General features: G+C 71.1%; 201 protein-coding genes, 3 tRNA genes, 3 pseudogenes and 1 riboswitch (1 of these 208 only partly in view). Of the genes and pseudogenes, 89 read left to right on the top strand and 118 right to left on the bottom strand.

Features of this window, described 5'->3' with window-relative positions; all coding sequences use genetic code 11:
- Positions 1 to 81: pseudogene (locus DEO23_RS08865) on the bottom strand (superoxide dismutase); the annotation flags it as partial.
- A gap of 280 nt (positions 82 to 361) precedes the next feature.
- On the opposite strand from DEO23_RS08865, the gene fdxA reads away from it, so the two are divergent.
- Positions 362 to 691: a ferredoxin gene (gene fdxA / locus DEO23_RS08870; protein ID WP_109275685.1), complete on the top strand. Its 330-nt coding sequence runs from the start codon at positions 362 to 364 to the stop codon at positions 689 to 691.
- A gap of 61 nt (positions 692 to 752) precedes the next feature.
- On the opposite strand, the gene DEO23_RS08875 is transcribed toward fdxA, so the two are convergent.
- A complete protein-coding gene (locus tag DEO23_RS08875) occupies positions 753 to 1,652 on the bottom strand; it encodes an oxidoreductase (protein ID WP_109275686.1) in 900 nt (299 codons plus the stop codon).
- Between the two features lie 62 nt (positions 1,653 to 1,714).
- Here DEO23_RS08875 and DEO23_RS08880 point away from each other — a divergent pair, with 62 nt between their 5' ends.
- A complete protein-coding gene (locus DEO23_RS08880; protein WP_109275687.1) occupies positions 1,715 to 2,314 on the top strand; it encodes a TetR/AcrR family transcriptional regulator in 600 nt (199 codons plus the stop codon).
- 18 nt (positions 2,315 to 2,332) lie between these two features.
- Here DEO23_RS08880 and DEO23_RS08885 read toward each other — a convergent pair whose 3' ends face one another.
- From DEO23_RS08885 to DEO23_RS08895, 3 genes are all read right to left on the bottom strand, one after another.
- The gene (locus DEO23_RS08885; RefSeq protein ID WP_109275688.1) at positions 2,333 to 2,710 is read right to left on the bottom strand and encodes a PH domain-containing protein; all 378 of its coding nucleotides are present in this window, start codon (positions 2,708 to 2,710) and stop codon (positions 2,333 to 2,335) included.
- Entirely contained in the window at positions 2,622 to 3,755 is a 1,134-nt protein-coding gene (locus DEO23_RS08890; RefSeq protein WP_338067830.1) for a DUF817 domain-containing protein, read from the bottom strand. Before DEO23_RS08890 ends, DEO23_RS08885 begins: the two co-directional genes overlap by 89 nt.
- Before the next feature lie 196 nt (positions 3,756 to 3,951).
- Positions 3,952 to 4,587: a TetR/AcrR family transcriptional regulator C-terminal domain-containing protein gene (locus DEO23_RS08895; protein WP_109275689.1), complete on the bottom strand. Its 636-nt coding sequence runs from the start codon at positions 4,585 to 4,587 to the stop codon at positions 3,952 to 3,954.
- A gap of 67 nt (positions 4,588 to 4,654) precedes the next feature.
- On the opposite strand from DEO23_RS08895, the gene DEO23_RS08900 reads away from it, so the two are divergent.
- Positions 4,655 to 5,599: a quinone oxidoreductase family protein gene (locus tag DEO23_RS08900; RefSeq protein ID WP_205678918.1), complete on the top strand. Its 945-nt coding sequence runs from the start codon at positions 4,655 to 4,657 to the stop codon at positions 5,597 to 5,599.
- Between the two features lie 40 nt (positions 5,600 to 5,639).
- Here the strand turns inward: DEO23_RS08900 and DEO23_RS08905 are convergent, their stop codons facing one another.
- A complete protein-coding gene (locus DEO23_RS08905; protein ID WP_109275691.1) occupies positions 5,640 to 6,476 on the bottom strand; it encodes an alpha/beta fold hydrolase in 837 nt (278 codons plus the stop codon).
- 70 nt (positions 6,477 to 6,546) lie between these two features.
- On the opposite strand from DEO23_RS08905, the gene DEO23_RS08910 reads away from it, so the two are divergent.
- The gene (locus DEO23_RS08910; RefSeq protein ID WP_109275692.1) at positions 6,547 to 7,020 is read left to right on the top strand and encodes a MarR family winged helix-turn-helix transcriptional regulator; all 474 of its coding nucleotides are present in this window, start codon (positions 6,547 to 6,549) and stop codon (positions 7,018 to 7,020) included.
- A 12-nt stretch (positions 7,021 to 7,032) separates the two neighbouring features.
- Here the strand turns inward: DEO23_RS08910 and DEO23_RS08915 are convergent, their stop codons facing one another.
- From DEO23_RS08915 to DEO23_RS08925, 4 genes are all read right to left on the bottom strand, one after another.
- A complete protein-coding gene (locus tag DEO23_RS08915; protein WP_109275693.1) occupies positions 7,033 to 7,365 on the bottom strand; it encodes a VOC family protein in 333 nt (110 codons plus the stop codon).
- 296 nt (positions 7,366 to 7,661) lie between these two features.
- Positions 7,662 to 7,737: transfer RNA gene (locus tag DEO23_RS08920), tRNA-Ala, on the bottom strand.
- 33 nt (positions 7,738 to 7,770) lie between these two features.
- Positions 7,771 to 7,920: a DLW-39 family protein gene (locus DEO23_RS16085; protein WP_165831787.1), complete on the bottom strand. Its 150-nt coding sequence runs from the start codon at positions 7,918 to 7,920 to the stop codon at positions 7,771 to 7,773.
- Positions 7,921 to 7,943: 23 nt separating this feature from the next.
- A tRNA-Ile gene (locus DEO23_RS08925) sits at positions 7,944 to 8,017 on the bottom strand.
- A 241-nt stretch (positions 8,018 to 8,258) separates the two neighbouring features.
- Between DEO23_RS08925 and DEO23_RS08930 the strand changes: the two genes are divergently transcribed.
- The gene (locus tag DEO23_RS08930) at positions 8,259 to 9,848 is read left to right on the top strand and encodes a molybdopterin-dependent oxidoreductase (protein WP_109275694.1); all 1,590 of its coding nucleotides are present in this window, start codon (positions 8,259 to 8,261) and stop codon (positions 9,846 to 9,848) included.
- Positions 9,849 to 9,976: 128 nt separating this feature from the next.
- Here DEO23_RS08930 and DEO23_RS08935 read toward each other — a convergent pair whose 3' ends face one another.
- From DEO23_RS08935 to dnaA, 7 genes are all read right to left on the bottom strand, one after another.
- The gene (locus DEO23_RS08935) at positions 9,977 to 10,714 is read right to left on the bottom strand and encodes a DUF3566 domain-containing protein (RefSeq protein ID WP_109275695.1); all 738 of its coding nucleotides are present in this window, start codon (positions 10,712 to 10,714) and stop codon (positions 9,977 to 9,979) included.
- A gap of 3 nt (positions 10,715 to 10,717) precedes the next feature.
- On the bottom strand, positions 10,718 to 13,582 hold the full coding sequence (gene gyrA / locus DEO23_RS08940) for a DNA gyrase subunit A (protein WP_109275696.1): 2,865 nt from the start codon (positions 13,580 to 13,582) through the stop codon (positions 10,718 to 10,720).
- Positions 13,583 to 13,732: 150 nt separating this feature from the next.
- Positions 13,733 to 15,871, bottom strand: a complete 2,139-nt coding sequence (gyrB, locus tag DEO23_RS08945; protein ID WP_109275961.1) for a DNA topoisomerase (ATP-hydrolyzing) subunit B — start codon at positions 15,869 to 15,871, stop codon at positions 13,733 to 13,735.
- Between the two features lie 469 nt (positions 15,872 to 16,340).
- Positions 16,341 to 17,123 carry a DciA family protein gene (locus DEO23_RS08950; RefSeq protein WP_240613321.1) on the bottom strand — a complete coding sequence of 261 codons (783 nt, stop codon included), beginning with the start codon at positions 17,121 to 17,123 and terminating at the stop codon, positions 16,341 to 16,343.
- Entirely contained in the window at positions 17,117 to 18,394 is a 1,278-nt protein-coding gene (gene recF / locus DEO23_RS08955) for a DNA replication/repair protein RecF (protein WP_109275697.1), read from the bottom strand. The genes DEO23_RS08950 and recF overlap by 7 nt, the downstream gene beginning before the upstream one ends.
- Before the next feature lie 20 nt (positions 18,395 to 18,414).
- On the bottom strand, positions 18,415 to 19,539 hold the full coding sequence (dnaN, locus tag DEO23_RS08960; RefSeq protein WP_109275698.1) for a DNA polymerase III subunit beta: 1,125 nt from the start codon (positions 19,537 to 19,539) through the stop codon (positions 18,415 to 18,417).
- A 520-nt stretch (positions 19,540 to 20,059) separates the two neighbouring features.
- Entirely contained in the window at positions 20,060 to 21,781 is a 1,722-nt protein-coding gene (dnaA, locus tag DEO23_RS08965; protein ID WP_109275699.1) for a chromosomal replication initiator protein DnaA, read from the bottom strand.
- A gap of 393 nt (positions 21,782 to 22,174) precedes the next feature.
- On the opposite strand from dnaA, the gene rpmH reads away from it, so the two are divergent.
- The 7 genes from rpmH (at position 22,175) to DEO23_RS09000 (ending at position 26,688) form a co-directional block, all read left to right on the top strand.
- Positions 22,175 to 22,312, top strand: a complete 138-nt coding sequence (rpmH, locus tag DEO23_RS08970) for a 50S ribosomal protein L34 (RefSeq protein WP_109275700.1) — start codon at positions 22,175 to 22,177, stop codon at positions 22,310 to 22,312.
- Between the two features lie 36 nt (positions 22,313 to 22,348).
- Entirely contained in the window at positions 22,349 to 22,768 is a 420-nt protein-coding gene (gene rnpA / locus DEO23_RS08975) for a ribonuclease P protein component (protein WP_109275701.1), read from the top strand.
- Positions 22,765 to 23,067, top strand: a complete 303-nt coding sequence (gene yidD, locus DEO23_RS08980; protein ID WP_109275702.1) for a membrane protein insertion efficiency factor YidD — start codon at positions 22,765 to 22,767, stop codon at positions 23,065 to 23,067. The genes rnpA and yidD overlap by 4 nt, the downstream gene beginning before the upstream one ends.
- Before the next feature lie 85 nt (positions 23,068 to 23,152).
- A complete protein-coding gene (yidC, locus tag DEO23_RS08985; RefSeq protein ID WP_109275703.1) occupies positions 23,153 to 24,268 on the top strand; it encodes a membrane protein insertase YidC in 1,116 nt (371 codons plus the stop codon).
- Positions 24,269 to 24,354: 86 nt separating this feature from the next.
- The gene (locus DEO23_RS08990; RefSeq protein ID WP_109275704.1) at positions 24,355 to 25,062 is read left to right on the top strand and encodes a Jag family protein; all 708 of its coding nucleotides are present in this window, start codon (positions 24,355 to 24,357) and stop codon (positions 25,060 to 25,062) included.
- Positions 25,062 to 25,772, top strand: a complete 711-nt coding sequence (rsmG, locus tag DEO23_RS08995) for a 16S rRNA (guanine(527)-N(7))-methyltransferase RsmG (protein ID WP_109275705.1) — start codon at positions 25,062 to 25,064, stop codon at positions 25,770 to 25,772. Before DEO23_RS08990 ends, rsmG begins: the two co-directional genes overlap by 1 nt.
- 34 nt (positions 25,773 to 25,806) lie before the next feature.
- Entirely contained in the window at positions 25,807 to 26,688 is an 882-nt protein-coding gene (locus DEO23_RS09000; RefSeq protein WP_109275963.1) for a ParA family protein, read from the top strand.
- A 285-nt stretch (positions 26,689 to 26,973) separates the two neighbouring features.
- Here the strand turns inward: DEO23_RS09000 and DEO23_RS16380 are convergent, their stop codons facing one another.
- Positions 26,974 to 27,639, bottom strand: coding sequence for a hypothetical protein (locus DEO23_RS16380; RefSeq protein WP_240613322.1), 666 nt, complete (start codon positions 27,637 to 27,639; stop codon positions 26,974 to 26,976).
- A 280-nt stretch (positions 27,640 to 27,919) separates the two neighbouring features.
- On the opposite strand from DEO23_RS16380, the gene DEO23_RS16385 reads away from it, so the two are divergent.
- Positions 27,920 to 28,870, top strand: a complete 951-nt coding sequence (locus DEO23_RS16385) for a ParB/RepB/Spo0J family partition protein (RefSeq protein ID WP_240613323.1) — start codon at positions 27,920 to 27,922, stop codon at positions 28,868 to 28,870.
- A 2,212-nt stretch (positions 28,871 to 31,082) separates the two neighbouring features.
- On the opposite strand, the gene DEO23_RS09010 is transcribed toward DEO23_RS16385, so the two are convergent.
- The 6 genes from DEO23_RS09010 to DEO23_RS16090 all read right to left on the bottom strand — a co-directional run bounded on the left by DEO23_RS09010 (position 31,083) and on the right by DEO23_RS16090 (position 40,705).
- On the bottom strand, positions 31,083 to 31,469 hold the full coding sequence (locus DEO23_RS09010) for a hypothetical protein (protein ID WP_109275706.1): 387 nt from the start codon (positions 31,467 to 31,469) through the stop codon (positions 31,083 to 31,085).
- 121 nt (positions 31,470 to 31,590) lie between these two features.
- Entirely contained in the window at positions 31,591 to 32,661 is a 1,071-nt protein-coding gene (gene trxB / locus DEO23_RS09015) for a thioredoxin-disulfide reductase (protein WP_109275707.1), read from the bottom strand.
- Positions 32,662 to 32,858: 197 nt separating this feature from the next.
- The gene (locus DEO23_RS09020; RefSeq protein ID WP_240613324.1) at positions 32,859 to 33,347 is read right to left on the bottom strand and encodes a hypothetical protein; all 489 of its coding nucleotides are present in this window, start codon (positions 33,345 to 33,347) and stop codon (positions 32,859 to 32,861) included.
- Positions 33,348 to 33,400: 53 nt separating this feature from the next.
- Positions 33,401 to 36,268: a protein kinase family protein gene (locus DEO23_RS09025; protein ID WP_109275709.1), complete on the bottom strand. Its 2,868-nt coding sequence runs from the start codon at positions 36,266 to 36,268 to the stop codon at positions 33,401 to 33,403.
- A 31-nt stretch (positions 36,269 to 36,299) separates the two neighbouring features.
- Positions 36,300 to 38,339: a murein biosynthesis integral membrane protein MurJ gene (murJ, locus tag DEO23_RS09030; protein WP_240613325.1), complete on the bottom strand. Its 2,040-nt coding sequence runs from the start codon at positions 38,337 to 38,339 to the stop codon at positions 36,300 to 36,302.
- Positions 38,336 to 40,705: a DUF6049 family protein gene (locus DEO23_RS16090; RefSeq protein WP_165831789.1), complete on the bottom strand. Its 2,370-nt coding sequence runs from the start codon at positions 40,703 to 40,705 to the stop codon at positions 38,336 to 38,338. Before DEO23_RS16090 ends, murJ begins: the two co-directional genes overlap by 4 nt.
- A gap of 246 nt (positions 40,706 to 40,951) precedes the next feature.
- Between DEO23_RS16090 and DEO23_RS09040 the strand changes: the two genes are divergently transcribed.
- The 9 genes from DEO23_RS09040 to DEO23_RS09080 all read left to right on the top strand — a co-directional run bounded on the left by DEO23_RS09040 (position 40,952) and on the right by DEO23_RS09080 (position 51,203).
- On the top strand, positions 40,952 to 42,376 hold the full coding sequence (locus DEO23_RS09040; protein WP_109275966.1) for a CCA tRNA nucleotidyltransferase: 1,425 nt from the start codon (positions 40,952 to 40,954) through the stop codon (positions 42,374 to 42,376).
- Positions 42,377 to 42,642: 266 nt separating this feature from the next.
- Positions 42,643 to 45,462 carry a transglycosylase domain-containing protein gene (locus tag DEO23_RS09045; RefSeq protein WP_109275710.1) on the top strand — a complete coding sequence of 940 codons (2,820 nt, stop codon included), beginning with the start codon at positions 42,643 to 42,645 and terminating at the stop codon, positions 45,460 to 45,462.
- Between the two features lie 202 nt (positions 45,463 to 45,664).
- Entirely contained in the window at positions 45,665 to 45,955 is a 291-nt protein-coding gene (rpsF, locus tag DEO23_RS09050; RefSeq protein WP_109275711.1) for a 30S ribosomal protein S6, read from the top strand.
- A 98-nt stretch (positions 45,956 to 46,053) separates the two neighbouring features.
- Entirely contained in the window at positions 46,054 to 46,629 is a 576-nt protein-coding gene (locus DEO23_RS09055; RefSeq protein ID WP_109275712.1) for a single-stranded DNA-binding protein, read from the top strand.
- A 166-nt stretch (positions 46,630 to 46,795) separates the two neighbouring features.
- Positions 46,796 to 47,032, top strand: coding sequence for a 30S ribosomal protein S18 (rpsR, locus tag DEO23_RS09060; protein WP_109275713.1), 237 nt, complete (start codon positions 46,796 to 46,798; stop codon positions 47,030 to 47,032).
- A gap of 17 nt (positions 47,033 to 47,049) precedes the next feature.
- A complete protein-coding gene (gene rplI / locus DEO23_RS09065; RefSeq protein WP_109275714.1) occupies positions 47,050 to 47,517 on the top strand; it encodes a 50S ribosomal protein L9 in 468 nt (155 codons plus the stop codon).
- A gap of 153 nt (positions 47,518 to 47,670) precedes the next feature.
- Entirely contained in the window at positions 47,671 to 49,164 is a 1,494-nt protein-coding gene (locus DEO23_RS09070) for an amino acid permease (protein ID WP_240613326.1), read from the top strand.
- A gap of 202 nt (positions 49,165 to 49,366) precedes the next feature.
- Positions 49,367 to 49,450: transfer RNA gene (locus DEO23_RS09075), tRNA-Leu, on the top strand.
- Positions 49,451 to 49,691: 241 nt separating this feature from the next.
- A complete protein-coding gene (locus DEO23_RS09080) occupies positions 49,692 to 51,203 on the top strand; it encodes a mechanosensitive ion channel (protein WP_133249858.1) in 1,512 nt (503 codons plus the stop codon).
- Between the two features lie 110 nt (positions 51,204 to 51,313).
- On the opposite strand, the gene DEO23_RS09085 is transcribed toward DEO23_RS09080, so the two are convergent.
- From DEO23_RS09085 to DEO23_RS09110, 6 genes are all read right to left on the bottom strand, one after another.
- Positions 51,314 to 51,637, bottom strand: coding sequence for a YrhK family protein (locus DEO23_RS09085; RefSeq protein WP_109275716.1), 324 nt, complete (start codon positions 51,635 to 51,637; stop codon positions 51,314 to 51,316).
- 202 nt (positions 51,638 to 51,839) lie between these two features.
- A complete protein-coding gene (locus DEO23_RS09090; protein WP_109275717.1) occupies positions 51,840 to 52,187 on the bottom strand; it encodes a hypothetical protein in 348 nt (115 codons plus the stop codon).
- A gap of 30 nt (positions 52,188 to 52,217) precedes the next feature.
- Positions 52,218 to 52,712, bottom strand: a complete 495-nt coding sequence (locus DEO23_RS09095) for a hypothetical protein (RefSeq protein WP_109275718.1) — start codon at positions 52,710 to 52,712, stop codon at positions 52,218 to 52,220.
- A 24-nt stretch (positions 52,713 to 52,736) separates the two neighbouring features.
- On the bottom strand, positions 52,737 to 54,746 hold the full coding sequence (locus tag DEO23_RS09100) for an MDR family MFS transporter (protein ID WP_205678920.1): 2,010 nt from the start codon (positions 54,744 to 54,746) through the stop codon (positions 52,737 to 52,739).
- Positions 54,743 to 55,477, bottom strand: coding sequence for a TetR/AcrR family transcriptional regulator (locus DEO23_RS09105; RefSeq protein ID WP_109275719.1), 735 nt, complete (start codon positions 55,475 to 55,477; stop codon positions 54,743 to 54,745). The genes DEO23_RS09100 and DEO23_RS09105 overlap by 4 nt, the downstream gene beginning before the upstream one ends.
- Before the next feature lie 190 nt (positions 55,478 to 55,667).
- Positions 55,668 to 56,951 (bottom strand): FAD-dependent oxidoreductase, encoded by a 1,284-nt coding sequence (locus DEO23_RS09110; RefSeq protein WP_109275720.1) that lies wholly within the window; start codon positions 56,949 to 56,951, stop codon positions 55,668 to 55,670.
- 38 nt (positions 56,952 to 56,989) lie between these two features.
- Between DEO23_RS09110 and DEO23_RS09115 the strand changes: the two genes are divergently transcribed.
- Entirely contained in the window at positions 56,990 to 57,595 is a 606-nt protein-coding gene (locus DEO23_RS09115) for a TetR/AcrR family transcriptional regulator (RefSeq protein WP_109275721.1), read from the top strand.
- Positions 57,596 to 57,622: 27 nt separating this feature from the next.
- Positions 57,623 to 58,402: an alpha/beta hydrolase gene (locus DEO23_RS09120; RefSeq protein WP_240613327.1), complete on the top strand. Its 780-nt coding sequence runs from the start codon at positions 57,623 to 57,625 to the stop codon at positions 58,400 to 58,402.
- 44 nt (positions 58,403 to 58,446) lie between these two features.
- On the opposite strand, the gene DEO23_RS09125 is transcribed toward DEO23_RS09120, so the two are convergent.
- Positions 58,447 to 59,739 carry an MFS transporter gene (locus DEO23_RS09125; RefSeq protein ID WP_240613328.1) on the bottom strand — a complete coding sequence of 431 codons (1,293 nt, stop codon included), beginning with the start codon at positions 59,737 to 59,739 and terminating at the stop codon, positions 58,447 to 58,449.
- 87 nt (positions 59,740 to 59,826) lie between these two features.
- On the opposite strand from DEO23_RS09125, the gene DEO23_RS09130 reads away from it, so the two are divergent.
- Positions 59,827 to 60,741, top strand: a complete 915-nt coding sequence (locus DEO23_RS09130; RefSeq protein ID WP_165831790.1) for a LysR substrate-binding domain-containing protein — start codon at positions 59,827 to 59,829, stop codon at positions 60,739 to 60,741.
- Between the two features lie 40 nt (positions 60,742 to 60,781).
- On the opposite strand, the gene DEO23_RS09135 is transcribed toward DEO23_RS09130, so the two are convergent.
- Positions 60,782 to 61,096 carry a DMT family transporter gene (locus tag DEO23_RS09135; RefSeq protein WP_109275723.1) on the bottom strand — a complete coding sequence of 105 codons (315 nt, stop codon included), beginning with the start codon at positions 61,094 to 61,096 and terminating at the stop codon, positions 60,782 to 60,784.
- 10 nt (positions 61,097 to 61,106) lie between these two features.
- Positions 61,107 to 61,173, bottom strand: a riboswitch (guanidine-III (ykkC-III) riboswitch).
- Positions 61,174 to 61,291: 118 nt separating this feature from the next.
- Here DEO23_RS09135 and DEO23_RS09140 point away from each other — a divergent pair.
- A complete protein-coding gene (locus DEO23_RS09140) occupies positions 61,292 to 61,519 on the top strand; it encodes a hypothetical protein (RefSeq protein WP_109275724.1) in 228 nt (75 codons plus the stop codon).
- Positions 61,520 to 61,536: 17 nt separating this feature from the next.
- Here DEO23_RS09140 and DEO23_RS09145 read toward each other — a convergent pair whose 3' ends face one another.
- Both DEO23_RS09145 and DEO23_RS09150 read right to left on the bottom strand, forming a co-directional pair.
- A complete protein-coding gene (locus tag DEO23_RS09145) occupies positions 61,537 to 62,850 on the bottom strand; it encodes an MFS transporter (RefSeq protein WP_109275725.1) in 1,314 nt (437 codons plus the stop codon).
- 243 nt (positions 62,851 to 63,093) lie between these two features.
- Positions 63,094 to 63,528, bottom strand: coding sequence for a VOC family protein (locus DEO23_RS09150; protein WP_109275726.1), 435 nt, complete (start codon positions 63,526 to 63,528; stop codon positions 63,094 to 63,096).
- A gap of 169 nt (positions 63,529 to 63,697) precedes the next feature.
- On the opposite strand from DEO23_RS09150, the gene DEO23_RS09155 reads away from it, so the two are divergent.
- Positions 63,698 to 64,153, top strand: a complete 456-nt coding sequence (locus DEO23_RS09155) for an SRPBCC domain-containing protein (protein ID WP_109275727.1) — start codon at positions 63,698 to 63,700, stop codon at positions 64,151 to 64,153.
- On the top strand, positions 64,146 to 64,532 hold the full coding sequence (locus tag DEO23_RS09160) for an ArsR/SmtB family transcription factor (protein ID WP_165831791.1): 387 nt from the start codon (positions 64,146 to 64,148) through the stop codon (positions 64,530 to 64,532). Before DEO23_RS09155 ends, DEO23_RS09160 begins: the two co-directional genes overlap by 8 nt.
- Before the next feature lie 4 nt (positions 64,533 to 64,536).
- Here DEO23_RS09160 and larC read toward each other — a convergent pair whose 3' ends face one another.
- Entirely contained in the window at positions 64,537 to 65,502 is a 966-nt protein-coding gene (gene larC / locus DEO23_RS09165) for a nickel insertion protein (RefSeq protein WP_109275729.1), read from the bottom strand.
- 90 nt (positions 65,503 to 65,592) lie between these two features.
- Here larC and DEO23_RS09170 point away from each other — a divergent pair, with 90 nt between their 5' ends.
- On the top strand, positions 65,593 to 66,000 hold the full coding sequence (locus DEO23_RS09170; RefSeq protein WP_109275730.1) for a VOC family protein: 408 nt from the start codon (positions 65,593 to 65,595) through the stop codon (positions 65,998 to 66,000).
- Between the two features lie 22 nt (positions 66,001 to 66,022).
- Here DEO23_RS09170 and DEO23_RS09175 read toward each other — a convergent pair whose 3' ends face one another.
- A complete protein-coding gene (locus tag DEO23_RS09175; protein WP_109275731.1) occupies positions 66,023 to 66,805 on the bottom strand; it encodes a DUF3472 domain-containing protein in 783 nt (260 codons plus the stop codon).
- Between the two features lie 260 nt (positions 66,806 to 67,065).
- Positions 67,066 to 68,028 carry an aldo/keto reductase gene (locus DEO23_RS09180; RefSeq protein ID WP_109275732.1) on the bottom strand — a complete coding sequence of 321 codons (963 nt, stop codon included), beginning with the start codon at positions 68,026 to 68,028 and terminating at the stop codon, positions 67,066 to 67,068.
- 174 nt (positions 68,029 to 68,202) lie between these two features.
- On the opposite strand from DEO23_RS09180, the gene DEO23_RS09185 reads away from it, so the two are divergent.
- From DEO23_RS09185 to DEO23_RS09195, 3 genes are all read left to right on the top strand, one after another.
- A complete protein-coding gene (locus tag DEO23_RS09185; RefSeq protein WP_109275733.1) occupies positions 68,203 to 68,742 on the top strand; it encodes a GNAT family N-acetyltransferase in 540 nt (179 codons plus the stop codon).
- Between the two features lie 128 nt (positions 68,743 to 68,870).
- Complete coding sequence (locus DEO23_RS09190; RefSeq protein WP_109275734.1) at positions 68,871 to 70,328, top strand: glycoside-pentoside-hexuronide (GPH):cation symporter; 1,458 nt, start codon at positions 68,871 to 68,873, stop codon at positions 70,326 to 70,328.
- A gap of 182 nt (positions 70,329 to 70,510) precedes the next feature.
- The gene (locus tag DEO23_RS09195) at positions 70,511 to 71,536 is read left to right on the top strand and encodes a LacI family DNA-binding transcriptional regulator (protein WP_109275735.1); all 1,026 of its coding nucleotides are present in this window, start codon (positions 70,511 to 70,513) and stop codon (positions 71,534 to 71,536) included.
- Positions 71,537 to 71,585: 49 nt separating this feature from the next.
- On the opposite strand, the gene DEO23_RS09200 is transcribed toward DEO23_RS09195, so the two are convergent.
- The 5 genes from DEO23_RS09200 to DEO23_RS09220 form a co-directional block, all read right to left on the bottom strand.
- A complete protein-coding gene (locus DEO23_RS09200; protein ID WP_109275736.1) occupies positions 71,586 to 73,076 on the bottom strand; it encodes a gluconokinase in 1,491 nt (496 codons plus the stop codon).
- 148 nt (positions 73,077 to 73,224) lie between these two features.
- Entirely contained in the window at positions 73,225 to 73,653 is a 429-nt protein-coding gene (locus tag DEO23_RS09205; protein WP_109275737.1) for a type II toxin-antitoxin system VapC family toxin, read from the bottom strand.
- On the bottom strand, positions 73,650 to 73,889 hold the full coding sequence (locus tag DEO23_RS09210; RefSeq protein ID WP_109275738.1) for a type II toxin-antitoxin system Phd/YefM family antitoxin: 240 nt from the start codon (positions 73,887 to 73,889) through the stop codon (positions 73,650 to 73,652). Before DEO23_RS09210 ends, DEO23_RS09205 begins: the two co-directional genes overlap by 4 nt.
- 40 nt (positions 73,890 to 73,929) lie before the next feature.
- Complete coding sequence (locus tag DEO23_RS09215; RefSeq protein WP_109275739.1) at positions 73,930 to 74,460, bottom strand: SRPBCC family protein; 531 nt, start codon at positions 74,458 to 74,460, stop codon at positions 73,930 to 73,932.
- Positions 74,447 to 75,448, bottom strand: a complete 1,002-nt coding sequence (locus DEO23_RS09220) for a LysR family transcriptional regulator (RefSeq protein WP_109275740.1) — start codon at positions 75,446 to 75,448, stop codon at positions 74,447 to 74,449. Before DEO23_RS09220 ends, DEO23_RS09215 begins: the two co-directional genes overlap by 14 nt.
- An 88-nt stretch (positions 75,449 to 75,536) precedes the next feature.
- Between DEO23_RS09220 and DEO23_RS09225 the strand changes: the two genes are divergently transcribed.
- The gene (locus tag DEO23_RS09225) at positions 75,537 to 75,905 is read left to right on the top strand and encodes a hypothetical protein (protein WP_133249859.1); all 369 of its coding nucleotides are present in this window, start codon (positions 75,537 to 75,539) and stop codon (positions 75,903 to 75,905) included.
- Between the two features lie 101 nt (positions 75,906 to 76,006).
- On the opposite strand, the gene DEO23_RS09230 is transcribed toward DEO23_RS09225, so the two are convergent.
- Positions 76,007 to 79,669, bottom strand: coding sequence for a S41 family peptidase (locus DEO23_RS09230; RefSeq protein WP_109275742.1), 3,663 nt, complete (start codon positions 79,667 to 79,669; stop codon positions 76,007 to 76,009).
- Between the two features lie 92 nt (positions 79,670 to 79,761).
- Between DEO23_RS09230 and DEO23_RS15955 the strand changes: the two genes are divergently transcribed.
- A complete protein-coding gene (locus tag DEO23_RS15955; RefSeq protein ID WP_133249860.1) occupies positions 79,762 to 79,974 on the top strand; it encodes a hypothetical protein in 213 nt (70 codons plus the stop codon).
- A gap of 19 nt (positions 79,975 to 79,993) precedes the next feature.
- Here DEO23_RS15955 and DEO23_RS09235 read toward each other — a convergent pair whose 3' ends face one another.
- The 4 genes from DEO23_RS09235 to DEO23_RS09250 all read right to left on the bottom strand — a co-directional run bounded on the left by DEO23_RS09235 (position 79,994) and on the right by DEO23_RS09250 (position 82,712).
- Complete coding sequence (locus DEO23_RS09235) at positions 79,994 to 80,635, bottom strand: NADPH-dependent F420 reductase (protein WP_109275743.1); 642 nt, start codon at positions 80,633 to 80,635, stop codon at positions 79,994 to 79,996.
- A gap of 77 nt (positions 80,636 to 80,712) precedes the next feature.
- Positions 80,713 to 81,678, bottom strand: a complete 966-nt coding sequence (locus DEO23_RS09240; RefSeq protein ID WP_240613329.1) for an exodeoxyribonuclease III — start codon at positions 81,676 to 81,678, stop codon at positions 80,713 to 80,715.
- Positions 81,675 to 82,202: an NUDIX hydrolase gene (locus DEO23_RS09245; protein WP_109275744.1), complete on the bottom strand. Its 528-nt coding sequence runs from the start codon at positions 82,200 to 82,202 to the stop codon at positions 81,675 to 81,677. Before DEO23_RS09245 ends, DEO23_RS09240 begins: the two co-directional genes overlap by 4 nt.
- 33 nt (positions 82,203 to 82,235) lie before the next feature.
- Entirely contained in the window at positions 82,236 to 82,712 is a 477-nt protein-coding gene (locus DEO23_RS09250) for a DUF2000 domain-containing protein (RefSeq protein ID WP_109275745.1), read from the bottom strand.
- Positions 82,713 to 82,760: 48 nt separating this feature from the next.
- Here DEO23_RS09250 and DEO23_RS09255 point away from each other — a divergent pair, with 48 nt between their 5' ends.
- From DEO23_RS09255 to DEO23_RS09270, 4 genes are all read left to right on the top strand, one after another.
- Complete coding sequence (locus DEO23_RS09255) at positions 82,761 to 83,540, top strand: AraC family transcriptional regulator (RefSeq protein ID WP_109275746.1); 780 nt, start codon at positions 82,761 to 82,763, stop codon at positions 83,538 to 83,540.
- Positions 83,541 to 83,638: 98 nt separating this feature from the next.
- Positions 83,639 to 83,932 carry a DUF1905 domain-containing protein gene (locus DEO23_RS09260; protein WP_109275747.1) on the top strand — a complete coding sequence of 98 codons (294 nt, stop codon included), beginning with the start codon at positions 83,639 to 83,641 and terminating at the stop codon, positions 83,930 to 83,932.
- A gap of 74 nt (positions 83,933 to 84,006) precedes the next feature.
- Entirely contained in the window at positions 84,007 to 84,369 is a 363-nt protein-coding gene (locus DEO23_RS09265; protein ID WP_109275748.1) for an ArsR/SmtB family transcription factor, read from the top strand.
- Positions 84,369 to 85,418: a cation diffusion facilitator family transporter gene (locus DEO23_RS09270; RefSeq protein ID WP_109275971.1), complete on the top strand. Its 1,050-nt coding sequence runs from the start codon at positions 84,369 to 84,371 to the stop codon at positions 85,416 to 85,418. The genes DEO23_RS09265 and DEO23_RS09270 overlap by 1 nt, the downstream gene beginning before the upstream one ends.
- 123 nt (positions 85,419 to 85,541) lie before the next feature.
- Here the strand turns inward: DEO23_RS09270 and DEO23_RS09275 are convergent, their stop codons facing one another.
- The 5 genes from DEO23_RS09275 to DEO23_RS09295 all read right to left on the bottom strand — a co-directional run bounded on the left by DEO23_RS09275 (position 85,542) and on the right by DEO23_RS09295 (position 91,558).
- Positions 85,542 to 86,609: an LLM class flavin-dependent oxidoreductase gene (locus tag DEO23_RS09275; RefSeq protein ID WP_109275749.1), complete on the bottom strand. Its 1,068-nt coding sequence runs from the start codon at positions 86,607 to 86,609 to the stop codon at positions 85,542 to 85,544.
- Positions 86,610 to 86,679: 70 nt separating this feature from the next.
- Positions 86,680 to 86,910, bottom strand: a complete 231-nt coding sequence (locus DEO23_RS09280; RefSeq protein WP_109275750.1) for a hypothetical protein — start codon at positions 86,908 to 86,910, stop codon at positions 86,680 to 86,682.
- Positions 86,911 to 86,941: 31 nt separating this feature from the next.
- Positions 86,942 to 87,406: a VOC family protein gene (locus tag DEO23_RS09285; RefSeq protein ID WP_109275751.1), complete on the bottom strand. Its 465-nt coding sequence runs from the start codon at positions 87,404 to 87,406 to the stop codon at positions 86,942 to 86,944.
- A gap of 100 nt (positions 87,407 to 87,506) precedes the next feature.
- Positions 87,507 to 88,988 carry an MFS transporter gene (locus DEO23_RS09290; RefSeq protein WP_109275752.1) on the bottom strand — a complete coding sequence of 494 codons (1,482 nt, stop codon included), beginning with the start codon at positions 88,986 to 88,988 and terminating at the stop codon, positions 87,507 to 87,509.
- Between the two features lie 104 nt (positions 88,989 to 89,092).
- Complete coding sequence (locus DEO23_RS09295; protein ID WP_133249861.1) at positions 89,093 to 91,558, bottom strand: glycoside hydrolase family 84 protein; 2,466 nt, start codon at positions 91,556 to 91,558, stop codon at positions 89,093 to 89,095.
- A gap of 333 nt (positions 91,559 to 91,891) precedes the next feature.
- Between DEO23_RS09295 and DEO23_RS09300 the strand changes: the two genes are divergently transcribed.
- Together DEO23_RS09300 and DEO23_RS09305 are read left to right on the top strand one after the other, a co-directional pair.
- The gene (locus DEO23_RS09300) at positions 91,892 to 92,815 is read left to right on the top strand and encodes an NADP-dependent oxidoreductase (protein ID WP_109275754.1); all 924 of its coding nucleotides are present in this window, start codon (positions 91,892 to 91,894) and stop codon (positions 92,813 to 92,815) included.
- 5 nt (positions 92,816 to 92,820) lie between these two features.
- Positions 92,821 to 93,360: an O-acetyl-ADP-ribose deacetylase gene (locus DEO23_RS09305; RefSeq protein WP_109275755.1), complete on the top strand. Its 540-nt coding sequence runs from the start codon at positions 92,821 to 92,823 to the stop codon at positions 93,358 to 93,360.
- A gap of 53 nt (positions 93,361 to 93,413) precedes the next feature.
- On the opposite strand, the gene DEO23_RS09310 is transcribed toward DEO23_RS09305, so the two are convergent.
- The 5 genes from DEO23_RS09310 to DEO23_RS09330 are packed head-to-tail and all read right to left on the bottom strand — an operon-like array spanning position 93,414 to position 99,927.
- Positions 93,414 to 94,691: an acyl-CoA dehydrogenase family protein gene (locus DEO23_RS09310; RefSeq protein WP_109275756.1), complete on the bottom strand. Its 1,278-nt coding sequence runs from the start codon at positions 94,689 to 94,691 to the stop codon at positions 93,414 to 93,416.
- A complete protein-coding gene (locus DEO23_RS09315; RefSeq protein ID WP_109275757.1) occupies positions 94,688 to 96,379 on the bottom strand; it encodes a dipeptide ABC transporter ATP-binding protein in 1,692 nt (563 codons plus the stop codon). Before DEO23_RS09315 ends, DEO23_RS09310 begins: the two co-directional genes overlap by 4 nt.
- Positions 96,376 to 97,266, bottom strand: a complete 891-nt coding sequence (locus DEO23_RS09320; protein WP_109275758.1) for an ABC transporter permease — start codon at positions 97,264 to 97,266, stop codon at positions 96,376 to 96,378. Before DEO23_RS09320 ends, DEO23_RS09315 begins: the two co-directional genes overlap by 4 nt.
- On the bottom strand, positions 97,263 to 98,270 hold the full coding sequence (locus DEO23_RS09325) for an ABC transporter permease (RefSeq protein ID WP_109275759.1): 1,008 nt from the start codon (positions 98,268 to 98,270) through the stop codon (positions 97,263 to 97,265). The genes DEO23_RS09320 and DEO23_RS09325 overlap by 4 nt, the downstream gene beginning before the upstream one ends.
- Before the next feature lies 1 nt (position 98,271).
- Positions 98,272 to 99,927, bottom strand: coding sequence for an ABC transporter substrate-binding protein (locus tag DEO23_RS09330; protein ID WP_165831792.1), 1,656 nt, complete (start codon positions 99,925 to 99,927; stop codon positions 98,272 to 98,274).
- Between the two features lie 306 nt (positions 99,928 to 100,233).
- Here DEO23_RS09330 and DEO23_RS09335 point away from each other — a divergent pair, with 306 nt between their 5' ends.
- Entirely contained in the window at positions 100,234 to 101,592 is a 1,359-nt protein-coding gene (locus DEO23_RS09335) for an NtaA/DmoA family FMN-dependent monooxygenase (protein WP_109275760.1), read from the top strand.
- Between the two features lie 48 nt (positions 101,593 to 101,640).
- A complete protein-coding gene (locus tag DEO23_RS09340; RefSeq protein ID WP_109275761.1) occupies positions 101,641 to 102,246 on the top strand; it encodes a TetR/AcrR family transcriptional regulator in 606 nt (201 codons plus the stop codon).
- 20 nt (positions 102,247 to 102,266) lie between these two features.
- Here the strand turns inward: DEO23_RS09340 and DEO23_RS09345 are convergent, their stop codons facing one another.
- On the bottom strand, positions 102,267 to 103,499 hold the full coding sequence (locus DEO23_RS09345; RefSeq protein WP_109275762.1) for an MFS transporter: 1,233 nt from the start codon (positions 103,497 to 103,499) through the stop codon (positions 102,267 to 102,269).
- Between the two features lie 512 nt (positions 103,500 to 104,011).
- Between DEO23_RS09345 and gdhA the strand changes: the two genes are divergently transcribed.
- Positions 104,012 to 105,355 (top strand): NADP-specific glutamate dehydrogenase, encoded by a 1,344-nt coding sequence (gene gdhA, locus DEO23_RS09350; protein WP_109275763.1) that lies wholly within the window; start codon positions 104,012 to 104,014, stop codon positions 105,353 to 105,355.
- Positions 105,356 to 105,472: 117 nt separating this feature from the next.
- Here the strand turns inward: gdhA and DEO23_RS09355 are convergent, their stop codons facing one another.
- Positions 105,473 to 106,660, bottom strand: a complete 1,188-nt coding sequence (locus DEO23_RS09355; RefSeq protein ID WP_109275764.1) for a phosphotransferase family protein — start codon at positions 106,658 to 106,660, stop codon at positions 105,473 to 105,475.
- A gap of 103 nt (positions 106,661 to 106,763) precedes the next feature.
- Here DEO23_RS09355 and DEO23_RS09360 point away from each other — a divergent pair, with 103 nt between their 5' ends.
- The 12 genes from DEO23_RS09360 (at position 106,764) to DEO23_RS09415 (ending at position 120,263) form a co-directional block, all read left to right on the top strand.
- Complete coding sequence (locus DEO23_RS09360; RefSeq protein ID WP_109275765.1) at positions 106,764 to 108,104, top strand: PQQ-binding-like beta-propeller repeat protein; 1,341 nt, start codon at positions 106,764 to 106,766, stop codon at positions 108,102 to 108,104.
- A gap of 128 nt (positions 108,105 to 108,232) precedes the next feature.
- Entirely contained in the window at positions 108,233 to 108,793 is a 561-nt protein-coding gene (locus tag DEO23_RS09365; RefSeq protein WP_109275766.1) for a pyridoxine/pyridoxamine 5'-phosphate oxidase, read from the top strand.
- Between the two features lie 134 nt (positions 108,794 to 108,927).
- Positions 108,928 to 109,758, top strand: coding sequence for an SDR family oxidoreductase (locus DEO23_RS09370; RefSeq protein ID WP_109275767.1), 831 nt, complete (start codon positions 108,928 to 108,930; stop codon positions 109,756 to 109,758).
- A 76-nt stretch (positions 109,759 to 109,834) separates the two neighbouring features.
- Positions 109,835 to 110,701: a formate/nitrite transporter family protein gene (locus DEO23_RS09375; protein WP_109275768.1), complete on the top strand. Its 867-nt coding sequence runs from the start codon at positions 109,835 to 109,837 to the stop codon at positions 110,699 to 110,701.
- Between the two features lie 181 nt (positions 110,702 to 110,882).
- The gene (gene hutU / locus DEO23_RS09380) at positions 110,883 to 112,637 is read left to right on the top strand and encodes a urocanate hydratase (protein WP_109275769.1); all 1,755 of its coding nucleotides are present in this window, start codon (positions 110,883 to 110,885) and stop codon (positions 112,635 to 112,637) included.
- Positions 112,638 to 112,642: 5 nt separating this feature from the next.
- On the top strand, positions 112,643 to 113,851 hold the full coding sequence (locus DEO23_RS09385; protein ID WP_109275770.1) for an allantoate amidohydrolase: 1,209 nt from the start codon (positions 112,643 to 112,645) through the stop codon (positions 113,849 to 113,851).
- The gene (locus tag DEO23_RS09390) at positions 113,848 to 115,212 is read left to right on the top strand and encodes a formimidoylglutamate deiminase (RefSeq protein ID WP_109275771.1); all 1,365 of its coding nucleotides are present in this window, start codon (positions 113,848 to 113,850) and stop codon (positions 115,210 to 115,212) included. Before DEO23_RS09385 ends, DEO23_RS09390 begins: the two co-directional genes overlap by 4 nt.
- Positions 115,209 to 116,513 (top strand): amidohydrolase family protein, encoded by a 1,305-nt coding sequence (locus DEO23_RS09395; RefSeq protein WP_109275772.1) that lies wholly within the window; start codon positions 115,209 to 115,211, stop codon positions 116,511 to 116,513. The genes DEO23_RS09390 and DEO23_RS09395 overlap by 4 nt, the downstream gene beginning before the upstream one ends.
- Before the next feature lie 22 nt (positions 116,514 to 116,535).
- Positions 116,536 to 117,942 carry a YjiH family protein gene (locus tag DEO23_RS09400; protein ID WP_109275773.1) on the top strand — a complete coding sequence of 469 codons (1,407 nt, stop codon included), beginning with the start codon at positions 116,536 to 116,538 and terminating at the stop codon, positions 117,940 to 117,942.
- Between the two features lie 77 nt (positions 117,943 to 118,019).
- Complete coding sequence (hutH, locus tag DEO23_RS09405) at positions 118,020 to 119,564, top strand: histidine ammonia-lyase (protein WP_109275774.1); 1,545 nt, start codon at positions 118,020 to 118,022, stop codon at positions 119,562 to 119,564.
- Between the two features lie 55 nt (positions 119,565 to 119,619).
- Positions 119,620 to 119,850, top strand: coding sequence for a hypothetical protein (locus DEO23_RS09410; protein WP_109275973.1), 231 nt, complete (start codon positions 119,620 to 119,622; stop codon positions 119,848 to 119,850).
- Positions 119,850 to 120,263, top strand: coding sequence for a TA system VapC family ribonuclease toxin (locus DEO23_RS09415; RefSeq protein WP_109275775.1), 414 nt, complete (start codon positions 119,850 to 119,852; stop codon positions 120,261 to 120,263). Before DEO23_RS09410 ends, DEO23_RS09415 begins: the two co-directional genes overlap by 1 nt.
- Before the next feature lie 8 nt (positions 120,264 to 120,271).
- Here the strand turns inward: DEO23_RS09415 and DEO23_RS09420 are convergent, their stop codons facing one another.
- A complete protein-coding gene (locus DEO23_RS09420) occupies positions 120,272 to 120,865 on the bottom strand; it encodes a winged helix-turn-helix domain-containing protein (protein WP_109275776.1) in 594 nt (197 codons plus the stop codon).
- Positions 120,866 to 120,960: 95 nt separating this feature from the next.
- On the opposite strand from DEO23_RS09420, the gene DEO23_RS09425 reads away from it, so the two are divergent.
- Both DEO23_RS09425 and DEO23_RS09430 read left to right on the top strand, forming a co-directional pair.
- Positions 120,961 to 121,644: a GNAT family N-acetyltransferase gene (locus DEO23_RS09425; protein WP_205678924.1), complete on the top strand. Its 684-nt coding sequence runs from the start codon at positions 120,961 to 120,963 to the stop codon at positions 121,642 to 121,644.
- A gap of 29 nt (positions 121,645 to 121,673) precedes the next feature.
- Positions 121,674 to 122,232: pseudogene (locus tag DEO23_RS09430) on the top strand (isochorismatase family protein).
- A gap of 25 nt (positions 122,233 to 122,257) precedes the next feature.
- Here DEO23_RS09430 and DEO23_RS09435 read toward each other — a convergent pair.
- From DEO23_RS09435 to DEO23_RS09445, 3 genes are read right to left on the bottom strand one after another with little or no spacing between them, the layout of a single operon-like run.
- On the bottom strand, positions 122,258 to 123,841 hold the full coding sequence (locus DEO23_RS09435) for a type III PLP-dependent enzyme domain-containing protein (RefSeq protein ID WP_109275777.1): 1,584 nt from the start codon (positions 123,839 to 123,841) through the stop codon (positions 122,258 to 122,260).
- Positions 123,831 to 125,591 carry an FAD/NAD(P)-binding protein gene (locus tag DEO23_RS09440; RefSeq protein ID WP_109275778.1) on the bottom strand — a complete coding sequence of 587 codons (1,761 nt, stop codon included), beginning with the start codon at positions 125,589 to 125,591 and terminating at the stop codon, positions 123,831 to 123,833. Before DEO23_RS09440 ends, DEO23_RS09435 begins: the two co-directional genes overlap by 11 nt.
- The gene (locus DEO23_RS09445) at positions 125,584 to 126,735 is read right to left on the bottom strand and encodes a pyridoxal-phosphate dependent enzyme (protein ID WP_240613330.1); all 1,152 of its coding nucleotides are present in this window, start codon (positions 126,733 to 126,735) and stop codon (positions 125,584 to 125,586) included. Before DEO23_RS09445 ends, DEO23_RS09440 begins: the two co-directional genes overlap by 8 nt.
- 265 nt (positions 126,736 to 127,000) lie before the next feature.
- On the opposite strand from DEO23_RS09445, the gene DEO23_RS09450 reads away from it, so the two are divergent.
- On the top strand, positions 127,001 to 127,972 hold the full coding sequence (locus DEO23_RS09450; RefSeq protein ID WP_240613331.1) for an arsenic resistance protein: 972 nt from the start codon (positions 127,001 to 127,003) through the stop codon (positions 127,970 to 127,972).
- A gap of 11 nt (positions 127,973 to 127,983) precedes the next feature.
- On the opposite strand, the gene DEO23_RS09455 is transcribed toward DEO23_RS09450, so the two are convergent.
- Positions 127,984 to 128,433 carry a pyrimidine dimer DNA glycosylase/endonuclease V gene (locus DEO23_RS09455; RefSeq protein ID WP_109275780.1) on the bottom strand — a complete coding sequence of 150 codons (450 nt, stop codon included), beginning with the start codon at positions 128,431 to 128,433 and terminating at the stop codon, positions 127,984 to 127,986.
- Positions 128,434 to 128,482: 49 nt separating this feature from the next.
- The gene (locus DEO23_RS09460) at positions 128,483 to 129,181 is read right to left on the bottom strand and encodes a hypothetical protein (RefSeq protein ID WP_109275781.1); all 699 of its coding nucleotides are present in this window, start codon (positions 129,179 to 129,181) and stop codon (positions 128,483 to 128,485) included.
- 67 nt (positions 129,182 to 129,248) lie between these two features.
- On the opposite strand from DEO23_RS09460, the gene DEO23_RS09465 reads away from it, so the two are divergent.
- Entirely contained in the window at positions 129,249 to 130,631 is a 1,383-nt protein-coding gene (locus DEO23_RS09465) for a CoA transferase (RefSeq protein WP_109275782.1), read from the top strand.
- Positions 130,632 to 130,636: 5 nt separating this feature from the next.
- On the opposite strand, the gene DEO23_RS09470 is transcribed toward DEO23_RS09465, so the two are convergent.
- From DEO23_RS09470 to DEO23_RS09480, 3 genes are read right to left on the bottom strand one after another with little or no spacing between them, the layout of a single operon-like run.
- Positions 130,637 to 131,299, bottom strand: a complete 663-nt coding sequence (locus DEO23_RS09470) for a response regulator (RefSeq protein ID WP_109275783.1) — start codon at positions 131,297 to 131,299, stop codon at positions 130,637 to 130,639.
- Complete coding sequence (locus DEO23_RS09475) at positions 131,296 to 132,567, bottom strand: sensor histidine kinase (protein WP_109275784.1); 1,272 nt, start codon at positions 132,565 to 132,567, stop codon at positions 131,296 to 131,298. The genes DEO23_RS09470 and DEO23_RS09475 overlap by 4 nt, the downstream gene beginning before the upstream one ends.
- Positions 132,564 to 133,535: a type II CAAX endopeptidase family protein gene (locus tag DEO23_RS09480; RefSeq protein WP_109275785.1), complete on the bottom strand. Its 972-nt coding sequence runs from the start codon at positions 133,533 to 133,535 to the stop codon at positions 132,564 to 132,566. The genes DEO23_RS09475 and DEO23_RS09480 overlap by 4 nt, the downstream gene beginning before the upstream one ends.
- Before the next feature lie 169 nt (positions 133,536 to 133,704).
- Between DEO23_RS09480 and DEO23_RS09485 the strand changes: the two genes are divergently transcribed.
- Complete coding sequence (locus DEO23_RS09485; RefSeq protein ID WP_109275786.1) at positions 133,705 to 134,157, top strand: HIT family protein; 453 nt, start codon at positions 133,705 to 133,707, stop codon at positions 134,155 to 134,157.
- 405 nt (positions 134,158 to 134,562) lie between these two features.
- Positions 134,563 to 137,703, top strand: a complete 3,141-nt coding sequence (locus DEO23_RS09490) for a laminin G domain-containing metallophosphoesterase family protein (protein ID WP_109275787.1) — start codon at positions 134,563 to 134,565, stop codon at positions 137,701 to 137,703.
- A 156-nt stretch (positions 137,704 to 137,859) separates the two neighbouring features.
- Here DEO23_RS09490 and DEO23_RS09495 read toward each other — a convergent pair whose 3' ends face one another.
- On the bottom strand, positions 137,860 to 138,438 hold the full coding sequence (locus DEO23_RS09495; RefSeq protein ID WP_109275788.1) for a cysteine hydrolase family protein: 579 nt from the start codon (positions 138,436 to 138,438) through the stop codon (positions 137,860 to 137,862).
- Between the two features lie 85 nt (positions 138,439 to 138,523).
- The gene (locus tag DEO23_RS09500; protein WP_109275789.1) at positions 138,524 to 140,062 is read right to left on the bottom strand and encodes a purine-cytosine permease family protein; all 1,539 of its coding nucleotides are present in this window, start codon (positions 140,060 to 140,062) and stop codon (positions 138,524 to 138,526) included.
- Positions 140,063 to 140,351: 289 nt separating this feature from the next.
- Here DEO23_RS09500 and DEO23_RS09505 point away from each other — a divergent pair, with 289 nt between their 5' ends.
- A complete protein-coding gene (locus tag DEO23_RS09505; RefSeq protein WP_240613332.1) occupies positions 140,352 to 141,452 on the top strand; it encodes an FUSC family protein in 1,101 nt (366 codons plus the stop codon).
- Here the strand turns inward: DEO23_RS09505 and DEO23_RS09510 are convergent.
- Positions 141,443 to 141,659, bottom strand: a pseudogene (locus DEO23_RS09510) (transcriptional regulator); the annotation flags it as partial. The gene DEO23_RS09505 and the pseudogene DEO23_RS09510 overlap by 10 nt on opposite strands.
- A gap of 131 nt (positions 141,660 to 141,790) precedes the next feature.
- Here DEO23_RS09510 and DEO23_RS09515 point away from each other — a divergent pair.
- Positions 141,791 to 142,207: a PH domain-containing protein gene (locus tag DEO23_RS09515; RefSeq protein WP_109275791.1), complete on the top strand. Its 417-nt coding sequence runs from the start codon at positions 141,791 to 141,793 to the stop codon at positions 142,205 to 142,207.
- 17 nt (positions 142,208 to 142,224) lie between these two features.
- Here DEO23_RS09515 and DEO23_RS09520 read toward each other — a convergent pair whose 3' ends face one another.
- Entirely contained in the window at positions 142,225 to 143,058 is an 834-nt protein-coding gene (locus DEO23_RS09520; protein WP_133249862.1) for a hypothetical protein, read from the bottom strand.
- A 138-nt stretch (positions 143,059 to 143,196) separates the two neighbouring features.
- The gene (locus DEO23_RS09525) at positions 143,197 to 144,156 is read right to left on the bottom strand and encodes a hypothetical protein (RefSeq protein ID WP_420808021.1); all 960 of its coding nucleotides are present in this window, start codon (positions 144,154 to 144,156) and stop codon (positions 143,197 to 143,199) included.
- A 241-nt stretch (positions 144,157 to 144,397) separates the two neighbouring features.
- Between DEO23_RS09525 and DEO23_RS09530 the strand changes: the two genes are divergently transcribed.
- Entirely contained in the window at positions 144,398 to 144,802 is a 405-nt protein-coding gene (locus tag DEO23_RS09530) for a PH domain-containing protein (RefSeq protein WP_165831793.1), read from the top strand.
- Positions 144,803 to 144,830: 28 nt separating this feature from the next.
- Here DEO23_RS09530 and DEO23_RS09535 read toward each other — a convergent pair whose 3' ends face one another.
- Positions 144,831 to 146,429 carry a phospholipase D family protein gene (locus DEO23_RS09535; protein ID WP_109275975.1) on the bottom strand — a complete coding sequence of 533 codons (1,599 nt, stop codon included), beginning with the start codon at positions 146,427 to 146,429 and terminating at the stop codon, positions 144,831 to 144,833.
- A 197-nt stretch (positions 146,430 to 146,626) separates the two neighbouring features.
- On the opposite strand from DEO23_RS09535, the gene DEO23_RS16565 reads away from it, so the two are divergent.
- Together DEO23_RS16565 and DEO23_RS09545 are read left to right on the top strand one after the other, a co-directional pair.
- The gene (locus tag DEO23_RS16565; RefSeq protein WP_109275795.1) at positions 146,627 to 148,681 is read left to right on the top strand and encodes a nicotinate phosphoribosyltransferase; all 2,055 of its coding nucleotides are present in this window, start codon (positions 146,627 to 146,629) and stop codon (positions 148,679 to 148,681) included.
- A 1-nt stretch (position 148,682) separates the two neighbouring features.
- A complete protein-coding gene (locus DEO23_RS09545; RefSeq protein ID WP_109275796.1) occupies positions 148,683 to 149,441 on the top strand; it encodes an NUDIX hydrolase in 759 nt (252 codons plus the stop codon).
- 22 nt (positions 149,442 to 149,463) lie between these two features.
- Here DEO23_RS09545 and DEO23_RS09550 read toward each other — a convergent pair whose 3' ends face one another.
- On the bottom strand, positions 149,464 to 149,955 hold the full coding sequence (locus DEO23_RS09550; RefSeq protein ID WP_109275797.1) for an SRPBCC family protein: 492 nt from the start codon (positions 149,953 to 149,955) through the stop codon (positions 149,464 to 149,466).
- Positions 149,930 to 150,298, bottom strand: coding sequence for an ArsR/SmtB family transcription factor (locus DEO23_RS09555; RefSeq protein WP_109275798.1), 369 nt, complete (start codon positions 150,296 to 150,298; stop codon positions 149,930 to 149,932). Before DEO23_RS09555 ends, DEO23_RS09550 begins: the two co-directional genes overlap by 26 nt.
- A gap of 145 nt (positions 150,299 to 150,443) precedes the next feature.
- On the opposite strand from DEO23_RS09555, the gene DEO23_RS09560 reads away from it, so the two are divergent.
- Positions 150,444 to 151,157: a dienelactone hydrolase family protein gene (locus DEO23_RS09560; RefSeq protein WP_109275799.1), complete on the top strand. Its 714-nt coding sequence runs from the start codon at positions 150,444 to 150,446 to the stop codon at positions 151,155 to 151,157.
- 66 nt (positions 151,158 to 151,223) lie between these two features.
- On the opposite strand, the gene DEO23_RS09565 is transcribed toward DEO23_RS09560, so the two are convergent.
- The gene (locus tag DEO23_RS09565; protein ID WP_109275800.1) at positions 151,224 to 151,865 is read right to left on the bottom strand and encodes a DJ-1/PfpI family protein; all 642 of its coding nucleotides are present in this window, start codon (positions 151,863 to 151,865) and stop codon (positions 151,224 to 151,226) included.
- 57 nt (positions 151,866 to 151,922) lie between these two features.
- Positions 151,923 to 152,465 (bottom strand): DinB family protein, encoded by a 543-nt coding sequence (locus DEO23_RS09570; protein ID WP_109275801.1) that lies wholly within the window; start codon positions 152,463 to 152,465, stop codon positions 151,923 to 151,925.
- Positions 152,466 to 152,576: 111 nt separating this feature from the next.
- Here DEO23_RS09570 and DEO23_RS09575 point away from each other — a divergent pair, with 111 nt between their 5' ends.
- Complete coding sequence (locus DEO23_RS09575) at positions 152,577 to 153,311, top strand: SDR family NAD(P)-dependent oxidoreductase (RefSeq protein WP_109275802.1); 735 nt, start codon at positions 152,577 to 152,579, stop codon at positions 153,309 to 153,311.
- A gap of 16 nt (positions 153,312 to 153,327) precedes the next feature.
- Here the strand turns inward: DEO23_RS09575 and DEO23_RS09580 are convergent, their stop codons facing one another.
- Positions 153,328 to 153,759, bottom strand: a complete 432-nt coding sequence (locus DEO23_RS09580) for a VOC family protein (protein WP_109275803.1) — start codon at positions 153,757 to 153,759, stop codon at positions 153,328 to 153,330.
- A 142-nt stretch (positions 153,760 to 153,901) separates the two neighbouring features.
- Between DEO23_RS09580 and DEO23_RS09585 the strand changes: the two genes are divergently transcribed.
- The 3 genes from DEO23_RS09585 to DEO23_RS09595 all read left to right on the top strand — a co-directional run bounded on the left by DEO23_RS09585 (position 153,902) and on the right by DEO23_RS09595 (position 155,588).
- Positions 153,902 to 154,414, top strand: a complete 513-nt coding sequence (locus DEO23_RS09585; protein ID WP_165831794.1) for a mycothiol transferase — start codon at positions 153,902 to 153,904, stop codon at positions 154,412 to 154,414.
- A 59-nt stretch (positions 154,415 to 154,473) separates the two neighbouring features.
- On the top strand, positions 154,474 to 155,004 hold the full coding sequence (locus DEO23_RS09590; RefSeq protein WP_109275804.1) for a DUF3253 domain-containing protein: 531 nt from the start codon (positions 154,474 to 154,476) through the stop codon (positions 155,002 to 155,004).
- Positions 155,005 to 155,069: 65 nt separating this feature from the next.
- The gene (locus DEO23_RS09595) at positions 155,070 to 155,588 is read left to right on the top strand and encodes a GNAT family N-acetyltransferase (RefSeq protein WP_109275805.1); all 519 of its coding nucleotides are present in this window, start codon (positions 155,070 to 155,072) and stop codon (positions 155,586 to 155,588) included.
- Positions 155,589 to 155,602: 14 nt separating this feature from the next.
- On the opposite strand, the gene DEO23_RS09600 is transcribed toward DEO23_RS09595, so the two are convergent.
- From DEO23_RS09600 to DEO23_RS09610, 3 genes are all read right to left on the bottom strand, one after another.
- On the bottom strand, positions 155,603 to 156,877 hold the full coding sequence (locus DEO23_RS09600; protein WP_205678926.1) for an MFS transporter: 1,275 nt from the start codon (positions 156,875 to 156,877) through the stop codon (positions 155,603 to 155,605).
- The gene (locus DEO23_RS09605) at positions 156,874 to 157,752 is read right to left on the bottom strand and encodes an alpha/beta fold hydrolase (protein WP_109275806.1); all 879 of its coding nucleotides are present in this window, start codon (positions 157,750 to 157,752) and stop codon (positions 156,874 to 156,876) included. The genes DEO23_RS09600 and DEO23_RS09605 overlap by 4 nt, the downstream gene beginning before the upstream one ends.
- A gap of 162 nt (positions 157,753 to 157,914) precedes the next feature.
- Positions 157,915 to 158,799, bottom strand: a complete 885-nt coding sequence (locus DEO23_RS09610; RefSeq protein WP_109275807.1) for an aldo/keto reductase — start codon at positions 158,797 to 158,799, stop codon at positions 157,915 to 157,917.
- Positions 158,800 to 159,042: 243 nt separating this feature from the next.
- Between DEO23_RS09610 and DEO23_RS09615 the strand changes: the two genes are divergently transcribed.
- Positions 159,043 to 159,798: a VOC family protein gene (locus DEO23_RS09615; RefSeq protein ID WP_109275808.1), complete on the top strand. Its 756-nt coding sequence runs from the start codon at positions 159,043 to 159,045 to the stop codon at positions 159,796 to 159,798.
- Positions 159,799 to 159,819: 21 nt separating this feature from the next.
- On the opposite strand, the gene DEO23_RS09620 is transcribed toward DEO23_RS09615, so the two are convergent.
- Both DEO23_RS09620 and DEO23_RS09625 read right to left on the bottom strand, forming a co-directional pair.
- Complete coding sequence (locus tag DEO23_RS09620) at positions 159,820 to 160,239, bottom strand: YccF domain-containing protein (RefSeq protein ID WP_109275809.1); 420 nt, start codon at positions 160,237 to 160,239, stop codon at positions 159,820 to 159,822.
- Between the two features lie 72 nt (positions 160,240 to 160,311).
- Complete coding sequence (locus tag DEO23_RS09625) at positions 160,312 to 161,382, bottom strand: cation diffusion facilitator family transporter (RefSeq protein WP_109275810.1); 1,071 nt, start codon at positions 161,380 to 161,382, stop codon at positions 160,312 to 160,314.
- Positions 161,383 to 161,622: 240 nt separating this feature from the next.
- Here DEO23_RS09625 and DEO23_RS09630 point away from each other — a divergent pair, with 240 nt between their 5' ends.
- Positions 161,623 to 162,522 carry a class I SAM-dependent methyltransferase gene (locus DEO23_RS09630; RefSeq protein ID WP_109275811.1) on the top strand — a complete coding sequence of 300 codons (900 nt, stop codon included), beginning with the start codon at positions 161,623 to 161,625 and terminating at the stop codon, positions 162,520 to 162,522.
- A gap of 464 nt (positions 162,523 to 162,986) precedes the next feature.
- On the opposite strand, the gene DEO23_RS09640 is transcribed toward DEO23_RS09630, so the two are convergent.
- Both DEO23_RS09640 and DEO23_RS09645 read right to left on the bottom strand, forming a co-directional pair.
- The gene (locus tag DEO23_RS09640) at positions 162,987 to 163,775 is read right to left on the bottom strand and encodes a fructosamine kinase family protein (RefSeq protein ID WP_109275813.1); all 789 of its coding nucleotides are present in this window, start codon (positions 163,773 to 163,775) and stop codon (positions 162,987 to 162,989) included.
- A gap of 38 nt (positions 163,776 to 163,813) precedes the next feature.
- Positions 163,814 to 164,074, bottom strand: a complete 261-nt coding sequence (locus tag DEO23_RS09645; protein ID WP_205678928.1) for a VOC family protein — start codon at positions 164,072 to 164,074, stop codon at positions 163,814 to 163,816.
- On the opposite strand from DEO23_RS09645, the gene DEO23_RS16095 reads away from it, so the two are divergent.
- Together DEO23_RS16095 and DEO23_RS09650 are read left to right on the top strand one after the other, a co-directional pair.
- Positions 164,066 to 164,203, top strand: coding sequence for a hypothetical protein (locus tag DEO23_RS16095; RefSeq protein WP_165831786.1), 138 nt, complete (start codon positions 164,066 to 164,068; stop codon positions 164,201 to 164,203). The genes DEO23_RS09645 and DEO23_RS16095 overlap by 9 nt on opposite strands.
- Before the next feature lie 118 nt (positions 164,204 to 164,321).
- Positions 164,322 to 165,323, top strand: coding sequence for a CPBP family intramembrane glutamic endopeptidase (locus DEO23_RS09650; protein ID WP_109275814.1), 1,002 nt, complete (start codon positions 164,322 to 164,324; stop codon positions 165,321 to 165,323).
- Between the two features lie 90 nt (positions 165,324 to 165,413).
- Here DEO23_RS09650 and DEO23_RS09655 read toward each other — a convergent pair whose 3' ends face one another.
- Together DEO23_RS09655 and DEO23_RS09660 are read right to left on the bottom strand one after the other, a co-directional pair.
- A complete protein-coding gene (locus DEO23_RS09655; protein WP_109275815.1) occupies positions 165,414 to 166,934 on the bottom strand; it encodes an APC family permease in 1,521 nt (506 codons plus the stop codon).
- Positions 166,935 to 167,110: 176 nt separating this feature from the next.
- Complete coding sequence (locus DEO23_RS09660; RefSeq protein WP_109275816.1) at positions 167,111 to 167,902, bottom strand: SDR family oxidoreductase; 792 nt, start codon at positions 167,900 to 167,902, stop codon at positions 167,111 to 167,113.
- A 200-nt stretch (positions 167,903 to 168,102) separates the two neighbouring features.
- On the opposite strand from DEO23_RS09660, the gene DEO23_RS09665 reads away from it, so the two are divergent.
- Positions 168,103 to 168,489 (top strand): 2TM domain-containing protein, encoded by a 387-nt coding sequence (locus tag DEO23_RS09665; protein ID WP_109275817.1) that lies wholly within the window; start codon positions 168,103 to 168,105, stop codon positions 168,487 to 168,489.
- A 43-nt stretch (positions 168,490 to 168,532) separates the two neighbouring features.
- On the opposite strand, the gene DEO23_RS09670 is transcribed toward DEO23_RS09665, so the two are convergent.
- On the bottom strand, positions 168,533 to 169,126 hold the full coding sequence (locus DEO23_RS09670) for a mycothiol transferase (protein ID WP_109275818.1): 594 nt from the start codon (positions 169,124 to 169,126) through the stop codon (positions 168,533 to 168,535).
- A 131-nt stretch (positions 169,127 to 169,257) separates the two neighbouring features.
- On the opposite strand from DEO23_RS09670, the gene DEO23_RS09675 reads away from it, so the two are divergent.
- Together DEO23_RS09675 and DEO23_RS09680 are read left to right on the top strand one after the other, a co-directional pair.
- Complete coding sequence (locus DEO23_RS09675; RefSeq protein ID WP_109275819.1) at positions 169,258 to 170,136, top strand: alpha/beta fold hydrolase; 879 nt, start codon at positions 169,258 to 169,260, stop codon at positions 170,134 to 170,136.
- Positions 170,137 to 170,244: 108 nt separating this feature from the next.
- Positions 170,245 to 172,434 carry an FUSC family protein gene (locus DEO23_RS09680; RefSeq protein ID WP_109275820.1) on the top strand — a complete coding sequence of 730 codons (2,190 nt, stop codon included), beginning with the start codon at positions 170,245 to 170,247 and terminating at the stop codon, positions 172,432 to 172,434.
- Positions 172,435 to 172,500: 66 nt separating this feature from the next.
- Here DEO23_RS09680 and DEO23_RS09685 read toward each other — a convergent pair whose 3' ends face one another.
- From DEO23_RS09685 to DEO23_RS09710, 6 genes are all read right to left on the bottom strand, one after another.
- Positions 172,501 to 173,817 (bottom strand): MFS transporter, encoded by a 1,317-nt coding sequence (locus DEO23_RS09685; protein ID WP_109275821.1) that lies wholly within the window; start codon positions 173,815 to 173,817, stop codon positions 172,501 to 172,503.
- A 231-nt stretch (positions 173,818 to 174,048) separates the two neighbouring features.
- On the bottom strand, positions 174,049 to 174,966 hold the full coding sequence (locus tag DEO23_RS09690; RefSeq protein WP_109275978.1) for an EamA family transporter: 918 nt from the start codon (positions 174,964 to 174,966) through the stop codon (positions 174,049 to 174,051).
- Positions 174,963 to 175,136 (bottom strand): hypothetical protein, encoded by a 174-nt coding sequence (locus DEO23_RS09695; protein ID WP_205678930.1) that lies wholly within the window; start codon positions 175,134 to 175,136, stop codon positions 174,963 to 174,965. The genes DEO23_RS09690 and DEO23_RS09695 overlap by 4 nt, the downstream gene beginning before the upstream one ends.
- 44 nt (positions 175,137 to 175,180) lie before the next feature.
- Positions 175,181 to 176,086, bottom strand: a complete 906-nt coding sequence (locus tag DEO23_RS09700; RefSeq protein WP_109275822.1) for an NADP-dependent oxidoreductase — start codon at positions 176,084 to 176,086, stop codon at positions 175,181 to 175,183.
- Between the two features lie 86 nt (positions 176,087 to 176,172).
- Positions 176,173 to 177,000, bottom strand: a complete 828-nt coding sequence (locus DEO23_RS09705; protein WP_109275823.1) for a phosphotransferase — start codon at positions 176,998 to 177,000, stop codon at positions 176,173 to 176,175.
- A 58-nt stretch (positions 177,001 to 177,058) separates the two neighbouring features.
- A complete protein-coding gene (locus tag DEO23_RS09710) occupies positions 177,059 to 178,570 on the bottom strand; it encodes a dicarboxylate/amino acid:cation symporter (RefSeq protein ID WP_205678932.1) in 1,512 nt (503 codons plus the stop codon).
- Between the two features lie 141 nt (positions 178,571 to 178,711).
- Between DEO23_RS09710 and DEO23_RS09715 the strand changes: the two genes are divergently transcribed.
- Positions 178,712 to 179,524, top strand: a complete 813-nt coding sequence (locus DEO23_RS09715) for an IclR family transcriptional regulator (RefSeq protein ID WP_109275825.1) — start codon at positions 178,712 to 178,714, stop codon at positions 179,522 to 179,524.
- An 80-nt stretch (positions 179,525 to 179,604) separates the two neighbouring features.
- Here the strand turns inward: DEO23_RS09715 and DEO23_RS09720 are convergent, their stop codons facing one another.
- On the bottom strand, positions 179,605 to 180,450 hold the full coding sequence (locus DEO23_RS09720; RefSeq protein ID WP_109275826.1) for an aldo/keto reductase: 846 nt from the start codon (positions 180,448 to 180,450) through the stop codon (positions 179,605 to 179,607).
- A 255-nt stretch (positions 180,451 to 180,705) separates the two neighbouring features.
- Here DEO23_RS09720 and DEO23_RS09725 point away from each other — a divergent pair, with 255 nt between their 5' ends.
- Both DEO23_RS09725 and DEO23_RS09730 read left to right on the top strand, forming a co-directional pair.
- Positions 180,706 to 182,187, top strand: a complete 1,482-nt coding sequence (locus DEO23_RS09725; protein ID WP_109275827.1) for an APC family permease — start codon at positions 180,706 to 180,708, stop codon at positions 182,185 to 182,187.
- A 72-nt stretch (positions 182,188 to 182,259) separates the two neighbouring features.
- Entirely contained in the window at positions 182,260 to 182,664 is a 405-nt protein-coding gene (locus tag DEO23_RS09730) for a universal stress protein (RefSeq protein ID WP_109275828.1), read from the top strand.
- A gap of 86 nt (positions 182,665 to 182,750) precedes the next feature.
- Here DEO23_RS09730 and DEO23_RS09735 read toward each other — a convergent pair whose 3' ends face one another.
- Entirely contained in the window at positions 182,751 to 183,485 is a 735-nt protein-coding gene (locus tag DEO23_RS09735; RefSeq protein WP_109275829.1) for a FadR/GntR family transcriptional regulator, read from the bottom strand.
- A 7-nt stretch (positions 183,486 to 183,492) separates the two neighbouring features.
- Complete coding sequence (locus DEO23_RS09740; protein WP_109275830.1) at positions 183,493 to 184,218, bottom strand: SDR family oxidoreductase; 726 nt, start codon at positions 184,216 to 184,218, stop codon at positions 183,493 to 183,495.
- Positions 184,219 to 184,311: 93 nt separating this feature from the next.
- Between DEO23_RS09740 and DEO23_RS09745 the strand changes: the two genes are divergently transcribed.
- Positions 184,312 to 185,070, top strand: coding sequence for an SDR family NAD(P)-dependent oxidoreductase (locus DEO23_RS09745; protein ID WP_109275831.1), 759 nt, complete (start codon positions 184,312 to 184,314; stop codon positions 185,068 to 185,070).
- On the opposite strand, the gene nhaA is transcribed toward DEO23_RS09745, so the two are convergent.
- The 3 genes from nhaA to DEO23_RS09760 all read right to left on the bottom strand — a co-directional run bounded on the left by nhaA (position 185,058) and on the right by DEO23_RS09760 (position 189,393).
- Positions 185,058 to 186,389 carry a Na+/H+ antiporter NhaA gene (gene nhaA / locus DEO23_RS09750; RefSeq protein WP_109275832.1) on the bottom strand — a complete coding sequence of 444 codons (1,332 nt, stop codon included), beginning with the start codon at positions 186,387 to 186,389 and terminating at the stop codon, positions 185,058 to 185,060. The two genes, DEO23_RS09745 and nhaA, sit on opposite strands and share 13 nt — an antisense overlap.
- A 2-nt stretch (positions 186,390 to 186,391) precedes the next feature.
- Positions 186,392 to 187,906, bottom strand: coding sequence for a sodium:proton antiporter (locus DEO23_RS09755; RefSeq protein WP_109275833.1), 1,515 nt, complete (start codon positions 187,904 to 187,906; stop codon positions 186,392 to 186,394).
- A 155-nt stretch (positions 187,907 to 188,061) separates the two neighbouring features.
- A complete protein-coding gene (locus DEO23_RS09760) occupies positions 188,062 to 189,393 on the bottom strand; it encodes a M20/M25/M40 family metallo-hydrolase (RefSeq protein WP_109275834.1) in 1,332 nt (443 codons plus the stop codon).
- 174 nt (positions 189,394 to 189,567) lie between these two features.
- Here DEO23_RS09760 and DEO23_RS09765 point away from each other — a divergent pair, with 174 nt between their 5' ends.
- A complete protein-coding gene (locus DEO23_RS09765; protein WP_420808022.1) occupies positions 189,568 to 191,007 on the top strand; it encodes an MFS transporter in 1,440 nt (479 codons plus the stop codon).
- A 133-nt stretch (positions 191,008 to 191,140) separates the two neighbouring features.
- Positions 191,141 to 192,040 carry a PhzF family phenazine biosynthesis protein gene (locus DEO23_RS09770; RefSeq protein WP_109275835.1) on the top strand — a complete coding sequence of 300 codons (900 nt, stop codon included), beginning with the start codon at positions 191,141 to 191,143 and terminating at the stop codon, positions 192,038 to 192,040.
- Positions 192,041 to 192,058: 18 nt separating this feature from the next.
- On the opposite strand, the gene DEO23_RS09775 is transcribed toward DEO23_RS09770, so the two are convergent.
- Both DEO23_RS09775 and DEO23_RS09780 read right to left on the bottom strand, forming a co-directional pair.
- Complete coding sequence (locus tag DEO23_RS09775) at positions 192,059 to 192,544, bottom strand: SRPBCC family protein (protein WP_109275836.1); 486 nt, start codon at positions 192,542 to 192,544, stop codon at positions 192,059 to 192,061.
- 57 nt (positions 192,545 to 192,601) lie between these two features.
- Positions 192,602 to 193,648: an NYN domain-containing protein gene (locus DEO23_RS09780; protein WP_109275837.1), complete on the bottom strand. Its 1,047-nt coding sequence runs from the start codon at positions 193,646 to 193,648 to the stop codon at positions 192,602 to 192,604.
- 109 nt (positions 193,649 to 193,757) lie between these two features.
- Between DEO23_RS09780 and DEO23_RS09785 the strand changes: the two genes are divergently transcribed.
- Both DEO23_RS09785 and DEO23_RS09790 read left to right on the top strand, forming a co-directional pair.
- A complete protein-coding gene (locus DEO23_RS09785; protein WP_109275838.1) occupies positions 193,758 to 195,932 on the top strand; it encodes a prolyl oligopeptidase family serine peptidase in 2,175 nt (724 codons plus the stop codon).
- Positions 195,933 to 196,130: 198 nt separating this feature from the next.
- Positions 196,131 to 197,393 carry an alpha-hydroxy acid oxidase gene (locus DEO23_RS09790; protein ID WP_109275839.1) on the top strand — a complete coding sequence of 421 codons (1,263 nt, stop codon included), beginning with the start codon at positions 196,131 to 196,133 and terminating at the stop codon, positions 197,391 to 197,393.
- A gap of 289 nt (positions 197,394 to 197,682) precedes the next feature.
- On the opposite strand, the gene DEO23_RS09795 is transcribed toward DEO23_RS09790, so the two are convergent.
- The 7 genes from DEO23_RS09795 to DEO23_RS09825 form a co-directional block, all read right to left on the bottom strand.
- Positions 197,683 to 199,323 carry a cation:proton antiporter gene (locus DEO23_RS09795; RefSeq protein ID WP_109275840.1) on the bottom strand — a complete coding sequence of 547 codons (1,641 nt, stop codon included), beginning with the start codon at positions 199,321 to 199,323 and terminating at the stop codon, positions 197,683 to 197,685.
- A 215-nt stretch (positions 199,324 to 199,538) separates the two neighbouring features.
- Positions 199,539 to 200,048 carry a lamin tail domain-containing protein gene (locus DEO23_RS09800; protein WP_109275841.1) on the bottom strand — a complete coding sequence of 170 codons (510 nt, stop codon included), beginning with the start codon at positions 200,046 to 200,048 and terminating at the stop codon, positions 199,539 to 199,541.
- A 182-nt stretch (positions 200,049 to 200,230) separates the two neighbouring features.
- Entirely contained in the window at positions 200,231 to 202,039 is a 1,809-nt protein-coding gene (locus DEO23_RS09805) for an ABC transporter ATP-binding protein (protein ID WP_109275842.1), read from the bottom strand.
- A complete protein-coding gene (locus DEO23_RS09810) occupies positions 202,036 to 203,901 on the bottom strand; it encodes an ABC transporter ATP-binding protein (protein ID WP_109275843.1) in 1,866 nt (621 codons plus the stop codon). The genes DEO23_RS09805 and DEO23_RS09810 overlap by 4 nt, the downstream gene beginning before the upstream one ends.
- 299 nt (positions 203,902 to 204,200) lie before the next feature.
- On the bottom strand, positions 204,201 to 204,539 hold the full coding sequence (locus tag DEO23_RS09815) for a hypothetical protein (RefSeq protein ID WP_109275844.1): 339 nt from the start codon (positions 204,537 to 204,539) through the stop codon (positions 204,201 to 204,203).
- A gap of 10 nt (positions 204,540 to 204,549) precedes the next feature.
- Positions 204,550 to 208,218 carry a sialidase family protein gene (locus DEO23_RS09820; protein ID WP_109275845.1) on the bottom strand — a complete coding sequence of 1,223 codons (3,669 nt, stop codon included), beginning with the start codon at positions 208,216 to 208,218 and terminating at the stop codon, positions 204,550 to 204,552.
- 120 nt (positions 208,219 to 208,338) lie between these two features.
- Positions 208,339 to 209,877 carry an alpha-amylase family glycosyl hydrolase gene (locus tag DEO23_RS09825; RefSeq protein ID WP_109275846.1) on the bottom strand — a complete coding sequence of 513 codons (1,539 nt, stop codon included), beginning with the start codon at positions 209,875 to 209,877 and terminating at the stop codon, positions 208,339 to 208,341.
- Positions 209,878 to 210,285: 408 nt separating this feature from the next.
- Between DEO23_RS09825 and betT the strand changes: the two genes are divergently transcribed.
- The 3 genes from betT to DEO23_RS09840 all read left to right on the top strand — a co-directional run bounded on the left by betT (position 210,286) and on the right by DEO23_RS09840 (position 215,674).
- Positions 210,286 to 212,466 (top strand): choline BCCT transporter BetT, encoded by a 2,181-nt coding sequence (betT, locus tag DEO23_RS09830; protein ID WP_109275847.1) that lies wholly within the window; start codon positions 210,286 to 210,288, stop codon positions 212,464 to 212,466.
- Positions 212,467 to 212,540: 74 nt separating this feature from the next.
- Complete coding sequence (locus DEO23_RS09835; RefSeq protein WP_109275848.1) at positions 212,541 to 214,016, top strand: aldehyde dehydrogenase family protein; 1,476 nt, start codon at positions 212,541 to 212,543, stop codon at positions 214,014 to 214,016.
- Positions 214,017 to 214,111: 95 nt separating this feature from the next.
- Positions 214,112 to 215,674, top strand: coding sequence for a GMC family oxidoreductase (locus DEO23_RS09840; protein ID WP_109275849.1), 1,563 nt, complete (start codon positions 214,112 to 214,114; stop codon positions 215,672 to 215,674).
- 48 nt (positions 215,675 to 215,722) lie between these two features.
- Here DEO23_RS09840 and dhaM read toward each other — a convergent pair whose 3' ends face one another.
- The 8 genes from dhaM to DEO23_RS09880 form a co-directional block, all read right to left on the bottom strand.
- On the bottom strand, positions 215,723 to 216,145 hold the full coding sequence (gene dhaM, locus DEO23_RS09845) for a dihydroxyacetone kinase phosphoryl donor subunit DhaM (RefSeq protein WP_109275850.1): 423 nt from the start codon (positions 216,143 to 216,145) through the stop codon (positions 215,723 to 215,725).
- Positions 216,142 to 216,828 (bottom strand): dihydroxyacetone kinase subunit DhaL, encoded by a 687-nt coding sequence (dhaL, locus tag DEO23_RS09850; protein WP_240613333.1) that lies wholly within the window; start codon positions 216,826 to 216,828, stop codon positions 216,142 to 216,144. The genes dhaM and dhaL overlap by 4 nt, the downstream gene beginning before the upstream one ends.
- A 76-nt stretch (positions 216,829 to 216,904) precedes the next feature.
- Entirely contained in the window at positions 216,905 to 217,903 is a 999-nt protein-coding gene (dhaK, locus tag DEO23_RS09855; RefSeq protein WP_109275851.1) for a dihydroxyacetone kinase subunit DhaK, read from the bottom strand.
- A 54-nt stretch (positions 217,904 to 217,957) separates the two neighbouring features.
- Positions 217,958 to 220,801, bottom strand: a complete 2,844-nt coding sequence (locus tag DEO23_RS09860; RefSeq protein WP_109275852.1) for a sugar-binding protein — start codon at positions 220,799 to 220,801, stop codon at positions 217,958 to 217,960.
- Between the two features lie 56 nt (positions 220,802 to 220,857).
- Positions 220,858 to 221,967, bottom strand: coding sequence for a carbohydrate kinase family protein (locus tag DEO23_RS09865; protein WP_109275853.1), 1,110 nt, complete (start codon positions 221,965 to 221,967; stop codon positions 220,858 to 220,860).
- A gap of 5 nt (positions 221,968 to 221,972) precedes the next feature.
- Positions 221,973 to 222,779, bottom strand: a complete 807-nt coding sequence (locus DEO23_RS09870) for a carbohydrate ABC transporter permease (protein WP_109275854.1) — start codon at positions 222,777 to 222,779, stop codon at positions 221,973 to 221,975.
- The gene (locus DEO23_RS09875; protein ID WP_109275855.1) at positions 222,776 to 223,717 is read right to left on the bottom strand and encodes a carbohydrate ABC transporter permease; all 942 of its coding nucleotides are present in this window, start codon (positions 223,715 to 223,717) and stop codon (positions 222,776 to 222,778) included. The genes DEO23_RS09870 and DEO23_RS09875 overlap by 4 nt, the downstream gene beginning before the upstream one ends.
- Positions 223,714 to 224,373, bottom strand: partial view of a sugar ABC transporter substrate-binding protein gene (locus DEO23_RS09880; RefSeq protein WP_109275856.1) — the 3' end only. The gene runs 696 nt beyond the window's last position; the window shows 660 of its 1,356 coding nt (coding positions 697–1,356); its start codon lies beyond the right edge, outside the window; the stop codon is at positions 223,714 to 223,716. Before DEO23_RS09880 ends, DEO23_RS09875 begins: the two co-directional genes overlap by 4 nt.

Genomic DNA, 224,373 nt, shown 5'->3' on the forward strand with positions numbered 1-224,373 from the left:
CAGCTCCATGATCCGGCCGGAGATGTGCGGCTCGAGCGCCGCGTAGTCGTAATCGAGATCGGGAAGCGTGTACTCCGCCATCGTGGATTCCTCTCCTCTGGCTGACAGGGACGGCTCCGACGGTAGAACCTCATGTGCGCTTGAGGTCAAGGTAACCCCCACCGAGAGCGTTCAAGGATCCGCGGTACTCGCCGCCGCAGCGCCGCGATCCGAGGCCGACCGGCGATCCGGCATTGACCTCACGCCTGCTTGAAGTTCTACGGTCGTGGGAGCCAGCGAGGACGCCGGGACCGAGCGACCAGTTCGGGCACCCGGGACGACGGCCCGAACGAACAGCCCCGGACGGATCGGGAGGACCCCCGTGACCTACGTGATCGCTCTGCCCTGCGTCGACGTCAAGGACAGGGCGTGCGTGGACGAATGCCCCGTGGACTGCATCTACGAGGGCGGCCGCTCCCTGTACATCCAGCCCGACGAGTGCGTGGACTGCGGAGCGTGTGAGCCCGTCTGCCCCGTCGAGGCGATCTACTACGAGGACGACGTCCCCGACGAGTGGGCCGACTACTACACCGCCAACGTCGAGTTCTTCGACGAGATCGGCGCCCCGGGCGGCGCCGCCAAGACCGGCGTGATCGACAAGGACCACCCGCTCATCGAGGCGCTGCCGCCACAGGCGAATCCGCTCGAGTGAGGGCGGCTCACGGCCCGGGAGCCAGCGGCGGCGGTCCGCCTCCTGGCTCCCGGGCGGTTCCTCACCGGGTCGAGGCCGTGAGGGCGGGGAAGGTGACGCCCGTGCGCTCCTCGGAGACGGTCCACAGCCGCTTCGCGACCTCGGGGTCCCGGGCTCGCGCGGATCGGCCGACGAGCACCGGCGTTCCCTGCTGCTCGAGAAGACCACCGGGGCCTGCGTAGCTGTTGCCGGGGATCTCGCCGACAGCGGCAAAGAGCGAAGGAAGCGCACCGTCCTCCTCGCTCTGCGAGATCAGCCGGGTCGCCGTCTGGGCGACGCGGGCGCGCAGCTTGTGCTCCTCGGGGATGCGCAGAAGGTTCGTGGCTGCCGCCCCCGGGTGCGCCGCCACGGCGATCACCGAGGAACCACTCGCGGTCAGACGTCGCTGGAGCTCGGCCGTGAACAGGAGGTTCGCGAGCTTGGACTGGCCGTAGGCACGCATCGGTCGGTAGCTCCTCCGCTTCCAGTCCAGGTCCTCGAAGTCGATACGGCCGAACCGATGGCCCATGGAGGACACCGTGACGATGCGGTCAGTGATCCGATCGAGGAGGAGATTGGTGAGCGCGAAGTGGCCGAAGTGATTGGTGCCCATCTGGAGCTCGAACCCGTCGGTCGTGCGCGAGTACGGCGGCACCATGACGCCGGCATTGTTGATCAGGACGTCGATGACCTCCGGGGCTTCCTGCGCGAAGGATCGCACCGAGGCGAGGTCGGACAGGTCCAGCCGACGCACTTCCACGTCACCACGCATCGTGGCCGCTGCAGCCTGACCTTTCTCGATCGATCGCACCGCCAGGATCACGCGGGCTCCCCGATCCGCGAGGACCTGAGCGGCCTGGCGGCCGATCCCGCTGTTGGCACCAGTGACGATGATGGTCCGGCCGGTCTGGTCCGGAACGCTCTCGCGAGTAAAAGTAGTCATGAGCAACATGGTAGGCAGTGGCTACATAGTAGTCAATGGCTAGATGGCTCTATCCTGGTGGGGTGACCGAGCTGCTCGATGACCGTCCGTACCACCACGGCAACCTCCGCGCCGCCCTGCTCGAAGCCGCCGAGGCGAGCCTCGCCGAGCACGGCGCGGACGGCATCTCGTTGCGTGATCTCGCCCGGGAGATCGGGGTCAGCCACGGGGCGCCCCGCCGGCACTTCCCGGACCGCCAGGCGCTCCTGGATGCCCTCGCGATCTCGGGTTTCGTCCGCCTGGACGAACAGATCCGCCAGGCCATCGACGCTGTCGCCGCGGACTTCCCGTCCCGCCTCCACGCTGTCGCCAGGGCCTACACCCGCTTCGCGACCGAGAACGCCGCTCTGCTCGAGCTCATGTACTCGAGCAAGCATCGACCCGGTGCCGAGGGGATCGTCGAGGCGTCCGAGGCGGCCTTCCGGATGGTGTTCGACCTGCTGAAGCAGGGGCAGGACGAAGGAGCTCTCGGCGGTGAGGACCCCACCGAGACGTGCATGGTGCTGTTCGCGACCCTGCAGGGCATCGCCACGATGACCAACGCCGGGTTCGTGCCGGGCGAGCAGCTCGAGGCACTGACCGACACCGCCGTCACGCAGTTCCTGCGCGGAGCGAGGCCCTGAGCGCAGCCCAGGACGCCGTCAGCTCCCCTGGAGAACTGCCCAGGCGATGAGGGAGTCGAGGCGCCGGATGTCAGCGCCCTTCTTCAACAGGACTTTGATGTGCCCCGCCTTGGTCCAGAGCTCTAGCTCGGAGTTGACATCGAGAAACCCTCCGGCGTTCTCCGAAGACCACATAAAGATGCTCGAGTATGGAAGGGAGTAGATCTCCACCTTCTTCCCCGTCACGCCCTGAGCGTCACGCACGATCAGTCGTTTCGTCGTGAAAACCGCCGAGTCCCGGAACGTCTTGAACGCAGCAACACCCCGCTCACCCTCGACGAGCAGATCCGTTATGTCGTCCGGCACCGGAATTTCCTGTTGCAGCGTCCACGACGTGATGGTGGGAATCGAGTCCATACCCGAAGTGTCGCACCGGGATCATGCGCTGTGTCGCGCTTTCACCACGCAGCGTCGATGAGTTTTCGAGACTGACTCGTTCAGATCGACCCGGCCACGCACTCCGCACCTCATCGACATTTCCATCAGTGGGCCGGTGGACCAGTGTCACCAGAACCACCGAGATCATCATCAGCAGCAGCCAGGCGACCATCTTGGTCAGCGGCACCATCTCCCACCCCGCCTGCTGGCTGGGATAGACCCAGGCACCGGCGGCGGTGCCGATGTTCTCGGCGACCCAGAGTAAGAAGGCGGTGCCCGCGAAGGCGGCGAGCACCGGCATCCGACGCACCCTGCCGCTGCGGTGGTTGCGGAAGGACATGACGCAGCGCCCGTACAAGAGCGCCACCGCCGCGAGGAGCACCCAGCGGGCGTCGGGCAGGAAGTGGTGCGTGAAGAAGTTCGCGTAGATCGCCGCGGCGACCAGCGCGGTCACCCAGCGGGGCGGGTAGCGGGTGAAGGTCAGGTCGAACAGTCGCATCACCCGCACCATGTACGAGCCGACGGCTGCGTACATGAACCCCGTGTAGAGCGGGACGGCACCGATGCGCAGCAGACCGTCGGGCTCGTACTGCCAGGAGCCCACGTGCGTCTTGAAGACCTCCATCGCGGTGCCGACGACGTGGAAGAGCAGGATCGTCCCCATCTCCCGCGCGGTCTCGAGACGGAAGGCGAGCATGAGGATCTGCAGGGTGAGCGCGGCGAGCACCAGGGCGTCCGATCGCGCGAGCAGGAGATCGTCGGGGTAGGCGAGCTTCGCGATCACGAGCAGGGCGAGCATCGAGGCACCGAAGACACATGCCCACGCCTGCTTGAGGGTGAACACCACGAGCTCGAGAACGCGTGCACGCCAGGGCCCCGCTCCGGCGGCGAGCGCCTGCGTGCGTCGGTGCGCCCAGTCGTCGATGCGCTGCTCGAGCGCCGTGAAAGGACGAGCGCGCGGCATCCGGTCGCCGACCTTCGCGCTCTCGTGCGCGGTCCTGGTCCGTCCCTCGGTATCCCCCATGAGGACGAGCGTAGGGAGGGAGCTCAGCAGCGTGGCGCGCAGATCGCGCAGGCCGGGGAAGGATCCTGCGCAGCATCCGAGGAGAAGGTGTGAGGGTCGCTGCTCCGGCCTCACGGCCGGCCGACACGAGGCCACCGACACGAGACCGCCGGCACGGGAGTTCAGGCTCATGGTGCGCAGGCACCGGCTCCGATCCCTAGCCCCCGAGCAGCCCTTCGACCCCCGCCATCACGACCCCCAGCTGGGTCTCGAACCGCGACTCGGGATCGGTGACCAGGTGTCCGGTCTCGCGCACCAGCGGCGAGTCCTCGCCGACGAAGGCGTCGCGCTCGGCGACGTCGTAGCGCGAGGGGTCCTCGGCCGCGGACTGTGCGCGCTCCTGCTCCTCGATCACGAAGCCGACCACGAACGCGGTCACGAGTTCCGCGGCCGTGCGCACCTCGGCGAGCGTCGCACCACCGGCGGTCCAGGCCTCGAGCCACGGCTCCTGGGCCCGCAGCACCTCGGGGTCCGTCAGGCGTGTGCCGCTGAAGGTGCGGGCGCCGTCGCGGTGCAGCAGGTACTCGTGCCGCACGGCGCGGGCGTAGGAGGCCAGACCCGAGAGCGGGCCTGTGGCGGCCTCGGGCTCGAAGGCCGCCTGGACCCGGCGCTGGATCTCCGTGGCCATCTCGTCCAGGAGCTCCTGCTTCCCGGCGACGTGCCAGTACAGCGCGGGGGCTTTCACATCGAGACGAGTGGCGACCGCGCGAACGGTGACCGCGTCGGCTCCGCCTTCGTCGAGCACCTCGAGCGCCGCCTCGACGATGCGCTGCCTGGTGATCCCTTTCGCCATGCTTGACACCTTAACAAAGTTCAAGGATTATCGGCCCCACGTATTGAACTTAGTTAAGGAGTCTCTGATGCGTGCTGTCGTCCTTCCATCTGCCGATGCCGCGCCTCGCGCGGCCGACTTTCCGAGTCCCGAGGCACAGCCCGGCGAGCAGGAGATGACGCTGGTCGGCGCGGGTGTGCACCAGGTCGTGAAGGCGCTCGCGAGCGGTCGTCACTACGGCAGCACCGGCGCCTACCCGCTCGTGCCCGGTGTCGACGCCGTCGCGCGAACCTCCGCGGGTGACCTCGTGTACACCGGGTTCGCCCGGTCCCCCTGGGGCACCATGGCCGAGCAGATGGCCACCCGGGTCGCCCTGCCGCTTCCTGACGGTGCCGATCCCCTCGCGGTCGCCGCCGGGATCAATCCCGCGATGTCGGGCTTCCTCCCGCTCGAGTCCCATCTCGAGCAGCGCGGGGAGCTCGCCACCATCCTCGCGCTCGGGGCGACCGGCATGGCCGGGCGGGCCGCCGTGCAGTCCGCCCTGGCGCTCGGTGCGAGCGAGGTGATCGCCGTCGGCCGGGACGCCGAGGCCCTCTCGCAGCTGCAGGACCTGGGCGCACGCGCGGTCTCGATCGCCGACGGCACGGCCGATCTCGACGCGGCGGTCGCCCGGTCCACGCCCTCCCTCGTCCTCGACTTCGTCTGGGGCCCGGTCGCCGAGGCCGCCTTCGCCGCCTTCCGGACGCACGGGCTCGAGGACGACCAGGCCGACATCTCCTACGTGCAGATCGGGAGCCTCGCAGGCGAGGACGCGGCCGTGCCGGCGAGCGTGCTGCGCAGCCGCCGGATCACGCTGCGCGGCAGCGGCGCCGGCTCGGTGAGCACGGAACACCTGATGACGAAGCTCCCCCGCCTGATCGGGATGATCGCCGACGGCACCATCGACGTCCCGTACACCGCCTACCCGTTCAGCCGCGTGGAGGAAGCCTGGCGGCACCCCGGGCGCGACCGGGCCGTGGTGGTGCCGGACTGAGGGACGAACGGCTCACCCGTCGCCGACGTGTGCGCAAGCATCACCGCAGGAAGCGAGCGACTTCTACGTCGAAGACCCCCGGCTGTTCCAGGTTCGGGTAGTGCGCGGAGGCCGGCACCTCCACGTACCTGCCGCGACCGACCGAGTCCGCCAGTCGCCTGCCCATCCGACGATGGTCCTCGCCGTCCAGGGCGCCGCAGAGCGCGAGCACCGGGACGTCGATGCGGTGCAGCCGTTTCCAGGTGTCGATGACGGGAGTGCAGGGGATCGGGGGGATCGGGATCCCGTGATCGTCGACGCGCAGATGATGCATGACGGTGTCCCTCGCCATCGACTCCACCAGCTCGATGATCCCCGGATCGACGTCCGCACGGGTCCGACTCGGACCGACGGTGAACTCGGTGAAGACCGAGATCCAGACGTCGAGATCGCCGGCCGTCTCGGCCTCCTTCCAGCGACGGAACACATCGAGGCACCAGGGGTCGGTGAACTCGGGCTCGCTGCTCCCGGTACCGCTCACCACCAGGGCCGAGGCCCTCTCGGGGTGCTCGAGCGCCACGTCGACCGCCGTGCCGCCGCCCATCGAGAGGCCGACCAGCACCGCCGACGGGACGCGAAGGGCGTCGAGGAGGGCGACGACGTCGTCGGCCAGTCGGTAGGGCGCCTCGGCATCGGAGGACTCCCCGTGTCCCCGGGCGTCGGGGACGAGGATCCGCCGACCCGGGAAGCTATCGAGCTGAGGGCCCCACATGCGGTGGTCGACGGCCTCTCCGTGGAGCAGCACGATCGGATCGGGCGCAGCCGCAGCGCGGGCCGGCTGCGCCGCCGGGACGTCGAGGTAGGAGATCGTCTGGTCGGCGAGCTCGAGATGATGCATCGTCGCTATCATGACAACCAGGGTGTCATGTTGTCTCGAATATGACAACCAAGGTGTCATAATCGGTGGGATGAGCGCTCCTCACCCCTTGGGACCCGATGCCCTGGCCGAACGACTGGCGGAGGTCTACGTCGCCATCGGCCCCGTGTACCGAACGGTGGCGCGCATCGTGGAGCGCAGCGAAGGCGCGATGGGGATGTCCACGGGAGTCCGCAACGTGCTCGACCAGCTGCGCCGTGACGGCGAGCGCACCGTCCCCCAGCTCGCTCGCGCCCAGGACCTCAGCCGCCAGTTCGTCCAGCGCATGGTGAACGATGCCGCCCGCGAGGGCTTCGTCGAGCTGGCGGAGAACCCGGCGCACCGGCGTTCCTCTCTGGTCCGGCTCACGAACGGTGGACGCCTGGCGATCACGGCCGTCACAGATCGCGAACACGACCTGATGACCCGCGTCGGCGGCGATCTCACTGCCGAGGAGGTGGATTCCACCCTGCGGGTGCTCCACCACATGCAGATCGCTCTCGAGGAGCTCGACATCCAGGACTGATCACCCTGCGGGTCACGCTCCGCTCAGCACCACCCGGTTGCCGTCCGGATCGATGAGCGGAAGGATGCGCGCCCCGCCCCCGGGCTGAAGACCGTCGTGCTCGATCCCCACCGAGTCCAGGCGGGCCACCTCGGCGTCGAGATCCTCGACCTCGAGCACCACCGACGACGAGCCGGCGCGTTCCGGCTCCGACCAGACCTGGAGTCCGAACGTCTCGGCGAGATGCCATTCGAGCAAGCCGGGCATCGGGCGCGCTTCCGGACCTCCGTCCAACAGCCGGGAGTACCACTCCTCGGCGCGCCCGAGATCGGTCACCGTGCACTGTCCGAGCAGTCGCGTGATCATCGAAGGCCCCTTCGCCTCGTCCTGTGGGCCTCCATCATGCCGCCGGGTACGAGGTGATCGCAGAGAGTTCGCGGGAGGGGCGCTGGACCAGCGCTGTCATTGCTGACGGGTGGTTCCGGCCTCAGGGGAGCAGCACCACGGGGCCGACGGCTTGCCGCTCTCGATGGAAACGTGGGGCTCGCCCCTCCCTCGGCCGCCAGGCGTGGCCTCGGCCATCAGCAGTTCCTGATGACGCACGCCGAGGGCCCTACAGAAGAGGCCGCTCCCCGGTGGGGAACGGCCTCTGAGCTGCTACGTGGTGGAGACTAGGGGGATCGAACCCCTGACCTGAAGCTTGCAAAGCTACCGCTCTACCAACTGAGCTAAGTCCCCGTATTGGATTGTGCATCCGATCGACGTCTGGTCTCAGGCCTTCGGCTGCTCCTGCTCGCTGACCCGCTCGGCCTCGGCCCACAGGTCGTTCTCGAGCTTGTCGGACTCGACCTTGCGCCACACCAGCAGACCGGCGACGGTGCTGGTGGCCAGGACCGCGGTGTAGGTCAGCAGCTTCTTCATCGGAACCTCCGAAACAATGTGAGTGGGCCTAACTGGACTTGAACCAGTGACCTCTGTCTTATCAGGACAGCGCTCTAACCGACTGAGCTATAGGCCCGTGCGCCACGGTCCGGGGATCCGGTCCGTACCGACGCTCAACTCTAGCGAAGTGCGTACAGCGGCGTCCAACCGGGCCGGGACCCTGTACCGGACGTCACAGGGGTGCGCGACGCGGTCAGCTCTGGGTTCCCAACCTCACGGTTCCATCACAGGTCTCGACGCGAGGCGGTTCGAGGCGAAGACTCGCACCAGGAGGTCCCGGCAGACGGGGACCGGCGGACGGGGAGGAACGGCGGACCATGGCAGCTCCCTCCACCCCGCACACCGCGCATCCACCACGCCCCGACGACGGCCCTCGCGACCATCTCCCCTGGTGGTCCGTCCTCGCCGGGATCGTCTCCGGGATCGTGCTGCTCGCGGTCTCCGGAGCGCTGTCCCTGGTGTTCAGCTCGTCCTCCTCGCCGCTGGTGGCGGTGGGGAGCGCCTTCGTCGACATCGTCCCGGGGTCGCTCAAGGACCTGGTGATCGGTCTGTTCGGCACCCGCGACAAACTCGTGCTGGGCATCAGCATGCTCGTGGTCTACGCGGTGCTGACCGGGGCGGCCGGTCTGCTCGGTGCCCGCCGTCCCGTGCTCGGCGCCCTAATCCTGGTGGCCCTCGGAGCCTTCGCGGGCATCACGGTGGGCGCCCGCGCCCAGAACACCGCCGCGGACCTGATCCCCACCCTGCTCGGCACAGCGGTGGCCGTCCCGAGTCTGCTGGCGCTGCTGCGTGTTGCCCGCGCATCTCCAGCACGAGTCACCACCGCGCCCCCGTCGGCCCCTCCACGGCGGGCCGTGATCCTGGGCAGCGGCGTTCTCGCGGCGATCCTCGCCGTCGGCGCCCAGACCGTCGCCGGCAGCCGGGAGATGGCCCGCAGGGCAGCGCAGTTCGTGCTGCCCTCCCCGGCGCACCGCGCGCGGCGGATCCCCGAGGACGCGCAGATCGACCTCGCGGGCATGCCGCCGTACCTGACGCCGAACGACGACTTCTACCGGATCGACACCGCCCTGGCCGTGCCGCGGGTGGACCCGACCAGCTGGCAGCTGCGCATCGGCGGGATGGTCGACCACGAACTCACCCTCGACCTCGGGCAGCTGCTCGCCGAGCCGATGACCGAGACCCACGTGACGCTCACCTGCGTATCCAACACCGTCGGCGGTGACCTCGCCGGCAATGCGACCTGGCTGGGGGTGCCGGTGCGACGCCTCCTCGAGCGAGCCGGCGTGCAGGACGGTGCCGACATGGTCCTCTCCCGGTCGATCGACGGCTTCACCGCCTCCACCCCGCTCGAGGCGCTCACCGACGACCGCGACGCGCTGATCGCCGTGGGCATGAACGGGAACCCGCTGCCGCCCGAGCACGGGTACCCGGTCCGGATGGTCGTGCCCGGTCTCTACGGCTACGTCTCGGCCACGAAGTGGCTGACGGAGATGATGGTGACCCGCTTCGCCGACGACACCGCGTACTGGACCAGTCGTGGATGGTCGGATCGCGGTCCGATCAAGACCGCCTCGCGGATCGACGTGCCCCGAGCGCGGGCGCGTCTGGAGAGGGACGGAGAGGGCGCCGTCGTGCTCGGCGGGACCGCCTGGGCGCAGCACCGCGGGATCACGGGCGTGCAGGTGCGGATCGACGACGGGGCGTGGAAGGACGCCCGGCTCGGCGCGGAGGTCAGCACCGACACCTGGACCCAGTGGGCTCTGCGGTGGCCCGACGCCGAGCCCGGGGAGCACACGGCGACCGTGCGCGCGATCGACAGCACCGGGGAGGTCCAGACCGCCGAGCAGGCGGATCCTGCACCCAACGGCGCGAGCGGGTGGCACAGCGTGGACTTCACCGTGACCTGAGGTCCCCAGGGCTCGCCGGTCCGGACCACGCAACGTGCTCGCTCCCGACCTCTCCCGACCCTCCTCCATGCGTGAACGCCCGGCACCGCTCGAGGCGGTACCGGGCGTTCACGCGCGAGGAGGGCTGCTCACTCGTCGGTGAAGGTCATCTTCAGCCCGCCCAGCAGGGCGGCGACGATGTTGTAGAGGAACGCCAACAGGGTTCCCAGTGCCGTGATGATGACGATGTCCACCACGGCGGCGATGGTCGCGTAGCTGATCATCTTGGAGAACTTGAAGTAGTCCATGAACGGCAGCGGTTTGTCGTTGTTGAGGTCGCGACCGATCTCGTCGATCTTGTCCCAGATGCCGATGACCTCGACGAGGTTCCACAGCACGGCGACCGCGACGACGGTGGCGATGCCGACGGCGATCGAGATCAGGAACGCCATCTTCATGACCGAGAAGGGGTCGATCCGCGAGAGGGTCAGGCGGATGCGGCGGGGGCCGGTGCGAGCGGTCGGGCTCGGCGCCGTCGCGGTCTTGGCCGGGGAGCGGCTCGCTCCTCGGTTCGCGCTGCTCTGACTCCGCGACGGGGCGCCCGAGGAACCGGTGCGAGCGGCGCCGGTGCTCTTCGCGCCGGTGCTGCGCGCGGCGGAGCCGCCGGCGCCGCCGCTCGAGGACGTGCCGGTCCTGCTGGAGCTCCCGGAGCCCGAGCCGCCGGTGCGGCTCGTGCCCCGCGAGGAGTCGGAGCCCTTCGAGCGCTCGGACGGCGACCCGGAGTCCGTGGTGTCATCGGTCGGGGTGAACGTCGCGGTCGGAGTCTCCTTCGAGGAGCCCGAACCACCCGGACGTGCACCGGTCGAACCGTTCTTGCTGCTTGCCACGGATCACTCCTCGGATTCGTCGTCGCCGGTGGGCGCGTCGCTGCTCGCCGCGTCATCGGACGCGTCCGAGCCTAGAGCATCGACACCGGCATCCTCCGCAGACGCGTCCGTGGCATCAGCGGCGTTCGTCTCCGAACCTTCTGTCGTGGCGGGCGCTGCGGCTTGCTCGCCGTCCTCCGGCTCGGCCTCGTCGAGGTCGACGTCGGACTCGGCGCTCACCGCGACCAGCATGATGCGGTCGTTCTTGTCGGGCTTGGCGAACACCACGCCCATGGTGGTGCGGCCCTTGGCGGGCACCTCGGCGACGCGCGAGCGCACCACCTTGCCGCGTTCCATCACGACCAGCAGCTCGTCGCCCTCCTCGACGACGGCCGCTCCGACCAGGTGGCCGCGGTCGTCGGGGAGCTTGGCGACGCGGATGCCCAGGCCGCCGCGTCCCTGCACGCGGTACTCGTCGATCTCGGAGCGCTTGGCGAACCCGCCGTCGGTCACGGTGACCACGTACGTGCCTGGGCGCACCACGTCCATGGCCAGCAGCTCGTCGTCGTGGCGGAACTTCATGCCGGTCACGCCGCTGGTGGCGCGGCCCATCGGCCGCAGCACGTCGTCGCTCGCGGGCATCCGCACGCTCTGGCCGTTGCGGGAGACCAGCAGCAGCTGGTCGTCGCTGTTGACGACGCGGGCGGCGACCAGCTCGTCGGTCTTCACGCCCTCGTCGGTCTCGACCTCGCGCAGGTTCACCGCGATGATGCCGCCGGTGCGGGAGGAGTCGAACTGGGTGAGCGCGGTCTTCTTGACCAGGCCGCGCCGGGTGGCCAGCACCAGGTACTCGGCGTCCTCGTAGCTCGAGATCGCGAGCACCGAGGCGATGTGCTCGTCGGGCTGGAAGGCCAGCAGGTTCGCCACGTGCTGCCCCTTGGCGTCACGCGGCGCCTCGGGGATCTCGTAGCCCTTGGCGCGGTAGACCCGACCGGCGTCGGTGAAGAACAGCAGCCACTGGTGAGTGGTGGTGGTGAAGAAGTGCTGGACGACGTCGTCGGCCCGCAGGCTGGCCCCGCGCACACCCTTGCCGCCGCGCTTCTGGGCGCGGTACTGGTCGGTGCGGGTGCGCTTGACGTAGCCGCCCTTGGTGATGGTGACGACCACGTCCTCCTCGGGGATGAGGTCCTCCATCGACATGTCGCCGTCGAAGGGCAGGATCTCCGTGCGGCGGTCGTCGCCGTACTTCTCGACCATCGCGGCGAGCTCCTCGGAGACGATCTCGCGCTGACGCTGCGGGGAGGCCAGGATCGCCTTGTACTCCTCGATGAGGGCCTGCAGGCGGTCGTGCTCCTCGATGATCTTCTGGCGCTCCAGGGCGGCCAGGCGACGCAGCTGCATGGACAGGATCGCGTTGGCCTGGAGCTCGTCGATCTCGAGCAGCTCCATCAGACCGGTGCGGGCCTCGTCGGCGTCCGGGGAGCGGCGGATCAGCGCGATGACCTCGTCCAGCGCGTCCAGCGCCTTGAGGTAGCCGCGGTAGATGTGGATCTGCTCCTCGGCGCGGTCCAGGCGGTACTGGGTGCGGCGCACGATCACGTCGAGCTGGTGCTTGGTCCACTCGCGCACGAAGGAGTCGAGCGAGAGCGTGCGCGGCACGCCGCCCACCAGGGCGAGCATGTTCGCGCTGAAGTTCTCCTGCAGCTGCGTGTGCTTGTACAGGTTGTTCAGCACGACCTTGGCGACCGCGTCGCGCTTGAGGGTGAGCACCAGGCGCTGGCCGGTGCGGCCCGAGGTCTCGTCGTTGATGTCGGCGATGCCCTGCAGCTTGCCGAGCTTGACCAGCTCGGCGATCTTGCGGGCGAGCGAGTCGGGGTTGACCTGGTAGGGCAGCTCGGTGATCACGAGCGCCATCCGCCCACGGATCTCCTCGGTGGAGACCACGGCGCGCTGGGTGATCGAGCCGCGGCCGGTGCGGTAGGCGTCCTGGATGCCGCGGGTGCCCACGATCGTCGCGCCCGAGGGGAAGTCGGGGCCCTTGATGCGCGCGAGGCACGCATCCAGCAGCTCCTCCTTGGTGGCCTCGGGGTTGGTCAGCAGCCACTGGACGGCGTCGGCGACCTCGCGCAGGTTGTGCGGGGGGATGTTGGTGGCCATGCCCACGGCGATGCCGGCCGAGCCGTTGCACAGCAGACTCGGGAAGCGGGCGGGCAGGATCGTCGGCTCCTCGAGGGTGCCGTCGTAGTTGTCCTGCATGTCCACGGTGTTCTCGTTGATGTCGCGCACCAGCTCGAGAGCCAGCGGCGCCATCTTGCACTCCGTGTACCGCGAGGCCGCGGCGCCGTCGTCGCCCGCGGAGCCGAAGTTCCCCTGGCCCAGGATCAGCGGGTAGCGCATGTTCCAGGGCTGCACCAGACGCACCATGGCGTCGTAGATCGCGGAGTCGCCGTGGGGGTGGTAGCCACCCATGACCTCGCCGACGACCTTCGCGCACTTGGAGAAGGAGCGGTCGGGGCGGTAGCCGCCGTCGAACATGGCGTAGACGATGCGGCGGTGCACGGGCTTGAGGCCGTCGCGCACGTCCGGCAGGGCGCGATCCACGATCACGCTCATCGCGTAGTCGAGGAAGGAGCGCTGCATCTCCTGGTTCAGGTCGACCTGGGTGATCAGGTCGTCCTCGCCCTCGTCGAGCGGGTCGACCAGGGTGATCACGCGATCCGAGGCCTCGGCGCCCTCGATCTGGGTGCCGCCGGCCCCCGGGCCGCCCTCGCCGACGGGGGCGCCGGAGCCGGTCGCGTCGTCACCGGCGTCGGGCAGGTCGCCCGCGCCGGTGTCGTCGGTGTTCTGCGGATCCTCGGGGGTCGAGGGGGTCTCGTCGTCGTTGCTCATCAGCGGGCGCCTTTCGTGGAGGGCCTATCGGCGGTGTCGTGGGGGCGGGCGCGGGATCGGCGGTCGCCGCCAAGGCGGCGGTCAGGGGCCGACGGGCGCCGCGGGCCGCTCGGGCCGCGCGCTGCGGGAGCACTCCCGCGCCCGGAGGGATCAGATGTCGAGGAAGCGCACGTCCTTCGCGTTCTCCTGGATGAAGCGGCGGCGCGACTCGACGTCGTCCCCCATGAGCACGGAGAAGACGGCGTCGGCGTCGGCCGCCTCGTCGACGGTGACCTGCTTGAGGGTGCGGGAGGCGCGGTCCATGGTGGTGGTCTGCAGCTCCTGCCAGTCCATCTCGCCCAGGCCCTTGTAGCGCTGGATGCCGTTGTCCTTGGGGATCCGCTTGCCGCTCGCGCGGCCCTCGGCCAGGCGGGTGTCCCGCTCCTCGTCGCTGAAGACGTAGTCGTGCGGGGCGTTGGACCACTTCAGGCGGTACAGCGGCGGCATCGCGATGAACACGTGGCCGAGCTCGATCAGCGGACGCATGTAGCGGAACAGCAGCGTCAGCAGCAGCGTGCAGATGTGCTGGCCGTCGACGTCGGCGTCGGCCATCAGGATGATCTTGTGGTACCGCAGCTTGGTGGCGTCGAAGTCCTCGCCGATGCCGGTGCCGAAGGCGGTGATCAGCGAGCGCACCTCCTGGTTGTCCAGGGCCCGGTCCAGCCGTGCCCTCTCGACGTTCAGGATCTTGCCGCGGATCGGGAGGATCGCCTGGGTGCGCGGGTCGCGGCCCTGCACGGCGGAGCCGCCGGCGGAGTCACCCTCGACGATGAACACCTCGCACTCGGCGGGGTTGCGGGACTGGCAGTCCTTGAGCTTGCCGGGCATGCCGCCGCTCTCGAGCGGCGACTTGCGGCGGGTGGCGTCCCGGGCCTTGCGGGCGGCCTCGCGGGCCAGCGCCGCGCTCTGGGCCTTGCGGACGATGTCGCGGGCCTCGCCCGGGTGGGACTCGAACCAGTCGCCCACCTTCTCGGTCATCACCTTGGAGACGAAGGTGCGGGCGATCGTGTTGCCGAGCTTGGTCTTGGTCTGACCCTCGAACTGCGGCTCGCCGAGCTTCACGGAGACCACTGCGGTCAGGCCCTCGCGGATGTCCTCGCCGGTGAGGTTGGCGTCCTTGTCCTTGAGGATGCCCTGGGCCTTCGCGTAGCGGTTGACCACACCGGTCAGCGCCGAGCGGAAGCCCTCCTCGTGGGTGCCGCCCTCATGGGTGTTGATGGTGTTGGCGTAGGTGTGCACCGACTCGGAGTAGGCGGAGGTCCACTGCATGGCGATCTCCACCGAGATCATGGACTCGGTGTCCTCGGCCTCGATGTCGATGATCTCCGGGTGCACGATGTCGGTGCGCTTGACGGAGTTGATGTAGGCGACGAAGTCGCGCAGTCCGTTCTCGTAGCGGTAGGTCACCGAGTGCGGGGCCTTCGGGTCCGTGCCCTCCGCGGCGTCCTCGGCCTCGCGGGCGACGTCGACCGCCTGGTCGTCGTCCTCCTCGGTGGGCTGCGGGCGCTCGTCGGTCAGGGTGATGCGCAGTCCCTTGTTCAGGAACGCCATCTGCTGGAAGCGCTTGCGCAGGGTCTCGAAGTCGTACTCGACGGTGTCGAAGATGTCGCCGTCGGCCCAGAACGTGATGGTGGTGCCGGTCTCCTCGGTCTCCTCGCCCTCCACGAGATCGGTCGAGGGGACGCCGCGCAGGTATGTCTGGCGGTGCACGTGGCCCTCGCGGCGCACCTCGACATCGAGGCGCGTGGACAGGGCGTTGACCACGGAGGAGCCCACACCGTGCAGACCGCCGGAGACGGCGTAGCCACCGCCGCCGAACTTGCCGCCCGCGTGCAGCTGGGTCAGCACGAGCTCGATGGTGGGCTTGCCCTCGGTGGGATGCATGCCGACAGGGATGCCGCGGGCGTGGTCGACCACCTTCACGCCGCCGTCGGCCAGCAGGGTGACCTCGATGGTGTCGCCGTAGCCGGCCATCGCCTCGTCCACCGAGTTGTCGACGATCTCCTGGACCATGTGGTGCAGGCCGCGCTCACCGGTGGACCCGATGTACATGCCGGGACGCTTGCGGACGGCGTCGAGTCCCTTGAGGACCGTGATGTCCGAGGCGCCGTACTGCTGGTCCGAGGAGACCTCCGACGTCACGTGCGCACCCGTATCGGGTGTGGGCGCTGCGGTCTCCGACGGTGCGGGGGCGTTCGGCGATGCCGTTCCCTCGCCCTCGGGCGTCTGCTCGGGATTCTCGGCTGCCATCGCGCTGTCGCTCACGTCGGGGTTCGCTCCTCGGGTCTCGATGCACCGGGATCAGGGGCCCCAATGGGGTACCGATCTCGCTGCCGTGCCTGCCGGCCGGGCTCGAGGCACGAATCCGGCGCACCCGAGGCATCACGACACGTGGACCGTGCGTTGACCAGGGGCGACCCGAGTCCCCGACGCGTGCCGACGGCTCGTGATCCGCGGCCGAGAGCGTCTCCGACCGAACCCTTTCATTCTAGCGGATCAGAGGCCCCGATTCACGCTCCTGTCCCGGATTATGGGGACGGATCGCGCGCCCAAGTGCCTCTAGGAGGCTCTGGGACGCACCTGGGAGTGCACAGGGGTGGTGGATATGAGGGCCGGTACGCCCTCGGGGCCGTTGACGCGTCTGGAGGGCGTCTGGCACTTCGGGAACGGGGCGCCGGTGCGAGGGTCGTCGGCAGAACAGCTCCACGACCGCCGGGCCTCACCCGTACGTGTCGCGCGGCCCGCGCCAGGTGACGGTGCGTCGGCCGCGCTTCCAGGAGCGCTCGGCCGCGGCGGGTCCGCTCACGCGCAGCTCGGAGACGACATGGGCACCCACGTGCTCCTCGATCGTCGAGATCAGGCGAGGGCTGAGCATGCGGATCTGGGTCGCCCAGGCGGACGAGCTCGCGGAGACCACGAGCACGCCGTCCTCGAGGGAGACCGGTGTGCAGTGCTCGGCGACGCTGGGGCCCACGATCTCGTCCCATTCCTCCAGGACACGACCGGAGTTCATGCCCTCGACCCAGCCCAGGTCACCCAGCACGCGCCGCATGACCGTCTCGAGGCCCTGGGGATCGCGCGGGTCGGGGCGGGACCCCGAGTACCCGGGCGTGCTGCGAGCCCGGCGCTCGTGCAGGCCCTGGGTCTTCGCGGAGATCGGGAACAGTCCGCGGTCCCGGGCCGCTGCGCGCGAGCGGTTCACCGTCCGCCGGGCCAGTTCGAACGAGTCGTCGCTGCGCGGCAGCTCGGGAGGATCCACCGGCTCCTCGGACTCGGAGCCTTCCTGACCACGGCGTGCGCCGCCCGGGGCGGACGATCCCCGCGCCGCGGCCGGCCCCTCCGGTTCGTCGTCCGAGGTCGCCGCCGGCACGGTGCGGCCGCCTCCGCTGCGCCGCGGGGTGCGTTCATTCAGCGCTCGGCGACGCTCCTCCTGGGCGGCGCGCTCGCGCCAGGTGCCCAGGTCGTAGGGGTTCGGGACCGACGGTCCGCTGCCGCTCACCACGAGCTGCCTCCGCCGTGATGCAGTGTCCCCTCGCGCACGCGCGCCTGCCCGAGCTCGACGTCGACCACGTGGATCTCGCCCTCGAGCGAATCGGGGATGTCGGAGTCGTTCGCGGTCGTGATCAGGACCTGGGAGGCGTCGGTGACGATGCGGCCCAGACGTTCGCGACGGCTGGTGTCGAGCTCGCTGAAGACGTCGTCGAGCACGAGGATCGGTTCGCCGTCGCCCAGGTCGCCCTCCTCGAGCCGCAGCAGGTCGTAGGAGCCCAGTCGCAGCGCGAGGGCGAGGGACCAGGACTCGCCGTGGCTCGCGTAGCCCTTGGCGGGGAAGCCGTGCAGACGGATCTCCAGGTCGTCGCGATGCGGGCCGACAAGGGTGACGCCCCGGTCGATCTCCTCCTCACGTCTGGCGACCGCCTCGGCGAGCAGGGCGTCGTGGATCTCCTGGAGGCCTGGCAGTTCGCCGTCGGGCGTGTCCAGGGTGTCCAGGACGGTGGACCGGTAGCCGACGTCGGCCGGGGAGTCGACGCTCCCGCGCTGGTCGGGCGGGAGGTCGAGGGAGGACTCGGCACCCGCTTCGGTCGCGACCCGCAGGTAGGAGTAGCCGACGTGGGGTCGCAGACGGTTCACGAGGTGGACCCGGGCGCGCAGGAGCTCGGCCCCGGTGCGCGCGAGCTGGGCGTCCCAGACCTCGAGGGTGGAGGCCGCGGCCTCCTCCGGATCCAGACCGCCGACGGATCGGCCGGCGCCGCCGCGACGCATGCTGCGCATCTGCTTCAGCAATCCGGTGCGCTGCTTGACCACGCGGTCGTAGTCGGCCTTCACCCCGGCGAACCGGGGCGCGATCAGGAACAGCAGCTCGTCGAGGAAACGCCGCCGACCCTCCGGATCGGCCTTGACCAGGCCCAGGTCCTCGGGGGCGAAGAGCACGGCACGGACCTCTCCGAGGAGGTCCCGCAGACGGTTCAGCGAGGCACCCTGCACGCGCGCCCGATTGGACTTGCCGGGGGTGATCTGCAGATCGACCTGCAGATCGCGCCCGGCGCGCACGAAGGCGGCATGGATGATCGCCGTGGTCGCCCCGCGGCGCACGAGCGCCGTGTCGTGCGGGACCCGATGACTCGAGAGGGTCGAGAGGTACCAGAGCGATTCGACGATGTTGGTCTTGCCCTGGCCGTTGGGGCCGACGAACACGGTCACGCCGCTCGCCAGCGGCAGCTCGAGGTGCTCGTAGGAGCGGAAGTCGGTGAGATCGAGGGAGGTCAGATGCACGGGAGCATCACCTCACCCGCTCAGATCCGCATCGGCATGATCAGGTACTTGTAGTCGCCGTCGGCGTCGCCCTCGAGGGACTCCTGGCCGCTCATCACGGAGGGCTTGATGGAGTCGGTGAACGTCAGCCGCGCGAAGTCCTCGCCGAGGGCGCTGAGGCCGTCGAGCAGGAAGCCGGAGTTGAAGCCGACCACGAGCTCTTCGCCCTCGAGCTGCGCCTCGAGGGACTCGGAGGCCTGGGCGTCGTCCCCGGCGCCGGCCTCGAGGGTCACGTTGCCCTCGGTGAAGGAGAAGCGCACGGGGGTGTTGCGCTCGGCGACCAGGGAGACGCGCTTGACGGCGTCGATGAGGGGCGCGGTCGCGACCACCGCGGTGATCGGGGTGGAGCCGGGGAACAGACGGCGCACGGGCGGGTAGTCCCCGTCGACCAGCGTGGAGGTGGTGCGGCGGCCGCCGGCCTCGAAGCCGATCAGGTTCGCCGAGGACTCCTCGGAGATGGCGACGTCGACGCTTCCGCCGGTCGCGAGCGAACGGGCGACCTCCTGGAGGGTCCGGGCGCGCACCAGGGCGGTGATCTCGAGGTCGGGCCGCGAGGGTCGCCAGGTGATCTCGCTCATGGCGAGGCGGTAGCGGTCGGTCGCCATCAGGGTCATCTTCTCGCCGACGATCTCGACGCGGACGCCGGTCAGCAGCGGGAGGGTGTCGTCCTTGGAGGCGGCGACGGTGACCTGCGAGATCGCTTCGGCGAAGACGTCGGCCGGGATCGATCCCGCGACGGGCGGCATCTCGGGGAGCTGCGGGTACTCCTCGACGGGCAGGGTGGCCAGCGAGAACGCGGCGCTGCCGCAGCGCACCTCGACCTTGGTGCCCACGAGCTCGATCGAGACGTCCTTGTTGGGCAGCGAGCGCACGATGTCCGAGAGCATGCGGCCCTGGACGAGGACCTCGCCGGGCACCTCGACCTCGGCGGGAAGGGTGATCTGCGCGCTGACCTCGTAGTCGAAGGTCGAGAGCAGCAGTTCGCCCGAGCCCTGGGCGAGGATGCGCACCCCCTGCAGGATCGGCATCGCGGGCCGGACGGGGAGCGTACGGGTCGCCCAGGTGACGGCGTCACCCAGGACGCCGCGATCGAGGTGGAACTTCACCGTTGCCACTCCTTCGCAGGTGGTCGAGGTCCATGTCGGGAAGATCGCGCCCCGAGATCCTCGGATCCCCAGGGCGCGGACGTCAGCGTAGCCGTTCGGAGGCACTTCTCGCGACACACCGAATCACACGCTTGACATTCACTGCCCGGATCGCACGGGGCTCGGAGGCGACGTCCGCGGAGCACGGGACGCCCACTTCTCCACATCAGCAGCGGAACAAGAACAGGATTCCTCTTCTTCACGGCTGTTGATGTCGTGGAAAACCTGCATCACTGCAGGACACACCCACGAACCTCATCGTGAACGACACGTTGACGACAGTCAGGACGTTGTGGGAGCTCTGTGCACAAACGCCCGATACGGGCGCTCAGGACGCTCAGAACCGTGCACACCGTCCCCTGCGGGAACGCTCGTCGCTCCACATTGTCCACATAGTTGTTCACACTGGGGACAGAGTCGCCACGACCAGCCATGTGATCCCGGTACGACTCCGAGGAGCCTCGAACCGGCCCAGGAACCCTCAGGCGTCCTTCGAGCTCGAGTTCTTGATCCTGGCGGTCAGCTCCGTCACCTGGTTGAAGATCGCCCGACGTTCCTTCATGAGCTCGGAGATCTTCTTGTTCGCATGCATGACGGTGGTGTGGTCACGCCCGCCGAACTCCTCGCCGATGCGGATCAGCGGCATGTCGGTGAGCTCACGGCACAGGTACATGGCGATCTGTCGAGCGGTGACGAGGATCCTGGTGCGGGCACCGCCGGTGATCTGGTCGACCTGCAGACCGAAGTACGCGGCGGTCTGGGCGATGATCGTCGAGGCGGTGACCTCGGCGCCGTCGTCGTGGGCGAGGAGGTCCTTGAGCACGCTCTCGGCGAGGGAGACGTCCATCGGCTGCCGGGACAGCGAGTGCAGGGCCTGGACGCGGATCAGTGCGCCCTCGAGCTCACGGATGTTGGTGGAGATGCGCGAGGCGATGTACTCCAGGACGTCCCGGGGGACCTCCTTGGTGCCCTCCATCTCGACCTTCTTGCGGAGGATCGCGATGCGGGTCTCGAGGTCCGGCGGCTGCACGTCCGTCATCAGCCCCATCTCGAAGCGGGAGCGCATGCGGTCCTCGAAGCCTCCGAGCTGCTTGGGCGGCAGGTCGGAGGTGATCACGATCTGCTTGTCGGCGTTGTGCAGCGTGTTGAACGTATGGAAGAAGGCCTCCATCGTCTCGGGCGCCCGCTGCAGGAACTGGATGTCGTCGATGAGCAGGATGTCGATGTCGCGGTAGCGGCGGTGGAACTCCTGAGCCTTGCCGAACTGACCGGACTGCACGGAGTTGATGAAGTCGTTGGTGAACTCCTCCGAGTTCACGTACCGCACCTCGACGCCCGGGTACAGCGACTGCGCATAGTGCCCGACGGCGTGCAGCAGGTGGGTCTTGCCCAGTCCCGACCCGCCGTAGATGAACAGGGGGTTGTAGGCGCGAGCAGGGGCCTCGGCGACGGCCGAGGCGGCGGCCTGGGCGAAGCGGTTGGAAGAGCCGATCACGAAGGTGTCGAAGGTGTACTTCGCGTTCAGCCGGGAGTCCGAACCGAGGGTGGACTCCTCGTCGTCCGGTGGCGGCGTCGCGGAGGTGGTCGCCCGAGCGGCAGAGGGGAACGAGTAGCTCGCCCGCCCGGCGGGGGCGGCATCCTCCGCCGACGGGGCGGTGCTCTCACGAGCGGCCCACTCGGGATCCTGCCGGCCCAGCCGGGGGGCGTCGTCGTTCGGGGCCGTCCCGCGCTGCTGCCACGCGGGCTCTCCCGGTTCGGCCGAGGACTGCCCGGATCGAGGGGCCAGGGAGGAGCGCTCGTCGGCGTCCGTGCGGGGCTCCGAGGCCGACGGACGCGTCGAGTTATCCACAACCGGGTCCACAGTCGCGGTGGACGCGTCGGCCGTGGCGCGGGGTGCGGCCGGCGCGCCGCGCACGGGCTCCGGGTCGTCCTCGAACAGGGACTCGTCGACGGTGACCGCGAACCGGGTCTCCCGACCCGTGGCCTCGCACAGCGCCTCCTTCAGAGCACCGGCGATGCGCTGCTCGAAGAGGTCCTTCGCCCAGGTGGAAGGGGCCGCGACCAGTGCGGTGTCCGCCACGACGGCCATCAGTCGGGAGAGGGTCAGGAACGCCATCGCGCGTTCGCTGACGTTCTCGTCGCGACGGAGGATCCGCAGGGTCTCCTCCCAGGTCGCGTCGTAGTCGACCGATGTCTCGTCCATGCTGCTCTCCGTACGGGCTCAGGGTTGTCCACCCAGTTTTCCACAGCTTCGCGGCATCTGGGGACAAGTGGTGGCTGACCACGCACGACGGTGCGACGGGGTGGCAGGATCACAGGGAGTGGACGCTTCGGGAGCCCGTGGGACCCCGCGTGATGCGCTCGGCGACGGTGAGAATCGCACCACAATCGGGCTGACCAGCGCCGTGTTCGTTGACCCCCTCGGCGGCCGAGCCTAGGATCGTGCAGTCGTCGCTGTGCCGTCCTCGAGGTCGGCGGAGTCGCACGGAGCAGGACCCTCCCGGGCCCGCACCGGTAGCGCCCGCCCCCGTGCTCGTGCAGCGGCCCCAGAGCCACCGCGAGAGGCACGCCCCTGTGCCGCGATCGAGGAGAACCGATGAGCAAGCGTACGTTCCAGCCGAACAACCGCCGCCGCGCCCGCAAGCACGGCTTCCGCGCCCGCATGCGCACCCGCGCCGGCCGCGCCATCATCAACGCGCGCCGTTCCAAGGGCCGCTCCGAGCTGTCGGCCTGATCAGGCGGCTCGAGCGGTGAGCACGCAGGCCGGGCCATGAACTGGTCCCGCCACCGCCTGCACACCGCGCAGCAGTTCCGCACCGCGAGCCGGCGCGGGGTGCGCGCAGCACGATCCCACGTGGTCGCCCACCTGGTCCTCCGTACGGAGGGGCCCCAGGAGGCCCGCGTGGGATTCGTCGTCTCCACGAAGGTCGGCAACTCGGTGATCCGTCACCGGGTCACGCGGCGTCTGCGGGAGATCACCCGTGCGCACCTGGCGGAGATCCCGGAGAGCTCCGACCTCGTGCTGCGCACCCTTCCCGGGATTCAGGACGTCCCCTTCGCCGAGCTCGAGGAGCAGGTGGTCGGGGCACTCTCCAGTGCGCGTCGCAAGCTCGAGCGTCGCGGCGCCCGATCATCCTCCGAGGGCTCGTCGGCCGCGGCGTCGGCCCCTGCTCCCGGACCACGGGCATGAGCATCGCGGCGCAGGTCCTGCGCCTGCCGCGCCGGATCCTCATGCTGCCGGTGCGGGCCTACCAGCTGGGCATCTCGCCCTACACCCCGCCCGCCTGCCGCTATGACCCCGTGTGCTCGCAGTACGGCATGGACGCCCTGCGTCGCCACGGCGCGATCAAGGGCAGCGCGCTGACCGCCTGGCGGATCGTGCGCTGCAACCCCTTCACGCGGGGAGGGATCGATCCCGTCCCCGCTCCCGGGATGTGGAGCAACCCACGCCCGGACCGTCACACCCGAGGGTGGACCCCGGCCCGTTAGGGCCTACCCTTGTCCGAGACCCCGACCCGCAGCCGTCACATCGCATGAACGACATGCGCCTACCGACGGCAGGAAGATCAGGCCGATGCCGAACATTCTCTACCCCATCGAGTGGGCCGTCGCATGGATCATGGTGCTCTTCCACCGGTTCCTCGACCTCTTCATGGACGGCAGTTCGGGCTGGACCTGGCTGCTGTCGATCGTGGGTCTGACCGTCGTGGTCCGCACCCTGATCACGCCGCTGTTCGTGCGGCAGATCCGCTCCTCGCGCGCGATGCAGGCCGTGGCTCCCCAGCTGAAGGCCGTGCAGAAGAAGTACAAGGGGAAGACGGATCAGGCGTCGCGCCAGGCCATGAGCGAGGAGACCATGGCCATCTACCGCGAGGCCGGGGCGAACCCGCTCTCCTCGTGCCTGCCGCTGCTGCTGCAGATGCCGATCTTCTTCGCCCTGTTCCGCGTGCTGTTCTACAAGCTCAAGGACGCTGCGAACGGACAGCCCTTCGGGCCGCTCACCCACGAGCTCGCCTCGAACGCGTACCACGCGACGCTCTTCGGCGACGTGACCATCGCCGACAGCTTCCTGCGCACGGCCGACACCGGTGACGGGTCGAGCATCTCGACGAAGATCGTCGCCGGCGTCATCATCGCCCTGATGTGCCTGGGCTCCTTCATCACCCAGAAGGAGCTGACCATGCGCAACATGCCGCCGTCAGCCCTCGAGGGACCGATGGCGAGCACCCAGAAGATGATGATGTACATGCTCCCGTTCGTCTACGTGATCACGGGACCGGGCATGCCGATCGGTGTGCTCATGTACTGGCTCACGACGACGGTCTGGACCCTGGGCCAGCAGGCGATCGTGGTCTACACCTATCCGACCCCCGGTTCGCCGGCCGCGACCGCGCACCAGACGCGCGTGAACGCCAAGCGCGAGAAGAAGGGTCTCGAGCCGATCGACCTGACCCCCAAGAAGCCCACGGTCGTCGACGATGACGCCCCGATCCGGGTGCAGCCCAAGGCCAACAAGGGCGGGAAGAAGATGTCCGACGCGGAGCGCCTGGAGGCGGCTCGCGAGGCCCGTCGCAAGGCCCAGGAGGAGCGCAGGACCCAGCGCGAGTCCCAGCAGGCCGACGGCAGTGGCAACGGATCGAAGAAGTCCGGCAACGCCTTGCAGAAGAAGGGCTCGAAGCGCGGCCGCTGAGGCCCGCTCGCCCGTGCCGACAGCGGCGAGAGCCCCAGCTCGCGATCGGCGTCGGGCATGCCATCCACCCCCTCAGGAGACACATCATGACCCAGTCCCATTCCTCATCCGAGTCCGCCGTCGAGGCCGCTGACGCACCCCACGAGGACCCTGCCGCCCCCGAGGAGACCGTCGTCGCGGACACCGCCGAGTCCGTCCAGGACGCCGAGGTCACCGATGCCGAGGTCGGCGACGCCGAGGCCGATCAGATCGTCGCCGGGGAGTCGGAGAGCGACGGGTCGGAGGAGGCCGACGGGAGCTCCGAGGAGGCCGGGAGCGGCTCCCAGGAGCACGTCAAGGGCCTCGAGGAGGAGGGCGACATCGCCGCCGACTACCTCGAGGAGCTCCTGGACATCGCCGATCTCGACGGGGACATCGACATCGATGTCGACGGCGACCGTGCGTCCGTGGAGATCCGCGGCGCCGACCGCCTGGCGCGACTGAACCGGCCCAAGGGCGAGCTGCTGGACGCCCTCCAGGAGCTCGCGCGATTGGCCGTCCAGACCCGCACGGGCAACCGCTCGCGACTCATGCTCGACATCGGTGGCTTCCGCGCGGAGCGCAAGGAGGACCTCGAGGGCCTGGCCGAGGATGCTGTCGCCAAGGCCGGGGAGACCGGTCAGCCGGTGCCGCTGCGGCCCATGAACCCCTTCGAGCGCAAGGTCGTCCACGATGTCGCGAAGGAGGCCGGTCTGCGCTCCGAGTCCGATGGCGACGGCAAGGACCGCCACGTCGTGATCTACCCCGCCTCCTGATGGCGGAGGTCGAGCGGGCCCACGGGCCGGCCCTCCCGGAGCACCTTCGTGAGGTCGCGGGACGTCTGCTGGGGGATCGCCTCGAGCTGGCGGAGCGTTTCGTCGCGATGCTCGCGACGGACGGTCTCGAGCGCGGATTGATCGGTCCGCGCGAGGTGGACCGGCTGTGGGAACGCCACGTGATCAACTGCGCCCTGCTGGTGGACGCGATAGGTCCGGAGGCGCGCACCCTTGCCGACATCGGCTCCGGGGCGGGGCTGCCCGGCGTGGTCCTCGCCATCGCTCGGCCTGACCTGCGGATCACTCTTGTGGAGACCATGCAGCGTCGTGCCGTCTGGCTCGAGGAGGTCACGGACGTGCTCGGTCTGGACGTCGAGGTCGTGCGTGCACGCGCGGAGGATCTGCACGGAGACCGCACTTTCGACGTGGTCACCGCGCGCGCCGTCGCCGCCCTGGGGAAGCTCGCCGGATGGACCCTTCCCCTGGTCTCCGACGGTGGCGAGCTGCTGGCCCTCAAGGGCATCTCCGCGGCCGACGAGATCGAGGCCGCGGGGAAGGCCCTGCGCCGCGTCAAGGGCACCGATCCCCAGGTGCTGACCCTCGGCTCGGGAGAGGTCGAGGTTCCTACTACAGTGGTCCGGGTGCGCCGGGGCCCGTCGACGACGGACCCGCATGCCGCTGGGACGAGGAAGGGAGAGGGACGTGGCTGAGAGCCGCAGCCGATCCGCCGGGAGCACCGGGAACATGGACGACACCCCTCTCATGCGCCAGCTCGCCCGGGACCATGCCCGCCGACGGGAATTGGAGGGACTCGTGTTCGATGCTCCCGAGAGCACGCGCGTGATCACCGTCGCCAACCAGAAGGGCGGCGTGGGCAAGACCTCCACGACCGTGAACCTGGCGGCGGCCCTGGCGATGGGCGGACTGAAGGTCCTGGTCATCGACATGGACCCGCAGGGCAACGCCTCCACCGCCCTGGGCGTGGATCACCGGTCCGAGGTGGCAGGGATGTACGACGTGCTCGTCGAGTCGACCCCGCTGGAGGACGTGGTCCAGGAGGTCGGCGAGGTCGAGGGCATGCTGTGCGCCCCCGCCACGATCGATCTCTCGGGCGCGGAGATCGAGCTGGTCTCGATGGTCGCTCGCGAGAACCGTCTGCGCGGCTCGATCCGCGACTACCTCGCCTCCCGGGAGACCGATGGTGGCCAGCGTCTGGACTACGTCCTGATCGACTGCCCGCCGAGCCTGGGCCTGCTGACCGTGAACTCTCTGGTCGCGGCCCGCGAGGTGCTGATCCCGATCCAGGCGGAGTACTACGCACTCGAAGGGCTGACGCTACTGCTGAAGAACATCGATCTGCTGCGCCAGCACCTGAACCCCGAGCTCGAGGTCTCCTCAATCCTGCTGACGATGTACGACGCCCGCACCCGGCTCGCCGCGCAGGTCGCCCAGGACGTGCGCACGCACTTCCCGGATCAGACCTTCGAGACCACGATCCCGCGGTCGGTCCGGATCTCCGAGGCGCCGAGCTATGGCCAGACGGTGTTGTCGTACGATCCCACGAGCAGCGGAGCGCTGGCCTATCGGGCAGCAGCTCGGGAGATCTCCACTCGTCCCGCCCCTTGACCTGCGGCGTAGGACGCCGAAGAGATCTTGACCCCCATGATGGGTTCACGCGGCAGGGATGCTTCGAGAATCCGGACGATCATTGAGCAGTGAGGATGCCATGACGCAGAAGCGAGGACTCGGACGAGGTCTGGGTGCGCTGATCCCCGGGGGATCGTCGACCCCCGCCGAGCAGCCTCTGCGCACGCGCAGCCATCCGCGGACCTCGGCCGATCCGGGAGAGCCCGGCGCCAGCAGTCGCCCGGTCGACATGTTCTTCTCCGGCGATCCCGCCGAGGCAGGCGCTCAGGAGCGTGAGCGCGGCGTGCGCGGCGACATCGCCGGAGACATGGCACGGGACGCCCGCAAGAAGCGTGCGGCCTCGCGCACCTCCTCGCGAGCGAACCGTGGGCGCAGCAGCATCGCGGAACGCACGGTCGAGCCCGCCGCGGCGCCGAGCGCGAGCACCGAGGACGCCCCGGCCACGAGCACGTCGCAGAAGACCCCGTCCGACGCGTCGACCACCACCGCCCGGACCGCGTCGGCGGGGAAGAAGAGCACCAAGGGGACGCAGGCCGACACGTCGACCGACAGCACGTCCTCGACCGCGCGTGCGTCTGCCCCCACGGCGTCGACCAGCAAGACCTCGACGTCCAAGGCCTCCACGTCCAAGAGTTCGACGTCGAAGACCTCCACGTCGAAGAGCTCGACGACCGGGAGCACTGCGAAGAGGAGCTCGACGACCTCGTCCGGCCCGACGTCGTCGAAGACCGCCGGGAGTACGACCGCTGCGGACAAGACCCCCGCCAGGACGGCCGAGAAGGCTCCAGCGAGGACGGCGGAGAAGGCGTCCACGAAGACGTCGGACAAGGCGCCCACGAAGACCGCCGAGAAGGCGCCCTCGGCGGCTTCCGCACCGAAGAAGCAGACGGAGACGCCCCCGACGCCGGAGCCTGCCGCAGCGGAGGCCACGACGGCGGAGACATCGCCGCATCCGACTCCGGAAGCGTCCGCACCGAAGGACGGCCGGTCCCTCGAGGACAGCCCCGTCGTCGACGTCCAGCCCGGACATCGCTTCCCCGCACGCGAGGAAACATCCGCGGCTCCCGACGACGATGCCGTTGCTGCTCCGTCCGAGCCGGTCTCCACCGAGGACGCCGTCGAGAGCAGCTCGTCGGATGCGGAGCCCGCCGAGGACACCGACGTCACTGCCGGCCCGGAACAGGGTTCGGATCCGACTCCGGAATCGCAGGTGGACGAGGGTCAGGACCAGGCTCGTCCGGGTGAGCGACCGAGCGCTGAGGACGATGCCGAGTCCCGCCGAGAAGAAGACTCCGTCGCCCTGGAGGGTGACAACGATCTGATGCCCGTCCCCGGGGCCGAGTTCGCCGAGATCCCGATCCACGAGATCCGTGAGAACCCGCGCAACCCCCGTACCGATTTCGACGACGACCAGCTCGACGAGCTCGCTTTCTCCCTTCGCGAGGTCGGCGTCCTGCAGCCGGTCGTGGTGCGCCCGATCCAGGTCAGCGATGCCGGTGAGTCGTTCGAGCTCGTCATGGGTGAGCGTCGCTGGCGCGCGGCGCGCCGGGCAGGTCTCGAGACCATCCCCGCCATCATCCGTGCGACCAGCGACGACGATCTGCTCCGAGACGCTCTGCTGGAGAACCTGCACCGCACGGAGCTGAACCCCCTCGAAGAGGCGGCTGCGTACCAGCAGCTTCTCGAGGACTTCGGGTGCACACAGGACGAGCTGGCGGATCGTATCGGCCGTTCGCGCCCGCAGATCTCCAACACGTTGCGGCTGATGCGCCTTCCCGCGCTCGTGCAGAGGCGACTCGCGAGCGGGGCCCTGTCCGCCGGGCACGCTCGCGCTCTCCTTGCCGTAGAGGACCCCCGTCTGCAGGAAGAGTTGGCACAGAGGATCGTGGCGGACGGTCTGTCCGTGCGCGAGACCGAGCGTCTGGCCTCTCGCGGCACCGAGCCGGCGTCCGCGGGTCCCAACCGTCGTCGGACGAGCTACAACCCGCGCGTCGTGGACCTCACCAGCCGGCTGTCGAACCGACTGGAAGCACCGGTGAAGATCGACGTCGGCAAGCGCAAGGGTCGGATCACGATGGAGTTCACCAACCTCGATGATCTCGAGCGACTGGCTGAGCGCATCGGGCTGGAGCTCGGGGAGGGCTTCTCCCCTCAGGAGTAGTGCCCGTACGAACCACGGGGCTCCTTCTCGCGTCGAGCGGGGAGGGGCCCCTTTTTGGTGCTGTGGGAGCCGGGTCCCGGATCGTCTGGCGCAGGTGTGCAATCCCGGGTAGCCACTTCGCGGGCATGGCTAGTCCGCGTGAAGCGAAGGGCGCCGGTAATACAATCTCTGATACAAAAGTGTGGTAACTGCACGAAGGGCCTGGCCAGCGGGTTCGGCTGTCTGATACGCAGTGTCTCGTTGGTGGAGAGAACGTATAGGGGTCAGGTGAGCCCGTGTTGGAGAGTCGGGCTTCGCGGGATCAGGGTTTCCCGTGAAACCCCCTCCCCTGGGGCTAGGTCGCGCCCCAGCTTCTCGGGTAGCGGCCCGCAGTCAGATCCGCCTACTGTGCTGAGGGCTCGCTTCACGGTTTCACGTGGAACTGCAGCTGTATGCGAACGTCGGTGGCGCCTCGCGTGGCACTGCTTCTAAGTTCCACGTGAAACCGCTCGCACTCGGTGAGGTCACCTCGTCTGCACTGAGGACCAACTCACGCGTCTTTGCTGCAAGACGGATTCCAGTCCGCCCCCAAATGCCGCGGCGTGCTACGGCTCAACAGGAGGGACGACGATCGCGAGGCGGTGGCACAACCCCTCCGTTCCACGTGGAACGTCGGTGCTCACCGGCGACACCACGCCTCCCTAAGCATGGCGCTCAGCACACCGAGCCCGTCCGAGCGCAGCTTCAGACCTGGACGGGCCGCTTTCGGACGTTGCCCACACACGTTTCAGGTGCAACTGGCCGCCCTCCAAGGGGTCATCGGTGGCCAGATCGTCAGGCTCTCTATGGAGCCCAACCGGACCGCGAGGCACTGCTGCGCGGGCCGAGGTGCTGCCGTTGTCTTCCTCGTACTGGCGGGCATGCGCTGCGCGGGGTGTCCCAGAGCGATGGCCTTACGCAACGCTTTGATTCACGTGAAACGTACCCGTCACAGGCAACGCTCTGATTCACGTGAAACCGATCGGTCTCTCGCTCCACCCTGATTCATGCGAGGCGTGGCGCTCCATCGCGATGGCCGGACAAGGTCACTTCACCCCGTGTCGCGACTATGTGCCGTGTCTTTGTTGAACACTCGAGCCACTTTCGCTGCCCTCGCTCACGGAGACGGCCGATCCTCAGGCTGACACCGCACCGTTTCACGTGCAACGCACGTACCTAGCAGGCTGAGCCGCATGAGATCCATGCGTGCGTCACCAACGACCGCCTTGAGCGCTCGCGCGAGCAGAACTGCAGATGGCTTGTGCGACTGTCTACGTGACGCATGGTCTGGCTTGGCTTGTTCCACGTGGAACGCCCCGAGTGCAGAAGCGCGCTCGTAGGGCGAGAGGGAGCGCGGCGCCGTACGTGGTCCATGGGCATGGATGCCGTCGACGGAAAGCATTGGTGACCTGGGGTTATGTGGCTCTGCAGCACCAACTCTGAAGACTCGACCTAGCACCCGACTGCCTCGTATCGGAGGGCAGGAGTGGGTCGTGAGCTGTAGTTTCACGTGACACGATGCCGCTCGACGTAGCTAAAACGCACGCACCACGATTGAACATCCGCCTCCTCGGGCGGGCCGGGGGAAGAGCGGCGCGCACATCGCGTGCGTTGCTGTGGACGTTCCTATCGCACGCTCTCCCAAGCGCTGGACACCGATCTCATTCGGCCTCGTGCCCCCAGACGGCGTGGCCAACGAGGCTCCTGTTCGCGCGTCACAACCTAGCCGCGCATGCGAAGTGCACAGTGTGCATAGTCGTGTGGAAAACTGGGTTCAACGGCCGCATAGCAGGGTGCAGGGTGGTGGACAACCGAGTCGCGTTGAGTGAGAGCCACATCACAGCCCTCGAGACGAGGCGGCGTTCTTGCAGGTCAGCCGGGTTCTTGCGACAGAGCGCAACCTGGTGCGGAGCGACGCCTGGTCAGGACAGGCGGGGGACACATTGTGGATAAGTCTGTGGAGAAGGCGCACTTCTGTGTGGAAAGCGGTGTGCGCTGCTGTGGATCATCGCCCCGGTATCGATGAAGGTGCACGTGGCCGCGGGGTGTCGTTCCACGGTTCCGTGATCGGTCGATGTCGCCTCTGTACCCGGGGATCGCCTGCCGCGAATGGTGTGAGGCGGTATCCGGCCGTTCCCGCTCCCGCGCGCTCCCCGGCTCAGTGGTCCCTCGGTAGCCGCGGTGGCATGCTCGATCAGCGCGTGCGCTCTCCGTCGTGAAGCGTCGTTCTCACGAGCTCGTCGATCTCGTGCTTCGCGGCCGCGCCGATGTGTCGTCGCGAGAGTGCCCACCGTCCGCGGAGTCCGATGTTGCCGCCCTCGACGTCGGCTCCCTCGATGGCCATCGGTTCCGTGACCGCGAGGTCGGAGTCGGCGTCATCCGCCCCGGGGTGCAGGGAGAACCCTTCGGCGGAGGAGATGGGCACCTTCGCATCGCGGCCCGTCGCCGGTTCCATATCCGCGCAACGGTCCCGCCCTCGCTGAACATGGGCACGGCCGCCAGGTGTGACGACGATCCAGGTCGGCAGCTCGGTGATCGAGAGGGAGTCGAGTATGTCCTCGGCGGGGTCCTCGAGGATCACCGCGAGAACCCTGCTGCCCCACCGAGCCTGCAATTCCCTCAATAGGGTCGTCGCAGGACGGCAGGGCAGACACCACGAGGCCGTCACCAGAACGATGACGGCCTCGTGAGGGGTCGGTGAATCAGGCCTCGCGGGCACCGGCGGTCGCGACCTGCTCGGGCTCGTCGTCCTGGAGGGCGAGCCAGCGCTCAGCATCCAGCGCGGCCTGGCAGCCGCTGCCGGCAGCGGTGATGGCCTGGCGGTACGTGTGGTCGACGACGTCGCCGGCGGCGAACACGCCCTCGACCGAGGTGTGGGTCGAGCGGCCCTCCACGATGATGTACCCCTGGTCGTCGAGGGCGACCTTGTCGCGGAACAGCGCCGAGCGGGGCTCGTGTCCGATCGCTTCGAACACCGCCGAGGTGGGCAGCGTGCGCTCCTCCCCGCTCTCGGTGTCCTTGATCGTCACGGACTCGACCTGCTCCTGGCCGTTGATGCCCACGAGCTGGGCGTTCCAGGCGAACTCCAGCTTGGGGTCGTTCTCGGCGCGACGGGCCATGATCTTCGAGGCGCGCAGGGCGTCGCGGCGGTGGATCAGGGTCACCTTGGTCGCGAAACGCGTCAGGAACGTGGCCTCCTCGACCGCGCTGTCACCGCCACCGACGACGACGATCTCCTTGTCCTTGAAGAAGAACCCGTCGCAGGTCGCGCACCAGCTGACACCCTTGCCCGAGAGCCGCCGCTCGTCCTCGATGCCCAGCTCGCGGTAGGCGGAGCCGGTAGCGATGATCACGGCACGACCGCGGTAGACGGTGCCGTCCTCGAGCGTCACGGTCTTCACGGCACCGTCGAGCTGGACGTCGATCGCGTCCTCGAAGACGATCTCCGCGCCGAAGCGCTCGGCCTGCTCCTGCATGGTGCCCATCAGATCGGGCCCCATGATGCCGGTGGCGAAACCGGGGTAGTTCTCCACGTCCGTCGTGGTCATCAGGGCGCCGCCGGCGTCGAGCGCGCCCGCGATGACGACGGGGTTCATCTCCGCGCGGGCCGCGTAGATCGCGGCCGTGTACCCGGCGGGCCCGGAGCCGACGACGAGGATGTCGTGAACGGTGTCATCGGCGGCAGAGCTGGAGACGCCCTGCGTGGCCGGCGCGGTCGACGACGCGCTCGAGGGCGTGCCGAGGATGTTCAGGGCCTGGATGGGCTGCGACATGGAGAAGCCTTCCTATCGAAGTCTGGAGTGCTTGGCCTGCGACGGCAGGCGCCGAGTGAGCTGAGGGCGAGGGGTCTGCACCGGAGCGGGACCGGTCCGGGACCGGTCCGGTCGCTCCTGGAGTAAACGAGGCGTGCGTGAGGGTCGTGGCGAGTGGGGGGCGTGGAACACGCCGAGGGCATCGAGGGGTGTCGCGGTCAGACGCTCCCGATCTTCGTGGAACCGTTCCAGATCAGTGTCTCGTCGGCCGAGGCACCCTCGCTGCCACAGGTGGGCCGCACCACGGTGACCTCCACGATGCCGCCGTTCGCGCGCAAGGAGTCGCGCTCGTTGGGTCCGTGGACGATCAGCCAGTACTGGCCGGAATCGGCGCCCCATTCGACCTCCTCCATCACGATCGGCGCATCGCTCACGCCTTGCTGCCGCAGACACAGGTTCACGTCGAACGTGGCCGGGGCCTGGAACGACGTCCCCGACGCGACCAGCCGCTGCGCCTCCGCACCCAAGGTGCTCTCCGTGACAACGGGAAGACCCGATGCATTCTTCCCCGGTGCGTTCCCCGTCTCAGCCGACGAGCCCGCGCTCCCGCGCGAGACCTCCGTCGTGGACTGCTGGAGCGCCTCGGAGAGGAGGAGGCCGACGAGGGCGGCCAGGACGAGCGCGAGGACCACCGCCCACGTGCTCACCCCCGGACCGGAGGAGGACGGCCGGGGACGCCGATGGCGGATCCCGGGGGCGGTCATTCGGCCTTGATCTCCGTGATCCGGGCCCGGTAGCCGTCCCCTGCCGTGTTCGAGGGGAGCTCCGAGATGTGCAGCTCGACGCCCTCGGTCTCGACCGGCTTGTCCGGCTTCAGCTCGAGCTTCCCGTCCTCGGAGAACGAACCGGTGGCCAGCTTGTCGCCCCGGTCCCCGTCGGAGTCGAGGGCGTAGAGCTCCACGCTGCCACCGTCGGCGTCGGCCGTGGAGACGGTCAGGTCCTTGAGCGTGGACTTCTTCTCGAAGGGCAGGTTGATGCTCAGCCCGTCCTTGAGGCCACCGAACGTCGCCGACTGGTAGGTCTTCGAGGACCAGTTGTTGTCGGTCGACCCGTCGGAGAGGCGACCCGCGTCCTCCGCGTTGTCCGTGTTCCCGTTGCCACCCTGGGCGACGATCTCCGGCTCACCGAGGGTCGGCGGCGGCACCGGAGCTTTCGACTCCGTGGCCTCCGTGGGCTGGACCTGTTCGTTCGTGGCCGAGTCCGTGGGCTGCGTGGCCATGGTGGTCTGCTCGTTCAGACCCGAGTTCGCCTCACGCAACCCCGAGGTCACGCTGGTGATCGCGAAGACGAGGGCGATGATCACGACGAGCACCGCTCCGATCAGGATCCACTGGATCTGCCGGGACCTCTCGGACTCCGGCTCGGTGCTCGTGGTGTAGATGTTCGAGCTGTCCTCGGCGCTCATCGCCACACCCACGACGTCGCGCATCAGGGCGCTGCCACGATGTCCGCGGTCGCCGGACCGACCGACGTCCTCGGGAACGGCCGGCCGGCCACGCACGATGATCGGACCGGGTGTCTCTCCCTCGTCCTCGAGGGGTGTCTGGGCGACCCCGTCCCTCCAGTCGGCGTCCTCGTCACGGCGTACCGGGAGAACGGCGTTGCGCCCCGCAGCCGAGGGCGGGATCGCGGCCGCGGCCAGCGGATTCTCCTTCTCCTCGACGTCCATGTGCCCGGGGAAGGCCGCCTTGTTGCGGGACTCGTCCAGATGGAGCGTGCGCACGAACTCCGCGGCCGCCGGGCCGTTCGGATCCTCCTGGGCTGCTGCGTGCCGTGCGTCCTGGGGGGACTCGGCCTCATGCTCGGCCGGCGCGTCGGACGAGGACTCACCTTCCGCGGTGTCCGAAGCGGAGCCCTTCCGTGTGCCGGCGGCGGAGGTCGCAGCTGCTGAAGCTGCAGCGGTGGAGGCTGCGGCGGTCGTGGCCGCGCCGGTGGACGCCGCGTCGGCCTGCGACTGCGGCTCTGCCGCGGTGGCACGCGATGATGCCGGCTGTTCGGGTGCGGCTTCGTCCGATGCCGGTGCCGACGCCGGTGCCGACGCCGGAGCCGACGGCTGCGCGGAGCCCGCTTCTGCGCTGGTGGCGGGTGCCTGGTCGGTGGCCCGGTCGTCGGTGTCGCGGTCGGCGGCGCTCTTCCGGTCCCTCGCGGCCTTCGCGTCCCCGTCGCGTCGACCCTTCGCGAGGACTGCGGCGCCGGCGGCAGCCCCCAGGGCCTCCATGGCCCCGAGTGCCCCGCGGCGACGTCGAGGGCGCTCCGACTCGGCTTCGGCCTCGCCCGCCGATTCGCCATCGGCCGACCCGTTCGACCGGGTCTCCGATGCCGTCGACGCCGCCGGCGCCGCGCTCGCGGTCCCCTGCGGCGTGGTCGGAGTCTGCTTCGTGCCGCTCGCGGACTGCTGTCCGGAATCGGATGCGGAGGCATCGACGGAATCGGCCTCGCGGCTGCGTCGGGCCTCCTTCTCGGCCGCGGCGCGACGCGCGGTGCGACTCGTGTGGACGGCGGAGATGTCGGCGCGGGGCTCGTCGTCGCCGAGGACGCTCGGGCTCTTGGCATCGGAGCGCGCTGCGGTTCCCCGGTCGCTCCCGGGATCCGCCGCGGTGCGAGGGGTCGTGGCGGCCGCGGAAGCCGCGCCGGCAGCGGATCCCGCGCCGGCCGCGGAACCATCGTGGGTGGCTGATCCCGTGGTTCCCGTGGAGTCGGTGCTGCTCGCGGAGTCCTTGCCGGCCCCAGCGTGGGACGACGCGTCGGCTGATCGTGCGTCCTGCGGGTCGTACGCCTCCAGCGTGACCGGGATCGACTGCCACGGCTCCAGCTCCGCGATCAGCTCGCCCGTGGTCTCGGGAACGGTCTCCTCGCCGTCTGTCAGGACGAGCTCGCACAGCAGGTCGAGGTCCTGCGGGATCCGTCGGTCGCTGACGGCGGACGGCCTGGGCAGCTCCTCGCCGTCGCGCGCGGAGGGAGAGGTTCCGGTCAGCGCCCGGTAGAGCAGCGCCACCAGCGCCGTGGTGTCGAGGAAGGAGGCGACACGCCCGTCGCGCTCGGCGTGGGGGTGTGCCGCGGCCTCGACTCCTGCGCCGAGCACACTCACGGCGCCGCTCTGGGTGTCCACGAACACGCGGTTCGAATCCAGGAACTGGTGGCGCAGACCGCGTCGACGCGCGGCCTCGAGTCCCGTCGCGGCCTCACCGATGATCGAGCGGGCCGTCTCCGGGCGCAGCGCGCCCTTGGCGAACAGGGCGGCGAGAGGCGGGGCCGGCGGCGCCGGGTACTCGACCACCGTCAGCGGACCGTCGCCGGCCGATGCGTCCTCACCCTCGCGAGGATCGCCGATCACCGTCACGTCCAGGACGGGCAGCAGACGCGGGTTCTCCACCAGATACGCACGTCGTGCCGCGTCGGCGACCTCGAGCGCGAGGTCGCCGTGGACCATGAACAGCGTCACGAGCTCGCCGGTGCTCACGGACCGGGCGCGATGCCAGGACGCGTTCTCGGCCACGCCCGACAGCGGGATCGCTGCCTCGACGCTCCAGCGTTCGCGCACTGCGTGCTCGTGGTGTCGTTCGTTCACCTGTGTCCGTCCTTCGCTACGTCCGGCAAGGTCACATGCTACGGGGGCGGGACCCGCCGCGTGCGCCTCCCGGCAGGCGTGTGCGCACCGTGGCGACCAGGGAGCGCACCTCGTCCACCCGCAGCGCCCAGGCCACCGCCGCGAACACCGCCGTGATCACGATCCCGACCACCATGCCGAGCACCACCGTGAGGATGCGGTTGGTCCACATCGCCTGCCCCAGAAGAGTCACCAGGCCGAGACCGACCAGGTACGCGACGGCCGCCGAGAGCAGCAGACGCCCCATCACCATCGCCGTGTGCGCCGGACCGTGCATGTGCGCGCCCAGCTCCTGTGCGCGCCGGCGCAGCATCCACTGACCGTACGTCCACCCGGCGACGTTGCCGAGCGAGACCACGAACGCCGCCGTCGCCGCCTGCCACTGGGGAGCGACGAACAGCAGCACCGGGACGATCCCGAGCAGCGGCAGCGCCGTCGTCGGGATCTGCATGAAGAAGGGGGCGCGCGCGTCCTCGTAGGCGTAGAAGGCGCGCTTGGTCAGGTAGTTCGCGGAGAACGGGACGAGCCCCAGCATGTATCCGACCAGCACCCAGGCGCTGCGCTCGGCGCTGCCCTGGCTCGCACCGCCGTCGATCACCCACATGACGGGTCCCGCGAGCGCGACGAACACGGCCGTGCACAGCATCATCGGCACCGCCAGCACCCGGTTGGTCTCCTGGTAGCGGTGCAGCGCGCGGTCGTGGTCGCCCTCCGAGGCGCTCCGCGAGATCGACGGGAAAGCTGCCGTGACCAGCGTGACCGCGAGGATCCCCTGGGGGATCATGAACACCATGTACGCCCAGTCCATGGTTCCCAGCCCGGGGTACAGCCCGGCCTGCGGCGTGTGGGCGGCCTTCTCGGCCTCGTGGATCGCGCCGCCCGCGCTCCAGCGCCCGGCCCACAGGGCGAGCTGACCCAGCGCCAGCATCGCGAGGCTCCACATGCCGATGCGACCCAGATTGCCCAGGCCCAGACCACGGAAACCCCAGCGCGGGCGGAGCCGCAGCCCGAGCTTGCGCACGTAGACCCACAGGAAGACGACCTGTGCGGCCGAACCGCCCACGTTCATCGCCGCCAGGGCGATGATCATCGGCAGCGTCCACGTGGTCGGATCGCCCTCCTTGCCCCAGACCATCAGGAAGAGTCCCGCGCCGACGATCGCGACCGCGTTGTTCAGCACGGGTGCCCACTGGTAGGGCCCGAAGGAGTCGTGCGCGTTCAGCAGCTGCCCGAGCATCAGGTACAACGCCGAGAACAGGATCTGCGGCATCATCCAGTACGCCAGCTGCGAGGCCAGCGCGTAGGTCTCCGGCGGGAGCGACCCGTTGGTGAGCACCATCAGCAGGGGCACGAGTGCCATGGCGACCGCGGTCAGACCCACCGTCAGCATCGTGACCAAGGTGAACAGTCTCGAGGTGAAGTCGCTGCCGCGATCCGGGAGCCTGGCCGCACGCACGATGGCCGGCACCAGGATGGCGTTCAGGGTGCCGCCGCCGATCATCAGCCAGATCGTGTTGGGCAGGACGTTCGCCGAGCTGAACGCGCTTCCGACGGAGCTGCTGATACCCGCGAACATGACGCCGAACAGGTAGTTCCGCACGAACCCGAGAGCCCGCGAGACCAGCGACCCCGACGCCATGACGGCGGTGGCACGCATGAGAGCCGCGCGGGCACCGCTCGGCGGCGCCGAGCGCGGCGGAGAATCCTGGTCCGAGCCCGAGCCCGAGCCCGAGCCCGAGCCCGAGCCCGAGCCCGAGTCCGAGCCCGAGCCCGTGGCGTCCGTGCCGGCCACCGCGTCGGGCTCGGCCGCCGTCGGTGCGGCTCGGGAACCGGCGTGGTCCTCGGGCGCGGTGTCGACCGGGGCGCGCCGGTCCGCCGCGGCGAGGGACTCGCTGTTGGACGCGGCTGCGTCGGTCGGACCCGAGTCGCGCCCGGACCTCGTGGTCGCACCCAGGTGCGCGGGTGTGCGCTTCAGCGGCGGGCCCGGTCGCAGGTGTCGCGGCCGGTGCTGCGTTCGTCGCTGTGACGTCATGCCTTCTCCTCGTCGGTCGCGTCGGCGACCGCGCTCTCCCCCGTGTCGTCCAGTTCGTCGGCGCGTCGGCGTGATCCCGTGCGCCGGGCTCGCAGCACCCCCACCACCACGAGCCCGCCCAGCGCGCCCACCAGCACCAGGGTGGTCCAGTTCTCCCACGCCGGGTTCACGTTCAGCGGGACCGACACGGGGTCGTCCAGTCGTGTGCCGTCCTCCGAGCGCACGGTGGAGGTGAGCGTCACCGTGCCGTTCGCGATCGCGTCGATCGGAACGGTGACCTCCTTCTTCTGGCGCGCGGGGACGCTGACGGTGGTCGGTTCCCCCACCCGCACGATCGGACGGTCCGTGCTCACGGCGACCTGGACGGTGATCGGGCTGTCCAGCTCGTTGGTGACCGTGATGGGCACGCCCGCGGAATCCGAGACCAGGTTGTAGCCGGAGGCCGGGTCCACGTGGATGGCGCCCCGCAGGGAGGCGACCTGCTTCTCGGCGTCGGCCGCGCGGGCCTTCGCCACCTCCCCGCGACCGGCCAGGGTCTGCGAGGCCGTGGTCAGGATCAGGGTGCGGGTCGCGCTGAACGGAGCGTCCTCCTCGGCGACCGTGGTCACGGTGCTCAGGTCCTTCAGGGACTTCTGGAGGGAGCGGAGGATCTTGGGGTCGACCTCCTCGCGGGTACGTGCTCTGGGGAGCTGCGCCCAGGTGCCGTCCTCTTCCGGGCCCGAGGGATGCACGTCCCCGGGACCGAGATCGCCGAGCGCGTACAGCTTCTTGCCGCTGGCACCGGTGTCGGTGACCATGCTGTCCTTCTTCGCGGCGTCCAGCAGGTCCCCGACCGGGGCGTGCTGCAGCCACGGGGCGTCGTCGAGCGCGTCGAGCGTCGAGGTCACGGCGTCGACGTCGGTGTCGCCGGTGATCTCGGGCGCGATCAGCACCTGGCGCGGGGCGCTGGACTGCTCCGAGGCGAGCACCGCCGTCTCGGCGATCACGCGCTGGCGCTGCGCGCCCGGGTCCTCGTCCTGGCGCAGTCCGGAGATCTCGTCCGAGAGGGTCGGGTCCGGAGCGAGCACCGGCACCGTGCGACCGTCGTTGCTGAAGGTCCCCACCGACGACGGCGTCACGGTGCCCATGGGGTCGGCGCGCAGGGAGGAGGAGGGGACGACCAGCGTGTCGGCTCCGGCGTCGACGGCGTCCGCGAGAGCGTCGCCGTCGGCCTCGCGTCCGTCGATCACCGTGGCCTGGCCGAGCGGGTTGATCCCCGAGTCCTTCCAGGTCGAGCTCGCGCGGTCCTCGAGGGCCGACTGCAGGCGCTCGGTGCCGGCCGCCTTCAGGGCCGCGGTGTCGGCCTGACCGTAGGGCGTGCCGATGACGTCGTGATCGGCGGCCGAGTCCTTCAGCGAGTCCGCGAGGCCCTTCGCGGCCTCGGGCTGCGCGTAGGAGGCGGGAGCGGCGGGGTCCCCGTCCTCGGACCCTCCGTCCGAAGTGGCAGCGGCCTTGTCGGAGAGCTGCGGCGGATCCAGCAGCGCGGGATCGAGCAGCCAGTCGGCGTCCTTGCGGGAAGCGAGGTCGGCCAGTGCGCTCTCCCGGCCCGAGAGCGTCGAGGGCTGCGAGGCGTCAGGATCCGCGACCGCGGCCCCGGGGTCCTGGGAGGTGAGCGGGAGCAGGAGCGAGGTCCGCACGCTCGCGTCAGCGCCCTCGGGTCGCCAGACGGTGAAGGTCCGCAGCGAGGTCAGCGGGCCGTCGTCCGAGGTCGCCGTCACCGACACCCGGCGGGCGCCCCACAGGTAGGAGGCGGCGGACAATCCCAGCTCGTCCGTGTCGACGGAGAGGGTGACGTCGGCGGAATCGCCGGGGGCGATCGTCGAGGGGCCCGAGACGGTCTCCGCCGGCACGCCATAGGTGTCCGGTCCCTGCTGCTGCTCCCAGGTGCTCAGGGCGCCGCGCGAGGTGATCCGGTCGGTGCGCACCCGCAGCTCGAGGGCGGGATCCTCCAGCGGGGTCGACCCGTTGTTCGTGATCCGCACCTTCATCGTCATCGTCTCACCGGGGTGCAGCGAGGTCGCTCCGCCGTCCAGCAGCTCGAGCTCGGTGTCACCGGAGCCCGATGGCGAGGCGGGATCGGGGTCGGCAGGATCGGGCGCGGCCGGGGCGGACTGTGCCGATGACGAGGAACTGGCCTGACCCCGGGATGCTGCGGACGTCGTCGACCCCTGAGCGGACGCCGACCCGACGGGCAGTGCGACAAGCGGAGCGAGCGCGAGCAGGAGCACCAGCGCCGCGCGGATCGCCACCGACGTCGGCGTCGGCCGAGGGTCGTGGAACCCGCCGGCGGGCGCGTTCGGGCGCACTGGCGGGCTCGGCTCGGACATGAGGACACCCTATGCGGCCGATACGGTTGGAGCCTGGCAGGTGAACGGGCCTGCCGCGAGATCTCCACAGGGGATTCATCCCATCCGCACGGGCAGCGCGTCCGGGCGGGAGGGACCATGCTCCGACCTCCGCGTACCGACAGGACCTCCGTGACCGACCCGCAGTCGAACCAGCCCTCCCCGCAGGACGTTCGTTCCCAGGACCTCCAGCAGCGGCTGAGCGCCGCGCGCACCCGCGCGACCTCGATGTTCCGTGCCCTCCCCAGCGAGGTGCACGATCTCGGCGCGCTCTTCGAAGAGGCAGGTCAGGAGCTCGCGATGGTGGGCGGTCCCGTGCGTGATGCGGTGCTCGGACGCTCCAGCGCGGACCTGGACTTCACCACCTCCGCGTTGCCCGACCAGACCGAGGAGATCCTGCGTCGCTGGACCCACGGGCGCGCGATCTGGGACATGGGACGCGAGTTCGGGACCCTGGGCGCGACCCGCGACGGCGTGAAAGTGGAGATCACCACATACCGCACGGAGTCCTACGACCCCGCCAGCCGCAAACCCGAGGTGGCCTTCGGCGACACCCTCGACGGGGACCTCTCGCGCCGGGACTTCACCGTCAACGCGATGGCGGTGCGCCTGCCCTCGCTGGAGTTCGTGGACCCCTTCGACGGCCTGCGCGACCTCGCCGCATCCCTGCTGCGCACACCCGTCGCCCCCGAGCAGTCCTTCGACGACGACCCGCTGCGGATGATGCGGGCCGTGCGCTTCGTCTCCCAGCTCGGCTTCACGATCGAACCGGGGACGGCGGAGGCCATCCGCTCGCTCGCCCCGCGGATCGAGATCGTCTCGGCCGAGAGGGTCCGCGACGAGCTGGTGAAGCTCCTGGTCGGCGCCCACCCTCGGCGAGGGCTCGAGCTCCTCGTCGAGCTCGGCCTGGCCGAGCACGTGCTGCCCGAGCTGCCCGCCCTGCGCCTCGAGCGCGACGAGCACCACCACCACAAGGACGTCTACGAGCACACGCTGACGGTCCTCGACCAGGCGATCGACCTCGAGAGCCCGGCCGGATCGGGAGGGCCCTGCGAGGCCCCCGATCCGGTGCTGCGCCTGGCCGCGATCATGCACGACGTCGGCAAGCCCGCGACCCGGCGCTTCGAGCCGGGAGGCCAGGTCACCTTCCGCTTCCACGAGACCGTCGGCGCCCGGATGACCACCAAGCGGATGAAGACGCTCGCCTTCGACAAGGAGACCACCAAGGCCGTCTCCCGACTGGTCGAGCTGCATCTGCGCTTCCACGGCTACGCCGACTCCGGGTGGACCGACTCGGCCGTGCGCCGCTACGTGACCGACGCAGGCCCGCTGCTGCAGCACCTGCACCGGCTCACCCGGGCCGACGTCACCACCCGCAACCGTCGCAAGGCCAACGCCCTCGCGCGGGCGTACGACGACCTCGAGAAGCGGATCGACGAGCTCGCCGAGCGGGAGGAGATCGAGAGAATCCGCCCCGACCTCGACGGCAACCAGATCATGAGGATCCTCGACCTCGCCCCCGGGCGGGAGGTCGGCCAGGCGTACTCCTATCTGCTCGAGCAGCGCATGGAGGACGGGCCGCTGGGCGAGGAGGAGGCCGAGCGCCGCCTGCGCGAGTGGTGGGCCTCGCGCACGCCGTCGGCAGAGGCCTGAGACCTCTCGGGTGGCCGAGGGATGCGCCGTACCGCGCCCACGAACGGCTCGGACGGGGCAGAATCGGCGTGTGGCTCTCGCCACCCTGGTGCCCGCTGATCGCTCGGGTCGCGTAAAGAGCGTGTGATGGTCGCCGCCGGGGCGTTCCCTTTCGCGCGAGCGTGCGGATACTGGAGGACTGCGACGCCGTGCGTTCTCGGCGCCCCGCCCTCGGATGTCTGACCGGACCTCCGGGATGCCCTGGAGTCGAGCCGTCAGGAGCAGCTGTGAGCGATTCTCGTGGACCCTCGCGTCCCTCGTCCGGATCCGGACAGAGCGACGCCGGCAAGCGCCGTCAGGGCGCCTCCGGATCCGACTCCTCCACGCGGAAGGCATTCCCCGGGAGCACGGGGAGCGGTTCCCGGAGCGGCAGCGGCCAGGGCCGCAGCGCCCAGGGACGCGGCGCCGGTTCAGGTGCAGGCGCCGGCGGTACCTCCGAGAAGCACTCCAGCCGTACCGGTCGCAGCAGCGGCAACGGCGGGCGGAGCTCCGCGGCCGCCGCAGGGAGCGGCAGGACCGCCGGAACCGCACGCTCGAGCGCGGATGGGAAGACCGCCGGGTCCTCCAAGGGCACCAGCCGGACCGCCCGTCGCGCCGGCGCGGCCGGTGCCGCCGGTGCCGGAGCAGGGGCCGCGAACAGGCCCGCGAAGTCCGCGAGCTCCGCAGGTGCGGGCCGCCGCGGCACCCGGGCCACGAAGAAGCCGGCTCGTCGCAACGGCTTCGCCGCCGCCCTGAACTACCCGCGCGCCGGGAAGAAGGGCGCCATGCGCTGGTTCCCCTCCTTCCGCCTGCTCGGCGGGACCCTCGGCCTGCTGATCCTGCTGGGGCTGGGAGGCGGGATCTGGCTCTACAACAGCATCGCCGTCCCCCAGGCCGACGATGTCGCCGTCGCCCAGACCTCTCGCGTCTACTTCTCCGACGGCAAGACCGAGATGGGGCAGTTCTCCGAGGTCAACCGCACGATCATCCCCAACGACGAGATGCCGCAGACCGTGAAGGACGCGGTGGTCGCGAGCGAGGACTCGAGCTTCTACGAGAACCGCGGCGTGTCCCCGAAGGGCATCGCGCGCGCCCTCTGGAACAACCTCAGCGGCGGTTCGCGCCAGGGTGCCTCCACGATCACCCAGCAATACGTGGAGCGGTACTACACGGGCACCACGACCTCCTACGCCGGCAAGGTGAAGGAGATGATCATGGCGCTCAAGGCCGATCAGGAGCTCAGCAAGGACGAGATCCTCTCCCGCTACCTCAACACCATCTACTTCGGGCGTGACGCCTACGGCATCCAGGCGGCATCGCAGGCCTACTTCGGCAAGGACGCGAAGGACCTCGACGAGTCCGAGGCCGCGCTGCTGGTCGCCGTGATCCCCGCGCCCTCGACCTACGACCCCGCCAACGACGAGCAGGCCTCGGCCAAGAAGTGGGACCGGGTGATCACCCGTGAGGTCACCCAGACCGGGGCCCTCACCGAGGCGCAGGCCGACAAGCTCAAGTTCCCGGAGACCCAGAAGAAGAAGAAGCAGAACTACCTCAAGGGCACCAACGGGTACCTGCTGATGATGGTCCACAGCGAGCTCGAGCGCGAGGGCTACTCCGAGCAGGAGATCAACACCAAGGGCTTCAAGATCGTCTCGACGATCGACAAGAAGGACCAAGAGGCCACGGTCGACACGATAAAGGGCCTGAAGGACGAGGGCCGTCCCAAGAAGAACCGGACGGGCACCATGTCGATCGAGCCCGGCAGCGGAGCGATCACCGCGATGTACGGCGGCCCCGACTTCGTCGAGCAGTCGATCAACGACGCCACCCAGTCCCGCATGCAGGCAGGCTCGATCTTCAAGACCTTCGCACTGGTCGCCGGCCTCCAGAACGGGTACGGACTGAACTCGACCTGGGACGGCGACTCGCCGCGCAGCTTCGGCGGCTGGAAGGTCAACAACTTCGGCCACACCTCCTACGGGCCGGTGACCCTCAAGGAGGCGACCACCGACTCGGTCAACACCGCCTACGCCGGCATGAACGTGGCCATGGGCGCGGACAAGACCCAGGAGGAGGCCATCAAGCTCGGCCTGCCCAAGGACACCCCGGGTCTGGACGGCGACGTCACCAACGTGCTGGGCACCGCGTCCCCGACCGTGCGCGAGATGGCCGAGGCCTACGCGACGATCGCGGACAACGGCGTCTACCACAAGTCCTACATCGTGAAGTCCGTGCAGAACTCCGACGGCTCCGACGAGTACGAGCACGAGGACTCCTCGAAGCGGGTGCTCGACAAGAAGGTCGCGATCAACGCGACCGTCGCCCTGCAGGGGCCGCCCTCGACGGGATCCGCCAAGAGCGTCAAGGAGGCCATGAACGGGCGTCCGGTCGCCGGCAAGACCGGTACCTCGGAGAACTTCAAGTCGGCCTGGTTCGTGGGCTTCACCCCGCAGATGGTGACCGCGGTGGGCATGTTCCAGCCCAGCGCCGACAACACCTCCGAGGAGGCCCTCACGCCCTTCGGTGGCGTCACCAGCATGACCGGTGGATCCTGGCCCGCGACGATCTGGGGGCGCATCATGTCCCAGTCGCTCGAGGGCGAGCCGATCCAGCAGTTCCAGGACCCGGTGATCCTGGACAACCAGAAGTCCCAGGCCGGCAACGCGACCACGCCGCCGCCCACGACCAAGGCGCCCTCCACCACCACGAAGGCGCCCACGACGGAGGCTCCGAGCACCACCTCGAAGGCGCCGACCACGACGACGTCGAAGTCGGAGAAGCCCAGCAAGTCGCCGAGCGAGGAGCCCAGCGACGACGAGTCCGACGACGACAAGTCCTCGTCCAAGACGACGGAGAAGCCCTCCTCCAAGCCGCCGGAGGAGGACGAGGACGAGGACAAGCCGAGCTCGAAGCCCCCGAAGACGACCTCGGACAAGCCCACGTCGAAGCCCACCAAGGACAAGCCGAGCTCGAAGCCCAAGCCGACCAAGGACGGGGACAAGGAAGCGGGCGGCGCGACCTCCGGGACGACGGACACCACGGGCGGCGCCTCCGACGGCGACGCCTGAGCCGGGCGGCGGCCCGGTCGCCGCGATCGCGCCACGCACGCTGTGATCCCCCGCGCAGCAGCGGAGGACCGCTGGCGGGTGTCCCGTCCCACGGGTAGTCTTGGCTGGTCCGTGCCGCGATCCGAGCGGCACGGCCAGCATGGAACCCTCCTGCCACGGAAGTCCCGTGGCCGCTGAGACCACAGGAGGTGGGTACTCGAACATGCGCAAGTACGAGATGGTCGTCATCCTCGACCCGTCGATCGACGAGCGGACCGTCGGCACCACTTTTGAGAAGCTCGTGCAGGTCATCCCTGCCGAAGGCGGCACGATCGACGAGGTCGACGTCTGGGGCAAGCGGAAGTTCGCCTACGAGATCCAGAAGAAGACCGAGGGCGTGTACGTCGTCCTGTCCTTCACCGCGAAGTCGGAGACCGCCAAGGAGCTCGACCGCCAGCTCGGACTCAACGAGTCCGTCCTGCGCACGAAGCTCATGCGCCTCGACGCGAAGTGATCCGCGAGAGCTGATCCGCGCCGCGACCACAGGTCCGGCCGCCATCGGCTCGCACGCACCGCCCCCGCACGACCGCACACGGAGACCAGGAGCAGAACATGGCCAATGACACCGTCATCACAGTGGTCGGGAACCTGACGGCCGATCCCGAGCTGCGCTTCACGCAGTCCGGCGTCGCCGTGGCCTCCTTCACCATCGCCTCCACCCCCCGCACGTTCAACCGCCAGTCGAACCAGTGGGAGGACGGCGAGGCCCTGTTCCTGCGCTGCTCGCTGTGGCGCGACGCGGCGGAGAACGCCGCGGAGTCCCTCGAGAAGGGCACCCGCGTGGTCGCGCAGGGTCGCCTCAAGCAGCGCTCCTTCACCGACCGTGAGGGCAACAACCGCACCTCGATCGAGCTGGACGTCGACGAGATCGGCCCGTCCCTGCGCTACGCCACCGCGAAGGCCAACAAGGTCCAGCGCGGCGGCGGCGGAGGGTTCAACGGCGGCGGTCAGCGCGGCGGCCAGGGTGGCCAGGGCGGCGGCTTCGGCGGCCCCCAGGGCAACCAGGGCGGTGGCTTCTCCGGCGGCGGCCAGGGCGGTCAGGGCTTCGGCGGGAACCAGGGCGGCGGCGCCGACCAGGACCCGTGGGCCGGCGGCAACCAGGGCGGGTACGACGACCCGCCGTTCTGATCCAGGGCTCGTTCGGCACCCGGTCTGAGACCGGAGCCGCGCAGCACGAGGATCGGACGGGCGGACCGCGTCCCCGACCACCGCGGAGCACATCAGCTCCGTACGCACATCATTCATCCATCCCGGGGAGACCCGGGCTCCGCATCAAGGAACAAGGAGCACCACGATGGCCAAGCCTGTTCTTCGCAAGCCGAAGAAGAAGCAGAACCCGCTGAAGACCGCGGGCGTCGAGACGATCGACTACAAGGACGCAGCGCTTCTGCGCAAGTTCATCTCCGACCGCGGCAAGATCCGCGCGCGTCGGGTCACCGGCGTGTCCGTCCAGGAGCAGCGCAAGATCGCGAAGGCCGTGAAGAACGCCCGCGAGATCGCCCTGCTGCCCTACTCGACCGCCGGCCGCTGAGCGAGGGAGGCAAGCACATGACCACCAAGCTCATCCTCACCAACGAGGTGACCGGTCTCGGCACCGCCGGCGATGTCGTCGAGGTCAAGGACGGTTACGCGCGCAACTACCTGCTGCCGCGCAGCCTCGCCACCCCGTGGACCGACGGCGGACAGCGTCAGCTCGACCAGATGCGCGCCGCACGCAGCAAGCGTGCGGTCGCCAGCCTGGACGAGGCGCAGTCGCTGAAGTCGATCCTGGAGTCCAAGCCCGTCGTCGTCTCCGAGCGCGCCGGTGCCAACGGTCGACTCTTCGGCGCCGTGACCTCCAAGGAGGTCGCCGAGGCCGTGAAGTCCACCTTCGATCGGGACATCGACCGTCGCTCGGTCGAGTTCGTCACCCCGATCAAGTCGCTGGGCGAGTACAAGGCGACCGTGCGTCTGCACGAGGACGTCTTCGCCAACCTGGTCGTCCAGGCCGTCGCCGCCAAGGGCGCGTCGAACTGACACCACCGGGTCGCGGCACCGCTCGCGACGACACCACGACGCCCCGTCCCCGATCGCTCGGGGGCGGGGCGTCGTCGTGCGACGGCACCGGTGTGGGCGAATCGCGGCGAACGCTGCGCGACGGGGACCGCGCGCACGACTACGCTCTCGGGGGTGAACACCTCCTCCACCCCCGAGGGGACGCCTCCCCGCGATCCTGGTGAGGGCGCGACCCTCGACACCGCAGGGACGGCCCCCCAGCTCGCCCGCTCGCTCGGCCACGGCCAGATCGCGATGATCGCGATGGGATCAGCCCTGGGCACCGGTCTCTTCCTCGGCTCCGGCGAGGCCATCGGCTACGCCGGCCCCGCGGTGATCATCGCCTTCGCCCTGGGCGCTCTGATCGCGGTGACGATCGCCCTGGCGATGGGCGAGATGGCCTCCCGTCACCCCGTGCGCGGCGGCTTCGGCACCCTGGCCGCGCACTACCTGACCCCCTATTGGGGGTACCTGAGCCGCTGGCTGTACTGGGTGGTGACGGTCGCCGTGACCGCGACGGAGCTCGTGGCCTGCGCTCTCTACCTCGCCTACTGGTTCCCCGCGATCCCGGTGTGGGTCGGGATCCTGCTGTTCGCCGCCGTCATCCTGGCGATCAACCTCTCCACCGTGGGGTCTTTCGGCGCGATCGAGTTCGTGCTCTCGGGCATCAAGGTGATCGCCGTGGTCGTCTTCATGCTCGTCGGGCTGTTCCTGGTGTTCCTGGGCACGGGCGAGAACCCCGCACCGGGCTTCTCGCGGATGGTGGCCGACGGCGGCTTCGCCCCCAACGGCTGGGCCGCGGTATGGATCGCGCTCAGCGTGGTCATGTTCAGCTTCGGCGGCATCGAGCTGCTCTCGATCACCGCGGCCGAGGCCAAGGACCCTGCCCGCTCCATTCGCACCGCCGCCCGCACGACGATCGTGCGACTGGCCCTGTTCTACGTGGTCAGCATCGGGATCGTGGTGGCGCTGGTGCCCTGGCGCAGCGCGTCGGCGACCGGCGAGGCGGTCGAGAAGTCCCCGTTCGTCACGGTCTTCGACTCGATCGGCGTTCCTGCCGCCGCCAGCATCACCAATCTGCTGGTGCTGATCGCAGCCCTCAGCGCCGCCAACGCGAACCTCTACGCGGGCAGCCGCATCATGCACTCGCTGGCGGAGGACCGTCTGGCCCCGAAGATCTTCGCCCGCGTCACCAAGCGGAAGGTGCCCGCTCTCGCCATCGGCGTGAGCTCCGTGGGCATCCTCGCCGCGGCCGTCCTCCAGATGAGCGGCGTGGCCGCCTTCGGCTACCTGATGAGCGTCGTGGTCTTCGCCGTGCTGCTGGTGTGGATGCTGATCCTCGTCACCTACGTGGTCTTCCGTCGCCGCGGCATCGAGGGGGCCACCTTCCGGATGCCGGGCGGGACCGCCTCCGCGACGATCGGGATCATCGGCCTTCTCGCGGTGTTCGCGACCGTGTTCGTGCGCGCCGAGATGACGCTCGCAGCCGTCGTCGGACTGATCGCCGCCGCCATCGCGACGCTGCTGTACTTCACCGTCGTGCGTCGCCGCCTGGACCCGGCCGACATCGAGGCCGCCTTCGCGGAGGCAGAGCTGGTCAGGGAGCAGCAGAAGGGCGGCGGGGCCTGACCGTCGTTCCGCCGTACGCCGACTCCACGTGCCCGCGGGGACGCGCGTCGAGGCTCCGGACGGCGGCCCTGGTCGCACCCCGTTCCCTGCCGTAGTGGCGTTGCGCACCTCACGCCGGACCGGGTTTGGGCGACCGCCGTTCTGCGAGTAGTCTGAGGACACTTCGGTCTCAGTGAGCTGCGACTCCTGGTGCCGAGGTCGCGCGCGAGTGGCGGAATTGGTAGACGCGCACGGTTCAGGTCCGTGTGCTCGAAAGGGCGTGGGGGTTCGAGTCCCCCCTCGCGCACGCGAGACGAGAAGGCCCCCGGGAGAGATCCCGGGGGCCTTCTTGCGTGGTCCTTTCGTGCCGCCTCCACGAGCGACCTTCGTGCCGACCTGCAGCTTGAGCCGCTGGCGGTCTGTCACTGCACCGGGCCGACTGTTAGCGTGCTCACACGTCTGCATTCCCCGGCAGCGGAGTCCTCCTCGTCCGAGAGCGGTTCGACATCCCGGATGCTCGGCGGCTCCCGTGACCCACGGAGGTACCCGTGAACTCACTGTCCAGTGTCGATTGGGCGGGACTGGGATTGAAGATCCTGGCCGCCATCGTCGTCCTCGTCATCACCGCCATCCTCGCCACCGTCCTCAAGAGCGCGGCCTCGAAGCTCGCCCAGAAGGTCCCCGCCCTGCGGCGGATCGGTCAGGACGGCGCCTCGCTCGGCAACGCCGTCGGCACCATCCTCTCGATGGTGATCTGGCTGCTGGGCCTGGTGATCGTGCTGGGGATCTTCCAGCTCAACCAGGTGCTCTCACCGGTGACCTCGATGCTCGAGCAGGGCCTCGGGTTCCTGCCGAACATCATCGGCGCCGTCTTCGTGTTCGTGATCGGCCTGGTGATCGCCAAGATCGTCCGGGCGCTGATCACCACCGCGCTGAACGCCGTGGACTTCGGGAAGCTCCTGGGCACCGCCCAGTCCGGCATCCAGAAGGCGACCGGCGGTGTGATGGGCGACCAGCAGCGCGCCGGAGCCGGCGCCGCACCCGCCCGGCAGACCGGCCCGACGCAGACCGCGCCGGTGCACCCCGGCTCGGCCCAGGGTTCGCAGACCGCGCCCCAGCAGACGGCACCCCAGCAGGCCGGACCTCAGCAGACGGCACCCGAACAGGCCGGATCTCAGCAGGCCGGACCTCAGCACACCGCTCCGCAGCAGCGTCCGACGCAGCCGCACCCTCAGCAGACCCAGGGCCACCCCCAGCAGGGTGTCGGCCATCCGGGACAGGGCGGGGGAGCGAACATCCCCGAGATCCTCGCCTCGGTGGTCTTCGCGCTGATCATGATCGTGGTCTCGATCGCCGCGCTGCAGATCCTCGGGATCGCCTCGATCTCCGACCCGGCCGCACAGATGCTCACCACCGTCTTCACGGCGATCCCGAACATCATCGCGGCGGTCGCCCTGGTCGGTATCGGCGTGCTGATCGCCCGGTTCGTGACCGGCCTGTTCCGCCCGATCCTCGAGAGCACCGGCATCGACCCCTGGCTGCAGAAGAACGACGTCATCCCCGGTGATTCCTCGGCGACCCCGACCATCCTCCGCATCGTCGAGATCGCCGTGGTGCTGTTCTTCGCCGTGATGGCGGCGCAGGTGCTCGGCTTCCCGCAGATCACCGCGATCCTCAGCCAGATCCTGGATCTGGGTGGGAGCGTCCTGTTCGGAGCGGTCATCATCGCGGCCGGGTTCTTCATCGCCTCCGTGGTCTCCAAGCTGGTCTCCGGCACCGCCTCGACCATCATCAAGTGGGCGATCATCATCCTGTTCGCCGCGATGGGCCTGAAGTCCATGGGCGTGGCCGACTCGATCATCGAGATGGCCTTCGGCGCCCTGGTCATCGGCCTCGCCGCGGCCGCCGTGCTGGCCTTCGGCCTGGGCGGCCGGGATGCGGCCGCCCGCACCCTCGACAAGCTCGAGCACAACAAGGGCACGTCGGGCAGCGCCGCCGAAAGGGGCGGCACCGCTGCGAGCGGCGGCACCGCACCCTCGAGCGGACCCGCCGGGTCCTGAGGGCTTCTGCTCCACGAGGTGAGAGGACGGGGTGTTCCGCTGCGGCGGGGCGCCCCGTCCTTCTGTGTCGCCACGGACTGACCGTCGAGCGAGGTCGGGCGACCGTCCCCTCAGAAGTCCATGGCGTGCGGTGCCGCACGACCGGCGACGTTCTGCAGATGGATGCGCCGGGCCAGTCGGATCGCCGGGCGGACCGTCATCTGGATGCTGCCGATCAGGAACAGCACGGTGCCGGCCGTCATCGTCGAGGCGAAGAAGAAGAAAATGGAGCCGACGATGAACCAGATCCCGATCAGCACGTCGTTGGCGATGCTCGCGGTCTCGTAGCGCTTGCTCAGGACGAGCTCGTGATGACCGAGACGCAGGTCCAGGGAGCGGTCCTGGCGCTGTGGGCCGGAACGAGGCGTCGGGGTGTTCTGGGCGCTGGTCTGCATGGTGCTGCGAGCCCCTTCTCGGATCGCCGGGCGCAGGTCGAGGCGACCGCGCCGGTGCGGCGACGCTAGCAGAGGGCCGACCGACCACTTCCGTCCCTCCCAGCGCCGACCAGGCGCTCGCATCCGGGTCCGGACACGGAACTGCCCCGTGCTCCACGCGGATCGCGCGGGGCACGGGGCAGTTCGCTCTGGTGCTGCGGTCTCAGGCCTGCGTCGAGGCGGCGCGCTCGCGGGCGCGACGCGCGATCGCCGTCAGACCCCCGGCCAGCACGGTGACCAGCGCGCCGAGCGACAGCACCGCGAGCACGAGGCCCACGAAGAAGTCGTTCGTCGTGCCGGCGCTCCACTCGGCGCCGCGCTTCTGGGTGTCCACCAGGAACGGCGCGAGCATCATCCACAGGCCGCTCAGGGTGAGCAGCCCCAGGATGCCCATGCCGACCTTGTCGAGCACGTTGAGCGGCTCCGGGGTGCGGACCGAGGCGACGGCGGACTGCGCGGTCTGCGCCGCCGTGGCGCCCTGATCGGGGGCGGTGTGCGAGATCTGGGTCATCGGAGGTTCTCCTTCAGGATGCGAATGCGATCAGCGGTCGGCGGCGACGGCTGCCTGGGCGCCGGTGTCGGTGCCCACGGCGCTGCGTCCGTACTCGCGGTGGTGGGTGGTCTCCGGAGCGCGGCCGGCGGACGCGGCCGGGGCGGAGTCCTCGCGCTCGATGTCACGGGCGAGGGCCGCGATCAGCGGCTCGAGCATCGCGTCCATCTCGCGGGAGCGGTCGGAGGCGGCGGGAGCGGCAGCGGCCTGCGGGGCCTGCTGCGCCTCGGTGGCATGAGCGGGCGCCGGGCGCGGCGCGATGAAGCCGGACTGGACCATGTGCTTGCTGATCGCAGCGGCGAACACGATCACACCCACGAGGCCCACGAGGGCGATGGGGAGACCGGTCCAGACGTCGGCCAGGGTGGCGTCGGTCCAGTCGGCGTCCTTCTTCTGGAAGCCCAGGGCGAAGGGCGAGAGCACGAGCCAGAGCCCGGCCATCATGGCGAGGAGCGAGGCGATCGCTCCGATCAGTCGACGAGTCATCAGGTTCTTCCTTTCCGATGCTGCTCAGGACTGGGCAGCGAGCTGAGGGGTCATGAGGTGGGCCGTCGTGTCGGAGGAGGCGGTGCCGTCGGCATCGCTCCCGTCGGCGTCGGAGCCCGGGGCGGCTGGCGCCCGATGGCGGCCGTGGCGGTGCGCTCCCGCATCCGCTCCGGCGCCGCCGAGCAGCGCGAGGGCGGCGGGCGCCACCAGGGTGCGCACGGTGTGCTCGGCACGATCGGCCGTGCTGCCGTGACGGTCCCCGGCCAGACGGGCCAGTGCCGCCGTGAGCTCCGAGTCCTCCTCGGAGGTGCGGGCACGCTGGACGATCAGCGAGAGCACGAGGCCCAGTCGTAGGTCCTCCTCGCGGGAGCTGCGCGCGGCCACGGGGGACCCGAGGAGCCCGGCGGTCGCACCGGTCGCCGTGCCGGCCGCCGAGGCGTCCTGACCCGCGGTGCCCTCGGTCTGGCCGGAGGCGCCGATGCTGGTCGCCAGCGGGACCTGGTTGACGAAGAGGACGATCACGAAGGCGATGCCCAGCAGCGGGACGAGCCAGAGGAAGATCGGGGTGAGGGCGTCGGTGTAGGCGCCCACGACGATGTCTTGGATCTTCTGGGGCAGCTTGTCCACCAGCTCCGGGGTCAGCGAGTTGGTGTCCCCGCTGCCGCCCATCTGGCCGGCGGCCTGGGCGGGCATCCGCTCGCTCAGCAGGTCCGTCAGCCGGCTGGTGAACACCGAGCCGACGATCGCCGAGCCCAGGGAGGCGCCGATCTGGCGGAAGAAGTTGTTCGAGGCGGTCGCGGTCCCGACCTCGGAGGACGGGAACGTGTTCTGCACGATCAGGACCAGGTTCTGCATCCCGATGCCCAGGCCCGCGCCGAGCACGAACATGAAGGCCATGATCACCCAGGTCGCGGTGTCGACCTCCATGGTGGACAGCAGGAACACGCCGAGCGCGGTCACCACCATCGAGAGGATCGGCGCCCACTTGTACTGGCCGGTGCGCGAGACGATCTGCCCCGAGAGGATCGAGGTGATCAGCAGGCCGCCGACCATCGGCAGCAGCATCAGTCCGGACTCGGTCGCGTTCACGCCGGTGGACATCTGCAGGTAGGTGGGCATGTAGCCGATGACGCCGAACATCGCGATCGCGATCACGAGCGCGGCGATCGTGGTGAGCACGAAGTTGCGCTTGCGGAACAGGTGGAGCGGGATGATCGGCTCGGCGGCGTAGCGCTCGGCGAGCACGAACAGGGCGCCGAACACGGCGGTCGAGACGAACAGCAGGATGACCTGCCAGGAGTCCCACGCGTAGGTGTTGCCGCCCCACGAGGTCGCCAGGATCAGGGAGCTGACGGCGGGGGCCATGGTGAGGATGCCGAAGATGTCCACGCGGGCACGCTGGTGCTTCTTGGGCAGCTTCAGGAAGAACGTCGCGGCGAGGATCGCGAGGATCCCCAGCGGGATGTTCAGCCAGAAGCCCCAGCGCCAGCTCAGCGACTCGGTGAACCAGCCGCCCAGCAGCGGGCCGATCACGGAGGACAGTCCGAACACGGCGCCCATGACGCCCATGTACTTGCCGCGCTCGCGCGCGGGGACGACGTCGGCGATGGTGGCCTGCGCCAGCAGCATCAGGCCACCGCCGCCGATGCCCTGGATGGCACGGCCGGCGATCAGCACGCCCATGTTGCCCGCGAGGGCACCGACCAGCGAGCCGGCCACGAACACGGACAGGGCGAACAGCAGCAGGGGCTTGCGACCGACCAGGTCGCCGAGTTTGCCGTAGATCGGCATCATGATCGTCGAGGCCAGCAGGTACGCCGTGGTCACCCACAGCATCTGGTCGACACCGTCGAGGTCGCCCACGATGGTGGGCAGGGCGGTGGAGAAGATGGTCTGGTCCAGCGCCGCGAGGAACATCGCGACGAGGAGGCCCGCGAACAGCGGGAGGAGTCGGGTGCCGGACGCACCGGAGCCCTGCGCGGCGGTGGTGCCCTCGCGAGGCGCCGCCGACGGAGCGGTCTGAGTGGCGGTCATAGCTCTGCTTCCTGGATGAGTGTGAGGGTGTCGAGGAGGGCCTCCATGAGGTCCGTGTCCTCGATGTCGGGGTTCTCGACGGTGATCTGCATGGCGTGACGGGCGATGCCCCACCACATGGCGACGATGAATCCGGTCTGGCGGCGGATGAGCGCCTCGACCTCGGGCTCGGCGGTTTCGGGTTCCTGCTCGTCGCCGTCCGGAGCGCGATCGCCCGGGGCTGCACCGGGAGGGGTGCCCGAGGCCGCGTAGCGTCTGCGGATGCGCCGGGCGACGAGCTGCTCGAGATCGTGGTTCTTCGCCGCGACCTTCTCGGCGAGCGCCTTGGCGAGATCCATGTCGCCGCGGATCAGCTCGAGACGCGAGCGCCAGATCCGGGGATCCACGTCGCGCGGCCTGGTCGCCATGGCTCCCAGCAGCATCCGCACGAGGTCCGCGAGGATGCTCCCGCGCGGACCATGGACGAAGGCCTCCTGCAGGTGCTCGGGGATCGGGCCCGGGTCGGTCCCGATGACCACGGCCTCCTTGGACCCGAAGTAGTTGAAGAAGGTGCGGCGAGAGACGTCCGCGTGCTCGCAGATCATCTCCACGGTCACGTCCGCGAAGCCCTGCTCGAGCATCAGCTCGAACGCGGACTCCTGGATGCGGGCGCGCAGCTCCTCGCGCTTGCGCTCGCGCAGCCCCGGCTTCTTCGGGGCCGTGGCGCCGTCCTTCAGCTGTGGCTGGGACATCGCACCTCACTTCCGACGGTCTGCGGCCGACGGGATCCTCCGTGTTCCTGCGAGACGCGGCAGGTCACGGACCCGTCGGCGGGTGATGTCCTCCAGAGTATGCACCGAGTGCACGTTTGCATAGGGTGCACGTTGTCTGCTGCGTCACCCGGCCGGTCGGCAACCTGCCCTCCACCCGCATCCGCGCAGGTCAAGGCTTGCGACCGACGATCCTCGTCGCGTGCTCGGGACGCACACCCACGCCGATGAACCGGCCCACGACATGCCGCATGAACGGCAGCGCGCTCACCACGCGCAGCGCGAGGGGCTCTCCGGTGGCCACCTCGTCGAGCGTGCGGGGGAAGGCGCCCGCGACCACGCCCGCCTGGATCCGCTGGGTGACGAGCGCCGGCCACAGCCGGCGGCGTCGCACGGCGTCCAGCTCGCGCGAGCTGGGCGTGCGCGGAGCCCGCCAGGTCGACGGCGAGGGCGCGAGCACCGGCCCCAGGATCCGCGCCGTCGCGACGGCGTCCTGGATCGCCAGGTTGATGCCGACCCCGCCCGCCGGCGACATGGCGTGCGCGGCGTCCCCGATGCACAGCAGCCCCGGCACGTGCCAACGTCGCAGGTGATCCACGCGCACTTCGAGCGGGTGGACGTCGTCCCAGGCGAGTGCGCGCACTCGCTCCTCGAGCTCGGGGCGGGCGAGGGCCAGTCGGCGGTGCAGGAACCCGATGCCGCGCTCGCGGATCGCGTGGATGGTGCCGTGGGGGACGACGAACGCGGCCTGCCAGTACTCGCCGCGATCGATGAGGACGAGCACGCCGGCGCCGCCGGTGAACAGAGGCAGGTCCTCGTCGGGCTGCTTCGCGATCCGCATCCACAGCACGTCGATGGGGGCGCCCGTGGTGCGCAGCGGCAGTCCCGTCGCCGCGCGGAGCAGCGAGGAGCGGCCGTCGGCCCCGATCACCAGGCGCGAGGTGATCCGGAGGTCGCCCCGGGGCGTGCGGGCCCGGACGCCGGTGACGCGGTGCCCGGCCTGGCCCGGTCCCACGAGCTCCGTGATCAGGCCCGTCACCTCGGCCTCGCGCAGCAGGGTGAAGGTGGGCAGGGCCTCGGCCTCGCGGGCCAGGAAGTCCAGGAAGTCCCATTGGGGGACGAAGACCATGAAGCGGCAGCGGGTGGGCAGGCGCGAGAGGTCGGCGATCGTGCGGCGTCGGCCGCCGAAGGAGACCTCCGCGCGGCGCATCTCGTCATGGGGCAGGGCGAGGAACTCCTCGAGAAGGCCGAGCTCCCCGAGCAGCTCGAGGGTCGAGGGGTGGATGGTGTCCCCGCGGAAGTCACGATGGAAATCCGGGTGCTTCTCGAGCACCGTCACCTCGACGCCCTGTCGGGCCAGCAGGTATCCGGTCATCAGGCCCGCGGGGCCACCGCCCACCACGCACACCCCCGTGCGCAGGGAGGCGGGGGCTGTGGGAGGTGTCGAGGTGCTCATGGCGACATGCTGATGCCCGGGCGAGGCATGATGCCAGCATGGTGAATTCTGGACGGGGTCGCCCGCGGGGTCCGTCGGACACGCGGGAGCGGATCGTTCTCGCAGCCAGACGACAGTTCCTGGACCACGGCTATGATCGCGCGACGGTGCGCTCGATCGCCCGTGAGGCCGGCGTCGACCACGCGATGGTGAATTACTGGTTCGGCTCGAAGGAGGGTCTTCTGCGAGCCGCGCTCGAGGTGAGCGTCGCGCCGGGAGAGGACATCGAGCGGGTCCTCGCACGGCGACCCAGGGATCTCGCCACGGCCCTGCTGGGAACGGCGCTCGACCTCTGGGACCGGCCCGAGGTCGCCGAGACCTTCCAGCGGATGGTCCGCTCCGCACTGGCCGACGCCGACGCCGAGCGGGTCGTGCGGGAGTACATCGGCTCGCGTCTGGCCGGGCGACTCGAGGAGGCGATCGGGGGACGGGACGCCCGCGCGCGCAGCGCAGCCGCCGCGGCCATCATGGCCGGGGTGTTCACGACGCGGTGCGTGCTGGGCATCGAACCGATCGCGAGCATGGACCGGGACGAGGTGGTGCGCGCGATGGCCCCGCCCCTGCGGGCGGTGCTGGAGCATCCGGGAACCGGTGTACGCGGCTGAGCAGGTGCCCCGCGTACCGTCGGCCCCGTGACCCGGGGAGCAGACACGGTGCTGCGCCCGGAGGGCAGCCCCTGGCTGCGCGGACGAGCAGAGGACCAGATCGAGGAGAGCACGATGAGCAGACCGAACCCCTACGGGTTCCCGCCTGTCGACCGCATCGGTGGTGACACCGCCCGGATCGACGAGTCGGCGCTGCGGTACGCCCCGCGCGATCCCGCCCCCGGGGACCCGGTGGTGCTGCTCCTGCACGGCCTGGGCAGCCACGAGGAGGACCTGCTCGGTCTGACCCCGGCGCTCCCGGGCGGCGTCGTCTACGCGTCCCTGCGGGGAGTGCTCGCCTGCGGGCCCGGATTCGGCTGGCTCGCCCCGCCGCCGCTGCAGGCCGAGGACCTGGGTCTGCTCGAGGAATCCGCTGCCGCGGTCGAGGACTGGATCGAGCGTCGCCTGCCGGGCCGGGTGATCGGCGCGATCGGCTTCTCCCAGGGGGCGATGCTCGCCCTGCAGCTGCTGCGCCGGAACCCGGAGGCGTTCGAGTGGGTCGTCGCGCTGTCGGGCGCCCCGTTCCCCGCAGAGCTGCCGGGGGACACCGCGCTCGCCGAACGTCGTCTTCCCGCGCTGTGGGGGCACGGCGGGCAGGACCCGCTGTTCGACGATGCGATGATCGCCCAGGTCAGGGAGTGGATGGAGAGTCATGTGGAGCTCCGTGAGGAGCTCTCGCCGGCTCTCGGCCACGGCATCGACGAACAGGTCCTCGCCGCCGCCACGGCATTCGTGCACGAGCGGCTCGAGGAGCGCACCGAGGGGTGACCCGTCGGCCCCGGCGGTGCTGCTCGAGGCCGGGGCGTCGGCCGTCAGTCGCGGGCGGCGAACAGCGCCCACCCTCCGGCCACCGCCGCCAGCACGACCACCATCGCGACCAGACCCGGCCAGCCGAGCGCCACGTACACGAGCCCGCCCAGGTATCCGAAGACGCTCGAGCCGACGTAGTACCAGAGGTTGTACAGGGAGGCGGCCTGCGCACGATCGTGCTCGGCGCGGGCCCCCGACCACCCCGAGGCGATCGAATGGGCGCCGAAGAACCCCATGGTCATCACCACGATGCCGACGATGACCACCGGCAGGTGCGCATCCAGCGTCAGCAGCACGCCGAGGATCATCACCGCGACGGACCCCAGCAGCACGCGCCGCCTGCCCAGCCGCTGGACGATCCCGCCCGCGACCCGCGAGGACACGGTCCCCGAGAGATAGGCCAGGAACAGCAGGCTCGCCAGGGACGACGGCATCAGGTACGGCGGCGCCTCGAGGCGGAAGGCGAGGTAGTTGTAGACGGCGACGAAGCCGCCCATCAGCAGGAAGCCCTGCGCGTAGAGCACGAGCAGTCGCGGGTTGCGAAGGTGCGCGGCGACGGCCTTCAGCACGCGGGTCACGGAGACCGGGCGCGGGGTGAACCCCCTCGGGGCCGGGGTGCACAGGAAGAAGACGGTGGCGGTGACCGTCGCCAGCAGCGCGACGGCGAAGGTGCCGGTCCGCCACCCCGTGAGAGTGGCGACAGGGCCGGAGACCAGCCGGCCCAGCAGACCTCCGATGGTCGTGCCCGCGACATAGGTGCCCGCGGCCACGGCGGCGTGATGGCGCACGATCTCCTCACCCAGGTACACCACGGCGATCGCCGGGATGCCCCCGAGGGCGACCCCTTCCAGCACGCGGATCACCATCAGCACCTCGAAGCTCGGTGACCAGGGCATCAGAAGGCCCAGCGCGGTCGCCGCGATCAACGAGGCGCGCATCGCCGCGACGCGGCCGAAGCGGTCGCCCACGAGCGACCAGGGCAGCACCGAGACGGCGAGGCCGAGGGTCGCGGCGGACACGGCGAGGCTCGCGCGGGAGGGGTCCACGTGCAGGTCGTGGGCGAGGCCGGGAAGGATCCCCTGTGGTGAGTAGAGCTGGGCGAAGGTGGCGATCCCCGCGCACAGCAGCGCGAAGAGGATGCGCCGGTACTCACGACTCCCGCGCTCGTGGCCGTTCCACGGCACGGGCCCGTGTTCGACGGTGCTCACGGTGCTCGCAGGGGCCATGGTGTCCACGGCGTCCGGGGTGGGGGACGGCGCGCTGCGGTCTGCGGTCCGGTAGGCGGTATCGGTCATGGGCGGGCGGCTCCTGGGGTCATCGCTGGGAACGCTAGGAGCCTCCGGGGATGCGCACAAATGTCATGGCGTAAACGGAGGAATAGCATGAGCGCTATGAATGGGACGGACACCCGCACCGTGCTGCGCTCTCTGCCCACCTTCTGCGCCGTGGCCGAGACGGGCCAGGTCAGGCTCGCCGCGGCGGAGCTCGGTGAACAGCAGTCCGTGGTCTCCCGCACGCTGGCCCGCCTGCAGAAGGCCCTGGGCGTGGTGCTGTTCGAGCGGCGAGGCCGGGGCATCGCGCTCACGGAGGCCGGGCGACGCTTCCTGCCCTATGCCCAGGAGAGCATGCGCCAGCTCGACGCCGGCCTCGGGGAGCTCGAGCACCACGGATCGGTCGGGCCCGACACCCTGCGTCTGGCCTTCCAGTCGCTGCTGGGTCAGCGGCTCGTGCCCTCGCTGATCTCGCGCTTCCGCGCCACCTTCCCCGACGTGCGCTTCGAGCTCACGCAGGGCTCGCGGCGACGGGGCCTGCAGCTGCTCGAGGACGGGGCGGTCGACCTCGCTCTGCTGTCCTCCCCGCCGCGCATGCCCCGGACCACCACCATCGAGATCTCCGGAGAGCCGCTCGTGGCCCTGGTGCGCACGGGGCATCCCCTGGTGAGGGAGGAACCGGTGCCGCTCCACCGACTCGCGGACGAGGAGCTGATCCTGCTGACCCCGGAGTTCGACGTGCACCAGCTGGTCACCGACATGTTCGCCTCGGTGGGGCGCACGCCCCGCCTGGGCCTGAGCGCGGAGGACTACTACACCGTGCGCGGACTCGTCGAAGCGGGGCTCGGGGTCAGCGTGATGCCGCCGATGCCGACGATCCGGGACCAGGTGCGGGAGCTGCGCATCGACTCGCCCATGGCCCGTCGGACCATCGGCGCGGTCGTGCACGAGGATGCGAGCCGCCCGGCCCTGGCCGAGTTCGTGCGCATGCTCGAGGCGTCCGGTGCGGAGGGTGCGGCCGGCTGAGCGTTCCCCGCGCCGACGAGTGCGCCCGCTCCAAGGTGCCTCAGCCGCTAACCTTCAGGCCGACCACGCCGCCGATGATCATCGCGAGGAAGACCACCTTCAGCACGGACACGGCCTCGGCGCCCGTGAGCATCGCGTAGACGACGGTGATCGTGGCCCCGATCCCGACCCAGACCGCATAAGCGGTGCCGGTGGGCAGATCACGCATCGCATAGGCGAGCCCGGCCATGCTCAGCAGCAGACCGACGACGAAGACGAGGCTCGGCCCGAGCTTGCTGAACCCCTCGGACCGGCCCAGCGCGGTGGCCCAGACGGCCTCCATCACGCCCGAGACGACCAGGATGATCCACGACATGACAGCCTCCCAAGGGCCGTCTTGTCGCTGTCCGGGTACGGCGCCCCTCGTCCGGGAACCCTGTCCTCGGGTTCGATCTCACCGTCGCACGGGAGGGGCGGGGCGGCAAGGGCAGATGGGTCACCATCGGCGGGCACATGGGATGCTCGGGACGAGGACCCGCCCCACCTCGACACCGGACGACAGGAGTCACCCGTGACCGACACCCCCTCCCACGATCACACGCGACCGCAGGTCATCGACCGGATCGACGAGGCGCTGCACGAGGCGAGCGACCGCTTCCCCTTCGTGGTGGCCGTCGGCGATCAGGACATGCACGTGCTCACTGCCCCCGATGTCACGGGCGACGAGCTCGACACCGCGAGAGCAGCACTCACCCACCTTCTCGAGCACTGGGAGCAGGTCGTCCAGCCGGTCGATTAAAGGCTTCGCGCCTGCGTTCACCAGCCCTTGGGCACCCGGTACCGCGTGAACTGCGGGACGAGCACACCGCAGGCGACGACGCCGATGACCACCAGGGCCCCGCCGAGCACCACGGTGAGCGGGGCCCCGAGCGCGTCGGCCGTGGCGCCGTGGACGACGTCCGCGAAGCGCGGGCCCCCCGCGACGACCACCAGGAACACTCCCTGCAGGCGGCCGCGGACCGCATCCGAGGCGGCGCCCTGCAGCATGGTCTGGCGGAAGACCATCGAGATCATGTCGGCCACGCCGCCGGCGGCCATGAAGGCCACCGCGATCGCGAGCCAGGGCATGGCCTTCCCGCCGGCCACCCAGGTGGCGCCGCCGAAGCCCATCACCACCACGCCCCAGGCGCCGACCGCGACCAGCACCGCGAGCCCCACGCGGTGCACACGGCCGAGCCACCCCGAGAAGATCCCGCCCAGCAGGGCGCCGGCCGCCATCGCGACCGAGAGCGCCGCGAACTCCATGCCGCCCTGGGCGGGCCCGCCGAAGCTCTGGTCCGCAAGCTGCGGGTACAGCGATCGGGGCATCCCGAACACCATCGCGATGAGGTCAACCGCGAAGCTGACCAGCAGGATCTTGTGCTTCCAGGTGTAGACGAAACCGTCGAGGACGCTGCGCAGGTCCGGTCGGGAGATCGCGCCCTCGGGCCGCAGCGCGGGCAGGCGGATCACCGCCCACAGGGTGGCCAGCAGGCACACGGTGTCGATCACGTAGAGCAGCGAGAAGCCCAGGAAGGGCAGCAGCGCTCCGCCGACGAGCGGACCCGCGATGGCGCCGAACTGGCCGACGGTCATGTTCAGGGCGTTCGCCGCGGGCAGCTGCGCGCGCGGGACGATCGAGGGGATGAGCGCGGTGCGCGCGGGCTGGTTGACCGCGAAGAAGGCCTGCTGGGCGGCGAAGATCCCCAGGATCACCCACACGTCGCGCACGTGCAGCAGGGCCTGCAGGGCGAACAGGCCGCTGGTGAGGATGAGGCCCAGCGTCGTGACCAGGAGGATCTTGCGGCGGTCGAAGGCATCGGCGATCGCCCCGCCCCACAGGCCCAGGACGACCAGCGGCACCAGGCCGAACAGTCCGGTCAGACCGACATACAGCGAGCTGCCCGTGAGCGACCAGATCTGCGCAGGCACCGTGATGATCGTGATCTGCGCACCGATGACGGTGATGATGTTGGCCTGCCACAGCCGCCGGAAGTGCTGGTTCTCCAGCGGCCGGGTATCGGCGAAGAGACCGCGAGCGCGCGAGCGGAGGGTGCGCGGGGCCGCGGAGGAAGACGGTGCGGAGACGATCGGCGTCTCCGTCGTCGGAGTCTCCGTGGTCGGATCCGGGGGATCATGAGGGTCGACGGTGGGCGTGGCGGATCCTTCGGGAGCTGAGCGGGACGGGACGAGCGGGCGGCGGCATGCTGCAGCCCCCGCGATCGACGATCACGGGGGCCGAGAAGCTGCGGTCCTCGCACGATGCTAACCGCGCTCGATACCGATGGTGAGGTCCGGAGTTCCGCTGTGCGCAGGGGAACAGGCGTGCTGCTCTCAGCCCTGCTCACCCTGCGACGCGCTGATGTTCACCTGCCAGACGATCCCGAAGCGATCGGTGAAGGACCCGTAGACGTCGCCCCACATCTGCTTCTCGAGCGGCATCGCGATCGTCCCGCCCACCGAGAGCTTCTCGTAGGCGCTGCGCAGCACCGCCTCGTCATCGCCCATGAGCGAGAGTGTCACGTTGTTGCCCTCGCGGTGGTCGGGGCCCATGCCCTCGATGACGTCGGAGACGTAGAGCCTGATCAGGTCGGTGACCTCGAGCGAACCGTGCATGATCTTGTCGGCGTTCGGATCGCCCTCGGGGACGGCGTGGAACTCGCCGAAGGTGGCGAACTGCGGGGTCGTGCCGAGCGCCTCGCCGTAGAACTCGAAGGCCTCGCGCGAGGTGCCGGGGAAGTTCAGATAGGGATGGAGTGCTGCGGGCATGACGTCCTCCTCGACGTCGGCGCCGGCCGTGTACCGACGACGTGCTCTGCATCGTAGATGCGGGGTGGGACAGGCGCGACGGGATCGGCCGGGATCCGGGCCGCGGCAGCGGGGCGGGATACGGCGATGGTGTTGACAGACGACGACAACGAGGCAACCATAAGGTTGCATGAACGCCATGAGAGACGCGATCCGACGCAGCGTCGAGATCCACGCACCGATCCAGCGGGTGTGGGAGCTGGTCTCCGAACCGGGCTGGTGGATCAACCAGGGTGAGCTCGTGCAGCACCGGATCGAGTACGACGGTGACACCTGCGTCGTGCACGACGAGGCGCTCGGCGCGTTCCCCCTGGGGATCGACGTGCTCGAGCCGCCGCATCGGGCGGTCTTCACGTGGCTGGCCGGGGAGCAGGGCGGCGAGGGGGCGCGCACGCGCACCGAGTTCGTCCTCGAGGAGAACGAGCCCGGCACCGTCGTGCTCACCGTCACCGAATCGGGCTTCGCCGCCATGACGCCCGAGCAGTACCGGCGCACGTACGACGACAACGTCGAGGGCTGGGAGCTCGAACTGGGCGTGGCGCGCGATGCCCTGGAGGGGGCCGGCCAGGAGCGTGCCGGTGCCTGAGCCCGCCGACATGGTGAGGACCGACGTGCTGAAGGCGCTCGCCGATCCCGTGCGCCTGCAGATCATGGATCGTCTCGCGGCGCAGCCCTGCGGCGTCAGCGAGCTCTCGCGCTCGCTGCCGATCACCCGCCAGGGCACGGCGAAGCACCTCACCGTGCTGCGTCGCGCCGGGCTCGTCCGGAGCGATCACGGACCGTCGGGCGAGAGCTACCGCGTCGTGCCCGCCCGCGTCGACGAGACCGCCCGGACGCTCGCGCGGGCGGCGGACAGGTGGACGACGCAGCTGTCCCTTCTGAAGGCCGCGGCGGAGGGCGGCAGGGTCGACGGCGTGCAGGATGACGATGCCGTCGAGGATCCTGACGGGCCGGCACCGCGCTGACGACCTAGTCGGTGGATGGCAGAGCGCGGTGTCCCCGCGCTGCCCCGGGCCCGTCGTCCGGGGGGCCCGCGGGGTAGGTGCCCAGGAGCACGCGCACCACGTTCGCCCGTTCGGGCGTGTCCTGGAGGCCTGCACCCACGCCCACGGCCGCGAGGGTGATCGGGGGCAACGGCCCCGACGTGCGGGCGAGGGTGCGCACCAGGGCGATGCCGGTGCGCGCGGAGAGCTGCTCCCTCGCCTCGGTGCGGGGGTCGGGACGGCCCGAGGCCACGGCCTCCTGCAGGGAGTGCGAATGGCCGACGCCGTCCCCGGCGACCACGTGCTGCAGGTGCCGCACTCCGTAGGGGTCCTGGTAGGCGTGCGTGTGGACCGGACCGTCCGTGGTCCCGTCCTCGCTGCGGGCGAGCAGACGTTCGGGGCCGACGGCGATCTCGCTGACCGTGGCCTCGCCGATCCCGAGCCGGCGCCAGGCCTCGCAGGCCCCGATCACGCTCGCGAGCTCCTCGAGCACCTCTGCCTGGTGCTCGGCGGGGTCCTCGGCGTCGGCCAGGAGCGAGACGGCCTCCAGGGCGAGCTCGAGCGTGCGTGCAGGGGCCGCGGCCCGGTGCTGGGCGTCGGCGAGCACGGAGCGTGCTTCCGACCAGGTGCGAGGTGCCGCCTCCGCGCCCGCGCACTCCAGGGCGACCAGGGTCGTCTGCTGACCCGAGCGGTGGACGGAGTGCGAGGTCAGGCGCACGGCGGCCGGAAGGAGCGCATCCGTCACGGCCTCGACGCCGCCGAGATCCGCTCCGGCTCCCACGAGCGCCCCCAGCAGCATCGGGCCGGAGACGCCCGCCGCGGCGTCGATGTACGCGTGCCGCTCGGCGAGCGCCTCGGTGGGCTCCGCAGCAGGCCGCCGCACCAGGCTCGCGGGGGCGCGATCGGCATCGGTCGGGGGACCGGCTGTGGGGGCATCCGGCTCTTCCGTCATATCTGGATGTTAGTCGGCGCAGCTGGGATGCCGGACCCTGGCCCGGCCCGTCACCGCGCCGTAAGGTGAGCGACGGAGCAAGGAGGCCCCATGACCTATCCCGTGCTCATCAGCACCGCTCTCGACGCCCGCGACCCCCGAGGCCTTGCCGAGTTCTACTGCGAACTGCTCGGACTCCACTACCGCGAGGGGGGCGAGCCTCCCACCGAGGGGCCCGACGACACCGACTGGCTGGTCCTGCTCGACGAGCAGGACCGACGCATCGTCGCCATCCAGGAGAAGACCGACCTGCGCCCCTCGACCTGGCCCAGCGAGGAGATCCCCATGCAGGCGCACATGGACTTCGCCGTCCCCGACGCCGAGGAGCTCGAGGCCCAGCGCGAGCGGGCCGAACGGCTGGGTGCGCGGCTGCTCATGGACCGGTCCGGGGATCCCGACGAACCGCTGTACGTGATGGGGGACCCGGAAGGGCACCCGTTCTGCCTGCTGGTGTGGTGAGGTCGGCGATCGGCGGTCCGACTCAGAGCCAGCCGCGCGAGATCCTCACGGCGCCGTCGTGGACGCTCGAGGAGTAGTTCGCCTGGTCGAGGCACGCGCCGTACTCCTTCGGCGCGTCGGCCCGTCCTGTGAGCCGCCCCGTGCTGGGACGACCGACGGTGGCGTCGATGCGCTGGATCCCCTCGCATGTGCCCGAGTAGTTCCAGTAGTTCTCCACGAAGCCCACCTGCGAGTTCCGGAGCTTGCCGCTGCCCGCGGGCAGCGTGTACTCCCCGATCAGGTGGCGCTTCCCGGTCACGGAGTCGATGACGCTGCCGCTCCAGGTGTTCGCCGCGGTCCTGCGCACCTCGAGGTCGTAGGTGCGGCCGTAGACGGCGTCGAAGTCGACGGCGCAGCTGACACCCTCACCGCCGTCGGCGCCCTCGGTGCAGGTCGAGCTCGTCGACGTGGTGCCGGCGATGAAGCTCGAGAACACGCCGTGCAGTCGAGCCCTGCCGTCCTCGTCCTTGCGCGGCTGCAGGCCCATGTAGCCGATGTCGTCCTGCCCGGTGAAGGCGTACTGGGTGGCGACGTAGCTGCCGTCGACGTGGTCGGAGTCGGTGTGGATCCGCATCGGCATGGTCAGGCTGGTCATCCCGGAGGCCGGAGCGTCCGGGATCTCCCAGGAGTAGCTGACGTTGCCGCCGAACGGCTGGGACTCCTCGGCTGCTCCAGCGGCGGCGGGAGCGAGCAGGGGCGCGACGAGCACGCCCGCCAGGGCAGCGGCGAGAGCCGGCAGGCGGCGCAGGACGGTGGTGGGGGCCATGGGATCTCCTCGGGACGGAGGAGCTCGGATCGGGGCGGCGGTGCCTCGTGGGCCGGGCGGTATCGGTGCCCCCGGCCGTTCCGGGCTTCCTGGGCTGGTGGACCGCTCCCGAGTGTAAAACGAATCACAGCGCTCGTCGAGCGATCCCAGGATCATCCGGGACGTCGACCTATGTGCGAGCGACCACGACACCGGGACGGGCCGCTGCGCGCCCCTGACATGGCACGAACACCACGACGGGAGCGCGACGGCGCCCGACCTCACCAGGCGTAGGCCTCCGGTGCCGGTCCTCCGGGGCCGGGGAAGATCTCGTCGAGCGCTGCGAGGTCCTCGTCCGAGAGGGAGATGTCGACGGCGTCGATCGCCGAGTCCAGTTGCTCCATCGTGCGGGGCCCGATGATGGGGCCCAGCACGCCCGGGCGGTGCAGCAGCCAGGCGAGGGCCGCCTGGCCCGGTGTCAGGTCGCGTTCGGAGCAGAACTCCTCCCACTTCCCGAGCTGGTCGTTCAGGCCCTCGGAGTCGAAGCGGGTGTTCGCGTTCTGGCGGCGCACGCCCTTCTCGCTGCGCCCGCCGAGCTTGCCGCCGGCCAGCGGCGACCAGGGGATCACGCCGAGGCCGTAGTGCTCCGCGGCGGGCAGCACCTCGAGCTCGACGTGCCGTGAGAGCAGGTTGTACAGGGACTGCTCGGAGACCAGACCCAGCCCGTGGCGGGCGCGTGCGGCCTCCGAGGCCTGGGCGATGTGCCAGCCCGCGAAGTTCGAGGAGCCCACGTAGCTGATCTTGCCCTGTGCGACCAGCACCTCCATCGCCTGCCAGATCTCGTCCCACGGGGCCGACCGGTCCACGTGGTGCATCTGGTAGAGGTCGATGTGGTCGGTCTGCAGGCGGCGCAGGGAGGCGTCCACCGCGCGGCGGATGTTCAGCGCCGAGAGCCCGCGGTCGTTCCGGCCGGGCCCCATCTCGCCGAACACCTTGGTGGCCAGCACGATCTCCTCCCGACGACCGGAACGAGCGAGCCATCGGCCGACGATCTCCTCGGTCCAGCCGCGATGCTCCTTCCCGCCGTAGACGTTCGCGGTGTCGAAGAAGGTCACCCCCTGCTCCAGGGCGCGGTCCATGATCGCGAAGGCGTCGTCCTCGGCGGTGTGCGGGCCGAAGTTCATGGTGCCGAGGACGAGGCGGGAGACCGTCGCGCCGGTGCGGCCGAGCTGGGAGTACTGCATTGCTGATCACTCCTCGTGGTCGGCGGCGTCGCCCGTGGCGACCGTGTCCCGCCGCGTCGGAGCCTATGCCTGGCGCATGTCAGGTGACCAGGGACGGTCGAGGGGTGGCCGGGGGCGTCCCGCGGCCGCCCCCGGTCCGGTGGCGGCAACGGCCACCGTCCTACGCTTGCTGCTGTGAGCGACGCACGGCTGATCCGCCCCGCCAGTCCCCAGGACGCCGCGTCCTGCGCGGCGATCTACGCGCACTACGTCCGCGATACCGCGGTCAGTTTCGAGACCGAGCCGCCGAGCGAGCAGGAGATGGCCCGCCGCATCGAGACGTCGACCGCGCGCTACGCCTGGCTGGTCCTCGAGGAGGAGGGCGCCGTCGTGGGCTTCGCCTTCGCCGGCGCGTTCCGGCCCCGCGAGGCGTACCGCTTCACCTGCGAGGTGAGTGTCTATCTCGAGACCGAGCATCGTGGAGCCGGTCGCGGCAGGGCCCTCTACGACGCGCTCCTGCCGCGGCTGCGCGAGCGCGGTTACCGCCGTGCGATCGCCGTCGTCGCCCAGCCCAACCCGGCGAGCGACCGTCTGCACGAACGTCTCGGCTTCACCCGTGTCGGCGTACTGGAAAACGTCGGGCGGAAGCATGGCGCCTGGCACGACGTCGCCTGGTTCCAGCTCGACCTGATCGGCGGGGAGGATCCGGACGAGGAGCCCGACGAGCCGCGCTGAGGCGCGTCGCCGCTGGCAGGCTGCGGCCCCGTCTGCGGCCTCTGGCAACCTCCGGCACGTTCTCGGCCCGGCAGGAGGCTGATCGCACACTCCTTGATGCGAGTGACCATCGCATCGAAGGAGATGACATGACTCAGCCACATCCCGTCGGCCCGGACGGCTCCTCGCCCGAAGCGCTGCGCGCCGCCCGCCCCGATCCTCGTGCCGCGATGGCCCGCCTGCCCTTCCGCACCGTGTTCGCGTACGGCGCGGGAGACGCCGGCTGCAACACCGCCTTCGCCTTCGCCGGCAACTTCCTGCCGCTGTACTTCATCACCGTGCTGGGCCTGCCCGCGAGCGTGGTCGCGACGATCTCGCTGGTCGTGCTGATCTGGGACGCCTTCGCCGACGTGATCGCCGGGCGCGTCGTCGACTCGACCATGACGCGCTTCGGCAAGTTCCGGCCCTTCATCCTGTTCGGCAGTCTGCCGCTGATGATCCTGACCGTCCTGCTGTTCACCATCCCCCACATGGGATCGCAGGGACTCACCGCCATCGTCGCCGCCGTCATCTACGCGGTCTGGGGTCTGGTCTACTCGATGATCAACATCCCCTACGGCTCCCTCGCCCCCGCCATCACCCAGGTCGCCGAGGACCGCGGCAAGCTCGGTGCCGCCCGCACCTACGGCGGCCAGATCATCACCCTGCTGCTCGTTCTCGTGATCTCCCCGCAGATCAACCAGCACGAGGGTGACGCCGACGCCCTCCAGACCTCCATCACGATCAGCGCGCTGGGCTTCCTGGTGCTGGGGATGATCCTGTTCATGGTCTGCTTCTTCGGCGTCCGCGAGCGAGTGTTCCGCGAGACCCCGAAGCTCAGCGTCCGCCAGTCCCTGCGGGTGATCCGCACCAACCGCCCGCTCGCCTTCCTGTGCGCCTCGAGCGTGATCTTCCTGGGCGGCATGTACGGGATGCAGGCCGTCGCCGCGTTCTTCACGAGCTTCGTGCTGGGCGATGCGACCCTGTTCATCTGGCTCACCCTCGCCGGGGTGGTCGCGAACCTCGTGATCGCGCCCTTCGCCCCCAGGATCATCGCGAGCATCGGCAAGCGCCGCGGCTATCTGCTGGGCTGCGCGAGCTTCATCCTCGGCGGGATCGTCCTGCTCGTCCTCGGGCACTCCTTCCCGTTCGCGCTGCTGGGCTACTTCTTCACCAACCTCGGCGTGGGCCTGAACAACACGCTGATGTGGGCCCTGGAGGGGGACACCGTCGAGTACGGCGAGTGGAAGAACGACGACCGCGCCGAGGGCGCCACCTACTCGCTGTTCTCCTTCGCCCGAAAGATGAGCCAGGCCCTGGGGCGCTACCTCGCCCTGAGCTTCATCGCCCTGTTCGGCTTCATGGAGGGCTCGGACGCGGCGGCGACCGCCACCAACACCTCCGACCACGTGCGACTGGGGCTGTCGCTCGTGATGGGCGGACTGCCGATCCTGATGGGGCTGCTCTCCGCGCTGGTCATGAAGTTCTACCCGATCGACGAGAAGACCTTCAGCACCATGGTCGAGGATCTGCACGAGCGGCGCGAGGAGGAGGCGGTCGCCGGCTGATCCCCCGTCCTCCGCCCGATCCTGCGCGGTTCGCGCCCCGGTCCCGGCGGTATCCTGGGCCGTACTGACGGGCACGACATCCAGGGCGCGGCAGGAGGCCTCCGCACCAGGTCCCCGCGCGATCCGACCTGGCCGTCCCGCCGAGTGCAGCAACGGCGCGAGCAGGCACAGGAAGGGACAGGATGGCGGAGAAGGAGAGCGTCACCATCTACGACGTGGCCCGCGAGGTGGGCTGCGCACCGAGCACCGTCTCGCGCGCCTTCTCCCGGCCCGGTCGCGTCAGCGCCGCCACCCACGCCAAGGTCATGGAGGCCGCGCGCCGCCTGGGCTACCGCGTCGAGGCCCCCGACCAGCAGGAGCGCACCGGCCGGCAGGGTCGGCTCGGCGTCGCCACCCCGGACCTGTCCAACCCCTACTTCGCCGAGGTCCTCACGGGCATGCAGGAGGCCGCGCACGCCGCCGAGTACCTGCCGATCCTGCTGGACTCCGGTGAGGACGAGGACCGCGAGCGCGCCGCTCTCGAGCGCTCCCTCGAGGTGGTCGACGGGATCGTGCTGACGGGGACCCGGCTCTCGGACGCGACCCTGCTGCAGCTCGCGAAGCGGGTGCCGATGATGGTGCTGAACCGCCGGGTCGCGGGGCTCGACTCCGTCACACCCGACTACGAGCACGGCATGAGCCAGGCGATGGCGCATCTCGAGTCCCACCAGGTGCGCACCGTGACCTACGTGGCGGGCCCGGCGAACTCCTGGTCCGACGGTGAGCGCTGGCGCTCGGCCCGCACCCGGGCCGCCGAGCACGGCATCCGCGTGAACCGGATCGGGCCCTTCCCGCCGACCTCCCGGGGTGGCGAGGACGCCTACGCCGAGCTCGTCGAGTCCACCCGCGCCGCCGGTGAGCCGCTGCCCGAGGGCGTCATCTGCTACAACGACCTGCAGGCCCTGGGGCTCCTGGTCGCGGCTTTGCGCGACGGTGTGCGCGTGCCGCAGGAGCTCTCGGTGATCGGGCACGACGACATTCCCCTGTCCCGCCTGGTCGGCGCGGGGCTGACCACCGTCGCGGCCCCGAAGCGCGAGCAGGGCAGGGCGGCCGTGGACCGGATCGTGCGGCGCATCCGCCAGCCCTCCAGCATCAAGGGCCCCGTCGAGGGCGCCCTGCCCGTGCGCCTCGTGGTCCGGGGCAGCACCGGGCCCAGCGGGCGGCGGTGAGGATCGAAGGAGCGCGCTTCAGGGGAGAACGTCGTGCACCCAGGGGGTTTCACGCCACGTCGGCGAGGACCTCGAAGCGCCGCAGGCGCTCGCGGTAGTAGTCCGCGTGCTCGGCGACGGGATCGACGGTGTTCAGCACCGGGATCGTCGCGCGTTCCACGTCGGGAGCGGTCTGCTCGAGGGCGAGCAGGGCGGCGCCGCGCATGGTGGAACGCGAGATGGCGACGTGGTCGATCGGGATCTGCAGGGCGTCGGCCAGCAGGTGCAGCCACGCCGGCACGTTCTCGGTCATACCGCCGGACAGCACGATCCGCTGGGGCTCGCCGCCGATGGTGCGCAGCTGGTCGGCGATGCGCAGGTAGGACAGGGCGAGGCCCTCGAGGCTGCCGCGCAGCAGGTCCTCCGCGGTGGTGGAGGAGGAGACGTTGGCGAACACCGCCCGCGCGCTGTCGCGCCACATGGTGCCGCGCTCGCCGGAGAGGAACGGGACCACGAGCGGGACCCCGCCGTCGGGCGCGGCGCTCAGCAGGGACGTGGTGTCGATCGTGCTGACGTCCTCGGGGATCGCGAAGCGCGTGCGGGCGAAGTCGAGCACCCGTCCGCAGTCGCTCATGGCCGAGCCGACCAGGGTGCGGGCGGCATCGACCCGGTAGGCCCACAGGCCCTCGGGGAGGCGGCCGGTGTCGGTGTCCAGGAGCTGGCGGATCGCGCCGGAGGTCGCGGTCGAGATGCCCCAGGTGCCGGGGCCGACGGCGCCGATGCCGATGTTGGCCGTCAGGCCGTCGCCCACCACCGGGATCCAGGTCGCGCCTGCGAGCACGGGGATGCGCTGGGCGAGCTTCGTGCCCTCGACCGGGATGCCCTGCGAGGGGTCGAGCGGTGCGGCCAGGGTGTCGGGGTCGACGCCCGCCGCCTCGACGAGCTCGGGCACGTACTCGCCGGTGCGGCGGTCGATCATGCCGCCCCACGCGGCCGAGGCGGTGCCCAGCGCGCCCGTGCCCAGCAGCTTCAGGGCCACGTACTCGCCGAGCGCCATGAAGTGCTTCGCGCGGGAGAACACGTCGGGGTGCTGCTCGCGCAGCCAGCGCAGACGGGGCGTGTTGTACGAGGAGTGCAGGCGCGCTCCGGTGAGGTCGTGCAGCGCGGTCGGGTCCAGCTCGTCGCGCAAGGCGGTGACCTGGTCGCGGCAGCGGGTGTCGGCGTAGGTGATGCACGGGGTGATCGCGGCGCCGGAGTCGTCGACGGCGATCAGCGAGGAGGCGAAGGTGTCGACACCGATGCCGACCACCGGGCCGGGAAGGTTCCCCTCCAGCACGGCCTCCATCGCGGTGCACAGCTCCTCGACGACCTGGTCGGCGTCGATCGTGGAGGTGCCATCGGCCGAGGTCGTGAACTGGTGCTCGACCTTGTGGTGGCGCGTGCCGACCTCGCGACCGGAGGCGTCGTAGACGGCGGCGCGGCTGCCGCCGGAGCCCACGTCCAGGCCGACGACGAACGGGCCGACGGCGTCGTCGGACGGAGTGGCGAAGCGCGGGGTCACTGATCCTCCAGCAGGTGGGCGGCGCGGTGCATGCGGTCCGACGATGGGCGGACCGCGTGAACGGGGTCCCCGCAAGGATAGGGAGGTGAGGGCCTGTGGCGTGGAAGCGGCCACCAGTTGCCGCGTGGTCAGGACATGCAGGTGCCGCTCACGCCTCGCGAGGTGACCATGGATCGAGCAACGCCACCCCTGTGGGCGCGAAGTCGGACGTGTTGCGGGTGACGACGGTGAGGCCGTGGACCATGGCGGTCGCGGCGATCAGGGCGTCGCGTTCCGGGCGCTGATCCGGGACGTGAAGATGTGCGGCCCTCCGTGCGACATGGACGTCCACGGGAAGGATGCGGCGCGAGAACACCTCCAGGACCTGTTCCTCGAGCCAGACGCGCAGGCGGTCTGCTTGCTCGGGGTTCCGGCGGGCGTGGCGGGCGATGCCGAGCTCGATCTCCAGGATGGTGATGGCCGACAGATGCAGCTCCTGGGGGAGCCTCGTCGAGGCCCAGCTGTTCACCCCTGTGTCCATCCGATGCTGTGGCTTGCGGAGCTCGCTGATCACGTTCGTGTCGAGCAGGAAGGTCACAGCTCGGGGTGCTTCAGGTCCAGCGAGACGGCATCGAACTCGATCTCGATCTCGTCCTCCATGCTGAGCCGGTGCACGATGTCCACCCTCGGCTCGTCGAGACGCCGGTACTCGTCGATGGTCAGCAATACGAAAGCGGGCTCACCGCGGTCGGTGATGACGACAGGGCCATCCGTGGCGGCGCGTTTGGCCGCGCTCACGTCCTGATTGAACTGACGGGAACTGATCGTGGGCATCTCGTACCTCCGATGTAGGTATGTACCTACAGTACGCCGCTCACGCCGTCGGCGTCTGCCCGTCGGGATGACCGAACTGCTCGGCGTAGCGGGCGCGCAGCTCCTCCCAGCCGTGCTCCATCGCCTCCATGCCCACGATCCGCGGCTGGTCCAGGCCGCTCAGCTGGGCGTCGAGCACCGCCAGGCACACCTGCCAGCCGGCCGCGAAGTACTGGGCCTGCTCGAGCTCAGGCAGGCTCACCTGGATGTCGAGCCGGCCCTCCTCGATCAGCCAGCCCATCGTCGCCTCGCCCCAGCGGTGGGTCAGGGCGTGCTGTCCGGCGGTGGCCAGCACATCGGCCGTGACCGGGTCCTCATCGGGGTTCTCGCGGCTGAGGGCGGGGCCCACCTCGGTGAGCGGCCGGTCGGGAACCACGGGTGACCAGCGTGCGAGGTGCTCGGGGTCGGTGATCGCGTCCCAGAGCTGCTGCTCGGTGCCGGCGATGTCGACCTCGAGGATCAGGGTGCCCTCGGCGATCTCGGCGCGCACCGGCAGCTCGCGGATACGGGTGTCGATGTCAGGTGAGGGCATGGATCCTCCTGGTCTCGGGGGCCGGTGCGGGTGCGGCGAGCGTGGCGGGTCGGGCGGTGGTCGGGGCGTTCAGATGGACCACGCCGGGGATGTCCCGGGCGCGCAGCTCGGCGATCTCGTGGAGCCGCTCGACGATGAAGCAGGTCGCGGGGTTGCGGGCGACCGTGCGACGCACCTGCACGCTGATCCGGCGGCGCGGCGCGGGTGGCGAGAGCGGGATCGCGACCACGTCCGGGCGCATGTCCTGGGCGATCACCGAGGGCTGCACGCTGATGTACTCGCCGGTGGCCACGAAGCCCAGCACGGTCGCGTAGTCGTTGGGGTTGATCTCGACGCACGGTGTGAACCCTGCGGCGCGGCAGGCCGAGAGGATCCTGCCGAACCAGGAGGACTCCGGGGGATCGTCGGTCGCCCAGGACTCCTCGGCGAGCTCCTTGAGGGGCACCTCGGAGGCCCCGGCGAGGCGGTGGTCGGCACCGACCAGCGCGACATAGCCCTCCTCGAGGATGTCGTGGGTGACCCACTCGGCGCTGTTCGGCCGCTGGACCCCCTCGCCGACGACGATGTCCATTCCCGCTTGGAGCAGGTCCTCGCAGCTGCAGTCGCGCAGGATCAGGTCGAGCCCGAGATCGGGGAAGGCGCGTCGCACGTCGCGGGAGAGCTCGGGGACCCACGAGGCGGCCAGAGAGCTCGCGTACCCCAGGCGGAGCGAGCCGGTGAGACCGCTCGAGAGGTCCTTGACCGTGCGATCCAGGGCATCCAGCGCATCGAGGGCCGCGCCGGCCTCCTTCGCGAGCGCGATCCCGTGCGGGGTGACCGTGATGCCGCGCCCCGAGCGCTCGACGAGCTCGAGGCCGGTCTCCCGGCGCAGGGAGGTCAGATGCTGGCTGACGGCCGACGGGGTGTAGCCGAGCGCCTCGGCGCTGGCGCGGATGCTGCCGGTCTCCACGACGGAGCGCAGGACGCGGAGCTTCTGGGGATCGAGCATGCGGTCAGCCTAGAACCATCAGCAGAACTGAACAATAGGGAAGAAACATTCGCTGGTGCTTTCGGGTCGGCAGGGCCAGGCTCGACCCATGAACGCATTGATCCTCGGACTGTTCCTCGTCCTGCTCATCGCCGCCGTCTCCGTCGCGATCGGCGCCCTCGGGCGCGTCGTCCTCGGCCTGCTCTTCCCTGCTCCCGCTCCCGGCCCCGACGACGACCCCCGTTGGGTGCGGCCGGGGGAGGGCGCTCGAATCGGGCGTGCCCGCACGCCGGGGGAGGCCTTCGAGCGCGGCAGCACATCGATCGCTCGCACCCTGAGGCCCGACGCCACCGTCCCGGTCGCCCGCCTCGCGCAGAGCCCCGAGTCTCGGCGGGTCGAGGGGGCGGAGGGGCCCGACCGCCCCGCGACGACGGGCCCTGTCGGGACGGCGGTCGACCGGATCGCCGTGCGGTTCTGACGGACTCTCGATGGATCGAGCCAAGCCGAATCACCGGCGGGTGGCGGTAGAGGTGGCGCGAGGTCAGGTGCTCGCCGTGCTCGGGGCGCTGATCTCCCCGATCAGTCGCTCGCGCTCCCGAACCGCGCCGGGGGCAGCGGCGGAGCGCTCGCCGCAGGGGTCTGCTCCAGCGTCGCCAGCGCCTCGTGGATCCCCCGGCTGAGCTGCGGGTCGTTGCCCGCGAGCCACTCGCTCGGCGGGAAGGGCACCTCGATGTCGGGATCCACCCCGTAGTTCTCGATGCTCCAGTCCACCCCGGCGAACCAGCTCGCGTACTTCGGCTCGGTCACGCCGGTGCCGTCGACGAGGTCGAAGCGGCCGTCGATGCCGATCACGCCGCCCCACGTGCGGGTGCCGATCAGCGGGCCGATGTCCATCGCCTTGGCGACCGCGCCCACGATGTCGCCGTCGGACCCGGCCTCCTGGTTGGTCACGAACACCACCGGGCCGCGCGGCGCGAAGGCCGGATACGTCGAGGGACGCTCGCCGCGCGGGTAGTCCCACGAGACCACGGTGCGGGCCAGACGGTCGGTGACCAGCTGCGAGGTGTGGCCGCCGCTGTTGTAGCGCACGTCCACCACGAGGCCCTCCTTCTGGCTGGCCTCGCGCAGGTCACGGTGCATCTGCGCCCAGCCGCTGGAGACCATGTCGGGGATGTGCAGGTAGCCCAGGCGTCCACCCGACTCCTCGGCCACGACGGCACGACGGGAGGCGACCCAGTCCTGGTAGCGCAGCTGCGACTCGTCGGCCAGCGGCGTGACGACCACGCGCCGGCGCTCGCCCTCGCGCTCGAGGACCAGCTCGGTCGGGGTGTCCTCGAAGCCCGCCAGCAGAGGACCGGCGCCGAGTGCGACGTCCACGGGGCGGCCGCCGATCTGCACGATCGCATCGCCCTCCTGAGCGGCGACGCCCGGGGCCAGCAGCGGCGAGCGGGCGTCGGGGTCCGAGGAGTCCCCGCGCAGGATCCGGTCGATGACCAGGCGGTCCCCGTCGGCCGAGAGGTCTGCGCCCAGCAGGCCGGGGGCGGCGCCCTTCTCGCGCACGCCGGGCGGGACCATGACGTAGGCGTGGCTGGTGCCGAGCTCGGCGACGACCTCCCACATCATGTCCGAGAAGTCGTCGATCGTGACCAGGCGCTCGACGACCTCGTCGTACCAGGAGACCATCGCGTGCCAGTCCTGGCCGTCCATGTCGGGACGCCAGTACTGCTGCGCCATGATCCGGTAGTTGTCCCACAGCATCCCGCGGCGCTCGAGTACCGGGTCCACCCGCAGGCTCAGACGGTCCAGATCGATCGTGATGCGCGCGGGGTCGTCGTCCTCGACCTTGCGGTCCGCCGGGATCTGCACGAGGTCATCGCCCTGGCGGGTGACCAGCTGCTTGCCGTCGCCGGAGACCCAGAGGTCGCTCACGCCCTCGGCGAGCACGGTGACCTTGCGGTCGGCGAAGCTCCACTGCTCGAGCGTCGGCCCGGGCTCCTCGCCCTCCGCCCCGGCGCGGGTCGAGCCCAGCACGCCCTCGGCGGGATGGCGCAGCCAGACCACACCGCCCGCGACGGCCTGGAGGTGGGAGAAGTGGCCGGAGGGGACCGGGAAGGGCACCATCCGCTCCTCGGTCGCCTCGAGGTCGATCCGCGTGTGCGGCGGACGGTCGGCCTCCTGGGCTCCGGCCGCGCGGGTCGCGCTCGCCGGGGCCGACGGGTCCGAGGGGGTGGAGTCGTGGGCGCCGTGCGTCGCGCCGCTGCCCGACGCCGTGCCGGCTCCGCCCTCGCCGGACGTGCCCGCGTCGCTCCCGTGCTTCTCGCCGGCGGCCTCACCGGGCTTCTCCTCGGCGCCGCCGGGCTCCCAGCCGTCGGCGTCGGGGCCGAAGGGATCGCGCGTCGTGCGCTCCAGGGGCAGCAGGAACGGACGCTCGGAGTCCACGAAGGAGAGGTCGAAGACGAGGTCGTCGTACTGGGTCTCGAAGGTGCGGGCCGAGACGAAGGCGAGGTGCTTGCCGTCGGCCGTGAAGGTCGGCGAGCTCTCCAGGAAGGTGCCGCTGGAGATCGCCCGGCCCGTCGGCTCGGCGTCGTCGACCTCGGAGACCATGAGGCGGGAGACGAACTCGCTGGCCGGTTCCGCCCACACCAGGAAGCGGGAGTCCGGTGACCAGGCGAGGTCGCGGATCTCGCCACCGCTTGAGCGGCCGACCTCGCGCACCGAGTCCAGCTGCGGGGACTGCGGGTGGTCCTCGCTCGTGGTGGCGTCCTTCCCGCTGGTGGTGGCCGGATCGGTGATCCCGCGCAGGGTCACCACGCGCACCACGTAGTCCTGCGTGGCGATCGCGACGTGGGTGCCGTCGGGCGAGGGGACGGCGTGCAGGATGCGGCCGACGGGCCCGAGGTCGAACGTGATCTGCTCGCCCTCGGCGTCCAGGCGTCGCAGGGCCAGGGCGTCCGAGCCCGTACGGCCCGGGTATGCGTCGGGGTCGGTGCGGTCGCCCTGGGCGAGCTCGTCGGTGACGACCACGGCGAAGGGCGTGCGGCCCAGCGGCGCCGCCTCCCGGAAGCGCAGCCCGCTCTCGCCGGCGAGCAGCCGCGAAGGTCCACCGCGGTGGGTGAGGGTGTGGGCGGAGCCCCGCCATTCGACGACGCTCGCACGGGCATCGAAGGTGGGGCGCATCGCCAGCAGGTTGCGGTGCGGGTCGGCGGAGCGCTCGCGGCGGGCGGCGCCGACACCCGCGACGATCACCGGGATCTCCCGGGGCGAGCCCTCGAGCCCGTCCATCGTGAACAGCCGACCGCGGGAGGCGAAGACGATCGAGGAGCCGTCGGTCGCGGGATCCCGCAGGTAGCCCTCGGCGCTGGTGAGCGTGGTGTGGGAGCGCAGGTCGGAGCCGTCCAGGGCCACCGACCACAGGTTGCCGCTCGCGCGGTCGGTGATCGCCGCGTCCTCCCCCGGGGTGTCCGAGGCGAAGATCAGTCGGTCGCCGAGGAAGGCGATGCGGGTCTTGCTGGCCAGCAGGTCGTCGCGCAGCGCCTCCCACGAGCGCGAGGCGTGCTGGTCGTGCGGGGCGTCGATGTCGAGGCTCTCGCGACTGATCCACAGCCGCGCCGCAGTGCCGCCCTGGTAGTGCTTCCAGGTCACGGGCTCCTTGCGCCACATGGTCGCGACCACCGTGGTGCCTGTGCCCTCGTGAACGGCGACCTCGCTGGCGCGGCCGTAGGGGAGGAGCTCGGCATGTCCCTCGGCGTCGAGCGCCCACAGCTGCGCGTCGCGCGAGGCCAGGGTCGCGCCGTGGCCGGTGGTGACGATGATGCGCCCGTCGGCCAGCCAGCCCGCGACGCGGGTGTGGCGGTTGGCCCACCAGGTGAGGCGACGGGCCGCATCGGTGCCGTCGATCCCGACCAGGTGCACCTCGGGCTGGCCGGAGGCCCGCGACGTGTAGGCGACACGGGTGCCGTCGGGGGAGATGCGCGGGTAGGCGACAGGATGCCCGTCATCGCTCAGCTGCCAGGCGTGACCCCCGCTGCGCGGCGCCGCCCAGACGGCGTTCGCCGCGGTGAACACCACCAGGTCGCCGTGGACGTCGGGGTAGCGCAGGTACGCGGTGCCGGCGCCCGCGGACGCACCCCCGTGGAACGAGGAGCTGGCCGCGGGGATCCCCCGGTGGCTGCGCGTCCCGGCAGAGGCACGCGGGGAGGTCGAGGAGCTTCCGGTGGGCACGGCGGCGGGCGTCGATCGCATGCGCTCCAGCCTAGGCGCGCCGGGTGGCGATCGGGGCTGGATCGGGGCGGGATCGGTCCGCTCCCACCGGGTCCCTGGCTACGGTGGGAGACATGTCTGCAGATCTGAGAAGGCCCTCCGGTGCCGTGACGGGGATGATCGTCGTGTTCACGGTCATGCTCGCCTACAGCGTCCACCTCTCCGGGAACCTCAAGGTGACGATCGCGCTGCTCGGCGTCCTGCTGGCCCTCGTCGTCCGCGACCGGCTCCGCCTGCGCGAGTACCGGCAGGACCACGAGTTCGACGAGGACGCCTCCGAGGCCTGAGCGGGGCGCTCCTGCGCTCTCAGCCCTCGCGCTCGGCCCTGGCGAGGTTGTCGCGCAGCTCCTGGACGTTCTGGCGCACCACGTACGCCGGACGGTCACGCTCGACCCTCCAGGACTCGCTCAAGGGGCTGACGTCCACGGCATCGAAGCCGATCTCGTCGTACAGCCGGGTCACGAACTCGACCGCCTCGGGGTGATCGCTCGAGACCGCGATGGCGCGGCGGTCGGGCGTCCCCGCCGGGGCGACGTCGGTGGTGATGTCGGGGGCGTAGATGTGGTTGAACGCCTTGACGACCTTCGAGGTGGGCAGGCGGTCCTGGAGCAGCTGCGAGGTGGTGGTCTCGTTCGCGTCCAGCGCCGGGATCTGCCCGTCGCGCTCGGGGTAGTAGTTGTTGGTGTCCAGCACGATCTTGCCGGCGAGCGGCTCGACGGGCACCTGGTCGATCGCGTGCAGGGGGATGGTCACGACCACCACGTCCCCTGCCTCTCCCGCCTCCGCGGCCGTGGCCGCACGCGCTCCCGATCCGAGCTCCGCGACGAGATCCGAGAGGGTCTCGGGACCGCGGGAGTTCGCGATCACCACCTCGTAGCCCGCTCCCAGTGCCGCTCGCGCGACCTGGCTGCCGATCCTGCCTGCACCGATGATTCCGATCGTTGTCATGCCTCGTACAACGCGTGCGAGGGCGATCTGTTCCTCGGAGGGATGCGTCGGCGCGGGACAGGCAGGTGCCGGACCCCTCAGACCGAGTACTCCACCACCACCGGCGCATGGTCCGACAGCCGCGTGCCCGCCACCTCACGGTCCACGGCCGCCCAGTGGGCGCCGCGCGCCAGATGCGGGGTGGCCAGGTGGTAGTCGATGCGCCAGCCGGCGTCGCGCGCGAAGGACTGCCCGAGCCAGGACCACCACGAGTACGGGCCGTCCTGGTCGGGATGCAGGGAGCGCACCACGTCCACGAGCGTGCGCGGACCCAGCTGCCGTCCGAACCATTCGCGTTCCTCGGGCAGAAAGCCGTCGTTCTGCTGGTTCCGGCGCCAGGCCGCGAGGTCCTGGCGGGTGTGAGCGATGTTCAGGTCACCCATCAGCAGATACTCGCGTCCGGCTGCCGCGGCCGCCCGACGGGTCCGCGTGAGGTACGTCGAGAAGGCGGCCATGAACGCCATCTTCCGCGTGTAGCGGGCACCGCCGTCGGGCGCCTCCCGCATCCGCTCCGGGCGCTGCAGCTCAGCAGGGAGGCCTCCCTTGGGCAGATAGAGGCTCGCGATCGTCACCGGAGCCTCCGCGAGGTCGACCTCGATGTACCGCCCCTGATCGGCGAAGGGCAGCAGGCCCCGGGGGAGGACGACCCGGTCTCCCGCCGGAACCTCGGGGGCCGACGGGTTCGCGCCTGATGCCGACGGCTCCGCGAGGAGAGCGGCACCGCTCCAGGTGCGCACGGCGGCAGGCCGCTGCCGCGTCAGCACCGCGACCCCGTTGCGTCCGGGGATGCTCCCGGTGTCGAGTGCTGCGTGGTACTCGCCGAAGGCGCCGTCGGGCAGCTTCTCGGCCTGGGCCCGCACCTCCTGCAGGGCGATCACGTCGCACCCGCGCTCGCGCAGCCAGTCGTCGAAGCCGCGGCGCAGGGTCGCGCGGATGCCGTTGATGTTCACCGTCGCGACGCGCAGCGTGCTGTGCGGGACGCCGGACGTACCCAGCCCGGTCACCCCAGCACCGCCCTCGCGCCCTGCACTCGCCGTGCGCAGCCGGGCGCGAGACCGTCCGGCAAGGCGTCGACGGGGAACCAGCGCACGTCCCGGCTCTCCTTGCTGACCGTGAGAGCAGAAGCGGGGTCGGCGATCATCGTGAACCCGATGTCCCAGTGCGCGGCGCAGGTGAACCCTCCGGAGAGCTCGTGACGGTCCAGGTCCGTGATGCCCTCGCCGACCAGCTCGAGGTCGACGAGGCCGGACTCTTCGCCCGCCTCGCGCAGCGCCGCAGCCGCGAGGGAACGGTCCCCGTGTTCGAGGTGGCCGCCCACCTGCACCCAGAAGCCGCCCTTGCGGTGGAAGCACATCAGGGTCCGGTCGGCATCCGGGGAGAACACGAAGGCCGACGCGGTGAGGTGCTCGGGGCCCAGGCCCTTCCACAGCGCCTCCTCGCCCTTGTCCCGCACGAAGTCGAGGTAGGCCTCGCGCCTCGCCGATGCGGGAAGGGCCTGGAGCCGGGAGAGGACGTCGTCGCGGAGCATCGCACCATTGTCGCTGCGCGCCGCGACATCTCCTCACGCGTGCATCCGCGCTCCCTTCATCACCCGGTCCACACCGTTGCGCGGGCCGTGCACGGCCAGCCCCACCAGGTCCAGCTGCTCGGCGGGGACGTCGGCGACCGCCGCCCGGTTCGCCTCGTCGTGCCCGGTGGAGAACAGCTCCCGTGTGTAGACGGCCGTGGGCATCCCCCGCGAGATCGCCTTCGCACGCGCCTTCGTGAGGGTCTCGGCGCTCGCCGTCATCACCAGCACGGGCTGGCGGAGCATCGGCAGGTAGGGGGTGGCGTCCGCATCGGTGTACGGCTCGCCGACCATGCTCTCGTGGCGGGTCGCGATGCCGCTCATGAGGAACGCCGTCACGTTCAGCTCCTGCCAGGGCAGCAGGTCGTCCCGGAGGGCGACCACCACCTTGGTGTCGAAGCGGGGCGAGGCAGCGGCCTGCGTGGCGTCGGGATCGGCGGCAGGGTCTGTGGTCGAGATCTGTTCGGTCATGCGTCCACTCTGCGAGGTCGGGCGGACCCGGTCTTGTACGTTTGTTGCATGACCGAGACGGTCCGCGCCTGGCGCCCCGAGGTGCCCCTCCTGCAGGAGGTCCTGCACGCCCGGTTCGAGCACCACGTCTACCCTGCGCACACCCATGACTCCTGGAGCGTGCTGCTGATCGACGACGGCGCGGTCTCCTACGACCTGGACCGTCATGCGCACGAGGCGGTGCCGGCCGCGGTCACCCTGTTGCCCCCGCACGTCCCCCATGACGGCCGCACCGCCGTTCCCGGCGACCCCTTCCGCAAGCGGGTGCTCTACCTCGACCCCGAATGGTTGCCCGCCCACGCCGCTGATGCCGCCGCCCGCCACCCCATGCTGAGCACCCCGGAGATCGTCGGCGCCGTCGAGCGGATCCACGACGCGCTCGCCGCTCCGGGTGACGCGCTCACCGTCGAGGGTGAACTGCTGGGGCTCGCACAGCTGGTGCGGCCGCGCCTGGGCGAGAACGAGGAGACGACATCCGACCGGCCGCTCGCCCAGCGCCTGCGCCGACACCTGGACGACCGCTTCCGCGAGGCCTTCACGATCGCCGAGGTCGCCGAGGCCCTCGGTTCCAGTCGCGCCCATCTGGTGCGCGTGTTCTCGCAGGCCTACGGGATCGCGCCGCACCGTTACGTCGTCGGCCGACGGGTCGATTCCGCCCGCCGGCTGCTGCTGGACGGTTCCAGCCCCGCCGAGGCCGCGGCGGCATCGGGCTTCCACGACCAGGCGCATCTGACGCGCCACTTCCGACGGGTCCTGGGGACCACGCCGGGACGCTTCGTCGCCGCCTGATCCAGGACCGAGAGCACGATCAGCTCTTTTCCGGCGACGTCCGCGCGGAGATGCGGAAGTGCTCCCCGTGCTCGTCCCGCAGGGCGCATGCTGAGCTCGTGGACCTCTCCTTCGATGCCACCACGATCGCCTGGCGCGGCCCGGCGCCGTTCGTCTTCGCCCGCGTGCCCGAGGACGAGTCCGACCAGATCGCGGAGGTCGCCTCGCTGGTCACCTACGGCTGGGGCACGATCCCGGTGGTCGCGCGGATCGAGGGCGTCGAGTTCACGACCTCCCTGTTCCCCCGTGACGGCGTCTATCTGGTGCCGGTGAAGGTCGCCGTACAGAGGGCGACGGGGGTGGGCGTCGGCGACGACGTGCACGTCGAGCTGCACCTGGAGCTGCGCGGCTGAGGCGTCGAGGGCGGGCGAGCTCCGTCGCTGTCTCGCCTGGCGTGGTCGGCGACCTCTTATGCAATAATCTGCGTATGGACGCAGATAAGAAGATGTGTGGGTTGGATCCCGACAGTCAGTACGTCGAGCTCGCCGTCGAGGTCTTCACTCTCCTGGCCGATGCCACGCGCGTGCGCATCATCCTCGCGCTGCGCGCGAACGAAGAGCTCTCGGTCAATCACCTGGCCGACATCGTCGACAAGTCCCCGGCAGCGGTGTCCCAGCACCTGGCGAAGCTGCGCATGGCCCGGATCCTCTCGACGCGTCAGCAGGGCCAGCGGGTGTTCTACCGACTCGAGAACGAGCACGCGTCGCAGCTGGTCTCCGATGCGATCTTCCAGGCCGAGCACGCCGTTGCCGGCGGACAGGTCCCCGCGCACCACCACGAGGGGCGATGATGACCCATCGCCCCCGATCCTCCGCGCGCCGCGGGGACCACTCCCACGGGGACGTCCATCTCCACGGGCATGGGCACGCGCACGGGCACGACCATCCCGGCCACTCCCATCCGACAGGGGTCAGGGGTGTCCTCCACGGGATCTTCGTCCCGCACTCCCATGACGCGGCCGACTCCATCGACGATGCGATGGAGGCGCACTCCCAGGGGATCCGCGCCGTCAAGGTCAGTCTTGTCCTCATGCTCGTGACGACCGTCGTGCAAGCGGTCATCGTGGCATTCTCCGGTTCGGTCGCCCTGCTCGCGGACACGGTCCACAACCTCTCCGACGCACTCACGGCGGTGCCGCTGTGGATCGCGTTCGTCCTGTCTCGCCGGGTAGCGACACGTCGGTACACGTACGGCTTCAACCGGGCCGAGGACCTCGCAGGCCTCTTCATCGTGCTCATGATCGCGCTGTCGGCCGTCGTGGCGGCCGTCGAGGCCATCGATCGGATGGTCAGCCCGCGGCCGATGGAGAACATCGGCTGGGTCATCGCCGCGGGGGTCGTCGGCTTCCTCGGGAACGAGGCCGTCGCCGTCTACCGCATTCGCGTGGGACGCCGGATCGGGTCCGCTGCCCTGGTCGCCGACGGGATCCATGCGCGCACCGACGGCTTCACGTCCCTCGCGGTGGTCGCCGGCGGGATCGGGGTGCTGCTCGGGTTCCCCCTCGCCGATCCGATCGTGGGCCTTCTGATCTCCGCCATGATCGCCGTCCTTCTGGTCGGGACCGTGCGTTCGGTCGGGCGCCGCCTCATGGACGGGGTCGAACCGGAGCTCGTGGACCGTGCGGAACGCGCCCTCGGGGAGGTCATCGGCATCGACTCCGTCGACCGGGTGCGGATGCGGTGGATCGGGCACCGGCTCCATGGGGACGCGCTCGTCCGCACGTCGGCGACGACCCTCGTGGACGCCGACCGTCTGGCATCGACGGCCGAGGAGACGGTGAGGCAGCGGCTGCCGAACCTGGACGAGATCGCCGTCAGGGTGGTGGCCGTCGGCAGCTGACCATGAGCCAAGGGAGGCGGGGGCCCGCTGCCCTCGCGCATCCTGCATCTCGACCCGGAGGGCCCAGGGCGCCCCTCGCTCAGCGTGATGCTCCGTCGGACCGATCAGCGGGCGGGTGGATTCTCAGGCCACCGGATCGCCCTGCACCGGGCCCTCCGTGTTCGGCTTCCACCCCAGCGCCGGGGCTACATGCTCCGCGAAGCTCTGCAGGATGTGCAGGTTCAGGTCCACGCCGGCCTGCGAGGGAATCGTCAGCATCAGGGTGTCGGCGCTCTGCACGGCGGCGTCGGCCCGCAGCTGCTCGATCAGCTGGTCGGGCTCGCCGGCGAAGGTGCGCCCGAAGGTCGAGCGCATGCCGTCGATGATGCCGATCTGGTCGCCGCCCTCGCCCGGACGCACGCCGAAGAGCATGCGGTCCTGCTCGTCGATGATCGGGAAGACGCTGCGCGAGACCGAGACCCGCGGACTGCCGGTGTGCCCGGCCTCCTTGTAGGCGGCGCGGAAGCGGTCGATCTGCTCGGCCTGGAGATCGGCGAAGGACTCGCCGGTCGCCTCGGTCAGCAGCGTCGAGCTCATGAGGTTCAGTCCCATCCGCCCCACGTTCTCGGCGCTGTCGCGGCTGCCTGCGCCCCACCAGACGTGGTCGGCGAGGTCGGGGGAGTGCGGTTCGATACGCAGACCGGCCCCCGGGGCGGCGTCGGACATGAACGGCTGCTGGCCGGCGCGCGCCATCGGGGCGCCGCGCACCGCACGCAGGAACAGGTCGAACTTCTCGCGGGCGATGTCCGCCCCGCGCGGGTCCGTCGAGCCGTGGTAGCCGAAGGCCTCCCACCCGCGGTCGGCCGGCTCGGGGCTGCCGCGGGAGATGCCGAGCGCGAGGCGCCCGTCGGCCAGCAGGTCGAGGGCCGCGGCTTCCTCGGCGAGGTACAGCGGGTTCTCGTAGCGCATGTCGATGACGCCCGTGCCGACCTCGATGCGCTGCGTGCGCGCAGCGGCGGCCGAGAGCAGCGGCATCGGCGAGGCCGACTGCCGTGCGAAGTGGTGGACGCGGAAGTACGCGCCGTTCACGCCGATCTCGTCGGCACCGACGGCGATGTCGACCGCGTCGTGCAGCATCTGGCGCGCATCGAGACCGCCCTGCGCGGGAGTGCCGCCGTAGTGGCCGAAGCTGAGGAATCCGAAGGCTCGCATGGTGAGACCAACCCTAACAGATCATTGAATATTCCACGAAAAGTCGGAGCGGTCGTCGACGGGCGGGCGTTCAGCGTCCGACGTTGCGCGGGTGCTGCCGCGCACGGCGCTCGTTGCCGCGCCGGTAGTTCCCGGTCAGGCGCGCCATCAGCTCCTGGGCGTCGCGCTCGCCGCCCGCGGTGACGTCCTCGAGGAACACGGCTGCGCGACGACCACGCAGCGTCGCGGCAGGGCGCCCGTGGTGGAGCAGGACCACGTCGTCGCCGCGCTCGGTGTAGGTGAATCCGTCCGGTGCAGGCATGGCGTGAGGGTAGGGCGTGAACCGGGTGGCGTCACGCGGTTTCCGCGGCGTCCCCACCCTGGGCGCTCGGGCCGTGATCCCCGGGAACCATGACCGCCCACAGCACGCCGAAGCGGTCGGTGACCTGGCCGTAGTGGTCTCCCCAGGGGGCGAGGTCGAAGGGCATCGCCTCCTGCCCGCCACCGTCGATGAGGGTGTCGATGAGCGCGCGGGCAGCCGCGACGTCCCCCAGGGCGAGCAGGAAGGAGTAGACGTCCGAGTGGAGGTCCGGCAGCTCGGGTCCGACGGCGTCGCCGCCGGTGAGGGTGACCCTGCCGCCGTGGAGCTCGGCGTGGGCGACCGCGCCCTCCGGCGGCTGGAAGGGGAAGCCCTCGGTGGAGAAGTCGCCGTAGTGCATGACCTGGAGCTCGCCGCCGAACACCTCGGCGTAGTAGCGGAAGGCGTCCTCGGCGTTGCCCGGGAAGCTGATGTACGGGGCGAAGGTGGGGGCGGCCACGACGGGTCCTTCCTTCGGGGTCGCCCTCGCGGCGACACTGCCTGGACGCTACCACCATGCTGTGACCGCGGTCACGCAGAGCTTGGCCGGGACGGGCCGACTAGAGAGGAGCCCCTGCCGCGCTCCCCGTCCCCGTCGCCGCCGGATCCGCGCGCGATGCCGCGTAGTAGGTCGAGAGCCGACGGTACTGCGGCGAGGCGAAGGCCACCGCGACCGCCACCAGCATCACCACCCCGGCCAGCAGGAACATCAGGGCGATGCCGCGGGTGCTGCCCTCTCCCAGCAACCAGGAGACGCCGGCGCGGCCCGGCTCGGATTCCGCCCACGGGATCACCCAGAACTCGGCCATCGGGGCGACCAGGAAGGCCGAGATCGGAGCCGCCGCGACCTCGACGCTCTGGGCGAAGCCGAACACGCGGCCCTGGCGCTCGAACGGGACGACCCGCTGCAGCACCGTCTGCTCGGCGGCCTCGGCCGCCGGGATCATCGACATGTAGACGAAGATCCCGACCGCGAACAGGATCCAGGACTCGCGGATCGCGAAGGTCCCGCCCACCGCGGCGACGCCGATGTTCAGCAGCAGCAGGGTGCGCACGGGGTTCGCGCCCAGCCCGGCCTTGGCCACGATCATGCCGCCCACGATGAAGCCGGTGCTGGTGACGCCCAGGATGATCCCCCAGGCCTGTGCGCTGAGCAGCTCGAGCCCGTAGGGGTCCATGAGTGCCATGTAGACCCCGCCCACCAGGTTGTTGAAGCAGGCGAAGAGGATCAGGGCGAGCAGCCCCGGCACCGAGCGGATCGAGCGCAGCGACCCGGAGAGGTCGATGCGCTCCCGCAGGGTCGGTGGGCGGGCCGGCTCGGGCGCTGCGGCGGTCACGGGGACCGACGGTGCCGGCGCTGCCGCCGTCGAGGATCCGTCGGCCTCTCCGCCGGCCTCGGCGTGGGCGGCGGCGTCGGCCGCGACCGCTGCTGCGGCCTCTGCGGCGGTGGCGATGCGGTCCTCGGGGATCCGCACGGTGATCAGGTGCAGCAGCGCACCGCAGGTCGCCACGATCGCGATCAGCAGCGTCGGGCCCATCCCCAGGAACCCGATCGCGAGACCTGAGAACACCGAGGTCACCATGAACGCGACGCCCTGGACCATGCCGACCAGACCGTTCGCGCGGTCGCGCGAGCCGTCGGGCACCAGCAGGGTCACGGTCGTGGACAGCGCGATGTTGCGCATGTTCTCGACCACGCTGCCGCCCAGGATCAGCAGCACGAACAGCCAGAACGCGGGTGAGTCGACGCGCAGGAACCACTCGTGGGGGAGCACGAGCCACAGCGCTCCCGCCACCAGGTACGCCGAGACGGTGATGAGCGAGCTCAGCGCCATCACCGACTTCTTGCGGGTGTGGTCGACGACCACCCCGAAGAACAGCGAGCAGAGCGCGACCAGCCCCATGTACGCGCCGCCGATCACGCCGGTCGCCAGCACCGAGCGGGTCTCCAGGTAGATCCAGAACGTCAGGGCGAACCACAGGAAGCCCGTGGTGACGTTGGCGATCGCAGTGTTCACCAGCACGCGGTGGAAGCTCTTCACGGTCCCTCCCGGGGCCAGCCGTGGGACGGCGGGGCATCGACCCCCTCATCCTTGCGCACGGGGCGGACGGATGGTGTCCGTGAAGAGCTCCCGATCGCGCCGGGTCAGCCCTTCGCGGGCAGCCGGTCGGAGATCGCGAACTCGCGCACCTGGACCCACTTCCCGCCGGGGTTCTTCCCCGTCACGCTCACACGGGCCCATCCCGCGTGCACCGGCTGCGCCAGCTCCTTGGTGAACACGGCGTCCCCGCTCAGGCTGCCGATCCTCGTCCAGTCCTCGCCGTCGGCCGAGAGCTCGACGTCGCCGGCGTAGATCTGATCGGCCGGGGTGTCGTCGTTCTTGGCCATCTTCAGCTGCACGAAGCGGACGTCGGCCGGGGTGGTGAGCTCGAGGGTGATGGTGTCGCCGACCTTCGGGGCCCGCGCGGACCAGAACATCGTGGACTCGTCGCCGTCGACCATGAGCGCCGGTGCGTAGTCCTTGTACTGCTCCAGCGTGGTGCTGGCCGTGGCGGGGAGGCCGACGAACGGCAGCGAGGGGTCGTCCGGCAGGACGTCGCGCAGCTCGGCCCAGGCCCGGGCGATGAACACCTCGAAGATCCCGTCGCCCACGCTCGGGGTGATCTGGTCCTCCTTGTAGACCCCGTCCTCGCGCTGGTCGGGGACGGTGGCGGCGGTCGCCGCCTCGAAGCTCGCCTTCGCGCTCGCCGCTGCCTTCGACGCCTTCTTCAGGGCGCCGTCCTCGAGCGCCGTGAGCATCCTGTCCTGGTCCTTCAGGCCCTGGGCCCACTGGGAGGCCGCGACCATCCAGGGCTTGGTGTCGGCGACGAAGCCCTGGGAGTCCATCGCCTCCAGGGTGCGCGGCAGCTTCACGATCTGGTTCAGGCGCGTGCGCAGAGCCTCGCGGCCCGGCTGCGAGCCGGCCTCGTAGGCCTCGACGTACGCGTCGACGTCGGCCGCGAGGGCCGGTGCCTTGGGGGAGCCGTCGCGGTAGGGCCAGTGCACGTTGAGGTCCACGAACACGTCGAGGGCCCGGCGCACCTGCCGGTCGTTCCCCGCGAGCTCGTCCAGGGCCGCGGCGAAGGAGTCCTCCGCGTCGTAGTGCGGCGGGTTCCAGCAGTAGTCCGCGTAGTTCGCGAGCGAGGGCAGCGAGGCGTAGGGCTCGATCATCGGGTTCGCGGTGAAGCCGTCGAAGTACTCGTGGAGGGTCGCGTCGCGGCCCTCGAGGGGGTTCAGGAAGATCCGGTCGCGGCGCCCGTCGTTGACCGGGAAGTTGTCCCAGACGTAGAGGTGCTCGGAGTGGTAGGACTCCTGCGCCGTCTTCGCCGATTCGGCCGTGACCTGCGGCGAGAACACGCCCTCGCCGGTCCACTGCACGCGGACGTCCCCGTCGATGCCGCTGCCGAAGGCGGTCTTGTAGTCCGAGGGTCCCGAGCCCGAGTACTCGGTGGGGACGGTCTGCAGGGGCTCGAGGTCGTTGGCCTTCACGTACTCGTCCTGCAGGCGGTTCAGGTAGTGCGCCTGCGCCGCGGCGAGGGAGTCGAACTGTGCGGCGTCCTCGTCGTTCAGGTCGGTGGGGATGTCGTCCAGGGCGATGTAGAAGCTGGTGACGCCGAGGTCCCGCACCTGATCGAACTTGGTGACGGTCGCAGCGAAGTCCTCGTCGCTGCCGTAGGTGATGTCGTTGCCCGGCGAGAGCGCGTAGGTGAAGTGCACGTGGTGCGCCGTGGCCGTCTCGACCAGCTCGCGCAGGTCCGCGAGGGCCTCGTCCTCGTAGAGGTCGCGCCACTTCGAGCGCAGCAGCAGATCGTCCTTGGGCGTGTAGATGTACGTGTTCAGCTTGTGGCGGCCGTAGAAGGGGAAGTGGTCCAGACGTGCCTGGTGGGACCAGGGGATCCCGTAGAACCCCTCGATGGAGCCGCGGATCGACATCAGCGGCCAGTCGCGCACCTCGACCTGCGGCACGCGGCTCCCGCCCGACAGCAGCTGGCGGAGCGTCTGCACCGCGTAGAAGGTGCCGGCGGCGTCGGCGCCCGCCAGGACCACGAGGACGCCCTTCGAGCGGCCCGCGGCGAGGACGTAGCCCTCGGCGTCGATGCCTTTCGTGCCGTCGGCCCCCAGCGCCGTCAGGTTCGGGGCGATCGTGGGATTGTCCGCCTCGGTGCCCAGGTGGATGCGGGTCCCCTGTGCCGTGGTCCGCTCGCTGGTCGCGGTGATGACCCGGATGCTGGCCCCGGCGTCCTCGAGCAGCTCGCGCAGCGTCTCGAGCGCGACGTCGTCGGTCTCGGGGCCGACGATGATGCTGACCTTCCCCGCGAGGTTGACGGCGCCGCCCGAGGCGGTGACCTGCTGGGGCACGGGACGCACGGGAGGGAGGTCCGTGCTGTTCGCCGCCGGGGCGGGCTGCCCCGCGTGCGCACCGGCCGCGTCCCCTGCCGCCAGGGCCGGCGCCGCGGAGGAGGCGACGGCGATGCCCCCGCCGACGGCGGCGGCGAGGCCCAGCGCGCGGCGACGGGTCACGGAGCTCGAGGTGTGCGGGGTGGTCGAGGCGTGCGGCGTCAAAGGATTCACAGCTAGGGCCTTCCGGTGATGGTGAGCTGCGGTGGCTCGGGAGGGATGGGGCGGGGATCCCGGGCGGGAGCAGGCGCGATCGTGATCGCGACCGGGCGCGGTCCGGGCAGGGTGAGGCGGGATGGCAGGAGCACTGGAGGGGAAGCACGGCCCGGTGTCGCCCTCGTCGGCGCCACCCGGCCATGGGTGATGTACGGCACATGCGCTCTGGCACTCTAACAACCGCGCCGGGCGGATCGAGGGCACCTCCACGCGACGGCGAGGCGCGACGTCGGGCCGCGCCGACGCCCGCCCGAGGAATACTCGCCCCGCCCCGACGCGTTCGAACGGGGCATGAAGGCCATTACCTACAGCACCTACGGCGATCCCGACGTCCTCGAGCTCAGCGAGGTCGATCCCCCCAAGGTCGGCCCCGGCGAGGTGCGCATCGCGGTCAAGGCCGCGGGCGTGAACCCGGTGGACTGGAAGATCGTCGCCGGCGGGCTCGACCCGCTGATGAACATCCAGTTCCCCGCCATCCCCGGCTGGGACGTCGCGGGCGTCGTCGAGCAGGTCGGCCTCGACGTCACCGAGGTCGCCGAGGGCGACGAGGTGATGGCATACGGGCGCAAGGACTGGGTCGAGCAGGGTTCCTTCGCCCAGCAGATGACCCTCCCCGTGCGCACCCTCGCGCGCAAGCCCCCGAAGCTCGACTGGGAGCAGGCCGCCGCTCTCCCGCTGGCCGGCCTCACCGCCTACCAGAGCCTCACCCGCCTGGGTGTCGGTGAGGGCTCGACCGTGCTGGTCCACGGCGCGAACGGCGGCGTGGGCAGCTTCGCGGTGCAGATCGCCGTGGCCCTCGGGGCCCGCGTGATCGGCACCGCCTCCGAGAAGAACCACGAGCGGGTGCGCGGCCTGGGCGCCGAGCCCGTCGTCTACGGCGACGGCCTCGCCGACCGGGTGCGCGAGCTCGCGCCCGACGGCGTCGACGTGGTCGCGGACTACGTCGGCGACGTCCTCGAGCCGTCGCTGGCCGTCCTCGCCGACGGCGGCCGGCTCGGGTCGATCGCCGACCCCGCCGTGGCCGAGAAGGGCGGCACCTACATCTGGGTGCGCCCCGACGCCGAGGACCTCGCCGTCCTCGCCGACCTGGTGGAGACCGGTAAGCTGCGCATCGACGTCGCGGAGAGCTTCCCGCTCGCGCAGGCGGCCGACGCCTTCCGCGCGAACATGGACGGCCACACCAGCGGCAAGATCGTCGTCACCGTCGAGGCCTGAGCGCGATGGCCGCCGAGCGACATCCCCGGATCACGCTCCACCTCGGTGACATCACCACCGACGGCGAGGTCGACGCGATCGTCGACGCCGCCAACAAGACCCTGCTCGGCGGGGGCGGCGTCGACGGCGCCATCCACCGTGCCGCCGGCAAGGGCCTGCTCGCCGAGTGCCGCGAGCTGGACGGGTGCGAGACAGGCGATGCGAAGATCACTGGCGGCCACGACCTCCCGGCCGCCCACGTGATCCACACCGTCGGCCCCGTCTGGGCGAGCGGCGGCGACGAGGCGAAGCAGCGCAGCAAGGACGAGCAGCTCGCCTCCTGCTATCGCCGCAGCCTCGAGGTCGCCCGTGACAACGGCCTGGCCAGCGTGGCTTTCCCCTCGATCTCGACCGGGGTGTACCGCTTCCCGGTGGACCGTGCCGCCGCGATCGCGGTCGCCACCGTGCGCGAGGGGGCCGCGGAGCTCGGCGGCTTCGAGGAGATCCGCTTCTGGCTCTTCGACCAGGCGACGTACGACGATTACGAGAAGGCTCTCGGGGACTGACCCGGGCGGGTCGGCGGTGCTCGGGCTGACGCGGACGGAGGCCCGTCCCCGCGTCAGCTCTTCTTCTCGCCCGTCGACCAGAAATACAGCAGCTCGCTGTCGTTGAGCAGCCGGTCGCCGATCGCCCGCTCCTGGTAGATCGCGGGATTGTGCGAGGACAGCGTGCGGGCGTTGCGCCAGTGCCTGTCCAGGGCGCGCCCGCGGGAGGTCGCCGAGGCGCCGCCCACGTCGAACAGGCGCGAGGTCACCTCGAGTATCTCGTCGACGGCGGTGAGCTGCGCCTGCACGGTGCGCAGCTCGGCCGCATCGATGAGCGCGTGCGCGCGCTCCGATCCGATCGTGCCGTCGCGGTGGTCCTGGACGACCGCGTCCTGCGCGAGACCGAGGGCGCGGGCGGCCGCGAGAACGGAGTCCTCGGCCGCGGCGACCTTCGCCGAGAGCCGGCCGACGACGGACTGGACCAGCGGATCCGATGCCGCCGTCGTCCCGCTGCCCTGGGAGTAGACCCGGGTGCGCGAGCGCACGAAGCCGATCGCGTCACGCAGCGCCGCGCGCCCCGCACCCACCAGCGATGAGAGCAGCACCAGCTGCAGGAACGCGGTCTGCGGGGTGGGGCGGCCATCGATGCTCTGCCCGCGGATGCGCACCCTCGAGGCCGGTACGTGCACGTCGCGCAGCACCGTGGTACCGCTGCCGGTGAGCTGCTGGCCGAAGCCGTCCCAGTCGTCGCGCACCTCCACGCCCGCATCGTCGACGCGAACGGTCACGCGTGCGTGCTGGCCTTCGGGGGTCAGCGCGGTGACGTTGATCCAGTCGGCGAAGATCGAGCCCGTGGAGTAGTGCTTCTCGCCGCTGATCACGTAGTCCTCGCCGTCACGGACCACGGTGGTCGCCAGATCCCCGACCCGCGCGGTGGAGCGCTCGTGGCTCGCGTTGCCGAACACGTCGCCCTGCGCGAGCCGGCGCTGCCAGGGCGCCGGGTCCTCCTCCTCATCGCCCAGCAGCAGGCCGTTGGCGAACAGGAAGTGCGCGCGCAGCAGCTGCGGGAGGTTCGAGTCGGCCTCACCGAGGTCGATGAGCAGACGGAACAGGGTCTCCACGTCGGCACCGGCCCCACCCAGCTCGCGGGGGACGGTGACGGCCGTGAACCCCGCGTCGGCGAGGGCACGGACCTCGGCGAAGGGGAGGCGGCGCTCGCGCTCGCGCTCGAGCGCTCCCTCCGCGATCTCGGTGAGGACGGGGGCGAAGCGTGCCCGCAGCTCGTCGGCGGTGGCGGTCGACCATTCGGGCTGCGCGTCGAGGGCCGGATCGGTGGTGGTGGTCGTGCTCATGCGGTCTCCTGGAGGGTCGGATGGGGGAGCGCGTCGACGAGCTCCCTGGTGTACGGATGCCGGGGGCGGAAGAAGACGTCGTCGGCCGTGCCCTGTTCGACCACCTGGCCGTCCTGCATCACCAGCACCCGGTCGCTGACGTGGTGGACGACGCCGAGGTCGTGCGAGATGAACAGGTGCGCGGTGCCGAGCGCCTTCTGCAGGTCGGCGAGCAGGTCGAGGACCTGCGCCTGGATCGACACGTCGAGCGCGGAGACCGGCTCGTCGAGGACCAGGATCTCCGGGGCCGTCGCCAGCGCGCGGGCGATCGCCACCCGCTGACGCTGCCCGCCGGAGAGGGAGAGCGGGTGCCGCCGGGCGTACCCCTCGCCGAGGCCGACGGCCTCGAGCAGCTCCACGACCCGCTCCGACGGCCCGCGGGACCCGGCGCCCCGGAACAGCCGCCCCCAGCGTCCGCCGCGGGGTGACGGGGCCTCTCCGGCCGGGGCCTCCTCGGCCGGGATCGCGTCGGCGATGATCCGGCCCACGTCCCAGCGCGGGTCGAAGGAGCCCAGCGGATCCTGCGGGACCATCGAGATCCGGCGGCGTCGCGGCCGGCGCAGACGCTCGGGGATCCCCGACCACGCCTGGCCGTCCAGCAGCGCCCGCCCTGCGCTGGGCTCGGTGAGACCGAGTGCGATCTGCGCCGTCGTCGACTTGCCGGAGCCGGACTCACCGACGATCCCGAGGGTCTCGCCGGCCTCCAGCGCGAACGACACGTCGCGCACGACGGTGCGCTCGCGCCCGTCCGGCCCGCGGTAGCGCTTGGAGACGTCCTCGACCTCCAGCAGAGGACCGTCGGCCGCGGGGCGGGAGCGGAGCGCCGAACGGTCCCGGGCCGACAGCTCGAGCGGCGGGACGTCCGAGAGCCGCGAGCCGCGGGAGCGGGCCGAGGGCACCGCGGCCAGCAGGCGGCGGGTGTACGGGTCCTGCGGACGGGACAGCACCTGCGAGGTCGGTCCCTGCTCGACGACGCGACCGTCCTTCATCACCAGCACCTCGTCGGCCAGGCGCTCGACGACGGCCAGGTCGTGGCTGATGAGGATGATCGCGCGGCCCTCGGCGAGGCTCGCCTCGAGCAGGGAGAGGATCTGCGTCTGCACGGTGACGTCGAGCGCCGTCGTGGGCTCGTCGGCGATCAGCACCTCCGGGTCCAGGGCGAGAGCGGCGGCGATCAACGCCCGCTGTCGGAGCCCGCCCGAGAGCTCGCTGGGCAGCTGACGCGCCCGCAGCTCGGGCTCGGGCACCCCGGCCGCGGCCAGCAGCTCGTGCACCCGGCCCTCCCGCTCCCCGCGCGGAGTGCCGTGCACGCGCAGCGCCTCGGCGATCTCCGCCCCCACGCGGCGCAGCGGGTCCAGCGACACCAGGGCGTCTTGCAGCACGTAGCCGATGCGCCGTCCGCGCAGGGAACGCAGCTCCGCGGGCGTCGCGCGCAGCAGGTCGACCCCCGCCTCCAGGCGGGTGGCGGTGACGCTCGCGCGCTCGCCGTTCAGGCCCAGCAGGCTGCGCGCCGTCACCGACTTCCCGGAGCCGGACTCGCCGACGATCCCCAGGCAGCTGCCCGGACGCAGGGACAGGGAGACGTCGTGGACGACCTCGGTGCCGTCGAAGGCGACGGAGAGGTTCTCGGCGGTGATCAGGGCGCTCATCGGGTGGCTCCGGAGTCGGTGGACCGCTGCAGGTGACGGCCCAGCACGGTGAGGGACAGGGTGAAGGCGACGATCGTGATGCCGGGGAAGAAGTCCATCCACCAGGCCTGCTGGATGTAGGTGCGGCCGGCGTTGAGCATCGCGCCCCATTCCGCGGTGGGCGGCTGCACGCCCATGCCGAGGAAGCCGAGCGCGGCGGCCCACACGATCGCCTGCCCGACCCCGAGGGTGACCAGCACCGTCAGCGGACGGAAGGCGTTGGGCAGGATCGTGCGCCGGAGGATGCGCGCGGGGGAGTGGCCCAGGGAGCGGGCGGCCTCGACGTACAGCGAGCTCTTCACCGCGAGCACCTGCCCGCGCACCATGCGGGCGTACCCGGGCATCGTCGCGACGCCCACGGCGACCATCTGCGTGAGGGCGCTGGAGCCGTAGACGGCGATCAGGATCAGGGCGAGCAGGATGCCGGGGAAGGCGTAGAGCACCTCGATCACGCGCGTCACCGAGGCGTCGACCAGGCGCCCGCCGAGACCGCCCAGCAGCCCGAGCACGACGGCCCCGAGCAGGCCGATGGCGGTCGCCCCCAGGCCGATCGCGAGGGACTGCCCGGCCCCGTGGACGACGCGGCTGTAGACGTCGCGGCCCGACTGGTCCGTGCCGAAGACGTGCGCGAGGCTCGGGGCGTCGAAGCTCTCCCCGAGGCTGATCTCGAGCGGGTCCTGCGGGGCCAGCAGCCCGGGCGCGATCGCCGCGAGCAGCACCAGGGCGACGACGAGCGCCGCGAGCCAGAAGCTGACGCTGCGCAGGGAGGACGCGGACCGCGGGCGGCGTGCGCGCGGGCGGTCCTCGGCAGGGGCGGTGGTCGTGGGCGGGGTGGCCAGAGCGGTCATGAGGCGTCTCCGATCGAGGAGCGCAGCCGCGGGTCCACGGCCACGGCGGCGATGTCGGTGAGGATGTTGGCGATCACGTACACCAGTGCCACCACGAAGGTCACCCCGATCACCAGCGGCAGGTCCTGCGAGGTCACCGCGGTGACGAGCACCTGGCCGATGCCCTGGCGGGAGAAGATCACCTCGACCACCACCGCGCCGGAGATCAGCGAGCCCAGCCCCCACCCAGACAGGGCGATGCCCGGCAGGGCGGCGTGGCGCAGGATGTGGCGCCGGCGGACGTCGCCGAGGCGAGCCCCGCGCGAGAGCGCCGAGAGCACGAAGGGCTGACGGGATGCGGCGTCGAACTCGTCGCGGGTGACCTGGGCGAGGAAGCCGCCGAGGGGGACGCCGAGCGTGAGCGCCGGCAGCACGAGACCGGCCGGCCCGCCGTCGACCACCGGGAGCCAGCGCAGGGTCACGGCGAAGACCACCAGCAGCACCACGCCCAGCCAGAAGTCGGGGAGGGCGGCCAGAACGACCTCCAGCCCCGAGCCGATGCGCGCGAGCAGACCGGGGCGCCCCGCGCTCAGCAGGGTGCTCGCGATCGCGATCGCCCAGGCGATCGCGAGGGAGGCGGCGGTCAGCTGCAGCGTGGGCACGATCTGCTCGGCGATGATCGCCACCACCGGTTCCTTCATCGTGTACGAATCGCCCAGGTCCCCGTGGAGCAGCCCTCCCAGGAAGTGGCCGTACTGCACGAGCAGGGGCTGGTCGAAGCCGTACTGGGCGCGCACTGCCGCCACAGCGTCGGGCGGAGGGTTAGCCGCCGCACCGCCCAGGATCGCGAGCGCCGGATCCCCCGGCACCAGGTGCTGCAGGAAGAACACGATCGTCGCGACGGCCCACAGCAGCACGACGGCGGAGAGGACCCGCACCAGGATCCGGCCGGGCAACGAGGCGCGCAGTCGGGCCAGGAGCGGCCCGGCGGGCGCGAGGGGCGTGGACGGTGTGTCGGTCGTCATCTCAGGCTCCGTCCCTGGTCAGGTAGGCGTCGTGCAGCACGGGCTCGCCCTCGCTGGGCTCGACCCAGATGCCCGCGACCTGGTCCGAGCGCACGGCCAGGCGGGTCTGCACCGGGTACAGAGGGAGGTGCCAGGCCTGAGAGGTGAGGATCTTCTGGGCCGTGGAGTAGAGCTCCTGCTGGGCCTTCGGATCCGTGGTGGCCGCCGCCTTCACGAGGGTGGAGTCGAGCTCCTCGTCGTAGTCCCGGGAGACGTTCTGCCCGTTGTCGATGTCGAGGGTCTCCTTGGAGAACTTGATGTACATGACCCCGGGCGTGGGGCTGTTCCAGTAGCCGCCCTTGACGTCGTAGCGGTCGGGGTCCTGCTTGATGGCGGTCATCGAGGCCGCGTCCTGCGGCTGCAGCTCGACCTTGATCCCGGCGCGCTTCTCCATGGCCTGGAAGTTCTGCAGGATCGTCAGGTCCGCCGGCGGCGTCTCGCCCGGGTCGGAGGCGTAGGGCAGGCGCAGGGTGAGGGTCTTCCCGTCCTTCGTGCGGTAGCCCTCCGCGTCGCGCCCTGTCCAGCCCGCCTCGTCCAGCAGCTTCGCGGCCTTCTCGGGGTCGTAGGGGAAGGGCTGGTGGAAGGTCTTGTCGTAGTCCGGGGTGCCGGTGGACAGGGCGTTCCCCTCGTAAGGGAAGACACCGGCGTAGGCGCTCTCGACGATGCCGGGGGCGTCGGCCGCGTGCACGACCGCGCGGCGCACCCGGGCGTCGGCGAGCTGCTCGCTGTCGGTGTTGAAGTCGAGCGCGAAGGGGACCCCCGAGTGCACGAAGTCCTGGGTGTCGATCCGGTCGTCGGCCTTCGCCGCCGGGACGGACTCGGGCGGCAGGTTGAAGATCGCCTGCGCCTTCCCGGACTGCAGGGCGCCGAAGCGCGCGGTGTTGTCCTTGAGGAAGCGCCAGGTGACCTTGTCGAGGTAGGCGGGACCCTGGTGCTTGGCGTCGGCCGGTGCGGAGTCGTAGTCGTCGTTGCGCTCCAGCACGACCTCCTGGTTCCGCTTCCACTCGGTGACCTTGAAGGGCCCGGTGCCGACGGGCGAGGCGCAGTTCTCCTCCAGGCCTCGGGCCATCGCCTTGGGGGACTCGATGCCGAAGAAGGCCTGCGAGAGCACCGTCAGCAGCGGGGAGTAGGGGCGCTTGAGCGTGACCCGGACGGTGTGCTCGGATACCGCCCGGGCCTTCTCGAAGTACGGCTTGAGATAGAGCAGGTCCGTCGAGGACTGTGTGGCCGGGTCCATGATCTGCTCGAAGTTCTTCACCACCGCGTCCGCGTCCAGCGGCTCCCCGTCGGTGAACTCCACGCCCTTCTTGAGGTGGAAGTCGTAGGTCAGCCCGTCCTTCGAGACGTCCCAGGAGGTCGCGAGCCAGGGCACCACCGAGCCGTCGGACTTCATCGAGACCAGCGAGTCGAGGTACTGGCGGGCGACGTAGGTCTGCGGCATGTCGCCGTTGTTGTGCGGATCCAGGCAGGTCGGTTCGCGATCGGAGGCGTAGACCAGCTCGCCGCCCTTCTTCGTGCCCGGGGGCAGCGAGGCGGAGGGATCGGCGGTCCCGCAGCCGGCGAGCACCGCGAGCGCGGCGGTGATCGCGACCGGGGCGAGGAGAGGGCGGGATCGCACGGGCGGCTCCTGGGGTGCGGGACGTCGGCGAAGGACGGGACGTAACGGGACGGACCGGCGCGGGTGCGCAGCGGACCTCGTCGACGATAAGGAGGCGTGATGGCATGCCAAAGAAATGTGACGGCCTGCGACATGGCACGTAGGCTCGCCGCCGCACCCGGGGCTGATCCGTCATGGACCGTCACACGGGATGCGCCGGGACCCCTGCGGCGCGGAGGGTTCCGGAGAGGGTGCGCGCGATCACCGTCGTGATCGGACGCCGCCCTGCCCTCGCGCCCGCTTCCCGCTCACGATCCAGGACGGTCCATGTCGCCCAAACCGCTGATCCTCAACCTGTTCGAGATGAACTGCGTCGGCCACATCACCCACGGCCTGTGGCGCCTGCCCGGGAACAACCGGCACCGCTACACCGACCTGGACTACTGGACCGAGCTCGCGCAGATCGCCGAGGAGGGCGGGTTCACCGCGATCTTCCTGGCCGACGTCCAGGGCGCCTACGACGTCTACGGCGGCTCCGCCGAGACCGCCCTGCGGGAGGGCCTGCAGATCCCCAGCAACGACCCCATGCTGGTGGTTCCCGCGATGGCCGCGGTCACCGAGCGCCTGGGCTTCGGGATCACCTACTCCACGAGCTACGAGCCGCCCTTCGCCTTCGCCCGGCGGATGTCGACCCTCGACCACCTCACCGACGGTCGTGTGGGCTGGAACATCGTCACCTCCTACCTGCCCAACGCCGCCCGCAACTTCGGGCTGGCCGAGGAGATCGAGCACGACCACCGCTACGAGATCGCCGACGAGTACCTCGAGGTCCTCTACAAGCTGTGGGAGGGCTCATGGGACGACGGCGCCGTGCTGCGCGACGCCGAGGGCGCGGTCTACACCGACCCCTCGAAGGTGCACCGGATCAACCACGAGGGCGAGAACTTCCGCGTGGCGGGCCCCCACCTGGCCGAGCCCTCCCCGCAGCGCACCCCCACGCTGATCCTCGCCACCGCCTCACCCGCGGGGGCGAAGCGGGCCGGGGAGCACGCCGAGATCGTCTTCACCCACGGCCCGCTGCTCGAGCGCACGGTCCCGGCCGTCCGCGAGGCCGCCGTCGCCGCCGGCCGGGACGCCTCGGACCCGAAGTTCGTGGTGCAGGCCGCCGTGATCACCGCACCCACCCAGGAGGAGGTCGACGCGAAGCTCGCCCAGTACCACGAGCACCGCTCGACCGAGGGCATGCTCGTGCACCAGTCCGTGCCGATCCGGGCCCTCGACCACCCGCGCGAGCGCACCATCGCCGAGGCCCTCGAGGTCGAGGGACTGCCGGCCGACACCCCCATCGGCCGCCGGAGCGAGGGGGACACGATCGGGGACCTCCTCGATGCGGTCGACGAGGCCTGGCAGGACCGCTTCTTCGTCGCCGGGACGCCCGAGGTCGTCGCCGACGCGATCGAGCACTGGCTCGACGCCGACGGCATCGACGGCATCAACCTGCGCCAGTACCACTCCTTCGACACCGTGCGGGACTTCGCGCAGCTGGTCTCGCCGATCCTGCGCGAGCGCGGGCGCCTGCCGGAGCGCGACGGCACCCTGCGCCGGCGCGTCTCGGGCACGGACCGGGTGCCCGAGACGCATCCGGCCGCGCGGTTCCGCGGGGCGTTCGAGGGTGTGGGGGTCTGAGGAGGTCCGAGGGGCCGGGAGGCGTCGGCCGCCGCTAGGCTCGCACGTGTGAGCAGCTCCGATCCCCGATCCCGCGCGCCCGGGACCCGCACGCGGCGCCACGACCCGGACCGACGCGATCGCATCATCGACGCGTGCCTCGAGGTGATCGCCGAGCACGGGCTCGCGGGCACCTCGCACCGCCGCGTCGCCGCGGCGGCCGACGTCCCTCTCGGCTCGATGACCTACCACTTCGCGGGCATGGACGAGCTGCTGCGGGAGGCCTTCACCCGATTCGCCGACTCGGTCGCGCAGAAGGCCGAGCGGCGCATGGCCGGGGCCGACCATCGCGACGGGGCGCTCGCCGAGTTCGGACGCAACATCGACGAGGACGTCTTCGGCACCCAGCGCGAACTGATCCTCACCCTCGAGCTCTACACCCTCGCCGCGCGCAGACCGGAGTTCCGCGACATCACCACCGCCTGGATGGCCCGTACCCGCGCGACCCTCGAGCCCTTCGTCGACGAGCGCACCGCGCAGCTCCTCGATGCCATGAACGAGGGCCTCACGATCCACCGCGCCCTGCACGCCGACCCCTCGGCAGAGGGCCTCGCAGCGGACGCGCTCACGAGGATCGCCCGCGGGAGCGGCGGGGTGGGCGCGCCCGGCGAGTGACGCGGACGGTTTCTCCCGCGTCAGACCCGTCGGCCGTGCAGTGCGCTCGCCGAGACCACGACGGCGAGCCCCGCGAGCGGCACCACCAGCAGACCCACGCGCAGTGACGCGGCGTCGGCGACGAGGCCGACCACCGGCGGGGAGGCCAGGAACCCCAGACGCATGAGCCAGGAGACCACCGTCAGACCGGTCCCGTGCCGAAGCCCGGGGAGCTCGTCGGCCTGGCCCATCGCCGCCGGGACCAGCGTCGCGCAGCCGAGACCCGCGGCAGCGAAGCCGACGATCACGGCGGGCACGGTCGCGACCGCGAGGGCCGCGCCCATGCCCACCGCGATCAGGACCCCGCCCGCGCGGGCGACGGCCCGCTGCCCGAACCGGTCGACCATGCGGTCCCCGATCAGACGTCCGACGAACTGCGCCCCGACCAGCGCGATGTACCCGTAGGCGGCGACAGCGGCGCTCGCGCCGAGGTCACGGCCGAGGAACAGCGCCGCCCACGAGTTGCCCGAGTCCTCGACCAGGGTCCCGCCGATCGCGAGCACCACCAGCGCGGCGAGGACCAGGAGGGTGCGGGCGGGGACCGCGGGTGCGTGGCGGGTGCGCCCCGGGTTCCCGGGAGCGACGTCGGTGGCGTCCGCCGGTGAAGCGGCCGACGTGTCGCGTGCTTCTTCGTCCGCGCCGGGCAGGCAGGAGCGCAGCGCCACGAGGGAGACCACCGCGAACAGCAGGGCGGAGATCATGAGGTGCAGCCCGAGGGGCACCTGCAGGGCGATCGCCGCAGCGGCCATCGACCCGCCGAGCACGGCGCCCATCGACCAGACCGCATGGAACGAGTTGAGGATCGAGCGCCGGTAGGTGCGCTGCACACGCAGCCCGTGAGCGTTCTGGGCGACGTCGGTGATCGCGTCGCACGCCCCCGCGAGACCGAGCGCGAGGGCGAGGAGCGGGGCCGAGGGCGCGGCGGAGACGGCCAGCAGTGCGAGGGCCGTGAGCACGGTCCCGATGGTCGCGGCGCGGGCCGAACCGAGCCATCGGATCGCAGGCGCCGCGGCGAGGCCGGCGAGGATCGCTCCGGTGGGGAAAGCAGCAATGGCCAGCCCGTACGTCGAGTTCTCCAGCGCCAGCTGCTGTTTGATCTCGGGGTAGCGGGGCAGCACGTTCGCCAGCAGGGCGCCATTGGTGAGGAACAGCGCGGCGACGGCCCGCCGAGCGCGTCGCACGTGCTCGACGGGGAGCGAGGGGGACTCCGGCATGTGTACGAGCGTACACTCCGCGGGAACGTCGGTGGCAGCGCTCGGCAGTGGCGGTGGTGGGGCGGGCGTCGGTGGGGCGTTCGGCGGCGGAGCGGGCGTCGGCCGATGGCTCCCACTGAGGGTTCACGGCGTGGGGAGCGGTGAGACCTCACCGGGCGCCATCGGAGAACTCTCGCCTCGGGTGAGGCGCGATCGGCCGGCCGGCCCCCGGCGCTCCGTCGGAAGTTCGCCCCCTGCGCGCCGTCGGAAGCTTCGTCCCGGAGCTCGGCCGAGAACCGATCCACCGTCGCCCGGTCGCGGCCTCGTGCCTCGCGATCCCGCCGCACCGGACCCTGCCCGGCCCCGCACCGGACCTCGCCCCCGTCCGAACTGTCCGTTCCGCAGGATGGTCGTCCCGACCACTGAGACCTGCGAGGTCGTAGGGTGGACGGAGTGCCCCGAGAGGCGCGGCGTGCGCGCCGTGCCCCGGAGGCCCCGAATGCCTGAGACCTGTTCCTAGCGAAAGGACCGCGATGCTCGATTCGTCCCTGCAGGAGACCTACGACGCCGTGCTGCGTCGCAACCCGGGAGAGCCGGAGTTCCACCAGGCAGTGCGGGAGGTGTTCTCGTCGCTGGAGGTCATCCAGGGCCGCCATCCCGAGTACACCGACCAGGGCATCATCACCCGCCTGTGCGAACCGGAACGCCAGATCATCTTCCGCGTCCCCTGGGTCGACGACGAGGGCACCGTGCAGGTCAACCGCGGTTTCCGCGTCGAGTACAACTCGGCGCTCGGACCGTACAAGGGCGGGCTCCGCTTCCACCCCTCGGTCAACGTCGGCATCGTGAAGTTCCTCGGCTTCGAGCAGATCTTCAAGAACTCCCTGACCGGTCTGCCCATCGGCGGCGGCAAGGGCGGGTCCGACTTCGACCCCCACGGCCGCAGCGACGGCGAGGTCATGCGCTTCTGCCAGTCGTTCATGACCGAGCTGCACCGCCACATCGGCGAGTACACCGACGTCCCCGCCGGCGACATCGGCGTGGGCGCCCGCGAGATCGGCTACCTGTTCGGCCAGTTCAAGCGCCTGACCAACAAGTACGAGGCCGGCACCCTGACCGGCAAGGGCCTGGACTGGGGCGGCTCGCTCGTGCGCAAGGAGGCCACCGGCTACGGCGCGGCCATCTTCGCCGACGAGATGCTCAAGGCCCGCGGCGAGTCCTTCGACGGGCGCCGCGTGGCGATCTCCGGCTCGGGCAACGTCGCGATCTACGCGGCCGAGAAGACCGCCCAGCTGGGCGGCATCGCCGTCACCGCCTCGGACTCTTCCGGCTACGTCGTGGACGAGGACGGCCTGGACCTGGACCTGCTCAAGCAGATCAAGGAGGTCGAGCGCGGGCGCATCAGCGAGTACGTGGACCGCCGCGGCGGCCGCTCGCGCTTCGTGGAGAACGGCAGCGTGTGGGACGTCCCCGTGGACATCGCCCTGCCGAGCGCGACCCAGAACGAGCTCGATGCCGATGCCGCCCGCACCCTGGTCAAGAACGGGGTCAAGGCGGTCTCCGAGGGCGCCAACATGCCCTGCACCCCCGACGCCGTCGACGTCTTCCGCGAGGCCGGCACGGCCTACGGTCCGGGCAAGGCGGCGAACGCCGGCGGCGTGGCCACCAGCGCCCTGGAGATGCAGCAGAACGCCTCGCGCGACACCTGGTCCTTCGGCTACACCGAGGACCGACTGACCGACATCATGGTCGGCATCCACCGCACCTGCCTGGAGACGGCCGAGGAGTACGGCCGCCCCGGTGACTACGTGGTGGGCGCGAACGTCGCCGGCTTCCGCAAGGTGGCCGACGCGATGATCGCCTTCGGCGTCATCTGATCGCTCCTGCTCGGCCGCCCCGGGGCAAAGCGCCCGGGGTGGCCGGGTGGTCGCGTGCCGCGCCGGCCCTGCCGGCCGCGCCGGTCGCACCGGCCACGGTCGTCGAGCACCCGCGGCCTACGCCTCCCCGCCGAGCCGCGCCGCCAGGGTGGATTGCAGCACGGGCAGCGCCCGGCGGTACGGGGTGGTCGTGCCGGCGTCGTCGGCGCACTCCTCGACGGTCTCGTCGCGCACCCGCCCGGCCACGTGCAGCAGCATGGCCGTCTTCTCGTAGACCTCCCACGCATCGCGTCGGGACCGGAGGCCCGCCGGATCGAGCACCGGCGCCGGCGAGAGTTGGGCACGGCCCTCGACGCGCGGGGGAGCGGGCGCATCCTCGGGCTGCGTGCGCGCGCCGAGGTAGCGGTCGACGAAGGCATCGAGGTCCTCGCCCCCGAGGGGCACGTACCAGGGCCCTCCGTGCACGGAGCCGCCGATGATCGCGAGATCGCGCGCCGGGTCGTCGCCCATCGCCCATTCGAAGTCGATGTAGCCCGGTAGGGACGCTGTCGGCGTCCCCTGCCACACGATGTTGGTCGCGCACAGGTCCCCGTGGCTGAGCACGAAGCCCTCGAGGTCGGCGAAGGCGGGGTCGCTCGCCCGGAGTGCGCGCTCGGCGGCGTGCAGGAGCGCCGGGCCGCCGGCGAGGTCGAGCACCGCTGCGTCCACATGCTGCGTATCCGCCGCGAACAGCTCGGGGAGCGAGAGCCGGGCGGCGCTCATCCGCTCCCACGGGTCCGCACCGAGCGCGACGGGGCCCCGGCCCGGGGTCGTGACCCGATGGAGCTGCGCGAGGCGATCGGCGTGCGCGAGCAGGTGGGGTCGATCCCAGGCTCCCGGCATCAGGATCCGCCCCGCGATCGGCGTCGTGACCAGGTACGGGACGCCCAGTGGGCTGGCCTCGGCGCTCTCGTGCAGGGCGACGGGCCGGGGGCCGACGCCCGCCGGGACCTGCGCGAGCGCGGCGATCTCGTCCGACAGCGGATGCGCGGGCGCATGCCAGGGGATCCGCACCATCAGCTCTGCGCCGTCGGGCGCGCTCAGGTGCCAGGCGGCGAAGGTCTCGCCCGTTCCCAGCAGCTGCACCTGCGCCTCGCCGTCGGCGGAAGTGAGGCGGGGCTGCTCGGGTGGGCCGGAGCGGCGGTGCTCGCGACCGCCCTCGCGCGGCGGCGGGAGCAAGGCCCCTTCGCGCCAGGCGCGGCGGATCCGGTCACCCATGTCGTCGGATGCGACGAATGGGGGTGACGGCGAGGACCTGCTGGTCATCGTGGCCTCCTGGCGGCTCGCGGGTGCGTCGAGCCTACTGCGGAGGACCGGACGACCGGGACTGACATGAGAAGCATTCTCAGGACGTGCTACTGTCCTGCGCATGACGCACTCGGGAACCATTCTCACCAAGCGGCGACGTCGGGGATACCTCGCCGCCTCCGTCTCCGCTGCGATGCTCGCGCTGTCCGGGTGCGGCGCGGGCGACGGGGACTCCGCCTCCGATGGTGAGGAGTCGAGGAAGTCGTCGTCGGCGGCCGCCTCGAGCCGCACGGAGGTCGGGGCGCTCACCCCGCGCATCGTCCTCGCCCACGACGGTGGTGTGACCACGCTGGACTCCTCGGACGGCGAGGTCGTCGACGAGACCGATGTCGGGGGCTACGCGCGGCTGAATCCCGCGGGTGACGGACGCACGGTCATGGTCAGTGCCGGGTCCACGATCACGCCGTACGACACGGGTCTCATCGCTCGGGCCCACGGCGACCACTTCCACTACTACACGCAGGATCCGACGCAGCTCCCGGAAGCCGCGATCTCCGCGGAGGAGCCGGGGCACGTGGTCCCCCACGGCGACCGCACCGCGACCTTCGCCGACGGGACCGGTCAGATCACCGTCTTCGACCCCTCGTCCCTCGCCGAGGGGACCCTCGGGAAGACCGTCGGGACCAGGACCGACGCCCCGCACCACGGTGTCGCGGTCCCGCTCTCCGACGGGTCGTTGCTGCACACCGTGGGCACCGAGGAGGACCGTCACGCCGTCGTCGTCGAGGACGCAGAGGGCACGGTCACCGCGAAGACCGAGGACTGCCCCGGCGTCCACGGCGAGGCGGCTGCGAAGGCCACGGGGGGCGGCGGCGACGTGATCACGCTGGGCTGCGAGAACGGCCCCGTCATGTACAAGGACGGGGCGTTCCACAAGATCGACGTGACGGAGGACTTCCAGCGGTCGGGCAATCAGAAGGGCCACGACGACTCACCCGTCGTGCTCACCGATTACAAGGTCGAGAAGGACCCCGAGGGCGGCATCGAGCGCCCCACGACGGTGGGCCTGCTCGACACCCGCGACGGCTCCTTCGACACCGTCGACCTGGGCTCGGAGTACTGGTTCCGCTCGCTGGACCGCGGGCCCGACGGCGAGGCGCTCGTGCTCACCGCCGACGGCGAGCTGAACATCCTCGACCCCGAGAGCGGGAAGGTCCTGCACGAGACGACGGTGGCCGAGAAGTGGACCGAGCCCGACCAGTGGCAGGAGCCCGGACCGATGCTCTCGGTCGCCGACGGCACCGCCTTCGTCGTCGACCCGGAGAACAAGAAGCTGACCATGGTCGACATCGAGACCGGTGAGGCGTACGAGGAGCTCGACCTCCCGGAGGTGCCGCACGAGATCGAGGTGACCACCGGTACCCCGTCGGGCGAGTACGAGGTCACCTCGGGGAGCCCGTGAGGCCGGCCGTCGGGGCGCGCGGGCCCGCGTGAGCCCCTGACGCCCTCGCAGGCCTTGCCGGCTCGTACAGTGGTCAGGGATCCGGGGCCCACGGTGCCCTGCGCTGACGAGACGAGGACCTGACGACGATGAGCGAGCTCCGCGACCGACTGCGTGCCCTGCCCGGCTTCCCGCCGGACCTGCCGGTGCTGGACGGCGATGCCGTCCCCGAGAATCCGCAGGCCCTGTTCCTGGACTGGCTCGAGGACGCGATCGCGAGCGGAGCCCGGCAGCCGCACGCGATGACGTTCACGTCGCTGGACGCCTCGGGGTTCCCCGTCGGCCGGACCCTGATCCTCAAGGACATCGACGAGAACGGGTACCAAGTCTCGACCCATCGCACCTCCCGCAAGGGGGAGCAGCTGGCCGAGGACGACCGCGCCTCGATGGTCTTCTTCTGGCGCGAGTCCGGACGGCAGGTGCGGATCACCGGCACCGTCGCCGCCCTGAGCAAGGAGATCTCGCAGGCCGACTGGGGCTCGCGGCCGAACTTCACGGGCGAGCCGAACCCCGACTGGCAGGTCTATGCCCTGGTCCCGAGCGAGTACGAGTTCATGCAGGCCCGCGAGGACCGCAAGCACACCCGGATCGAGTACACGCTCTCCGGCGGCCGGTGGACGCACGGCCACGTGCCCACACCCGCCGGCTGACACCCGATCGATCCCGACAGCGCCCGGCCGCGGCCGACGATCCGTGCGCGGGCGCGTGGCCGGATCGTGAACAGCGGTGTCCGCGGCATCGCCCTCGCGCCCACGCACCCTCGTCTCGGCTCTACAGTGGCGGCATGGACATCGCTGTTCTCGGAGCCACAGGGACCATCGGCCGCCTCGTCGCCGACCGCTTGGAGGGCGGCGGCCAGACGGTGCGCCGTCTGAGCAGGAGCGCCTCGGGGGTCGACACCGCCACCGGCGAGGGCCTCCAGGGCGCGATCGCCGGGGCCGACGTCGTCGTCGATGCGACCAATATCGCCAGCTTCCGCGCCTCCCGCGCCGTGCCCTTCTTCGCCACCAGCGCGAAGAACATCGCGGCGGCGGCGAAGAAGGAAGGCGTCGGACGGGTCGTGTGCATCTCGATCGCGGGCGTCACCCGGGCCGGTGCGGGCAAGCGCTTCGGCTACTACCGCGGCAAGTCCGCCCAGGAGCGCGCCTATCGAGCCGCCCCGGTCCCCACCACGATCGTCCGCTCGACCCAGTGGTTCGAGTTCGCCTCCCTGATCCTTCCGCAGGCGAGCGTCGGCCCGATCGCCGTGCTGCCCACGATGAAGATGGCGCCGGTGGCGGCCGAGAGGGCCGCCGACCACATCGCCGAGGAGATCATCGCGACCGGTCACGGCGAGGTGCCGGAGATCCGGCCCGGGCAGAATGCGCGCCTGGCCACCGACGACGGCGAGGACCCGGCCAACCGGATCGTGGCGGTGTGCGGCCCCGAGGTGATGACGACCGCGCAGCTGGTGCGGAAGACCCTCGCCGCACGGGGTGACATCGAGGACCTCTCGCCGCGCGTGGTGACCGAGCTGCCCTATCTGGGGCGGGCCCTGGCCGGTGGCGTGCTGATCCCGCAGGAGAGGAATCTCGTGGTCGACGACCTCACCCTCGACAGCTGGCTGGAGCGCTGATCACGCTGGGGAGCTGAGTCCGTCGGCGCGCCGATCAGCCGGGAGCGCTGGGTCCTTCGAGGAGAGCGAGCAGCTGATGGCCGACCATTCACGGCAGTCCGAGGCCGAGGAGCGCCGCCGGCTCGGAGCGAGCGACGAGCCCGTCGAGGACAAGCTCGCCCAGGAGTTCGAGAACACGGTCACCGAGGGCGCGAACCGGCTGAACCGCACCTGGCGCGCCCTCGTGGTCACCGGCCTCTTCGGCGGGATCGACGTGGGCATCGGTCTGCTGGCGATGCTCGCCGTGCTCGACGCGACCGGTTCGAAGCTGCTGGGCGGCCTCGCCTTCGGCATCGGCCTGTACGCGCTGCGGCTCGCCCACTCGGAACTGTTCACCGAGGACTTCCTCGTGCCCATCAACGCCGTCGTCGCCCGGCACGGAACCTGGCTCCAGCTGCTGCGCCTGTGGGCGACGACCCTGGTCACGAACATCGTGGGCGGATGGGCCTTCACCTGGCTCGTGGTCGCCGCGTTCCCCCGCTTCGACGACATCCTCGTGGACACCGCGATGAAGTACATCGAGAGCGGGCTGACGGTCGAGACCGGCTGTCTGGCCGTGCTCGCCGGCTTCACCATCACGCTGATCACCCGCATGAACCAGGGCGCCAACGACGGCATCGCCACCCTCGCGAACTCCCTGATCTCCGGATTCCTCGTGGTCGGCCTCTCCATGGACCACGGCGCGCTGACGTCGGCGATCATCTTCGCCGCGATGCACGCCGGAGCGGACATCCCCTACCGCGACTGGCTGGTCTGGTTCAGCTGGGTGATCCCGCTGAACATGATCGGCGGCCTGCTGATCCTCACCATCCCCCGTCTCGTGCGCACCTGGGAGCTGGTGCGCAAGGAGCGGGCGGGAGCGCGGGACTCGTCGGCCGAGGACGGGGTCGCGAAGCACGACTGATCCCGGTCAGAGCGCGGTCGACCCCTGCCGCGCGGTGCCTGAGCGCCAGCAGACGGCGAGGTGGACCGGCCTGGATCCGGTATACCGGACGCTGGTCGGGCGTTCCCTCTCGTGCTCGGCACCTCCGGGATGCTGTCCTGTGTCGGAGCATTCTCAGCCGCCCACGAGCCAGGAGTCGACGATGAACCTTCCCGGAGCCCGCCCCGTCCGCGCACCGCGCGGCACCGAGATCACCGCGAAGAGCTGGCAGACCGAGGCGCCGCTGCGGATGCTCCAGAACAACCTCGACCCCGAGGTCGCCGAGCGCCCCGACGACCTCGTCGTCTACGGCGGCACCGGCCGCGCCGCGCGCTCCTGGGAGGCCTACGACGCGATCCTCGCCTCCCTCGCCGACATCGAGGACGACGAGACGCTGCTGGTCCAGTCCGGCAAGCCCGTCGGCATCCTGCGCACCAACGAATGGGCGCCCCGCGTGCTGATCGCGAACTCGAACCTGGTGGGCGACTGGGCGACCTGGCCCGAGTTCCGCAGGCTCGAGGCCGAGGGCCTGATGATGTACGGCCAGATGACCGCCGGGTCCTGGATCTACATCGCCACCCAGGGCATCCTCCAGGGCACCTTCGAGACCTTCGCCGCCGTGGGCGCCAAGCGCTTCGGCGGCACCCTGGAGGGCACCATCACCCTCACCGGCGGCTGCGGCGGCATGGGCGGTGCCCAGCCCCTGGCCGTCACCCTGAACGGCGGGGTCTGCCTGATCGCCGACGTCGACCGCACCCGCCTCGAGCGGCGCGTGGCCAAGCGCTACCTCACCGAGATCGCCGACGACCTCGACGACGCGATCGCCCGCGCGAACGCCGCCCGCGAGGAGAAGCGCGCCGTCTCCATCGGCATCGTCGGCAACGCGGCGGACGTCTTCCCCGCCCTGCTGGCACGCCACCGCGCCGGCGACATCCGCATCGACGTCGTCACCGACCAGACCAGCGCCCACGACCCGCTGTCCTACCTGCCCCTCGAACACGACGTGACCAGCTGGCACGAGGAGGCCGAGGCCGACCCGGAGGGCTTCACCAAGAAGTCGCGGGAGTCCATGGCGCGGCAGGTGCAGGCCATGGTCGACTTCCAGGACGAGGGCGCCGAGGTCTTCGACTACGGCAACTCGATCCGCGACGAGGCCCGCCACGCCGGTTGCGAGCGCGCCTTCGCCTTCCCCGGGTTCGTCCCCGCCTACATCCGCCCGTTGTTCTGCGAGGGCCTCGGCCCGTTCCGCTGGGTCGCGCTCTCCGGCGACCCCGAGGACATCGCCGTCACCGACGCCGCCCTCAAGGAGCTCTTCCCCGAGAACGAGCACCTGCACCGCTGGCTCGACGCCGCCGGTGAGTTCGTCGAGTTCGAGGGTCTGCCGGCCCGCATCTGCTGGCTCGGCTACGGCGACCGCGCGAAGGCCGGGAAGCTGCTGAACGACCTGGTGCGCGACGGCAAGGTCAAGGCCCCGATCGTCATCGGCCGCGACCACCTCGACTCCGGCTCCGTGGCGAGCCCCTACCGCGAGACCGAGGCCATGATCGACGGCTCCGACGCGATCGCCGACTGGCCGCTGCTGAACGCCCTGACCTCCACCTCCTCGGGTGCCACCTGGGTCTCCATCCATCACGGTGGCGGCGTCGGCATCGGCCGCTCGATCCACGCCGGCCAGGTCGGCGTGGCCGACGGCACCGAGCTCGCCGGCCGCAAGCTCGAGCGCCTGCTGACCAACGACCCGGCCATGGGCGTGATCCGCCACGTCGACGCCGGCTACTCCCGCGCCGCCGAGGTCGCCGAGGAGCGCGGCGTGCGGGTGCCGATGACCCCGCACGTCCGCGACGCCGAGGACCCCGACGCCGTCCAGCGCGAGGCGTCCGCGAAGGCGGGCTCGACCGCGGCGCCGACCAAGGGCTGAGCGCCATGAGCATCGTCGAGGACTTCGACCACCGCTGGGCGCAGCTGCTGCCCGTCGGCCGCCATTCGGGCACCGGCGGGTACCGCCGCTATGCCTGGACCCGCGAGGACCACACGCTGCGCGAATGGTTCGCCGGCGAGTGCGCCGCGCTGGGGCTCGACCTCACCGAGGACCGGATGGGCAACCAGTGGGCCTGGTGGGGCGACCCCGACCGGTCGCCCGGTGTCGTCATCGGCTCGCACCTGGACTCCGTTCCCGACGGCGGGGCGTACGACGGGCCGCTCGGCGTGGTCTCCGCGCTCTCCGTCGTGCGGGAGCTGAAGGACCACGGCTTCACGCCGAGCGTGCCCATCGGCGTCGTGAACTTCGGCGACGAGGAGGGCGCACGCTTCGGCGTCGCCTGCGCCGGCTCCCGCGTGCTCACCGGCGCGATGACGCCGGAGCGGGCCCTGGGCCTGACCGACGCCGACGGCGTGAGCATGGCCGAGGCCCTGCGCGCCGCCGGCCGCACCGCGGAGATCGGCGCGGACCCGGCGGCCCTGGCCCGCATCGGCTCCTTCGTCGAGCTGCACGTGGAGCAGGGGAGGGCCCTGGACCTGATGGACCCCGCCACCTCCGCGGTCGCCGTCGGCACCGACATCTGGCCGCACGGCCGCTGGCGCGCCGACTTCACCGGCCGCGCCGACCACGCCGGGACCACCGCGCTCGCCGACCGCCAGGACGCCATGCTCGAGGCCGCCCGGTTCGCCCTCGCCGCCCGCGAGGCGGCGGCGCGCCGCGACGGCGAGCACCGCTGCGTCGCGACCGTCGGCAAGCTCGACGTGCGCCCGGGCGGGGTCAACGCGATCCCCTCGAGCGTCACCGCCTGGCTCGACGCCCGCTCACCGCAGGAATCGCTCGTGCGCGGCGTGATCGAGGACCTCACGGCGATGTTCCCCGACGCGATCAGCGAGGAGTCCTGGACCGAGACCACCCGCTTCCACGACGCGCTGACCACCCGCGTTCGCGACGCGCTCGGACCGGACACCCCGATGCTGGGCACCGGCGCCGGTCACGACGCCGGGATCCTCGCCCAGGCGGGCGTGCCCACCACGATGCTCTTCGTCCGCAATCCCACCGGCGCCTCCCACACCCCCGAGGAGTTCGCGGAGCCCGCGGACTGCCACGCCGGGGTCGAGGCGCTGCTGACGGTCGTGAAGGACCTCGCGGCATGAGTGCGCAGGTAGGGGCTCCGAGAGCGTTCTGGTGCGAGCACGCCCTGCTGCCCGGCGGACCGGCTGCGGGCGTGCGGGTGGTGCTGGATGCAGGCGGCCGCATCGCGACCATCGACCAGGCCGAGAAGCAGCCCGGCGACGAGATCCTGCCCGGGGTCACGCTGCCGGGACTCGCGAACACGCACAGCCACGCCTTCCACCGCGCCCTGCGCGGACGCACCCACGGCGACGGCGGCACCTTCTGGACCTGGCGCGAGCGGATGTACCACGTCGCCGCTCGCCTGGACCCCGAGAACTACCTGGCCCTGGCCAGGGCGACCTATGCGGAGATGGCCCTCGCCGGCATCACCGCCGTCGGCGAGTTCCACTACGTCCACCATCAGGCCGGCGGCGTCCCCTACGAGGACCCCAACGAGATGGGGCACGCCCTGCAGCAGGCCGCCGCCGAGGCCGGCGTGGCCCTGACGCTCCTGGACACCTGCTATCTCCAGGGTGGTCTCGACGCCTCGGGCCACACGCCGCTGTCCCCGGAGCAGCTGCGCTTCGGCGACGGAGACGTCGCCGCCTGGGCCGAGCGCGCGGGCGCCCTGCGCGCCGAGGGCGATTTCCGCGTGGGCGCCGGACTGCACTCGGTGCGGGCCGTCCCCCTCGACCAGTTGCGGGAGGCCGTCGCGGTCGTCCCCGAGGTGTGCGACACCGGTACGGGGATCGATCCGCTGCACGTCCACATCAGCGAGCAGCCCGCCGAGAACCGCGCGAGCCTCGAGCACTACGGCCTCACCCCGGTGGGGCTGCTGGACGAGGCCGGTCTCGTCGGCCCCGACCTCACCGCCGTGCACGCGACCCACCTGAGCGAGGAGGACGTGCGCCTGCTCGGCGCGCAGCGTTCCTGGGTGAGCCTGTGCCCCACCACCGAACGCGACCTCGCCGACGGCATCGGCCCGGCCCGCGACCTGCACGACGCCGGGGTGCGGCTGTCCCTGGGCAGCGATCAGCACGCCGTCGTCGACCTCGTCGAGGAGGCGCGCGCCGTCGAGATGCACGAACGCCTGACCACCAACGAACGCGGACGTTTCGCCCCGCAGGACCTGCTCACGCTGGCCACCGGCCACGAAGGGCTCGGCCGGGAGGACGCCGGCCGCCTCGAGCCCGGCGCCCGCGGCGACCTGGTGACGATCCGCCTGGACTCCGTGCGCACGGCCGGCTGCGACCCCTCGCAGGTGCTGCTGTGCGCGACCGCCGCCGACGTCACCACCGTGGTCCGCGACGGCGAGAGCATCGTCGCCGACGGCCGCCACCGCCTCGGCGACGTCGGCACCCTGCTGCGCGAGGCCATCGCACCGTTCTGGGAGGACGCATGACCACCACCCTGCTCACCGGCATCTCCGAGCTCTGGACCCTCGACCCCGCCCTCGAGGACCCCACGACCGCGCCCTCGGCAGCGCCCTCGACCGAGCGCGGGGCCGCGGAGGGGCAGGTCCTCCACGACGCTGCCCTCGTCATCGAGGACGACCACGTGGCCTGGACCGGCCCCGCCGCGCAGGCACCGGCCGCCGACGAGCGGATCGACCTGGAGGGCCGCGCGGTGCTGCCCGGCTGGGTCGACTCCCACTCCCACCTGATCTTCGACGGCGACCGCTCCGCCGAGTTCGAGGCCAGGATGGCCGGCCAGTCCTATGCCGCCGGCGGCATCCAGGTCACCACCGACGCGACCCGGGCGGCAGGCGATGACCGCCTGGAGGCCCTCGTGCGCGGCCGCATCGCCGAGGCCGTCGCGGGCGGCACCACGACGCTCGAGACCAAGACCGGCTACGGGCTCACCGTCGAGGACGAATCCCGCGCCGCCGCGCTCGCCGCCCGCCTGGTCGCGGGCGGTCAACTCGACGAGGCCACCTTCCTCGGCGCGCACCTGGTGCCCGCCGAGTACGACGGCGCCGACGGCCGACCCGGACCCGAGGAGTACCTCGACCTCGTCGTCGGCCCGATGCTGCAGTCGCTGCGCGGGAACGTGCGCTGGATCGACGTGTTCTGCGAGGACGGCGCCTTCGACACGGCGGCCTCCCGCCGGGTGCTCGAGGCCGGCCGCGCCGCGGGCCTCGGGCTGCGCGTGCACGGCAACCAGCTCTCGGCCGCCCAGCAGGGCGTGCGCCTCGCGGTCGACGAGCACGCGGCGAGCGTCGACCACGTCAACCACCTCGGACGCGAGGACGTCGAGGCCCTCGCCGCGACCGCCGCACGCCCGACCTCACCCGGGGAGGGACCGGGCCGGCTCGCGGTCGATGCCGGCCCCACGGTCGCCACCGTCCTGCCCGCCTGCGATCTCTCCACCCGCGCGCCCCTCGCGCCTGCCCGGGAGCTCGTGGACGCGGGCGCGCACGTCGCGATCGCCAGCAACTGCAACCCCGGCACCTCCTACACGAGCGGCATGAGCTTCTGCGTGGCCACCGCCGTGCTGCAGATGCACCTCTCGCTGGCCGAGGCGATCCGCGCCGCCACCCGCGGCGGGGCCCTCGCCCTGCGCCGCTCGGACGTCGGCCACCTGGGCGTCGGCGCCCGCGCCGACCTGCACGTGCTCGAGGCCCCCGCGGCCATCCACCTGGCATACCGACCCGGCATGCCGATGACCCACCAGGTGTGGCGCGCCGGCGTGCGCCACACCTGACCCCGGCCCGAGGAGGACGCCGATGTCGCCCCGCCCCCGCTCCCGCCGCCCCTTCGCGGCCTCAGCCGCCGCGCGCGCGGACTCCGTGACCGCGACCGGTCCCGCCACCGTCACCGCCGCCGACGGCGAGCAGCGCCAGGTGCCGCCCCACCGCTGGCGCTTCGTCGTCTACAGCCTGATCGGCCTGCTCATGTTCTTCGTGAGCGTCGAGATCGGCGGGAAGTCCACGATCCTCGTGGACCACGCGCTGACCCTCGTGCGCTGGGTGCTGGGGCCCACCGTGCCCTGGGTGGTGGTCGCGCTCGTCGTGGTCGGGACGGTCCGCCCCTTCCTGACCGGCTCCTGGCGCCGCAGCGCGCTGCGCACCGTGTTCGCCCTCGCGAACGTCGTCGGCCTGGTCGTCGCCGTGTGCGCGGCGCTGGGCTACTACCCGGGGCCGATGGCGAACCCGGACATCGGCCCGTTCCTGTGGGAGAGCCTCGCCATCCCCGTCGGGCTGCTGGTGCCCGTGGGCGCGGTCTTCCTCGCCTTCCTCATCAACTACGGGCTGATGGAGTTCATCGGGGTGCTGGTCCAGCCGATCATGCGCCCGGTGTGGCGGGTGCCGGGCCGCGCCGCGGTCGACGCCGTCGCCTCCTTCGTCGGCTCCTACTCCCTGGGGCTGCTGATCACCGACCGGGTCTACCGCGAGGGCCGGTACACGGGGAAGGAGGCCGCGATCATCGCGACCGGCTTCTCCTCGGTCTCGGCGACGTTCATGGTCATCGTGGCCAGCACCCTCGACCTCATGCAGCACTGGACCCTGTACTTCCTGCTCACGCTCGTGGTCACCTTCGCCGTCACCGCGATCACCGCGCACCTGCCCCCGCTGCGCGGGGTCCCGGACGAGCCCTTCGAGGGGGTCGCGCACGCGCCCGAGCCCGTGGCCCACGGCCAGCGGCTCCGCCACGCCTGGGACGAGGCGATGCGCGCCCTCGCCGGGGCACCGGGTGTGCTCCGGGGCAGCTGGTCGACGCTCACCGACGGCGTGCTGATGGCCTCGGCGATCGTCCCCTCGATCCTCTCCGTCGGTCTCGTCGGCCTGCTGCTGGCGACCTACACGCCCGTGTTCGACCTGCTGGGCTGGCTGTTCGTGCCCGTCGCCTTCCTGGTGGGACTGCCGGAGCCGGCGCTGGCCGGGAAGGCCGTCGCCGTGGGCATCACGGAGATGTTCCTGCCGGCGACCGTCGTCGCCGGTCACGAGAGTGAGGTGCTGCGCTTCACCGTGGGCGTCACCGCGGTCTCCCAGATCATCTTCTTCTCGGCTCTGGTCCCCTCGATCCTGGCCACTTCGATCCCGATCAGCGTGGGGCGGCTGCTGGTGATCTGGGTCGAACGCGTGATGCTGACGATCCTGCTGGCCACGCCGCTCGCCCACCTGCTGCTCTAGCGTCCCGGCACCGGCGCGCGACCTCCCCGCCATCCGGTTCTCGACATTTGCATCCGCTCTGGAAGGAGCCTGCCGTCATGACTTCCGTGGTCACCCTCTCCACCTCCGGCCTCACCCCGGCCGACGTCCTCGCCGTCGCCCGCCGCGGCGCGCGCGTGGACCTCGATCCCGCCGCCCGCGAGGAGGTCGCCCGGGTGCGCGCGCACATCGACGCGCTCGCCGCTCCCGGTCACGCCCCCGTCTACGGGGTCTCCACGGGTTTCGGAGCCCTCGCCGACACCTCGATCGAGCCCTCCATGCGCCACGCCCTGCAGCGCTCGCTGATCCGCTCGCACGCCGCGGGCACCGGCCCCGAGGTGGAGCCCGAGGTGGTGCGCGCCCTCATGCTGCTGCGCGCGAAGACGCTGGCCACGGGCCGTACCGGCGTGCGCCCGCTGGTGCTCGAGACGATGCTCGCGCTGCTGAACGCGGGCATCACCCCGATCGTCCACGAGTTCGGCTCGTTGGGATGCTCGGGTGACCTCGCCCCGCTCGCGCACTGCGCGATCGTGCTGATGGGGGAGGGGCGTGCCCGCGGCGCCGACGGCGAGGAGCGCCCCGTCCCGGAGCTGCTCGCCGAGGCAGGCATCGAGCCGGTGCTGCTCGAGGAGAAGGAGGGCCTCGCCCTCATCAACGGCACCGACGGCATGCTCGGCATGCTGCTGATGGCCCTCGCTGACCTCGAGGAGCTGGTGCGCATCGCCGACCTCACCGCGGCGCTGACCGTGCAGGGTCTGCGTGGGCGCGACAGCGTCTTCCGCCCTGCTCTGCACGCCCCGCTGCGGCCGCACCCGGGCCAGGAGGCCTCGGCCGCGAACATTCTCGCCCTGCTCGAGGGGTCACCGATCATCGCCGACGTCGCCGCCGAGGGCTCTCGCGTGCAGGATGCCTACTCCCTGCGCTGCGCCCCGCAGGTCGCCGGCGGCGTGCGCGACACGATCGCCCACGCCCGCACCGTCGCCGAACGGGAGATCGCCGCCGCGATCGACAACCCGGTCGTGCTCGAGGACGGCGAGGTCACCTCGAACGGGAACTTCCACGGCGCTCCCGTCGCCTACGTGCTGGACTTCCTCGCGGTGGTCGCGGCCGACCTCGCCTCGATCTCCGAGCGCCGCAGCGACCGCATGCTCGACAAGTCCCGCTCGCACGGCCTGCCGCCGTTCCTGGCCGACGACCCCGGCGTGGACTCCGGCTTCATGATCGCCCAGTACACGCAGGCCGCCCTGGTCTCCGAGATGAAGCGCCTGGCCGCGCCCGCGAGCGTCGACTCGATCCCGTCCTCGGCGATGCAGGAGGACCACGTCTCGATGGGCTGGCACGCCGCCCGCAAGCTGCGCACCGCCGTGGACTGCCTGCGCCGCGTGCTCGCGATCGAGCTGCTCACGGCCTCCCGTGCGATCGACCTGCGTGCACCGCTCGAGCCGTCGAAGGCCTCGGCCGCGGCGATCGCCGTGCTGCGCGAGAAGGTCGAGGGCCCGGGTCCCGACCGGTTCCTGGCGCCGGACATCGCGGCGGTCGAGGAGATCGTGGCCGACGGCTCGGTGCTCGCGGCGGTGGAGGAGGTCGTGGGGCGGCTGGGGTGAGTCGGTGCGGGGCTCGCTGACGCTGCATCATGTCTGCATCACCTACGATGCAGACATGCGCACCACCGTCGATCTTCCGCCCCCGCTCCACGCGCGAGCTCGGGAGATCGCATCCCAGAGGCACGCTTCGATGTCGTCGGTCCTCGCGGAACTCGTGGCTCGTGGGCTGGGCCAGATGGACGAGCCGCTGCGGGTCGAGACATCGCCGACCACCGGCCTGCCCGTCATCTCGATCTCCCGAAGGGTCACCTCGGAGGAGGTCGCGGAGATCGTGGACGACGAGTGATGAAGCCGGTCCTGCTCGACGCGAATATGCTCATCGCGCTGATGGTCGCCGAGCACGAGCACCACGGGCGCGCCGAGATGTGGTTCGCCGGGCTCGGAGCATTCGTCGGTGATGATGCCGGATTCGCCGTGTGTCCGCTCACGGAAGGAGCTCTGGTGCGCTTCTTCCTGCGCGTGGGCGAGAGTGCTCGGACGGCGACAGTGGCGCTGGAGCAGTTGCGTGCGCATCCGAGGTGTCGGTGGTGGCCGGATGACGTCTCGTACGCCGACGTCGACATGGCCGAGCTTCGGGCGCACCGGCAGGCAACGGACGTGTATCTCGCCGCGCTGGCAGAGCGTCACGGTGGGATTCTGGCGACGTTCGATCGTGCCCTTCACGCTCTGCGACCGGAGAACACGGTCCTGCTCGAGTGACGCCGTGGTCATCCTTCGGCAGGTGGGCCATCGCCATCGCCGTCGGGCGGGGCCAGACGCGGATGGTCCGTGGGATACATAGCGGTCAACAGCGCATAGGCCCGTGTGCCCTCGGAGGTGCGCGGCAGCCGGCCGTACTCGGCGACCAGCTCCATGACCCGATCCCAGAACTCCGCGGCCTTCTCCCGGTCGATCCACGCGTACCGGGTCAGCCCCCGCAGGTCGTCGGCCTGGATGGCGGGCGCCGCCTCGCGCGCAGCAGTCTCGAAGAAGCCGGGAGTCTCCCGGCCGGGGTCGAACCGGACGTCGCCCACGGAGAACAGGCGGGCGGTGCGGCCGTAGAAGGACTCCTCACGGCCACGCACCATGCGAGTACGCACGACCTGGAGCACCCCTGCCTCGTGCAGCACCTTCACGTGGTACGCGATGCTGCTCCTGGGGCGATCGACCGCGGCGGCGAGCTCCTGCACGCTCGCCGCCCTCTCGAGCAGCAGCTCGAGCAGCAGCCCTCGTAGAGGATCGAAGATCGCCTTGACCACGCGCGGCTCGGTGACCACCTGGACCTCCTCGAGCGCGTAGTCGGGGAACTCACTGGTCGACATTGTTCGATCACTCCTCTAGGCTGACTGATCGAAGGATCTGGATCAGTCGGTCGACTGTACCCCGCATCGCCGGGGCGAGAGGCAACGAGGCCACCATGAGAACCACGACCACCGGCAGTCCCGAACGCGGAACCAGCCCGACGGGCGATGTCGATGCCGCCCAGGCCGAGGAGGCGTGGACCGTCCGTCCCCTCGACGCGGGCACCTGGGAGGACTTCGCCGAGCTCGTCGAGCGCAACGGCGGCGTCTTCGGCTGCTGCTGGTGCATGGGCCACCACGCGACACCCGACGGCACCTCGTACCACCAGATCAGAGGGCTCGACAAGCGTGCCGCGAAGGAGGAGCTGGTCCGCTCCGGTCGCGCGCACGCCGCCGTCGTCTACGACTCCGACGGCGTCGCCCAGGGGTGGACCAAGTACGGCCGCCTGGACGAGATCCCGCTGCTCGCCCAGCATCGTCGCGCCTACGAGAAGGAGCAGGAGACGCCGCCGGCATGGCGCATCCCCTGCTTCTACACCGACACCCACCACCGCCGGGAAGGCATCGCGCGGGCGGGCCTCGCCGGTGCCCTCGACCTCATCGCCCGGGCAGGCGGCGGCACCGTCGAATCGATCCCCGAGATCGTGACGGGCCGCGTGGCCCACGGCCGCTTCCTGTTCCAGGCCTCCGCCGAGCTGTTCGAGGAGCACGGCTTCAGCAGGGTCCGCCAGCTCGGGAAATGGGCCTGGCTGGTGCGACGGACCGTGCCGGCGGCCGCGTCGACGGCCGGCTCCCGCTGACCATCCACCCACTCAGGAAAGGCACGCACATGGCCACACTGGAAGGACGCAGCGGAAGAGCGCTCCTCGTCGTCGACCTGCAGGAAGGCGTCATCGACGGGGCTCACCACCGCGACGAGGTCGTCGCCACCGTTGTCGACCTGGTCGACCGGGCGCGAGCAGCAGCAGTCCCGGTGATCTGGGTCCAGCACCCAGCACCACGACGGAGAGCTCACCAGAGGCACGCCGGCCTGGCAGTGGGTGCCCGAGCTGGAGCCAGGCGCCGACGAGCCGCTCGTGGAGAAGTCCTACGGGGACGCCTTCGCCGAGACCTCCCTCGAACAGACCATCGCGGGCCTCGGCGTCGCGGAGATCGTGCTGGTCGGAGCAGCCAGCGAGCAGTGCATCCGCTGCACGATGCACAGCGCCGTGATCCGCGGGTACGACGTCGCCCTGGTCGCGGGCGGCCACACCACCGTGGACCTCACGGACTTCGGCCTCCCGGACCCGGCGACCGTCATCGGGTTCATGGATGCGATCGCGGGCTTCGGCATGGAGTGGCCGGGGCGGCGTGGGCGGTCGGTGAGCCCGGCGGAGGTGGGGTTCTGAGGCGGAGTCCCGATGAGCACGAGCATCACGGACGCATGGGCAGCACACCGTCGATACCGTCCCGCTCGAAGTCACGCACGACACGGGTATCTGCTCGCCCTTGCTGCGGATCGCTGTGAACATCGCCGACGCCGCCGACGCCGCCGACGCCGCCGACGCCTCCGACGTGTTCGACGTTCGAGGCCAGCGGAATCTGGTGCGACGCGCTCTCCAGGATGTGCATGAGGTAGCCCGCCGTGTTGGGCAGCGCGAGCACATCACCCACGGCCACCCCGTACGGGAACGCCAGGCGCCTGCGCAGGATGAGCTCCTCCTCGATGCAGTACGCGCCCACCAGGAAGCCCTCGAACGCTTCCGATGGCTGACCGCCGGTGTGCACCAGGACCGGGTCCACCAGGAAGTCGTCGGAGGTGGAACGGCACTGCGTACGGTTCATCTCCAACCCCACCAGCGGTATGCCGTCACTGGTGGTGGTGCGCTGGATGACCCGTGCGAGGGTGAGCCCGCAGCCGTCCAGCATCGACCGGCCGGGCTCGCACCGCAGCTGCACCTCTCGTTCACGCAGCGCGCGGGCAGCGGTGAGCCCCGGTCGGATCTCGCCTCTCAGGACCGTGTCGAGCCATCGTGCGCGCGTCAGCTGCTGGTGGTATGGATACACCTGCTTGAGGGGGCGGTCACGCCAGAGCAGCGGAGCACGCTCGCCCTCGCTCCGCTCACTGTCGCGGTCGTCGGGCCCGGAGTGCTCTGAGGTGAGCAGGGCGTCGTCGTGTGCTTGCCAGAAGGCCTCCCACTCGTGTGGGGAGTCCAGATAGCTCATCGGGATCCCGCCGCCGATGTCGATGAAGGCGTCCTCCCTGGCCATCCCGCGTTCGCGCAGGCGATCGAGGAGGTCCAGGGCTTCGGCGAGAGCGGTGGTGCGTGCGACGGGGTCGTACCCGTGAAGGTGGAAGTGGATCCCGTCCACCCGCAGGAGGTCGCCGAGACCAAGGGTGTCGATGAGGTGGAGCCAGGTCGCGGCGGATTCCCCGAACCGGGTGGGCGGGACGAGGTCGCCGGGTGTCGGCGCGAGGCGCAGCGCCACGGGGAAGGGATCGGGGCTGCAGCCCGTCCCGCGCTCGCGCCTCGCCAGCGCCGTGTGCTCCGCCGCGCGTCGTGTCGCGGCGACCTCGTCGAGGTTGTCGAGCACCACCAGGGAACGCGACGTGAGGGCGAGATGCAGGAGGGGCGCGGGCTTCACGGCAGCCGTGACGACGACGTCCCGAGGGGACACACCGTCGTCGAGCACCTGACGGAGCTCCCGCTCGCTGCCCACGTCCATGCCCAGCCCGGCACGACGTGCCGCGCGCACCATGCCGAGTGTCTTGTTGGCCTTGCGGGCCACGAAGACGCGCAGGTCGACCCCGTTCGTCTCGGCCACGCGAACGAGCTCCTCGGCGTTGCGCGGGAGGGGCGAGAAGTCATGCACGTTCAACGGGCTGCCGTATTGCTCGAGCAGCTCGGCGCACGCCTCCGGATCGGAAAGCAGCTGGCGGGCCCACGGTTCCAGACGGGCGGTGAGCGGCGGTGTTCCCTGGCAGCCGCTACGCAGTGTGGACTCGTCATCCGTCATGACAGACATCCTCCGTCGATTCCTGGGACAGGGATTGCGGACCGTCCTCTGGTGCGTCGGGCCGCCGGATCCTCCCCGTCATCCGCCGTGCCCAGCGGCGGCCCTCCGTATGCAGGTGGCGATTCAGCGAGTCGTTGCCGATCACGTCGTCCTCGGTGGGGCGCCCGATCACTGCCAGCCCGGGGCGGGCGGGGACGCGAGCACCGGGGGCCACCGCGCCGCCGATCGCCGAACCGGCCGAATCGGTGATGACGCCACGCCGACCAGGACGGGTCAGCACCAGACCTCGGCTGATCAGGGACCTCGCCAGCTCGTCGATGACCAGCTCGACGCCCGGTGGGGCGAGCACGGCATCGATCACGGTGTCGACATCGTTCGTTCCGGCGGCGTCGGCGGAGGGCGCGGTGGCCGGGGGCCGGATCCCCTCGCCGTCGATGCGGAACCCCGCGTCCATCCAGGCGAGGTCGACGATGCCGTCCTCGATCAGTGCGAGGAGCTTGCGGGCGTTGCGCAGCGGGGGGCCGAAGGCGAAGCGCTCGAGGGCCCGGGCAGCACGCAGGAAACGATCCCATTCGTCGGCAGGCGCGTCGCTTCCTCGCAGACTGCGGGTGACCAGCGGGTACAGGCTCTGCCACATGCGGCCCAGTGCCCAGGCGGGCCCCGGCGAGCGGGTGCCCTCGGCCGTCTCGATGCTGCGCCGCAGGGCGGCTCTTGCGCGGCCCCTGCCTCCCGGGAGATCGGGCTCCCCGCCCGTGCGCAGGGTCTGCTCGACCGCGCCGCGAGAGCCCTTCCCGAGCATGGCTGTCGCGGCATCGATCACGATCTCCAGCACGGCGTCGGGTCCGAAGCGTGCGGGTTCGGAGGGGAAGCGTGCACGGGCGTGTTCGACCGCGCACTGCGCGGTCTCGGAGACCCGTGTCCCCGGGTCCGGCTTCGCGTCCAGCAGGAGACCGTCTCGCGTGATCGGTCGGATCACCGCCGGCTCCCGACCGGAGCGGTCGAGCACGAGAGGGGAGGGGGCTCCGGGGCGGGCACTGAAGGTGGCACCACGACCTTCGGTGAGACTCAAGCAGACGTCGACGAACGTCAGCGCCCCGCCGCGCACGGCGACACGCGAACCGGGCGGGACGCGATCGGGGGTGAGCATCGCGTCGGCCGGCAGCGCAGCGGGGATGAGCGGGATGGAGGAACTCCAGCTGTGTCGCAGAGCTCCGGCGTGGTCGGAGGCGTGGCCGGTCGCCAGCAGCACCTCGTCCATGGGTCCGTGCCAGGAGGGGCCGGTCGCCAGGTACCACCCGTCGTCCCGGGGGAGGACGTCGGTGACGCGATCGGTCACACGGCGCACCTGTGCGTGGCGGGCGAGCCCGGTGATCATCCGTTGCCATCGCAGGGCCAGGTATTCGCCCACGACGGCACGCGGCGGGTAGGGCTCGTCCGCCAGCTGCGGGTATGGACCCGTCACCCACGCTGCGAAGGAGGGGCATGTGCCCGTCGGGGGCTCATCGAGGATCGCGGCCGTGACGTTCAGGCTCAGGTGATGGGGTTGGCGGGGGTCGTAGGCGGCGCCGGTACCGGGCACCTGCACCGCATCGAGGACCGTCACCACCAGTCCCTTCCTCCCGGCCACGGGCGGAGGAGGGTGAGCATCCAGCAGCGCAGTGAGGTCCTCCAAGGCGTACAGGGCTTTGGGGCCGGCACCGACCACGCCGATCCGGAGCGTGAGAGGGCGGACTCGGTGCGGCTCAGGCATGTCCGGTGACTCGTCGGAGCCGATCGATCCTCTGCGTGATCGCTTCCGGGCCGACACCGAGCGTCTCCTGCACCCACGTGTCGTCGTAGACGGAGTCCAGATAGGGGACGCCGCCGTCGTGGACGATGAACACGACACGCGCGCCGGACTCGAGGTCGGGGATGAGCTCTCCCAGCGCATGGACGATGCCGCCGGTCGATGCGCCTGCGAGCAGACCCTCGCTGCGGGCCAGGTGCCGTGCGCCCACCACGCAGTCCACGGCGTCCACGCGGATCACCCGGTCGGGCTCGACCTGGGTCGAGAGCTCGGTGACCACGCCTGCCCCCATGCCGGGCAGGGGGCGTGTGGCTGCGGTGCCGCCGAACAGCACGGACCCCACGGCATCGACGGCCACCGTGAGCGTCGACATGGCGTGATCCCGGATGTACGCGGAGCACCCGCCGATCGTGCCGGTCGTCGACACGGCTGCCATCAGCAGATCGAGCTCGCCGTCAGTCGCAGAAGCGATCTCCCGCATGGTGCCGTCGTAGTGTGACCGGGGGTTGGCGGGGTTGCCGTACTGGTAGAGGTTCACTGCGCCCGGGATCTCCTCGAGGAGGTCGCGGACGCGGTGGAAGCGCGCGGTGAGCAGGTCCCCCGTCTCCGGGTCAGGGTCGGAGACCAGTTCGACCTCGCCGCCGAGCGCCTCGATGGTGCGCACCGTCGTCAGGTTGGTCCGTGCGTCGACCACACACACGAAACGCACGTGCTCGGCACTGCAGGCACGGGCCAGTGCCACACCGAGATTCCCGGAGGAGGATTCCACCACGGTGCCGCCCGGAGCGAGGCGCCCGGACCGAAGCGCGTCCCGAACCATTCCCATAGCGGGGCGATCCTTGGTGGATCCGCCAGGATTGACGGACTCGAGCTTCGCCAGGATCTCCACGCCGGACTCGGGGAAGAGGGTGTTCAGGCGAACCAGCGGTGTGCCACCGATCGCCTCGCCGATGCCGTCCGCGATCTGCTGGCGCGGTGAGACCGGGCCCTTGGCGCTCGGCTCCCGCTCGCCCGAAGGCCCGTCGGCACCCGTCGTGACGCGGGATCGGCCCGGTGGAGCCGGGGCTGCGCGGGGCGGGGAGGACGACGGTCCGGTGGGATGGGGCACCGACCTGACTTTACTGGACAGCACGGGGCGAGAACGGGTGCGGTGATTGCGCACCGAACCTTTCCCGCAGCGACCCCGTCGTGACCACGGCCGACGTGCTGCAGCGGAGGCGGAACCCAGACCTTCCTATCGGTCAGGTGGTGCTCCAGTCGACCGCGCGAGCGGCATGCACGCGTTCGATACACGTGCGTGGGCTCGTGGGCGGGCTGCTCCTAGGGCATGCTCGGTGGACGTCAGCAGCGTCGTGGGAAAGGAGCAGGATCCCGTGCCCCGACTCGTGAACTGGTGGGACGCCCACCAGGTGTCGCTGTACCTCGCGGCGATCGCCCTCGGAGCCGTGCTCGGGCTCGTGGCGCCCGGGGCGGCTCCGGTCCTGGAGCACGCCATCGAGCCGCTGCTGATGCTGCTGTTGTTCGCGACGTTCCTGGCGGTTCCGCTGATCGAGATCGGCCGCGCCCTGCGGGATCTGCGGTTCCTCGGAACGCTCCTGGTGGTCGATTTCGCGCTCGTGCCTTTTGTCGCCTGGGGGCTCTCGCGGTTCGTCGCGAACGACGACGGCCTCCTGCTCGGAGTCCTCCTCGTGCTGCTGACGCCGTGCATCGACTACGTCATCGTGTTCACCGGGCTCGCCGGCGGCGCCCGTGCGAAGCTGCTGGCCGCCGCGCCGCTGCTGATGCTCGTGCAGATCCTGCTGCTCCCGCTCCACCTCTGGGTCTTCGCCGGACGGGACGTGGTGGGCGTGATCGACGTGGCCCCGTTCCTGCGGGCCTTCCTGCTGCTGATCGTGGTGCCCCTGGCCGCCGCCGCGGCCGTCCAGGCGCTCGCGCGTCGGCACCCGGTGGGCCGTGCGACGGAGACGGTCATGGCCGGGGCGATGGTGCCGCTGATGGTCCTCACGCTGCTGGCCGTGATCGGTTCGCAGGTCGCAGCCGTCGGCTCGGAGATGGGCACCCTGGCCCGGCTGCTGCCCCTCTACGCCGGGTTCGTGGTCCTCGCCGTCGCGATCGGATACGTGGCCTCGCGGATCACGCAGCTCGACGTGCCCTCGACCCGGGCTCTGATGTTCTCGGCGGCCACGCGCAACTCCCTCGTCGTCCTCCCGCTCGCCCTCGCCCTACCCGCCTCGCTCGCCCTCGCGCCGCTGGCCGTCGTCACCCAGACGCTCGTCGAGCTCGTCGCGATGGTGGTGATGGTGCGGCTGGTGCCTGCGCTGACCCCGAGCGGTAGGGAGCGCTGAGACAAGCTAGCTCACCGCACCTCCCAGCCCTCGACCTCGCCCGGCACCACGTGCAGCAGCGGATGCGCGGGTGGCACGTCCCCGTCGGCCGGGAGTCGCTCCAGCCACTCCCGTGAGCGGCCCTCGCACTTGCGGTGCAGGTGGCTGAGTTCGTAGACGAGCTGACCCTCGGTCACCGGGATCGGTTCTCGGTCGTGCATCGCCGCGGGATCGCCGGGCTCGAGGATCCGCGTCGGATCGAAGCGGTACCCACGCACCGTCGCCTCCTCGCGCAGCCCCACGAGGTAGGCGCCGACGGCGGCGAGCGGTTCCGGGTGCGCGCGGAAGCGGACCAGCTGGGGGTGGTTGGTGTACCCCTTCGTGCCGCCTGCCAGCACCTTCTGCGCGAGCAGCGTCTCCCGCCAGCCGGCGATCAACGCCGCACGATCCAACAGGGACGGGTGCAGGCTCCACAGACGCATGCCTCGATCCAAGCACGAGGGATCGGGTGAGCGCTCGGAGAGCGACCCGCTACGACGCAGCGCCCGTGCCGCGACGGATCAGCGCATCGAGTCCACGCGCATCCGGTGCGTAGGCGGGGTCGAGCCGCTGACGCCAGCGTCCGTACTGGAGATAGGCCTCGCGGGCGGTTGCCGGTCCCAGAGGGCTCTGCAGGATCTCCAGGACGCCGGCAGCGTCGGCGTCGGGTGGGTTCGCGTGCCGGTGGTGGGTCGTGCCTGCGTCCCGGTCCGCACGGAGCATGCCTTGGACGAGCGTCTGGCGGAGGATGCCGAGGGTGAGGTGCAGGCCGATGAGATCGCTGCCGCGACCGAAGCGCACGGCGGCCAGTGCGGCGTCGAAGCGCACCTCGCTGTCGGCCGCGGCGGCGGGGAGCACCGCCGGGCCACCCGTGATCGTGAGGTCTGCGCGTCTCCCGTCGGCCAGGACCACGCGCACCACCTCGTGCTCGCTCTCGACGATGTGCTGATACGTCCAGATCGGAGAGCCGAGCGCAGTGGCGACGTCGACGGGGGAGTCGGCCGCGATCTGCACGTCCAGGTCGCTCCAGCCGTCGAGCGTCGACGGTTCGGTCGCGGATCCGTAGGGAGTGATCCTCGCGGTGGGCAGGTTCGTGCGGAGGGTCTCCAGCGTCGTCAGCTGCCACGGCGTCGTGCTGCGCGGGGGCGAGCCGTTCGGGGCGCCGGGCGGGGGAGTGCGTGATGCGGGCATACGGGGCGCTCCTGCGGGTGCGGTCGGCGACGGTGCGGATGGGCCAACGGTATGCGAGGCTCCCGCCATGGCATCACCGGTGATCCCCGCCTGGTCGGGCCCGCTCGACGTCGGCTTTCTCGCGATGCAGTCCGTCAGCCGCGCGGTCGACGCGACGCGGTCCCTCGCGCGTGCCCGCGGCCTGGACGTGCAGGTCGACACGACCCCTGCCCTGGTCGAGTCCTCCTACGCGGCGATCGATCACCTCCGCGTCGACGGCACGCCGGTCGAGGCCTGGGGCCCGCTCTCGGGCTTCTTCGCGGCGGCCGACGGATGGGTACGCCTGCACGGGAACTACCCGCATCACCTGCGTGCCATCGCGAGCGCCGTGGGCACCGATGCTCGCGAGGGCGTCACGGCCTCGATCGAACGGACGTCCGCCGACGAGGTCGTGAAAAGGGTGCTCGAGGCCGGCGGGATCGCGACCCGTGTGCGCACGCCGCAGGAGTGGGCCGAGCACCCGCAGGCCCGCGCCATGGCCGATGAGCTCTGGTGGCAGGTCGAGGTGGGGGAGGCGCGGGAGGACCCGATCACCGCGAGGGCCTCGCACGGGAGATCCGGCAGGGCTCCCGCCGGGGCCCCGTCGCTGCCGCTCACCGGCGTGCGCGTCCTGGACCTCACCCGGGTGGTCGCCGGGCCCATGGCCACCCAACTGCTCGCCTGCCTCGGTGCCGACGTGCTGCGCGTGGACCCGCCCTCGCGGCCCGAGCTGCTCGATGCGTACCTGGCGAGCGGCATGGGCAAGCGGTCGGTGGCCGCCGACCTCGGCGCGATCAGCGGCAGCGGCGAACTCGACGCCCTGCTGGCAGCGGCCGACGTGGTCGTGCTCGGCTACCGTCCCGGTTCCCTCGCACGCTTCGGCCTCGCGCCGGAGACACTGCGCGAACGGCACCCGCACCTGGTCATCGGATCGCTCTCGGCCTGGGGCGAAGCCGGGCCATGGGGCGAACGGGCAGGATTCGACTCGATCGTGCAGGCGGCCACGGGCATCGGTGTCGTGTTCGGGAGCGAAGGGAGCAGCGGGAACGCCGAGACCGGCGTCGGGAAACGACCCGGAGCGCGCGGGCCTCGACCCGGTGCACTCCCGGTGCAGGCACTCGACCACAGCACCGGATACGTGCTGGCCGCAGGCATCATCGACCTGCTCGCCGCCGGGCGCAGCGGGATCGTCCGGGCGCATCTGCTCGGCGCCGCACGCGAGCTGCTGTCCCGGTTCGTCGGCCGAGGATCTGACGGATCCGGCCTGGATGACGTTCCCGCGGGAACGTCCGCGACGCCCACCACGATCACCCAGCAGACGCCGCACGGCACGATCGCCACTGTCCCGGTCCCTGTGCGAGTGGGCGGGACGACGCTGACGGGGCCGATCCGTGAGTACGGCGGCGCGGACCTGTCGTGGACCACGCCCTGAATCACTCACTCCCGCAACGCGACCACGTGATTCTGGTACGCCCACACGACCGCCTGCAGCCGTGAGGAGACACCGAGCTTGGGCAGCATCCGCGCGAGGTGGGACTTCACGGTCGATGCCTCCACGTGCAGCTGCGCCGCGATCTCGGCGTTGCTCAGGCCTTCGGCCAGCAGTCGCAGGATGTCCAGTTCGCGGGCGGTCAGGATCTCCTGCACGCCGCTCTCCGGCAGCACGGCCATCGGCTGCAGCCGACGACGCTGCGCCACCTCGCGCAGGAGTCGCCTGGTGAGAGAGCCGTCGATCGTGCCGCGCCCGGCCGCCACCTGGCGCAGCGCGTTCGCGATGATCTCGGGATCGGAGTCCTTGAGCAGGAACCCCGCGACTCCCGCCTCGAGGGCACCGAAGACGTAGTCGTCGATGTCGAAGGTGGTCAGCATGAGCACCTCGACGTCCGAGTCCCGCACCGCCTCGGCGACCTCGATGCCGTTCATCCCGGGCATGCGGATGTCCAGGCAGGCGACGTCGGGCGTGAGCTCACGGATGAGGCGGAGGGCTTCCACGCCGTCCTCCCCGACGCCGACGACCTCGATGTCGTCCTCGTCGTCCAACAGCGAGGCGAGGCCCTTGCGGACGAGCGCCTGATCATCGGCCAGCACCACTCGGATCATGTCGCAGCGTTCCCTTCTCCCAGGATGGAGCCCTCACGCGGGAGATCCAGGGTCACCGACCATCCGCCCTCGCGCGTCGGGCCGTGGTCGAGACGGGCGCCGACGAGCTCCGCGCGCTCCCGCATGCCGATCAGCCCGAACCCGCCGGACCTCTCGTCGTGGCCGATGATGTGCGCCGGCGGCCCGTTGACCACGGTGATCCTCACGTGCGTCGGCGCCATGGCGTCGACGCGGACCTCGCAGGGCGCCCCCGGTGCGTGCACGGCCGCGTTCGCGAGGGACTCCTGGACCATGCGGTAGGCGACGAGCTGCGCGAGCGTGCCGACCCCTGCGCCGACGTCGGCGTCCCGGGGCCCGATCGTCAGGACCACGTCCGCACCGGCGGTGCGTCGCTCGCCCACGAGCTGCGGCAGCGAGTTCAGGGAGCGGTCGGCGAGCGGGGCCGAGTCGTCGTCACGCAGCAGCCCGACCAGGCGCCGCAGATCGCCCAGGACGGCCGTGCTCTGGGCGCGGATGTCCCGGGCGGACTCCTTCGCGGTCTGCGGAGCCCGATCCACCTGCCGCTCGAGCGCGGAGGCCAACATCGCGATCCCCGACATGTGATGGGCGGCGATGTCGTGGAGGTCGCGGGCCACGGCCGTGCGCTCGGCAGCGATCGCGGACGCCACCCGGGCGTCCTGCTCGCGGCGCACGGCAGCGAGCTCGCGCTCGTGCGCGGCGCGGGCCTGCCGGCGACTGGCCACGAGCAGCGCGAGGAGGAGCGGGACACCGACCACGAACGCCGCCTGCACCACCCCCGCGAGGGCCGCGCTCGGCGCCCCCACACCCTCGGATGCGGTGACGTTCAGGGCCGTCGCCATCGCGGTGAGCACGAACAGCGTCCCTGCGACGAGGCCGAGGTGGACGCGGCGGACGCGGACGCCCGCGAGGTATGCCGCGACGATGACGGCGATGCTCGAGGTCCCGAAGGCCGTCCCCGGGGCGAGCAGGGCGAGGGCCACGGGGAGCGCGGCCACCACGACGACGGCGACACGGGGGAGTCGTCGTGTCGCGGAAAGGGCGGCCGCCTGGGCGAGAAGCGTCGCGAGGACCGCCCACCACGGGGAGGAGCCCATGAGCGGGAACCCCAGGGGCTCCGCGCTCGCCCGTGCGAGCGCGGGTGCCGCGAGGAGCAGGCCCACGGCGATCACGAGAGCGCACGCAGCGGGCACGACATCGACCCATCTCCCGAGGGATCGATGCCGTGCCGTCGGCCGGGGCGTGCTCATGACCCTGACGGTAGTCCCTGACGAGAAGCGTCGGCCGTCTGCGTCACCGGTGCTGACGGCGCCTCCTGCCCCTCGATCTCCTCCAGGGCAGGCAGCTCGTGCACGGGCAGCGATGCGGGGCGAGGCGACCTCCCGAGACGCCCGCGCGTGGCCAGGATGATCGTGATCGCGGCGGTGAGTGCCGTGACCGCCAGGATCGGAGTGACTACCTGCGACGGGATCGTGGGGAACATCGCGGACCAGATCACGGAGACGAAGTTGTTCACGCTCACGTGCATGAACATCGACAGCGGGAGGGACTCGTCCGTGCGGTTGAAGACCCACGACATGACGACGTTGAAGCTGAGGCAGAACACCGTGAAGAACAGCAGGCTGGCCACGTTGCGACCGGAGCCCTCGGCCCAGTCGGTGAGGAACAGGGGGTAGTGCCACAGAGCCCACACCGGGCCCAGGATCGCGGCCGCGGCCAGGGGGCTGAAGCGCTTCTGCAGGCGGTTGAGGGCGAAGTCCCGCCAGCCGGGCTCCTCCGCGAGGCCCGTCGTCAGCAGCTGGAGCACCAGCAGCGGCGGGTAGAGCACGAGGAGCGCGAGCGAGGGCGCGACGACACTGCCGCCCATCGCGAGCGACACGGCGGTGCCGGCGACGATGAGCCCTGCGGGGACGGCGAGCAGGGAGACCGCGTACCACCGCCAGTTCACCCGGAATCGGAGCAGACGTCCGGCCCAGGCGCGCAGGCCGGCCCGGCCGTCGACCACGGCGGTGACGATGAGAGCGGAGCCGATCGGCCCGAGGTAGGCGCCGGGGAGGACCCCGAGCGGCTGGGTCGAACCCAGGATGACGGGGTACTCGACGTCCGTGACGCCGAGCCCGTTGGCGGACAGGATGTAATTGAGCCAGCCCAGCCAGCTGAGGCCGCAGGCCAGGACGAAGTAACTGAGGATCGGGCGGGAGCGGATGAGGTCCAGCATGAGAGGTCCTTCGATCGCGGAGGGAACTGACACCTCTACGGTGCTCGGCCCGGGGGCGATCCTCGAGACCCGTCCGGCCGGTTCCTGACGCTTGCATCCTTTGGTGCAAGCGGAGCGCCGGCACGAAAACGATGTCGGCAGCGGTACCCGTCCGTGCCAGGCTTCCGTCATGGGCCCCGACGACTGCATCTTCTGCTCGCTGCTGGCTGGTGTCGGCCGAGCGGAGTGGATGCTGCGCGAGAGCGGCGCCGACGCAGCCGCGCTCCTGCCTCTTCCCGACAGCTGCCTCGCCCCCGGCCACACGCTCGTCATCCCCACCGAGCACTGCGTGGGGGTCCAGGACGCTTCACCGTTGGCGCTGCACGCTGTGAACGACCTGGTGCAGCGTGTCGCCCAGGCGATGACCTCCGCGTTGGGTGCCGAGGGCGTGAACGTCCTCAACGCGAGCGGCACTGCTGCTGGGCAGTCCGTCCCGCACCTGCACGTCCACGTCGTGCCGCGCTGGGCAGGGGACGGGCTCGACGCCTGGCCGACGGGTCGTTCCTCGCATGGGGCACGGGAAGACGTCAGGTCACGACTGAACCAGGCGCTGGCGGCGCGGCCCCGCCCCGACGGCATCTGACCCGCACGATCTGACGGATACGCCCGAGATGACGTGCCCGCGGGAACGCTCTCGGCTCGGCCCGGGCTCCCCGTCGGCCCTCGGATCCAGCCCTCCGCGCGGCCCCACTTGGCCGTGATCCGACGCGCCGCCGACCGATAGGTCGGCCTGCGCGCGGATCGTCATCACGGCGCCGTCGAGCCGACATCCGTGTTCACCGGTGCTCGGGCGGAACGGGCCCGCGCAGGTGGGATGGCGAGCGCGTCCTCGCAGGTCCGTTCACGATTTCTCGGGTTCGCCTGCCCTCCACCGGAAGGCCCGCGCACCGTCGGCAACTCGACGTCCCCCGGCCACGCCCTGGCCTACATGGCTCCTTAGCGTCCGCGGCGATCCCCTTCCCCGCCCCGACCTCCTCCAGGAGCCCCTGTGACCACGACCCCCTGGCGCGCCGCCACCTTCACCCTCGCCGCGACCCTCTCCTTCGGACTGTGCCCCGCGATGGCGTCCTCGACGCCGCTTCCCACGGGCCCGCTCGGAACGGGACCCTCCGCTGCAGCTCCAGCCGCCCCGGCCCCCGCCGACGGCGAGGGGGCGAAGCAGGCCGCCCGCGCCCCGCTCCCCGAGGCGAGGACCGATGCTCCCTCCCCGGACGTCCTGGACGTCGACCCTGCTCGTGGCACGACCGATGACGCCACCGGCCGCGCCACCACCACCTTCGGAGACGCCCCGCGCATCGACCGGGACCACGCGCTGGGCCGCGACGCCGCCTCCTTCGACGGCACGAACGCGCTCGGCTACGACTACGCCGACGGGTACGAGAAGACCTCGAAGGCCCTCACCCTGGAGTGCACCGTCCGCTTCGACGCCCCGCTGCCGGACGGCGAGGACGAGGACACCGGCAACCTCTGCGGCGCCAAGGACGCGGGTGGCTACTCGCTGACCGCTTACGGAAAGACCCTGAAGATGGTGGTCAACGTCGACGGGACGTACTACAGCGCCGGCGTCGACATCGAACAGGGCCTCTGGTACCACGCGGCCGGCGTCTGGGACGGGGACACCGTCTCCCTCTACCTCAACGGCACCAAGGTCGCCGAAGCTCCCGCGAAGGGCAAGGCCATCACCCCGCCGAAGGAGCCCGCACGGAAGTTCTTCGTCGGCGCCGACACCGACTCCAGCGGCAAGCCCCAGTTCAACGGGACCGGGAGCGTGGCCGGAGCCGCCGTCTTCTCTAGCGCGCTGAGCGAGGAGCAGATCACCTCCCGCTACACCAAGGCCTTCGCCCACCGCACCTCCGATCAGGCCTCCTTCGCCCTCGAGAGCCCCGCTCCCGGGAAGCAGCTCACGCGCCCGACGAAGCTCAAGGGCACCATCGAGAACGAGGACCTCCTCGCGCGCGACCTCACCCTGAAGCTCGACGGCAAGCCCGTCGCCCTGGGCGACGAGATCGGCCCCGGCCTGAAGGCCGGCAGTCACACGCTCAGCTACTCCTCGCGCGATGCGCTCGGCGCGGACGTGAAGGGGGCGGTCGAGTTCACCAGTGCCTCGATCCCGACGGCCGACGGCACCACCCAGTCCAGCGGGAACGGCTCCGCGACCCTCACCGCGCGCGCCACCAACCCCACCGGCGCCTCTCTGCGCACCACCTTCCTCGAGGGGGACGTCGCGACGGCGAGGTCGGCGCAGCTGGGCACCATTCCCGCCTCCGCGTTCGACGAGGAGGAGGGCGTGGCCGGGGACGTGGAGCTCGCGGACGCGAAGAGCGTGGACGATGCGCTGGCGCCCTCGGACGGGAAGACCCTGCAGTCGCAGAAGACCTCCGAGATCCCGGCGCTGGCCACGAAGATCCCCTTCACCGAGGACGGGCAGAGCCTGGTGTGGCGGGGCGAGGTCGACCCGTCGCGGGCCGTGCAGCTGCTGGCGCTGAACACCGAGACCGGTCGTTACGAGGTCCTCGACAGCGCGCGCGGCTCCTCGGACGGGCAGGTCGAGCTGAACGGCAGCGCGAGCAGGGCCAACGACGACCACGGGAGCATCCGCACCCTGGTGCTGGGCACGGACCCCTTCGCCGACGACCTCGCCAAGCCGGTCGACGACTCCTTCGAGGACCCCGACGACTACGACTTCTCTCTCATGCACATCAGTGACACCCAGTACCTCTCTCAGGGCGCGACCGGACGCCCCACCGAGGCCGAGCGCACGGAGTGGGGCGACGCCTACAAGGACTCCTACCGCTGGCTCGCCGAGAACGGCGAGAAGCGCAAGGTCGCCTTCGTCGCCCACACCGGTGACGTCGTGGAGTCCTGGAACAGCGGCGCGACCGACCGCTCCGTCCCCGAGAAGGAGATGGAGTTCGCCGACGGTGCCCAGAAGGTCCTCGAGGACACCGGCATCCCCAACGCGACGATCCCAGGGAACCACGACAACCTCGGCGGGGCCGACGACACCCTGTTCAACGAGACCTTCGGGCCCGAGCGGTACGAGGCCCAGGAGGCGAAGGACTCCTGGAAGGCCGAGGGCGCCGAGTACCACCCGTGGAAGGAGGGCGACAACTCCAACAGCTACAACCTCTTCAGCGCTGGCGGCGAGGACTTCGTGACCGTGAACCTCGGCTACTCGGTCACCGAGGAGGAGGCCGACTGGGCCGCCGGAGTCCTCGCGAAGTACCCCACCCGCAACGGGATCGTCCTCACCCACGCCTACCTCAAGCCCTCGAGCTCACCCGACGGCCGCGGCGGCCCCTTCTCGGCCGACGGCCAGATCATCGACGACCGGGTGCTCTCCAAGAGCCCGAACGCCGATCTGGTGCTCTCGGGCCACGAGCACGGCGTGAACATCAGCGTGCGCAAGGACGTGGGCCAGAAGGGCAACGACGTCACCGAGCTGCTGGCCGACTACCAGTTCTACGAGGTCGGCTCCGATGAGCTGGGGCTCACCGAGGAGGGCGGCTACGGCAAGGACACCGGCCTGCGCTTCGGCTCGAGCTTCTTCCGCCTCCTCCAGTTCGACCTGGACAAGAGCGAGGTCAGCGTCGACACCTACTCCCCGTACCTCGACAACTTCGGGGCCGACGAGTACGACCCCGAGAAGCGCTACGACGGCCGCGAGGGCGACTTCCGCGTGCCCGTCCAGTTCGACGGCCGCACCACCGCGTTCACGACCGACGCGATGCTGGGACTGACCCCCACGAAGGACGTGATCGGCGAGGTCACCCACGAGTCGAGGGAGCAGGCGAGCGCCACCTGGAAGGGTCTGAAGGGCGGGAGGGCCTACGGGTGGTTCGCCGTCACCCGTGACGTCTCCCGCGCCGCGGACCCCGAGGCCGATCGCCGCGCCGCGCTGAAGCACGGGGGCGGTTCGGGGGCGGGGTCCTCCGGGTCAGGGGCGGCCTCGGGCAGCCTCTCCGAGGGCATCGTCCAGGACGGCATCTTCACCGCCACCGGCGGGAAGCAGCACGGCGGCGGCAACGGCGGCGGTAACGGGGCCGGCCACGGTGGCGGGCACGGCCACGGTGGCGGGCACGGGCACGGCGGCGGCAACGGCGGCGGGCACGGGCACGGAGGACGCTGATCTCACGGACACCGTGCGTTCGATGGCTCTGGGTGAGGTCTCAACGCTCAGGGGAGCTCGAGACCTCACCCGGAGCCTTCGAACGCGCAGCGTCCGGTACGAAAGGAGTCCGAGGCGGGGCCGGCGATCGGCTCGTACCTGCCACGGTCCACACTGTCACGCGGCGGCGGGCTCCCGGAGCGCCTCGGCCGAGGTCGTCAGGGAGACCTGCGGGCCGAACAGGCCCATGACCTCGAGGGCCTTTGCGCCGTTCTCGCCGGTCGAGGGGGCGCAGGCGTCGGTCACGACGTCCACGTGGGCCCCGGCGTCGGCCGCGGCGAGGGCTGTGGTGAGCACGCAGCAGTCGGTCGAGACACCCGTGAGCAGCAGGTGGGGGTGCTTGCCGACGATCTCCTCGAGCTGAGCACCCCACTTCCCGAGCGTGGGCTCGTCGATGCTCGGGCGGGAGGAGAGGCGCTGGGCGGGGCCGACGAGGTCGTAGAGCGGGTCCTCGGCGGGGACGTCGGCGAAGGGCCAGGCCTCGAAGTAGCCGCCCCAGGATCCCGCGCGGTCGGCGGTGGGCAGCCATCGGGTGACCAGGGTGCGCTCGGGGCCGACGTGCGCCCCGAGCAGCGCGATCCGTTCCATCACCTGATCGAAGTAGGGAGAGGCCCACTTCGAGGAGGGGTCGGCGAAGATCCGCTGCGGGTCGACGACCACGAGCCAGGGCGCGGCGGACGGTTCGGTGGTGCTCATGAGACTCCTTCGTCTGCTGGCGTGCCGGTCAGTCGGCCGGGTGGCCAGGCTAGGCGAGGGAGGCTGCGCCGCACCACACGTCCGGTCAGCGGACGCGCCGTTCGAGCCCGATCTCCTGCCGACGGATCCGGGCGCGGCGGAACACCAGGGTGATCACGAACGACAGCACCAGGGCGAGCAGCACCCCGAGGTTCGAGTACGCCCAGGGTCCGTCCCAGTAGGCGCCGTCGGGCGCGTCGACGTAGGTGCCCAGGGTCAGGGGCTCGAGCAGGTACCCCTGCCAGTCGTTGAAGGAGGCATCGGAGTACTGGTTCACGACGAGGCCCCAGCCGATCACGGAGGTGACGAGCAGGGTCGCGATCGAGGTGCCGTCGAATGCGCCGTACCGTCCGCGGGGGTCGAACAGGGCCTCGGCGTCGTAGTCGGTGCGGCGGGTGAGGACGTCGGCGATCAGGATCCCCGCCCAGGAGGCGATCGGGACCCCGAGCGTGACCAGGAAGCTCTGGAAGGGGCCGATGAAGTCATCGGCGAAGAAGACCACCCAGATCGTGCCCGCGGTGAGGATCGCCCCGTCGACGAAGGCCGCGGCCGGCCGGGGGATGCGGATGCCCAGGCTCAGCAGCGTCAGCCCCGAGGAGTAGATGCCGTTGACCGCGCCGGAGACCAGGGTCAGCACCGCCACGAGCCAGAAGGGGATCAGCGCCCACAGGGGCAGCAGCGTCACCAGCGTGCCGACGGGGTCGTCGCCGATCTTCGCCATCACGTCCTCGTCGGACCCGGCCAGCAGCAGTCCGAAGATCACCAGCACCACGGGCGCCGCGGATCCGCCGATCGTGTTCCAGGCGATGATCGCGCCGTCGGACGTGGAGCGGCGCTGGTAGCGCGACCAGTCGGCGGCGATGTTGATCCAGCCCAGGCCGAAGCCGGTCATCACCATCACCAGCGCGCCGACCATCGCCTGCGGCGAGCCCGAGGGCATCGAGGCCACGGCCGACCAGTGGATGTGCGGGATCGTGAGGATCATGAACAGGACCGTCATGGCGCCGGTCGCCCAGGTCAGCACCGACTGGATGCGCATGATCGTGTGGTAGCCCAGCACCGAGGCGGTGACGATGATCGCCGCGATCACCAGGGTCGCGATCACCAGCACCGTCGTCCCCGAGGCGAGACCGAGGGCCTGGAACACGGTGGCGGTGGCGAGCACGGCCGAGATCGCGAGCGAGGTCTCCCAGCCGATCGAGGTCAACCAGGAGATGATCCCCGGCAGCTTCTGCCCGTGCACACCGAAGGCCGCGCGCGAGAGCACCATCGTGGGGGCGCTGCCGCGCTTGCCGGCGATCGCGATCAGCCCGCACAGGGCGAAGCTCACCACGATCCCCACCACGGCGACGACCACGGCCTGCCAGAACGAGATCCCGAAGCCCAGCACGTAGGCGCCGTAGCTCATGCCGAACACCGACACGTTGGCGGCGAACCACGGCCAGAACAGCTGATGGGGCTTCGCGGTGCGCTCGGCCTCGGCGATGATCTCGATGCCGGTGGTCTCCACGAGCGCGCGGGGTCCGGCCGACGGGCGCGACGTGGTCGAGGAGCCCTCGACGGGCGGGGGAGCAGTGGACGACATCGTCGCCTCCGGGATGTGTGGTCACGCGGGCGCACCGCGCTGCAGGGACGGGGATCACGGGGCCGACGGCGACGCCGCCGGGCACTCCGCACACCGGCGCTCGGGCCGGGCGCCTCATCATCCCACCCCGGAGCGCCGATGGCTGGATCCGCAGCGACCGGCGGCCTCGTCCGGGCGCTCGCCCTTCGGCGGTCGCCCGTTATCGAGCGGTCGAGCACCATGAGAGATTGGGAGCACCTGGCCGCCCCCGCATGGCCTGGCCTGCATCGTCGACCTATCGTCGATGGACGTGCGTTCGTCTGCTCCCGACCCCGACCCCGATCCCGATCCCCGTTCCCTCGGTCCCCACCTGGCATCGATCGGCCGCAGCATGGTGACCATCGGTCCCCGCCGCGCCGATCTCGCACCGGCCGTGCGCATCGCTGCCTCGCTCGCCGCGCCCCTCGTGATCCTCCTGCTGACCGGTCACGTGCAGTGGTCGCTGTTCGCCTCCTTCGGTGCCTTCACCTCGATCTACGCCCGCTACGTGCCGACGGCCACCCGGTTGCGCCACCACGCGACCGTGGGCCTGCTGCTGACGATCTGCGTGGGCGTCGGGGCGCTCATCGCGCAGCTCGCCGCCGCGGGGGTCCTCGGCGGCGCCGTCCACCTCGGGCTGACCACCGTGATCGGCGCTCTGGCCGCTGCCATCGGCTCCGTGATCGTGATGAGCCGGGGGATGCGGCCGACGGGTGCCGTGTTCCCCGTGTTCGCGACCACCGCGGTCGCCTCGGCGCCCTCGGTCGCGCCGTTCTGGCTGGCCCTGCTGATCGCCGGCGCCTCCGCGCTGTGGTGCGTGGTGCTGGGGTTCCTGGCCCGATGGACCGGTGAGGCGAATCCGGATGCAGCCCTCCCGGAGACGGTCGGGATCACGGGGGCGATGCGCCGCCAGGAATTCTCCCGCTACGGTTTCGCGGCTCTGGTCAGCGGCATCATCGCCGCCGCCACGGGCATCCCCTCCCCGTACTGGGCGCAGGTCGCGGCGGTCGTCCCGCTCTCGGCCCCCGGCCGACGCCTGCAGGTCGAGCGCGGCCTGCACCGCATCGTCGGCACCGCCCTGGGCGTGGGCGTGACCGCCTTCCTGCTGTCCTTCCCCAGTCAGCCATGGCAGCTGCTGGTGTGGGTGATCCTCTTCCAGTTCCTCGCGGAGATGTTCGTGCTGCGGAACTATTCGCTCGCGTTGGTGTTCATCACGCCGCTGGCTCTGCTCATGGTGCAGCTCGCGAACCCACGCCCCGTGGGAGCCCTGCTCGCGGCCCGGGTCTCGGAGACCGCGATCGGTGCCGTGGTGGGCATCGGCTCGGTGCTGCTCGCGGTCGCCCTCGAACGTCGGCGACGCTCGCGGGACTGACTCGAGCACCCCGGCCGAGGCGCCGCCGATGGCACCGCGTTCGAGCTTGGCGTAGTACTCGACGCTCAGACCGGCGAGCTCCGCGGCCTCGCTGCGGCGCAGCCCGGGCACCCGGCGGTTCCCGTGCTCGGGGAGCCCCGCCTCGGCAGGGGTGATCCGCGCCCGGCGCGACATGAGGAACTCCCGGACCTCGCTGCGATTGTCCATGTCCGAGACCCTACGGAGGACCGGGCGGCTCGAGGGACTCCCTCTCGGGGCATCCCTCGGCCCGTTGGATCGGCCAGGCCCTCACGACCCCTACGGCGATCGAGGCCACCGCCCTCTGTAGCCTGTCCGCCATGGACCAGGATCGGACGACCCCCGCCGAGCGCACCTACTTCGCGGTGATGAGCCGCAACGACGAGCCACGGGACATCTGGGACCTCAATCTCCCGGAGAAGATCCTGGACCCTCAGGAGAGAGTGATCGACGTGAAGGTGGGGGACACGAAGTCCGACACGAATCCCCTGCTGATCGCCACTGACCGGCGGGTGCTCCTGGTGAAGGAGCGGGTGGTGCGTTCGTGGACGGTGCTCCAGGAGGCGCCGGCGTCCGAGGTCTCAGGCGTGGACTACACGCCGACGCTGTTGTCGGGGAAGCTCCGGGTCCACCTGCGCGACGGCTCCTCCATCACTCTGCGCACGAGGACGAAGAACCAGGCCGGGCGGTTCGTGGAGAGGGTCAGGAGACTACTGGCGGGGGAATCACCCGACTGACCTCGTCGCGCGCGGCCTCACTGGACGGAAGGGCCAGAGCCCGCGCGGGAGTCGTTGGGCTCGCCTGCATCATCGGCGCTGCGTCCCGGCGTCAGGGCTTCGATGATGGACCTGAGACCGGTGGGTGACACGTCGGAGATCTCGCAGCCGACAGGATCGTCGTCGGTTCGGATCGGACCGTTGTCGAGCACCCGCACTCTACCGGGGAAGGCGATGACGGTGGCCTGCGCCCCGGCTTCCTCTGCGACGACCGTCAGAACCGACAACGATCGTGCACCCTCGACAACCTGATCCACGTCCGGTCCGGGGACGGTCAAGACTTCGACGTCTCCGTCCTCAGAAGCATCCTCGAACGGATCGACGAACGCATGGACACGCTGGGGCACGACGCTGAGATCAGGGACGCTGAAGTGATGGAAACCGTCCACCGTCACGTATTCCTCGAGCACACCACCGCCCGGGAACACATAGTGGCCGAGCGTCGTGGAGCCACCAGCAAGGGTCCTGGCGATCGTCGTGATGACCTCCGGGGTGCGGCGCAGGGCGAGCACACCGGCCAGGGCACGATCGAGCTGGAAGGGTCTGCGAGGGGACTCCTCGTCACCGACGACGAAGTCACCTTCGGGGTCGCTCGCGTCGCCGGTCGGCGTGAGAAGATGTCGAGCCGCGAGCGACCGGATAGCTGAGGCCGCGGATGCATCGGCGTCGATCCCGGGCTGAGCGAGATAGGGGCCACCGAGCAGTTCGAGAGAGTCGCCGCCGTCGAGGCCGACGATCTCCTCGTCCGTGAGGATCATCAGCTCGGCTGGATCGGTGCTCGCGGTATCCAGGACCTCCAGCGCGCCGAGCATGTCGCGTTCGGTGATGGCGGGGGCAGCAGCGGGGACGGTCGCGCTGTTCGGGGTCGTCATGGGGCCAGCCTTCCAGATCCGAGTGTCATCTCGAGAGCATGTACGGGAACATCGGGGCGCCCGGCCGCCGGCGGGGCATCAGCCGAAGACGCCGTGCCATGCCCCGGAGACTCCGTCGGCGATGGAATCGCCGACATCGGAGGCAACGTCGGCTGCGCCGCTGGCGATGTCCTTGCCAGTGTCGACCGCCCAATCCTTCGCATTCCCGAGCCCTTCGGCGATCTCTTGACGGTGGTCCCAGGCAAGCTTTCCCAGATCGGCGACGGCCGCCCCGCCGGCGATGACGGCTCCTGTCGCGGCGATCGGGCCGCCGATGACCGCGCCCACGCCCGTTGCGGACATCGCGCCTCCCGCGAGCATCAGTCCTCCACCGAGCGCAGATGCGCCGCCGGTCACGGCGTGGAACGTGTCGCCGCTCTTGATGCTCGAGACCATCTGGTAGCCGCCCGTGAGGACGTCGATCCCGGGCAGGGCCTTGCCGACGAACGGAGCTGCCTTCGTCAGGAAGGGAACCTTGCCCGCGAGATCGTCGGCCCACCCGAAGAAGTTCTTGTTGCCGAATCCGGTGGGCAGGTGTAACTGCCCTGCGATCTTCTGGGCGAGGACGCCGTATTCCTTTGTGCTGCTGAAGACCTTCGAGGTGATGCTCTTCCCGTACATGCCCGCGGCCATCAGGGCTGTGATCGGATCCTTGATCGCGTCGAGTGCATGGGATCCGCGATAGACGTCCTTGAGCAGATCGAACGCCTTCTTGCTCTTCGAGAAGACCGTCTGCATCTTGTTGTAGATGTCCTTGCCACTCATCAGGCGGTCCCACAGAGACGGCGAACCCTCGCCGGATCCGTCACCACCCCCGGAGCCCTGGGACGACCCTCTGTCTCCGTCGGAGGCCTGATCTTGTTCGTCGGCCTGGTCACCCAGGGTGCGGCTCCTCTGCCGCAAGCGCTCTACGACGTCCTGGAAGGAGGAACTGACGCCGCTCGACCAGGTCGAACGGAACTGGTCGGCATCCGGGCCCTGCCAGGAGGACTCGTCCATCACCAGAGGGTCCAACTTTGAACGCAAGTCCTCGAGCGACGTTGCTCGATTGCTCATCCGCTGCGCGTACTGACGCAGCTGCTCGGTGTCCGCGCCGTAGAACCCGCCGCTCATCGTGTGCCCCTCATGCTGTTGGTCCGCTTGCGGATGACGGTAGCCGTAGTCGCTGCATCAGGGAATGGGGACAAGTCCCCATGCTGTCAGCGGAGGCGTGTGGTCCCGGGACGCTTACCGTGTGGACATGAGCCTCGCCGACCCGACCCATGCCGAGAAGACGTTCTTCGCGATCCTTCGCCGCCATGACGAGCCGAGGAATGCACTCGCCATCGATCTGCCGGAGCGAGTCCTCGCCCCTGACGAGACCGTTCTCGACGTCAAGGTCGGGGACATCCAGAACGACACGACGCCGCTGCTTTTGGCCACCGACCGACGTGTCGTGCTCACCCGGCGCCGTGCGTTCGGGTCCTGGAAGATCCTCGAGGGAGCCCCCGCTGCCGAGGTCGTGAACGTCGACTACACACCGACGCTGCTGTCCGGGAAGCTGCGTGTCCATCTGCGCGGTGGTTCGCAGATCGTGCTGAAGACCCGCACCAAGGACCACGCCGAGCGCTTCCTGCGCACGATGCGGGAACTGCTCGGGAGATGACCCGCGGCGAGCGCTCGCTCGCTCCCGGTCAGAACCGGTCGGTCCCCCGCAGCGTGCGGGGCCGCGCGTCGGGGTCGTTGGCCAGCTTGTAGACGACGCGGCCGAGGGCCTGCTGCTTCCGGGGGATCTGCTGGCGGACGTAGCGGCGCAACCGTCCGGCGGGGCGCGGTCCCCTCCGACCGCCCTCGTGCCAGGCGTCGAGCCGGGCCGCGGACTCCTCGAACGCCCGGACCATGGCCTCCGGGTCCACGAGGTCCTCGTCCTCGCCGTCGGGCCGGTCCAGGTGCTCGCGGGCGAGCTGGAGGCGCACGGCGCGGGGCAGGGCGCCGGCCTCCTCGCCGTCCTCGCGCAATGAGCGCGGTGCGCGGCCGTCGCCCACCCCGTCGATGACGGCGCAGGTCAGCTCGGAATCGTAGGTCCACGAGCGCAGGTTCATGTTGTCCGAGCCGACCGTCATCCAGACGTCGTCGACCACGCACACCTTGGAATGGACGTACACCGGGACGTTCTCGTGGTTCTCGATGCCGAAGACGTGGACGCGATCGCCCCCGGCCTCGTGCAGCAGGTCGAGCGCGGCGTTGCGGGCGCTCATCGCGCTGGCATTGGCGATCGTGGTGTCGGCCGTGGTGTAGGTGGACAGGACGATCACCAGGTGCAGCCCCGGATGCTCCCGCAGCGCCCGGGCGTAGCAGCTCGCGACCAGCGGCGACCATACGTACTGGTCCTCGACGTAGACGAGGCTCTCGGCGCGGGGGACGGCCTTGGAGTAGGCGCGGGCGATGCTCCGCTCGCCGGAGGGGGCGAAGGGGTAGCGCGGCTGCCGGGGCGGGAAGGTGCGCAGCACCTGCACGTGCAGGTCACCGGTGGGCTCCGGGTCCGGGGTCTGGGGCGGCATCGGATCGCCGTGGCCGTCGTCGCGGTGCAGGACCGCGCCCGCACGGGAGAAGATGTCAAGGGTCAGCGGCGTCGGGTCGTCCCAGCGCTCCCGGAAGGTCGCCTCGATGTCGCCGACGGCAGGCCCGCGCACCTCGAGCATCATGTCGTGCCAGGCCGGGGTCTTCCCCCAGACCTCTCCCATGGAGACCGTCTGCGGGTCCCCGTGGTGACGGGCGTCGTCGCGGCGGGTGTGGCACATGTCGATGCCCCCGGCGAAGGCGGCGTCCAGGTGCGGGCGGTCGGGATGGCGCAGCACCACGAACTTCTGATGGTGCGAGCCCAGCGGCAGCACGCGCTGGTCCAGCAGGACCTCGCCGCCCGCCTCCCGCACCGTGTCGGCGAGGCTGCGGTTCTCGGCCTCGGAGTAGTGGATCGTGTCCAGGTGGGAGCGCCAGAACAGGGCCTTGACGATGACGCCGCGGCGGGCCGCGGCGGCGATCAGCTCGACGATCGTCAGCGAGTCCTCGCCGACGCGCTCGTCGGGATCGCCACGCCAGTCGGTGAACATCATCAGGTCACCGGCCTGCTGCTGCTCGATCAGCTCGCGCAGGCGCGCGAAGTACTCGGCGCCGTGCACGTGCACCTTCCCGCTGTTGCCGCTGGTGTGCGCGCGGCCGCCGTGGCGGTGGTCCAGGCGCGTGAAGGGGTTGTCGCGCTCGGTGCTGTCGAGGAACCAGTCGTCGATGCTCATCGGCTCCATCCAACACCGTGGCTCCGCCCGCGTGTCCGGTTCTCGTTCAGACTGCCCGTCGGGCTCGATGGCGCGGCAGGTTCGGGAGACGGAGCGGGCAGGAGGCGACGCACGGCGATACCCTTGCCCGGGACCATCGACGGGCCCGGGAGCACCAGGGGTCCGGTCTCCACGACACCGATGAAGGGCGATCGCTCATGACGTCATCCGCGTCGCGTCGCGGCACGGGCAGCACGGCGCTGCTGACCGACATGTACGAGTACACGATGCTCTCGTCCATGGTGGAGGACGGCAGCGTCCACCACGAGGCGGTCTTCGAGGCCTTCGCCCGGCGTCTTCCCGAGGGCCGGCGCTTCGGCCTGTTCGCCGGGATCGGCCGTCTGCTGCCGCTGCTGGAGGACTTCCGGCCCCGCGAGGACGAGCTCGAGTACCTGCAGGAGGTCGGTGCGATCACGCCCGCCACCGCGGAGTACCTGCGCACCTGGAGCTTCTCCGGGACCATCACCGCGCTGCCCGAGGGCAGCCTGTACTGGCCCCACACCCCTCTGTTGACGGTCCACGGCACCCTCGGGGAGTGCCTGCTGCTGGAGACGATCGTGCTCTCCGTGCTCAACTTCGACTCCGCGATCGCCTCGGCGGCGGCGCGGATGGTGATCACCGCGGGGGAGCGGCCTCTGATCGAGATGGGCTCGCGCCGCGTCCACGAGGAATCGGCCGTCGCGGCCGCCCGCGCCGCCTGGATCGCAGGCTTCTCGGCCACTTCGAACCTCGAGGCCGGCCGACGCTTCGGGGTGCCCGTCGCCGGGACCGCGGCCCACGCCGCGACCCTGGCCCGCCCCACCGAGCGCGAGGCCTTCGCCGCCCAGGTCGCCACCTACGGCGCGGGCACCACGCTGCTCGTGGACACCTACGACATCGAGCAGGGCATCCGCACCGCCGTCGAGGTCGCGGGAGAGGAGCTGGGGGCGGTGCGCATCGACTCCGGTGACCTGATGTCCGTCTCCCGCGCCGCCCGCGAGCAGCTCGACGCTCTCGGGGCGACGCGCACCCGCATCACGGTGACCAGCGACCTCGACGAGTACGCGCTCGTGCACCTCGCCGGTGCGCCGATCGACGGCTACGGCGTCGGCACCCGGGTGGCCACCGGCTCCGACCACCCCACCGCCGGGATGGTCTACAAGCTGGTCGCCGTGGGCGACGGCCCCGGGACATCGCTGCGCAGCGTCCAGAAGCTCTCGGCCGACAAGGGGTCGACCGGCGGCGAGAAGACCGTCTCCCGCTTCCCCGACGGCCGCGAGGTCTTCACCCTCGACGGCAGCATCCCCGACGGCGCGAGGCCGCTGCACGTCGACCTGGTGCGCGACGGGATCGCGGCCGACGTCGCGAGCGCGGAGGAGGCACGCCGGGTCGCCGCGAGCGCCCTGGACTCGCTGCCCGCCCGGGCCCGCGAGATCAGCGAGGGCCAGGCCTACCGGGTCAGCGAGCGCTGGGAGACCGGCACCGGCAGCGAGGACGTTCGCGCGCGAACACCCTCCGACGCGACCCGCACCCTGGTGGTGGTGGACGTCCAGAACGACTTCTGCGAGGGCGGCGCCCTGGGGTTGACCGGCGGGAACGTCGTCGCCGAGAGCATCGCCGCCCACCTCGCGGAGCACGCCGGGGAGTACCGGCGGATCGTCTTCTCCCGTGACTGGCACCTCGCCGAGGGGGACAACGGTGGCCACTTCGCCCTCGCGCCCGAGCAGCCCGACTTCCAGGACACCTGGCCCGTCCACTGCGTGCAGGGCACCCACGGCGCCGAGTACCACCCGGCGATCCTCGGGGCGCTCGAGCGGCTCGTCGGCGCCGGCACCGAGGTCGTGCACGTGGTCAAGGGTGAGGGGCGACCCGATTACAGCCTCACTCAGGGGCGCGCGGCGGGCGTCGACGGCGGCAGTCCCGCGGTCGACGACGAGCTCAGCAGCCTCGTGACCGGTGACCTCGACGTCGCCGGCCTCGCGTTCGACTACTGCGTCGCCGCGAGCGCCCGCGACCTCGCCGCCCTGCCCGGGGTCGGCAGCGTGAGGGTGCTCGGCGACCTCACCGCCGCCGTCCACCCCGAGGTCGACGAGGAGACCGCCGCCGCGCTCACTCGCGATGGCATCGCCGTGACGCGCACGTCCTCCGGCGACGGTTCCGCACCTGGCAGACCTCCCGCGCCCGCCGAAGCCGCCCCCGCCGAACCCGCCCCCGCCCCCCGGAAGGATGCCTGAGATGCCCGGCAGCACCGCTCCGGCCGGCTACGACGCCGGCAAGTACCCGCCCTTCGCGGTCACCGTCGACCTCGCTGTCTTCACCATCCGTTCGGGGGCCCTCAGCGTCCTGCTGGTCCAGCGCGGATCCGACCCCTTCGAGGGCAGCTGGGCGCTGCCCGGTGGCTTCATCGAGCCCGACGAGGACGCCGCCACCGCCGCCTCCCGCGAGCTCGTCGAGGAGACCGGCATGGAGGACGCCGGTTATCACCTCGAGCAGCTGCGCACCTACTCCACGCCCGACCGCGACCCCCGCATGCGCGTGGTCTCCGTGGCGCACGTGGCCTTCGCCCCCGACCTGCCGGACCCGACGGCGGGCGACGACGCCGCGTTCGCGCGCTGGTGGGTGGTCGAGGAGATCCTCGGCGACCCCGACGCCCCGCAGCTCGCGTTCGACCACCGCGAGATCCTCACCGACGCCCTCGAGCGGGTGCGCGCGAAGCTCGAGTACACGACGTTGGCCACGCAGTTCCTCGCCGAGCCCTTCACCCTCGCCGAGCTGCGCAGCGTGTACGGGGCGGTGTGGGGCGTCGCTCCCGACCGCGGGGGCTTCATCCGCAAGGTCCTCTCGACCGACGGGTTCATCGTGGCCGACGAGCACACCGCGGAGGCCGATCCCCGCCCTGCGCTCTACCGGCGCGGGACGGCGACCGACCTCCAACCTGCCCTGCTCCGGCCCCGTGCGGGGGAGGGGCCGGGCGAGGACGAGCCGGACAACTGACCCGGCCCGGCCCCCGTTCCGCTCAGCCCGCGACGAGCCCGTCGATCTGGTCGATGGATTCGCGCGAGCCCTCCTCGACGCCCATGTCCAGGACCTGCTGCAGGCCCTCGCGCGAGGGATGGACCGACACGTAGACCGCGCGGGTGCCGCCATCGGCTGCCTCGAAGGTCGCGGTGTTCTCGGCGACCGGGAGGTCGGTGTTGACGGCGAAGTCGTTCTCCGCGTCCGCGAAGCCGTCGCGGTAGCGGAAGAAGCGGGGCTCCTCGACCTCGAGGATCTCCCAGAAGCCCCCGTACTTCTCGCCCTCGGGGCTGGTCATGTAGTAGGTCATGCGCCCGCCGGGCGTGAGGTCGTGGTCGACGAACGTGGCCGGGTACGTGGGCGGTCCCCAGACCTTCTCCAGCTGGCGCAGGTCGGCGTAGATCTGCCAGATCCGTTCCACGGGCGCGTTGAACCGGGCGGTGATGGTGATGGTCAGGGCGTCGAGGTCAGTGCTGATGTCGGTGACCGGCATGGTCGTCCTCCTCCTGGGAGCCGGCGTCGACGAGGCCGTCGATCCGGGAGACATGGCCGCGCCAGAGCTCCTCGAGCTCGCGCAGCAGATGAGCGGCCGAACGGACCGCTTCGACGTCGCCCCGGGCGAGAGCCTCCCGCCCCCGGCGACGCTTGGTGACGAGGCCGGCGCGCTCCAGCACGTTCACGTGCTTCTGGACCGCGGTCAGGCTCATCTCGTACATCGGCGCCAGCGCCGACACCGAGCTCTCCCCTCCCAGCAGTCGGCGCAGGATGTCGCGCCGGGTGCGGTCGGAGAGCGCATGGAAGACCGCGTCGGTGCGGTCCTCCGTGGGTGTGCGCATGGACAGAATGTACAACCAGTTGGTTGTAGGTTGTCAAGAGGGTGGCGGGGCGACGGGCCAGGTTCGGGGTGGGGGCGTCGCCGTAGCCGGCTCCGGGAGGTACGGGCCGGAGTAGCCTCGGATCTCCGAACGGCGGAGGTGCCCCATGCCCACCATCCAGATCGACTCGCCCCGGGCGCAGACCGCGGAGCTCGAGGGGTACCTCGCCGTGCCGAAGGGCGGTGACGGGCCGTGGCCCGGCGTGCTCGTGATCCACGAGGCCTGGGGCCTGGACGACGAGACCCGCGGCGCCGCGGACCGCCTGGCCGGGATGGGTTTCCTCGCGCTCGCCCCCGACCTCTACCGCGGGCACCCGATCCGCTGCATCCGCGCCGTGGCGACCGCCCTCGGGCGCGGCCACGGGCCCGCCTTCGACGACCTCGAGGCGTCGCGATCGGCGCTCGCCGACCGGGAGGAGTGCACCGGCGACGTCGGCGTGATCGGGTTCTGCATGGGCGGCGGCTTCGCGCTGCTGCTGGGCACGACCGGCCGCTACCGCGCCAGCTCCGACAACTACGGCCAGCTGCCCGAGGACCTCTCGGTGCTGCGGAACTCCTGCCCCATCGTGGCCTCGTACGGAGGGCGGGACCGGATGCTGCGGGGCACGGCGGACCGACTCGACGCCGCCCTCGAGGAGTACGGCGTGAAGCGGGACGTGAAGGAGTACCCCGACGCCGGACACGCCTTCCTCAACGATCACCGGAACGGCCCCGTGGTCATCCGGCCCGTCCTGCGCGCGATGCACGCCGGGCCGGAACCGGCCTCGGCCGCCGACGCCTGGGAGAGGATACGCGTCTTCTTCGACGAGCACCTGCGATAGTCGCCGCGGGCGCGGAGGTTCCGACGAGCGCTCCCAGGCCCGCCGACGCCTGGAGTCGTCTCGTGCTCAGCTGCCAGGACGCTCCGCTGCTCCCGGGCCCGACGAGTCCTCGTCCCAGCGCGGCGGCGCCGGGTCGTACTCGATCCCGCGCTGGACCTCGATCGCCCGCGTCGGGGAGACGAGCCGTCCCACGAGGTGCAGCGCCATGTCGATCCCCGCCGAGACCCCGGCCGAGGTCACCACGTCGCCGTCGTCCACCCAGCGCTGCCCGCCGCGCACGTCGATGCTCGGGTCGATCTCGTGCAGCAGGTCCAGTGACCGCCAGTGCGTGGTCGCAGGGCGTCCCTGCAGGAGGCCTGCCCCCGCGTAGACCAGCGAGCCCGTGCACACGCTCGTCATCAGCTCCGCATCGCCGGCTACCCGGCGGATGCGCTCGAGGTGCTCGGGGTCCCGATAGAGGGTGCGGGTGCCGCGGCCACCCGGATGCAGGAGCACGTCGATCCGCTCCAGCTCCTCGAGGGCCGTCGTCGGCGTGATGACCATGCCCTTCGCGGCCGTGATGGCCTCGCCGCCCACGCTCGCGGTGACGACCCGCCAGTCGTCGTCCGGGAAGTTCTGCGTCCAGAAGGCGAGGACCTCCCAGGGGCCCACGGCGTCGAGCTCCTCGACCCCGTCGAACAGGAGGATGGCGATGGTGCGCGCAGTCATGGGTCGATCCTCGCCGCTCACGCGTGCGGACGCCAGACCCGCCTGCGGTGGATCGGCCTATTCGCCGGTCTCGCCGTCGATGGACTCCCGCAGCAGGTCAGCGTGGCCGTTGTGGCGGGCGTACTCCTCGATCATGTGGGTCATGATCCAGCGCAGGCTCGGGCCCGGGCTGCCGCCTTCGCGGCGTCGTGCGCGAGCGCCGAGACCCTCCGCGTCGTAGGTGCGGGCGGCCAAGGTGCGAGCGCGCGCGACGCACTCGTCCCACAGGGCGCGGACGTCGGCGGGATCATCCGTGCGCCCGGTCTCCCACTCCCAGTCCGGCCGTGTCCGCCAGTCGACGGACGCCCAGGGCTCCCGCAGCGGCTCGTCGTGCAGGTCGCGGCTGAACCAGTCGTCCTCGACGTACGCCAGGTGCTTCATCATCCCGCCCAGGCTCATGCTGCTGGAGGGCAGGCGACGGCCCAGCTGCTCGGCGTCGAGCCCGCTGCACTTCCAAGCGAAGGTGGCGCGCTGGTAGTCGAGGAACCCCGAGAGGGTCTGCCACTCGTCGGCGTCGATCAGCGGCTCGGGGCGCCCGTGCTCGTCCAGTTCCGGTGTCATACCAGGTGAGCGTAGACCCGGGTGCCATCGTGCGGAGGGCCTCTGGCGAGAGACGTGAGCGCACGCGTATCGCCGGGTGCTTCGGTGAGTGCACCGCAGTACGTTGTGACCATGCGACGTCCAACGGCAGTGATCACCGGCGGCACCCGCGGGATCGGACGAGCCACCGCGCTCCGGCTCGCCCGCGAGGGATGGGACGTCGTCCTCGGATACGCCCACGACGACGAGGCGGCCGCGGCCACGGCCGCCGAGGTGCAGGCGCTGGGTGCCGAGTGCCGGACCATCCGCGCCGACCTCACCGGCGAGGACGGCATCGACGAGCTGTTCGACGGCGCGATCGCGTGGGCGGGTCGGATCGACGGCGTGGTGAACAACGCGGGGGCGACCCTGCATATCGGCACCCTCGCCGAGACGCCGGTCCCGACCATCCGGCGCGTGATCGACCTGAACCTGACATCGGCCGTCCTGGTGGCCCGTCGGGCCGTGAAGGACCTGGGGGAGGGCGGTGTGCTCGTGAACGTCTCCTCCGGTGCGGCCACCACGGGATCGCCCGGCGAGTACGTCCACTACGCCGCCGCGAAGGCAGGGGTCGACGCCCTCACCAAGGGGCTCGCCATCGAGGTCGCGCCCCAGGGCCTGCGTGTCGTCGGTGTCGCGCCCGGCACCATCGAGACGCGCGTCCACGCCGATGCCGGCGACCCCGGCAGACCGGAGAGGGTCGCCGCGCGGCATCCGACGGGCAGGATCGGCCGCCCCGAGGAGGTCGCCGCGGTGATCGCATTCGTGCTCTCGGAGCAGGCGAGCTATGTCGCGGGGACGACCGTGCGGGTTGCGGGCGGTGCCTGAGGACCGCCTTGCCCGTTCAGCCGAGATCGGGAATGGTCAGCGAACCGTCCTCGGCAAGGGGGAAGCCGGGGTTGTAGGCGACCTCCCAGAGGTGCCCGTCGGGATCCGCGAAGCAGCCGGCATAGCCGCCGTAGAACGTCTCCGCGGGGGCTCGGGTGACGGTCCCGCCTGCGGCTTCGGCCCGGGCGACCAGGTCGTCGACCTCCTCGGCCGAGCGCTGGTTCTGGGCGAGTGCGATCCCGTCGAATCCGTCGCCGGCACCCCTGGCGCTGACACCGGAATCCTCGGCCAGCTTCTCGCGGCTCCACAGCACCAGCCCCAGACCGCCTGCCTGGAAGAACACCGTCTCCTGGATCTCCTGGCCCCGCCATCCGAGTGTCTCGTAGAACGCCGTCGCGCGCCGGAGGTCGTCCACGCCGAGGGTGATGAGGCTGATGCGTTGGTCCATGGTTTCTCCTGATCAGGCGGTCCTGCTCCGTGACGCCGAGCTGCTCGCTCTCGTGGATGAGCCTAGACGTGAGCGCCACCCGACCCAGGGCCAAGGAGCGGGAAGCCTTGTCAGAGTCTCCTCGGACGACCACAGTGAGGCCATGACTCCGCAGTCGGCACTGCTCAGTGAGGACGCTGCCGCGTCAGCGCTCCTCGACGCTCTCGATGCAGAACGTGCTCACGTCCTCGCGACGGTCCGTGCCATCGGCGATGCCGACGCCACTCGGGTCATCCCCCCGGTGACCTGGAGCATCACGCGAATGCTCGGCAAACTGACCTTCGACGACGAGATCTTCTGGATCGGCGCCGTGCTCTCGGGGAACGCCGAGGCCATCTCGTCGCTGCGCAACGGGTGGACGGACGGCGCGACGAGCCTGCCCGAAGCGCTGGACGACTACCAGCGGGCCGTCGAGTCCAGTCGGTCCGCGCTGGAGTCCTTCGACCCGTCGGCCCCACCTCGGTGGACACCACCGCCGGACGTCTTCGGAGGCGCGGTACCGGCTACTCAGGCCGCGCTGGTGACGCGGGTCCTCGTGGAGACGGCGACCCACGCAGGACACCTCGACATCGTGCGCGAGAGCATCGACGGCCACCGCCATCTCGTCGTCTCCTGACGGCAGGGAACCTCCAGGTGTCTCTCGCGTCGGCGCTCGGAACGTGCCACTCTCGGCTGATGACGCGCACGAAGGCAGCAGCCGCACGGGGTGACTCCTCCGATCGTCCCGCCCCGCAGCACACGGCCGACGGTCACTACGTCGTCGTCGACGGTCGGCGCTGGCGCGCAAGTGATCCGTCGATCCCGGAGTCCCTGCGCCAGGAACTGGTCGACGAGCTGATGGCCGCTCGCCGCGCGGTGCGCGGGAAGGAGACGGATGCGCGTGCCCGCGTGCAGGACGCGAAGGTGGCGCTCGGGGAGCGCGGAGCCCCGTGGTGGGAGACGCCGGAACCTGAGGAGCTGCGCGAACGGATACGCGCGAGCCTCCGTTCTCTGCTGCGCAAGCGGGCCGGCTCCACCATCTGTCCGAGCGACGTGGCGCGCATCGTGGGCGGGCCCGGTGAGACGTGGCGCGGTGCCATGGACGAGGTGCGCGAGGTCGCCGCGCAGATGGCCGACGCCGGCGACGTGGTCGTCACCCAGAAGGGGCGGGCAGTCGATGCCCGCACAGCCCGCGGGCCGGTGCGCATCGGCTTCCCCGTGGACTGATCACGCGCTCCGCGCGCCTTTTCGTCGGCATCCCATCGGTCTGGACGGGATGCGAGGATCTGGGCATGATCGCCACCCTCCCTCTCCCCACGCAGCTCGAGACCGGTGCCGGAGCCGTGACTCTGCGCGCCGCGTCGACCGAGGATCTGGAGGGTCTGATGAAGCTCCTGGCCGACGATGCGATCGGGCGCGGCCGTGGCGATCGCGCCGAGGGGGAGGACGCCGAGCGTTACCGCAGGGCGCTCGCCGAGGTGCTCGCGGACGGCTCGAACGAGCTCGTCGTCGGGGTGCAGGAGGACGCGCCCCTGCTCGCGATGTTCCAGCTCACGCGCATCCCTGGACTGTCCCGTCGCGGCGTGACCCGGCTGCAGGTCGAGAGCGTGCGCGTCGCTCGCGAGGCCCGCTCACGAGGCCTGGGCGCGGCCATGATGCGGTGGGTGCTGGAGGACGCGGCGCCTGCGGTCGGCGCGGAGCTGGTGCAGCTGACGTCGGACGCGGAGCGGGAGGATGCGCGCCGCTTCTACGAGCGCCTGGGGTTCGTGCCGTCCCACATCGGCTTCAAGGCGAACGCCGCACAGTCGTAGCAAGAGTCCGGCGCTCAGCCTTCCCGCGCCACGTCCTCCGGCGCCACCGAGCGGAACCGCCCGCTGAGCGGCAGCATCAGCAGCGCCGCGAGCAGGGGGCCGATCGCGAGGGTCACGAACGCGGAGTACACCGAGTCGGTCGCCGCGAAGATCGCGCCCACGACCGTCGGCACCACGACGGACCCCAGCTGCCACACCGCGTTAAGCGTGCCGGCGGCCGACCCCGCCTCCTCGGCGCCCGCGTAGTCCAGGATCAGCGCGTTCTGGATGGGCGAGTAGCAGTAGGCGGCGAAGCCCAGCACGGGCGCGGCGATGTAGAAGGCGGGCAGGGAGCCCAGGGTGCCGAAGATCAGGAGCATGATCGCGAACAGCACCAGGATCCCCGCGGCGAGGTACTTGCGGTGGAAGCGGATCCGGCCGGCGACCAGCCCGATCACGGGCTTCATGATCACCGCGGTGATCGCGAACAGGGCGACGATGCCGCCGGCGTGCACGGGGTCGATGCCCTTGCCCTGGATCATCAGGGTGTTGGACCAGGTGATGAACCCGTAGGTGCCCCACAGGGAGAAGAACCCGGCGATGCCCAGCACGATCAGGTCGCGGCTTCCCAGCACGCGGCCCAGGCGCGGGGTGTGCGGGGCAGCGGGGGTCGCGAGCTCGGTGCCGGCGGCCTGGGGCGGCCGCGAACGGTGCAGCACCGCGATCACCAGACCCAGCACGATCGAGATCGCGCCGAACAGGTGGTAGGAGAGCCGCCAGCCGTGCTCGGCGATCATCGTCGGCACCACGAGGTTCGCCACGACGGTGCCCAGTGACGTGGCGGTGGTGAACAGGCCGACGGCGAAGGTCCGCTCCCGCCCGCTGAACCAGGCGGAGATCGACTTCGCGCCTGCTGCGTAGTCGGCGCCGGCGAAGAAGCCGACCAGGGCCTGGGCGAGCAGACCGAGCGCGAAGGACTGCACGCTGCCGAAGAACACCATCCCGGCGCCCGCGAGCACCATCGAGGCGGTGAGGACCACCCGCGGCCCCACCCAGTCCGAGGCCAGCCCGCCCAGGAAGTTCGAGACCACGTAGCCGACGTAGTAGCAGGTCGCGAAGACGCCGAGCGAGGCCAGGGCGACGCCGAGGGCCTGGCCGACGCTGGGCGCCGCCGGGCCCCACACGGAACGGTCCAGCGAGGTCATCGTGAAGGCGGCCCACGCGAGCACCAGGATCAGCCAGCGGCGCGGGTGCGGGGCGGCGATCTTCGCGGCATCGGCGGGCGCGGCGGAGGGGGCGGGTGAGCTCATCGGGTCTCCTTCGACGTCGATGTGGGGGAGTGGGGGTCCGCCGTGGCGGTGGGTGAGGAGGTCGGTGCCGGATGGGCGACCGTGCCGGCCAGGAACGGCAGCACCTCATCGAGCACGGGCGCACTCGGGGCGAGGGTGGCGGCGTGGGTGCGCCCGGGCAGGGGGACGAAACGGGCCGACGGCATCACCGAGGCCGCTTCCTGCGACTCCTCGAAGCGCGGATGATCGCGGTCACCGGCCATCCACAGCGCGGGCACGCCGCAGGCGGCGAGCTCGTCCTCGGGGATGCCGGGCGTCGACTCGGTGGCGGTGAACAGGGTGGCCATCGCGAGGGGGTCGGCGGCGAGGAATGCGGTGCGGGTGCCCCGGTCGCGACGGTCGGTGACGTCGGGCCCGAGGCCCTGGGCCCGGCAGAAGCCCTCCATGCCCTCGCTGCGCAGGGTCTCGACGGTGCCGGGGAAGAAGACGGTGTCCACCGATCCCTGCTGCTGCGCGGCCGAGCCGCCGAGGGAGACCAGGTGCGTGACGCGATCGGGGCGGCGCACGCTCGCGGTGACGGCGATGCGCGCTCCCAACGAGTAGCCCATGAGGGCCGCCTGCTGAATGCCCTCGGCGTCGAGCACGGCGAACAGATCATCCACGAACGCGTCCTGGGTGTAGGCGTCGGCCTGGTGCGGGGCGTCGGAGCGGCCGTGTCCGCGCAGGTCGATGCGGACCACGGTGTACCCGGCCGCCGTCAATGCGTCGACGTAGCCGTAGGCGCGCCAGATGGCGCGCGAGAGGACCGAACCGTGCAGCAGGACGACGGCGGGACCGGAGCCGGTGACGTCGTAGGCGATGGCCACGCCGCCGGCGGGGGAGGGGACTTTCGGCACGGGCTGACGGTAGTCCCGGCGTGCGCGGGCGGCAAAGCCGTCCCGTGCGTGGGACGCGGGGCGCCCCGGACGTCGGCGAGCCCGGCCGACGGGGACGTCGACCGGGCTCGCTGCGGGAGATGTGCTCCCCGGGGGAGACATGCACCCTGCCGCTGAGGGTTCTCAGATCTCGACGGGCGACTCCTCGACCTTCCCGAGCTGCGAGAGGTCCTCGGGGTCGAGCTGCACGTCCGCGACGGCGAGGTTGTCCTCGAGGTGCGCGATCGAGGAGGTGCCGGGGATCAGCAGCACGTTCTCGTACTGGGCCAGCAGCCACGCGAGCGCCACCTGCGTGGGCGCGACACCGTGCTTCTGCGCGACCGCGGTGACGTGCGGATCGGCCGCGATCTTCGCGGGGCCGCCGGTGAAGGCCGAGCCCAGCGGGAAGTACGGGACGAAGGCGAGGTCGTGATCGCGGGCGACCTCGAGGGCCTCCTGCCCCGAACGGTCCAGGATCGAGTACGGGTTCTGCACCGAGACCACGCCGGCGAGGTCGACGGCGCGTCGCACGGTGTCCGCCGAGACGCTGGAGACGCCGATCTCGGCGACCTTGCCCTGCTCGCGCAGACCCACCAGGGCGGCGAGCTGGTCCTCGAGGGCGGGCTCCTCGCTGCCGGGCGCATCGAGCTCGTAACGGCGCAGGTTCACCATCGTGAGGCGATCGGTGTCCAGGGCGCGCAGGTTGGCCTCGACCTGCTCGACGAGCTGCTCGGGGCGGCCGGCGGGGAGGAACTCACCCTTCTCGCTGCGCTCGGCGCCGACCTTCGTGACCAGGCGCAGGTTCTCGGGATAGGGGTGCAGGGCCTCGCGGATGAGGTCGTTGACCACGTCGGGCCCGTAGAACTGGGCGGTGTCGATGTGGTCCACGCCCAGCTCGAGCGCGCGGCGCAGCACGGCGCGGTTGTTCTCAGGATCCGCCGGCGGCCCGAAGACACCCGGTCCTGCCAGCTGCATGGCGCCGTACCCGACGCGCTTGACGGTGAAGTCTCCGATGTGTCCAGTGCTCATGCCGCCATCCTGCGCCTGTGTCGGCGACGGCGCCAGCGGGTGCGCTGTGAGCGGACGGCCGGTGAGCGACGGAGCCGCGGTAAACCCCTGGCCCGGACCGCGGGACCCGCGTAGATTCACGCGCCATGAGCACCCGGCCCGCCTCCCGACCTGCGACGGCCGACGAGATCGACCTGCCGACCGCGCGTCTGCGACCCGCCGAGGGTCCTGAAGCTCCCGGATCCGCCGCCTGATCGGCGTGCCATGTACCTCGAGAACATCGTGGTCGATGCCCTCGACCCGCGCGCCCTCGGCTCCTTCTGGGAGGCGCTCCTCGGGACGCGGCGACTGACCGACGGGCCCGAGGGCCTGGAGACCCGCCTGCACCTGAGCCCGGCGGGCGGGGAGGACGGGCCCTTCCTGGACCTGTGCTTCCAGCCGGTGCCCGAGCCTCCGCGCGAGCCCCTGCGCCTGCATCTCGACCTGCTCGGCGGGTCGCGGCAGGAGCAGGTGGTGGCGCGGGCACGAGACCTCGGAGCCCGCCCCCTCGACATCGGCCAGGGCGCCGTGCCCTGGGTGGTCCTCGGAGACGTGGAGGGCAACCCGTTCTGCGTGATGGAGGAGCGCGAGGTCTACTCCGGGACCGGTCCCATCGCGGCGCTGCCGCTGGATTCCGCCGATCCCGCACGCGACGCCGACTTCTGGAGCCGGCTGACCGGCTGGGTCGCGACCGACGGCGTCGCCGGGGCGTCGCTGCGTCACCCCTCGGGCGTCGGCCCGCTGCTCGAGCTCTGCCAGGAACCGGCGCCGAAGCCCGGCTCTCTCGCAGACGGCGGGAAGAATCGGATGCACCTCGACGTGCGCCTCGAGGCGGGGGAGGACGCGGACGCCGTGGCCGCCGAGATCCTCGCGCGCGGCGGCCAGGGGCTCGACCCCGACTGGGGCGAGCTGCCCTGGCGCGTGTTCACCGACCCCTCCGGCAACGAGTTCTGCGTGCTGCCCGCTTCGTCAGGGGATTGAGCGATCCCTCTCCCGGAGACCTCAGCGGGCGGTCGGGAACATCTGCGCGCGGACGTCGGAGGTGGAGATGACCTCCTTGCCGAACGGGAAGCAGGTCACGGGGATCAGCTTGAGGTTCGCCCAGGCCAGCGGGATGCCGATGATCGTGACGGCCTGCGCGATCGCGGTGACGACGTGGGCCACCGCGAGCCAGAGCCCGGCGACCAGGAACCACACCACGTTGCCGGCCGCGCTCATCGCGCCGCCGCGGTGGGTGTCGACGACCTCGCGGCCGAAGGGCCAGATCACGAAGCCCGCGATCCGGAAGGAGGCCAGGCCGAAGGGGATCGTCACCACCAGGATGCAGGCGATGATCCCGGCCAGGACGTAGCCCAGGAACAGCGACCAGCCTGCGGTGAGGAACCAGATGATGTTCAGGATCAGGGTGAGGATCGAACGCATGCCTCGATCGTAGGACCGTCCCGTCGGACCCGTCGATGGGGGTACCCCCGGGGTGACCTCCGGTCCGGGACGTCAGCGTTCGTCGGCCCCGTCGTACCAGTCCGGCAGAGGCCCGGGTCTCAGGCGCGTGCTGTCCCCGGGGCGGGCGAGGGTGAGCAGAGCACGCTCGACGTCCTCCTCCTGCTCGAGCAGATCCTCGACCGCCTGCACCTTCTCGCGCAGCTCGGACTCCTGGACGTCGCCGACCACGTCCACGCTCGCGACGACGAACAGCTTGTTCGCCCCGACCCACTCGGAGTGCAGGAAGGTCACGGCCTCGATGTCGGGATTCTCCTGGAGGATCCCCAGCATCCGGTTGCGCACCAGCGGCGTGCCTCCCTCACCCGTGAGCAGAGAGGCGTTGCGGACGATCAGGATCACCGCGACCACACCCAGCAGAACGCCGACGAGGATCGAGCCGATCGCGTCCCACACCGCGTTGCCCGTGATCTGGTGCAGGAACAGACCCAGGGCGGCGATCACGAGGCCGATCAGCGCGGCGGAGTCCTCGGCGAACACCGCGCGCAGCATCGGATCGGACGTGGTGCGCACGTAGCGCAGGGGGCTGATCCGACGCCGCTTCGCCCCGGACCGGGTCTGTCGCAGGGCCTGCACGAACGACGTGCCCTCGAACAGGAAGGACACACCGAGCACGACGTAGCCCCAGGTGTATCCGGCCTCCTCGCTGCCGCCCTCGGTGAGCGACGAGATCCCGTGCCAGACCGACACCCCGGCGCCCACGGCGAACAGGCCGATCGCGGCGAACATCGCCCACACGTACCCCGAGCGGCCGTAGCCCATGGGGTGGCCGGCGTCGGCCGGTTTGCGGGCCCGACGCTCGCCGATCAGCAGGAACACCTCGTTGCCGGTGTCGGCCCAGGAGTGGGCCGCCTCGGCGAGCATGGAGGCCGAGCCCGTGATCCCGGCGACGATCGTCTTGGCGATCGCCACCAGCAGGTTCGCGCAGAACGCGAGGATGACGGTGAGACCGCTGCCGGAGGACTGTTCCTTGGAGCCCGAGGATTTCGAGGAGTCGCCGTCGGGGCCGGAACCGGTGTCGTCGGCCGAGGGGGCGGCAGCGGATCCGCTGGTCGATGTGCTCATCGAGGGTCCTGTCCTTCGCGGTCGGGGCGGGGCGGGCGGGGTGTGGTCGGGGCGTGGGGCGTGGGGCGTGGGGCGTGGGGGCGTTGGGAGCGTCCCGACCGTGCGCCCCATTGTGCTCCCTGACCCGGTGGAGCGTGTGCCGGCGGGGCAGGGCTTCTCGGCGCGGCCGGCCGGCCGGCGGGTGAGTCGCATCCCGAGATCCGCGCTCGAGGGGATTGCGGCGCGCGTAGCGTCACGCCCATGAGCGAGTCCCACGGCGAGCAGGCCCCTGCGCATCAGCACGTGCATCCTGGCCACGATCACGCTGGCCACGATCACGCTGGCCACGATCACGCTGGCCACTATCACGCCTACACCCACGGCTACGAGGACGCGGTGCTCTCCTCGCACCGCAACCGCACCGCCCAGAACTCCGCGGCCCATCTGCTGCCGCACCTGCGCGAGGGCATGCGGCTGCTGGACGTGGGCAGCGGCGCCGGCACCATCACCGCGGACCTCGCCCGGATCGTCGGCCCGCAGAACGTGACCGCTCTCGAGGTCTCCGAGGAATCCGCCGCGATCACCCGCGCCGAGCTCGAACGCCAGGGCCTCGAAGGAGTCGACGTGCGCGCGGCCGACGCCCACGCGATCCCCTTCGCCGACGGGTCCTTCGACGTCGTCCACACCCATCAGGTGCTCCACCACGTCGCCGACCCCGTGCAGGTGCTGCGCGAGATGCGCCGGGTGACCGCCCCCGGCGGCATCGTCTCTGCCCGCGAGGCCGACTACGGGGCCTTCCGCTGGTGGCCCGAGCTGCCCGGTCTGGCGCGCTGGCGGGAGCTGTTCATCGAGGCGATGGAGGCGAACGGCGGGACCCCGGACGCCGGCCGGCGTCTGCTGGGCTGGGCGCTCGAGGCAGGTCTGGAAGGCGCTGAGCCCGGCTCGAGCACCTGGTGCTACGCGACCCCGGCCGACCGTGCCTTCTGGGCCGGCTCCTCCTCGCAGCGGATCACCGCGGGAGCCGTCGCCCAGCAGCTCGTGCGCGAGGGTCGCGCCTCCCAGGACCAGCTCGACGAGATCGGCGCGGACTGGCGGCGTTGGGCCGAGGACCCGGCCGGCTGGTTCGTGCTGCTGCACGGGGAGATCATCGCGCGGGTGTGAGGGGTGTCGGGCTGGGGCCTGTGGGGCAGGTGGGGACTGTGGGGCTGTGAGGCCGGTGGGTCGGCGGGGCTGGTGGTGTGCGGGACGGTGAGAAGTCCGCCGATGGCTCCGAGTGAGGTCTCGGAGGGACGGGCAGTCGGCCGATGGCTCCGGGTGAGGGCTCAACGCCTATGGAGGGTTGAGACCTCAGGGGGAGCCATCGAAGGCCACGCACCGCGTCCGGCTCCGGCGTTCGGACCTGTTCAGGTCGGCACGACCATGCGAACTTTCGTGCTGCGGCTGTCGGCCGATGGCTCCTGATGAGGGTTCAACTCCTATGGAGGGTTGAGACCTCAGGGGGAGCCATTGAAGAGCGACTTACCTCGTCCGGCCGACCCGAGGGTCCACCCGGTCGTCCCAGACGGCCATCCCAGCCGCCCATCCCAGCCGCCCACCCCAGCAGGCCACGGCAGACCGCCACCCGCTCAGCCCCCGAGCTCCCGCGCGCGCCGGGTGATGTCGCCGGCGACGCCGATCGCCTCGGCCGCGTAGCCGCCGCCGAACAGCACCACGTGGGCGAGGAGGGCGAAGAACAGGTGCGCGGGGAGGTCCTCGCGCCATCCGGAGGGCATCGGATGGGCGTGCTCGTAGCCGGCCAGGATCTCGTCGAGGTGGGGTGCTCCGAACAGGGTCAGCAGCGCGAGGTCCTCGAGGCGATGGCCGCCGTGGGCGGAGGGGTCGATGAGCGTGCCGCCCTGGTCGGTCCACATCAGGTTCCCCGACCACAGGTCCCCGTGCACGCGGGAGGCCTGCTCCCGGCCCTGGCCGCTGATCCCGTCGAAGGCGCCGCCCGCGATCGCGTCGATCGCCCGGCCCACGGCCTCGGACCCGTCGGAGCCGAGGCGTCGCGCGGCGTGGTCTGCCAGGGGACGCAGCCGGTCCTCGGCCCAGAAGGTCGCGAAGTCCTCGTGGACGGTGGTCGGCACCTCGAAGGGGTCCTCGAGCGGACCGAACCAGCTGGTGTCCGAGGGGGACGCGCCGAAGCCCTCGGCGCCGGCGTCGTGCAGGCGGGCCATGCGCTCGCCGAAGGTGCGGGCGTCGGCAGCGCTCGGCCGGGCGGGCTCGAGACGCTCGAGACGCAGGAAGTCCTCACCGACCTCGAGCACCTCGACGACGGGCACGGCGCGGGGCTCGGCGAGCCAGGTGAGCCCGGCGGCCTCCGTGGCGAAGAAGCCCTGCGGGGCGCCGGGACGCTGCTTGAGGTGATCAGCCATGCGCCCACGGTAGGTCCCGTGGTCGGCCGACGCAGGACTCATGCCCGGTCGGTGTGCATCCCGACGTTGATGACCGTGCCCTCGGAGTCCCGGTAGAAGAAGCGGGTGACACCCCACGGCTCGTCGGTCAGCGGGTGGACGACCTCGAGGCCCGATTCCTCGACCCTGCGGAGTGCCTCGTGGACGTCGTCGACGAAGACGGACACGGCCGGGTTCACGGGGGCCGTGGCGTCGGTCGTCATCAGGCTCAGCTGGGGACCGCGCTCGTCACCCAGAGTCGTGATCCACCCGTGCTCCATGAGCACCTCGAGACTGCCACCGAGGAGCACGCGACGAGCGAGGACGGATCGCGCGCGGGCGAGGACTTCCTGGAGACGGGCCGCATCACGCTGGACGCGGACACCCAGCAGAAGTCGCCACCCGAGTGACTGCCGGGTGCGCGGGGGCCAGATCCGGGGGTCTGCACCCCCGGCCCTGCTCGGGCCTGCCCGACGGTTTCGTCCCAGCCGGTGACAGCGCACTTGCGGCGTGCACATGATCAGCGCCATGAGCACACAGATCCCGGACCCCACCCACCATCTCACCCCCGTCGACCGCACCCCCGTCGACGGCGCCCCCGACGACCGCACCCCGGTCGACCGCAGCGACCGCCGTCGCTGGCTGCAGCTGCTCCTCGGCATCATCCTGTTCTTCGTGGCCGAGTTCGCCCTCGTCATCCCCATGATCCTGTGGTCCGCGCTGGCCCAGGTCGACGTCGTCGCCGGCCCGGCGCCGTCCTGGACGATGCTGGCCGGCGGGTGCTTCGGCGCTCTCGTCGCCCTCGGCGGCTTCCGGCTGATCGTCGGCCCGATCGGCCGCAGTCCCGGCCTCGCGCTGCGCGGCCGCGGGAAGCTCGCCGAACTCGCGACCGGCCTCGTGATCGGCACGCTGCTGATCTCGATCAGCGTGGGCCTGATCGCCCTGCTGGGCGGGTACCAGGTCAGCGGGTTCTCCCCCTCCCCGCAGCTGCTGGTCCCGCTCGCCCTGGGGGTCGGCGCGGGCTTCGTCGAGGAGATCCTGTTCCGCGGCATCCTGGTGCGGATTTTCGACGCGTGGCTGGGCAGCTGGGCCGCCCTCGCGCTGACCTCCGTGCTGTTCGGCTTGATGCACCTGACCAACCAGGGCGCGAGCCTCACCTCCGCGCTGGGTCTCGTGATCGAGGCCGGGGTCCTGCTGGGCGCCGCATACCTGCTGACGCGCCGGCTGTGGCTCGCGATCGGCATCCACATCGCCTGGAACACCGTGCAGGCCGGTGTGTATTCCTCGGACGTCTCCGGCACCGGGGCCCAGCACGGTCTGCTCGCCGCGCAGCAGGACGGTCCTGCCTGGCTGACCGGTGGGTCGATGGGCGTCGAGGGATCTCTCGTCACCGTGCTCGTCGGCCTCGTCGCGGGCGTGATCATGCTGGTCCTCGCCGTGCGGCGCGGGCATATGCTGCCGCGCGTGGCTGCCGAGGGGCGTGCCGCCGGGCGAGCGGGCCGACGTCACCCGGAGCGGGTGGGGGCCTGAGCCTCACGCCGACGAACCTCGCCCCGACCCAGCCTCGCCGCCTCAGCCGCGCCGCCCGCGCCGCCTCAGCCGCGAGTGCCGGCCTCCGCCTCAGCCGCGGAGGCCGGCCTCTGCCTCGGCCCGCTCCGCCGCCACCGTCTCACGGCGCAGCCGACGTCCGGCGACGAAGCCGATCAGCGCGATCGCCACGATGAACACGATCGTGCCCAGGGTGAGCGCCTCGAAGGCCGCGTAGGGCACGCCCATCGCGCTCGAGAAGTCGTAGGGCACGCCCAGCAGCGACTCGAGGGTGCCGGGGAACACAGAGACCCATGAGCCGAGAGCCACGAACGCCGTGGTGACCGCGCCCAGGGCGACGAACACGGCGTTCGGCCCGGGCACTCGGAAGGGGCGGGGCACCTCGGGGTGGCGCAGGCGCAGACGCACCGCGGCGGGGATCACGAGCAGATAGCTGAACAGGTACGTGGTGATCGCGACCGAGAGCACCACGTCGAACAGGGCGGCGCTCGAACCGGTCAGCTGCATCGCGGCGATCATGAACACCGTGGAGACGGTCCCCGACAGCAGGTTCACCCGGATCGGAGTGCCGAGGCTCTTGTGGAACTTCCCGAAGAAGCCGCCGAAGAAGGAGCCGTCGGCCGCGGCGATCGCCTGCATGCGGTCGGACATGATCATCCAGGCCGCACCCTGGCCGATGTTGGCGAGCAGGAACAGCACCACGGCTGCGGTGAGCACCACCGGGGCCGCGGGGCCGTAGACCGAGAACACGGTCGCCACGGCCGTCAGCAGCCCGGAGACGCCGTCGATGTCGGAGTGGGGGATGACCAGCAGGATCGTGAACACCGGGATCAGGTAGAGCACCCCGGCCATCGCCGAGGAGCGCAGCACGGAGAACGCCACGTCCTTCTCGGCGTTCTTCATCTCGCCGGAGGCGCTCGACCCGGACTCGAAGCCCAGGAACGCGAACAGCAGCAGCGGCGTGAGCGTGATGAACCCGGTGACCGAGGGGGAGAAGTCGCCGATCGCGAGGTCCTGCACGCCGCGCTCGAACGCGTAGATGGCGGCGGTGAGGATGAAAATCCCCAGGAACACGATCTTGCAGACCGCACCCATGGTCGGGATCCACTTCGCGCGGCGCAGCGAGAGGATCGCCGCGAGCACCGTGATCCAGATGAACGCGGTCTTGAAGGCGTAGTCGGCGAGCGACCCCTCGGCGAAGTGGACGAGGTGGCCGCGGGCGGCCTCGGCGCACAGGAACGCCATCGACCCGCCCACCCAGACGGGCTGGGTGATCCAGGTGAAGGCCGAGGCGACGGCGGCCGCGGGACGCCCGAAGGCACGACGCACCCACAGGTACACCCCGCCCTCGCCGACGAAGGCGGAGCCCGTCTCGGCGAAGATCAGGGCGTAGGGGACCAGGAAGACGATGATCAGGAAGACCAGCCAGGTGAAGGTCTCGGGGCCCTGCGAGGACACCGACCCCAGCATCTCCAGGCCGACGACGGCCGAGACGACGATGAAGACGATGTCGAAGCGGCCGAGCGTCCGATGCAGCACCTCGTTCTGCTTCTGCGCGAAGCGTGTGCTGCCGTCGGGGCCGATCTCAGTCATGCCAGGTGCTCATCTCGATGATCGCGGGTGCGGGGGCGCCGCGCATCGGGGGCCGTCGGCCGGGTGCGGGTCGCGTCCGGGACGACGAGGCGACGGCGCGGCGACCCGGCGAGCATAGTCCGTGCTCGGGCCCCGGTGCCTCCTTGCCCGCGCACGCTCACATTCGCGGTGCGCCGTCACACCGCCGGGGTCGCGAAGCCCCCGTTGGACAGCAGCAGCTGCCCGCGGATCCACGCACCGCGCGGCGAGAGCAGGAACCGCACCAGGTCCGCGACGGTGCCGGGGCCGCCGAGCCGGCCGCCGGGCGTCTGCGCGGCGCCGGCCTTACGCACCGCGTCGTCCATCCAGCCGGTGTCGATGGGGCCGGGGTTGACGACGTTCGTGCGGATCCCGCGGTCGGCGAGCTCGTGGGTGCCGGCGAGGACCAGCCGGTCCAGGGCCCCCTTGGTCGCGCCGTAGGGGAGGTTGTGAGCCGTGTGGTCGCTGGTCAGGGCGATCACGGCGCCACCCGGGGTGTCGGTGCCCGGCGGCACCTGCTCGGCGAAGGAGCGCAGCAGCAGCCAGCTCGCCCGCACGTTCACCGCGTAATGGCGGTCGAAGCTCTCCACGGTGGTGTCCAGGATCGAGGAGTCCACCGACTCGCAGTGGCACATGACCAGGGCGCCGAGTGCGCCCAGGGCCTCTCGGGCCGTCGCGACCAGGCAAGGTGGTTCGGCGGGGTCGGCGAGATCGCCGGGCACGAGCTCGATCCGGCGGCCCAGCCCGCGCAGCTCCTCGGCGAGCTCCTCGACATCCGACGGCTCGCCGTTCACGCGGCGGTCGTAGGCGTCCGAGTAGCTCAGGGCGAGGTCGAAGCCGTCCTCGGCGAGGGCGTGCGCGATCGCGGCGCCGATGCCGCGGCGCCGCCCCACGCCCGTCAGCAGGGCGGTGCGGGGGAGGGGTGTGGCGTCGGCGTTCTCGAAGGTCATGGGGCTGACGCTACGGAGCCGTCCGTGCCCCGGCAACGCATTAACGCCGCACTCCTGTCGTCCGAGGCCAGGAGCGATGTCCCGGTCCGGACGTGACAGCCGTCAGGGGCCCCGTGCCGCTGCCGCGCCTAGCGTCGTGGACATCAGGGACGGCGCAGACCGGGGCACTCGCACCGGGGACGCCGGGACCAGAGGACATCATGGACCGCTACGACAGCTCCTTCTCCGCCGGCGACGACGACCTTCGCGGCGACGACCTCCGCTACGACGACCGGGAGTCGCGGCGCCGGGCACGGCACGACCGCCGCGGCGGGTGCGGCGACCCCGAGGGTGACCTGCGCCAGCGCGCTGTCCACCGGATCCGGGCCCGCCGGAACCTGGCCGTCGGTGTCATCGTGTACGTCCTGATCAACGGCATGCTCGTGACCGTCTGGGCGCGCAACGGCGGCGGGTTCTTCTGGCCGATCTTCCCGATCGCCTTCTGGGGGATCGGACTGTTCTGGCAGCTGGCCGACGCCTTCGGCCGCGGCGCCAGCGAGGACAGGATCCAGGCCGAGATGCGCCGACTGAGCGGCGAGGGCCGCTGAGGGCGCGGCGTCACCGAGCGGCGATCTCCGGAGCGGCCCGCCCTCAGACGGTGATCGTGCCCGGCTCGGGGGTGAAGGGCGTGAAGAACGCGTTCGCCGGCCGGTTCTCGCGGGTCATCATCAGCGCCGGCACGGTCACCCCGTCGATCTGCTCGCGGATGATGTCGGCGTGGCCGGCATGGCGGGCGAGCTCCTCGACCTGGTGCACCAGGAAGAACCGCCACCGCACCGCCGAGGGCTCCTCTCGGCCGTCCCACGGAGCCGACGGCTCCATGGTCTCGGCTCCCGGGTCCACCTCGCGCAGGGCCCGCAGGAACTCCTCACGCACCTCGTCGAAGGTGACGAGGAGCTCCGCGACCGAGGTCTGCTCCTCCAGCTCCGTGCTCTCGAAGTGGCGGGTCGCGTCCTCCTCGGTGAGGCCGCGCAGACGCGGGCCGTCCGCGATGCGCGAGAGCGCCCCGTTCATCACGTAGATCGTGTGCTTGATGAGCGCCCCGATCGACAGGGTGCTGCGGCACGGGGCCCGGTGGGCCTGTTCCTCCGTGAGCCCGTGGGCGCTCGAGCGCAGGGCCGAGAGCTGCTGGTCGATGTATCCGACGAGTCCGGTGATCTCGTCGTCCTGGGCGGGTGCGTACATGATCTGCTCCTCCTCGGGGATGCCGCCGACGTGGCGACCTGCTCGGGGACCATTCTTCGGGTGCGTGCGGACAGGTCCCGTCCGCTGATCTGGTGCGCGGTCCGGCGGCGCGGGGCCGATAGCGTCGCCCCATGCGCATGATCCCCCTGAGCGACGGCACCGAACTGGCCACCTGGACCCGCGGCACCACCGGATCACTGCCGCCCGTCGTGCTCGTCCACGGCGGCCCCGGCCTCTGGGACGACCTCCGGGACCTCTCCGCCCTGCTCGAGGACCAGACCCTCGTGCACCGCTACGACCAGCGCGGATGTGGACGCAGCGCGCCCCGCCCCGTCCCCGCCGATCAGTTCTCGATCGAGCGCTTCGTGGCGGACCTCGAGGAGCTGCGCACCGCACTCCACGCCGAGCACGACGGGCACGAACGCTGGATCGTCCTCGGCCACTCCTTCGGCGCCGACCTCGCCCTCGCCTACGCCGCCGCGTACCCCGAGCACGTGGCGGCCGCCGGCTGCCTGAGCGGCACCGGCATCGGCGACTGGCGCACACCGACCCGGGCCGAGCACGAGCGGCGCCGCAGGGAGGTGGGCGTCGGCGAGGAGTTCGCCGCGCTCGACCGCCTGGGCGAGGAGGGGCGCACCCCCGAGCAGGAGACCCGCTGGCGGACCCTGCAGTGGGCCACGGACTTCGCCGACCCCACCGCGGGGCTCGCGCACGCCGCGCGCCTGGCCGCCGCGCCGCTCACCATCGAGCACACCGCGAACCGCGCTCTGGCAGCCGACCCCGCCGTCGGCGACGAGGCCCTGATCCAGGATCTCTCCCGCATCGACGCGCCCGTCTGGTTCGTCCACGGGACGCAGGACCCGCGTCCCGTCGCCGGCGTCGTCGATCTCGCCGCGCACGCCCGCCGCGGTCGCAAGCGGATCATCGAGGGCGCCGGGCACTTCCCCTGGGTCGAACGGCCCGAGCGCACCCGTGAGGTGCTCGAGGAGATCGTCCGCTCGGGAGCCTGAGTGGGCGCCTGAGTGGCCGAGAACCTGGGAGGTGGCCGGGGACGGCGGCGTTAGACTTCCGCAGTCCGCTGCCCTGCACGTCCGATCCTCCGAGGAGGCCTCACCCCGGTGCCCCCGCTGCTCTCGCGCCCGCTGGACGTCCTCATCGCATCGGACCCGGGACTGAGCAGGCTGCGGCAGGGACTGGCGGGAGCGGTCTGCGTGAGCGCCGCGCTCCTGGTGGAGGCCGTCGTCGGCACCGCCCTGGGCCTGCCGGCCCCCTCCCTCGTGATCTCGATGATCCTCGGCGCCGTGATCGCGATGATCGGCTCGAACGCCCTCGCCCGGCCCTCGGCTCTCCAGAGCATCCGCGCGGCCGTGTTCTTCCCCGTGGCCCTGGGCGTCGGCCTCGGCATCGGCACTCTCGTCGGCGATCACCTCTGGGTCTCCCGGGTGGTGTTCGTGCTGGTGATGTTCGGTGCGGTGTACGTGCGCCGCTTCAGCCTGGACTTCTTCTTCTACGGCTTCCTGCTGTGGATGGGGTACTTCTTCTCGCTGTTCCTCCACCCGGTCCCCGCGCAGCTTCCGCACCTGATGATCGCGATCGTGGTGGGCACGATCGTGGTGCTCGCCCTGTGCACCACGGTGTTCCGTCCCCACGCCCGGCGCACCCTCGCCCGGATCTTCCGCAGCATGCGCGCCCGGCGCAACCGTCTGCTGCGCCTGATGGCCTCCCGCCTGCGCGTCGAGACCGCACGCGAGCGCGAGAAGGCCACCCGCCGGATCTTCGACGAGCGCACCCGCTTCGACGAGAACGTCGTGATGAGCGACGGCTGGGCGGCACATGCCCGCGCCCTCCCCGTGGGCTGGAGCGCCGAGACCCTGCGGCGCAGCCTCCTGGACGGGCAGCTCGCCCTGGACCTGGTGGGCTGGTCCTCCCGGCGCCTGGTGGATGCCTCACCGCGCGTGCGCGGCCTGGCGGCCCACGCCCTCGTGCTCACGGCCGACGGTGATCACGGTCGCGCCGCCCGCGTCGGCGCGCTGCTGGAGCGCCTCGCCGTCCGCGAACAGGCAGAGACCCCCGAGCAGGACCCACGGATCCGTGACGCGGTGCGCGGCCTGGTGCGAGGACTGGACGCCCTGGCCCGGCGACCGGCCGACCCGCATCTCCCGCCCGACCTCGAGCACAACGACGAGTTCACCCCCGCCGTCGCACTAACCGGCCTGGGCCTGCTCCCCGGCTCCCCGTCGGTCTCCCGCGACGTGGCCGCCCGCGGTCGACGCTGGAACCCCCTCGCCCGGCTCTCCGCGACCACCCGCCAGGCCGTGCAGGTCGCGATCGCCGGCAGCCTCGCCATCGGCGCCGGCACCCTGATCAGCGGCTCCCGCTACTACTGGGCGGTGATCGCCGCGTTCGTCGTGTTCACCGGGACGGGCACCCGCATGGACTCCTTCGGGAAGTCCCTGAACCGCGTGATCGGCACCGCCCTGGGGCTGGTGGCCGGGATCGCCCTGGCGGCGGTGACCGCCGGGCACCCCGAGTTCGCGCTCGTCGTGATCGTGCTCAGCGTCTTCCTCGGGTTCTACCTGATCCGCGTCTCGTACGCCTACATGATGTTCTTCGTGACCATCCTGGTCGCGCAGCTCTACGGGATCCTCGGTCAGTTCTCCGACGCCCTGCTCCTGCTGCGCCTGGCCGAGACCGCGGCAGGCGCGACGATCGGCATGCTGGTCGCCCTTCTCGTGGTGCCGGTGAGCACCCGCGACACGGTGCGCAGCGCGGAACGCGAGGTGGTGGACGCGATCGCCGACCTGATGACGGCGGTCCAGGGCCCGGACGCGGGGGAGGCACCCGGGACCGACGCCTCCGGGCCCCTCGATGCCGGGGCATGGCGCAGCGAGGTCGACGCCCACCTGCTCGCCGTCGAGAACGCCCAGCGCCGACTGACGCTCGCCGCCGCACCGCTGACCCGCTACCACCTCACCGAGCACCGTCCGCGGCGCGTGCGCAGACGCCTCACCGTGGTCGCGACCTGCGTCAGCTACGCCCGCACCGCGACGGCGGGCGTGATGGGCCTGGAGGGCCCGCGAGACCGGATCCTCGGCGCCTGCGACGAGGTCGCCCAGCTCGCCCGGGCGATCGCCGCCGGTGAGCACCAGCTGCGGGAACGGGACGACGAAGGGCCCGAGCGTGCGCTGCGGGGCTCGCAGGCCTCCGGCGAGGAGTCCTCGACGGGCGGAGCCCAGCGCGAGGCGCTCGCCGCTCTCGCCGCCCTCGACCTCGCCCTCATCGAGCTGGAGCGCACGCCGCGGCACTGACCGTGCACGGAGTGCTGAGCGGATCGGTGCGGCTCTGCGTGCTCGCGATGGGCGAGGGTTCAGGTCTCAGAGATGCTCGACGGGACGCTCGACGAGCGCGGCGGCTTCGTCCTGGACCTCCTGGTCCTGGCCGGTGACGACGCCCTCGGTCGCTCCCGGGGTGCGGCGTGCGAAGGCATTGACCAGGGCGGTGAGCACCACCAGGGCGGCAGCGGCCGTGGGCAGCCACATGGCGCCCTGGGCGCCGATGCGCTCGGCGATGCCGCCGGTGATCGCCGAGGCCAGGGACTGGCCGACGATCGTGGCCGAGCCCAGCATTGTCATCACCGTCGCCGAACGACCCTGCGGCGAGCGCTCCGCGGCCAGGCTGTAGAGCGTCACCACCGTCGGCCCGATCCCGATGCCCGCGACGGCCATCGCCGCGGCCACGCCCGTCAGGCCGCCGGCGAGCCCGAAGGCGAGCATCGCGGCGAGCATCAGCGAGGAGAAGGCCAGCCAGCGCCAGCGCAGGGAGAAACCCTCGGGGAACAGCGAGATGCCGAGCGCGAGGATCGTCGAGCCCACACCCATGATCCCGTAGACCAGGCCCGCCGAGTCCCCGCGGCCCACCTCGGAGAGGAAGGCGGTCAGCGAGGTCAGCACGGTGCCGAAGAACAGGCCGACACCGAGCGCGCCCGCGACGATCACCAGCACCCGCAGGCTGCGCAGCTCGCGCGCGGGCGCCTGGGTGACGGGCTCGTCGTGCGCCGGGGCGCTCACCCGCGCGGTGGGGTGCAGCGCGAAGGCGGTGACGAACACGAGGGTGAGCACGGCGGCGCCGATCATCGGGGCGGCCGCGGTCATCGTCGTGGCGAGAGCTCCCACCACCACCGGGCCGAACACGAAGGCGGTCTCGTCGGCCGCGGATTCGTAGCCCATGGTCGCGTTCAGGCTCTTGGCGCGACGACCCGAGGGCAATCGGGTGAGGATCAGGTGCACCAGGCGGCTGCGCGAGAGCGGGCCGATCTGCGGCGAGGACGCTCCGATCACGAAGCCGACGGCCAGCACCGCGAGGTCGGGCAGCGAGCTGAAGGCGACCCAGGACATCGCGATCAGCGACAGCGAGGTGACGACTCCGGAGAGCAGGATGACGGGGCGCTGGCCGATGCGGTCGGCCGCGGCACCCAGCAGCGGGCCGATCAGCGCGGACCCGAGGCCGACGACCGCCGAGTTCAACCCGCCGAGGGCTATCGAGCCGCGCGCGGAGACCACGAGGGTCAGGGTTCCCACGACCATCATCGCGAAGGGGAAACGGGCGACGAAGGCGATCGGGAAGTAGGCGGCGCCCGCGGCGCGCAGCAGGGTCGGCCTGCCGCCGCTCGGGTGCGTGGGCTGCGATGTCATCGTTCCTCCGGACGGTGTGTGCCGCCTTGGACGGCCCGCGTGGGGGGGGGCACCGAGGTCGGTGTGGTGCCGGATGCTGCGCGGGCCCGAGGTAGATGCACTGCTGGTGATGGGACGGGGCGAGACTACCGGTGACCCGGTGATGCGGCCAGGGGTCTGGGCCGCACCCGATGAGGACCTCACACGGTGGTCTCCGCCGGAGCGGCATGAGCCCTCGCCGCAGTCGGCGCCTCACGCCACGATGAGCGCGATCCCGCCCAGCACCACGACCGCGCCCAGCAGGCGCCTGAGCGGGTCCGGCTCGCGGAACAACCACCAGGCCAGCAGCGATCCGACCACGATGCTCGACTCCCGGGCCGGTGCGACGAGGGCGACGGGCGTGGTGTGCATGGCCTCGAGCACCAGGACGTAGGCGAGGGGGGAGAGCACCGCGACGATGCCGATCTCGAGCCGGCTGCGGCGCAGCACCGCGAGTGCTGATGCGGGACCGACGTCGGAGCCGGCAGCAGGCGCCTGGTCCCCGCCGGCTCGCGCGGCCCGCGAGCGCAGCAGCGCCCCCGGTGTCATCGCGAGCGCCTGCAGGGTGCAGCCCAGCGAGAAGTAGGTGACCGGCGCCAGCGCCCAGGTGGTCACGGCATGGTCGTCCCACAGGGTGTAGGCGGCGATGCCGGCGCCGGTCAGCGCGCCCCACCAGATGCCGGTCGACGCCCGATGACGCAGGGCGCGCGACCCGCCAGTGGCGACCACCACGATGCCGGCGATCACCACCAGGCCCCCGCCGACGGCCACCCACCCCGGACGCTCCCCGAGCACGGCGAGGGCGACCACGACCGTGAGCAGGGGACCGGTCCCGCGGGCCACGGGGTAGACGACGCCGAGGTCGGCACGCTGGTACCCCGTCTGCAGGCAGAGCTGGTAGACGATGTGGAAGATCGCCGAGACCGCGGGGCCGACGGCGAGCTCCCAGCCGATCGGCCATCCGGCGCGGGCCAGGACGACGAGGCCGATCGGCAGCCACAGCACCGCCGAGGCCACGTTGTACCACCACACGAACAGGTAGCCGTCGCCGCTGGCCCGCTTCGCCGCGAGGTTCCACAGGGCGTGCAGCACCGCGGCCCCGAGGACCAGGGCGAGGGCGGTGCCGGTCATTCGCGCAGGATCTCGCCCCGGAACGCGGGATCGGCCGACGCGGGGATCGGCGGCACTCCAGCAGCCGTCGTCTCGTGGTCACGGGAGAAGGTGCGATAGGAGTCGGTGCCCGTCCCCAGGTTCCCGGTCCAGGTCACGTGGACGTCGTAGTCGTGCCGATGCTCGCTCATGGAGCCACGCTACGGCGGGGTGTGCACGGGGTCCATGCATCAGCTCAGCCGATGCGCAGCACGACCCGCCCGCGGCTCCCGCTCTCCTGAGCGGTTCGGTACGCCTGGGCAGCGTCCTCGAGGTCGAGGACCTGGGCGATCCGCGGGGCGAACGCCTCGGTGAGCGAGCGCTCGAGCAGCTCGCCCAGCCGGTCGCCATCGGTCGAGGTGTTCGCGAAGACGGCGGTGACACCTTCCGGCGTGCTCTCGCGCCACGGACCCGTCAGGCCGACGAGCACTCCGCCGGCGCCCAGTGCGGCGAGCGCGTCGTCGTGGAGATTCGCCGCATCGAGCACACCGACGTACGCGCCCGGCTCGATGCTGCCGACCAGGCGAGCACCCGTGCGCTCGACGAACTCCGCATCGCTCGGACGGGCCAGCCCGTCGACCTCCCACCCGCGCTCGCGTGCGAGGTCCAGCGCGTATCCGCCCACGGCGCCCGCGGCACCGGTGATCAGCAGGCGTCGCCCCGCGGCCGGTCCCGCGGCCTGCTCGAGCGCATCGAGAGCGGCATCGGCCGTGAGGACGTTCAGCGGGACCGTGCCCGCCTCCAGGAGACCGAGGCCCTCGGGGATCCGGGCGACAGCGCTGCGATCCAGGGCGATCAGCTCCGCCTGGGCGCGGGTCGGTGCCGGGGGAGCGGCGTCGATGCCCGCGACCCTGTCCCCGACGTGCAGGTCCTCGACGCCGTCGCCGAGAGCCTCGACGGTGCCTGCCGCGTCCCAGCCCAGGCCCACGGTGCCGCTCAGACCGAAGGCCTCACGGACCGCGCCCGAGACGACGGCCAGATCTGCGGGGTTCACCGATGCGGCGCCCACCCGGATGAGGACCTCGCCGGGGCCGGGTGCCGGATCCGGGACCTCGGCGACCTGCGGGACGGCGGCTTCGGGTGGGGCGACGACAGCGCGCATGGGACTGCTCCTTCACGTGGTGGGCGAACAGGACTCATGGTCAGTCCCTTGGTGCCCGGAGGTAAAGAAGCACAGCTCAGGCGGTCTCACGCCAGCGCCCGCCGCCACATCTCCTCGTGCTCGCACACGTACGCGGTCGCCCCGCTCCAGATCGCGCCGTGGCCCTCGGTGTGCATCGTCCCCCAGGGGTCGATGCCCTGCTCGTGGGCGGTGAGGAGCATGTCGGCCATGGCGCCGGTGCGTCGACCCAGCAGCGCAGGGAGTCCCGCTCGCAGCTTCTCGTCGGCCCGGTACCCCTTGACGACGAAAGCCCGCAGCCGCGCTGCCGAGTCCTCGGGATCCCGGTGGGGGAACAGATCCGCGAAGGACTGGGCGGCGTAGGCCAGGTCCCACGCCCGCGTGCTCGGACCCGCCCCGTCGAGATCGATGACCACCATCCGCTCGCCGTCGAGGACCAGGTCCCACGGTGCGAGGTCGTTGTGGCAGATCAGCTCAGGGGGCCCGGGAACCGGCAGCAAAGGATCGCTCCAGCCGGCCGGTGCCGTGCCCTCCTCGGAGGGCGCCGCCGGAGCGGCCGCGCGCTCGAGCTCCCCGGGAGGGATGGCTGCGCTGGCCTCGTGGATCCGCCGCACAAGCGCGCCCACCCGCCGCAGGTCCTCCAGGGGCAGGGGCCCCGACTCCAGCGCGAGCGTGCCGGGCACGAACTCGAGGACCTGGCGGCCCTGCTCGTCCCGTCCCAGCGGAACGGGCAGGTCGATGCCACGCTCGCGCAGGGCGATCGTGAACGCGGTGACCAGGGGTGTCTGCGGGAGCCAGGGCTTGCGCACGGTCCCACCGATGCGGACTACGCCGGCGCTCGCGTTCCCACCCTGCAGGGGGACCTCCGCCTCGGGCTGATCCGGCGCTCTCTCCATGAGCGGGGATGCTAGCGAGCGAAGGCGACGAGGGCTCCCGATTATCCGATCAGGAGGCTCAGGCGCGGGTGCCGACCTTCTCCTCCAGCTGGTCGACGCGCTCCGGGTCCGCGACCGTGTCCTCGGCGGGAGCCGCCGGATCCTGCCCGGACAGTTCCGCCGCGACCCGGTCCTCGGCGACCTTCTCCTCGGCGCCTTCCGCACCCTCATCGGCCTGAATGGCGGAGAACGAGGTACGCACGGACGCGTCGTACGCCGTCTGGTCCAGGATCTTCTCGCGCTTGGCGACGATGACCGCGACCAGCGACTGACCGGTGACGTTCAGGGCGGTGCGGCCCATGTCCAGGATCGGGTCGATCGCCAGCAGCAGGCCGACGCCCTCGAGCGGCAGACCCAGGGTCGACAGGGTCAGGGTGAGCATGACGGTCGCGCCGGTCATGCCGGCGGTCGCGGCAGAGCCCAGCACGGAGACCAGCACGATCAGCAGGTAGTCCGTGATCCCCAGCGGCACCCCGAAGAAGTTGGCGACGAAGATCGCGGCGAGCGCCGGGTAGATCGCGGCGCAGCCGTCCATCTTGGTGGTCGCCCCGAGCGGGATCGAGAACGAGGCGTAGTGGCGCGGCACGCCCATGCGCTCGGTGACGGTCTGGGTCATCGGCATGGTGCCCAGCGAGCTGCGGGAGACGAAGCCCAGCGAGGTCGCCGGCCACACGCCGCGGAAGAACGAGCCGATCGAGAGGCCGGTGGTGCGCAGCAGGATCGGGTAGACCACGAGCAGCACCAGCAGCATGCCGATGTAGACGTCGGCCACGAACACGCCGAGCGAGCCGATCGCGTCCCAGCCGTAGCTGGCCACGGCGTTGCCCAGCAGGCCGACGGTGCCGATCGGGGCGAGGCGGATGACCCACCACAGCAGCTTCTGGACGATCTCGAGGGCGGAACCGGTGATCCGCAGGAACGGCTCGGCCTTCTTCTCGCCCACCGAGAGCACCGCGAGGCCCACGGCGATCGAGATGACGAGGATCTGCAGGGCGTTGAAGCTCAGAGCGACCGAGCCGTCGTCCCCGGCGGAGCCCTCGATGCCCAGGAAGTTCGTGGGGACCAGGCCGGTCAGGAAGTCCAGCCAGGTGCCCTGGGTGTCGCCGGCGTCCGCGGACTTGGCCGAGACGCTCGAGTTGGCGCCGGGGCTGGTCAGTGCGCCCAGGCCGATGCCGATCACCACGGCGATCAGGGAGGTGATCGCGAACCACAGGAGGGTCTTCCCGGCCAGGCGGGCTGCTCCCGTGACCTTCCGCAGGTTGGCGATCGAGGTGACGATTGCGAGGAAGATCAGCGGCGGCACCAGGGCCTTCAGCAGGGTGACGAAGGTGCTGCCGATGGTGTCCAGCGTGGTGGTCAGCCAGTTGGCGCCGTCCTCGCCGCTGCCGGGGCCGATCGCGGTCGCGACCAGGCCCAGGGCGACGCCGAGCACCAGGCCGATCAGCACCTGCCAGCCGAAGGGGATGTGCGCGATCGCGCGCAGGGGACCGCGGCGACGCGAGGAGGAGGGGGAGGAGGTCGCAGTGTTCACGACGGGCGACGCTAGGTGCCCTGTTCGGCGGCGAGCAATAGTTTGACCTGAGGGTCACATAAGGCAAGCTTTTGGCGTGCGGCGCGTCGGACCGGATCGCGCACGGCGTCCCGTCCTGCGCGATGGCATTCTGGGCTGACTATGGCTTCGCAATCCCCCGCCCCGACGTCATCCAGGCCGCCGAAGGCGCCGGCCGCCGACGCCACGCTGCGCGTGCTCACCTATCTGTCCTCGCAGCGCGCACCCGTCGCCGCGGCCCGCGTCGCCCAGGACCTCGACCTGCCGCGGTCCACGACCTACGACCTGCTGGGCACCCTCGTCGCCCACGGCTACGCGCTGCATCTGCCGCAGGAGAGGCTGTACGCCCTCGGACCCGCGGCCTACGAGGTCTCCGTCGGGTACGTGCGCCATGCGCCGCTCGCGCGGGTGGGCCGGGTCGTGCTCGAGCGCACCGTCGATGCGATCGGGGAGTCAGGACACCTGGCCGTGCTGCACGGCCGCGACGTGCTCTACGTGGTCGAGGACCGCGCGAAGGGGCGCGGTCGTCTGGTCACGGAGCAGGGGGTGCGCCTTCCCGCTCATCTGACGGCGACCGGGCGCGCGATGCTCGCCGCGCTGCCCCTGGTGCAGCTGCGCAGCCTGTACTCCACCCGCGAGGACCTCGTGGCGCGCCAGCCCGGAGTCGGGCCGTCGACGCCGGCCGAGCTCGCGGCGGTTCTCGAGCAGGTGCGCAGCGACGGCATCGCCCGCGAGGACGGCGAGGTCACCCCGGGGACCCGCTCTGTCGCCGCACCGGTGCTGGACCACGCCGACTGGCCGATCGCCGCGGTCGGACTGACCTGGCAGTCCTCGCGGCTGGGAGAGGACGGCGTGGCCGCCTGCGCGGAGGCGGTCAAGGACGCCGCGGAGAAGGTCGCCCGCGCCGCCACTGGCCGGCGCGCCACCCGCGAGTAGCGCGCCGGCCGGTCCCGGTTCGCCCCGGAGGGCGGCGACGGACGGCCGCGGACGGCCTCAGCGGCCGGCCGCTGGGCGACTCAGAAGTCGGCGTCGGCCGGGTTCGGGCCGATCCGGCCCGCTTCGCCCTTGTCGAGGGTCGCGAGACGCTCGAGCTCGCCGTCGGTGAGGGTGACGTCGGCAGCGGCGAGGTTCGAGACGATCCGCTCGGGCGTCACGGACTTCGGGATCACGATGTTCCCGATCGCCAGGTGCCAGGCGATGACCACCTGCGCCGCCGTCGCGTCGTGCGCCTCGGCGATCTCGGTGATCACCGGGTCCTTCAGCAGCTCGCCACCCTGGCCGAGAGGCGACCAGGACTCGGTGAGGATGCCGTGCTCCTCGCCGTAGGCGCGCAGCTCGGGCTGGGCGAAGTCGGGGTGCAGCTCAATCTGGTGCACGACGGGCGTGACGCCGGTGGCCTCGATGATCTCCTCGAGCTGCTCCTGCGGGAAGTTCGAGACGCCGATCGAGCGGGCCTTGCCCTGCTTCTGCAGCTCGATCAGGGCCTTCCACGCCTCGACGTACTTGCCCTGCTTGGGGCTCGCCCAGTGGATCAGGTACAGGTCGACGTGGTCGGTGCCCAGGCGCTCGAGCGAGGCGTCGAGGGCTGCGATCGCGTTGTCGTAGTCCTGGTCCTCGTTCCACAGCTTGGTGGTGATGAAGACGTCCTCGCGGGGAAGGCCCGAGTCGCGCAGGGCCCGGCCCACGCCCTCCTCGTTGCCGTAGACCTTCGCGGTGTCGATGTGGCGGTAGCCGGCCTCGAGGGCCTGGCCGACGACGTCTGCCGCGACGTCGTTCTCGACCTGCCAGACGCCGTAGCCCAGCTGCGGGATCGTGTTGCCGTCGGCCAGGGCGACGTTCGGGACGTTCGGGACGGTGCTCATGGATGAGCCTCCTTGGGATCTGCGTGATCACTGGTGGGATCTGACCTCGCCACCATAGAGCGGCGACTCCGTGATGGGGAGGCCGCGGGCCCCTCCGCGCACGCGTCTACGCGACAGGCGAACGGTGGGCGTGCGATGCGGTGAGCGCGAACACCTGCGATACGATCCCTGCACCGCAGGCGCTTTTCGCCTGCGTGAGCTGGTCCCCCGAGGTACGACCGCCAGCTGCCCCTTCCTCCGACCCGGGAGCCCCTCATGACCCAGGAAACCGGCGCCGGCTCCGGCGCACCCGGCGACAGCTCCGGAGCGGTCGCCGCCGACGGCGGACCCTCTCAGGGGACCGAGCTGAAGAAGGCCATCACCCCGGGCCTGCTGCTCCTGTTCATCGTCGGTGACATCCTCGGCACGGGCGTCTACGCCCTCACCGGGCAGGTCGCCGGCCAGGTGGGCGGTGCGGGTTGGCTGCCCGTGATCCTCGCCTTCGTGGTCGCGATGATGACCGCGCTGTCCTACGTCGAGATGGTCACGAAGTACCCGCAGGCGGCCGGTGCGGCGCTGTACGTGCACAAGGCCTTCGGCGTGCACTTCGTGACCTTCATGGTGACCTTCGCGGTGCTGTCCTCGGGCATCACCTCGGCCTCCAACAGCGCGATCTTCCTGGCGGAGAACGTGCTCGCCGTCTTCCACCTCGAGGACACCCTGGGGTCGGCAGGGTCCCACAACGTCGCCGTCGTCATCGCGCTGGTGTTCATCGCCATCGTGGCCTGCGTGAACTCCTACGGCGTCAGCGAGTCGGTGAAGCTCAACGTGGTGCTCACCCTCATCGAGCTCAGCGGTCTGGCGATGGTGCTGATCATCGGCTTCCTCGCCATGGGGCGCGGCGACGCGGACTTCTCGCGCGTGGTGCTGTTCGAATCGCCCGACGACAAGTCCATGTTCATGGCCGTGATCGGTGCGACCGCCCTCGCGTTCTTCTCGATGGTCGGGTTCGAGGACTCGGTCAACATGGCCGAGGAGACCGTCGATCCTGCGAAGAACTTCCCGAAGATGCTGCTGGGCGGTCTGTCGATCACCGGCGTGGTCTACGTGCTGGTCTCGCTCACCGCCGTGGCCGTGGTGCCGATCGGCGAGCTCACCTCGGCCAGCACGCCGCTGCTGAGCGTCGTCTCCCACGGTGCCCCGAACCTGCCGATGGACACAATCTTCCCGATCATCTCGATCTTCGCGGTCGCGAACACCGTTCTGATCAACATGATGATGGCCTCCCGCCTGCTGTACGGCATGTCAAAGCAGGGCGTGCTGCCACCCTTCCTGGGCGTGGTCCTGAAGGGCCGTCGCACCCCGGTGGGCGGCGTCCTGTTCTCCACCCTGCTCGCGGTGGCGCTGGTGATCGTCGTCAGCTACGCGCTGCCGGACACGATCATCGAGAACCTGGGCGGCACCACCGCCCTACTGCTGCTGATCGTGTTCTGCCTGGTCAACGTCTCTGTGCTCGTGCTGCGCAAGGACCCGGGCCAGGAGGGGCACTTCCGCACCCCCGCCGTGCTCGCCGTGCTCGGCGCGATCACCGCGCTGGTGCTCGTCACCCCCGTCGCCCAGCCCATCGAGAACTACCTGATCGCAGGCGGTCTGCTCGGCGTCGGGCTGGTGCTGTACGTGATCACCTTCCTGTACAACGCCGCGATCAAGGGGCGGCGCACCCGCTTCCACGACCAGGACGAGATCGGCAAGGAATGATCCCCCGGGCGCGCGCCGCCCGACCCGCCGGACCTGCCAGCCCTTTCGGACCCGCAGAACCAGGAGTGGACGATGAAGATCCTGCTCGGCTACGTGCCCAGTCCCACCAGTGAGGCCGCACTGGAGTACGCGCTCCGGGAGGTGCGCACGAAGGACGCCCAGCTGATCGTGCTCGCCTCCGAGCGCGGCGCCGACCCCCGCAAGACCGGCGGGGAAGGCGCCACCGCCGAGCTGCGCGAGCGGCTCGAGGCCTCGGGCGCCTCCTACGAGCTGCGCACCGTGCCCAGCCGTGACGACGCGGCCGACGACATCCTGAAGACCATCGAGCAGGATGCGGTGGACCTGGTGATCCTCGGGATCCGTCATCGCACCCCGATCGGGAAGATGCTGCTGGGATCCACCGCGCAGCGCGTGATCATGGAGGCCCCGTGCCCCGTGGTGTGCGTGAAGCCGGAGAAGGCCGGCCGGGGCAGCTGAGGCGAGGCCGCAGCTGAGGCGAGCCGGGAGCTGACGCGACCCCGTGACTGAGCCGGCCGGGGTCGCCGAGGCGACCCGGTGGCTCGTCAGCCGCCCGTCCTGTCCACGATCTCCCGCATCGCGATCGACGCCCGCTGCGGTGCGCCCTCACTGATCGCCCGCGCCACCTCGAGATGCAGGTCGAGGTCGTGGGGCTCGGGAGGCTCGTCGGCGCGCTCGACGAGCGCCCGTTCCCGCAGACTCTCCTCGATGACCGCCCGCAGTCTCGCGAACATCGCGTTGGCCGAGAGGGCGAGCACGGCGGCATGCAGGTCCTGGTCCGCGCGCAGGAACGACTGCGCGGCGTCGGCAGGGGCACCTCTCGTCCCCTCCCGCATCCGGCCGGCCGCCTCGGTGAGTGCGGTGAGCCGGCCGTGATCAGCCGCGTTCTCGCGTACCGTGCGTGCCGCCGCGGCGGCCGCCTCCGGCTCGATGGCCTGGCGCAGCGCCCGCAGCTCGGCGATCTGCGTCGGCCGCTCGGGGGAGTCCAGACGCCACTGGATGACCAGCGGATCCAGCACGTCCCAGTGCTCGCGGTCGAGCACGCGCAGGCCCACCCGGCGGCCCGCGCTCAGCATGCCCAGCGTGCCCAGCACCCGGGTCGCCTCCCGGACCACGCTGCGGGAGGCCCCGGTGCGCTCGACGAGTCCCTCGATCGTGTCCGCATGGCCCGCGGGGAGCTCTCCGCGCACGATCGCGGTGCCCAGTGCCGCCAGAGCCTGATCGAAGCGGGACCCGCCGCCCGTTCCCGAGCCCGTGTCTATGCCCGTTCCCGTGCCCATGCGCGGCTCAGGTCTGCGAGACCGGGGAGACGACCAGCTCGTCGATCCGCACGTGCGCGGGTGAGTCGAGCACGAAGCGGACGGTGCGGGCGACGTCCTCCGCGCTCAGCATGACGGCGCGCGCGGCCGCGTCCGGCACCTCGGGTCGCTGCTCCAGGAAGTCGGTCGCGACATCGCCCGGGCAGAGGTGGCAGGCGCGCACTCCGTGGGCCGCTTCCTGCTGGTTCAGGGAGCGGACCAGGGAGGCCACGGCCGTCTTGCTCGCCGAGTAGGCGACGCCCGCCCCGGGTTGGAAGGACCAGCCGGCGTAGGAGGAGATGACGACCACGACGCCTCCGCTCGCGCGCAGGTGGGGGAGCGCGGCGTCGATCGCGCTCGCCGTCGCCGTGAGGTTGGTGGCCACGATCTGCTCGAACTCGCCCAGGTCCTGGTTCTCCCAGCGGCGTCGCGGGGCGTTCAGCCCCGCCGCGAGGACCAGGCCGTCCAGGCTCCCGAAGCGATCCGTGATGTCGTCGACGGTGCGCGCCACGGAGTCCCGGTCCTGGACGTCCAGGGGGAGGGCCAGTGCGTCGCCGCCACCGGCCTCGATGGCCGCGACGGTCTCCTCGAGGGCGTCGGCCCGTCGGCCGCTGACGGCGACCCGCCATCCCGTCAGCGCTGCGCTGATCGCGGCGGCTCGTCCCATGCCGCTGCCGCCGCCGGTGACCCAGAGGGTGCCTCGCTCGGTCGTCATCGGGTGCTCCGTCCCCTGGTCGCGGTCGACGCGGTTACGCGCCACGCCAATAGTATGCTTTTTGAGGTCGTGTCACGAGGAGAGGAACGAGCGATGGAGCTGGACCTGAAGGATCGCGTCGTGGTGGTCACCGGTGCCGCCGGCGGCATCGGCGCCGTGCTCGCCGAGCGGTTCGCCGGCGAGGGAGCGCGCGTGGTCGCCCTGGACCTGGCCTTCCGCGCCCCGAGCGGCGAGGGGGCGATCGAGCAGGTCACCTGCAACGTCGCCGATCCCGACTCGGTCGCCGCCGCCGTCGCGACGATCGTGGAGCGCCACGGCACCATCGACGTGCTGGTCAACAACGCGGGCATCAACGTCGAGGGCCCCGTCTCCGACCTGGACTGGGAGCGCTGGCGCAGCTGCTTCGACGTCAACGTGGGCGGGGTGTTCCTGATGAGCAGGGAGGTCGCACCCGTGATGAAGGCTGCGGGACGCGGACGCATCATCAACGCCGCCTCGTTCGCGGCGATCGTGCCGAGCGTCGGCAGCGCCGCCTACGCGGCCTCCAAGGCGGCCGTCGTCCAGCTCACGAAGGTGCTCGCCTCCGAGCTGGGTCCCTGGGACATCACCGTCAACGCCTATGCCCCCGGCATGGTCCCCACAGCGATGAACGGCTTCGCGGAGATGGCGCAGGAGGATCAGGACCGTCTGCTGGACACGCTCTCGCTGCGCCGGTGGGAGAGCCCGGACGACGTCGCGGACCTGCTGATCTACCTCGCCAGCGACGCCTCGTCCTATATCACCGGGACGCTCGTGGACGTCTCCGGTGGCAAACTCGCCACCCAGATCCCCGCTCGCGCCTACGGGCGCTGATCGGGGTCCTCGGCGCTGAAGACGTCGGGCACTCCGTCGGCGTCCGCATCGGCACTCTCGCGACGTGCGATCTCGCGGTAGCGGCGATTGCGTGGCAGCAGGATCACGGCGCCCAGGACCGCCGCGACCAGCGAGGCGGTCAGCACGCCGACCTTCGCGTGGTCGTGCATCGGGTCGGAGGGGGCGAAGCTGAGCTCGGAGACCAGCAGCGAGACGGTGAAGCCGATCCCCGCGAGCGCCGCCATGCCCACCAGGTCCATCCAGCGGATGTCGGGGTCGAGGTTCGCGTGGCGCAGCCGCGTGACCAGGTACGTGGAGCCGACGATCCCGAGGATCTTCCCGCACACGAGGCCGACGATCACGCCGAGCGCCACGGTCGACTCCCAGGCCTCGAGCAGTCCGCTCGCACCGCCCACGGCGACCCCTGCGCTGAAGAACGCGAACACCGGCACGGCGATGCCGCTGCTGAGCGGCCGGAAGCGGTGCTCGAAGGTCTGGGCCAGGGAGTAGTCCGGGCCGTACTTCGAGCGTGAGCGCACCGGCACGGTGAAGGCGAGCACGACTCCGGCGATGGTCGCGTGCACTCCCGAGTTCAGGAACAGCGCCCAGGTGATCACGCCCAGCGGCAGCAGCAGGAACCAGGCGGCCCCGTAGGAGATCTTGAAAAGGCTCTCGGCCCGATGCGCGAGCAGCGCGTACAGCGCGATCGGGATCAGGGAGAGCGCGAGATACCCCAGGCGCAGGTCGGAGGTGTAGAAGATCGCGATGATGAGGATCGCGATCAGGTCGTCGACGATCGCCAGGGTGAGCAGGAAGGTGCGCACGGCCGAGGGCAGGTGCGAGCCCAGCAGGGCGAGCACCGCGAGGGCGAAGGCGATGTCGGTCGCGGCCGGGATCGCCCATCCGCCCAGCGCCCCGGGCGGGCCGAAGGTGTTGATGAGCGTGAAGATGACGGCCGGCACGGCGACACCGCCGGCGGCGGCGACCACCGGGACCAGGGCCTTGCCGGGGGAGCGCAGGTCCCCGGTCACGAACTCCATCTTCAGCTCGAGCCCGGCGAGGAAGAAGAAGATCGCGAGCAGACCGTCGGCCGCCCAGTGGCCGATCGAGAGGTCCAGGTGGAAGTCGCCGATGTCGAAGCCCAGGTGGGCGTCGCGAACGCCGAAGTAGGCGTCGGCCAGCGGGGAGTTGGCGAGCACGAGGGCGAGCACGGTCGCTGCCAGCAGCACGAACCCGCCGGTGGTCTCCTGGGTCAGGATCTTCTCGATGCGCAGGTGCTCGCGATAGGTGCCACGGGCGAGCACTCGCTCCCTGTGCATGCTCAGCGCTCCTCGGGGCGGGGCGGGGAGTCGAAGGCCCCGCCCGGCCGACGGCTGCTGCCGCCGCTCGGCATGGCCGGCCTGGTCCCGCGCACGTCCGGGTCCAGCCCGTCCAGCCGCGCGAGCGCCCGGCCCGGCACGCCGTCGGTGCGCACGACCAGCACCGTGATCCGGATCAGCATCAGCAGGCTCAGCAGGGCGCCGATCGCCTTCAGCCACCACGGCTGCGCGATGAACAGCAGCATCATCGCGATCAGCGTGGGGGCGAGGTACATGACGGCGCGCTGGACGTACCCGCCGAAGCTGGGCATCTTCACGCCGGCGCTCTCGGCGACCGACTTCACCATGAAGTTCGGTCCGTTGCCGATGTAGGTCATCGCCCCGCACAGCACCGCGCCCAGGGAGATCGCCACCAGGTACAGCTCGGGCACGTCGGCCACGCGGGGCTCGCCGGGCAGCTGGGAGGCCATCTCGAAGAACGTCGCGTAGGTCGGGGCGTTGTCGAGCACCGAGCTCAGCCCGCCGGTGAACACGAACAGCGTGATCTCGTTGAGGTGCAGGGACGGCGCGGCCGCGCGCAGCACGGCGAGCGCCGGGATCATCGTCAGGAAGATGCCGATGAACAGGGCGGCGACCTCCTGGATCGGCCCCATCTCGAACTCGTTGTCCTGGTAGCGCACGCGGCGGTCGCCGAAGCGCAGCGAGCACAGGGCGGCGCCGATCATGACGATCTCGCGCCAGGGCACGTAGCCCGACCACGCGGCGTGGCCGGAGACGATCTCCTCGGCGTCGATCGAGGGGATCAGGGCGACGGCCGCGATGATCACCGCGAACCAGACGAAGTTCGAGGCGCCCGCGAGCTTCAGCGGGGTGATGTTCTCGCGGTCGGCGAGGACGTCCTCGGGCGTCTCGTGGGCGATGATGCGGCGGTCCAGCGCCCAGTACGTCAGCAGCAGCATCACGTTGACGAACAGCCACATCGGGAACAGGTGGAAGGTCCAGGTGAAGGGCACCCCGCGCAGCATCCCCAGGAACAGCGGCGGGTCCCCGAGCGGCGTCAGCAGGCCGCCGCAGTTGGCGACGATGAAGATCGCGAAGACGACCGTGTGGGCCTTGTGCTTGCGTTCGGCGTTGGTGTTCAGCAGCGGGCGGATCAGCAGCATCGCGGCACCGGTGGTGCCGATGAAGCTCGCCAGCACGCCGCCGATCGCCAGGAAGATCGCGTTGGTGCGGGGCGTCGCGGCGATGTCGCCGCGCAGGAAGAAGCCGCCGGAGACGATGAACAGCGAGAGCAACAGGGCGATGAACTGCCCGTACTCGACGAGGGCGTCGACCACGAGATGCCATTCGCCCACGGCGAGCACGCCGATCGCGACGGGGACGCCGAGGACGAGGGCGTAGAGCAGCTGGTTGCGAGGGCGGTCCCAGAGCTTCGAGAGCGAGGGGACCAGCGGGGCGATCGCGATCGCCGCGAGCATCAGCACGAACGGTGCGATGGTCCATGCGGGGAACGTCATCGGGCCTCCTGGGGCAGGGAGTGGTGCAGTATCAGGGCCGTGAGCGCCCCGATGCCGACCAGACTTCCCGGCTCACCTGGCGCCCATCATGCCACGCGGAGTTCCACGCTCGGTCGGCGTCCGCGGAGCGGATGCAGCCGAGCCGGGACGGCGGCTCAGCGGGCGCCGGTGGGGTCGGAGCCGGGTGCGGCGCCGGCGCCCGACGCGGCGTCGACGGCGCCGACGAGCCGGCGCACGAACTGCTCGCACCGCTCCAGCTGGGCGATCTCGACGAACTCGTCGGGCCCGTGGGCCTGGGCGATGTCGCCGGGGCCGACGACGACGGCCGCCATCCCGGCGTGCTCGTAGATCCCGGCCTCGGTGCCGTAGGTGACCTTGTCCTCCGTGCGCTCGGCGCCGAGGGCCACGGCCGCGCGGGCGGCAGGACCGTCGGCGGAGCCGTCGAGCCCGTAGAGCAGGGAGACCACGTCGAGCTCGGCGCCGACGCGGCCCGCTGCGGAGGGATCGGCCGGCTCGGAGGGCGCGTCGGCCTTCATCCGGGCGTCGATGCGGTCGATCTCGTCCTGGACGCGGGCGACGATCGGCGCGACGTCGACCTGCGGCAGGGCGCGGAACTCCAGCTTCAGGTGCACGTCCTGCGGGACGGTGTTGGTGGCGATGCCGCCGTCGAAGCGGTTCACGCCGCCGGTGGTCCAGGCGACGGGGAACGCCGGGTCGTGGGGGCCGTTCTCGCGCAGGTCGTCGACGATCTCGCGGTGGAACCAGTCCACGAAGGGAGCCGCGTAGCGGATCGCGTTCAGGCCGTGGGGCAGCAGGCTGGAGTGCGCGGCGACGCCGTGGAAGTCCGCGTGCAGCACGTTCATCGACTTGTGGGCGGGCACCGCGCGCATCGAGGTGGGCTCGCCGACGAAGGCGACCGCCGGGCGGATGCCGAGCTCCTCGAGCTGGCCGACCAGGGCGCGGGCGCCGTTGCAGGTGGTCTCCTCCTCCCAGGTGGCGGCGATGTGGACGGGAACGGTGCGGCGCGCGGCAGCGATCTCGGGCGCGAGCGCCGCGGCGATCGCGAGGAAGGACTTCATGTCGGCGCTGCCCCGCCCGTACAGGCGGCCGTCGCGCTCGGTGGGGGTGAAGGGGTCCGATGCCCACTCCTGCCCGGTGACCGGGACGCAGTCCGCGTGGCCGGCCAGCAGGACGCCGCGTCGCTCGGGGTCCGCGGGGTCGACGAACAGCTCGGCATCGGGGGAGGTGCCGTCGGCGGAGGTGGCATCGTCCTCCGCATTCGCCGGGAAGGTGGCGACCAGGTTCGCGTTGCGTCCGTCGCCCCGGGGGAGTACGTGGACCTCGGCCCCGGCGGCGCTCAGCGCCTGCTCCATCAGCTCGATCGCCGGCAGGTTCCCCGTGTCCGAGGTGGTGTCGAGGGCGATCATCGCCTCGACGAACTCTCGGGGTGTCGTGGGCAGAGGGGCAGGGGAGGGGGTCGCGGTCATGGATCCACTGTAGGGGCGTTCCCGGCGGGCAGTTCCGGGCTGTCCAGGCACGACGACGCGGTCGGACAGAAGGAAAATGCTGTGGTTTCTGGCGATTGTCTGGTAAGACACATACCGTAGGGCCTCGGCCGAGTGCGGGGGCGAGTCCCGTGCCTCAACGACGATCGGAGCACAGTGAGCACGTCATCCGCCGCATCCTTCAAGCATCCCGACGAACCACCCACCACGACCACCGGGGGCACGCCGTTCGCGGACCTGCCCCCGCGCCGCACCATCCGGCAGGCGGTCGGCGCCTCGGCGATGGGCAACGCGACCGAGTGGTACGACTACGGCGTCTACGCGGTCGTCACCACGTACATCGCCTCGCACTTCTTCCCGGAGGGGTCGGCCGCGCAGTTCTGGACGCTCGCGTTCCTCGCGATCTCCTTCATCGCCCGACCCTTCGGCGGATTCGTCTGGGGCCCCCTCGGCGATCGCCTCGGCAGGAAGCACGTCCTCGCGCTCACGATCATCATCATGTCGCTCGCGACGACGTTGATCGGAGTCCTCCCCACCTACGAGCAGGTGGGCTTCCTCGCTCCGCTCCTGCTCGCCGTGCTGCGCATCGTGCAGGGCTTCTCGACCGGTGGTGAGTACGGCGGCGCCGCGACCTTCATGGCCGAGTACGCGCCGGACAAGCGCCGCGGCCGCTACGGCAGCTTCCTCGAGTTCGGCACCCTGGGCGGGTTCGCCCTGGGCACCGTCGTGGTGCTGGCGCTGCAGCTGATCCTGTCGGAGTCGCAGATGGACTCCTGGGGCTGGCGCCTGCCGTTCTTCCTCGCGCTCCCGATGGGCCTGATCGGCCTGTACCTGCGGTCGAAGCTGGACGACACCCCGGTGTTCCAGGACCTCGAGCAGGAGGGTGAGAGCCAGGACTCCGCGATGCGCGGCTTGGTCAACCTGATCCGCGACTACTGGAAGCCGATCCTCACGATGGCGGGCCTCGTGATCCCGCTGAACATCGCGAACTACACGCTGCTGACCTACATGCCGGGCTACCTGGAGACCAAGATCCAGATGAGCCCGAACGAGTCGCTGGCGACCATCCTGATCGGCGAGGTCATCATGATGACCCTGCTGCCGTTCTGCGGCGGACTTTCCGACGTCATCGGTCGCCGCAAGATGTGGTGGATCTCGATGATCGGCCTGTTCGTGATGGCTCTGCCGATGTACTACCTGATGGGCCAGGGGTTCGTCTGGGCGATCGTCGGCTTCGCGGTGCTGGGCCTGCTGTACATCCCGCAGCTGTCCACGATCTCCGCGACGTTCCCCGCCATGTTCCCGGCGCACGTGCGGTTCGCGGGCTTCGCCGTCACCTACAACGTGTTCACCTCGTTCTTCGGCGGCACGGCTGCACCGATCAACGAGGCCGTGGTCAGCGCGACCGGTTTCCTCGAGTTCCCCGCCGTCTACGTGATGTTCGGCTGCCTCTTCGGCATCGCCGCACTGTTCTTCCTCAAGGAGACCGCCGGCGCCTCGCTCGTGGGCACCGACATCCCGGAGTCGCAGCCCGAGGACTACGGCGCCGAGGCGATCGCGGCCGAGACCAAGGCCCTCGACGACTGCGGTCGCTGAGGTCTCCCGCCGCTCGCTCCGATCCGAACGCCCGTCCTGCCGTGCTACGCGGCAGGGCGGGCGTCCGTCGTTCGGGGGGGCGTGATTGTCGGTCGCCCGAGGGATCGGGCCGAGGGTGTGCCAGGATCGGGCCATGACCTCCTCCGACGCCGCCGTGCCGACCGCTCGCCGCTTCCTGCAGGTCGACGTGTTCGGCAGCGGGCCTTTCCGGGGCAATCCGCTCGCCGTGGTCGTCGACGCGGACGGGCTCACCGACGAGCAGATGCAGCGCATCGCCTCCTGGACGAACCTCTCCGAGACGACGTTCCTGCTGTCACCGACCAGGCCTGAGGCCGACTACCGGGTCCGGATCTTCACGCCGTCGTCCGAGCTCGACTTCGCCGGGCATCCCACGCTCGGCAGCGCCTTCGCCTGGCTCCGCTCACAGGCTGACGGGGCGAGTGCGCGCACCCTCGTGCAGGAGTGCCCAGCGGGGCTCGTCGAGGTCCGCGCCGGGGGCGATGGGCTCGCCTTCGCCGCCCCGCCCCTGGTGCGGAGCGGCCCCCTCGAGGCCGACCACGTGGACGCGGCGGCGCGCGCCCTGGGCATCGAGCCCGATCAGGTCCTCGACCACGCCTGGGTCGACAACGGCGCGGGCTGGTGCGTCCTGGAGCTCGCCTCGGCCCAGGACGTCCTCGCCCTCGAGCCTGACCTCGCCGCCATCCCCGGACGTAAGATCGGAGCGCTCGGCGTCGTCGGCTCGACCGACGACGGCTCCCAGCCGGCCTACGAGGTCCGCGGCTTCGTCGCGCCCGACCCCACGGCGGGGACGGCCGGCTACGAGGACCCCGTGACCGGCAGCCTCAACGCGGGCATCGCGCAGTGGATGATCGAGCGCGGCCGTTTGAGCCCGCCGTGGACGGCCCGTCAGGGCACGCGAGTCGGGCGCGACGGACTCGTTCTGATCGACAGTGCCGTCGACGCCGAGGGGCAGGAGGCCCTCTGGATCGGCGGGACCGTACGGATCGGTATCACGGGCGAGGTCCTCGTCTGAGCCCATCCGGGCTACTCGCTAGCTCACCGACGGGGGAGCTGTGTTCTTCCCGGTGAACCCGTAGGTCTCGCCCTCCTCGACGAACAGACGCAGCCGTTCATTCAGATCGCGCCAGCCGGCGTCGTACCCCGCGACGACCTGGTCCGGGATCTCGGCCATCTGCGCGTGCACGACGGTGACCCGCGTGCTCTCGTCCTCGTCGGCGAACTCGTAGGTGACCGTGCCCCAGCTGGCGCCGCCCATCCCCATGTTCCCCGTCCAGGCGTAGACGCGCTCGTGGTCGACCTCGGTGAGGATGCCCCAGGCCGCCCGGTGGGAGCCGCTGTGCTCGATGATCGGGGCGCCGATCTCCATTGGCATCTCGATCTCCGTGCCGTCGGCGTCCAGCAGCGAGTACGGCGCGCCCCACCACTGCGAGGCGTGCTCGCGGAACGCCCGCCACACCGCCTCGCGCGAGGCGGTGATCCGGACGGACTGGGTGACGTGCATGGTCGTGACGGACATCGGCGTCTCCTCGGCGCTGAGGTGAGGTGGGGTGAAGGGCAGAGCGCCCCGCGGGTGTCAGCCGGCGCGTCGGCGCCTGCCCGCGGAGTGCTTGCCCGTGGACTTGGCGGGCTCGGGCTGCTCGACCGGGCGCACCTGGCGCTCGTGGCCCGTCTCGGAGAGCTCGGCGATGTCGTCGTTGGCCTTCAGGAAGTCCGAGAAGCTGCGGAAGCCGAGCAGCTTCTCGCTGAACGACGGGTCCATGCGCCGCATGTACGTCTTCACCAGAGAGCTGTGGAGCCACTCGGTGTCGTCGCGCTCGCCGAGCTGCAGGGCACGCGCCAGCAGGCGGCTGGCGGCGGCCTGGGCCTGCTCGGGTGTCACCTCGTCGGCATCGGTGTCGTTGTCGACCTCGGTATCGGTGGTCGCGATGGCCTGCGACTCCTCGGTCGATGCCGAGGCGGACGCCCCGTCCTCGGCCTTCTTCCCGGCGTCACCACCCTGGCCCTTGCCGTTCTTCCCGCCTCGCGAGGAGCGGGACTTGGTGGGCTTCTCCGGGACCTCGATACCCGGGAGGGTCTCGTAGGAGTCGAACTGGTCGCACGCCGCGGCCAGGGATTTCGCGGTCGACCCGGCGACGCCCACGGCCACCACGTACTTGCCCAGGCGCTTGCAGCGCTGAGCGAGGGGGACGTAGTCGGAATCGCCCGCGACGATCACCACGTGGGTGAGGTCGGGGATGCGGAAGGAATCCTCGACCGTGTCGACGGCCAGGCGGATGTCGGCCCCGTTCTTCGCGTAGGCGGCGGCGGGGAACAGCTGGACGAGGTCCACGGCGCGCGCGACCAGCTGCGAGCGGTACTCGGCGTTGATCGGGGCGGACCAGTCGGCGTAGGCGCGGGTGAGCATGATCGAGCCGAAGGACGCCGCGTGGTCGATCAGGGCGCCGACGTCGACCGTGGCCTGCTGGAGCCGCTCGGCGATCTCCGACTCGGTGGGGTCGGCGGCGATCCGCTGGCGGTCGCGGCTGAAGGCGTTGCGTCCGTGAACACGGTCGTACCAGGACATGACGATGTTGTCGAAGTCCAGGTAGACGGCGACGCGGGGATCGTTGGGGTCTGCCATGGGGCCAGTCTGCCCTGTGGCGGACCCCGCGCCCAGCGGTCGGTCCCGCAGAGCGGCCGAGGGAGAGCAACGACTCGGCCGTGCAGAGGGCGAGGCATACCCTGGATCCATGACGACGACGCTCCCCTACGGCACCTGGCCCTCACCGATCACGGCCCAGCAGCTCGCGACCGGGGGAGCGCGCCTGGGAGGACCGGTGTTCGTCGGCGATCAGCTGTGGTGGACCGAGGGCATCGCCGCCGAGGGCGGACGCCAGGCCATCGTGCGCAGCGCCGGCCCGGTCGCCGCACCGGAGGACGGCACGAACGACCCCGCCGAGGAGGCCGATCCCCGCAGCGTGACCGTGCTCCCCGCACCCTTCAACGCCCGCTCGCGCGTGCACGAGTACGGCGGCGGATCGTGGGTCGCCATGCCAGGAGGGGCCGCCGGCGGGACTGGGGACCGGTCGGGAGAGGGGTCGGCATCCCAGGGCGACCCCCTCGTGCTGTTCGTGAACTTCGAGGACCAGCGCGTCTACGCCTTCGTCGAGGGCAGCGAGCCGCGTCCGCTCACGGCCGTCGGCCCCGAGGTCGACTCGGCCCACGGGCCGTCGCTGCGCTGGGCCTGCCCGACCCCGGTGACGCTCGCCGACGGCACCCGCGAGGTCTGGTGGATCTGCGAGGACCACACCCGCACGGCCGACGGGACCGACGCGGCCGACGGAGCCGGCGGAGCCTCGGGAGGGACCGACGGCGCCCCGCACATCGAGCGCTACGTCGCCGCCGTCCCACTCGACGGCAGCGCCGCCGAGGACGTCGCCGCGATCCGGCAGGTGACCCCGTCCTCCCGCTTCGTCGCCTATCCGCGGCTGAACCCCGAGGGCACCGCCCTCGCGTGGATCAGCTGGGAGCATCCGCAGATGCCGTGGGACGGCACCGAGCTGCACGTCGCCCCGCTGGTCGGTGGCAGCACCGGTCACGGGGAGGTCGTCGCCGGTGGCCCGGACGTCTCCGTCCTGCAGCCCGAATGGCTCGATGCGGAGCGACTGCTGTACGTCTCCGACGAGTCGGGATGGTGGAACCCCCGCGTGTGGTCGGCCCACGAGGGGGCGCGCGCCGTGCTCGCACCGGACTCCCCGTACGCCGAGCAGGAGTTCGCCGGCTCCATGTGGGGGCTCGGCACCACCTGGTACGCCGTGCTCGATGCCGACCACGCCCTGGTGGCCCATGGCCACGCGGGCGAGACGCTCGGCCTGCTCACGGTCTCGACCGGGCAGATCGCGGACCTGGACCTGCCACTGACCTCGATCTCGGGCATGCAGGTGCGCGAGGGCGGCGTGCTCGCCCTGCTCGGCGCCTCGCCCGCCCGCTTCCCCGCCGTCTACATCGCGCGACTCGAGGGAGGGTACGACGCTCCCCGCATGGCGGAGCTGGAGCTGGTCCGCTCCTCCCGCGACGATGCGCCGGATCCCGACGTCCTGCCCACGGCCGAGGAGATCGAGGTGCCGCTGGAGGACGGCGGCGCCGTCCACGCGATCTGGTTCGCCCCCCGGCGCAGCGGGATCCAGGGCCCGGCCGACGAGCTCCCACCCGTCATTGCCCGCGTCCACGGAGGCCCCACCTCTGTCGTGCCGCCCGTGCTCAGCCTCCCGGTCGCCTACTACACCTCCCGCGGCATCGGCGTCGTGGAGGTGAACTACGGCGGCTCCACCGGCTACGGCCGCGCCTACCGCGACCGCCTCAAGGGCCAGTGGGGCGTGGTCGACGTCGCCGACACCGTCGCCGTCATGGACCACCTGGTGCGCACGGGCCTGGCCGACGGGCAGAGGCTGGGCATCGAGGGCGGCAGCGCCGGCGGCTGGACCACGCTGGCGTGCCTGACGCGCACGGACAGGTTCTCCGCCGGCGTCTCGAGCTTCGGGGTCGCCGAGCTGGAGGCCTTCATCCACGACACCCACGACTTCGAGTCCCGCTACATCGACGGCCTCGTCGGCCCCTATCCCGAGCGTCGTGACCTCTACGCCGAGCGCGCCCCGCTCAACCACGTCGACGAGCTCGAATGCCCCGTTCTCCTGCTGCAGGGGGACGAGGACCGCATCGTCCCGCCCAGCCAGTCCGAGATGTTCCGCGACGCCCTCGCCGCCAAGGGCATCCCGCACGCCTACCTGCTCTTCTCTGGAGAGCAGCACGGGTTCCGCCAGGCCGAGAGCATCATCCGGGCCACGGAGTCCGCGCTCTCCTTCTACGGGCAGGTCTTCGGCTTCACCCCGCCCTGCGTGCCCGTGCTGGAGCTGGTCACCCGCTGACCCGCACAGCCGCGATGGCGTCTGCACCTGTACCGTCGAGAGAGCATGCCGACTGGTGAGGATCGTCGTCGACGCCGACGTCCCGATCACGCCGGCTCCACCAGTACCTGTCACCACGAGCACCGCCACCACGACCACGCCGACCCGCGGCAACGCCCCGCGAGCACCGGCCTCCACCCCCGATCCTGAGGAGGACCCATGGTCACCCGACAGCTGCCCAAGCCCGAAGAGATCTTCGAGCTGATGAAGTTCCGCAAGCCCTCCCTGGACTTCCGGGGCACGCGGCTCGAGAAGGCGCAGTCGATCTACGACCTGCGGAAGATCGCCAAGAGGCGGACCCCCGCCGCGGCCTTCGACTACACCGACGGCGGCGCCGAGCGCGAGATCTCGATGCGTCGGGCCCGCAAGGCCTTCGAGGACGTCGAGTTCCACCCCGGCATCCTCACCGACGTCTCCCGCGTCGATCCGAGCGTGAACATCCTGGGTGGCCCGTCCGCCCAGCCCTTCGGCATCGCCCCCACCGGCTTCACCCGTCTCATGCAGACCGAGGGTGAGATCGCCGGAGCCGGTGCCGCGGGCGCGGCGGGCATCCCGTTCTCGCTCTCGACGCTGGGCACCACGTCGATCGAGGACGTCCACGCCGAGAACCCCGACGGGCGCAACTGGTACCAGCTCTACGTGATGAAGGATCGCTCGATCTCCTACGGGCTCGTCGAGCGTGCGGCCAAGGCCGGCTTCGACACCCTCTTCTTCACCGTCGACACCCCCGTCGCCGGGGCCCGCCTGCGGGACAAGAAGAACGGCTTCTCCATCCCGCCGCAGCTCACCCCGGGCGTCGTCATCAACGCGATCCCGCGCCCCTGGTGGTGGATCGACTTCCTGACCACCCCGAAGCTCGAGTTCGCCTCCCTGACCTCCACCGGCGGCACGGTCGGCGAGCTCCTGGACTCCGCGATGGATCCCTCGATCAACTACGAGGACCTCAAGGAGATCCGGGAGATGTGGCCCGGCAAGATCGCGATCAAGGGTGTGCAGAACGTCGAGGACGCGAAGAAGCTGGCTGACCTGGGCGTCGACGCGATCGTCCTGTCCAACCACGGCGGGCGTCAGCTCGACCGCGCCTCCGTGCCCTTCCACCTGCTGCCCGAGGTCAAGCGCGAGCTCGGGAACTCGACCGAGATCATGGTCGACACCGGCATCATGCACGGCTCCGACATCGTCGCCGCGATGGCGCTCGGCGCCGACTTCACCCTGGTGGGTCGCGCCTACCTCTACGGCCTGATGGCGGGCGGCCGCCGCGGCGTGGACCGCACGATCGAGATCCTCTCCGAGGAGGTCGAGCGGACCATGCGTCTGCTGCAGGTGCACACCATCGAGGAGCTCGAGCCGCGCCACGTCACCCAGCTGCGCGAGCTCCAGCCGATCCCGCAGCCAGGCGCCCGCCGCCGCGCGGAGGTCTGAGAAGCGGGCGAGGTCTGAGGGCCGGGCGCCGGGGTGCGCCCTCGGCGCCCGGCGCTCGGCGCTCGGCCACCGTTTCGGGGACGGGCTACGCCGATTCGCGGCCCGGCCACCGTTTCGGGGACGGGCTATGCCGATTCGGGGCTCGGCCCCTGCTCTTCGATGGCTCCTGGTGAGGTCTCACGGTGTATAGACGGTTGAGACCTCACCAGGAGCCATCGACGGACCGGAACTCACCGGATCGGAACTCGGCGCTCCACGGTGTGTCCGGCCGCGGTTCAATGCCCGCCGCTCAGTGCTTACGGGCCCGGTTACGCGGCGGGGCGGCGAGCATCTGCAGGTCGAGCTGGCGCAGCACCCGGTCGGCGGCCTCGGGATCGATGCCGGGCTCGCTGCGGGCCTGCAGCACCTCCGTGCGCGCCGCATCCAGTCCCACCGTCTGTGCGGTGACCATGAGCTCGCGCCCACGCTTCATCTTGCGCCGCCTGGCCTGCAGCTGCTTCTGCGCCTCGGGATCGACGGTGCCGTCGGGCCCCACCACGCTCATCGCCTGAGTGGTCGAGTCGAGCTCCTGGCGCAGGCCCTTGAAGCGCTTCTTGACCGCCCGCATCTGCTCCTCGGTGAGCTCGCCGGTGTCCTCGAAGCGCTCGCGGATCGCACCCAGGGCGGCGCGCTGCGCGCGATGGGTGAGCTCGGCGATCTCCTGCTCGGCGACCGAACCGTCGTCCTGGAGCTTCAGCAGCCGCAGCAGCCAGCCCAGCCCCAGACCCGTGGGCACCAGGGTCACCAGCAGCACCGCGCAGGCGACGATGACCATCATGTTGCGGGCGTCGGCCTCGGCACCGGAGACGCCGGAGGTGGGGATCGCCAGCGCCAGCGCCAGCGTCGCGAGCCCGCGCATCCCGCACCAGGTCAGGACGACGGAGTCCTTCCAGGTCAGGTTCTCCCCGGCGTCGATGCGGGCGATCGGGGCGATCGCGAACATGCCGATCAGCCGCATCACGATCACCACCACGCAGGCGACGGCCGCGACGGGCAGGTAGCGCAGCACGTCGGCGCCCTCGTTCGCGACGACGTCCCGCAGCTGCATGCCCATCAGCCCGAAGGCGAGGCCGGTGACCAGAAGGTTCGCCACGTCCCAGAACGTCGCCCGCGAGATGCGGGCCTCGGAGTCCTCGGCGCGGGCCCGACGTCTCGTCTCGAGCGCCGTCACCACCACGGCGATCACGCCCGAGGCGTGCAGCTCCTCGGCGAGCATGTAGGCGGCGAAGGGGACGACGACGCTCATGGCGGTGCGGGCCGCGGTGGTGGTCACCCGGTGCGAGGCGAAGCGGTAGAGGAAGCCCAGGGCCAGACCGATCCCCACGGCGATCACGGCGCCCACCACGAAGTCCAGCGCGAGACCCAGCCCCAGGGAGCTGTCCCCGGTGAGGGTGTTCAGCGCCGCCGTGAACAGCACGATCGCGACCGCGTCGTTGAACAGGCCTTCCGTCTGCAGCATCGACAGCAGTCGGCGCGGCATCCGGGCGGGCCCGGCGACGGCCTCGACGGCGATCGGGTCAGGGGGTGCGACCATCGCGCCGACCATCAGCGCCAAGGGGAACGACACCGCCGTCACCAGCATCGACACCGCGCCTGCGACCAGCAGCGCCGTGGTCGCCGTGAGGCCGACCGCGAGGAACAGCAGGGTGCGCCAGCGGTAGCGGAACACGGACCAGTCGGTCTTCTGCGCCGTGGCGAACAGCAGCGGCGGCAGGAACAGCGGAAGGATCAGCTCCTGGTCGATCTCCAGGTGCTGGAGGCCGGGGATGGAGGCGATGCCGGAGCTCGCCAGCAGCATCAGGATGGGGTACGGCAGGCGGAGTCGCTCACCCAGTGCGACGCAGACGACGGTGACGGCGAGCAGGCCGATGACCAGCGCGAGGTTGATCATGGGCGACTCCAGGAGTCGTGGGCGGACGGGCGTGCGCGGGTGGGCGGGATGCGCACGGAGCTGACGTCGCGCCCGGGGCGGGAGGGCGGTGGGATGCCGTCTCCCGCCGAGATCCTCAGCCTATCGTGACCACCTGGCAGGCCGTGGGGGCCTGCGGGCGGCAGCCGGCGCCCGGATCTCGACGGGCGCCTGCGGATCTCGGCGGGACGGGCGGCTCAGCAGTAGGCCGTGGTCGCCGTGGTGCGCACGTACTTCTTGGTGGCCTTCTTCGTCGTCTTCTTGTAGGTGCAGGACTCGAGCTTGGTGCCCTTGGCGTTGTAGGTGCGCGCGGTGTCCTTGGGGTTGTTCCAGATGTAGCTCTTGGTGCCCCAGTACAGCGTCGAGCTCGTGTTCTTGCCCTTGCCCGAGCGGATGGTGATCGTCTTGCCCGGCTTGACCTTGGTGCCCTTGGGGAAGCGGAAGTGCTGCGGGCCGCTGTCGCGGACCGTGTAGCCGGTCAGCGTGAGCGTCTTCTTCCCCGTGTTCTTCAGGACGATGAACTCCTTGTTCAGGTGCCCGTTCTTCCAGGTGTCGCGGCCCGACGGGTCGTACTGGATCTTCACGATGTCCAGGGGCTTCTTGGTCGCCGCATCGGCCGACGGAGCGATCGCGAAGGGTGCGACGAGCAGCGCGAGCAGGGTGAGGAGCGCCAGGAATCGGGCGCGCGGGAGGACGGTGACGTGCATGGGTGACCTCTGGAGGATGAAGCGGCCCGGTGGGCGACGGCGCCCACCCCGGTGCCGGATTCCGACGGGGATGACCGAAATGCAGCACCGGGGTGCCGATGCCGTCCCACCCTCCGGCGCAGATCACAGACGGGTGCGGAGCGGGTGGCGACGCGCCCGCCGGCGAACCCCGCGCGGGCCCCTCACATCGACTCCTGCCAGGCCTGGTAGAGCGCCGCGAAGCGCCCGCCCTCGGCGACCAGATCGGTGGGGGAGCCGTCCTCGACGACCTCGCCGCCGTGCACCACGAGCACCCGGTCGGCGATCATCACGGTGGACAGGCGGTGGGCGATGATCAGCGCCGTGCGCTCACCCAGCAGCTTCGTCAGCCCCTCCTGCACCATGCGCTCGCTGGGGATGTCCAGGGAACTGGTCGCCTCGTCGAGGATCAGCACCCGGGGGTCGGCCAGGAACGCCCGTGCGAAGGAGATCAGCTGCCTCTGACCGGCGGAGACGCGCCCGCCGCGTTTGTTCACGTCGGTGTCGTAGCCGTCGGGGAGGTTCTCGATGAACTCGTCCGCACCGATGGCCCGGGCGGCCTGCTCGATCTCCTCGCGCGGTGCTCCGGGGCGTCCCAGCTCGATGTTGTCGGCGACCGTCCCGGAGAACAGGTACGCCTCCTGGGTGACCATGACGATGTTGCGGGTGAGGTCCTGCATCGAGATGTCCCGCAGGTCCACGCCGTCCAGCAGCACGTCGCCCTCGCTCGCGTCGTAGAAGCGGCTGATGAGCTTCGCGATCGTGGACTTGCCGGCGCCGGTCTGGCCCACCAGCGCGACGGTCTGGCCGGGCGGGATGTGCAGGTCCAGGGGCTTCAGGACGGTGGGGCCGTCGGCCGTGTACCGGAAGGAGACGTCCTCGAAGTCGATGCGCCCGGAGGAGGACGGCATCGGGGTGGGCTGCTCTGACTCCTTGACGCTCGGGGACTCCGCGAGCAGCGTGGCGATCTTCTCGAGGGCGGAGAGCCCGCTCTGCAGCGTGTTGTAGAAGCTCGCGAGCTGGTCGATCGGTTGGAAGAAGCGGCGTGAGTACAGGGCGAGCGCGACCAGCGCGCCGACCTCCAGGTGCCCGCCGAGCACCCGGAACCCGCCGACCAGCAGCACCACGGCGATGGTGGTGTTGGCGAGGATGCGCAGCGAGGGCTGGTAGATGCCGAAGGTCATCGTGGAGGCGAGGGAGGCGTCGCGGTAGTCCTGCGCGAGGGAGTCGAACTCCTTCTCGTTGCGGGCCTCCTTGCGGAACGCCTGCACGGCGCGGATGCCGCCCATGGCCTCGACGAAGTGGACGATCAGCCGGGCGGAGTGGGTGCGGATCTGCCGGTACTGCTCGCGCGAGCGCTTCTGGAACCAGCTGGTGAGCATGACACCGGGGATCAGCATGACCAGCATGACGACGCCCGTCACCCAGTCCATGCTGACCAGCAGCACCACGGTGAACACCATCGAGAGGGTCGAGCCCACGAGGATGTCGACACCGGAGTCGACGAGCTCGCGCAGGGCCTCCATGTCGGAGGTCTGGCGCGAGACCATGCGGCCCGAGGTGTAGCGCTCGTGGAACTCGAGGTCCTGCTTCTGGGTGAAGCGGAAGACTTTCCGGCGCAGGCTCAGCAGCATCTGCTCGCCCACGGCGGTGCCCTGGCGTACGTACCCGAAGGTCAGCACGCCGCCCACGATCGCGCAGCCCAGATGCAGGGCCGCCGCCCCCAGGGCCGGGGCGGGATTGCCCTGGACCATGGGCTGCAGGGCGTTGTCGATGCCCCAGGCGATGATCGCGGGCCCGGCGACCACGGCGAGCTGGGCGATGACGACCATGACGCTCATGGCGGCGAACTGGCCGCGCACCGGGTGCAGCAGCTCGCGCAGCAGTGCCAGGGATCGGGAGCGGGCCTGCCGGTTCTCCTCGTGGGAGAGGACGCGCTGCTCCTCGTCCTCCTCGCGGGCGGGGGCGCTCATCGGTCTCCCTCCTTCCCCGGGTCGGACGCAGGTCGGCCGACGGTCGCCTCGCTGACCTCGCGCAGGTCGAGCTCCCCGGTCAGGGTCTCGATGTCCTGGTCGTGGCGGGCTTCCTCCTCCTGGTTCGCGATCACGTAGCGGTAGCGCGGGGAGGTCCGCATGAGGTCGGCGTGGGTGCCGACGGCGACGATGCGCCCGTGGTCGATGAGGGCGGCGCGGTCGGCCAGGGCCACGGTCGAGGTGCGGTGGGCGACGATCAGCGTGGTGGTGCCCTCGAGGACCTCGCGCAGCCGGTCGGTCACGCGCTCCTCGGTCTTGGTGTCCAGGGCCGAGAGCGGGTCGTCCAGCAGCAGCACCGCCGGCTTCGCGGCGATCGCGCGGGCCAGCGCGAGGCGTTGGCGCTGGCCGCCGGAGAGGCTCAGCCCCTCCTCGCCGATGCGGGTGTCCACGCCCTCGGGGAGGTCGTGGACGAAGTCGGCGTCGGCCGTGGTCAGCGCGAGGTGCAGCAGGTCCTCGCGCTCCTGCTCGGTGAGCGACTGGTCGGCGCCGAGCAGGACGTTGCCGCGCACGGAGTCGGAGAACAGGGTGGCGTCCTCGAAGGCGACGGCGGTGAGGGTGCGCAGGTGCAGGAGGTCCATGTCGCGCACGTCGACCCCGTCGATCGTGATCCGGCCGGCGGTGACGTCGTACAGGCGGGGGACGAGCTGCAGGAGCGTGGACTTGCCGCTGCCGGTCACGCCCACCAGCGCCATGGTCTCCCCGGGGCGGATGTGCAGGTCGGCGCCGTCGATCACGTCGGGGACGCGGTCCGGGGCGTCGGCGTAGCGGAAGTGGACGTCGCTCAGGCGGACGTCGCCGCGTGCGGTCTCGAACGCCGGGGTCGCCGCGTCCTCGGGCGAGGTGATGTCCTCGCTCTGGTCCATGACGTCGAAGTGGCGGTCCAGCGCGGTGTTGGTGTTGATCGCCTGGCCCAGGTGGTTGCCGAGCATGCGGACCGGGCCGATCACCATGGTCGCGGTGGCGAAGTACGAGGCCATCTGGCCCACCGTCATGTTGCCCTGCGCCGTCTCGTACAGGCCCACCAGCAGGGCGACGCCGAGGGCGAGCTCGGGCAGCATGAACATGAACATGTTGAAGGTGGCCATCGCGGTCGCCATCTTCACCTCGGTGCGGCGCAGCTCGTCGGCCTGGGCGGTGAAGCCCTCGAGAGCGGTGGGGCCGCGGCCGAAGGCCTTGAGCACACGGATTCCCTGCACGGACTGCTCGATGGTGGTGGCCAGGTCGCCGTTCTGATCCTGCGAGAGGCGCGAGAGGTAGGCGAAGCGCTGGTTGAAGCGGAAGGCGAGGATGCACACGGGCACCGCCGCGCACACGAAGATCAGCGCCAGCAGCGAGCTCGAGCGGAACAGCAGGACCATGCCGACGACGATCGTGACGACGTCGGTGACGATCATGATCATGCCGAAGGCGATCCACCGGCGGATCAGACTGATGTCGCTCATCATGCGCGAGAGCAGCTGGCCGGAGCCCCAGGCGTCGTGGAAGGCGACCGGGAGGTGGATGACCTTGCGGTAGAAGCCCACGCGCAGCTGCTTCTCCACGGTCGTGGACGGGGAGACCGCGAACATGCGGCGCAGCCAGATCAGGGAGGCCTCGAGGAGGCCGATGCCCATCACCATCGCGCACCCGGTCCACACGACGGCAGCCGTCGGATCGGCCTGGAGACGGTTGATGATCCATTCGAGGGCCTGCGGGATCAGCAGGGCGCTGGTGGAGGCGATGAGAGCGCTGAGGAGTCCGAGGAAGAGGCGGATGCGGATGGGACGGACCGTCTGCCAGAGACGACCCATGGACGCGATCATGAAGGGGCGGCACCTCGCTGGGTGGAAGGGCGATGCGAAGACCCGAGCCAGCAGGGATCGGGGAGGACGAGGCGGCCCGGATGCTCCGACGGATCGGTGCACCGGGCTCGGTGGGGGTGGGGAGTGGATCGACGGTCCCGGGGGACCGGCCCTTTAGCCTAGTCAAGGATCACGTGGGAAACCAGAGGTTTCCACGATGGGATCCCGTCCTCGGATCGTGCGTGTCGCCTTTCGGCTGTGCCGCGCGGGGCGGGATGTCGGCGGCCCCGTCGTCGCGCCCGTGACGGGGCCGGCCGCTCTCAGTCCTGCGTGGGGGCCGAATCCGAGAGCAGCGCCGCTGCCCCGGCACTCGCGCCGGCGACGGCCAGCACGGAGGGCCAGGCACCGATCTTCTTCGCGAGCGGGTGGGAGAGACCGAAGCCGAGCACGTACAGGGCGCTCAGGGCGGCGGTCGTGCCGGGGCCGCGCTTGGCGAGCCAGGTGCGGCCCGCGTAGACGCCGGCCGCCGCGAGGACCACGCCGCCGAGCGGGCGGATCCCGGTCTCGCGGGCGGTGATCCAGCCGCCCAGGAGCCCCGTCGCGACGACGGGAGCGGTGCGGACGGATGCGGCGGGCTTCAGCGTGGTGGAGGTGCTCATGCGGTCGAGCCTATGCCGGTGAGCTGAACGGGTACCGGGGCGGTGCGGCGGGCGCGAGCGTCATCGGCCCAGCCTCCGCAGGCACCGCTCCCGCCCCTCGGCCATCGCGAACCATGCCGACCGGGTGTCGGCGTCGTCGGCGGCGAGAGAGGCGAAGACGTCCCGTGTCAGTTCCGGGTCCGCCTCGCGTGCTCGGCGCAGGATCTCGGCATCGTCCAGGCCGTCCCGCAGGGACTCCCAGCGGATCGAGGAGACCGGCCCGCGACGGCCGGGATAGACGATGTACTCGTCGCCCTGGCCGTAGCGGAACGAGGGGTGCTCCAGGACGTCCTGCGGCCACGAGTTGTACGTCCAGCGCAGGTAGCCGTCGAGGTCGTAGCGGGCCACCCTCCCAGCCCAGCATGCGCGAGGACATCGGCGGGGAGGCGGTCACGGTGTTCGGTCGCACGGGGTCGTAGAACGTGTAGAACAACGTCGGCTCGTGCTGGGCGCGGCGCTCGGCGATGAGGTCTGCCGGCACCTGGTCGAGGAAGCTGTGATTGAAGGAGATGTAGGTCGCGATGTCGGCCTCGGCGAGGCTGTTCGCAGCGAGAGCCGTCTTCTCGTCCCACATCGGCGCGACGTCGTGGACCACGTCGAACACGGCGGTCATGAGGTCGGCGGGGCGCTCGTCGAAGGCGAGGGCGGCACGATCCCACCAGCCGCGTTCCACGAGGTGCGCGTGCAGGTCGTTCAGCAGGGCGCCCCAGGCCTCGCGATAGCGCTCGTCGCCGAGCTCGACCTCCTCGGTGACGGTCTCGCCGGTGCGGGTGTCGGTGAACGTGAGCCGCTGGCCGAGGCGGAACTGGAGGAGGGCGAACAGGTGGATCGGGCCGTCGATCCCTGCCCGGTGGTGCTCCTCGACGCAGCGGTCGAACGCGCCGAAGCCGAAGCTGAACGCCGTCCCGTCCCATGCCCAGTCCACCAGCGACGCGTAGTGCGACGCGGTCTGCGGTCCCACGCTCCCGTCCTCGTTCTCGACGAGCCAGGGGTCGGCGATGATGACGGCATTGACCACGCTCTGCCCGCGGGACGCGAGATCCTCGAGATACGGCCGGCAGGCGCGCCAGTGCTTCTCCGAGAACACGGTCAGTCCCTGCTGGTCCGCGATCGCGTCGGGATGCCACCACAGGTCCAGGGTGAAGGGACGGTCGGCCAGGGTGTCGAGGCGGGCGGAGGGCACCGTGAGCCGCAGCGGGAACGCGGCGATCGTGCGTCGTCCGATGCGCACCGTCAGCGTCGTCTCGTGCAGGCCGGTGCGCACGCCGCTCGGCACCTCGACGGTGCACCAGACGCTGCGGCGCTCATGGCGGGAGATCCTCGCGGGCAGCGGGGTGAGCGGGTCGCCGGTGCGTCCCCCGGTGGGGTGCCCGCCGGGTTCGACCACGTTGATCGTCTCGACGAGGTGTCCGCTCCAGCTGGCGGGACCGTCGGCGTCCACGTCGAGACGTCCGGTCCGGGGAGCGGTCACCACGAGCTGCACGCTGGTGCGCCCGCCGGCGGGGACGGTGAGGGTGAGCGGGGTGCCGTCGGGAAGGGCGCCGGCGGTCGGCTCCTCGCCGTCGATGCGGGCGAACGCCGAGGTCCTCAGGTCTCCGGTGGGCAGCTCGATCGGGGAGCGCGCTCCTGCCGCCGGCCGTGCCGCGAGGTCGAGGGCGATGGTGTCCGACGCCTCGGCCGACGCTGTCGTGCCGCCGCCCGCGCTCGCCGTGACCCTGACGCGGGTGCGTGCGGTGCTCACGTCGTCATCGGTGAGCACCTGGGCGAGCGCCGTCCTCCCGGTGATCGTGCTGCTCTCGCCCGGCTCGAGACGGTCGATGCTCGCGCCCGTCCCGCCGGCGTCGGAGGTCACCCGGACATCGGACAGGGCGACGTTGCCGGTGTTCCGCACCCGCGCCCAGGCGGCGAGGGTGTCCCCCTCGAGACCGGGTGCGTCCTGGTCGGGGTAGCAGGCGTCGAAGCAGCCGACGACCTCGAGAGCCGGGTGATCGGCTGCGCCGCCGGCGCGCGTGACCTTCGCGGTGGCCGCGCGGGCGGCGTGCACGGTCCGGCTGCCGCGGGCGAGGGGAGTGCGCCCGGTGCGAGCGGAGCCCTTCAGCGTGACCGCGCGATTGCCCGCCAGGGTGTCGGGTGTGCTGACCGTCAGCTCGATGATGCGGGAGCGGCCGGGGGCGAGGGTCGGCAGCGTCGTCCGCGCCGCGCGGATGCCGTCCTGACCCTCCAGGGCGAGGTGGCCGTGGGTGAGGTCTGCGATGCCCTGGTTGGTGGCCCGGACCCGCAGCCTCGTGCGGGTGCCGGCGCGCAGGGTGGGCGGTGTCGCCGAGGGGCCCTCGGTCCCGTCGTCCCCCGCCCCGTGTCCGGAGGGGAGCATCTCGAGCAGCAGCGGCGCCGGGGCGAGGGCCGCGACGTCGATGGTGCGGTAGGAGATCGTCGCGTAGGCCTCGCGCTCGTAGAGCAGCCCGAGCCTGCCGTCGCCGAACGGTGTGATGGTCGAGTAGGCGCTCGCGTCGTCGTCCAGGAGGTGCTGGGAGGTCCAGGTCTCGCCGTCGTCGAAGGACAGCGAGAGGCTCAGGCGTCGGCGGATGGACGGGTCGAGGGTCGAGGAGAGCGCGAGCACCTTCGCCTTCGCCGAACCCTGCCGGGCGTCGGGGAAGACGCGCGTGACCTGGCCGTTGTTGGCCGGATCGATCTGCTCGGGCACCTCGCGGGGAGAGGAGTAGGTGAGGCCGCCGTCGGTCGAGATCGCCTGCCAGCGGTGGCCGCCGGCGCGGGAGTTGAGCAGCACGGAGCCGTCCGACCGCTCGCACACCTTGTTCTCGTCGGCCCCCGGCCCGGCCGGCTCCCCGTGCTGCCAGGTCTTGCCGTGGTCGTCCGAGTAGGCGGTGACCGCCCAGTTCTCCCCGTCGATCCGCACCACGTACTGCTGCAGCAGACGGCCCCTGTGCTTTCCGTGGCGCAGCTGCACGCCCTCACCGGAGCACGCGAACATCCCGGCCCACGCCGGGTCCTTGACCTGCTCGGTGATGCGACGGTGGGTCCAGGTCAGTCCGTCGTCGGTGGAGGTCGCGAGCTCGAGCTGGGTGATGCCGGGATCGGTCGGATCGTTGCCGGTCCCCGAGTTCCCGAACCCGGCGCCCTGCGAGGCCGTGGTGAAGACCAGGACGGTGCCGGTCTCGCGGTCGGTGAGGATGCTCGGGTCGCCGGTCGACCAGAGCGGGTCAGCACGCAGCGTGCGGTACGGCCCCCAGCTGCGGCCCTCGTCGTCGCTGCGGCGCACGAACGTGTGGATGCCCTTCGCGGGGAGGTCGTCCATGGAGGTGCGGGCATCGAACACCGCGAGCAGCGCACCGTCGTTCGTGCGGGTGAGCGCGGGGATCCTGAACCGGCCGACGCCCTGCTCGTTCCAGCGGGCGACGTCCGCGAGCGGGCCCAGGGCGCGCCCGTCGGCGGGCTCCGCGTGCGCGTGGTCGGCAGCTGTCGCGCCCAGGCCGAGTGCGGCGCCGGCGGTCACCGTGCCCACCGCCGTGGTGCCCGCGAGGACGCTGCGGCGGCTGGGGGAGAAGGAGGGGCCTGCGCAGGGGCGCGACGACGCCGATGACGAGGACGGCTCGGCAGGGTGGGGAAAGGACGGGAAGGACATCAGTGGTCTCCGTGATCCTGAGGGGTGGGGCCACGGTAGCAAGGGTGACGGAGCGTGAGCGGTTCATTCCTGAACCGTCAGGAATGATCAGGTTGTCCGAAGCGCCTCGGGGCGCGGACGTCAGCCGCCGGTGACCGCGATCCCGTGCGCAGGGACCGTGCGGCCGGAGGGCGTCCCCGTTGCGTCGAGGACGTCGCCTCCCGCTGCGAGGGTGAGGACGGGTTCGGCCTCGTCGCCGGCCAGAGGGAGTTCCTCGTCGCCGATGTTGAGGTGGAGGGCGAGCCGGCCGGATCCGCCGGCGGCGCCCGCCCCCGCAGCCGGCCTCGCGCCGGACCCCGCGCCGGAGTTCTCGCTGAGGAGGATCCGCGCGCTGGTCGCGGTCAGCGACTCCTGATCGACGTGGACGTGACCGGTGGAGAGCCATGGGTGCCGTCGCCGCAGCCCCAGCAGTCGCTGGTGGAGCTCGAACAGCCGCGGGGCGGCCTGCGTGGACAGCAGCGCGAGCGGCGGGGACGTCCCCTCGGGAGAGGCGCCCCGCCAGCGGCCCTCCGGGTCGATGCCCGTGCGCAGGTCCGCCGGGAAGGAGGGGAACAGGGGGCGCACAGCGTCGTCCCCGCCCGGGCGGTCCTCCTTGACGCCGACGGCGCCGAGCTCGTCGCCCGCGTACACGGCAGGGATGCCCGGCAGCAGCGCGAGCAGGGCGGTCGCGGGGACGAGGTCCCGCCCGTCGGCCAGTCGCGAGGCGATCCGGGTGGTGTCGTGGTTGCCGAGGAACGTGAGCGGGAGGAACGGGGTGCCGGGGTGGCCGTCTCCCGCCACCTCCGTCCCGTGGACGAACCCCTCATGTCGCTCCAGGGCGTGGGCGAGCTCGAAGAGGTTCCGGTCGTTCGCCGAGGACCAGATCGCCTTCCACAGCTCGTACTGCGTGACGGCGTCCGCGCCGCTGCCCGCGGCGACGGCGCGGTAGTCGCCGTGGATGACCTCGCCGAGGATCCAGGCATCGGGGTCCTCGAGCCGGACCAGGTCCAGGATCGGCGCCCAGGCCTCGGCGCCCGCGGCGTACATCGCATCCAGCCTCCAGCCGTCGATGCCGCGGTCCAGCCAGAGGGTCATCACCTGCGCGATGCGCTCCTGGACGGCGGGGCGGGAGAGGTCCAGCTCCACGAGGTCCGGGTTGCCCTCGAAGCCGTAGGGGTGCTTCCCGGACCAGCGGATCAGCGCCCCGGCCTCGGAGTCCGGGCCGTCGGCCAGGGCGCGGCGCACGAGGGGGTGCCGTGACGAGACGTGGTTGAACACGCCGTCCAGCACCACGCGGATGCCGCGCTCGTGGCACGCGGCCAGCAGGGCGTCGAAGTCCTCGCGGCTGCCCAGGCGGGGGTCGATGCGCAGGTGGTCGAGGGTGTCGTAGCCGTGGGAGACGGACTCGAAGACCGGGTTCAGGATCAGGACGTTCGCGCCCAGCTCCAGCAGATGATCGAGCCAGCCGACGATCCGGTCGAGACGGTGCACCACGTGGCTCCCCGGCTGATCGCCGTAGGTCTCGGCGAGCAGGTCCTCCCGGTGCAGCGGGGCGCCGCAGAACCCCAGCGGATAGACCTGCCAGCAGATGGCGTCGTGGTGGCGGGTGGACGGACCCTCGGGGGCGGAAGAGGTCTCCATCGTGACATCGTACGGATGCGCGCTGTGACCTGCCTCCCGATCCGGCGGTCCGGGGCGCGGGGCCCGTTCGTGCGGGAGGGGCCGACGTCCGCTCGGGGCGGGGTGCCCGAACCTGCAGTGCACCAGGAGTCTGTGCTCCGCTCTGTCGTACGATCGGCGTGGATGGATCCGACGCCGCACCCGCTCTCCGAGGTCGTTACAGTGCTGACGGATCGACGGCGCGCACCCCTGTCGCGCCCGAGCCGCAGCCGTCCCGGCCCGCCCAGCGGGTGACGGACGCGCGGCACGGACGGACGGGGCCGGCGGCCCCGGGTGACCGGCGCCGCGATGACAGGAGTCCCTGTAGGCGCTCCCGCCTCGTGCCCGGGCGCCGAGATCCTCGAGATTCCGCAGCAGGACGAGGAGCAGATGACAGAGGACGCCGACCGCACCCCCACCGCGCCCGAGCAGGCACCGGCCGCGACGCCTTCCGGCGCGCCCGCAGCCGGACCGGCTCCCGGAGGACCTCACGCAGCGCAGCGCGATGCCGGACCACGCGCGAACCCTCCGGTGCTGATCGGCTCGGCCGCCCTGATCGCCGCGGTCGCCCTCTGGGCCATCCTCGCCCCCACGCAGGCCGGCGTGGTGATCGGGGCGATCGTCACCTGGACCTCCCAGAACCTGGGCTGGTACTACATCGTCACCGCCGGGGTCGTCGTCGCCTTCGTGCTGGTGCTCGCGCTCAGCCGCATGGGCACCATCAAGCTGGGACCGGATCACGCCCGCCCCCAGTTCAACCTCTTCACCTGGACGGCGATGCTGTTCGCCGCCGGCATCGGCATCGACCTGATGTTCTTCTCGGTCTCCGAACCGATCTCGCAGTACTACGAGCCGCCCACGGGCGGCGGCGAGAACATCGAGGCCGCCCGCCAGGCGATCGTGTGGACGCTGTTCCACTACGGGCCCGTCGGCTGGGCGATGTACGCCCTGATGGGCGCCGCCTTCGCCTACTTCGCCTACCGCCGCAACATGCCGCTGAGCATCCGCTCGCTGCTGCACCCTCTGCTGGGGCGCCGGATGGACGGCTGGGCCGGCCACACGGTCGACATCGCCGCGGTGCTGGGCACCGTGTTCGGCATCGCGACGTCGCTGGGCATCGGGGTCGTGCAGCTGAACTACGGCCTCTACGTCATGTTCGGGATCCCCGAGGGCGTCGGCGCGCAGATCGGCCTGATCGTGCTGTCCGTGCTGATGGCGACGATGTCCACGGTCAGCGGCGTCGAGAAGGGCATCCGCCGCCTCTCCGAGCTCAACGTGATCCTCGCGCTCGCCCTGCTCGTCTACATCGCCGTCACCGGGAACACGCGGCGCATCCTCGAGGGCCTGGTGATGAACATCGGGGACTTCCTCTCGCGCTTCCCCGGCATGCTCCTGAACACCTTCGCGTGGGAGCAGCCCGACACGTGGTCGAGCTCCTGGACGCTGTTCTTCTGGGCCTGGTGGATCGCCTGGGCGCCGTTCGTCGGCCTGTTCCTGGCCCGGATCTCCCGCGGTCGCTCGCTGCGCCAGTTCGTCCTGGGCGTGCTGGTGGTGCCGTTCCTGTTCATCGCCCTGTTCATCTCGGTGTTCGGCAACAGCGCCCTCGAGCTCGTGATCGGCGGGGACGACGCCTTCGGGAAGGCCGCCATGGCCACGCCCGAGCGTGCCTTCTACGACCTGCTGGCCCAGTACCCCGGCGCGACCCTGCTGATCGGCCTCGCGACCCTCACCGGTCTGCTGTTCTACGTGACCTCCGCCGACTCCGGCGCGCTGGTGCTCGCGAACTTCACCTCCGTGATCGCCGACCCGAAGGAGGACGGCTCGACCACGCTGCGCGTGTTCTGGTCGGTGCTGACGGGCCTGCTCACCCTCGCGATGCTGCTGGTCGGCGGGATCACCACCCTGCAAGGGGCGACCCTGGTGATCGGGGTGCCCTTCTCCGTGGTGCTCTACCTGGTGATGATCTCCCTGTGGCGGGCACTGCGCAGCGAGGCCCAGCAGGCCGACAGCTTCCGCGCGACCCTGGTGGCCCGCCCCGGCGCTGCCGAGCAGTCCTGGCGCTCCCGTCTGCGCCGGTCGATGTCCTACCCCCAGCGTGGCGCGACCAAGCGCTACCTGGAGCGGACCGTCGCGCCGGCCCTCGAGGCCGTCGCCCACGAGATGCGCGAGGGCGGGGCCGAGGTCGCCGTCGAGCGCCAGGAGCTCGCGGGCCACCCCGTCCCGAGCCTGGTGCTGCGCGTGCTGCTGCCCGGCGTCGACGACTTCAGCTACCAGGTGTACCCGGTCGCGCACCCGATGCCCTCCTTCGCGTTCCGCGTGGCACCGGAGGACGACGACTACTACCGTCTCGAAGTGTTCACCGCGACCGGTTCTCGCGGCTACGACGTGTTCGGCTACTCCTCGGAGCACCTGATCACCGACGTCCTCGATCTCTACGAGTCCCACCTGGAGTACCTGCGGGTCTCCGCCGGCGGCAGCGACGCGGGGACCGCCGCGACGGCGACCACCGACTGGCAGGAGGACTTCCCCGCCCTCGAGCCGGACGACGAGGACCCCGAGCCCGCGCGGTGACCTCCGCGTCCCGCGACAATGAACCCACCGACCAGTCATCACGGGGCGATCGCCCCGCACCGAAGGGAGAGACCATGCCGAGCACCCTGTTCATCGACGGGACCTGGAAGGCCGCCGCCGAGGGCGGCACGCGCGAGATCCGCTGCCCGGCCGACGGCAGCCTCGTCGCCGTGGTCGACGAGGCCACCGAGGTCGACACCCGCGCCGCCATCCAGGCCGCCCGCCGCTCCTTCGACTCCGGCGTGTGGACCTCCGTCCCCGCCCCCGATCGCGGCGCGCTGCTGCTGCGCGCGGCCGAGGCCCTGCGCGAGCGCAAGGAGGAGTTCTCCCGCGCGGAGTCCCTGGACACCGGCAAGCGCCTGGTCGAGTCGCGCCTGGACATGGACGACATCGCCGCCTGCTTCGACTACTTCGGGCGCATCGCCGCCCAGGACGCCGGCCGCGTGGTCGACGCCGGCGACCCGGACGTGGCCAGCCGCATCGAGCACGAGCCCGTGGGCGTGTGCACGCTGATCACGCCCTGGAACTACCCGCTGCTGCAGGCCGCCTGGAAGATCGCTCCCGCTCTCGCCGCCGGCAACTCCTTCGTGCTCAAGCCCGCCGAGCTCACCCCGCACACCGCGATCCTGATGCTGCAGGTCCTCGAGGACCTCGGCCTGCCCGCGGGTGTCGGGAACCTGGTGCTGGGAGCGGGCGCGACCGCGGGCGGACCACTCTCCACCGACCCCGACGTCGACATGGTCTCCTTCACCGGTGGCCTGGTCACCGGGCGCCTGATCGCCGAGAACGCCGCGCGCACCGTGAAGAAGGTGGCCCTCGAGCTGGGCGGGAAGAACCCCAACGTGGTCTTCGCCGACTCCGACTTCGACGCCGCCCTGGACAACGCCATGAACGCGGCCTTCGTCCACTCCGGGCAGGTCTGCTCCGCGGGAGCCCGGCTGATCGTCGAGGAGTCCATCGCCGAGCGCTTCGTGGACGAGCTGGTGCGCCGCGCCGAGCAGATCCGCCTGGGCGGACCCTTCGACGAGGACGCCGAGTCCGGGCCCCTGATCTCGAAGGCCCACCGCGAGAAGGTCGACGCCTACGTCAAGGCCGGTGTCGACGAGGGCGCCCGCGTGCGCACCGGCGGCGAGTTCGCCACCGGCGAGGGCCTGGACGACGGGTTCTACTACCGGCCCACCGTCATCGACCAGGTGCGCCGCGGCATGTCCGTGGTGCGCGACGAGGCCTTCGGGCCCACCGTGACCGTCGAGACGTTCTCGAGCGAGGAGGAGGCGATCGAGATCGCCAACGACACCTTCTACGGGCTCGCCGGGGCCGTGTGGACCCAGGACGCCGGCCGCGCCCAGCGCGTCGCCCGCGCGCTGCGCCACGGCACCATCTGGATCAACGACTTCCACCCCTACCTGCCGCAGGCCGAGTGGGGTGGCTACAAGCAGTCGGGCTCGGGCCGTGAGCTCGGGCCGACGGGCCTGGCGGAGTACCAGGAGGCCAAGCACATCTACCAGAACCTGCGCCCGGCCGTGACCGGCTGGTTCCCCCAGCACTGAGCGCTGCATCCCTGCGGCCGACGGCCCGCAGTCGCCGTCGGCCGCAGGGGAGCGCGCCCGCATCCACGGACAACGAACGAAGGAGAACACGAGACATGCAGACCACGCACACCTTCGACTACGTGGTGGTGGGCGGCGGCTCCGCCGGTGCCGCCGTCGCCGCCCGCCTGAGCGAGGACCCCGAGGTCAGCGTCGGCCTCCTCGAGGCCGGCCCCTCCGACGCCGACCACGACGTCGTGCTGCAGCTGGATCGCTGGATGGAGCTGCTGGAGTCCGGCTTCGACTGGGACTACCCGATCGAGCCGCAGGAGAACGGCAACGACTTCATGCGCCACGCCCGCGCCAAGGTGCTCGGCGGCTGCTCCTCCCACAACTCCTGCATCGCCTTCTGGGCTCCCCGTGAGGACCTCGACGAGTGGGCCGACGTCCACGGGGCCAAGGGCTGGGAGTCCGACCGCACCTACCCGCTGTACACGAAGCTCGAGACCAACGAGGACACCGACGCCCACCACGGGCACGACGGCCCCGTCCACCTCATGAACGTCCCCCCGAAGGATCCCTCGGGCGTGGCGCTGCTGGAGGCCTGCGAGCAGGCGGGGATCCCCCGCGCCCGCTTCAACGCCGGGCAGACGGTCATCAACGGCGCGAGCTTCTTCCAGGTCAACCGCCGCGCCGACGGCACCCGCTCGTCCTCCTCGGTCTCCTACCTCCACCCGATCCTGGAGCGGGAGAACCTCACGATCCTCACCGACTCCTGGGTCCGCGAGCTCGAGTTCGACGAGGACCAGCGCTGCACCGGCGTGCAGATCGTCGACAACGCCTTCGGCCGTCCCTCGCGGATCGCCGCCCGCCGCGAGGTCGTCGTCTCCGCCGGGGCGATCAACACCCCGCAGTTGCTGATGCTCTCGGGCATCGGCCCCCGCGAGCACCTCGAGGAGCACGGCATCGAGGTGCGCGTCGACTCGCCCGGCGTCGGCGCGAACCTGCAGGACCACCCCGAGGGGCTGATCCAGTGGGAGTCGAGGAAGCCGATGGTGCGCGAGTCCACCCAGTGGTGGGAGATCGGCGTGTTCACCCCCACCGAGGAGGGCCTGGACCGGCCCGACCTGATGATGCACTACGGCTCGGTGCCCTTCGACATGCACACCTACCGCGCGGGCTACCCGACGGCGGAGGAGGTCTTCTGCCTCACCCCGAACGTCACCCACGCCCGCTCCCGCGGCACCGTGCGGCTGCGCTCGCGCGACTTCCGGGACAAGCCCAAGGTGGATCCCCGCTACTTCACCGATCCCGAGGGCCACGACATGCGCGTGATGATCGCCGGGATCCGCAAGGCCCGCGAGATCGTCTCCCAGCCCGCGATGAGCGAGTGGGCCGGTCGCGAGCTCTCCCCGGGCATCGAGGCGCAGACCGACGAGGAGCTCGCCGCCTACATCAGCGCCACCCACAACACGGTCTACCACCCGGTGGGCACGTGCCGGATGGGCCCGATCGATGACGCCGGCTCGCCGCTGGACCCGCAGCTGCGGGTCAAGGGCGTCAGCAACCTGCGGGTCGTGGACGCCTCGGCGATGCCCGAGATCGTCACCGTGAACCCCAACATCACCGTGATGATGATGGGCGAGAAGTGCGCGGAGATGATCACCTCCGGCGAGTGAGCCGGGTGAGCCGGATCAGCCGGGTGCGCCGGGGCCCGGCGCCGGCGGTCAGTCCTCGACCTGCCGGCGCTTGGCCTCGGCGGCGACCTCGGCCTGGGCGGCGACCTCGGTGGGGTCGCTGCCGCTCGCGGCCGTGACCACCGCGCCGAGCAGGCCCTCGACCAGCGGCGCCCAGCTCAGGCGGGTGCGTCCGGCGATGTCGGGGTCGAGGAACTCCAGGGCCGTGCGGGCCGAGAGGATCGCGGAGCCCAGGTCCATGAGCACCACGACGCCCTGACCGTCGTCGGCCGCCTCGATCGCGGCGCTGATGGCGGCCGCATCGGTGCCCAGGCCCGGCTCCTCGCTCCCCGGGTCCTGGATGCCGGCGGCGATCTCGATGCGCGGGCCGGAATCGCGCACCATCTGCCGGGCCATCGCGACGCTCGCCTCCGCGAGCGGCCGTGAGTGGGAGACGACGACGATGCCGGTCATGAGGTCGTCCCCTCGCCGTCGGGCGTGACCGCGTCGGTGCGGGCGAGGGTCTCGGCGAGCGCCTGCCACAGCAGGGCGGTCGAGGCGGCGCCCGGGTCGATGTGTCCGGTCGACCGTTCACCGAGGTAGGACGCCCGCCCCTTGGTGGCCTCCATCGGTCCCGTGGCCTCGCGGCCCTCGGTCGCGGCGCGGGCGCCCTCGCGCACGGCCGTGGCCAGGGAGGTACCTGCGCGCTGGAAGGCATCGAGCGCCGGCACCCAGGCGTCCAGCATCGTCTTCTGGCCGATCGCCGCCTTGCCGCGCTCCTCGATGCCGTGGACCCCGGCCTGCAGGGCCGAGAGCAGGCTGTGCACGTCGAGGGGGTCGCTGCCCTGGGCGCTGCTCGCGAAGCGCAGGAAGAAGGTGCCGTAGAGGGGGCCGGAGGCGCCGCCGACGCTCGAGACCAGGGTCATCCCGATCTTCTTCGCGAGCGCGGCGACGTCCTCGAAGGTCCCGTCGTCCAGGACCCCGGCGACGGCGTCGAAGCCGCGCTTCATGTTCGCGCCGTGGTCGGCGTCGCCGATCGCGGCATCGAGCTCGGTCAGCTCGCCGGCGTGCTCGTCGATCAGCTCGGTGCAGCGTCGCAGCCAGGCCGTCAGCTCCGCGACGCCCATACCCTCCTGCGCTCGGGTGGTCTCGCTCATCGTGCCGTGCTCCTTTCCGTGTCTGCGGATCCGGGTGATGCCGTGTCGCCCGCGGGCGGATGCCTGAGTGCCGCGTTCAGATGCCGCGACGCAGGGCCGGGGTCGCGACCGGGGCGTCCCACAGGTGGGTGGTCCGCTCGTCCAGCCGCAGCAGGGTGATCGAGGCGCCGGCCATGTCCAGGCTGGTGATGTAGTTGCCCACCAGGCGGCGGGAGACCTCGACGCCCGCCTCCTCGAGGATCGCGTGGGCGTCGCCGGCCAGGATGTACAGCTCGAGCAGCGGGGTCGCCCCCATGCCGTTGACGAACAGCAGCACCGGGCCCTCGCCGGGCAGCTCCGCGAGGATCGGCTCCAGCATGGTGCGGGCGATCTCGCGGGCGGGGGCGATCTTCTCCCGCCGCCGCCCGGGTTCGCCGTGGATGCCGATGCCGATCTCGATCTCGTCCTCGCCCAGCTCGAAGGAGGGCTTGCCGTTGGCGGGGACCGTCACCGAGGTCAGGGCGACGCCCAGCGAGCGGGAGTGCGACGAGACGTGCTCGGCGATCTCGGTGACCTCGTCGAGCGACATCCCCTGTTCGGCGGCGGCGCCGGCGATCTTCTCGACCAGGACCGTCCCGCCGACGCCGCGGCGCCCGGCGGTGAAGGTCGAGTCCTCGACGGCGACGTCGTCGGCCGTGACGACGGTGCGCACCTCGGTGCCCGACTCGGCGTCGGCGAGCTCGGCGGCCATCTCGAAGTTCATGACGTCGCCGGTGTAGTTCTTGACGATCTGCAGCACGCCGGCGCCGCGGTCCACGGCGGCGATCGCCGCGGTGATCTGGTCGGGCACGGGGGAGGTGAAGACCTCGCCCGCGCAGGCGGCATCGAGCATCCCCTCGCCGACGAAGCCGCCGTGCAGGGGCTCGTGGCCGCTGCCGCCGCCCGAGACGATCGCGACCTTCCCGTCCTCCTTGGGGCGCCCGCGCAGCACCACGCGGTTCTCGAGGTCCACCTGCAGGTCATCGGGATGGGACAGGGCCATGCCGCGCAGGGCGTCGACGACGACGTCGTCCGTGGCGTCGATGAGCTTCTTCATGCCCCGACGCTACCGCGTGCGGTGACCGCCGTCACGGTCCGCACGGGGTCGGTCTCAGATCGTCGTCGTGGCGGCGGCGGTCGCCCCGTCGGCGTCCTCGAGGGAGGCGGCGAGCACGAGCCGACGGCCCGAGGGGGATCCGCCGTCGGCCCCCGATGCCCCGGCGGACTTCTCGAGCGTGACGGAGACCGACGTGGTCGTGCCCGGCTGCACGTCGACGGGGTCGGCGCTGCCGATCACGCTCGTCCCGTCCCAGGCGTACACCCGCAGCGTCCCGCCGCGCCGGGAGCGGATGCGTGCCCGGACGTGCGAGGTCGAGCGGTGCGACTCGCGGATGCGCAGCGCCGACCGTCCGAGCGACGGGCGCCCGCCCAGGCCCACGCCGCTGTCGGCGGACTGGATGATCGACTGCGGGGACTGGACCGAGCGGGCGGCGGTGTTCGGGATGACCGGGTCCTGGGGTGCCTCCTCGCCCTCGCTCGCGCCGGGCAGCTGCAGGATCCCCCAGCGGTAGGGGTCGGCCTGCACGCCGGGGAAGGTCGACCAGCCGATCCGTGACTGGCCGGTGCGGTCCTGGGTGTCGGAGTCGTAGGCGACGACGTCGAAGCCGATGTGCTCGGGGTCGATGCCGTCGGGCAGGGCGGTGAAGGGGATCGTCACCTCGAGGTCGTAGCCGGTGTACGGGTCGCTGACGTGGGAGGCGACCTTCACCCCGGGCGCCGTGGCCTCGAGGGATCCCTGGTGCTGGTCGTGGTCGCGCCCGGCGGCGACGCCCGCCGAGTCCCCGTCGGCATCCAGGGTGTCCGGCAGGATGCCGAGGATGAACGTCGAGGCGGTGGACTCGGAGGTCCCGCGCGGGTCGATCATGATCTCGACGGAGTCGGTGCGGAAGCGCTGCTTGTTGTCGTTCGTCGGCAGCACCGTGCCCTCGGTGTCGTCGACGACGTGCACGAACACGTGCAGCGCCTCGTCGTCGAAGGTGACCCAGGTGGAGCCCGAGGCGTCCTTCCCGCTCACCTCGGCGCCCTCCCACAGGGTGCCGATGTCGATCGGGTCGCCGGGGTACTCGCCGTCTCCGCGCCGGCCGTCGACGTCGCCCCCGTCGGACGGCTTCGCCACCAGGCGCGGCACGAGCACGAGTCCCTGCTGCTGCGTGTGCGTGATGTCGTCACTGGTCGCACTCGCCGTCACGGGGTAGATGCCGCCGTGCGGAGCACGGTTCGCCGTGGGCAGGGAGTCGTCGGTGTTCTCGACGCTCACCTGCACGGTGGTCGTCCTGCCCGCGGGGACCTCGTCGACGTGCACTCTCGACGGGTCGGCGGTGATGCCGTCGGGGAGGGTCAGCTCGACGTCGGCCGAGCGGGCCTGGTCCGAGAGGTTCTCGACCTCGAGGTCCCAGGTGCTGGTGAGCCCGGAGCCGAGAGTGCGCTGCGTCGGGACCAGCGCGTTCAAGCGCTGCATGCCCAGGTCCTCGGTCCAGTCGAGGAACTGGGCGATCTCCGAGCGGGGTGCGAGCCCGGCCCGCACGGGACCCGCCGTGCGCAGGGGGAGCACGTTGTGGCCCTCACCCCTGCGGCAGCGCAGGGCCGCCCGGATCTGCACGGCCTCGCCGGTCGCGGCGTCCTTCGCGGGGGTGACGGTGAGGCGCGCGGTCGCGCTGCGGTGGGCCGCGACAGTGCCCAGCGACGAATCGCCCCGGACGGTCCAGCCCTCGGGCACGTCCACGTCCACCCGCGCACGGGGCAGGGCGGAACGGCCGGCGCGGGCGATGACCTCCACGGTGACGGGGACGCCGGGGACGACGTCGAAGCGTTCGGCGGTGATCTCGAGTCGTGTCCCCTCGGGCAGGCCGCCCCTGTGGGAGGGCAGCGAGGCGCCCCGCAGGGCGGCGTCGTCCCCCCTGGTGGGATCGGCGAGCGGGGCGCGGGAGTCCAGCAGGGTGAACCAGGCGACGGGGATCTTCGCAGGGTCGATGGGGGAGGGGTCGTTCACGGTCCATCCCTGCGTGGCGTAGGCGTGGATGGAGCGGTCGAGCTGGGCACTCCAGCGGGTGCCGTGCTTCTGCGACCACGTGCCGTTCCAGGCGCCGTAGACGACGTCGGAGGCGACGGTCGGCGCGAAGCCCTTGGCCACGGCATCCGGCCCCGTGCCGCCGCTGCCGTCGGACCCCGACCGCAGGACCCTGGCCGGGGTGAAGGGTTTCAGCCCTTCCTCGAAGTGCTCGGGGAAGACGTCCTCGCGTCCTGCCATCAGATAGGCCTCGAGCGCGAAACGTGCCGCCTGCTGGTGGTTGCCGTGATTGCCCTCGACGGCCGAGGGATTCATGGTGACGATGACGTCCGGCCGGGTGGCCCGCACCACCCGGATGATCCGGCCGAGCACGGCCTTCTCGCCCCAGACCTGCTGCGTGAGGGGCGCGGAGAGCGTGTACCAGAAGTCGACGGCGTCGAGGTTGAACACGTGGCGGATCCCGGCGATGCCCACGGCGGTGCGCTCCTCGGCCTCGCGGATCACGCCGAGCTCGGGCCCCTCCTCGAGGCCGACGGCGTTGCCGCCGCCCTCGCCGCGGGTGACCGTGATGACGCCTGCCTCCTGGTCGTGGACCTCGTTCCACTGCCCGAAGGCGGCGAGCGCCCACGCCTCGTCGTCGGGATGCGCGCCGATGTACAGCACGTCGAGGTCGATCGTTCCCGCCGCGGCGGCCTGCTCGGCGGGGGTGAGGGCGCCGCCCGCGAGCGCGCCGGCACCGCCGGCGAGGGTGAGGGCGGCCCCGCCGCGCAGCACCGCGCGCCGGGACGGTGCCGGGGCGGGATCGTCGGTGCGGTGTGCGCTCCCGGGTGCCGGGGGTGGAGCGGTGCGGTCGGCGGCGTGGGGTGCGGGGCGGGGGATCGGGATCATCGTTCCTCCTCGAACTGATCCTCTGGACGGGGCTGATCGAGCGGATGGCCGGGTGCTCAGTGCTCCCCGGCGTCCGAGCGCAGGGCGAAGGTGCCCTGGGCGCGGCGCTTGCCCTGGACGGCGCGGTCGGGCAGCACCTCCTCGAGGAAGCGGTAGCCGTCGCGGGTGTGCTTGGCGCGCAGGTCGCCGGCGTCGGACGCGCCGGTGAGCGCGCCCCACCAGTCGCTGATGTCGCCCCAGCCGGGGGCGGCGAGGGAGCCGCCGAACTGCTGGACGGCCAGCGCCGAGCACAGGGAGGCGAACTTCAGGCGCTCCTCGAGCGGCCGCCCGGCGAGGGTGCCCAGCACGATCGCCGCCGCGAACACGTCGCCGGCGCCGGTCGTGTCCAGCGCCGTCACGGGCACGGCCGGGCAGTACTCCTCCTCGCCGGTCGAGGAGTCGATCGCGTAGGCGCCCTCCGCGCCGTCGGTGACGATCGCGAGCGGCACCCTCTCGGCCAGGTCCCGCACGGCGGCCCCCGGGGTGTCGGTGCGGGTGTAGGCCATGGCCTCGACGGCGTTGGGGGTGAAGGCGTGGCAGTGGGTGAGCGGGGCGAGGTCCGCGGGGTCCCAGCGGCCGCTCGCGTCGAAGCCGATGTCGGCGAAGATCAGCGTGCCTTCGGCGGCGAGGCGCGACCACCAGGCCGTCTCCCCGGCGAGGTCGACCACCGCGGCGCGGGCGGCGGGAGCGCGGTCGATGAGCGTGGAGAGCGGCTCGGGCAGCTGGTGGCCGTGGGTGACCATCGCACGATCCTGCTGGGTGGCGACCGAGACGGTCAGCGGCGAGTGGAACTGGGGGAACCGGCGGGAGGCGTTCAGGTCGATGCCCTCGTCCTCGCTGAGGGTCTCCCACATCCAGTCGGCGTAGGCGTCGTCCCCGAAGCCGGCGACGAGCCCGGTGCGCAGGCCCAGCCGCGCGGTCGCCGTGGCGAGGTTGGCGATGCCGCCCGGGCACGAGCCCAGTCCCTCGGACCAGAGCTCCTCGCCCGGGGCGGGCATGCGGTCCAGCCCGGTGAAGACGATGTCGAAGAAGACGGTGCCCGAGAGCAGCACGTCCAGCGGCGGGTCGCCGGGTGTGCGCTGGGAGGCCAGCGGGTCCCAGGGGGCGGCGGGCGTGGTCTCGTCCATCTCTCTCACTCCTTGGAGGCTCCGTCGATCATGCCGCGGATGAAGTGGCGCTGGAGCACCAGGAACAGGATCACCATCGGTGCGGCCACGATGATCGCCCCCGCGGCGAGCAGGGCGTTGTCGGCCGTGTACTGGCCCTGGAAGTTCGCCAGTCCCAGCGGCGCCGTACGATGACGGCCCGACGGCGTCATCACCAGGGCGATCAGGAACTCGTTCCAGGTCCACAGTCCCACGAGCACCACCAGGGTCACGATCGCGGGCCGCGAGGCCGGCACCAGGATCCGCGTCAGGGTGCGCAGGGGGCTGGCCCCGTCCAGGGCCGCCGCCTCGACGAGGCTGGTGGGCATCGCCCGGAACTGCGCGCGCATCCAGAACGTGCCGAAGGCGATCGACTGCGCGATCTGCGGCAGCGCGATCGCGGCGTAGGTGTCGGTCATCCCCACCGTGCGCAGGTCGTAGAACAGGGGGATCACGATGGCCTCGGCCGGGATCATCAGGCCCAGCAGGAACAGGGGGAACAGCACCCGGTCACCGGGGAAGCGCATGGTGCCGAAGGCGTAGCCGGTCCCCAGGGACAGGGCCACCGAGACCACCACGACGATCACGGCGACCACGAGAGAGTTCGCCAGGGAGGCACCGAAGCCGCCGATCCGCCAGGCGTCCAGCAGATTCTCCGGGTGGATGCCGCCGCTCGCCCCGATCCGGGCCGAGAAGGCGTCGCGCAGGATGGTGAGCACCGGGAACAGGGCGAACAGGGCGAACAGCACCAGCACGACGTAGTTCATCGTGCGCTCGGCGGCGGAGATCCTCATCGTCGGCCTCCTGCGGCACGCTCCGGTCGCTCGTCGATCCGGGTGACCAGCAGGTTGATCGCGAACACGAGGATCGTCAGCACGATCGCGACGGAGCTGGCCGAGCCCACGTCCTTGAGCTCGAAGGCCCGCCGGTAGACCTCGTAGCTGGGCACGGTGGTGGCATCGCCCGGCCCGCCCGAGGTGGTCATGTACACCAGGTCGAAGGTCTTCAGGGCCGCGATGATCGTCAGCACCAGGGCGGAGACGATCTCCCCGCGCACCGAGGGCAGGGTGATCGCGAAGAACTCGCGCACCGGCCCGGCGCCGTCGAGCCGGGCGGCTTCGTAGAGGTCCTCGGGGATGCGGCTCATGCCCGCGAGGAGGAGCAGCATCACCAGGCCCATCTCGAGCCAGGTGCCGATCAGCCCCACCGCGGGCAGCGCCGCGCCGGGGTCGCCGAGCCAGCCGCGGGCCAGGAAGTCCAGGCCCACGGCTCGCAGCACGGTGTTCAGGGGGCCGTCCGGCGCGTAGATGTGCTTCCAGGCGACGGCGACGACGACCAGCGCCACCACCTGCGGCAGGAAGATCACGGTGCGGAAGAAGCCCAGTCCGCGCACCTGGGCGCGGCGCAGCACCGCGGCCAGGACCAGCCCGATCGCGAGCGGCAGCAGGGCGTAGAAGACGATCAGCACCAGGGCGTTGCCGATCGCCGCCAGGAACCCGCCGTCCCGCAGCAGGTCCGCGTAGTTGCCGAGGCCCACGAAGGTCGAGGCGCCGATCCCGGACCAGTCGTACAGGGAGAACTGCGCCGAGCGCACCAGCGGGTAGAGCGCGAACGCGCCGTAGACGAGGAAGCCCGGCAGCAGGAACAGGTACGGGGTGATCCGCCGGCGCACCACCGACGACGGGGCTCCGGCGCGGCGGCGTCGGGGCGCGGCCGACGTCCGGGTGCTCACGAGGCGCCCGTGAAGTCCGCGTAGTCCTTCTGCAGCGCCGCCGCGGCGTCCTTCGGCGCGGACTGCCCGCCGATCAGCTCCTGCAGGGTCGCGCCCGCGGTGTCGGAGAAGGTGGGCGTCGCGTAGTCGAGGTAGGGCAGCAGCACGCCCTTCGTGGAGACCTGGTCGAAGGCCTCGAAGATCTCCTTGTTCACGCCCGAGGCGGGAGCGAGATCGGCGGTGTCCAGCACCGGCATCCCGCCGTTCTTCGCGATCAGCTCCATCGCGTCCTTGCTGGTGATGAAGTCGATGTAGGCCGCGGCCGCGACCTGGTTCTTCGCCTTCGCAGGGATCGCGAAGGGCAGACCGGTGCCGCCGGTGGTCGCGACCTTCCCGCCCACCCCGGCGGGCGGTGCCATGAAGTGCAGGTCATCGCCCATCGCCTTCTCCATGTCGGTGCCCAGCCACGAGCCGCCGATCAGCAGCACGCCCTTGCCCTTGGTGAAGTCCGCCCAGGCGGTGTCGTAGTCCAGACCGTTCGGCGAGTCGCCCAGGTACTTCTTCTCCGCCCAGTCGGCGAGCTCGGTGAGGGCGTCCACGTTCTGCGTGTCGCCCCAGTCGCCGCCGGCGTTGCCCATGGCCAGGGCCGTGATCTTCTCGGGGTCGGTGTACGCGGC

The organism is Brachybacterium endophyticum (genome assembly GCF_003130585.1).
Classification (GTDB): domain Bacteria; phylum Actinomycetota; class Actinomycetes; order Actinomycetales; family Dermabacteraceae; genus Brachybacterium; species Brachybacterium endophyticum.

Excerpts from the sequence above, each read along its gene's own strand:
- DEO23_RS08875 (WP_109275686.1), bottom strand. The coding sequence starts at position 1,652 with ATGACTACTTTTACTCGCGAGAGCGTTCCGGACCAGACCGGCCGGACC.
- DEO23_RS08885 (WP_109275688.1), bottom strand. The coding sequence starts at position 2,710 with ATGGACTCGATTCCCACCATCACGTCGTGGACGCTGCAACAGGAAATT.
- DEO23_RS08890 (WP_338067830.1), bottom strand. The coding sequence starts at position 3,755 with ATGGGGGATACCGAGGGACGGACCAGGACCGCGCACGAGAGCGCGAAG.
- DEO23_RS08895 (WP_109275689.1), bottom strand. The coding sequence starts at position 4,587 with ATGGCGAAAGGGATCACCAGGCAGCGCATCGTCGAGGCGGCGCTCGAG.
- DEO23_RS08900 (WP_205678918.1), top strand. The coding sequence starts at position 4,655 with ATGCGTGCTGTCGTCCTTCCATCTGCCGATGCCGCGCCTCGCGCGGCC.
- DEO23_RS08905 (WP_109275691.1), bottom strand. The coding sequence starts at position 6,476 with ATGCATCATCTCGAGCTCGCCGACCAGACGATCTCCTACCTCGACGTC.
- DEO23_RS08910 (WP_109275692.1), top strand. The coding sequence starts at position 6,547 with ATGAGCGCTCCTCACCCCTTGGGACCCGATGCCCTGGCCGAACGACTG.
- DEO23_RS08915 (WP_109275693.1), bottom strand. The coding sequence starts at position 7,365 with ATGATCACGCGACTGCTCGGACAGTGCACGGTGACCGATCTCGGGCGC.
- DEO23_RS16085 (WP_165831787.1), bottom strand. The coding sequence starts at position 7,920 with ATGAAGAAGCTGCTGACCTACACCGCGGTCCTGGCCACCAGCACCGTC.
- DEO23_RS08930 (WP_109275694.1), top strand. The coding sequence starts at position 8,259 with ATGGCAGCTCCCTCCACCCCGCACACCGCGCATCCACCACGCCCCGAC.
- gyrA (WP_109275696.1), bottom strand. The coding sequence starts at position 13,582 with ATGAGCAACGACGACGAGACCCCCTCGACCCCCGAGGATCCGCAGAAC.
- gyrB (WP_109275961.1), bottom strand. The coding sequence starts at position 15,871 with ATGGCAGCCGAGAATCCCGAGCAGACGCCCGAGGGCGAGGGAACGGCA.
- dnaA (WP_109275699.1), bottom strand. The coding sequence starts at position 21,781 with ATGGACGAGACATCGGTCGACTACGACGCGACCTGGGAGGAGACCCTG.
- rpmH (WP_109275700.1), top strand. The coding sequence starts at position 22,175 with ATGAGCAAGCGTACGTTCCAGCCGAACAACCGCCGCCGCGCCCGCAAG.
- rnpA (WP_109275701.1), top strand. The coding sequence starts at position 22,349 with ATGAACTGGTCCCGCCACCGCCTGCACACCGCGCAGCAGTTCCGCACC.
- yidD (WP_109275702.1), top strand. The coding sequence starts at position 22,765 with ATGAGCATCGCGGCGCAGGTCCTGCGCCTGCCGCGCCGGATCCTCATG.
- yidC (WP_109275703.1), top strand. The coding sequence starts at position 23,153 with ATGCCGAACATTCTCTACCCCATCGAGTGGGCCGTCGCATGGATCATG.
- DEO23_RS08990 (WP_109275704.1), top strand. The coding sequence starts at position 24,355 with ATGACCCAGTCCCATTCCTCATCCGAGTCCGCCGTCGAGGCCGCTGAC.
- rsmG (WP_109275705.1), top strand. The coding sequence starts at position 25,062 with ATGGCGGAGGTCGAGCGGGCCCACGGGCCGGCCCTCCCGGAGCACCTT.
- DEO23_RS09000 (WP_109275963.1), top strand. The coding sequence starts at position 25,807 with ATGGACGACACCCCTCTCATGCGCCAGCTCGCCCGGGACCATGCCCGC.
- trxB (WP_109275707.1), bottom strand. The coding sequence starts at position 32,661 with ATGTCGCAGCCCATCCAGGCCCTGAACATCCTCGGCACGCCCTCGAGC.
- murJ (WP_240613325.1), bottom strand. The coding sequence starts at position 38,339 with ATGACGTCACAGCGACGAACGCAGCACCGGCCGCGACACCTGCGACCG.
- DEO23_RS16090 (WP_165831789.1), bottom strand. The coding sequence starts at position 40,705 with ATGTCCGAGCCGAGCCCGCCAGTGCGCCCGAACGCGCCCGCCGGCGGG.
- DEO23_RS09040 (WP_109275966.1), top strand. The coding sequence starts at position 40,952 with ATGTTCCGTGCCCTCCCCAGCGAGGTGCACGATCTCGGCGCGCTCTTC.
- rpsF (WP_109275711.1), top strand. The coding sequence starts at position 45,665 with ATGCGCAAGTACGAGATGGTCGTCATCCTCGACCCGTCGATCGACGAG.
- DEO23_RS09055 (WP_109275712.1), top strand. The coding sequence starts at position 46,054 with ATGGCCAATGACACCGTCATCACAGTGGTCGGGAACCTGACGGCCGAT.
- rpsR (WP_109275713.1), top strand. The coding sequence starts at position 46,796 with ATGGCCAAGCCTGTTCTTCGCAAGCCGAAGAAGAAGCAGAACCCGCTG.
- rplI (WP_109275714.1), top strand. The coding sequence starts at position 47,050 with ATGACCACCAAGCTCATCCTCACCAACGAGGTGACCGGTCTCGGCACC.
- DEO23_RS09085 (WP_109275716.1), bottom strand. The coding sequence starts at position 51,637 with ATGCAGACCAGCGCCCAGAACACCCCGACGCCTCGTTCCGGCCCACAG.
- DEO23_RS09090 (WP_109275717.1), bottom strand. The coding sequence starts at position 52,187 with ATGACCCAGATCTCGCACACCGCCCCCGATCAGGGCGCCACGGCGGCG.
- DEO23_RS09095 (WP_109275718.1), bottom strand. The coding sequence starts at position 52,712 with ATGACTCGTCGACTGATCGGAGCGATCGCCTCGCTCCTCGCCATGATG.
- DEO23_RS09100 (WP_205678920.1), bottom strand. The coding sequence starts at position 54,746 with ATGACCGCCACTCAGACCGCTCCGTCGGCGGCGCCTCGCGAGGGCACC.
- DEO23_RS09105 (WP_109275719.1), bottom strand. The coding sequence starts at position 55,477 with ATGTCCCAGCCACAGCTGAAGGACGGCGCCACGGCCCCGAAGAAGCCG.
- DEO23_RS09110 (WP_109275720.1), bottom strand. The coding sequence starts at position 56,951 with ATGAGCACCTCGACACCTCCCACAGCCCCCGCCTCCCTGCGCACGGGG.
- DEO23_RS09115 (WP_109275721.1), top strand. The coding sequence starts at position 56,990 with ATGGTGAATTCTGGACGGGGTCGCCCGCGGGGTCCGTCGGACACGCGG.
- DEO23_RS09125 (WP_240613328.1), bottom strand. The coding sequence starts at position 59,739 with ATGACCGATACCGCCTACCGGACCGCAGACCGCAGCGCGCCGTCCCCC.
- DEO23_RS09130 (WP_165831790.1), top strand. The coding sequence starts at position 59,827 with ATGAGCGCTATGAATGGGACGGACACCCGCACCGTGCTGCGCTCTCTG.
- DEO23_RS09135 (WP_109275723.1), bottom strand. The coding sequence starts at position 61,096 with ATGTCGTGGATCATCCTGGTCGTCTCGGGCGTGATGGAGGCCGTCTGG.
- DEO23_RS09150 (WP_109275726.1), bottom strand. The coding sequence starts at position 63,528 with ATGCCCGCAGCACTCCATCCCTATCTGAACTTCCCCGGCACCTCGCGC.
- DEO23_RS09155 (WP_109275727.1), top strand. The coding sequence starts at position 63,698 with ATGAACGCCATGAGAGACGCGATCCGACGCAGCGTCGAGATCCACGCA.
- larC (WP_109275729.1), bottom strand. The coding sequence starts at position 65,502 with ATGACGGAAGAGCCGGATGCCCCCACAGCCGGTCCCCCGACCGATGCC.
- DEO23_RS09170 (WP_109275730.1), top strand. The coding sequence starts at position 65,593 with ATGACCTATCCCGTGCTCATCAGCACCGCTCTCGACGCCCGCGACCCC.
- DEO23_RS09175 (WP_109275731.1), bottom strand. The coding sequence starts at position 66,805 with ATGGCCCCCACCACCGTCCTGCGCCGCCTGCCGGCTCTCGCCGCTGCC.
- DEO23_RS09180 (WP_109275732.1), bottom strand. The coding sequence starts at position 68,028 with ATGCAGTACTCCCAGCTCGGCCGCACCGGCGCGACGGTCTCCCGCCTC.
- DEO23_RS09190 (WP_109275734.1), top strand. The coding sequence starts at position 68,871 with ATGACTCAGCCACATCCCGTCGGCCCGGACGGCTCCTCGCCCGAAGCG.
- DEO23_RS09195 (WP_109275735.1), top strand. The coding sequence starts at position 70,511 with ATGGCGGAGAAGGAGAGCGTCACCATCTACGACGTGGCCCGCGAGGTG.
- DEO23_RS09210 (WP_109275738.1), bottom strand. The coding sequence starts at position 73,889 with ATGCCCACGATCAGTTCCCGTCAGTTCAATCAGGACGTGAGCGCGGCC.
- DEO23_RS09215 (WP_109275739.1), bottom strand. The coding sequence starts at position 74,460 with ATGCCCTCACCTGACATCGACACCCGTATCCGCGAGCTGCCGGTGCGC.
- DEO23_RS09220 (WP_109275740.1), bottom strand. The coding sequence starts at position 75,448 with ATGCTCGATCCCCAGAAGCTCCGCGTCCTGCGCTCCGTCGTGGAGACC.
- DEO23_RS09225 (WP_133249859.1), top strand. The coding sequence starts at position 75,537 with ATGAACGCATTGATCCTCGGACTGTTCCTCGTCCTGCTCATCGCCGCC.
- DEO23_RS09230 (WP_109275742.1), bottom strand. The coding sequence starts at position 79,669 with ATGCGATCGACGCCCGCCGCCGTGCCCACCGGAAGCTCCTCGACCTCC.
- DEO23_RS15955 (WP_133249860.1), top strand. The coding sequence starts at position 79,762 with ATGTCTGCAGATCTGAGAAGGCCCTCCGGTGCCGTGACGGGGATGATC.
- DEO23_RS09235 (WP_109275743.1), bottom strand. The coding sequence starts at position 80,635 with ATGACAACGATCGGAATCATCGGTGCAGGCAGGATCGGCAGCCAGGTC.
- DEO23_RS09245 (WP_109275744.1), bottom strand. The coding sequence starts at position 82,202 with ATGCTCCGCGACGACGTCCTCTCCCGGCTCCAGGCCCTTCCCGCATCG.
- DEO23_RS09250 (WP_109275745.1), bottom strand. The coding sequence starts at position 82,712 with ATGACCGAACAGATCTCGACCACAGACCCTGCCGCCGATCCCGACGCC.
- DEO23_RS09255 (WP_109275746.1), top strand. The coding sequence starts at position 82,761 with ATGACCGAGACGGTCCGCGCCTGGCGCCCCGAGGTGCCCCTCCTGCAG.
- DEO23_RS09265 (WP_109275748.1), top strand. The coding sequence starts at position 84,007 with ATGGACGCAGATAAGAAGATGTGTGGGTTGGATCCCGACAGTCAGTAC.
- DEO23_RS09270 (WP_109275971.1), top strand. The coding sequence starts at position 84,369 with ATGACCCATCGCCCCCGATCCTCCGCGCGCCGCGGGGACCACTCCCAC.
- DEO23_RS09275 (WP_109275749.1), bottom strand. The coding sequence starts at position 86,609 with ATGCGAGCCTTCGGATTCCTCAGCTTCGGCCACTACGGCGGCACTCCC.
- DEO23_RS09280 (WP_109275750.1), bottom strand. The coding sequence starts at position 86,910 with ATGCCTGCACCGGACGGATTCACCTACACCGAGCGCGGCGACGACGTG.
- DEO23_RS09300 (WP_109275754.1), top strand. The coding sequence starts at position 91,892 with ATGAAGGCCATTACCTACAGCACCTACGGCGATCCCGACGTCCTCGAG.
- DEO23_RS09305 (WP_109275755.1), top strand. The coding sequence starts at position 92,821 with ATGGCCGCCGAGCGACATCCCCGGATCACGCTCCACCTCGGTGACATC.
- DEO23_RS09310 (WP_109275756.1), bottom strand. The coding sequence starts at position 94,691 with ATGAGCACGACCACCACCACCGATCCGGCCCTCGACGCGCAGCCCGAA.
- DEO23_RS09315 (WP_109275757.1), bottom strand. The coding sequence starts at position 96,379 with ATGAGCGCCCTGATCACCGCCGAGAACCTCTCCGTCGCCTTCGACGGC.
- DEO23_RS09320 (WP_109275758.1), bottom strand. The coding sequence starts at position 97,266 with ATGACCGCTCTGGCCACCCCGCCCACGACCACCGCCCCTGCCGAGGAC.
- DEO23_RS09325 (WP_109275759.1), bottom strand. The coding sequence starts at position 98,270 with ATGACGACCGACACACCGTCCACGCCCCTCGCGCCCGCCGGGCCGCTC.
- DEO23_RS09335 (WP_109275760.1), top strand. The coding sequence starts at position 100,234 with ATGTCGCCCAAACCGCTGATCCTCAACCTGTTCGAGATGAACTGCGTC.
- DEO23_RS09345 (WP_109275762.1), bottom strand. The coding sequence starts at position 103,499 with ATGCCGGAGTCCCCCTCGCTCCCCGTCGAGCACGTGCGACGCGCTCGG.
- gdhA (WP_109275763.1), top strand. The coding sequence starts at position 104,012 with ATGCTCGATTCGTCCCTGCAGGAGACCTACGACGCCGTGCTGCGTCGC.
- DEO23_RS09355 (WP_109275764.1), bottom strand. The coding sequence starts at position 106,660 with ATGACCAGCAGGTCCTCGCCGTCACCCCCATTCGTCGCATCCGACGAC.
- DEO23_RS09360 (WP_109275765.1), top strand. The coding sequence starts at position 106,764 with ATGACGCACTCGGGAACCATTCTCACCAAGCGGCGACGTCGGGGATAC.
- DEO23_RS09365 (WP_109275766.1), top strand. The coding sequence starts at position 108,233 with ATGAGCGAGCTCCGCGACCGACTGCGTGCCCTGCCCGGCTTCCCGCCG.
- DEO23_RS09370 (WP_109275767.1), top strand. The coding sequence starts at position 108,928 with ATGGACATCGCTGTTCTCGGAGCCACAGGGACCATCGGCCGCCTCGTC.
- DEO23_RS09375 (WP_109275768.1), top strand. The coding sequence starts at position 109,835 with ATGGCCGACCATTCACGGCAGTCCGAGGCCGAGGAGCGCCGCCGGCTC.
- hutU (WP_109275769.1), top strand. The coding sequence starts at position 110,883 with ATGAACCTTCCCGGAGCCCGCCCCGTCCGCGCACCGCGCGGCACCGAG.
- DEO23_RS09385 (WP_109275770.1), top strand. The coding sequence starts at position 112,643 with ATGAGCATCGTCGAGGACTTCGACCACCGCTGGGCGCAGCTGCTGCCC.
- DEO23_RS09390 (WP_109275771.1), top strand. The coding sequence starts at position 113,848 with ATGAGTGCGCAGGTAGGGGCTCCGAGAGCGTTCTGGTGCGAGCACGCC.
- DEO23_RS09395 (WP_109275772.1), top strand. The coding sequence starts at position 115,209 with ATGACCACCACCCTGCTCACCGGCATCTCCGAGCTCTGGACCCTCGAC.
- DEO23_RS09400 (WP_109275773.1), top strand. The coding sequence starts at position 116,536 with ATGTCGCCCCGCCCCCGCTCCCGCCGCCCCTTCGCGGCCTCAGCCGCC.
- hutH (WP_109275774.1), top strand. The coding sequence starts at position 118,020 with ATGACTTCCGTGGTCACCCTCTCCACCTCCGGCCTCACCCCGGCCGAC.
- DEO23_RS09410 (WP_109275973.1), top strand. The coding sequence starts at position 119,620 with ATGCGCACCACCGTCGATCTTCCGCCCCCGCTCCACGCGCGAGCTCGG.
- DEO23_RS09415 (WP_109275775.1), top strand. The coding sequence starts at position 119,850 with ATGAAGCCGGTCCTGCTCGACGCGAATATGCTCATCGCGCTGATGGTC.
- DEO23_RS09420 (WP_109275776.1), bottom strand. The coding sequence starts at position 120,865 with ATGTCGACCAGTGAGTTCCCCGACTACGCGCTCGAGGAGGTCCAGGTG.
- DEO23_RS09425 (WP_205678924.1), top strand. The coding sequence starts at position 120,961 with ATGAGAACCACGACCACCGGCAGTCCCGAACGCGGAACCAGCCCGACG.
- DEO23_RS09435 (WP_109275777.1), bottom strand. The coding sequence starts at position 123,841 with ATGACGGATGACGAGTCCACACTGCGTAGCGGCTGCCAGGGAACACCG.
- DEO23_RS09440 (WP_109275778.1), bottom strand. The coding sequence starts at position 125,591 with ATGCCTGAGCCGCACCGAGTCCGCCCTCTCACGCTCCGGATCGGCGTG.
- DEO23_RS09455 (WP_109275780.1), bottom strand. The coding sequence starts at position 128,433 with ATGCGTCTGTGGAGCCTGCACCCGTCCCTGTTGGATCGTGCGGCGTTG.
- DEO23_RS09460 (WP_109275781.1), bottom strand. The coding sequence starts at position 129,181 with ATGCCCGCATCACGCACTCCCCCGCCCGGCGCCCCGAACGGCTCGCCC.
- DEO23_RS09465 (WP_109275782.1), top strand. The coding sequence starts at position 129,249 with ATGGCATCACCGGTGATCCCCGCCTGGTCGGGCCCGCTCGACGTCGGC.
- DEO23_RS09470 (WP_109275783.1), bottom strand. The coding sequence starts at position 131,299 with ATGATCCGAGTGGTGCTGGCCGATGATCAGGCGCTCGTCCGCAAGGGC.
- DEO23_RS09475 (WP_109275784.1), bottom strand. The coding sequence starts at position 132,567 with ATGAGCACGCCCCGGCCGACGGCACGGCATCGATCCCTCGGGAGATGG.
- DEO23_RS09480 (WP_109275785.1), bottom strand. The coding sequence starts at position 133,535 with ATGCTGGACCTCATCCGCTCCCGCCCGATCCTCAGTTACTTCGTCCTG.
- DEO23_RS09485 (WP_109275786.1), top strand. The coding sequence starts at position 133,705 with ATGGGCCCCGACGACTGCATCTTCTGCTCGCTGCTGGCTGGTGTCGGC.
- DEO23_RS09495 (WP_109275788.1), bottom strand. The coding sequence starts at position 138,438 with ATGAGCACCACCGAACCGTCCGCCGCGCCCTGGCTCGTGGTCGTCGAC.
- DEO23_RS09500 (WP_109275789.1), bottom strand. The coding sequence starts at position 140,062 with ATGTCGTCCACTGCTCCCCCGCCCGTCGAGGGCTCCTCGACCACGTCG.
- DEO23_RS09515 (WP_109275791.1), top strand. The coding sequence starts at position 141,791 with ATGGACCAGGATCGGACGACCCCCGCCGAGCGCACCTACTTCGCGGTG.
- DEO23_RS09520 (WP_133249862.1), bottom strand. The coding sequence starts at position 143,058 with ATGCTCGGCGCGCTGGAGGTCCTGGATACCGCGAGCACCGATCCAGCC.
- DEO23_RS09525 (WP_420808021.1), bottom strand. The coding sequence starts at position 144,156 with ATGGACGAGTCCTCCTGGCAGGGCCCGGATGCCGACCAGTTCCGTTCG.
- DEO23_RS09530 (WP_165831793.1), top strand. The coding sequence starts at position 144,398 with ATGAGCCTCGCCGACCCGACCCATGCCGAGAAGACGTTCTTCGCGATC.
- DEO23_RS09535 (WP_109275975.1), bottom strand. The coding sequence starts at position 146,429 with ATGAGCATCGACGACTGGTTCCTCGACAGCACCGAGCGCGACAACCCC.
- DEO23_RS16565 (WP_109275795.1), top strand. The coding sequence starts at position 146,627 with ATGACGTCATCCGCGTCGCGTCGCGGCACGGGCAGCACGGCGCTGCTG.
- DEO23_RS09545 (WP_109275796.1), top strand. The coding sequence starts at position 148,683 with ATGCCCGGCAGCACCGCTCCGGCCGGCTACGACGCCGGCAAGTACCCG.
- DEO23_RS09550 (WP_109275797.1), bottom strand. The coding sequence starts at position 149,955 with ATGCCGGTCACCGACATCAGCACTGACCTCGACGCCCTGACCATCACC.
- DEO23_RS09555 (WP_109275798.1), bottom strand. The coding sequence starts at position 150,298 with ATGCGCACACCCACGGAGGACCGCACCGACGCGGTCTTCCATGCGCTC.
- DEO23_RS09560 (WP_109275799.1), top strand. The coding sequence starts at position 150,444 with ATGCCCACCATCCAGATCGACTCGCCCCGGGCGCAGACCGCGGAGCTC.
- DEO23_RS09565 (WP_109275800.1), bottom strand. The coding sequence starts at position 151,865 with ATGACTGCGCGCACCATCGCCATCCTCCTGTTCGACGGGGTCGAGGAG.
- DEO23_RS09570 (WP_109275801.1), bottom strand. The coding sequence starts at position 152,465 with ATGACACCGGAACTGGACGAGCACGGGCGCCCCGAGCCGCTGATCGAC.
- DEO23_RS09575 (WP_109275802.1), top strand. The coding sequence starts at position 152,577 with ATGCGACGTCCAACGGCAGTGATCACCGGCGGCACCCGCGGGATCGGA.
- DEO23_RS09580 (WP_109275803.1), bottom strand. The coding sequence starts at position 153,759 with ATGGACCAACGCATCAGCCTCATCACCCTCGGCGTGGACGACCTCCGG.
- DEO23_RS09585 (WP_165831794.1), top strand. The coding sequence starts at position 153,902 with ATGACTCCGCAGTCGGCACTGCTCAGTGAGGACGCTGCCGCGTCAGCG.
- DEO23_RS09590 (WP_109275804.1), top strand. The coding sequence starts at position 154,474 with ATGACGCGCACGAAGGCAGCAGCCGCACGGGGTGACTCCTCCGATCGT.
- DEO23_RS09595 (WP_109275805.1), top strand. The coding sequence starts at position 155,070 with ATGATCGCCACCCTCCCTCTCCCCACGCAGCTCGAGACCGGTGCCGGA.
- DEO23_RS09600 (WP_205678926.1), bottom strand. The coding sequence starts at position 156,877 with ATGAGCTCACCCGCCCCCTCCGCCGCGCCCGCCGATGCCGCGAAGATC.
- DEO23_RS09610 (WP_109275807.1), bottom strand. The coding sequence starts at position 158,799 with ATGAGCACTGGACACATCGGAGACTTCACCGTCAAGCGCGTCGGGTAC.
- DEO23_RS09615 (WP_109275808.1), top strand. The coding sequence starts at position 159,043 with ATGTACCTCGAGAACATCGTGGTCGATGCCCTCGACCCGCGCGCCCTC.
- DEO23_RS09620 (WP_109275809.1), bottom strand. The coding sequence starts at position 160,239 with ATGCGTTCGATCCTCACCCTGATCCTGAACATCATCTGGTTCCTCACC.
- DEO23_RS09625 (WP_109275810.1), bottom strand. The coding sequence starts at position 161,382 with ATGAGCACATCGACCAGCGGATCCGCTGCCGCCCCCTCGGCCGACGAC.
- DEO23_RS09630 (WP_109275811.1), top strand. The coding sequence starts at position 161,623 with ATGAGCGAGTCCCACGGCGAGCAGGCCCCTGCGCATCAGCACGTGCAT.
- DEO23_RS09640 (WP_109275813.1), bottom strand. The coding sequence starts at position 163,775 with ATGGCTGATCACCTCAAGCAGCGTCCCGGCGCCCCGCAGGGCTTCTTC.
- DEO23_RS09645 (WP_205678928.1), bottom strand. The coding sequence starts at position 164,074 with ATGGAGCACGGGTGGATCACGACTCTGGGTGACGAGCGCGGTCCCCAG.
- DEO23_RS09650 (WP_109275814.1), top strand. The coding sequence starts at position 164,322 with ATGAGCACACAGATCCCGGACCCCACCCACCATCTCACCCCCGTCGAC.
- DEO23_RS09655 (WP_109275815.1), bottom strand. The coding sequence starts at position 166,934 with ATGACTGAGATCGGCCCCGACGGCAGCACACGCTTCGCGCAGAAGCAG.
- DEO23_RS09660 (WP_109275816.1), bottom strand. The coding sequence starts at position 167,902 with ATGACCTTCGAGAACGCCGACGCCACACCCCTCCCCCGCACCGCCCTG.
- DEO23_RS09665 (WP_109275817.1), top strand. The coding sequence starts at position 168,103 with ATGGACCGCTACGACAGCTCCTTCTCCGCCGGCGACGACGACCTTCGC.
- DEO23_RS09670 (WP_109275818.1), bottom strand. The coding sequence starts at position 169,126 with ATGTACGCACCCGCCCAGGACGACGAGATCACCGGACTCGTCGGATAC.
- DEO23_RS09675 (WP_109275819.1), top strand. The coding sequence starts at position 169,258 with ATGCGCATGATCCCCCTGAGCGACGGCACCGAACTGGCCACCTGGACC.
- DEO23_RS09685 (WP_109275821.1), bottom strand. The coding sequence starts at position 173,817 with ATGACATCGCAGCCCACGCACCCGAGCGGCGGCAGGCCGACCCTGCTG.
- DEO23_RS09690 (WP_109275978.1), bottom strand. The coding sequence starts at position 174,966 with ATGACCGGCACCGCCCTCGCCCTGGTCCTCGGGGCCGCGGTGCTGCAC.
- DEO23_RS09695 (WP_205678930.1), bottom strand. The coding sequence starts at position 175,136 with ATGAGCGAGCATCGGCACGACTACGACGTCCACGTGACCTGGACCGGG.
- DEO23_RS09700 (WP_109275822.1), bottom strand. The coding sequence starts at position 176,086 with ATGCGCGCTGTCGTCGCCCCACCCGAAGCCGCCGTCCCGCAGGTCGCC.
- DEO23_RS09705 (WP_109275823.1), bottom strand. The coding sequence starts at position 177,000 with ATGGAGAGAGCGCCGGATCAGCCCGAGGCGGAGGTCCCCCTGCAGGGT.
- DEO23_RS09715 (WP_109275825.1), top strand. The coding sequence starts at position 178,712 with ATGGCTTCGCAATCCCCCGCCCCGACGTCATCCAGGCCGCCGAAGGCG.
- DEO23_RS09720 (WP_109275826.1), bottom strand. The coding sequence starts at position 180,450 with ATGAGCACCGTCCCGAACGTCCCGAACGTCGCCCTGGCCGACGGCAAC.
- DEO23_RS09725 (WP_109275827.1), top strand. The coding sequence starts at position 180,706 with ATGACCCAGGAAACCGGCGCCGGCTCCGGCGCACCCGGCGACAGCTCC.
- DEO23_RS09730 (WP_109275828.1), top strand. The coding sequence starts at position 182,260 with ATGAAGATCCTGCTCGGCTACGTGCCCAGTCCCACCAGTGAGGCCGCA.
- DEO23_RS09735 (WP_109275829.1), bottom strand. The coding sequence starts at position 183,485 with ATGGGCACGGGAACGGGCATAGACACGGGCTCGGGAACGGGCGGCGGG.
- DEO23_RS09740 (WP_109275830.1), bottom strand. The coding sequence starts at position 184,218 with ATGACGACCGAGCGAGGCACCCTCTGGGTCACCGGCGGCGGCAGCGGC.
- DEO23_RS09745 (WP_109275831.1), top strand. The coding sequence starts at position 184,312 with ATGGAGCTGGACCTGAAGGATCGCGTCGTGGTGGTCACCGGTGCCGCC.
- nhaA (WP_109275832.1), bottom strand. The coding sequence starts at position 186,389 with ATGCACAGGGAGCGAGTGCTCGCCCGTGGCACCTATCGCGAGCACCTG.
- DEO23_RS09755 (WP_109275833.1), bottom strand. The coding sequence starts at position 187,906 with ATGACGTTCCCCGCATGGACCATCGCACCGTTCGTGCTGATGCTCGCG.
- DEO23_RS09760 (WP_109275834.1), bottom strand. The coding sequence starts at position 189,393 with ATGACCGCGACCCCCTCCCCTGCCCCTCTGCCCACGACACCCCGAGAG.
- DEO23_RS09770 (WP_109275835.1), top strand. The coding sequence starts at position 191,141 with ATGACCTCCTCCGACGCCGCCGTGCCGACCGCTCGCCGCTTCCTGCAG.
- DEO23_RS09775 (WP_109275836.1), bottom strand. The coding sequence starts at position 192,544 with ATGTCCGTCACGACCATGCACGTCACCCAGTCCGTCCGGATCACCGCC.
- DEO23_RS09780 (WP_109275837.1), bottom strand. The coding sequence starts at position 193,648 with ATGGCAGACCCCAACGATCCCCGCGTCGCCGTCTACCTGGACTTCGAC.
- DEO23_RS09785 (WP_109275838.1), top strand. The coding sequence starts at position 193,758 with ATGACGACGACGCTCCCCTACGGCACCTGGCCCTCACCGATCACGGCC.
- DEO23_RS09790 (WP_109275839.1), top strand. The coding sequence starts at position 196,131 with ATGGTCACCCGACAGCTGCCCAAGCCCGAAGAGATCTTCGAGCTGATG.
- DEO23_RS09795 (WP_109275840.1), bottom strand. The coding sequence starts at position 199,323 with ATGATCAACCTCGCGCTGGTCATCGGCCTGCTCGCCGTCACCGTCGTC.
- DEO23_RS09800 (WP_109275841.1), bottom strand. The coding sequence starts at position 200,048 with ATGCACGTCACCGTCCTCCCGCGCGCCCGATTCCTGGCGCTCCTCACC.
- DEO23_RS09805 (WP_109275842.1), bottom strand. The coding sequence starts at position 202,039 with ATGAGCGCCCCCGCCCGCGAGGAGGACGAGGAGCAGCGCGTCCTCTCC.
- DEO23_RS09810 (WP_109275843.1), bottom strand. The coding sequence starts at position 203,901 with ATGATCGCGTCCATGGGTCGTCTCTGGCAGACGGTCCGTCCCATCCGC.
- DEO23_RS09815 (WP_109275844.1), bottom strand. The coding sequence starts at position 204,539 with ATGAGCACCTCCACCACGCTGAAGCCCGCCGCATCCGTCCGCACCGCT.
- DEO23_RS09820 (WP_109275845.1), bottom strand. The coding sequence starts at position 208,218 with ATGTCCTTCCCGTCCTTTCCCCACCCTGCCGAGCCGTCCTCGTCATCG.
- DEO23_RS09825 (WP_109275846.1), bottom strand. The coding sequence starts at position 209,877 with ATGGAGACCTCTTCCGCCCCCGAGGGTCCGTCCACCCGCCACCACGAC.
- betT (WP_109275847.1), top strand. The coding sequence starts at position 210,286 with ATGACAGAGGACGCCGACCGCACCCCCACCGCGCCCGAGCAGGCACCG.
- DEO23_RS09835 (WP_109275848.1), top strand. The coding sequence starts at position 212,541 with ATGCCGAGCACCCTGTTCATCGACGGGACCTGGAAGGCCGCCGCCGAG.
- DEO23_RS09840 (WP_109275849.1), top strand. The coding sequence starts at position 214,112 with ATGCAGACCACGCACACCTTCGACTACGTGGTGGTGGGCGGCGGCTCC.
- dhaM (WP_109275850.1), bottom strand. The coding sequence starts at position 216,145 with ATGACCGGCATCGTCGTCGTCTCCCACTCACGGCCGCTCGCGGAGGCG.
- dhaL (WP_240613333.1), bottom strand. The coding sequence starts at position 216,828 with ATGAGCGAGACCACCCGAGCGCAGGAGGGTATGGGCGTCGCGGAGCTG.
- dhaK (WP_109275851.1), bottom strand. The coding sequence starts at position 217,903 with ATGAAGAAGCTCATCGACGCCACGGACGACGTCGTCGTCGACGCCCTG.
- DEO23_RS09860 (WP_109275852.1), bottom strand. The coding sequence starts at position 220,801 with ATGATCCCGATCCCCCGCCCCGCACCCCACGCCGCCGACCGCACCGCT.
- DEO23_RS09865 (WP_109275853.1), bottom strand. The coding sequence starts at position 221,967 with ATGGACGAGACCACGCCCGCCGCCCCCTGGGACCCGCTGGCCTCCCAG.
- DEO23_RS09870 (WP_109275854.1), bottom strand. The coding sequence starts at position 222,779 with ATGAGGATCTCCGCCGCCGAGCGCACGATGAACTACGTCGTGCTGGTG.